This window comes from Ralstonia chuxiongensis (genome assembly GCF_024158925.1).
In the GTDB taxonomy this organism is placed as follows: Bacteria; Pseudomonadota; Gammaproteobacteria; order Burkholderiales; family Burkholderiaceae; genus Ralstonia; species Ralstonia chuxiongensis.
Genome location: NZ_JAMYWC010000003.1, coordinates 1 through 225792 on the forward strand (window position 1 = coordinate 1; position 225792 = coordinate 225792).

The 225792-nt window shown below is 62.0% G+C and carries 218 protein-coding genes, 3 tRNA genes, 3 pseudogenes and 1 riboswitch (1 of these 225 only partly in view); of the genes and pseudogenes, 96 read left to right on the plus strand and 128 right to left on the minus strand.

Going from position 1 to position 225792, the window contains the following annotated elements:
• The first annotated feature begins 336 nt into the window (after positions 1 to 336).
• From NKG59_RS26465 to NKG59_RS09200, 8 genes and pseudogenes are all read left to right on the plus strand, one after another.
• Positions 337 to 704 (plus strand): annotated as a pseudogene (locus tag NKG59_RS26465) (hypothetical protein).
• Positions 705 to 1013: 309 nt separating this feature from the next.
• A complete protein-coding gene (locus NKG59_RS09170; protein WP_045203611.1) occupies positions 1014 to 1430 on the plus strand; it encodes a DUF1924 domain-containing protein in 417 nt (138 codons plus the stop codon).
• A gap of 48 nt (positions 1431 to 1478) precedes the next feature.
• Positions 1479 to 1970: a diheme cytochrome c gene (locus tag NKG59_RS09175; protein ID WP_253536484.1), complete on the plus strand. Its 492-nt coding sequence runs from the start codon at positions 1479 to 1481 to the stop codon at positions 1968 to 1970.
• On the plus strand, positions 1942 to 2673 hold the full coding sequence (locus NKG59_RS09180) for a cytochrome b/b6 domain-containing protein (RefSeq protein ID WP_253536485.1): 732 nt from the start codon (positions 1942 to 1944) through the stop codon (positions 2671 to 2673). The genes NKG59_RS09175 and NKG59_RS09180 overlap by 29 nt, the downstream gene beginning before the upstream one ends.
• A gap of 31 nt (positions 2674 to 2704) precedes the next feature.
• Complete coding sequence (locus NKG59_RS09185; RefSeq protein ID WP_045203608.1) at positions 2705 to 3379, plus strand: response regulator; 675 nt, start codon at positions 2705 to 2707, stop codon at positions 3377 to 3379.
• Positions 3376 to 4752: an ATP-binding protein gene (locus NKG59_RS09190; protein WP_253536486.1), complete on the plus strand. Its 1377-nt coding sequence runs from the start codon at positions 3376 to 3378 to the stop codon at positions 4750 to 4752. The genes NKG59_RS09185 and NKG59_RS09190 overlap by 4 nt, the downstream gene beginning before the upstream one ends.
• Before the next feature lie 23 nt (positions 4753 to 4775).
• Entirely contained in the window at positions 4776 to 4913 is a 138-nt protein-coding gene (locus tag NKG59_RS09195) for a hypothetical protein (protein ID WP_253536487.1), read from the plus strand.
• Between the two features lie 33 nt (positions 4914 to 4946).
• Positions 4947 to 5873: a cation diffusion facilitator family transporter gene (locus NKG59_RS09200; protein WP_045203606.1), complete on the plus strand. Its 927-nt coding sequence runs from the start codon at positions 4947 to 4949 to the stop codon at positions 5871 to 5873.
• A 114-nt stretch (positions 5874 to 5987) separates the two neighbouring features.
• Here the strand turns inward: NKG59_RS09200 and NKG59_RS09205 are convergent, their stop codons facing one another.
• From NKG59_RS09205 to NKG59_RS09215, 3 genes are all read right to left on the minus strand, one after another.
• On the minus strand, positions 5988 to 6335 hold the full coding sequence (locus NKG59_RS09205) for a YkgJ family cysteine cluster protein (RefSeq protein ID WP_082076027.1): 348 nt from the start codon (positions 6333 to 6335) through the stop codon (positions 5988 to 5990).
• Positions 6336 to 6434: 99 nt separating this feature from the next.
• On the minus strand, positions 6435 to 7280 hold the full coding sequence (locus NKG59_RS09210) for a fused MFS/spermidine synthase (RefSeq protein ID WP_301288119.1): 846 nt from the start codon (positions 7278 to 7280) through the stop codon (positions 6435 to 6437).
• 39 nt (positions 7281 to 7319) lie between these two features.
• Positions 7320 to 7625, minus strand: a complete 306-nt coding sequence (locus NKG59_RS09215) for an HPr family phosphocarrier protein (RefSeq protein ID WP_253536489.1) — start codon at positions 7623 to 7625, stop codon at positions 7320 to 7322.
• A 99-nt stretch (positions 7626 to 7724) separates the two neighbouring features.
• Between NKG59_RS09215 and NKG59_RS09220 the strand changes: the two genes are divergently transcribed.
• On the plus strand, positions 7725 to 7928 hold the full coding sequence (locus NKG59_RS09220) for a ribbon-helix-helix protein, CopG family (RefSeq protein WP_024976466.1): 204 nt from the start codon (positions 7725 to 7727) through the stop codon (positions 7926 to 7928).
• 287 nt (positions 7929 to 8215) lie between these two features.
• On the opposite strand, the gene NKG59_RS09225 is transcribed toward NKG59_RS09220, so the two are convergent.
• The 3 genes from NKG59_RS09225 to NKG59_RS09235 all read right to left on the minus strand — a co-directional run bounded on the left by NKG59_RS09225 (position 8216) and on the right by NKG59_RS09235 (position 11158).
• The gene (locus tag NKG59_RS09225) at positions 8216 to 8527 is read right to left on the minus strand and encodes a RidA family protein (protein WP_253536490.1); all 312 of its coding nucleotides are present in this window, start codon (positions 8525 to 8527) and stop codon (positions 8216 to 8218) included.
• Positions 8528 to 8576: 49 nt separating this feature from the next.
• The gene (locus NKG59_RS09230) at positions 8577 to 10037 is read right to left on the minus strand and encodes a M81 family metallopeptidase (protein ID WP_253536491.1); all 1461 of its coding nucleotides are present in this window, start codon (positions 10035 to 10037) and stop codon (positions 8577 to 8579) included.
• A 128-nt stretch (positions 10038 to 10165) separates the two neighbouring features.
• The gene (locus NKG59_RS09235; protein ID WP_253536492.1) at positions 10166 to 11158 is read right to left on the minus strand and encodes an ATP-binding protein; all 993 of its coding nucleotides are present in this window, start codon (positions 11156 to 11158) and stop codon (positions 10166 to 10168) included.
• 71 nt (positions 11159 to 11229) lie between these two features.
• Between NKG59_RS09235 and NKG59_RS09240 the strand changes: the two genes are divergently transcribed.
• Together NKG59_RS09240 and NKG59_RS09245 are read left to right on the plus strand one after the other, a co-directional pair.
• On the plus strand, positions 11230 to 13794 hold the full coding sequence (locus NKG59_RS09240; protein WP_253536493.1) for a TonB-dependent receptor: 2565 nt from the start codon (positions 11230 to 11232) through the stop codon (positions 13792 to 13794).
• A 15-nt stretch (positions 13795 to 13809) separates the two neighbouring features.
• Positions 13810 to 15441 (plus strand): serine hydrolase domain-containing protein, encoded by a 1632-nt coding sequence (locus tag NKG59_RS09245; RefSeq protein WP_253536494.1) that lies wholly within the window; start codon positions 13810 to 13812, stop codon positions 15439 to 15441.
• Between the two features lie 54 nt (positions 15442 to 15495).
• Here NKG59_RS09245 and NKG59_RS09250 read toward each other — a convergent pair whose 3' ends face one another.
• The 8 genes from NKG59_RS09250 to NKG59_RS09285 all read right to left on the minus strand — a co-directional run bounded on the left by NKG59_RS09250 (position 15496) and on the right by NKG59_RS09285 (position 23686).
• Positions 15496 to 17169 carry a serine hydrolase domain-containing protein gene (locus tag NKG59_RS09250; protein WP_253536495.1) on the minus strand — a complete coding sequence of 558 codons (1674 nt, stop codon included), beginning with the start codon at positions 17167 to 17169 and terminating at the stop codon, positions 15496 to 15498.
• Between the two features lie 20 nt (positions 17170 to 17189).
• Positions 17190 to 18824: a serine hydrolase domain-containing protein gene (locus tag NKG59_RS09255; protein WP_253536496.1), complete on the minus strand. Its 1635-nt coding sequence runs from the start codon at positions 18822 to 18824 to the stop codon at positions 17190 to 17192.
• A gap of 17 nt (positions 18825 to 18841) precedes the next feature.
• Positions 18842 to 19855, minus strand: a complete 1014-nt coding sequence (locus NKG59_RS09260) for a dipeptide epimerase (protein ID WP_253536497.1) — start codon at positions 19853 to 19855, stop codon at positions 18842 to 18844.
• Positions 19856 to 19881: 26 nt separating this feature from the next.
• Positions 19882 to 21243: an MFS transporter gene (locus NKG59_RS09265; RefSeq protein WP_253536498.1), complete on the minus strand. Its 1362-nt coding sequence runs from the start codon at positions 21241 to 21243 to the stop codon at positions 19882 to 19884.
• 67 nt (positions 21244 to 21310) lie between these two features.
• On the minus strand, positions 21311 to 21742 hold the full coding sequence (locus NKG59_RS09270; RefSeq protein ID WP_253536499.1) for an ExbD/TolR family protein: 432 nt from the start codon (positions 21740 to 21742) through the stop codon (positions 21311 to 21313).
• Between the two features lie 27 nt (positions 21743 to 21769).
• The gene (locus NKG59_RS09275; RefSeq protein ID WP_253536500.1) at positions 21770 to 22201 is read right to left on the minus strand and encodes an ExbD/TolR family protein; all 432 of its coding nucleotides are present in this window, start codon (positions 22199 to 22201) and stop codon (positions 21770 to 21772) included.
• A 3-nt stretch (positions 22202 to 22204) separates the two neighbouring features.
• Positions 22205 to 22993, minus strand: coding sequence for a MotA/TolQ/ExbB proton channel family protein (locus tag NKG59_RS26400; RefSeq protein WP_052672789.1), 789 nt, complete (start codon positions 22991 to 22993; stop codon positions 22205 to 22207).
• 57 nt (positions 22994 to 23050) lie between these two features.
• Entirely contained in the window at positions 23051 to 23686 is a 636-nt protein-coding gene (locus NKG59_RS09285; RefSeq protein WP_253536501.1) for an energy transducer TonB, read from the minus strand.
• Between the two features lie 347 nt (positions 23687 to 24033).
• On the opposite strand from NKG59_RS09285, the gene NKG59_RS09290 reads away from it, so the two are divergent.
• On the plus strand, positions 24034 to 24744 hold the full coding sequence (locus NKG59_RS09290) for a response regulator (RefSeq protein ID WP_253536502.1): 711 nt from the start codon (positions 24034 to 24036) through the stop codon (positions 24742 to 24744).
• Between the two features lie 17 nt (positions 24745 to 24761).
• On the opposite strand, the gene NKG59_RS09295 is transcribed toward NKG59_RS09290, so the two are convergent.
• The 8 genes and pseudogenes from NKG59_RS09295 to NKG59_RS09330 form a co-directional block, all read right to left on the minus strand.
• Positions 24762 to 25013, minus strand: coding sequence for a DUF1488 family protein (locus NKG59_RS09295; RefSeq protein ID WP_045203591.1), 252 nt, complete (start codon positions 25011 to 25013; stop codon positions 24762 to 24764).
• 69 nt (positions 25014 to 25082) lie between these two features.
• Positions 25083 to 25400 carry a hypothetical protein gene (locus tag NKG59_RS09300; RefSeq protein WP_045203818.1) on the minus strand — a complete coding sequence of 106 codons (318 nt, stop codon included), beginning with the start codon at positions 25398 to 25400 and terminating at the stop codon, positions 25083 to 25085.
• A gap of 1147 nt (positions 25401 to 26547) precedes the next feature.
• Positions 26548 to 27014 (minus strand): annotated as a pseudogene (locus tag NKG59_RS09305) (hypothetical protein); the annotation flags it as partial.
• A gap of 174 nt (positions 27015 to 27188) precedes the next feature.
• On the minus strand, positions 27189 to 27590 hold the full coding sequence (locus NKG59_RS09310) for a hypothetical protein (RefSeq protein ID WP_253536503.1): 402 nt from the start codon (positions 27588 to 27590) through the stop codon (positions 27189 to 27191).
• A 39-nt stretch (positions 27591 to 27629) separates the two neighbouring features.
• Complete coding sequence (locus tag NKG59_RS09315; protein ID WP_253536504.1) at positions 27630 to 28790, minus strand: alpha-hydroxy acid oxidase; 1161 nt, start codon at positions 28788 to 28790, stop codon at positions 27630 to 27632.
• Positions 28790 to 29452, minus strand: coding sequence for an RraA family protein (locus NKG59_RS09320; protein ID WP_253536505.1), 663 nt, complete (start codon positions 29450 to 29452; stop codon positions 28790 to 28792). The genes NKG59_RS09315 and NKG59_RS09320 overlap by 1 nt, the downstream gene beginning before the upstream one ends.
• Before the next feature lie 70 nt (positions 29453 to 29522).
• A complete protein-coding gene (locus tag NKG59_RS09325) occupies positions 29523 to 30881 on the minus strand; it encodes an MFS transporter (protein ID WP_253536506.1) in 1359 nt (452 codons plus the stop codon).
• 51 nt (positions 30882 to 30932) lie between these two features.
• Positions 30933 to 31586, minus strand: coding sequence for a 4-carboxy-4-hydroxy-2-oxoadipate aldolase/oxaloacetate decarboxylase (locus NKG59_RS09330; RefSeq protein WP_253536507.1), 654 nt, complete (start codon positions 31584 to 31586; stop codon positions 30933 to 30935).
• A gap of 89 nt (positions 31587 to 31675) precedes the next feature.
• Between NKG59_RS09330 and NKG59_RS09335 the strand changes: the two genes are divergently transcribed.
• Entirely contained in the window at positions 31676 to 32569 is an 894-nt protein-coding gene (locus NKG59_RS09335; protein ID WP_253536508.1) for a LysR family transcriptional regulator, read from the plus strand.
• A gap of 228 nt (positions 32570 to 32797) precedes the next feature.
• Here NKG59_RS09335 and NKG59_RS09340 read toward each other — a convergent pair whose 3' ends face one another.
• Both NKG59_RS09340 and NKG59_RS09345 read right to left on the minus strand, forming a co-directional pair.
• A complete protein-coding gene (locus NKG59_RS09340) occupies positions 32798 to 33712 on the minus strand; it encodes a LysR family transcriptional regulator (protein WP_253536509.1) in 915 nt (304 codons plus the stop codon).
• 30 nt (positions 33713 to 33742) lie between these two features.
• The gene (locus tag NKG59_RS09345; protein WP_253536510.1) at positions 33743 to 34642 is read right to left on the minus strand and encodes a LysR family transcriptional regulator; all 900 of its coding nucleotides are present in this window, start codon (positions 34640 to 34642) and stop codon (positions 33743 to 33745) included.
• Between the two features lie 183 nt (positions 34643 to 34825).
• On the opposite strand from NKG59_RS09345, the gene NKG59_RS09350 reads away from it, so the two are divergent.
• The 17 genes from NKG59_RS09350 (at position 34826) to NKG59_RS09430 (ending at position 50983) form a co-directional block, all read left to right on the plus strand.
• Positions 34826 to 35644 carry an ABC transporter substrate-binding protein gene (locus NKG59_RS09350; protein ID WP_253536511.1) on the plus strand — a complete coding sequence of 273 codons (819 nt, stop codon included), beginning with the start codon at positions 34826 to 34828 and terminating at the stop codon, positions 35642 to 35644.
• 21 nt (positions 35645 to 35665) lie between these two features.
• Positions 35666 to 36364: an amino acid ABC transporter permease gene (locus tag NKG59_RS09355; protein ID WP_253536512.1), complete on the plus strand. Its 699-nt coding sequence runs from the start codon at positions 35666 to 35668 to the stop codon at positions 36362 to 36364.
• A gap of 3 nt (positions 36365 to 36367) precedes the next feature.
• Positions 36368 to 37105 carry an amino acid ABC transporter permease gene (locus NKG59_RS09360; RefSeq protein ID WP_253536513.1) on the plus strand — a complete coding sequence of 246 codons (738 nt, stop codon included), beginning with the start codon at positions 36368 to 36370 and terminating at the stop codon, positions 37103 to 37105.
• Positions 37080 to 37808: an amino acid ABC transporter ATP-binding protein gene (locus NKG59_RS09365; protein ID WP_253536514.1), complete on the plus strand. Its 729-nt coding sequence runs from the start codon at positions 37080 to 37082 to the stop codon at positions 37806 to 37808. The genes NKG59_RS09360 and NKG59_RS09365 overlap by 26 nt, the downstream gene beginning before the upstream one ends.
• Positions 37809 to 37823: 15 nt before the next feature.
• Positions 37824 to 39125: an NAD(P)/FAD-dependent oxidoreductase gene (locus NKG59_RS09370; RefSeq protein ID WP_253536515.1), complete on the plus strand. Its 1302-nt coding sequence runs from the start codon at positions 37824 to 37826 to the stop codon at positions 39123 to 39125.
• A gap of 18 nt (positions 39126 to 39143) precedes the next feature.
• Positions 39144 to 39527, plus strand: coding sequence for a RidA family protein (locus NKG59_RS09375; protein WP_253536516.1), 384 nt, complete (start codon positions 39144 to 39146; stop codon positions 39525 to 39527).
• A 49-nt stretch (positions 39528 to 39576) separates the two neighbouring features.
• Positions 39577 to 40797 (plus strand): aminotransferase class I/II-fold pyridoxal phosphate-dependent enzyme, encoded by a 1221-nt coding sequence (locus NKG59_RS09380; RefSeq protein ID WP_253536517.1) that lies wholly within the window; start codon positions 39577 to 39579, stop codon positions 40795 to 40797.
• 22 nt (positions 40798 to 40819) lie between these two features.
• Positions 40820 to 41488: an RraA family protein gene (locus NKG59_RS09385; protein ID WP_253536518.1), complete on the plus strand. Its 669-nt coding sequence runs from the start codon at positions 40820 to 40822 to the stop codon at positions 41486 to 41488.
• A 110-nt stretch (positions 41489 to 41598) separates the two neighbouring features.
• Complete coding sequence (locus NKG59_RS09390) at positions 41599 to 42636, plus strand: D-cysteine desulfhydrase family protein (protein WP_253536519.1); 1038 nt, start codon at positions 41599 to 41601, stop codon at positions 42634 to 42636.
• A 906-nt stretch (positions 42637 to 43542) separates the two neighbouring features.
• Positions 43543 to 43833 carry a co-chaperone GroES gene (gene groES / locus NKG59_RS09395; protein ID WP_004629730.1) on the plus strand — a complete coding sequence of 97 codons (291 nt, stop codon included), beginning with the start codon at positions 43543 to 43545 and terminating at the stop codon, positions 43831 to 43833.
• A gap of 104 nt (positions 43834 to 43937) precedes the next feature.
• Positions 43938 to 45581, plus strand: coding sequence for a chaperonin GroEL (gene groL / locus NKG59_RS09400; protein ID WP_045203590.1), 1644 nt, complete (start codon positions 43938 to 43940; stop codon positions 45579 to 45581).
• A gap of 239 nt (positions 45582 to 45820) precedes the next feature.
• The gene (locus NKG59_RS09405) at positions 45821 to 46894 is read left to right on the plus strand and encodes a YjgN family protein (RefSeq protein WP_253536520.1); all 1074 of its coding nucleotides are present in this window, start codon (positions 45821 to 45823) and stop codon (positions 46892 to 46894) included.
• Between the two features lie 26 nt (positions 46895 to 46920).
• Positions 46921 to 48006, plus strand: coding sequence for a M48 family metallopeptidase (locus tag NKG59_RS09410; RefSeq protein ID WP_253536521.1), 1086 nt, complete (start codon positions 46921 to 46923; stop codon positions 48004 to 48006).
• Positions 48007 to 48124: 118 nt separating this feature from the next.
• On the plus strand, positions 48125 to 48571 hold the full coding sequence (locus NKG59_RS09415) for a GtrA family protein (protein ID WP_253536522.1): 447 nt from the start codon (positions 48125 to 48127) through the stop codon (positions 48569 to 48571).
• A gap of 221 nt (positions 48572 to 48792) precedes the next feature.
• Positions 48793 to 50037, plus strand: coding sequence for a pilus assembly protein TadG-related protein (locus NKG59_RS09420; protein ID WP_253536523.1), 1245 nt, complete (start codon positions 48793 to 48795; stop codon positions 50035 to 50037).
• Positions 50038 to 50046: 9 nt separating this feature from the next.
• Complete coding sequence (locus NKG59_RS09425; RefSeq protein ID WP_045203585.1) at positions 50047 to 50544, plus strand: TadE/TadG family type IV pilus assembly protein; 498 nt, start codon at positions 50047 to 50049, stop codon at positions 50542 to 50544.
• Entirely contained in the window at positions 50537 to 50983 is a 447-nt protein-coding gene (locus NKG59_RS09430) for a TadE/TadG family type IV pilus assembly protein (RefSeq protein WP_045203584.1), read from the plus strand. The genes NKG59_RS09425 and NKG59_RS09430 overlap by 8 nt, the downstream gene beginning before the upstream one ends.
• An 809-nt stretch (positions 50984 to 51792) precedes the next feature.
• Here NKG59_RS09430 and NKG59_RS09435 read toward each other — a convergent pair.
• The 13 genes from NKG59_RS09435 to NKG59_RS09495 form a co-directional block, all read right to left on the minus strand.
• On the minus strand, positions 51793 to 52755 hold the full coding sequence (locus NKG59_RS09435; RefSeq protein WP_045203583.1) for a type II secretion system F family protein: 963 nt from the start codon (positions 52753 to 52755) through the stop codon (positions 51793 to 51795).
• 70 nt (positions 52756 to 52825) lie between these two features.
• A complete protein-coding gene (locus NKG59_RS09440) occupies positions 52826 to 53803 on the minus strand; it encodes a type II secretion system F family protein (RefSeq protein ID WP_045203582.1) in 978 nt (325 codons plus the stop codon).
• A 64-nt stretch (positions 53804 to 53867) separates the two neighbouring features.
• Positions 53868 to 55232 (minus strand): TadA family conjugal transfer-associated ATPase, encoded by a 1365-nt coding sequence (locus tag NKG59_RS09445; protein ID WP_045203581.1) that lies wholly within the window; start codon positions 55230 to 55232, stop codon positions 53868 to 53870.
• A gap of 39 nt (positions 55233 to 55271) precedes the next feature.
• Positions 55272 to 56480, minus strand: a complete 1209-nt coding sequence (locus tag NKG59_RS09450) for a CpaE/TadZ family protein (protein WP_045203580.1) — start codon at positions 56478 to 56480, stop codon at positions 55272 to 55274.
• Positions 56481 to 56596: 116 nt separating this feature from the next.
• A complete protein-coding gene (locus NKG59_RS09455) occupies positions 56597 to 56935 on the minus strand; it encodes a hypothetical protein (RefSeq protein WP_253536524.1) in 339 nt (112 codons plus the stop codon).
• A gap of 25 nt (positions 56936 to 56960) precedes the next feature.
• Positions 56961 to 58934, minus strand: a complete 1974-nt coding sequence (locus tag NKG59_RS09460; RefSeq protein ID WP_253536525.1) for a type II and III secretion system protein family protein — start codon at positions 58932 to 58934, stop codon at positions 56961 to 56963.
• Between the two features lie 109 nt (positions 58935 to 59043).
• Positions 59044 to 59895: a Flp pilus assembly protein CpaB gene (gene cpaB, locus NKG59_RS09465; RefSeq protein WP_045203577.1), complete on the minus strand. Its 852-nt coding sequence runs from the start codon at positions 59893 to 59895 to the stop codon at positions 59044 to 59046.
• 49 nt (positions 59896 to 59944) lie between these two features.
• Positions 59945 to 61384, minus strand: coding sequence for a P-loop NTPase family protein (locus NKG59_RS09470; RefSeq protein ID WP_253536526.1), 1440 nt, complete (start codon positions 61382 to 61384; stop codon positions 59945 to 59947).
• A gap of 61 nt (positions 61385 to 61445) precedes the next feature.
• Entirely contained in the window at positions 61446 to 61991 is a 546-nt protein-coding gene (locus NKG59_RS09475; RefSeq protein WP_045203576.1) for an A24 family peptidase, read from the minus strand.
• Positions 61992 to 62080: 89 nt separating this feature from the next.
• Positions 62081 to 62251 carry a Flp family type IVb pilin gene (locus tag NKG59_RS09480; protein ID WP_024976443.1) on the minus strand — a complete coding sequence of 57 codons (171 nt, stop codon included), beginning with the start codon at positions 62249 to 62251 and terminating at the stop codon, positions 62081 to 62083.
• Between the two features lie 46 nt (positions 62252 to 62297).
• Entirely contained in the window at positions 62298 to 62468 is a 171-nt protein-coding gene (locus tag NKG59_RS09485) for a Flp family type IVb pilin (RefSeq protein WP_004629689.1), read from the minus strand.
• 138 nt (positions 62469 to 62606) lie between these two features.
• Complete coding sequence (locus NKG59_RS09490) at positions 62607 to 62774, minus strand: Flp family type IVb pilin (protein WP_045203575.1); 168 nt, start codon at positions 62772 to 62774, stop codon at positions 62607 to 62609.
• Positions 62775 to 62828: 54 nt separating this feature from the next.
• Positions 62829 to 63140: a hypothetical protein gene (locus tag NKG59_RS09495; RefSeq protein ID WP_253536527.1), complete on the minus strand. Its 312-nt coding sequence runs from the start codon at positions 63138 to 63140 to the stop codon at positions 62829 to 62831.
• Between the two features lie 599 nt (positions 63141 to 63739).
• On the opposite strand from NKG59_RS09495, the gene NKG59_RS09500 reads away from it, so the two are divergent.
• The 4 genes from NKG59_RS09500 to NKG59_RS09515 are packed head-to-tail and all read left to right on the plus strand — an operon-like array spanning position 63740 to position 68616.
• Positions 63740 to 65011: a glycosyltransferase family 87 protein gene (locus NKG59_RS09500; protein ID WP_253536528.1), complete on the plus strand. Its 1272-nt coding sequence runs from the start codon at positions 63740 to 63742 to the stop codon at positions 65009 to 65011.
• Positions 65012 to 65018: 7 nt separating this feature from the next.
• Positions 65019 to 66335, plus strand: a complete 1317-nt coding sequence (locus NKG59_RS09505) for a glycosyltransferase family 87 protein (RefSeq protein WP_253536529.1) — start codon at positions 65019 to 65021, stop codon at positions 66333 to 66335.
• Complete coding sequence (locus NKG59_RS09510; RefSeq protein WP_004629683.1) at positions 66335 to 67348, plus strand: glycosyltransferase family 2 protein; 1014 nt, start codon at positions 66335 to 66337, stop codon at positions 67346 to 67348. Before NKG59_RS09505 ends, NKG59_RS09510 begins: the two co-directional genes overlap by 1 nt.
• A 26-nt stretch (positions 67349 to 67374) precedes the next feature.
• Positions 67375 to 68616, plus strand: coding sequence for a glycosyltransferase family 87 protein (locus NKG59_RS09515; RefSeq protein WP_253536530.1), 1242 nt, complete (start codon positions 67375 to 67377; stop codon positions 68614 to 68616).
• A gap of 33 nt (positions 68617 to 68649) precedes the next feature.
• Here NKG59_RS09515 and NKG59_RS09520 read toward each other — a convergent pair whose 3' ends face one another.
• The 7 genes from NKG59_RS09520 to NKG59_RS09550 all read right to left on the minus strand — a co-directional run bounded on the left by NKG59_RS09520 (position 68650) and on the right by NKG59_RS09550 (position 75922).
• Positions 68650 to 69690 (minus strand): acyltransferase family protein, encoded by a 1041-nt coding sequence (locus tag NKG59_RS09520; RefSeq protein ID WP_315862597.1) that lies wholly within the window; start codon positions 69688 to 69690, stop codon positions 68650 to 68652.
• A complete protein-coding gene (locus tag NKG59_RS09525) occupies positions 69687 to 70928 on the minus strand; it encodes a glycosyltransferase family 87 protein (protein WP_253536532.1) in 1242 nt (413 codons plus the stop codon). The genes NKG59_RS09520 and NKG59_RS09525 overlap by 4 nt, the downstream gene beginning before the upstream one ends.
• 142 nt (positions 70929 to 71070) lie before the next feature.
• Positions 71071 to 72450 carry a sigma-54 dependent transcriptional regulator gene (locus NKG59_RS09530; protein ID WP_045203569.1) on the minus strand — a complete coding sequence of 460 codons (1380 nt, stop codon included), beginning with the start codon at positions 72448 to 72450 and terminating at the stop codon, positions 71071 to 71073.
• A 1125-nt stretch (positions 72451 to 73575) separates the two neighbouring features.
• Positions 73576 to 74100 (minus strand): TPM domain-containing protein, encoded by a 525-nt coding sequence (locus NKG59_RS09535; RefSeq protein WP_045203568.1) that lies wholly within the window; start codon positions 74098 to 74100, stop codon positions 73576 to 73578.
• 15 nt (positions 74101 to 74115) lie between these two features.
• Positions 74116 to 74973 (minus strand): TPM domain-containing protein, encoded by an 858-nt coding sequence (locus NKG59_RS09540; protein WP_253536533.1) that lies wholly within the window; start codon positions 74971 to 74973, stop codon positions 74116 to 74118.
• A 13-nt stretch (positions 74974 to 74986) separates the two neighbouring features.
• The gene (locus NKG59_RS09545; RefSeq protein ID WP_252693360.1) at positions 74987 to 75613 is read right to left on the minus strand and encodes a LemA family protein; all 627 of its coding nucleotides are present in this window, start codon (positions 75611 to 75613) and stop codon (positions 74987 to 74989) included.
• 105 nt (positions 75614 to 75718) lie between these two features.
• Positions 75719 to 75922 (minus strand): hypothetical protein, encoded by a 204-nt coding sequence (locus NKG59_RS09550; protein WP_252693359.1) that lies wholly within the window; start codon positions 75920 to 75922, stop codon positions 75719 to 75721.
• 91 nt (positions 75923 to 76013) lie between these two features.
• Between NKG59_RS09550 and NKG59_RS09555 the strand changes: the two genes are divergently transcribed.
• Entirely contained in the window at positions 76014 to 76922 is a 909-nt protein-coding gene (locus NKG59_RS09555; protein ID WP_253536534.1) for a 4-hydroxy-tetrahydrodipicolinate synthase family protein, read from the plus strand.
• A gap of 144 nt (positions 76923 to 77066) precedes the next feature.
• On the opposite strand, the gene hemL is transcribed toward NKG59_RS09555, so the two are convergent.
• Positions 77067 to 78368, minus strand: coding sequence for a glutamate-1-semialdehyde 2,1-aminomutase (gene hemL / locus NKG59_RS09560; RefSeq protein ID WP_253536535.1), 1302 nt, complete (start codon positions 78366 to 78368; stop codon positions 77067 to 77069).
• Positions 78369 to 78583: 215 nt separating this feature from the next.
• On the opposite strand from hemL, the gene NKG59_RS09565 reads away from it, so the two are divergent.
• From NKG59_RS09565 to NKG59_RS09590, 6 genes are all read left to right on the plus strand, one after another.
• Positions 78584 to 78766, plus strand: coding sequence for a rubredoxin (locus tag NKG59_RS09565; RefSeq protein ID WP_003261842.1), 183 nt, complete (start codon positions 78584 to 78586; stop codon positions 78764 to 78766).
• Positions 78767 to 79059: 293 nt separating this feature from the next.
• The gene (locus NKG59_RS09570) at positions 79060 to 79557 is read left to right on the plus strand and encodes a response regulator (protein ID WP_045204650.1); all 498 of its coding nucleotides are present in this window, start codon (positions 79060 to 79062) and stop codon (positions 79555 to 79557) included.
• Positions 79558 to 79587: 30 nt separating this feature from the next.
• On the plus strand, positions 79588 to 79956 hold the full coding sequence (locus NKG59_RS09575) for a response regulator (RefSeq protein WP_004629647.1): 369 nt from the start codon (positions 79588 to 79590) through the stop codon (positions 79954 to 79956).
• A gap of 78 nt (positions 79957 to 80034) precedes the next feature.
• Complete coding sequence (locus tag NKG59_RS09580) at positions 80035 to 80580, plus strand: chemotaxis protein CheW (RefSeq protein WP_045204649.1); 546 nt, start codon at positions 80035 to 80037, stop codon at positions 80578 to 80580.
• A 245-nt stretch (positions 80581 to 80825) separates the two neighbouring features.
• Positions 80826 to 83063, plus strand: a complete 2238-nt coding sequence (locus tag NKG59_RS09585) for a methyl-accepting chemotaxis protein (RefSeq protein ID WP_045204648.1) — start codon at positions 80826 to 80828, stop codon at positions 83061 to 83063.
• An 89-nt stretch (positions 83064 to 83152) separates the two neighbouring features.
• Complete coding sequence (locus NKG59_RS09590; RefSeq protein ID WP_253536536.1) at positions 83153 to 89194, plus strand: hybrid sensor histidine kinase/response regulator; 6042 nt, start codon at positions 83153 to 83155, stop codon at positions 89192 to 89194.
• Between the two features lie 68 nt (positions 89195 to 89262).
• Here NKG59_RS09590 and NKG59_RS09595 read toward each other — a convergent pair whose 3' ends face one another.
• Positions 89263 to 90819, minus strand: coding sequence for a cryptochrome/photolyase family protein (locus tag NKG59_RS09595; protein WP_253536537.1), 1557 nt, complete (start codon positions 90817 to 90819; stop codon positions 89263 to 89265).
• Positions 90820 to 90898: 79 nt separating this feature from the next.
• Between NKG59_RS09595 and NKG59_RS09600 the strand changes: the two genes are divergently transcribed.
• The 7 genes from NKG59_RS09600 (at position 90899) to NKG59_RS09630 (ending at position 96370) form a co-directional block, all read left to right on the plus strand.
• Positions 90899 to 91645, plus strand: coding sequence for a pseudouridine synthase (locus tag NKG59_RS09600; RefSeq protein WP_253536538.1), 747 nt, complete (start codon positions 90899 to 90901; stop codon positions 91643 to 91645).
• Positions 91646 to 91742: 97 nt separating this feature from the next.
• On the plus strand, positions 91743 to 92315 hold the full coding sequence (locus NKG59_RS09605) for a YqgE/AlgH family protein (RefSeq protein WP_045204644.1): 573 nt from the start codon (positions 91743 to 91745) through the stop codon (positions 92313 to 92315).
• On the plus strand, positions 92308 to 92748 hold the full coding sequence (ruvX, locus tag NKG59_RS09610) for a Holliday junction resolvase RuvX (RefSeq protein ID WP_045204643.1): 441 nt from the start codon (positions 92308 to 92310) through the stop codon (positions 92746 to 92748). Before NKG59_RS09605 ends, ruvX begins: the two co-directional genes overlap by 8 nt.
• The gene (gene pyrR, locus NKG59_RS09615) at positions 92745 to 93263 is read left to right on the plus strand and encodes a bifunctional pyr operon transcriptional regulator/uracil phosphoribosyltransferase PyrR (protein WP_253536539.1); all 519 of its coding nucleotides are present in this window, start codon (positions 92745 to 92747) and stop codon (positions 93261 to 93263) included. Before ruvX ends, pyrR begins: the two co-directional genes overlap by 4 nt.
• Before the next feature lie 65 nt (positions 93264 to 93328).
• Positions 93329 to 94300 (plus strand): aspartate carbamoyltransferase catalytic subunit, encoded by a 972-nt coding sequence (locus NKG59_RS09620; RefSeq protein ID WP_253536540.1) that lies wholly within the window; start codon positions 93329 to 93331, stop codon positions 94298 to 94300.
• Between the two features lie 8 nt (positions 94301 to 94308).
• Positions 94309 to 95586 carry a dihydroorotase gene (locus NKG59_RS09625; RefSeq protein WP_253536541.1) on the plus strand — a complete coding sequence of 426 codons (1278 nt, stop codon included), beginning with the start codon at positions 94309 to 94311 and terminating at the stop codon, positions 95584 to 95586.
• Positions 95573 to 96370, plus strand: coding sequence for a lysophospholipid acyltransferase family protein (locus NKG59_RS09630; RefSeq protein WP_253536542.1), 798 nt, complete (start codon positions 95573 to 95575; stop codon positions 96368 to 96370). The genes NKG59_RS09625 and NKG59_RS09630 overlap by 14 nt, the downstream gene beginning before the upstream one ends.
• Before the next feature lie 9 nt (positions 96371 to 96379).
• Here NKG59_RS09630 and NKG59_RS09635 read toward each other — a convergent pair whose 3' ends face one another.
• Positions 96380 to 97222: a symmetrical bis(5'-nucleosyl)-tetraphosphatase gene (locus NKG59_RS09635; protein ID WP_253536543.1), complete on the minus strand. Its 843-nt coding sequence runs from the start codon at positions 97220 to 97222 to the stop codon at positions 96380 to 96382.
• 253 nt (positions 97223 to 97475) lie between these two features.
• On the opposite strand from NKG59_RS09635, the gene rfbB reads away from it, so the two are divergent.
• From rfbB to NKG59_RS09660, 5 genes are all read left to right on the plus strand, one after another.
• On the plus strand, positions 97476 to 98534 hold the full coding sequence (gene rfbB / locus NKG59_RS09640) for a dTDP-glucose 4,6-dehydratase (protein WP_253536544.1): 1059 nt from the start codon (positions 97476 to 97478) through the stop codon (positions 98532 to 98534).
• Positions 98524 to 99438: a dTDP-4-dehydrorhamnose reductase gene (gene rfbD, locus NKG59_RS09645; RefSeq protein ID WP_253536545.1), complete on the plus strand. Its 915-nt coding sequence runs from the start codon at positions 98524 to 98526 to the stop codon at positions 99436 to 99438. The genes rfbB and rfbD overlap by 11 nt, the downstream gene beginning before the upstream one ends.
• Positions 99439 to 99739: 301 nt before the next feature.
• Positions 99740 to 100297, plus strand: coding sequence for a dTDP-4-dehydrorhamnose 3,5-epimerase (rfbC, locus tag NKG59_RS09650; RefSeq protein ID WP_253536546.1), 558 nt, complete (start codon positions 99740 to 99742; stop codon positions 100295 to 100297).
• A gap of 344 nt (positions 100298 to 100641) precedes the next feature.
• Entirely contained in the window at positions 100642 to 102597 is a 1956-nt protein-coding gene (locus NKG59_RS09655; RefSeq protein ID WP_253536547.1) for a polysaccharide biosynthesis protein, read from the plus strand.
• A gap of 325 nt (positions 102598 to 102922) precedes the next feature.
• A protein-coding gene (locus NKG59_RS09660) for an IS3 family transposase (RefSeq protein WP_420804025.1) occupies positions 102923 to 104046 on the plus strand; the annotation gives its coding sequence in 2 pieces (ribosomal slippage) (positions 102923 to 103181 and positions 103181 to 104046; 1125 coding nt in all).
• Positions 104047 to 104541: 495 nt separating this feature from the next.
• On the opposite strand, the gene NKG59_RS09665 is transcribed toward NKG59_RS09660, so the two are convergent.
• The 11 genes from NKG59_RS09665 to NKG59_RS09715 all read right to left on the minus strand — a co-directional run bounded on the left by NKG59_RS09665 (position 104542) and on the right by NKG59_RS09715 (position 116496).
• Complete coding sequence (locus NKG59_RS09665) at positions 104542 to 105096, minus strand: sugar transferase (RefSeq protein ID WP_253536549.1); 555 nt, start codon at positions 105094 to 105096, stop codon at positions 104542 to 104544.
• Positions 105096 to 106118: an NAD-dependent epimerase/dehydratase family protein gene (locus NKG59_RS09670; RefSeq protein ID WP_253536550.1), complete on the minus strand. Its 1023-nt coding sequence runs from the start codon at positions 106116 to 106118 to the stop codon at positions 105096 to 105098. Before NKG59_RS09670 ends, NKG59_RS09665 begins: the two co-directional genes overlap by 1 nt.
• A 134-nt stretch (positions 106119 to 106252) precedes the next feature.
• Positions 106253 to 107044 (minus strand): glycosyltransferase family 2 protein, encoded by a 792-nt coding sequence (locus tag NKG59_RS09675; protein ID WP_253536551.1) that lies wholly within the window; start codon positions 107042 to 107044, stop codon positions 106253 to 106255.
• A 601-nt stretch (positions 107045 to 107645) separates the two neighbouring features.
• On the minus strand, positions 107646 to 108218 hold the full coding sequence (locus NKG59_RS09680; protein ID WP_253536552.1) for a D-sedoheptulose-7-phosphate isomerase: 573 nt from the start codon (positions 108216 to 108218) through the stop codon (positions 107646 to 107648).
• The gene (locus NKG59_RS09685) at positions 108215 to 109348 is read right to left on the minus strand and encodes a glycosyltransferase family 9 protein (protein ID WP_253536553.1); all 1134 of its coding nucleotides are present in this window, start codon (positions 109346 to 109348) and stop codon (positions 108215 to 108217) included. Before NKG59_RS09685 ends, NKG59_RS09680 begins: the two co-directional genes overlap by 4 nt.
• A gap of 41 nt (positions 109349 to 109389) precedes the next feature.
• Positions 109390 to 110679 carry a hypothetical protein gene (locus NKG59_RS09690; RefSeq protein WP_253536554.1) on the minus strand — a complete coding sequence of 430 codons (1290 nt, stop codon included), beginning with the start codon at positions 110677 to 110679 and terminating at the stop codon, positions 109390 to 109392.
• On the minus strand, positions 110654 to 111961 hold the full coding sequence (locus NKG59_RS09695; RefSeq protein ID WP_253536555.1) for a lipid II flippase MurJ: 1308 nt from the start codon (positions 111959 to 111961) through the stop codon (positions 110654 to 110656). The genes NKG59_RS09690 and NKG59_RS09695 overlap by 26 nt, the downstream gene beginning before the upstream one ends.
• 3 nt (positions 111962 to 111964) lie before the next feature.
• A complete protein-coding gene (locus NKG59_RS09700) occupies positions 111965 to 112765 on the minus strand; it encodes a hypothetical protein (RefSeq protein WP_253536556.1) in 801 nt (266 codons plus the stop codon).
• Between the two features lie 2 nt (positions 112766 to 112767).
• Positions 112768 to 113901 (minus strand): GDP-mannose 4,6-dehydratase, encoded by a 1134-nt coding sequence (gene gmd / locus NKG59_RS09705; protein WP_253536557.1) that lies wholly within the window; start codon positions 113899 to 113901, stop codon positions 112768 to 112770.
• 51 nt (positions 113902 to 113952) lie between these two features.
• Positions 113953 to 114933 carry a GDP-L-fucose synthase gene (gene fcl, locus NKG59_RS09710; protein WP_253536558.1) on the minus strand — a complete coding sequence of 327 codons (981 nt, stop codon included), beginning with the start codon at positions 114931 to 114933 and terminating at the stop codon, positions 113953 to 113955.
• Positions 114934 to 116496 (minus strand): mannose-1-phosphate guanylyltransferase/mannose-6-phosphate isomerase, encoded by a 1563-nt coding sequence (locus NKG59_RS09715; RefSeq protein WP_253536559.1) that lies wholly within the window; start codon positions 116494 to 116496, stop codon positions 114934 to 114936. It abuts the gene before it with no gap.
• A 426-nt stretch (positions 116497 to 116922) separates the two neighbouring features.
• Here NKG59_RS09715 and rfaE1 point away from each other — a divergent pair, with 426 nt between their 5' ends.
• Positions 116923 to 117867 (plus strand): D-glycero-beta-D-manno-heptose-7-phosphate kinase, encoded by a 945-nt coding sequence (gene rfaE1 / locus NKG59_RS09720; RefSeq protein WP_253537473.1) that lies wholly within the window; start codon positions 116923 to 116925, stop codon positions 117865 to 117867.
• Between the two features lies 1 nt (position 117868).
• A pseudogene (gene rfaD / locus NKG59_RS09725) lies at positions 117869 to 118861 on the plus strand (ADP-glyceromanno-heptose 6-epimerase).
• A gap of 210 nt (positions 118862 to 119071) precedes the next feature.
• Here the strand turns inward: rfaD and NKG59_RS09730 are convergent.
• The 6 genes from NKG59_RS09730 to NKG59_RS09755 all read right to left on the minus strand — a co-directional run bounded on the left by NKG59_RS09730 (position 119072) and on the right by NKG59_RS09755 (position 126160).
• Positions 119072 to 119932 (minus strand): hypothetical protein, encoded by an 861-nt coding sequence (locus NKG59_RS09730; RefSeq protein ID WP_253536560.1) that lies wholly within the window; start codon positions 119930 to 119932, stop codon positions 119072 to 119074.
• 86 nt (positions 119933 to 120018) lie between these two features.
• Positions 120019 to 121098 carry a glycosyltransferase family 4 protein gene (locus NKG59_RS09735; RefSeq protein WP_253536561.1) on the minus strand — a complete coding sequence of 360 codons (1080 nt, stop codon included), beginning with the start codon at positions 121096 to 121098 and terminating at the stop codon, positions 120019 to 120021.
• Positions 121095 to 122357 (minus strand): lipopolysaccharide biosynthesis protein, encoded by a 1263-nt coding sequence (locus NKG59_RS09740; RefSeq protein WP_253536562.1) that lies wholly within the window; start codon positions 122355 to 122357, stop codon positions 121095 to 121097. Before NKG59_RS09740 ends, NKG59_RS09735 begins: the two co-directional genes overlap by 4 nt.
• Complete coding sequence (locus NKG59_RS09745) at positions 122354 to 123478, minus strand: glycosyltransferase (protein ID WP_253536563.1); 1125 nt, start codon at positions 123476 to 123478, stop codon at positions 122354 to 122356. Before NKG59_RS09745 ends, NKG59_RS09740 begins: the two co-directional genes overlap by 4 nt.
• A 32-nt stretch (positions 123479 to 123510) precedes the next feature.
• Entirely contained in the window at positions 123511 to 124827 is a 1317-nt protein-coding gene (locus NKG59_RS09750) for a sugar transferase (protein WP_253536564.1), read from the minus strand.
• Complete coding sequence (locus tag NKG59_RS09755; RefSeq protein WP_253536565.1) at positions 124820 to 126160, minus strand: glycosyltransferase family 4 protein; 1341 nt, start codon at positions 126158 to 126160, stop codon at positions 124820 to 124822. Before NKG59_RS09755 ends, NKG59_RS09750 begins: the two co-directional genes overlap by 8 nt.
• A 10-nt stretch (positions 126161 to 126170) precedes the next feature.
• On the opposite strand from NKG59_RS09755, the gene NKG59_RS09760 reads away from it, so the two are divergent.
• The 4 genes from NKG59_RS09760 (at position 126171) to NKG59_RS09775 (ending at position 130699) form a co-directional block, all read left to right on the plus strand.
• Entirely contained in the window at positions 126171 to 127559 is a 1389-nt protein-coding gene (locus NKG59_RS09760; RefSeq protein ID WP_253536566.1) for a phosphomannomutase/phosphoglucomutase, read from the plus strand.
• Positions 127560 to 127602: 43 nt separating this feature from the next.
• Positions 127603 to 128601, plus strand: a complete 999-nt coding sequence (gene waaC / locus NKG59_RS09765) for a lipopolysaccharide heptosyltransferase I (protein ID WP_253536567.1) — start codon at positions 127603 to 127605, stop codon at positions 128599 to 128601.
• On the plus strand, positions 128601 to 129917 hold the full coding sequence (waaA, locus tag NKG59_RS09770; RefSeq protein WP_253536568.1) for a lipid IV(A) 3-deoxy-D-manno-octulosonic acid transferase: 1317 nt from the start codon (positions 128601 to 128603) through the stop codon (positions 129915 to 129917). The genes waaC and waaA overlap by 1 nt, the downstream gene beginning before the upstream one ends.
• A 101-nt stretch (positions 129918 to 130018) precedes the next feature.
• A complete protein-coding gene (locus NKG59_RS09775; RefSeq protein ID WP_253536569.1) occupies positions 130019 to 130699 on the plus strand; it encodes an META domain-containing protein in 681 nt (226 codons plus the stop codon).
• On the opposite strand, the gene NKG59_RS09780 is transcribed toward NKG59_RS09775, so the two are convergent.
• From NKG59_RS09780 to NKG59_RS09795, 4 genes are all read right to left on the minus strand, one after another.
• Positions 130700 to 132136, minus strand: coding sequence for a TolC family outer membrane protein (locus tag NKG59_RS09780; protein WP_253536570.1), 1437 nt, complete (start codon positions 132134 to 132136; stop codon positions 130700 to 130702).
• A gap of 137 nt (positions 132137 to 132273) precedes the next feature.
• Positions 132274 to 132606 carry a rhodanese-like domain-containing protein gene (locus NKG59_RS09785; protein ID WP_253536571.1) on the minus strand — a complete coding sequence of 111 codons (333 nt, stop codon included), beginning with the start codon at positions 132604 to 132606 and terminating at the stop codon, positions 132274 to 132276.
• A 23-nt stretch (positions 132607 to 132629) separates the two neighbouring features.
• Positions 132630 to 133280, minus strand: coding sequence for a protein-L-isoaspartate O-methyltransferase family protein (locus NKG59_RS09790; protein ID WP_253536572.1), 651 nt, complete (start codon positions 133278 to 133280; stop codon positions 132630 to 132632).
• 95 nt (positions 133281 to 133375) lie between these two features.
• A complete protein-coding gene (locus tag NKG59_RS09795) occupies positions 133376 to 134119 on the minus strand; it encodes a TetR/AcrR family transcriptional regulator (protein WP_253536573.1) in 744 nt (247 codons plus the stop codon).
• A gap of 180 nt (positions 134120 to 134299) precedes the next feature.
• Here NKG59_RS09795 and NKG59_RS09800 point away from each other — a divergent pair, with 180 nt between their 5' ends.
• The 4 genes from NKG59_RS09800 to NKG59_RS09815 all read left to right on the plus strand — a co-directional run bounded on the left by NKG59_RS09800 (position 134300) and on the right by NKG59_RS09815 (position 137322).
• On the plus strand, positions 134300 to 134557 hold the full coding sequence (locus NKG59_RS09800; protein ID WP_082076075.1) for a YkgJ family cysteine cluster protein: 258 nt from the start codon (positions 134300 to 134302) through the stop codon (positions 134555 to 134557).
• Between the two features lie 6 nt (positions 134558 to 134563).
• Positions 134564 to 135157 (plus strand): DUF1439 domain-containing protein, encoded by a 594-nt coding sequence (locus tag NKG59_RS09805; RefSeq protein ID WP_045204616.1) that lies wholly within the window; start codon positions 134564 to 134566, stop codon positions 135155 to 135157.
• A gap of 51 nt (positions 135158 to 135208) precedes the next feature.
• Complete coding sequence (locus tag NKG59_RS09810) at positions 135209 to 136090, plus strand: undecaprenyl-diphosphate phosphatase (RefSeq protein WP_004629568.1); 882 nt, start codon at positions 135209 to 135211, stop codon at positions 136088 to 136090.
• A gap of 119 nt (positions 136091 to 136209) precedes the next feature.
• On the plus strand, positions 136210 to 137322 hold the full coding sequence (locus tag NKG59_RS09815; protein WP_253536574.1) for an NADH:flavin oxidoreductase/NADH oxidase: 1113 nt from the start codon (positions 136210 to 136212) through the stop codon (positions 137320 to 137322).
• A gap of 25 nt (positions 137323 to 137347) precedes the next feature.
• On the opposite strand, the gene trmB is transcribed toward NKG59_RS09815, so the two are convergent.
• The 4 genes from trmB to NKG59_RS09830 form a co-directional block, all read right to left on the minus strand.
• Entirely contained in the window at positions 137348 to 138109 is a 762-nt protein-coding gene (trmB, locus tag NKG59_RS09820; protein ID WP_253536575.1) for a tRNA (guanosine(46)-N7)-methyltransferase TrmB, read from the minus strand.
• Between the two features lie 86 nt (positions 138110 to 138195).
• Positions 138196 to 138269, minus strand: a tRNA-Gly gene (locus NKG59_RS09825).
• Between the two features lie 97 nt (positions 138270 to 138366).
• Positions 138367 to 138492 (minus strand): hypothetical protein, encoded by a 126-nt coding sequence (locus NKG59_RS26405; RefSeq protein ID WP_301288122.1) that lies wholly within the window; start codon positions 138490 to 138492, stop codon positions 138367 to 138369.
• A gap of 25 nt (positions 138493 to 138517) precedes the next feature.
• Positions 138518 to 139024 carry an Lrp/AsnC family transcriptional regulator gene (locus NKG59_RS09830; RefSeq protein ID WP_045204613.1) on the minus strand — a complete coding sequence of 169 codons (507 nt, stop codon included), beginning with the start codon at positions 139022 to 139024 and terminating at the stop codon, positions 138518 to 138520.
• 118 nt (positions 139025 to 139142) lie between these two features.
• On the opposite strand from NKG59_RS09830, the gene NKG59_RS09835 reads away from it, so the two are divergent.
• The gene (locus NKG59_RS09835; protein WP_253536576.1) at positions 139143 to 140069 is read left to right on the plus strand and encodes a DMT family transporter; all 927 of its coding nucleotides are present in this window, start codon (positions 139143 to 139145) and stop codon (positions 140067 to 140069) included.
• A 31-nt stretch (positions 140070 to 140100) separates the two neighbouring features.
• Positions 140101 to 141306, plus strand: a complete 1206-nt coding sequence (locus NKG59_RS09840) for an amino acid aminotransferase (protein ID WP_253536577.1) — start codon at positions 140101 to 140103, stop codon at positions 141304 to 141306.
• Between the two features lie 120 nt (positions 141307 to 141426).
• On the opposite strand, the gene NKG59_RS09845 is transcribed toward NKG59_RS09840, so the two are convergent.
• The 4 genes from NKG59_RS09845 to ubiD form a co-directional block, all read right to left on the minus strand.
• Entirely contained in the window at positions 141427 to 142140 is a 714-nt protein-coding gene (locus tag NKG59_RS09845) for a hypothetical protein (RefSeq protein WP_253536578.1), read from the minus strand.
• A 129-nt stretch (positions 142141 to 142269) separates the two neighbouring features.
• Entirely contained in the window at positions 142270 to 144324 is a 2055-nt protein-coding gene (locus tag NKG59_RS09850; RefSeq protein ID WP_253536579.1) for an acetoacetate--CoA ligase, read from the minus strand.
• 82 nt (positions 144325 to 144406) lie between these two features.
• Positions 144407 to 145918 (minus strand): NAD-dependent succinate-semialdehyde dehydrogenase, encoded by a 1512-nt coding sequence (locus NKG59_RS09855; RefSeq protein ID WP_253536580.1) that lies wholly within the window; start codon positions 145916 to 145918, stop codon positions 144407 to 144409.
• A gap of 129 nt (positions 145919 to 146047) precedes the next feature.
• Entirely contained in the window at positions 146048 to 147559 is a 1512-nt protein-coding gene (gene ubiD, locus NKG59_RS09860) for a 4-hydroxy-3-polyprenylbenzoate decarboxylase (RefSeq protein ID WP_253536581.1), read from the minus strand.
• Between the two features lie 538 nt (positions 147560 to 148097).
• On the opposite strand from ubiD, the gene NKG59_RS09865 reads away from it, so the two are divergent.
• A complete protein-coding gene (locus NKG59_RS09865) occupies positions 148098 to 149285 on the plus strand; it encodes a lytic transglycosylase domain-containing protein (protein ID WP_045204607.1) in 1188 nt (395 codons plus the stop codon).
• 82 nt (positions 149286 to 149367) lie between these two features.
• Here NKG59_RS09865 and NKG59_RS09870 read toward each other — a convergent pair whose 3' ends face one another.
• The 20 genes from NKG59_RS09870 to glyA all read right to left on the minus strand — a co-directional run bounded on the left by NKG59_RS09870 (position 149368) and on the right by glyA (position 168673).
• Positions 149368 to 150552, minus strand: a complete 1185-nt coding sequence (locus NKG59_RS09870; protein WP_253536582.1) for a pyridoxal phosphate-dependent aminotransferase — start codon at positions 150550 to 150552, stop codon at positions 149368 to 149370.
• A gap of 43 nt (positions 150553 to 150595) precedes the next feature.
• Positions 150596 to 151063, minus strand: a complete 468-nt coding sequence (gene nusB / locus NKG59_RS09875; protein ID WP_012761449.1) for a transcription antitermination factor NusB — start codon at positions 151061 to 151063, stop codon at positions 150596 to 150598.
• A gap of 27 nt (positions 151064 to 151090) precedes the next feature.
• The gene (gene ribH / locus NKG59_RS09880) at positions 151091 to 151591 is read right to left on the minus strand and encodes a 6,7-dimethyl-8-ribityllumazine synthase (RefSeq protein ID WP_024976377.1); all 501 of its coding nucleotides are present in this window, start codon (positions 151589 to 151591) and stop codon (positions 151091 to 151093) included.
• A gap of 81 nt (positions 151592 to 151672) precedes the next feature.
• Positions 151673 to 152812, minus strand: a complete 1140-nt coding sequence (gene ribBA / locus NKG59_RS09885) for a bifunctional 3,4-dihydroxy-2-butanone-4-phosphate synthase/GTP cyclohydrolase II (protein ID WP_253536583.1) — start codon at positions 152810 to 152812, stop codon at positions 151673 to 151675.
• Positions 152813 to 152939: 127 nt separating this feature from the next.
• Positions 152940 to 153593, minus strand: coding sequence for a riboflavin synthase (locus NKG59_RS09890; RefSeq protein ID WP_253536584.1), 654 nt, complete (start codon positions 153591 to 153593; stop codon positions 152940 to 152942).
• A 6-nt stretch (positions 153594 to 153599) separates the two neighbouring features.
• Positions 153600 to 154712: a bifunctional diaminohydroxyphosphoribosylaminopyrimidine deaminase/5-amino-6-(5-phosphoribosylamino)uracil reductase RibD gene (ribD, locus tag NKG59_RS09895; protein WP_024976374.1), complete on the minus strand. Its 1113-nt coding sequence runs from the start codon at positions 154710 to 154712 to the stop codon at positions 153600 to 153602.
• A gap of 48 nt (positions 154713 to 154760) precedes the next feature.
• A complete protein-coding gene (locus NKG59_RS09900; protein WP_253536585.1) occupies positions 154761 to 155288 on the minus strand; it encodes a GspH/FimT family pseudopilin in 528 nt (175 codons plus the stop codon).
• The gene (locus NKG59_RS26410; protein WP_301288123.1) at positions 155276 to 155671 is read right to left on the minus strand and encodes a type IV pilin protein; all 396 of its coding nucleotides are present in this window, start codon (positions 155669 to 155671) and stop codon (positions 155276 to 155278) included. The genes NKG59_RS09900 and NKG59_RS26410 overlap by 13 nt, the downstream gene beginning before the upstream one ends.
• On the minus strand, positions 155671 to 157467 hold the full coding sequence (locus NKG59_RS09905; RefSeq protein ID WP_253536586.1) for a pilus assembly protein: 1797 nt from the start codon (positions 157465 to 157467) through the stop codon (positions 155671 to 155673). The genes NKG59_RS26410 and NKG59_RS09905 overlap by 1 nt, the downstream gene beginning before the upstream one ends.
• Positions 157468 to 157514: 47 nt before the next feature.
• On the minus strand, positions 157515 to 158096 hold the full coding sequence (locus NKG59_RS09910) for a pilus assembly protein (RefSeq protein WP_253536587.1): 582 nt from the start codon (positions 158094 to 158096) through the stop codon (positions 157515 to 157517).
• 29 nt (positions 158097 to 158125) lie between these two features.
• Positions 158126 to 159037, minus strand: coding sequence for a PilW family protein (locus NKG59_RS09915; protein ID WP_253536588.1), 912 nt, complete (start codon positions 159035 to 159037; stop codon positions 158126 to 158128).
• 1 nt (position 159038) lies between these two features.
• Positions 159039 to 159245 (minus strand): type IV pilus modification PilV family protein, encoded by a 207-nt coding sequence (locus NKG59_RS09920; RefSeq protein ID WP_253536589.1) that lies wholly within the window; start codon positions 159243 to 159245, stop codon positions 159039 to 159041.
• An 88-nt stretch (positions 159246 to 159333) separates the two neighbouring features.
• The gene (locus NKG59_RS09925; RefSeq protein ID WP_253536590.1) at positions 159334 to 159927 is read right to left on the minus strand and encodes a GspH/FimT family pseudopilin; all 594 of its coding nucleotides are present in this window, start codon (positions 159925 to 159927) and stop codon (positions 159334 to 159336) included.
• 5 nt (positions 159928 to 159932) lie between these two features.
• Positions 159933 to 160418, minus strand: coding sequence for a type IV pilin protein (locus NKG59_RS09930; protein ID WP_253536591.1), 486 nt, complete (start codon positions 160416 to 160418; stop codon positions 159933 to 159935).
• Between the two features lie 13 nt (positions 160419 to 160431).
• A complete protein-coding gene (locus NKG59_RS09935; RefSeq protein WP_253536592.1) occupies positions 160432 to 164427 on the minus strand; it encodes a pilus assembly protein in 3996 nt (1331 codons plus the stop codon).
• A 65-nt stretch (positions 164428 to 164492) separates the two neighbouring features.
• Positions 164493 to 165122 (minus strand): pilus assembly PilX family protein, encoded by a 630-nt coding sequence (locus NKG59_RS09940; RefSeq protein WP_253536593.1) that lies wholly within the window; start codon positions 165120 to 165122, stop codon positions 164493 to 164495.
• Positions 165113 to 166057, minus strand: a complete 945-nt coding sequence (locus tag NKG59_RS09945) for a PilW family protein (protein ID WP_253536594.1) — start codon at positions 166055 to 166057, stop codon at positions 165113 to 165115. The genes NKG59_RS09940 and NKG59_RS09945 overlap by 10 nt, the downstream gene beginning before the upstream one ends.
• Positions 166057 to 166680, minus strand: coding sequence for a type IV pilus modification protein PilV (gene pilV, locus NKG59_RS09950; RefSeq protein ID WP_253536595.1), 624 nt, complete (start codon positions 166678 to 166680; stop codon positions 166057 to 166059). Before pilV ends, NKG59_RS09945 begins: the two co-directional genes overlap by 1 nt.
• A 170-nt stretch (positions 166681 to 166850) precedes the next feature.
• Positions 166851 to 167300 carry a transcriptional regulator NrdR gene (nrdR, locus tag NKG59_RS09955; RefSeq protein WP_027677963.1) on the minus strand — a complete coding sequence of 150 codons (450 nt, stop codon included), beginning with the start codon at positions 167298 to 167300 and terminating at the stop codon, positions 166851 to 166853.
• A gap of 125 nt (positions 167301 to 167425) precedes the next feature.
• Positions 167426 to 168673, minus strand: a complete 1248-nt coding sequence (gene glyA / locus NKG59_RS09960) for a serine hydroxymethyltransferase (protein WP_253536596.1) — start codon at positions 168671 to 168673, stop codon at positions 167426 to 167428.
• 134 nt (positions 168674 to 168807) lie between these two features.
• Positions 168808 to 168936, minus strand: a riboswitch (ZMP/ZTP riboswitch).
• 139 nt (positions 168937 to 169075) lie between these two features.
• Between glyA and ydfG the strand changes: the two genes are divergently transcribed.
• The 17 genes from ydfG (at position 169076) to NKG59_RS10045 (ending at position 183393) form a co-directional block, all read left to right on the plus strand.
• Positions 169076 to 169828, plus strand: a complete 753-nt coding sequence (ydfG, locus tag NKG59_RS09965; protein ID WP_045204589.1) for a bifunctional NADP-dependent 3-hydroxy acid dehydrogenase/3-hydroxypropionate dehydrogenase YdfG — start codon at positions 169076 to 169078, stop codon at positions 169826 to 169828.
• A gap of 69 nt (positions 169829 to 169897) precedes the next feature.
• The gene (ybgC, locus tag NKG59_RS09970) at positions 169898 to 170302 is read left to right on the plus strand and encodes a tol-pal system-associated acyl-CoA thioesterase (RefSeq protein ID WP_253536597.1); all 405 of its coding nucleotides are present in this window, start codon (positions 169898 to 169900) and stop codon (positions 170300 to 170302) included.
• Positions 170299 to 170991, plus strand: a complete 693-nt coding sequence (tolQ, locus tag NKG59_RS09975; RefSeq protein WP_004629517.1) for a protein TolQ — start codon at positions 170299 to 170301, stop codon at positions 170989 to 170991. Before ybgC ends, tolQ begins: the two co-directional genes overlap by 4 nt.
• A 12-nt stretch (positions 170992 to 171003) precedes the next feature.
• Positions 171004 to 171438: a protein TolR gene (gene tolR / locus NKG59_RS09980; protein ID WP_024976359.1), complete on the plus strand. Its 435-nt coding sequence runs from the start codon at positions 171004 to 171006 to the stop codon at positions 171436 to 171438.
• Between the two features lie 52 nt (positions 171439 to 171490).
• On the plus strand, positions 171491 to 172519 hold the full coding sequence (tolA, locus tag NKG59_RS09985; RefSeq protein ID WP_253536598.1) for a cell envelope integrity protein TolA: 1029 nt from the start codon (positions 171491 to 171493) through the stop codon (positions 172517 to 172519).
• 67 nt (positions 172520 to 172586) lie between these two features.
• A complete protein-coding gene (gene tolB / locus NKG59_RS09990) occupies positions 172587 to 173891 on the plus strand; it encodes a Tol-Pal system beta propeller repeat protein TolB (protein WP_024976357.1) in 1305 nt (434 codons plus the stop codon).
• A gap of 29 nt (positions 173892 to 173920) precedes the next feature.
• Positions 173921 to 174442 carry a peptidoglycan-associated lipoprotein Pal gene (pal, locus tag NKG59_RS09995; protein ID WP_009238838.1) on the plus strand — a complete coding sequence of 174 codons (522 nt, stop codon included), beginning with the start codon at positions 173921 to 173923 and terminating at the stop codon, positions 174440 to 174442.
• A 68-nt stretch (positions 174443 to 174510) separates the two neighbouring features.
• A complete protein-coding gene (gene ybgF / locus NKG59_RS10000; protein ID WP_045204585.1) occupies positions 174511 to 175296 on the plus strand; it encodes a tol-pal system protein YbgF in 786 nt (261 codons plus the stop codon).
• Between the two features lie 165 nt (positions 175297 to 175461).
• Complete coding sequence (gene queC / locus NKG59_RS10005) at positions 175462 to 176136, plus strand: 7-cyano-7-deazaguanine synthase QueC (protein ID WP_253536599.1); 675 nt, start codon at positions 175462 to 175464, stop codon at positions 176134 to 176136.
• Positions 176137 to 176142: 6 nt separating this feature from the next.
• Positions 176143 to 177258, plus strand: a complete 1116-nt coding sequence (locus tag NKG59_RS10010; RefSeq protein WP_253536600.1) for a YeeE/YedE family protein — start codon at positions 176143 to 176145, stop codon at positions 177256 to 177258.
• Positions 177259 to 177310: 52 nt separating this feature from the next.
• Positions 177311 to 177386: transfer RNA gene (locus NKG59_RS10015), tRNA-Lys, on the plus strand.
• Positions 177387 to 177658: 272 nt separating this feature from the next.
• The gene (locus NKG59_RS10020) at positions 177659 to 178429 is read left to right on the plus strand and encodes a sugar phosphate isomerase/epimerase family protein (RefSeq protein WP_253536601.1); all 771 of its coding nucleotides are present in this window, start codon (positions 177659 to 177661) and stop codon (positions 178427 to 178429) included.
• 29 nt (positions 178430 to 178458) lie between these two features.
• Complete coding sequence (locus NKG59_RS10025; protein ID WP_253536602.1) at positions 178459 to 179448, plus strand: sugar kinase; 990 nt, start codon at positions 178459 to 178461, stop codon at positions 179446 to 179448.
• Positions 179449 to 179507: 59 nt separating this feature from the next.
• Positions 179508 to 180788 (plus strand): MFS transporter, encoded by a 1281-nt coding sequence (locus NKG59_RS10030; RefSeq protein WP_253536603.1) that lies wholly within the window; start codon positions 179508 to 179510, stop codon positions 180786 to 180788.
• A 4-nt stretch (positions 180789 to 180792) separates the two neighbouring features.
• A complete protein-coding gene (locus NKG59_RS10035; protein WP_253536604.1) occupies positions 180793 to 181767 on the plus strand; it encodes an NAD(P)-dependent oxidoreductase in 975 nt (324 codons plus the stop codon).
• A gap of 79 nt (positions 181768 to 181846) precedes the next feature.
• Positions 181847 to 182911, plus strand: a complete 1065-nt coding sequence (locus NKG59_RS10040) for a LacI family DNA-binding transcriptional regulator (protein ID WP_253536605.1) — start codon at positions 181847 to 181849, stop codon at positions 182909 to 182911.
• Positions 182908 to 183393: a nucleoside 2-deoxyribosyltransferase gene (locus tag NKG59_RS10045; protein ID WP_045204577.1), complete on the plus strand. Its 486-nt coding sequence runs from the start codon at positions 182908 to 182910 to the stop codon at positions 183391 to 183393. Before NKG59_RS10040 ends, NKG59_RS10045 begins: the two co-directional genes overlap by 4 nt.
• 144 nt (positions 183394 to 183537) lie before the next feature.
• On the opposite strand, the gene NKG59_RS10050 is transcribed toward NKG59_RS10045, so the two are convergent.
• The 3 genes from NKG59_RS10050 to NKG59_RS10060 are packed head-to-tail and all read right to left on the minus strand — an operon-like array spanning position 183538 to position 185481.
• The gene (locus tag NKG59_RS10050) at positions 183538 to 183999 is read right to left on the minus strand and encodes an NUDIX hydrolase (RefSeq protein WP_253536606.1); all 462 of its coding nucleotides are present in this window, start codon (positions 183997 to 183999) and stop codon (positions 183538 to 183540) included.
• Between the two features lies 1 nt (position 184000).
• Positions 184001 to 184810: an ABC transporter permease gene (locus tag NKG59_RS10055; protein ID WP_045204573.1), complete on the minus strand. Its 810-nt coding sequence runs from the start codon at positions 184808 to 184810 to the stop codon at positions 184001 to 184003.
• Positions 184807 to 185481, minus strand: coding sequence for an ABC transporter ATP-binding protein (locus tag NKG59_RS10060; protein ID WP_045204690.1), 675 nt, complete (start codon positions 185479 to 185481; stop codon positions 184807 to 184809). The genes NKG59_RS10055 and NKG59_RS10060 overlap by 4 nt, the downstream gene beginning before the upstream one ends.
• A 310-nt stretch (positions 185482 to 185791) precedes the next feature.
• On the opposite strand from NKG59_RS10060, the gene NKG59_RS10065 reads away from it, so the two are divergent.
• Positions 185792 to 186157 carry a hypothetical protein gene (locus NKG59_RS10065; RefSeq protein WP_045204572.1) on the plus strand — a complete coding sequence of 122 codons (366 nt, stop codon included), beginning with the start codon at positions 185792 to 185794 and terminating at the stop codon, positions 186155 to 186157.
• Positions 186158 to 186223: 66 nt separating this feature from the next.
• On the opposite strand, the gene NKG59_RS10070 is transcribed toward NKG59_RS10065, so the two are convergent.
• The 3 genes from NKG59_RS10070 to NKG59_RS10080 all read right to left on the minus strand — a co-directional run bounded on the left by NKG59_RS10070 (position 186224) and on the right by NKG59_RS10080 (position 187591).
• Complete coding sequence (locus tag NKG59_RS10070; protein WP_045204571.1) at positions 186224 to 186751, minus strand: DUF3318 domain-containing protein; 528 nt, start codon at positions 186749 to 186751, stop codon at positions 186224 to 186226.
• Positions 186748 to 187125, minus strand: coding sequence for a phage holin family protein (locus NKG59_RS10075; RefSeq protein ID WP_253536607.1), 378 nt, complete (start codon positions 187123 to 187125; stop codon positions 186748 to 186750). The genes NKG59_RS10070 and NKG59_RS10075 overlap by 4 nt, the downstream gene beginning before the upstream one ends.
• Before the next feature lie 139 nt (positions 187126 to 187264).
• The gene (locus tag NKG59_RS10080; RefSeq protein ID WP_009238780.1) at positions 187265 to 187591 is read right to left on the minus strand and encodes an ElaB/YgaM/YqjD family protein; all 327 of its coding nucleotides are present in this window, start codon (positions 187589 to 187591) and stop codon (positions 187265 to 187267) included.
• A gap of 281 nt (positions 187592 to 187872) precedes the next feature.
• Between NKG59_RS10080 and NKG59_RS10085 the strand changes: the two genes are divergently transcribed.
• Positions 187873 to 188511 carry a peroxiredoxin gene (locus tag NKG59_RS10085; RefSeq protein ID WP_024976341.1) on the plus strand — a complete coding sequence of 213 codons (639 nt, stop codon included), beginning with the start codon at positions 187873 to 187875 and terminating at the stop codon, positions 188509 to 188511.
• Between the two features lie 147 nt (positions 188512 to 188658).
• On the opposite strand, the gene NKG59_RS10090 is transcribed toward NKG59_RS10085, so the two are convergent.
• Both NKG59_RS10090 and NKG59_RS10095 read right to left on the minus strand, forming a co-directional pair.
• Positions 188659 to 190041 carry an NCS2 family permease gene (locus NKG59_RS10090; RefSeq protein WP_024976340.1) on the minus strand — a complete coding sequence of 461 codons (1383 nt, stop codon included), beginning with the start codon at positions 190039 to 190041 and terminating at the stop codon, positions 188659 to 188661.
• Between the two features lie 410 nt (positions 190042 to 190451).
• Entirely contained in the window at positions 190452 to 191645 is a 1194-nt protein-coding gene (locus NKG59_RS10095; protein WP_045204570.1) for an acyl-CoA dehydrogenase, read from the minus strand.
• Positions 191646 to 191748: 103 nt separating this feature from the next.
• Between NKG59_RS10095 and NKG59_RS10100 the strand changes: the two genes are divergently transcribed.
• Positions 191749 to 192573 carry an IclR family transcriptional regulator gene (locus NKG59_RS10100; protein WP_253536608.1) on the plus strand — a complete coding sequence of 275 codons (825 nt, stop codon included), beginning with the start codon at positions 191749 to 191751 and terminating at the stop codon, positions 192571 to 192573.
• 10 nt (positions 192574 to 192583) lie between these two features.
• On the opposite strand, the gene kynA is transcribed toward NKG59_RS10100, so the two are convergent.
• From kynA to kynB, 3 genes are read right to left on the minus strand one after another with little or no spacing between them, the layout of a single operon-like run.
• Positions 192584 to 193420, minus strand: coding sequence for a tryptophan 2,3-dioxygenase (gene kynA / locus NKG59_RS10105; protein ID WP_414708560.1), 837 nt, complete (start codon positions 193418 to 193420; stop codon positions 192584 to 192586).
• Between the two features lie 40 nt (positions 193421 to 193460).
• Positions 193461 to 194714, minus strand: coding sequence for a kynureninase (kynU, locus tag NKG59_RS10110; protein ID WP_253536610.1), 1254 nt, complete (start codon positions 194712 to 194714; stop codon positions 193461 to 193463).
• A 47-nt stretch (positions 194715 to 194761) separates the two neighbouring features.
• Positions 194762 to 195391 (minus strand): arylformamidase, encoded by a 630-nt coding sequence (kynB, locus tag NKG59_RS10115; protein ID WP_253536611.1) that lies wholly within the window; start codon positions 195389 to 195391, stop codon positions 194762 to 194764.
• Positions 195392 to 195539: 148 nt separating this feature from the next.
• Between kynB and NKG59_RS10120 the strand changes: the two genes are divergently transcribed.
• Together NKG59_RS10120 and NKG59_RS10125 are read left to right on the plus strand one after the other, a co-directional pair.
• Positions 195540 to 196067: an Lrp/AsnC family transcriptional regulator gene (locus tag NKG59_RS10120; RefSeq protein WP_024976334.1), complete on the plus strand. Its 528-nt coding sequence runs from the start codon at positions 195540 to 195542 to the stop codon at positions 196065 to 196067.
• Between the two features lie 89 nt (positions 196068 to 196156).
• Entirely contained in the window at positions 196157 to 196363 is a 207-nt protein-coding gene (locus NKG59_RS10125; protein WP_024976333.1) for a DUF3079 domain-containing protein, read from the plus strand.
• Between the two features lie 13 nt (positions 196364 to 196376).
• Here the strand turns inward: NKG59_RS10125 and NKG59_RS10130 are convergent, their stop codons facing one another.
• Positions 196377 to 196955 (minus strand): flavin reductase family protein, encoded by a 579-nt coding sequence (locus tag NKG59_RS10130; protein ID WP_253537475.1) that lies wholly within the window; start codon positions 196953 to 196955, stop codon positions 196377 to 196379.
• 181 nt (positions 196956 to 197136) lie between these two features.
• Between NKG59_RS10130 and msrA the strand changes: the two genes are divergently transcribed.
• Positions 197137 to 197697 carry a peptide-methionine (S)-S-oxide reductase MsrA gene (gene msrA, locus NKG59_RS10135; RefSeq protein WP_253536612.1) on the plus strand — a complete coding sequence of 187 codons (561 nt, stop codon included), beginning with the start codon at positions 197137 to 197139 and terminating at the stop codon, positions 197695 to 197697.
• Positions 197698 to 197712: 15 nt separating this feature from the next.
• Here msrA and NKG59_RS10140 read toward each other — a convergent pair whose 3' ends face one another.
• The 3 genes from NKG59_RS10140 to pdxH form a co-directional block, all read right to left on the minus strand.
• Positions 197713 to 198798, minus strand: a complete 1086-nt coding sequence (locus tag NKG59_RS10140; protein ID WP_253536613.1) for a DUF72 domain-containing protein — start codon at positions 198796 to 198798, stop codon at positions 197713 to 197715.
• Positions 198799 to 198802: 4 nt separating this feature from the next.
• The gene (locus tag NKG59_RS10145; RefSeq protein WP_253536614.1) at positions 198803 to 200023 is read right to left on the minus strand and encodes an SAM-dependent methyltransferase; all 1221 of its coding nucleotides are present in this window, start codon (positions 200021 to 200023) and stop codon (positions 198803 to 198805) included.
• Between the two features lie 196 nt (positions 200024 to 200219).
• On the minus strand, positions 200220 to 200858 hold the full coding sequence (gene pdxH / locus NKG59_RS10150) for a pyridoxamine 5'-phosphate oxidase (RefSeq protein WP_045204560.1): 639 nt from the start codon (positions 200856 to 200858) through the stop codon (positions 200220 to 200222).
• Between the two features lie 203 nt (positions 200859 to 201061).
• Here pdxH and NKG59_RS10155 point away from each other — a divergent pair, with 203 nt between their 5' ends.
• From NKG59_RS10155 to NKG59_RS10165, 3 genes are read left to right on the plus strand one after another with little or no spacing between them, the layout of a single operon-like run.
• On the plus strand, positions 201062 to 201547 hold the full coding sequence (locus tag NKG59_RS10155) for a sugar dehydrogenase complex small subunit (protein WP_045204559.1): 486 nt from the start codon (positions 201062 to 201064) through the stop codon (positions 201545 to 201547).
• A complete protein-coding gene (locus tag NKG59_RS10160) occupies positions 201547 to 203157 on the plus strand; it encodes a GMC family oxidoreductase (RefSeq protein ID WP_253536615.1) in 1611 nt (536 codons plus the stop codon). The genes NKG59_RS10155 and NKG59_RS10160 overlap by 1 nt, the downstream gene beginning before the upstream one ends.
• Position 203158: 1 nt before the next feature.
• Positions 203159 to 204442: a cytochrome c gene (locus NKG59_RS10165; RefSeq protein ID WP_253536616.1), complete on the plus strand. Its 1284-nt coding sequence runs from the start codon at positions 203159 to 203161 to the stop codon at positions 204440 to 204442.
• 22 nt (positions 204443 to 204464) lie between these two features.
• Here NKG59_RS10165 and NKG59_RS10170 read toward each other — a convergent pair whose 3' ends face one another.
• Positions 204465 to 206750 (minus strand): AsmA family protein, encoded by a 2286-nt coding sequence (locus NKG59_RS10170; RefSeq protein ID WP_253536617.1) that lies wholly within the window; start codon positions 206748 to 206750, stop codon positions 204465 to 204467.
• Positions 206751 to 206831: 81 nt separating this feature from the next.
• On the opposite strand from NKG59_RS10170, the gene tcdA reads away from it, so the two are divergent.
• Complete coding sequence (gene tcdA / locus NKG59_RS10175; protein WP_253536618.1) at positions 206832 to 207737, plus strand: tRNA cyclic N6-threonylcarbamoyladenosine(37) synthase TcdA; 906 nt, start codon at positions 206832 to 206834, stop codon at positions 207735 to 207737.
• Here the strand turns inward: tcdA and NKG59_RS10180 are convergent.
• From NKG59_RS10180 to trxA, 4 genes are all read right to left on the minus strand, one after another.
• Positions 207705 to 208073: a thioredoxin family protein gene (locus NKG59_RS10180; RefSeq protein ID WP_253536619.1), complete on the minus strand. Its 369-nt coding sequence runs from the start codon at positions 208071 to 208073 to the stop codon at positions 207705 to 207707. The genes tcdA and NKG59_RS10180 overlap by 33 nt on opposite strands.
• Before the next feature lie 97 nt (positions 208074 to 208170).
• Positions 208171 to 208587 carry a bacteriohemerythrin gene (locus NKG59_RS10185; RefSeq protein WP_232042248.1) on the minus strand — a complete coding sequence of 139 codons (417 nt, stop codon included), beginning with the start codon at positions 208585 to 208587 and terminating at the stop codon, positions 208171 to 208173.
• Positions 208588 to 208667: 80 nt separating this feature from the next.
• Positions 208668 to 209333, minus strand: coding sequence for a DsbA family protein (locus NKG59_RS10190; RefSeq protein ID WP_253536620.1), 666 nt, complete (start codon positions 209331 to 209333; stop codon positions 208668 to 208670).
• Between the two features lie 9 nt (positions 209334 to 209342).
• Positions 209343 to 210188: a thioredoxin gene (gene trxA / locus NKG59_RS10195; protein WP_253536621.1), complete on the minus strand. Its 846-nt coding sequence runs from the start codon at positions 210186 to 210188 to the stop codon at positions 209343 to 209345.
• 210 nt (positions 210189 to 210398) lie between these two features.
• Between trxA and NKG59_RS10200 the strand changes: the two genes are divergently transcribed.
• Complete coding sequence (locus NKG59_RS10200; protein WP_253536622.1) at positions 210399 to 212105, plus strand: long-chain fatty acid--CoA ligase; 1707 nt, start codon at positions 210399 to 210401, stop codon at positions 212103 to 212105.
• Positions 212106 to 212154: 49 nt separating this feature from the next.
• Here the strand turns inward: NKG59_RS10200 and NKG59_RS10205 are convergent, their stop codons facing one another.
• The 5 genes from NKG59_RS10205 to NKG59_RS10225 form a co-directional block, all read right to left on the minus strand.
• On the minus strand, positions 212155 to 212949 hold the full coding sequence (locus NKG59_RS10205; protein ID WP_253536623.1) for an ankyrin repeat domain-containing protein: 795 nt from the start codon (positions 212947 to 212949) through the stop codon (positions 212155 to 212157).
• Positions 212950 to 212960: 11 nt separating this feature from the next.
• The gene (locus NKG59_RS10210) at positions 212961 to 213710 is read right to left on the minus strand and encodes a gamma-glutamylcyclotransferase (protein ID WP_253536624.1); all 750 of its coding nucleotides are present in this window, start codon (positions 213708 to 213710) and stop codon (positions 212961 to 212963) included.
• Positions 213711 to 213846: 136 nt separating this feature from the next.
• A tRNA-Cys gene (locus NKG59_RS10215) sits at positions 213847 to 213922 on the minus strand.
• 64 nt (positions 213923 to 213986) lie between these two features.
• Positions 213987 to 214340, minus strand: coding sequence for an FKBP-type peptidyl-prolyl cis-trans isomerase (locus NKG59_RS10220; RefSeq protein WP_012761517.1), 354 nt, complete (start codon positions 214338 to 214340; stop codon positions 213987 to 213989).
• Between the two features lie 42 nt (positions 214341 to 214382).
• The gene (locus tag NKG59_RS10225; protein ID WP_045204548.1) at positions 214383 to 214934 is read right to left on the minus strand and encodes a YaeQ family protein; all 552 of its coding nucleotides are present in this window, start codon (positions 214932 to 214934) and stop codon (positions 214383 to 214385) included.
• 171 nt (positions 214935 to 215105) lie between these two features.
• Between NKG59_RS10225 and NKG59_RS10230 the strand changes: the two genes are divergently transcribed.
• Together NKG59_RS10230 and NKG59_RS10235 are read left to right on the plus strand one after the other, a co-directional pair.
• Complete coding sequence (locus NKG59_RS10230; RefSeq protein WP_253536625.1) at positions 215106 to 217967, plus strand: DUF2339 domain-containing protein; 2862 nt, start codon at positions 215106 to 215108, stop codon at positions 217965 to 217967.
• Entirely contained in the window at positions 217964 to 219286 is a 1323-nt protein-coding gene (locus tag NKG59_RS10235) for a DUF3999 domain-containing protein (protein ID WP_253536626.1), read from the plus strand. Before NKG59_RS10230 ends, NKG59_RS10235 begins: the two co-directional genes overlap by 4 nt.
• Before the next feature lie 61 nt (positions 219287 to 219347).
• Here NKG59_RS10235 and NKG59_RS10240 read toward each other — a convergent pair whose 3' ends face one another.
• The 7 genes from NKG59_RS10240 to NKG59_RS10270 form a co-directional block, all read right to left on the minus strand.
• Complete coding sequence (locus NKG59_RS10240) at positions 219348 to 219731, minus strand: MAPEG family protein (RefSeq protein WP_182594423.1); 384 nt, start codon at positions 219729 to 219731, stop codon at positions 219348 to 219350.
• 76 nt (positions 219732 to 219807) lie between these two features.
• Positions 219808 to 220029: an RNA-binding S4 domain-containing protein gene (locus tag NKG59_RS10245; protein ID WP_045204544.1), complete on the minus strand. Its 222-nt coding sequence runs from the start codon at positions 220027 to 220029 to the stop codon at positions 219808 to 219810.
• Positions 220030 to 220045: 16 nt separating this feature from the next.
• On the minus strand, positions 220046 to 220609 hold the full coding sequence (locus tag NKG59_RS10250) for a YceI family protein (RefSeq protein ID WP_253536627.1): 564 nt from the start codon (positions 220607 to 220609) through the stop codon (positions 220046 to 220048).
• A gap of 44 nt (positions 220610 to 220653) precedes the next feature.
• Positions 220654 to 222405, minus strand: a complete 1752-nt coding sequence (locus NKG59_RS10255; RefSeq protein ID WP_253536628.1) for a glutamine--tRNA ligase/YqeY domain fusion protein — start codon at positions 222403 to 222405, stop codon at positions 220654 to 220656.
• Positions 222406 to 222467: 62 nt separating this feature from the next.
• A complete protein-coding gene (locus NKG59_RS10260; protein ID WP_253536629.1) occupies positions 222468 to 223496 on the minus strand; it encodes a lipase secretion chaperone in 1029 nt (342 codons plus the stop codon).
• 53 nt (positions 223497 to 223549) lie between these two features.
• Positions 223550 to 224548 carry a lipase family alpha/beta hydrolase gene (locus tag NKG59_RS10265; RefSeq protein ID WP_045204540.1) on the minus strand — a complete coding sequence of 333 codons (999 nt, stop codon included), beginning with the start codon at positions 224546 to 224548 and terminating at the stop codon, positions 223550 to 223552.
• A 191-nt stretch (positions 224549 to 224739) separates the two neighbouring features.
• Positions 224740 to 225792 carry the 3' portion of a tripartite tricarboxylate transporter permease gene (locus tag NKG59_RS10270; RefSeq protein WP_045204539.1) on the minus strand. The gene runs 450 nt beyond the window's last position, so 1053 of the gene's 1503 nt are visible here — the last part of the coding sequence; the start codon falls outside the window, past its right edge; the stop codon is at positions 224740 to 224742.

Genomic DNA, 225792 nt, shown 5'->3' on the forward strand with positions numbered 1-225792 from the left:
CTCTGTCCATGACCTGATTCACTGCCTCGATCTTGAATTCCTCGGCGTATCTCTGTGCGCTCATTGCTTCTCCTGTCTAACCTCTAGTTTGAGGCTTGCAGGTGTCTACCGAGGCCGGGGCGATTCATAGCAACCCGTACAGCAATCCTTAGAGAGACTGTCGTGCAAGCGACGGTCCGCTTCCGTTCGCTTGTGTTTTTCATGGCGGGCCGGGCGGGGAGACCTTCGGGTCTGCCGGTCGTTCTCTAAGGGCCGGTTTGCTACCCCCGCCGTCAGGCCCGCCACCCCGTGTCGCAACGAGATGGCGAGCTTCCGATGCAACTTAGAGAGGCCGACATGCCATCTGTCAAAAGCGGGCACCGCCCCGCGTCGTATCCATCTCCGCCAACATCGCGACCCCACCGCCCACGTCATCCGACACAGGCAGGCTCACCAAAAACCGTACCTATCTGAACGGCGCCATCGCAGCGCAGGCGTATCTCAAGCGCACACGCACCGCCATGTGCACACACGGCCAATGCCGCCCGGGCATGCTGCGCGAGCAGCTTCAACATCTGTCCGCGCACGCATTTCCGCCGGCGTTCATCAAAGGCTTTGTGGATGCGATTGATGCGTACGTATCAATGTCGCTCGGGGGCCGCGACGTCGATCCGCAAACGTGGGACGTGTTAGCCGCCATAGAGCGGCGGGGCTACGGCCAATAAACAGATTGACGCATTCCCGTGACGGGCGGGAATGCTGAGGCAAGCAGGGCGGAATGACCGCGCAGGCGCTCTCCTTACTGAGTGACTCCAGCATCGGCAGCTGCTTAGGTCTCAACGCGCACGACCTCGGGGTGAAGTTCCCTTCGTCGCTCGGCCTTTGCCACATCGCATCCGGAACCCATCGATAGGAAATCCATGCAAGCGAGCCATCCTTGATCGGGCCACTGAAATGGCTTCCGGGGTATCGCTTAAGAATCCGTTAAGAAGAATCCGTGAGCATCAAGGCATTCCTCAGCGTGAGAGGCCGTGATGCCAACCCCCAAATTTCTTCCTGCTGCCCGCCTGCATTCGGTCTTGGCGTTGGCACTAGCCGTTGCCGCTCCCCTGGCAAATGCGCAAGCGCCCGCGCAACTGCTCGACCACTATCGAGCGCAGGCCGGAACCCCCTCCGACCCGTCCCGCGGGCAGCAGCTTTTTACATCCAAGCACGGTCGTGAATGGAGCTGTGCTTCTTGCCATGGCAACCCGCCAACGCAAACCGGCCGGCATGCCGCAACCGGCAAGTCGATCGCGCCGCTGGCTCCGGCATTCAACCCAGAGCGTTTTACCGATGTCGCCAAGACCGAGAAATGGTTCCGGCGCAACTGCAACGACGTGGTCGGGCGTGAGTGCACGGCAGCCGAAAAAGCAGACGTCCTGAGTTGGCTGATGACTCTCGGCAAGTAGGGCCGTTCAGCACGCCACGCAATTCCTGACCTGATTCGGAGCATCCCAATGTCTGGACATTTCATCGTTACAAGCCGAACTGCACGCGCTTGCCTGGCAATCGCTGGCTTGGCGCTGTCGTTTCTCGCTGCCGCTGAAGAGGGGGCTGGCGTGCGCACTGCACCGCTGCTGCCCAAGTACCGCCAGGAATGCGCGTCCTGCCACATTGCGTATCCGCCGGGCATGCTACCTGCCAGCTCGTGGCAGCGCATTGTGGGCAACCTGCAGCACCACTATGGGACGGATGCGTCGTTGGACCCCGCCACCGTCAAGCAGCTTGATCAATGGCTCACGGCCAACGCGGCGGATCGCTCGAGGTCGATGCCCCCGCCGCCCGAGGACCGTATCACCCGCTCGGCGTGGTTTGCACGCACCCACGACGAAGTGCCCGCTGCGGTGTGGCGGCGTCCCTCCATCAAGAGCGCCTCGAACTGCGCCGCCTGCCATACCAAGGCGGATCAGGGCAATTTCAATGAACACGATGTCCGCATTCCACGCTGAAGCCATGAAACCCGATTCCATCACCCGCCGCATCCTGGTTTGGGATGCACCGACCCGTCTGTTCCACTGGCTGCTGGCGCTGAGTTTCCTTGGTGCCTACCTGACTGCGGAAAGTGAGCAGTGGCGCCTTGTCCACATCACATTCGGCTACACGATGGCTGCGCTGGTCGGCTTTCGGCTGGTGTGGGGCATGGTGGGTACGCGATACGCCAGGTTCTCCAACTTCATACGGTCCCCCGCCGCCACACTCCGCTATTTGACCAGCATCATGCGGGGGCAGCCGGAGCACCATATTGGCCACAACCCCGCTGGGGCGCTTGCTATCATCGCCTTGCTGCTGATGGCGTGCGGCCTGGCAGGAACGGGCTGGGCCACCTACAACGATGTCGGCGGTGACTGGCTCGGCGAACTGCACGAGGGTATCGCCAACGCAATGCTTGCACTGGTGGGCATTCATGTTCTCGCCGTCTTCGCCAGCAGTTGGCTGCACCGAGAGAATCTGATTGGCGCGATGATCAGCGGACGCAAGACGGGCTTGCCGAATGAGGGCATCCGTCGCGCGTGGTGGAGCCTCGCGGGGCTGATGCTGGTGGCGGTGCTGGGCTTCTGGTGGGCGCAATGGCAGTCCGCGCCGCCGGCCGGGGCCACTGACCGACCCTCAGCATCCGCGCAGCAACACGGTGCCGCCAGAGACGACTATTGATCCAAACCGGTATCGAGCGGAGACCTGATCCGTGCGCATCCTGCTTGTCGAAGATGATTCCCTGCTTGGAGACGGCATTCGGGCCGGCCTGCAGCAGCAGGGCTTCCTGGTCGATTGGGTGCGCGACGGTGAGGCGGCGTGGCGAGAGTTGCGCACGGATGCCTACGTCGCCGCGATACTCGATCTTGGGTTGCCGCGCATGGACGGCGTGGACGTGCTGCAAAAGGTGCGCGCCGCAGGCATCGCGGTCCCCATCCTGGTGCTGACTGCGCGAGACGCGATACCGGATCGCGTACGCGGTCTCGATCTTGGCGCCGATGACTACATTGTCAAGCCCATCGATCTGCATGAACTCAGTGCGAGACTGCGCGCGCTGGTGCGCCGTGCGCATGGCCATCCCACGGAGCAGTTGCGCGCGCGCGGCATTGTGCTTGAGCCGGCGTCACGCACGGTCTTCTGCAACGGCAGCGCGGTTGCCCTGTCCACGCGGGAATTCGACCTGCTGCACGCCTTGATGCTGAACGCAGGGCGCGTGCTGTCGCGCGAGCAGCTCGAGCAGTGCCTGTACACCTGGGGGCAAGAAGTCGGAAGCAACGCAGTGGAGGTGCACATCCATCATCTGCGCGCCAAACTCGGCAGCGACCTCATCCTGACCGTGCGCGGCGTCGGCTATATGCTGCCGCGTGACAACGCAGAAGCGCCATGACGCGGCCGCGCTCGCTCCATGGTCGGCTGCTGCTACTGGTGCTCGGCGCCGTCGCCGGCCTGTGGATCGTCACCGCATTGATCACGTGGTACGACGCCCAGGACGAGATTGATCAACTGCTGGACAGCCATCTGGCGCAAGCCGGCGGGCTACTGGCCATGCAGCACGCGCAGGCTTTTGACGATGACGATGAGTCGAGCCACGACCTGCCGCTCCAGTATCGCCACGCGCCCAAGGTTGCCTTTCAAGTGTTTCACGAAGGGAAGCTGGGCATCCATTCAGCCAACGCGCCAGACCAGCCGATGGTGAAATCGGGCGAGCACACGGCGTCCGGATTCGCGACGGTGCGAATCGGGGGCAATACCTGGCGTGTCTTTGCAGCGCAGGGTGTGCACAAGGACGTCCAGGTCTACGTTGGCGAGCGCATCGACTCGCGCACCGCAATCCTGACAGCGATACTGCGCAACATGCTGTGGCCGATGGCGTTGGCATTGCCGTTACTCGCCTTGGCCGTCTGGTGGGCGGTCAAGCGGGGCATGCTGCCGCTGCGCAAATTGGGCAACGCGCTTGCTGTGCGCGACCCGCGAGCGTTGGATCCGGTCCGGATGCCCCATGCGCCGGATGAGATGATGCCCATGCTCGACGCGCTCAACGCGCTCTTTGTGCGCATTCAGGCCATGATCGATGCCGAGCGCCGCTTTACGGCAGACGCAGCCCACGAGTTACGCACGCCGCTTGCCGCGATCAAGGCACAGGCCCAGGTGGCAATGGCCGCCGAAGACGACGCCATGCGTCGCCATGCCCTGCTCGGAACACTGGAAGGGTGCGACCGTGCCGCCCATCTGGTTGACCAATTACTGCTGCTCTCGCGCCTGGACGCCAACGCCGGCGTATCGATAGAGCCGATTGACCTTGGCGCACTGGCAAGGCAAGTCATGGCAGACATTGCGCCAATGGCCATCGGCAAGCGACAGCACATCGAATTGGAGAGCCCTGAGTGTTGCATGGTCACCGGTAACAGGGCCTTGCTTGCCTCACTTGCGCGCAACCTGATCGATAACGCCATACGCTACAGCCCCGACGAGGCACACATCGTCGTGACGGTAGCGAACCGAAGCGGACGTGCCGCGCTCTGCGTGGAAGACAGCGGCCCCGGGCTTCCGCCTTCCGAACAGGACCGACTTGGCGAGCGTTTTTTTCGTGTCGTCGGAACGGAACAGAGTGGCAGCGGCCTCGGATGGTCAATCGTGCGCCGGATCGCGGCAGTTCACGGTGCAAGCGTTACGGCGGGCCGCTCGTCGGGTCTCGGTGGATTGCGCGTCGACGTCATCTGGCCAGCGCTGGAACCCAGCGTGTCCGCGATCCACCAATAGGTCATGCACGACTTCATCCTTTCATGGAAGTCATGAAGAATACGAGCCACCAGCGCGGATCGACGCGCATCTATATGTGGAAGGCCGCACCGGCCTATCTCATGTTCAATGGATTGGCCCCGGGGGCTGCGCAGTTGACCGAATGCTACTGCTCAACCTGAACCTCATCCCCACGCTCACTGCCCAGATAGCCCATGCAACAGACAAAAGAAATCGATCTTGAGATCGCTGCCGATTCTGACGACAGCGTGGTCAAGCAGGCCGCCGCCCGGCGCAGCACCCTTGTGAGCGTGGCGGTCAATCTTGGGCTGACGGTCGCGCAGGTGGCCGCTGGCGTGCTGGCTGGCTCGCAGGCGCTGATTGCCGACGCCATCCATTCCTTGTCCGACCTGATCGCGGACTTTGTGGTGCTGTTTGCCAGCCACCATAGCCAGAAGGGGCCGGATCAGACTCACCACTACGGTCATCAACGCTTCGAGAATGCCGCTTCGCTCGTGCTCGGTCTGCTCCTGCTGGCGGTGGGTGTGGGCATGCTCTGGAACGCGGTGGTTAAGCTGGAGCACGTCGAGGCGATCCAGCCGGTGCGGCTGATTGGCCTATGGGTCGCGCTGGGCGCCCTGGCCGCCAAAGAGCTGCTGTTCCGCTACATGCTGGCGGTGGCCGAAAGGGTGCGTTCGAGCATGCTGGTCGCCAACGCCTGGCATGCGCGTTCGGATGCCGCATCGTCGCTGGTGGTGGCGCTTGGCATTGTGGGCAACGTGCTGGGGTATCGCCTGCTCGACCCCGTGGCGGCGCTTATCGTGGGCCTGATGGTGACCCGCATGGGATGGCAGTTCGGCCGGGAGGCCCTGCACGACCTGATGGATCGCGCCGTCGATGAGGAGACTGTGGAGGCGATCCACCAAGCCATGCTTGCAACGCCAGGGGTGCTTGGCGTACACGACGTCAAGACACGCCGCATGGGCGACATGATCCTGGTGGACGCTCACCTTGAAGTCGATGCCCGCGCCAGCGTGCGCGAGGGCCACAACATCGCACTGGAGGCTCGCCGCCGCGTGATGGAACGCCGCGACGTGCTCAACTTGATGACCCACGTGGATCCGGTGGATGTGCCGGTTTAATCGCAACCGACTCCTGTTTTGTGGGCTTGCGACAAGCCCCTCCCGAACTGGGGCAACGGACTGCCAGCGGTAGAGCTGGAACAACGCTATTCCCGACGGCTCGCGGGTGTTGCCTCAGACCAGAACGTGACGCACCTCAAGAAAGAAGCGCTGAATCTCTTGTTCGATTTTCGGATCGATCATTTCGTCCGGCCGCCTTCCGTGCGGGCAGGCAAGCCTTGGAGTCGTACCAAACAAGCGACAAATCAACGGGCGCTCCAAATACACGCTGCATCCCTTGGCATCAAGATGAGGGCAACTTAGGTTTGCCAGCGCAGTGTCGCGCTCGGCATCGCTCTTAACGGGAAGCCTCGACATCTCCTCCGTTGAGGTTGTCACGGGTCCACAACAATCGTGACATCCCGGAATGCACTCGAATGTGGGAATTCGTGAGCGAAGAAATCTGATTTTTTGGCTATGCATCGGTGTAGCTAGGCGTGGCTGAGCACAAGGTTGTCGTCCATCGTGGACACGATCCCCGGCATATGCGAATGGGCGTGGTCACTTCCGTGGCAGGGGCTTTCAGCTCTGGTCGATTCGGCGTCCGCCGCCGCGCTGCCAGCTCGCCCGCTCTTGCCAGAATTCGAGGTCCGACGCGAGCCGTTTGCTTTGCTTCAGGCGGCGCGCAGCCAAGCGCAAGTTCAGAGCGTGCTCCATCTCCAGCGCGCGCGCACGCGTAAGCAGCGTGTCCAGCGCCGGAAGTTTCCACGACCCCTTCCAAGCGAACAACGTGTAGTTGCAGCTGTCCTCGGAGGTCGAAACGGAGAACGACTCGCCGAATACCGAGTGCAACTCCTCAAGGTAGAACGGGATATCGCGATCGCTCTCCAGGAAGTTGGCAACCAGTACGCCATCGTCGGCAAGGCGCGCGTAACAGGCAGCGTAAAAGTCAGCAGTCCCCAGTTGCGCCGCCATGCCATGCGCCAGGAATCCGTCGACCAGAATCACATCGGGTCGTGCATCCTGTCCTTTGACATACTCGGCACCGTCCGCGCAGATCACTTCGAAGCGGTCGTCGTCGCGAGGAATGTGGAACGTATCGCGCAAAGCGATTACAGCAGGGTCGATCTCGATTGCCACCACCTTGGTATTGGGAAGATGGTGGTAACAGTACTTGGCCAACGAGCCGCCGCCCAAGCCGATCATGGAGATCCGGGCAGGCGCCGGCTGCAGGAGCAGAAAGCTCATCATCGTTCGGGTATAGCCGAGCACCAACTTGTTTGGGTCGCGCCTTGACATGAGGCTCTGTACCCCATGCACGTCAAAATGGAGCGACAGTTCGTGCGCAGTTTCCAGCAGCGTTGGCGTCCCGTCGTTAGGGGCTTCGGCGAGAAACTTCACATAGGCGTCAAGGGAGCCGTAGGACATATCAATTGCCGATCTTGATCAAGCGTTCGTATGAATGAGTCAGGCGCTCAGCAGCGCTGCAATGACTTTCACTGCGGCGGCGTCATCCCGACCAACGGCCTGGATCATTACCTTGGCGCCCGCGCGGGCGGGGAGCCGCATGACCTCCATGACATTCTTGGCGTTCGCCGTGCGCTCGTTGCAGACGAGCAGGATGTCGCAATCGAACTGGCTGGCGGCATGTACCAGCCGCGCAGATCCACTGCCTTGCAGACCAACGCGGCAGGTCATCTCGATCGTCGCTTCTACCACTGCATCCTCAATAAACGGTGAATTCCAAACAGGCTCGCGGTCGCCTGGCTGCACCGCGAATTGGGGGCGGAGCACCTAGCGCGCGTCTCAGGCTGTGCTTTGGTGAATGGTTGTATATAATGATAATGACATTATCATACAATGATACTCCACATGGAATCCAAGACCGCGCGTCTCACCGTGTTGATCGATCCGGTGAAGAAGAAGTCCTTCGAGAAGTTGTGCGCGGCGCAAGATCAGACGCCGTCGCAAGTGGTGCGACAGTTGATTCGCGACTACCTGGAGCAGCACGGCGTCAGCTATGCGACCCGCCCCAAAGTCGGGACGGCCACGCTGACTCAAAAACGCAATCCGTAGTCTCTGAGCCCTCACGGCGGATCGCGTCGGATTGCACTGACGCGTTGCCTGTGTCCTGGGGGGCGGATACGTTGACGCCAGCGCGACGGCAAACCATGCGGCCACGGCCTTGGCGCACGCCTGTGCTCCCCAAGCGCTCTGTTCGAACGGGTTTAAGGGAACGGGGCTGTTTCCAGCTTGTGGCTGAGAACAACCCAATTCATATAGCGTCTCGATGGTGTCAACGCTGAAATGCAGGGGTATCTTTTGCTGCGCGCCACTGGCACGGGGCGGGCTAAATTGATTTGCTAAGGACTCACGCTGTCATCGATGGCTAGCACCACGATTTCCACGGCGACTCCGAAAACCAGCTTGGCCTCTACCTGGCTCCGTGCGGGGTAAGCGCCCTCTTGAAAGTAGAGCGTGTAGATTTGATTGAACGCTGCAAAGTTCGCGAGATCGCTCAACCAGACCGTGGTCTTGACGACGCGACGCAGAGAACTTCCCAGGCCTTCAAGCGTGGTAGAAATCCTTTGTAGGACTGCGTGTGTCTGTTCTTCGATCGTTCCACAATGCGGCTTGTTATCGGCGTCAAAGAGAATTTGTCCGGACAGCAGCAAGGTGTGGCCTCTTCAAGGCCTCAGATTTGAAAATGCCCGGTTCGCGGGCTCATGCCTCGAAAGGGTTCGACACGCGGGGCCAATAGTTGAGATCGCGACGCCGATAGTTCAGATCGGCGAAGCTCGGTGTGACGGCCCCTGGCGCTGCGATATGGAAGATCGCCTTGGCGCGCGGGGCTAACTCGGCTTGAAAGTGCTGGGTTGATTTCACGACAACCAGCCGCTTGCTTTCAAAATCGATCCCCAGACCCGTGAACGCGTCGACGCCAACCACTTGGTTGCGCACCGAGGCTAGAACGATATCGACACCATTGGCGGCCTCGAGCCAAACGGCTCGCCCAAATGGAATGGTCAATCCCGAGATGCTTTGCGTATGTTGGTCGGTCAGCGCCCGCACCGTCACGCGAAGGTCCAGCGGATCGGCCGAGGCCGCGCCACATTTGCCACCCAAGCGCAGATCGAAGGTTGCACCCACGCCGGCGTCGTGACAGATCTGGATCGCACCGAGATCCCAGAAGCACCCGATGGCGACGTTTGCGATCTGTCGCTCGATAATCCGGCGCAGGATGACCGTGTTGTCTCCTGGCGCCCCACCGCCTGGATTGTCGGCAACATCGCCGATCACGACGGGACCACTGCCGACCTCGAGGGCGCGGTCCAGCCCGGTATCGACGTCGAGCCATGCAGGCCGCGTGGCTTCGCGCAGGGCCCAGAATTCGTGGCCAAGCTGCGTGGCCAGGGCCGTTGCATCGGCGAGGTTGTTGTCGGTCACCACCCAAAACTTTGCGCCGGCCTCCGGAACATCACCCCATGGGAACCCATGCCCGAGCGACACGGACAACACGCCGTCCCTTCCTTCAAGTGATTTCATGCGCCGCACGAACGTCGCCATGGGCTCACTCGTGGTGTGCCAGGCCCCAACCATGCGGCAGTCGTACACACCTGTCGTGGGGCGGATCTTGCCCGCCGCGGTGTCGAGCAGCAGTTGATACGCTTCACGCAAACGATCGATGGGGTCGGTGTGCGGATACTCCTTGTAGGCGATCAGGATGTCTGCCGAGCGCCGCATGCGCTCCGTGAAATGGCAGTGCGGATCGAGGGTGGCGGCAATCGGCACTTCGGGGCCGACAATGGCTCGCACCCGAGATAGCAGATCGCCTTCACAGTCGTCGTATCCCTCGGCCACCATCGCGCCGTGCAGTACCAGGAGCACGCCGCCAAGCGGCTGCGCTGCTTCGATCTTGCCTAGGATCTCGTCCCGCAGCGATTCATAGACCGCGCGAATCGTGGGGCCCGATGGTTGCGCCTCTGCGCAAATGCCCTCGACGATCTCATGCCCGTCGCGTTCCGCAAGTCGCCGCACTTCGGCAAGGGCGAACCCCATACCTTGCGGGGCTCGCAGGCTTGCGTCGCCATGGAAGATGCCCGATTCCTGAAAGCCGCCCCAGCCAGTGGGGCAGGGCGCGAACGTATTCGTTTCGGTCGCAAGCTGAGCGGTGAATAGTTTCATCGTGAATCCTACGAGAGGGCGTGGAGATCGAAACCTCACTGTAGGCACACGCTGTTGCTAGTTTGTGAGCACTCTGTATCGCGTTCGAAACGAGAGCGCGGCCGCACGCAACACGGCGGCGGCGCGGGCTACCGGCGCGGCAGTCTTACCGTCGCTACCAGTCCTCCGGCCGGATCGTTGCGCAGCTCAAGCGATCCGTTGTGCCGCTTGACGATGTCGCTCGCGATGGCCAGTCCGAGGCCTGTGCCGCCAGTGTCCTTGTTGCGTGAGCTCTCAAGCCGGTAGAACGGTTCAAGCACGCGTGACAACTGCGCCTCGGGGATACCCGGGCCACGATCGGCGACATCAATGCAGATGAACGAGGGTCCGTCAGTCAGATGAATATGCGCTTCCTCTCCGTATCGGATGGCGTTGGCCACCAGATTCGTCAGGCATCGCTTCAAACCAAGCGGTTGCGCCAGCACCGCACGTATCTCGCCGCTGACGGTGACGCGCTGCCCGCGTTCGGCGGCATCCTCCGCAATCGCATCCACCAGGGCGTTGATATCCACCGGGCTGAAGGCTTCAACGACTTCCGCGTTCCGCAGGAACGACAACGTGGCGTCCAGCAATTGCGTCATCTCGTCGATGTCGCTTTGGAGTCTGTCATTCAACTCCCGATCTTCCAGCGTGCGAAGGCGCAGCCGCATACGCGTCAAAGGGGTGCGCAAATCGTGCGAGACAGCGGCAAGGAATCGGTTTCGCTCACTCATTTGGCGCCGTATCGCCGCTTGCATCGAGTTGAAAACCTGTGCCGCCTGCCGCGCTTCGATCGGGCCGGCTTCCTGGACGGGCGATGCGTCGATGTTGTTCGCCAATTCGGCAGCCCCTTGGGCCAGTGAACGAAACGGTGCCGCGAGCATGCGCGCGCCGATCCAGGACGAGATCAATAGCGGCACCAGTTGGATCAGCACGGCCAGAAATAGCTGTAGCGGAACGCTCATGCCGGGAGGCGCCTTGAACACTGCGGCGCTGTAGAACCACCACAAGACGAGACCTGCGCAGGCCTGCGTCATCAGCACCATCGCCAGCATCACGAATAGCAAACGATAGAACGCGGAATCAAATGATGGCTTGGGCATATGCGTCTTAGGTACGTCGAATACGAATAGAAATCAGCATAGTGGGATTATCGCGCGCGACTGTATCGACTTTGTTTGTATTCCATTTCAACGTTGAAACAATGCATGCTGAGGACGCCGCCTCCCGCCCCGCTTGTTTCAAGCGCGATACAAAGTACACACGAAACAGAAATGCCATGCACTTACCGTTGCCGATGAGTTGCGAAGTGAAACAGGGCTTTGAACACCGCAATCAGAAAGCGGAAAACTCGGAGGAGACGACAGTGAAAATGAACGATCGAAGGGCGCGTAGAGCGGATGCAATCGCGCCGCAGTTTCGCCAGGGTGGACGATGTGTGACGTGGTTTGCCGGCCCGGTGCTTGGCTTGGCTTCGCTGTACGCGCACGCCCAAACGGTAAAGCCATCACAAGGCATGGTGCAAGTTGCGGCCCCGGATGCAGCGCCTGGCGGGAGGCCTGCAAGCGCGCCGGCCCCGGCTGAGAAGAGTGCCCAGGGAGCCGAGACTTCCGTGTCGCAAGGTAAGGAAGGCGCCACCCTCAACACGGTGGTGGTGACCGCAACGCGCCGCCGGGAGCCAGCGCGTGAAGTGCCGATGCAGATCAACGTGGTCTCGGCAGAAGAGCTGCAGAAAGGCGGCGCAAAGACCATGTCCGACTTCCTGTCGTCGGAACCCGGTGTGGACCTGAACACGGCGGGTGGCAGCGGCTCTGGGCAAATAAGCATGCGCGGCGTGACGACAGGTGAGCAGACCGGGCCGACCGTCGGTGTGTACGTCGACGACGTGGCATTTGGCGGCAGCACCGTGTTCTCGCAGGGTGCAACGTTCGCGCTCGACATGAGCCTGCTGGACCTCAATCACATCGAAATTCTGCGGGGTCCTCAAGGAACGCTGTACGGTGCGGGTGCGATGGGCGGATTGCTCAAGTACGTTACCAACGAGCCGGATTCCGGCGAATTTTCGGGCCAGGCGTCTGCAGGCCTTTCCGTCACCAAGCATGGCGGCGTGAACAACTCAGCCAACGCCGTGTTGAATCTTCCGTTGAAGACCGATGTGGCGGCGGCACGGATTTCGATGTTCAGCCAACACGACGCGGGCTATGTCGATGCCGTAGGGCCACAGGCGGGTTCACGTATTGACCGCGGCGATACCTATGGCGCGCGCGCTTCGTTTCTTCTGACGCCCACGAATCAGTTGACGCTGCGCCTGACCGCATTGACGCAGAACATCAACCGCAATGCACCGAACTACGTTGCCTATGGAAAAAATGGGCAACCCGTGGACGGCGATCTGACAACGCGGCTCTTTACGACGGAGCCCTTTCATCAGAACGTCCAACTCTATTCCGCCGGGGTTGAGTACGAGTTCGGCTGGGCACGCGCGAATTCGATCACGTCATACCAGTCGATGCGATCTGATGCGCCGCAAGACTTGTCGGTGGTGTACGTTCCGCTGCTCAATGGCATCGGGCTCAACGTGAGTTCCGTTGCCGCAAAGAACATGGCGACGACGAACAAGTTCACGCAAGAATTTCGTCTGACCTCGCCAGGTAACCGGACGCTGGAATGGCTTGCGGGTGTGTTCTATACGCGCGAGCGCAGTGACGCGAGCCAAGGGCTCATTACAACGCTGCCCGACGGAACCGTCGGCCCCAATTTATCCGCGCTTGAGGCACCGAGCACCTACAGCGAGTACGCGGCCTACGGGGATCTGACCTATCACCTGACCCCGCGCCTGTCGCTGACCGGCGGCCTCCGTGTGGCACACAACACGCAGGAGTACCAGCAGACCACGTTTGGCGCGCTCGCAGGGCCCACGCAGACCATTACCGCCCCCTCGTCGGATACCAGCAAGACGTACATGCTTACGGCGAACTATGCGCTGACGAAAGACAGCAACGTCTACCTGCGCGCTGCCAGCGGGTATCGCCCTGGTGGGCCTAATGCGCTGCTGGTTGATCCGGTCACGGGGCTGCCTTCGTCTGGGAATCCCACGTTCCGCCCCGACACGCTGTGGACCTACGAGGCCGGCTACAAGGCCGATCTTCTGGACAAGCGCATGTCGGTTGCGATGACGGTGTACGACATCGAGTGGAAGAACATCCAGCAGTTCGGCGCGGTCAATGGCGTCAATCAAGTGCTCAATGCCGGTGATGCCAGGATTCGAGGGTTGGAGCTCTCCAGCGCGTTCCGTCCGAATCGCCACTGGAATCTTGGTCTGAGCGTGTCACTCATCGACGCGAAGCTGACCACGGGCAATGTCAACACGGGCACCAATGCGGGCGATCCGCTTCCAAACTCGGCGCGGGTTGCCGCCACGCTATCGGCCAGCTACCTCTTCGCGGTGAACGGATATCCAGCCTACGCAGGTGTGAGTCAACGGTTTGTCGGCAGTCGCCATGCTGGCTTTGGAAGCAATACAGGCCGCCCAGACTATCCCCTGCCGGGCTATGCCATGACGGATCTGCAGGCAGGACTCGACTTCAAGAAGTTCAGCCTCGCTTTCTACGTTCGCAACCTGTTCGACCGCCGTGCATTGCTTGCGGCAGGTACGTCCCTGGTTCCAATGGGCGGCCCTGCGCTGGTCAGCGTGGCACAGCCTCGCACGATCGGTGCAACGCTGACGGTTCCCTTCTAACGCACATCACTCGGCATGACACACGATCCAATGGATATCAGGAAGCAACTCGACGCGCTGCTGGAGCCCTACAACAAGGCGGACCAGCCGGGCCTCGTGGTCGGCGTCGCGTTGCGAGGGGATGCGCTTTACCGGCGCGGCTTCGGGCTGGCCAGCATTGAGCACGGCACCATCAACACGCCCGCAACGCGCATGCGGATCGGCTCGACGAGCAAGCACTTCACGTGTCTCGCGGCGCTGCTGCTGGCAGAAGAGAGCGAACTGGATATCGACACGGGCATCCGCACGTACATCCCGGAGTTGCCGGCCCTCGCTGGCGATCCCACGTTACGCCAGTTGATGACGCACACCGGCGGCTACCGCTGCTACCTCGACCTGTGGGTGTTGACGCAGGGCGTGGTGACCATGCCTCGAGGCGCGGCGTTGGCGGCGGAGGTCCGCCAACGCGACGTCAATTTCCGCCCTGGGGAGCGGATGATTTACTGCAACGGCGGCTACCACCTGCTGTCGCTCGCCATTGAGCGCGTAAGCGGCATGCCGTTCGAGACCTTCCTGACGGAACGCATCTTCCGTGTGATGGGCATGGTCGATACCGAGGCCGTTGCCGACGATATGCAGATTCGGCCCCGCATGGCCACCCAGCACGTACCCGATGGAAAGGGCGGCTTTATTCGCGGCCTGTTCCCTTCGTGGGAAGTGCGTGGTGAAGGCGGCATCGTGTCCACCATCGATGACATGCTGCGCTGGGCGGGGCATTTGCGCGCGCCGGACAAGCTCGGCACCCAGGAAGTGTGGCGGCAGATGCTGACCAAACCGCGCTATTCCAGTGGGGCCGAGGGTGTGTATACGCTTGGACTGATGCGCACCCCGCATCGCAATGTTGAACTGCTGCACCATGCCGGCGGCGTATTCGGCGGGTCATGCCAGATGTTGACCGTTGTGGCGCATGCGCTTGACGTGGTGATTCTTACCAACGGTGCGCCTGTGGACCCGATTGCACTCTCGACGCAGATTGTCGACGTCGTCCTGGGCGACGAGGTACTCGGCGCACCGCGCGCCGAGCCACTGACCACCCGCGGTAATGAATCGCTGCTGGGCCGGTACTTCTCGCGTGCCGATCGAGCGTACTGTGAGGTTGTCGATCGGGACGGGCACCTTGCTGCCGTGATCCACAACCAGAAGCACATGGCGCTGCCGTTAATCGAAACGTCGGACGGTTTGCGCATTGAGGACGGTAGTGGCGGCGCGTTGATGATCCGGCCCGGCGAAACGTCGGCCGGCCACGTGATGGCGATCGAGTTCATCGACTGCGGCCATGCATCGCGCCTGGAACGGCTGCCAGATGAGGCGCCACCTGTCTCCGACGCCTTCGTCGGCATGGAGGGCGCTTACTTTAGCGGTGATGCAGCAGGGCACGCTGGACTGACGCTCTCAGACGGCGCTGTATCGATGCGGCTGGAGGGCCCAATGGGTGGCGTCAACTACCGGCTTGTCCCCGTTAGCGAAGACGTCTTCATGTTTGAGCCGGCGGATGCGCAAGGTTTCTCCGCCGGTGTGCTGACCGTCGATCGCGTGAACGGGCGTGTTTCCCGTTTCTGGCTGGATACCTCGCGCACACGTGGCCTCGCTTTCTCGCGGGAGATATGAGAACAGGCGGAGCGGCAACGGTGCCGCTCCGTTTTTTACGTCACCCGTTGTGTTTCAGAGGCAGGGTTCCGGGTATCGTGTCCAACTGCTAACGGCCCGCGTGAATGTGACACGTCGGCTCCGTTGGGTATCAATGCGGAAGCCGGGCGTCACCGGCTGGGATGGGTCCTGCGATAGCGTAACGATGCCATCGATGAAAGCCAGTGGGGCAATGGGAGCCATGCCAAAGACGCGATCCGCGATAGGCGTCAGTCGGTAATCACACCCTCCAGCTGAGCCTTGCATACGGAGTATCAAAGTACTGTGGTCGGCCGGATCGTGTTCGATGACGGCGCGGGCGTTGGCATCGTGGCTCTCGTAAATGCCACACACGGCAGCGGCGATCTCGGCCGTCATCGGGGGGGCTTCAGCAACGCGTTCGAATGTCTCGGCATGACCGCAATGGGCGATCCGGAGATGGTCGATGTCATCGGGCGCGTTGTGCATTCCCCAGTGCACGGAGAAGGAACCGTCCGAGCCGGCTTCAATGGCGACATCGTTGGTGGGGCTTCCTTCGATCGGGTAAAGCGGCAGGGGCTTCCCCGCGCAGAGCCAACCACCCAGCGTCAATGCGCCGTCGCGGTTCTCCAGTGCATACACCGCATTGCTCTCCAATGAGCGATAGCGGCCAAGCCGCGCAGCATGTGCCGATGCACGCGCTGGTATCGGCGGTCCGTCGCCGCTCAAGACATCGGCGAGCACGATATCGACGATGCGATGGGCAAGATCGATTGGGGTGTCGACCGCGCCGTTGCTGAGGAGCACCACATCCAGCCCGTGTGGGGCGGAGAACAGCATATGGCTGGTGCCCCCGATGACACCGCCCGAATGATGGGTGAGCTCGACGCCGCGATAGTTGGTTTGCTTGAGGCCCAGGGCGTAGTTGCTGCGCTGTCCGCTGGAAAAGACGGGCATCTCCAGCATCTGCGCCCACGTTGCATCGGTGCCGATGATTTTTTCACCATGCATGTGCGCAGTCCACCGCAGCATGTCATCGACCGTCGAAACGATGCCGCCTTCACCCAGGATCTCTCTTGAGGGAAAAATGCCGCGCAGATACCCGCCTTCGCCATCCGGCACATGAAAGCTGGCGATTCCCGGCACCACGGCCATGTCGTTGTCGATGGAAGCCGTCTGGTGCATGCCGATCGAAGTAAAGATCCTCGCATCCAGGAATGCATCAAACGGCATGCCGCTGGCGCGCTCAATGGCGAGCGACAACAAGTGATAGCCCCCGTTCGAATACATCATCCGCTCGCCTGGGCGGAAATTCTCGTCGCGCTGGCGGATCTGTGCGGCGAGCGTTGCGCCACGCGGCGGGACGGCCAAGCCTTGCGTCAGCAAGGCCAGATCGAGCGCGCATCGTTGCCCGCCGCGGTGCGACATCAACTGACGCAGTGTTGGCGCACCGCCGGCACGCGAGAGCTCAGGAACATAGGTTCCGATGCCGGCGTCCGCATCGAGAAGGCCCTCCTCGCAGAGCAGCAGCGCAGCCAGGCAGGTGAAGTGCTTGCTGACTGAGCCGATACGCAGGCGCGTGCCGGTCGTCAGCGCGCGCGCGTGCTCAAGACTTGCCATGCCGAATGCCTTGCGGTAGAGCAGTTCACCATGCTGCGCGATGCCGACAACCACGCCCGGACCATCGCTGCACGCGTAGGGGTGAAACAGCGCCGACAGCGCCTCGTACATGCATTCTCTCAATGGGCTTGTCATGGGGTTGTACCGTCGTCAATGCGAGTGAAGAGCAAATTGCGCGTGCGCCAGGTGTCGAGCCGGAAACACGAGGTGTTCCCACTGCCGTCGCGTGAGAGGCGCATTGCGCCATACGCCATGCTGCTGGGGTCGTGCGGCGTGAAGGCAAGCATGTCGTTCGATTTGGGGTCGAGACGGTAGAGGGCAGTGCCGTGCCTGCCTTGGACAGACATCGCCAGTGCATTGCTTTCCTGCTTGATGATCGCAAGCGCACCGGCATCTAGGCTGACGTAACGCCCGACCAATCCGTTGGCCGCGTCGGCTGCATGGGGCGCCGCATTGGCGAGGCGGTCCAGCGTCTGGCTTTGCCCGCACTGCGTCATGTCGAGACGCGTTCCGTCGCTGTGGAGTTTTAGATAAAGCGCACCCTCGGGGCCGTCATCCAGCGCCAGTGTCCTCGGCCTGTTGGGCACCAACTTGAGCGGCAGCGGGTGAATGACGAGGTTGTGGTGAATGAGATGCAGCGTGCCATCGCGGTCAACAATCTCGCAGTAGGCGCCCGTTTCGCGTGAGTGGTACGTCCCCAACCACGCAGGATACTCAACGGACGTTGCCGGGCGGCTTTCCACTGGCGAGAGATGCGCCTCAAGCACGATGTCGATCACACGCTTGGACAACGCAATCGGATTGATCGTGTCCGCGTTCGTCATGATCACGATGTCGAGGCCATGCTCAGGCACCGTCAACATCTGGCAGGCGCCACCGATCGAGCCACCGGAGTGGTGCAGCATCGATACGCTGCGATAGCGTGTCTGCATGAGGCCGAGCGAGTAGGTGCCGACCTCTCCGTTGTTAAAACGGACCGGGGTCAGCATTTCACGCCACGTGGCAGCGGAGCCAATGCGCTTCTTGCCGCGCAGGTGTGCGATCCAGCGCAGCATGTCATCCACCGTCGATACGATGGCGCCCTCGCCCAGGCAGCGCCATCCTGGCAGTAGGCCGCGCTCCCAGCCGCCCGTGGCGTCCCGTACATGCAGTGTCGCCATGCCGGGCAGAATCTGCATATCGTGGGGTGCCGCAATAGTGTCGATCATGCCCATCGGGCCAAAGAGGTGTTCCGCCAGAAACGCCTCGAACGACATGCCGCTGATGCGTTCAATCACGATCGACAGCATCTGATAGCCGCCGTTGGTGTACATGGCGCGCTCGCCCGCAGGGAAGTTGTGCTCGGACTGCCGTGCCTGCATCGCCAAAGCAGCACCAGCGGGAACCATGCTCAATCCCTGTGTGAGCATGAAGAGATCGAGAAAGCACCGTTCCCCCCCGGAATGGTTCATGAACTGACGAAGCGTGGGGTCGCTGTCCCTCGCGGGAAGCTCTGGCAGGTAGCGGCGCGCCGGCCCATCAATGTCGAGCTTGCCGGCCTCGGCGAGCAGCATGGCGGCCAAGCAAGCGAAATGCTTGGTGACGGACCCGATGCGCATGCGGGTGCATGGCGTATTGGCGACGCTGTGCTCCAAGCTGGTCATGCCAAAGCCACGGCGATAGCGCAACGCGTCACCGTGCGCAATGCCCACGACCAGGCCCGGTGTGTCACTACGCTGATACGGTGCAAAGAGGGCGTCGAGCCTTGCGGCAAGTGAAGAATCCATTGGCTGCACGGTGGACCTTACGGAAGCATCGCGTTGGCGATGGCGGACCCCCAGGCATCGTCCATGCACAACAAGAGGCCGTCCGAGTACTGGGCGCCATCAGGACGATCCCTGGTGAGAAACAGCGGTCCATCGAGGTCGATGCGATCGCACAACTGCCCCAGGACGAAGGCAGGTGCGATGGCCAATGACGTCCCCGGCATGCATCCGACCATGATGGAGAGGCCTGCAGACCGTGCGGTGGCGGCGAGTTCAAGCGCGCGCGTGAGTCCCCCGCACTTGTCGAGCTTGATGTTGACGATGTCGTATCGACGAACGACTCTGGGCAGGTCGTTAACATCCTGGAACGATTCATCGGCGGCCAGGGGAATCGGATAGTCCAGCGTATCGAGGCAGGCGTCAGCACCGATGGCGAACGGCTGTTCCAGCATGTCGACGCCGACTTGCTGCAACACCGGAAGCATCGCATCGAGGTGCGCGAGCGACCAGCCTTGGTTGGCATCGACCGAGAGCGGCACGTCAGGTCGTGCCTCACGAATCGAAAACAGGCGGCTGGCATCGCGCACACTGCCATCGAGTTTGATCTTGAGCGCCCGGGCTTGGCGCAGGCTACGCGCGTTGCGCGCCATCGCCTGTGGGGTATCGACGCCGATAGTCATCGTGGTGAGCAGGGGGCGCGGTGGGGGAAGCTGCGCGACGCGCCAGACCGGCAACGCTTCACGTTTCGATTCCAATGCCCAAAGCGCTGCGTCCACCGCATTGCGTGCGCCGCCCGATGGCAGCAGCGTCAGCAACTGCGCGCGGGATATGCCTCGTTCGATAGAAGGCCGTACCGCTTCGATCTGCGCCGCGATCGACTCGGGCGTCTCGCCAAGATAGAAGACGCCGGCCGCTTCACCGACACCTTCATGGTGCGCGTCAGCGATTGTCACGACGACCACACGTGCAGTATCGACGAGATAGCCGGTAATTCTGAAAGGCGCGGCCAGTGGCCAGCACTCGATTCGAATCGAGAGAGAACAGGGTTCCATGGTGTTCGTTTGACGATGGGAGGGCGTTATGCGTAGCGCTCAATCGCGTCGCGTACGCCTTTACCGGCGGCGCGCATCAGTACGCAAGCTGAAGAGAAGCCAACCAGGGCGACGCCAATGATCGCCAGGAGGAGCCCGTGGTTGACAGCCTGCAAGCGATCCGACATCACCCCGATGAAGACCGGGCTACCGGCTTGAACGACGATGGTGGTCAGCACGCCGATGGCGGCCACTCGCGAGCGCAGGTGTGCGGGGCAAATGCTTTGCATGATTGCGGGAAACAGCACCATGCCTGCGACAATGCAAGCGAACTGCAGTCCAAAGAGGCTGTAGACGAATGTCACCGAACTGGCCGTCAGGTAGCCGACGGAAGTGAGCGCTGCGGCAAGCGCACCCCATTCGCACACACGCAGCGGGGCCAATACGCCGAAGCGAGGGCTGAGGCGGCGAGCGATCAGCCAGCCCAGAACGCAGCCAACGACGCTGCCGATTGTGGCTGCGGCTCCCAACCCACCGCCAGCCGCAGCCGGCGCCGCGCCAAAGCTCCGCACGGCAACGATGGGCATCCAGGTGGTAATGCCGGTGAAAGCCATGTTGACCAACGCAATCGCGCCGAAAAATTTCGCCATCATGGCCCGCTCGCGCGTGAAGTAGACGCGTGCGGTCAAGGGTGATGTGGCGACATGCTCGGCGGCGCGCATGGTCATGCTGACGGGGCCGTGTTTAGGGCGGATCATCGCGACCAGAATGACTAGAAGCGGCGCGGGGATGGCAACGGCAAAGAAGGCCAGGCGCCATGGCGAGAAGCCGGCCAGCGCACCGGGTAGCGTGCCATGCACCGTCGTGACGCCTTGCAATAGCGCGCCTCCCAGGGCCATGCCCGCACCGGCGCCGAGCAGGTTGACCAGCGCGAACACCGAGTTGGCTAGCACGCGCTGGCGTGCGGGAAACAGGTCGGGAATCATGCCGTAGATGATGGGCATCAATCCGGCCTCTCCGATGCCCAATCCGATCGAGGCGATGAAGAGTTGCCAGAAGCCGGTGGTGAGCCCGCAGGTTGCAGTCGCTGCACTCCAGACCAGGATGCACACCGCCAGCACGAGGCGGCGGTCAACGCGGTCTGCCACCCATCCGATGGGTAGCGCCGCCGCGCCCGCAAAGAGTGCGATGCCGGCGCCTTGCAGCAGGCCGATCTGCAAGTCCGAGAGACCGAAGTCATGCCGGATCGGTTCTGTAAGGAGAACGAGTATCTGCCGGTCGATATTGGCAAAGAACGCGACGATCACGAGGACCGCGAGGCCGAACCAGGCAAGCGCGCCGGCGGACGCCTCCCTTGGGGCGGAGATCCCCATGGCGGGGGAAGGTAAGTCGAGTTTCGAGTCGAACATGGCGGAGCCGACAATTGAGGAGGGTGCGAGAGGGTGACGGGGCGACCAGTTGGCAGCGCAATGCCGCTTACGGCATGAACTGCTCGTTGCCGACCAGCCCGATGCGCTTCACACCCAGCCGTTGGGCGGACGCCATGACCATGGCAACGGCCCGATATGGCGCGGCCTTGTCCGGACGCAAGTGCAGCTCAGTTGGTGCGGGGTCTGCACTGACTGCCTCAAGCCGGGTTTCCAACTGCGCACGGGAGGCCACCGGTTCGCCATTCCAGGCGAGCGAGCCATCGGGTGCGACGTCAATCTGGACGATGGCCGGCGGTGTCTGCTGAGGCTGCGCAGGCGCGTCGGTTGGCATGTCCAGCTTTACCGCATGCGTTTGGATAGGGATCGTGAGGATGAGCATGATGAGCAGCACGAGCATCACGTCGATCAACGGGGTGGTGTTGATCTCGACCATGATCTCGGCGTCATCGCCGTTGCCGCCATGCATCGTCATTGCCATGACGGGCCTCCTTTTGGTGTGAATGGGTTATTGGCGCGGCGGTGCTTCGGTAATGAAATCCACTTTCGCGATACCAGCGCGTTGACAGGCGAGCACGACGCGCCCAATGGCGGCGTACCGTGCATCCAGGTCGCCGCGGATGTGCACTTCCGGCTGCGGTTTTTGCACGGCCACCGTCTTGAGCTTGTCGACCAGCGTTTGGGTATCCGGCACATGACCTTCATTCCAAAACACGTCGCCGTCTTTCGTGACCGCGAGGATCACGTTCTGGGGTGTGGTTTGCAGCGGGTGGACGGCTTCTTTGGGAAGCGTGACCGGCACTGTGTGCGAGACCACCGGAATGGTGATCAGGAAGATGATCAGCAGCACCAGCATCACGTCCACCAATGGCGTCGTGTTGATGGTGGACATCACCTCATCGTGCTCGTCACTGCTGCCAGTTCCGACGGACATGGCCATGGCTCACCCCACGCGAGCAATCGCCATGGACCGCGTTGCGGCGGCAGCGGCAGCGGTGGTCTTGCCCGTGAAGAGAACGGTATGCAGTTCGGCGGAGAAGCCGCGCACACGCTCCATCACAGCCTTGTTGCGCCGTACCAGCCAGTTGTAGCCGAGCACCGCCGGCACGGCCACGGCCAGGCCGATAGCGGTCATGATCAATGCTTCGCCCACGGGGCCGGCAACTTTGTCGATCGATGCCTGGCCGGCAATGCCGATGGCCGTCAGCGCGTGATAGATGCCCCATACCGTCCCGAACAGTCCAACGAATGGCGCAGTTGACCCGACAGTACCCAGGAAGGAGAGGCCGTCCTGCAGGCGATTGGAAACGGTGTTGGTCGCGCGCTCAAGGGCGGTGGTGACCCACGTGTCCAGGCTGATCTGCTCCAGCATCGCGCCATCGTGGTGGTCCCATGCGGACAGGCTGGCCTGTGCAATGAAGCGGAAGGGGCAGTCCTCGTTGAGCGCGCGTGCGCCTTCCGGGAGCGTGGGTGCAGTCCAGAAGACCTCTTCGGCAGCTTTTGCCCGGCGGAGCACACGGGCCTGTTCAAGCAGCTTCGCGACGATGATGTACCAGCTGCCCATCGACATCACGATGAGGATCAGCAGTGTGCCGCGGGCAATCAGATCGCCGCCTTTCCAAAGCGCCTCGAGGCCGTATGGATTCGTTACCGCATCGGTGGCGGCATGCGCCGCGCTGGTTGCCAGCGTCAGAGCGACGGCGGCGGCAGCTGGGTAGTAGCGTTTGAACATATTTGTCTCCTGGAACGTGTTGGAACAACGTGATGGCATCGGCTGACGCTTGCTGCCTCAATCGAGCTTGAAAGAGAAAGGCACCTGCACCCGCACCTCCTGGCCTTGCGCGATGCAGTGGAATTGCCGCACGGCGTTCTCGGCCGCGCGATCCAACACAGGTGCGGCGGACGTGGTGACACGCAGGTCTTTCACGTTGCCGTCAGTGCCCACCGTGAACGCCACGACAACATCGCCCGTGAGGCTGTCTTTGATCGCTTCACGTGGATAGCGGATGCCCGCACGCACCTGCGTCGAGTTCGGACACACAACGCCCACGCTTGCGGCAACTGGCGCGGGTGCCTGCGCCGGTGCTGGAGGCGCGACCGGTGCAGACGGCGTTGGTGTGGCCGACTGCGCGGTGATGGTGTTTTGCGACGGCGGTGTGGCGGTATGCACTTCCGGCGGCGGCACAAACGGGGGTGGCGCGACGTGCTTCGGCCGGGGCGGTGGCTCCGCCAGCTTCTTGGGAGGCGGTGGGGGCGGGGGCGTGACCTCTTCAATCAGACGCGTCTCGATCGGCGTCGTGATGATCTTCACGACGTTGGTTGCGATACCGCTCAGCAGCGCGTACAGGATCACCACATGCAATGCGATCACGAATGCGATGCCAGCCATTCGACGAGCATGCGGTTTGGGTTGGGCGTAGTTCATATGCCACGTGTCTCCTGCCTTGATAGGTCTTGTTGAGGAGCACGTTAAAGCCTGGGCATTTCCACTTCATCTCGACTTTGTATCGAGGTTGATACGAAGCAGAATGCGCGGGAAGCAGATGCAGAGCGTGGCAAGACGGCGCGTGTAAATCGCACACTTCGTTGCGCTACCGGCGTGACGGGAATGTTTCTGGATGCGTGGCCGTGGACGTATGCGCAACAGCACACAGGTCGATTATTTCAAGCGTGAAATAATCCGTACAAAAAAGCTCTTATATTGGCGTCTCATAATTCCGTGGGCGCGAGCGCGGCACGCTGCCGCTACGACACCGGAGAGGGGGAGACACCGTGACCAAATCGATACATGTTCTCGCTGTCGACGACGACGCGCAGATCAGGGGCTTGCTGTGTGATTGCCTGGCCGATTTCGGCATGGTCACCACGCAAGCCGCCAATGGTGCCGATATGCATCGTGCGCTTGCTGATGGCACAGCCGATATTGTCGTGCTGGATCTGATGTTGCCTGATGGCGATGGACTCGATCTATGTCGCGAAATTCGCGCGAAGTCGGATATCCCGATCATCATCCTCACGGCGCGCGGCGAGATGACGGACAGGATCGTAGGGCTCGAGCTGGGCGCAGACGACTACGTCGTCAAGCCGTTTGAGCCTCGTGAGCTGGTCGCGCGTATCCAGACCATCCTGCGCCGCACGCGCGCCCAATTGCATGCGCATGCCGATACCCAGGAAGAGTGCCGGTTCGCAAACTGGCGTCTGAACCTCATTGGCCGCCATTTGATCGCTGCCGACAATACGGTCATCCCACTGTCGAACGCCGAGTTCCGCCTCCTCAATGCATTTCTTGCTGCCCCGGGGCGCGTACTAAGTCGCGAATACTTGATGGATGCCGCACGCGGCAAGTCAACCGACGCATTTGACCGCAGCATCGACGTGCAGATATCGCGTTTGCGCCACAAGTTGCGAGAGGACATCAAGGAACCCAAGCTCATTCGCACGATTCGAGGAGAAGGCTACATGCTTGATACCAAGCAGCATTGAGCGTGGGTATGGGCTGCTTAGTGCAGCGTGTAGAGAGTCTGCCGCCCCTCGGCATAGAGGGCCATGGCGATCTTCACGATCTCATTGCGATGCCGGTCGAAGGAGGCCAGCACCCCGGCTTCGTCAGAACCGAGGCCGGGGTCCAAATTCATCAGTACGCGGTCTTCCACAAGGAAAGTAATTTCGCGTGCATTGTCGTAACCCCAGAACCACACGCCATGCCTGGCCCCATCATAGCTGCGGCTGGGGTTGGGAAAACTGAGTGCCATATGTCGTCCTGCGTTCTACGCCTTTGATGGACCGGGTTGCACGCTCACTACCAGCGCGAAGCGCTCCTGTTACTGCGTATCGCCTTTCATGCTCTCGGCTTCCATCGCGGCATGCAATTCCTCATACGCCTCGATTGGCTCCATATCCTGATCGACGAACGCCGCTGCGTGCTCTGCGGCGGCCAACGCATCGCGCGGGATACCGCTCTGGCTATCGTCCTCGGTACTTGGCGGCAGCAGCATGTCCTCAAGCATCCCGCGCAGCTCCGGGGTATTCCATGGCTTGCCCAGCTTGGCCTTCCTTTTCAGGTAGTGACGGATTTCCGAGTCTTGCTCGGCGGTGAGCGGAAGCCCTCGAAAAGTGGGGTCCGTGTTGTGATGGATCATGATGCGCCTCCCGAAGCGGTCTGCGCTTTCAATGTAGAGATATCGATTCTCTGCGGTGAACGTTACAAGTTGCGTGTGATCACTGTGCCGCGTGTCCGCGGCCAACCGATTTACGTCTTCTTCTTGGCGACACCTTCGTTCCCAACCCGAGAATGCACCGTGCTGGACGGGGTTGCCGGCACTGACGGCTTCTTGGACTGCTTGGGTTTTTTCGCTTCGCGAGTGCTGCGTAGTTGACTCTTGGCCATGTTGTTGCTCCTAGTGCGTTGCTTGCCAGGGTGGCAATCCCAGCATACGCGCTTAGAAGCTCTCCGGACATCTTTACCTATTCGGAAGAACCTTCCGCCGTCGGGTCTGGCGCCCAGGCGGCGGTGAATTAAGCGCCTAGATCATACCCAGGGGGCGCCGCGGCCCCGACACCTGTCATCGTCTTATGTCCCAGACCTGCGATGCCTCGCTGAGATGCAGGTCGCCCGTGGGCAGTCTCGGTACGCCCTCCAATCTGGCGATCGCTGTTTTTTTGCAGTGACTGATGGAGTTGAGCGAGCGCTTTCGATGAACAGGGCTTCGCGAGCGAAGGAGCACGGAGGAGCGATGAATATCCGGATGCCTTCTTGTGCCTGCACGCCTCTGCGTACTCAGGACACTGGCAAGCTGCGTGGATTGTTCTAGGTCGAGAACTCGAGTGGGGCCGCGTTCAATGTGGCAAGCAGCCGTTGAAGCTGAGATATCAAGAGGGGTACGACCACGTGTTACTACATCGTATCTCCCCTGATCGAGGGCCGTCTAAAGGTCCATGCCAAGGCGTTCTTAAGGCTGGAGATCCTCGCGGGGCGCTGATTCCCCGTGGCCACCAGAGGCTCGCTCGCATGCTGTGCCTCGGCAATTGCTTCTTGTAGGTGACGAAGCCTATCGGACCGTCTTGCAGAGAGAAGAGCGGAGTTTAGTGCGGCAAGGCCCCGCAGTTTGCCGCGTGAGACGCAACCAATGGTGCTCTCCCTGGCGCGCCTCTTGTGTGCTAACTAATTGAAATATAAGGAGTTTACTGTTTTCGGCGCGCCGTGCTGCGTCAGAGAGTTCCACATTGAGTGACCAAAGTTCCAAATTGAGTGAATTGTCGAGATTCACTCAACTCTGAACCGGCAGGTCAGGATTTGCAGGCCTTCCCGGCGGAGTTGCTCAGCCGACTTTGAACTCGTGGTTCGCTTAACTTTGAACTATCCGCGTTTTGGTTCACGTAACTCTGAACTTTCGCGGGTAGGCTCGGCACCAACCTCACCGGAATTGAGCCGGACGTCGGCGTGCAGGCCTGGTCAGCCACGGAAGAGAGCGGCACCAGTGGATTTGCCTCTGGGTAATACGCCGCCAGGCAGCCGCGCGGAATGTCATACGCCACCAGGCGGAAGCCATCGGCGCGGCGCGTGGTGCCGTCTTCGGAGAGCGTCACCATGTCCGCCAACTGGCCGTCCTTCATGCGGATCTGCAGGTCTTGATGAAGAACACGCAGGCGTTGGCCGAACACGCCGCAATAGCGGTCGTCCATGCTGTAGATGGTGGTGTTGATTGATCGTGCGAGCGCACCGTGGCCAGCGTAAGGACGGCGGCGTCGGGATAACCTCAGGGAGCGCCGTCACTAGTGACGACAAAAAGCTCGGCTCTGTTGTTCCTCCGCAAACCGAAAGCGAGCGCTCGCACAGAGGCGAAGGGTTCGTATTGCAGCAACATCTTTGCCGACGCTGGACATCTCCTCCCCGCAGCGTGGCCTTATTCGCCACTGATAACGGCCTATCAGTCGGGTAGCGGAGTATCGGCAAGAAGTGCAACGGACAGCAGACGCACTCGCTGGTCTACAAAATAGCCGCCACCTTCCGTGTACCGCAGAAATACGCGACGACACACGCAGCACTCCCAAACATCGCTTCGGTTGTACGGGTAGTACAACGGCGCGATAGGTGCCGCCTCCGACCAGTAACTGCTGCCATCGGGATGTGACTCTGCGAAGCTGGCTTCGTCAACGTTGCCTTGAATGAGCGTACCAATGCGCCTGAGTTGATCTTCTGGGAATGAAACGGGAACGCTCGACCATGCGATCATCGGCGTCTTGCAGCAGGAGCAAGGCACCTCTACGCCGTCGGAGCGGGATGCCAATTGCTCCAACTGGGGAAAATTCAGATGAGGAAGCTCTTCCATAAGTGATGTCTCTATCGATGCGGAGTAGGCGCCGTTCTCTCAGACGGAGACCAGCGACTCAGGTTTTAAGTCCGCAATTCTCGTGACGCCGAGTAACGCCATGTTCCGCGTGATCTCGTCGTGCAGCAACCGTGCCGCATGGCATACGCCGAATTCTCCGGCAAGCGCTGCCGAATAGGCGAATGATCGCCCAACAAAGACAAACTTTGCTCCGAGTGCGAGTGCCTTAAGCACATCAGTACCGCGGCGAATTCCGCCATCCATCATCACGGTCGTGTCGCCTGCTGCTTCGACAATCTGAGGCAAGACAAGCAGCGGGGGTACTGCCGCATCGAGTTGCCGACCCCCGTGGTTGGACACGATGATGCCGTCAACGCCAAGAGCACACGCTAGCTTTGCATCGTTCGGGCTCAGGATTCCCTTGACTATCAACCGACCACGCCATCGGTTGCGAATGCGATCCAGCGTCCCCCAGTCTATGCGCCCACGATCGGAGAAGTCCCGCAAGACGTGCTTCGAGAGGATGGGAGCGCCACGGTGCGCATAGTTGTTTTCGAAATGCGGTAATCCGTGGCGTATGCAGGTCTTGAGAAAGGTGCCGCACAGCCAGCGAGGATGCGTGATCCCCTGCCAAGCCAAGCGCAAGCTCGGCCGCAGCGGTGTGGAGAATCCGGCGCGGATATTATTCTCGCGATTCGCCGCAACCGGGGTATCCGCTGTGATCACCAACGTATGGAAACCTGCTTTCGCGACGCGTTCTATCAACGCGTCACGCTGATGCTCTTCCCCAGGGAGATAGGCCTGAAACCAGGCATCTCGATTGACTTCGGCAACGGTTTCGAGGGGTATGAGGGACGATCCGCTCATCACCATTGGGATGTTGGCGGACAGGGCTCCACGTGCCAGTACTGCGTCGCCACGATAGGCGGAGAGCGCGCTTAACCCCAAGGGAGCAATCCCGAACGGGGCGGCAAACTGCTGCCCAAAGAGTTCCGTCGTGGTCGTTGTCGACGACACGTCAACGAGAACACGTGGCACAAACGCGTAGCGGTTGAACGCGCTACGGTTCGCCTCGCGGGCGAGGTTCTCTTCAGCGCCTCCTGCAATGTATTCATACACCGGACGCGGAAGGTGGCGCCGCGCAGCTGGCTCGAAATCCCGCAAGCTCAGAATGTGGTCTAAGCGCGGCCGCGTCGCCATTAACTCTTCCTTTGCAGGTCGTGATAGCCGAGCATCGCGCGGGCTTGACCGAGCGTCTTGCCATTTGCAATGTGCAGGCGGATCTCAGCCTCCGTTGCTTCGATCCGTCGTGCCGTGGCAGCGACGTCCTGAGCGCGACTACGGGGCACCACGACTACCCCATTGGCGTCAGCGACAACGATATCGCGCGGAGCGACCCGAGCTGTGCCAACGGAGATTGGCCCATTCGTGTGCTCCACCTGTACGCGATCTTTGCCCGTGCGCATGAAACGTCCACGTGTAAACAGCGGATAGCCGTCGGCCAATGCGCGAGAAACATCACGACATACGCCATCGATGACTGTGCCGGCAATCTTGCGTATGCCTGCGTATTGCGTCATGAGGTCACCCCAGACGGTGCAATCCGTACGGCCGTCGTTGTCGATGACCACGATGTCCCCTGGTGCCACGTCGTCGATGAAGTCGCCGACCGTGCCCGGAGGCGTGCTTGCGGCCACATATTTCACCGTGAATGCTGGGCCGACGATTGCCTTCGAATAGTTGTCTAGGGCAGCGATCCCCAAGCACTGTCCTGGCAGTCCCAGCTTATCCATCGCATCTGATACCGCCGCCGTATCGAGTCCGTCGAACAACGCGACGAGTTCTTGGTCTTCTTGCTTCATTTTGCTTTCCTATGAATCCTGCCTTCCGCAGGGGCATGCGGAAATCCAGCCTAGCTTGGCCGGCTCCGATTTATGCGTCGACGTGCTTGATCTTGAGGGGCTCAGAGATGGTTAGCAGGATGAGGAAGGTCAGTGCGGAGATCGATGCCATGAATGCGAACACCCAGTCCCACCCATGGCTGTCCAGCAACAAGCCAGTGATGAAGGGTGTGGCTGCGCCGCCCAGCTGCCCGCCCATGTTGACAATGGCATTCGCCAGCGGGAATTTCTCCTTCGAAACAAACGGCATGGGATAAGCCATATAGGCGGAATAGCCGATGCTAAGCAGCATGCCGGTTGTAAAGATCAGGGCACTGTAGAGGACAGGGTCGGACGGAGACTGTATGAGTGCATACATCATTCCTGCAGTGGCGAGGGCTGAGATCATCATTCCTGGCTTGCGCCGCTTCTCGACCAGCCGGTCAGAAAGCAGCCCGCCCAGGATGTTGCCAACCACAGCGCCGACCCATGGAGCTGCAGCGACGAAGCCCATGTTCATGACTGAAAACTTCTTTACCGTCAGCAGGTAGGTAGGGATCCACGCGAGCAAGACACTCGATATCCCCAACTGAAAGCAGTAACCGAGCGCACAACCCCAGACATTCCACGATTTCAGTACGCCGGACGTGGTCTCCAATACTTTCTCGTCGCGTACCCGGATGATCTTGTCAAGCCAGGGAATCGGCTTCGACTGCGTACCGACCTTTACGCCGGATTTGCTAGCAGCGGCCTCGGTGATATAAGCGATCTCGCCTTCATTAACGAACCGGCTCGCAGCGGGCTTATCGCTAACCAAAAAAAACCAAAAGAAGGACAGAACAATCCCAGGTATGGCGAAGAAGATGAAAATTTCCCGCCACCCCCAAGCCGTTACGATTGCCGCCCCAAGAATGGGGGTGATGACGGGCCCGAATTTGACCGAAGAAAGAAAAATACCGGCAGCGGTGCCTTTTTCTTTCGACGGGAACCAGTTGTTGATGGTGGTCGCGACGCCAATTGGCAGCGGGCCCTCTGCAAAGCCAAGACCGATGCGGCAAAGCTTCAACGGGAGAAGCGCTCCTACCATGCCGGTCAGCCCTGTCGCAATCGATGTGAGAATCATAGAGATAGAGAATGTTCTCCTCACGCCGAATTTCGACAGGAGCCACGCGGAGGGAAGTTGGGCAACAGCGTAGGCCAACAGGAATAGGCTAACCAACCCACCTGCCTCAGCGTTGTTCATCGCAAACTCTTTTCTGAGGAAGGGCAATGCGACACCCAGGTTTGCTCGGTCCGCTGCCGCGATCGTATAGATCACAAAGAATAAGGTTGCGACGATCCAGCGGTACTTCGTGGGTTTCATTTGCGCGGAGATTGCCGCGCCATCCAGTTTTACGGATTGCGGTTCCATTGTCTCGCTCCACACTCATCTAATTATTTTTTTAAGATGAGTGGTTGTCAGTTAGGACAAATTGAATTGATTCAGAATATCGTTGAGCCCCAGCAGCTCAACCGTCGTAGCACCGTTCTTGATCCGCGCTTTAAAATCAGCTTCTTTCTCTTCGCGTGCCAGGCTATCTGAGAGCGTTCTATCGGCCAGATGCTGAGGTACGACGACAACGCCGTCGCGATCTCCGACAATGATGTCGCCGGGATGAATCTGGACATCTCCGATACAGACCGGTACGTTTAACCTTCCGGGCTGATTCTTGCTGGTGCCCTTGATACTCAAGCCGCGGCAAAAGACGGGAAACCCCATGTCGGTGATCGTGCTCGCGTCGCGTACTGCACCGTTGATGACCAGTCCAGCGATGCCGATCTTCATCGCTTGCTCGGTCAGCACATCTCCCCAAGGGCCTGCTTCAAGGAAGCCTTTTGCATCCACAACCAAAACATCGCCAGGTTTCGCCTTGAGCAAGGCGTAATGCAGCATGAGGTTGTCGGCGGGGCGGATATCGACCGTAAGCGCTGGTCCGGCGATTCGCATGCTCGGGTGGATGGGCTTGATTCCGCTATCCAGTGCGCCTCTGGCACCTTGCGCTTCGTAGACCGTAGCGCTGCCGCAATCACCCAATGCCCGGACGATGGACTCCGAAAGAATTTGGACTTCACCCACGCTGCGTCTCCTTATCTAAGTTTGGAGACAGTTTTGGATAAAGTAAAATTGATCGCAACCATCGAATTCTTATCGTTAGTTCAGAAAAAATGAACTTGAGGCAGCTTAGGTACTTTTGCGAAGTGGTGGAGGCGGGCAGTGCCGCGCTGGCCGCCAAGAGACTGTTTGTGGCGCCCACCGCAGTTAGCATGCAGCTCACTCAGTTGGAGGAGCATCTGGGAGAGACGTTGTTCGATCGGTCGAGAAGGCCGATGGAGCTGACATCACTCGGGAAATACTTCTATCCGCGAGCGAAGGAGTTGTTGTCCCAGGCGCGTCGTCTGGATGAGGAGGCTCGAGGCATTGCCACGGGCAATAGGGGATGGTTGGGTATCGGCTTTGTCCGTTCGGCGTTGTTCTCGATATTGCCGACAGCCATCAAGCGGTTTCGCGAAACCTTCCCTGACGTTCATCTCGATCTCGTCGAGGTCTTGTCGGAGTACCAGCCTGAGCAGCTATACCAGGGGCGTATCGACTTGGGCATCTCGCGATTCATTGGCCGGTTCGAGCAGGCAACGGATCTGAATTACAAATTTGTGCTCGAAGAGTCGTTCCTGGCTGCTGTCCCGATTGACCATCCGCTCGCCCAACAGAGTTCAGTATCGGCTATCGAATTCGCGAGCCTGCCTTTCATTCTTTATCCCAAGGATCCTAAAAGCCCTTTTGGGCAGCAGATGGTGTCCGTACTCAGAGAGGCTGGGGCCAGTCCAGTCGTCGCCCACGAGGCAATTGAGATTCATACTGCATTGGCGCTTGTCGGGGCTGGTCTTGGCGGCACGCTCGTTGGTCGCTCTATTGCCGTGAACAATCGAGCAGACGTGGCGTTCGTCCCTGTGCACGACATTGAAGAGAGCGCTGCAGTTGTGGCAATCACGAGAAAGGAAGAAGAGAACAAGCTGGTCGCTTCGTTCCTGGAAACCCTGGCCTACCCGCAGTCCGCGTGACAGACGGGGCACCAACGCGATCAGCTAACCGGTCTGCATCCTGCGTAACGCTGTGAACGCATGATTTGTGTCAGGCCGCGCCTTGATGGCGTCCACGCGCCCCTTTTCCGAAGCCGTGACCGTTCCAGCATCACCACAGCAGAGTTGCCGGCAACTCAATCTGTCTCGTCTTCTTGATACAGGTCCTAGAGCAAGACGACTCGTGATGAGCTGTGCCAGCCAGTGATCCTATCTGCCGCTTCTCTTTGCGTTGGGTCCCGCGCCAAACGTGGAACACTGCCTAGCAATCTCCGCAACACCATAGCCAAGAGCTGCATGCGGATACTTGAGGAAGTAACATGAGTACGCCACGCTCGGTGCGGGCGGGTTGGTTTCCACCAGTGCCAGCTTTCCTTGTTCGAGTTCCTTTTCAAATAGAGACACGGGTAAGCAACTGATACCGACGCCGGCAGCGACGAGACCGGCAAGCGCGTTGACATTGTTGCCGCCGTACAAACGCTCCGGACGTACACCGACACTCTCCCAAATTTTCGAACAAAGCATTGTGATGATGGAGTGCTCTGATTGCTCCACTACCGGTCGCGACGCCAAGCTACTCATTGTCTGGGCTTCCCCCGGAGGGAAAGTTCCCGGGCCAGAGAACCATCCGAACTGCACGTTTCCAATGGGTACGCGTGCCAAGCCTTCTGTCAAAGGCATGTCGGGCAGGATTGCGAGGTCCAGCCGTCCCTCGAGAACCTTGTGCAAAAGCAATGAGGACAGATCAATCTCAGGCTGGACAGTGACAGTCGGGTACACCCCTTTCATGCGCATCAGAAACGACGGAAACCACGTCAGAGCGGTTAGTTCAGTCAATCCGATGTGAAGCGTCCGGGTGGGCTGCTGCGTCAGCCCTTTCATTTTCTCAAGCCGCTCCAGAAGCTCAAACAGATGTTCACTCTCTGCGAGCAAGTCTTTGCCAACTGGCGTTAGCAGATTCTTGCGGGCTTCGCGTTCAAACAAGGGGGCGGCTACGTAGGCTTCGACCTCTTGAAGGCGCTTGGTCACGGCAGACTGGGTAACGTGAAGCTTCTCTGCAGCCTTCGCCACTGTGCCTAGGCGTCCGACCCAATAGAAAGTCTCGAGTTGTTTGATCGTGAACATGGTTTTTTTCAAGCTCGCCGGTAAGGCGATTTAGTAGCTGGCGAAAGGCGTTCCGAAGTCGCAGTTTTCCTTTGCGAGAGTAGCTACCGTTCGATGGAAATCAGAAATGGCGTCGATGCGCACGAGAGCGATGTAGTTCATCGCCGGTGCACCAATTGGTATCTCGATTTCGCGCAACGCGCCGTTGCGCGCAGGACCAGATGCAACCGCTTTTGGTAGACCGGCAAGACCCACGCCTGCAGCGCAGATACCTGCCAAGGCGACTAGGCTGTCGCTATGGATGGTGTTGCTGGTACGGATGCCGCGCTCAGCCAGCCAACTGGAAAGCACGCTGCCTCCAGTTTGGAGTTCGCCCTGCAGCAGAACCGTCTGGCGTTCGAATTCGCTCAGAGTGAGCGCGGAGGGCAACGACATGCTACCCGCACAGTACCAGCCGAATTCCGCAGTACCGATCGGCAGCCGAGCCATGTCGACAGTTCGCACCGCGTCCAGCACGATTGCGAGATCCAATTGCCCGCTACGAAGACTCGATTGGAGTGAGGCGGAGGAGCCGACCTCCAACTCCACACGCATAAGCGGATATCGCTCACGCAATCGCGCCAAAAAGCGTCCGAGCCAAGTGAGCGCCGCAAGTTCGGTGACGCCAAGCCGAAGCGTCGACGACACCAAATCCGGGTTGCCGAAGCGCTCCATCAAATTTGACCGCTGACGAAGGATTGCCCTCACCACCCGAAGCACCTCTTGCCCCTCCATTGTCATGCGAGCGGCGCGCTGTGCGCGATTGAAGAGGGCATGTGAGAACGAGGACTCGAACTCGCTTATCTGCCGGGAGATGTTTGACTGCGACGTCCCGAGACTCTTCGCGGCCTTCTCAAAGGAGCCCATGTCCGCAACCGCGGCGAACGCCTCAAGTTCTCTGAACGTTGTCATCTAGGTAATCACCCGCTCTTTTGATACCAAAACGGAAAGATTATGCATCGAAAAATATCTCTTTTCAGAACTATTAGGAGAGACAACAATTCAGTCATCCGCACGCAACAAAGTTCATGCGCAGCCGGGACGACATGACAGCCCGCCAATGCGGAGTTCCTCCATCCACCAGGTAAAGCCACCATGAAGCTCTTCAAACTGCTCCCGACCGTAATCGTTGCAGCCGTTTCCGCCGGCGTTCCTCTGGCGCACGCCGACCAACTTGCTGATGTGAAAGCCAAGGGAACGCTGACGTGTGGGGTAGTCGGCACGCTTGAGCCATTTGCTTACCAAGACACTGCGACTCGCGATGTGGTTGGCTATGACGTCGACTTCTGCAAGGCAGTTGCCAAGCACATGGGTTTAAAAGCGGAGCCGAAGGTCGTGTCATTGGAAGCTCGGATTCCGGAACTGACCCAAGGTCGTGTCGACATCCTTGCGGCTGTCCTTGGCTACAACCCTGCCCGTGCGGAGCAGATTGCCTTCTCGAAGGCTTACTTCGTGAGTAACCAGTCGATTGCCGCGAAGAAAGGTGTCTACAAGCATCGCGATGACTTGGCAAATAAGCGCGTCGCAACCATCAAAGGCTCCAGCAACATTCCGATGATGCAGAAGGTCATGCCGACTGTGAACCTGGTCAGCTATGACGACGCTCCCTCGGCGTTTACCGCGCTGGCCCAGGGCAAGGTGGACGGTTACGTACTGTCGGAATCGCTGATGCGCCGCTTCATCGCCAAGCTCGGCCCGAGCGGCAATATCGAAGTTCTGTCTCCGCCGGTTGGACGTGAGCAATGGGGCCTGGGGATGCGCAAGGGCGAGCCGGCGTTTGAGAAGGCTGTGAACGATGCTCTTGACGCGATGGAAAAATCGGGCGAGTCGCAGCAGATCTTCGACAAGTGGATGGGCCCGAACACGATCTACCAGATGCACCGCGACTTCAAGACCGAAAAGATCGCCGGTTAAGCGCCGCGAACGGGATCCACCATGGCTATCACTCTGAACTTCGGCCCACTTCTGGCTGAACCATATTTAGGGCACTTAGTTGCCGGCCTTAAGTACACCGCGATGCTGACCGTCGCAAGCTGGGTGTTGGCCGTTGTTCTTGGTGTGGCTCTGGCTACCGTTCGAGTGGCGGGCAACCCGCTCATTGAGCGCCTTGTAGCGGGTTGGGTCGCTTATCAGCAGAACGTGCCAATGCTGGCCCATCTGTTTCTCTGGTACTTCGGCATTCCTACCATTCTCCCGGAGTTTGTTCAGAACTGGGTGAATGCGAACAATGGCGAGTTGATCTTTGCGTCCATCGCCATCGGACTCTGCATGTCGGCCTACTTCTGTGAAGACGTCCGCAGTGGTCTACGTGCTGTACCGAACGGCCAGCACGAAGCAGCGCGATCACTAGGACTGAGCTTCTTGAAGTCGATGCGCTTCGTGATTCTTCCGCAAGCCATTCGTACGGCGCTGCCGCCGTTCATCAACCACACCGTAGTTCTGTTCAAGAACACGAGTCTTGCGATGGCGCTTGGCGCAGCCGAGATGACTTACGTCGTCCGAGAAATTGAGAACCAGACGTTCCGGACTTTCGAGGCATACACGTTGGCAACCGCTTTCTACCTCGCGATTTCTCTGGGTCTAATGGGTATTGGTGCAGTTGTCGCCCGTCGTCTGCAAACACCAGCGAGATAAGCCATGTGGGAAATCATTAGCGATTATCTGCCGGCGCTTCTCATTGGCCAATATCCGAATGGACCACTGGGTGGTTTGGTACTGACGCTCATTCTCTCGGTCCTCGGTCTTGCCCTGGCGTTTCCGCTCAGCATCGGTCTCGCACTGAGCCGACTGTCCCCGTATGCGCTGTTCCGTGTTCCGAGCACGATCGTCGTGTATGTCATCCGAGGCATTCCATTGGTGATGCTGGTCTTCTGGAGCTATTTCCTTGTTCCTGGGCTGATCGGGGAAACGGTCAGTGGATTCACGACCCTCGTTGTGACTCTGGTCATCTACCAAGCCGCCTATATGTCGGAGATTGTGCGGGCCGGCATTGAGGCGTTGCCTCGCGGTCAGACTGAAGCGGCTAGGTCACTGGGGCTGGGATACGGCAACACGATGAAGGAAGTCATCCTGCCGCAGGCGCTCTACAACATGTTGCCGAGTCTCATCAGCCAGTTCGTCTCCACGATCAAGGAGACCTCCATTGGCTATGTGATTAGCGTGCATGAACTCACGTACTCCGCAAACCAGGTGAATTCCTCGCTGCTGACGAAGCCCCTGCAAGTATTCGTCACGCTCTCGTTGATCTACTTCGTGGTGTGCTACGCCCTGACGCAGGGTGCAGCTCTCGTGGACAAACGCATCAACCGACGTCGTACTGGCGCCACCGTTTCTACCGAAGGTAAGCCCCATGATCCAGTTTTCCAAGGTCAATAAATGGTACGGCGAGTACCACGCCCTCGCCGACATCACAGAGGAAGTGAAGAAGGGAGAAGTTGTCGTCGTGTGCGGTCCATCCGGTTCAGGAAAGTCCACACTGATTCGCACTGTGAATCGGCTGGAGGAGATCCAGCAAGGGAAGATCACGCTCGAAGACGTCGACGTTCACGATAAGAAGTTGGACGTGAACCACTTTCGTACCAAGGTTGGCTTTGTGTTCCAGCAGTTCAACCTTTTTCCTCATATGTCAGCGCTTGATAACGTGTGCTTGGCACCGGTCAAGGTCGGCGGAAAGTCGAAGTCTCAAGCAAAGGAGAAGGCGATGGAACTGCTCGACCGTGTGGGGCTTGCGCATAAGGCGACTTCGTACCCGCAACAACTGTCGGGAGGGCAACAGCAACGCGTTGCGATTGCTCGTGCTTTGGCAATGGATCCGCCCGTCATGCTTTTCGATGAGCCGACGAGTGCCCTTGATCCCGAGATGGTGGGGGAAGTACTCAATGTCATGAAGTCGCTCGCACGGGACGGCATGACGATGATGTGCGTGACGCACGAAATGAATTTCGCTCGAGACGTCAGTAACCGCGTCTGGTTCATGGATGCTGGGCGCCTTGTGGAGACCGGCAAACCGAACGAGTTCTTTGCAAATCCGCAGAGCGATCGCGCAAAGCGCTTTCTGTCAGACCTCCGTTCGCACTGACGAACCCGTACGATCATGAACTCCATAGCCGAGCCAACGACAGTTGGCGTAATCGGTGCGGGCATTGTCGGCCTCTCGGTTGCTGTTCAGTTACAGCGAGATGGCTACAGAGTCACTGTCATCGATCGCGATGAGCCAATGCAGGCGTGTTCGGCCGGCAATGCAGGCTACCTGTCGGAGGCAAATATCTTTCCGCCGGCAGCTCCGGACATGCTGCTCCAACTGCCGAAGCTCCTCCTGGCGAACGATGGCCCTCTTGTCATCCGGCCCGCGTACGCGCCGAAGATGATGTCCTGGGGCCGGCATGCGCTCTCTGTAGTTAAGGGAGATGTGCGCGCAATGGTGACCAGAACGTTGGCGAGCATGACGGTACAGGCTTACGCGATGATCGAGACCCTGGCGACCTATGCCGGCGCCGCGCAGTTGTTGTCCCGTGACGGAGGGCTGGTGGCATTCAAGAATGCCCAAGCGCTCGACAAGAAGTGCGAATTGCTCAACGTGTGGCATCGGCATGGAATTCAGGTCCATAGACTGTCGGACGCAGCAATCCAGGCGCTCGAACCCGCGTTGTCGCGCGAGATAGTTGGCGGCTTGTTCTTCGAGAACTCCGGGCGGTGCAGTAACCCTCGCCGCCTGGGGCTGATTTACGCCGAGCATCTCGTTCGCAATGGTGGCGAGGTTGTACGGGACCAGGTGAACGGAGTTTCGTCGCAATCTGACGGTGGTGTGATCGTGAGAGGTGCCATCGAAGACCGACGCTTTGCAAACGTGGTCGTGTGTGCAGGGTTTTGGAGTGAGGAGCTTCTCCATTCCCATTTCAAGAGCATCCCGATTGCGTCCGAGCGCGGGTACCACCTGATGCTGCCTAACGCCGGGCTGAGCCTGAAGCGACCGGTGGTATTCGGCGAACCGCACTTTGCGGCGACTCCCATGGACGAAGGACTTCGACTCGCCGGCACGGCAGAGTTTGCCTCTGCCGACGCGCCGCCCAACATGCAACGAGCGGAAATGCTCCTGCGGTTGGCACGCCAGTACCTCGCTCCTATTGATGAAACGGGGGCGAAGCCATGGATGGGCGTGCGCCCCTCGTTGCCCGACGGATTACCTGCGATCGGAACCGTCCCCGGTCAGCCAGGCCTCCACTACGCGTTTGGACATGCACACAACGGGTTGACGTTGTCCGCAGTGACCGCAAAGTGCGTCTCCGCTCAGCTTCAGCGCGCTGCGGCTCCCATCGACTTAACCCCCTTCGATTTGATGCGTTTCGAGCGAGGGTACTTCAGCTCGAAACAACCTCGCGCCACGAATGCGCTGTAAGCCAACACAAGGGCAAATATGAACGATCTCATTCGCTTTCCTTCGCCACTGACTGCACCGCTCTCGAAGGCAGTCCGTGCCGGTGATTTTCTGTTCTTGTCTGGACAGACCCCAAAGAACGCCGACTTGACTCCGCTGCGTGGGGACATTCGCGAGCAAACCAAGAACGTGTTGGACGCAATTACGGCGAGCCTTGCAGAGCATGGCGTGGGGCTGGAAAGCGTGATCCGCGCGACCGTTTGGCTCTCCGATATCAAGCTGATGGGTCCGTTCAACGAGGTGTACCGCTCGTATTTCGATACCAACCTGCCGGTGCGCAGCACCGTAGAGGCGAAGTTGTCTCAGGACGTAGACGTCGAGATCGAAGTTACCTGCTGGGCCCCGCGCACTTCCGAGAACTGACAGAAACCGGTCGCTCTTCTGACGACACCCCTACGCAATAGAGACTCCCATGAGCAATCAGACCGAAATCGTCGCAACGCGCCTTGCCGCGGTTAAACCGTCCGCCAGCATCGCTGCAAAGGCCCGCGCAGACGCAATGCGTGCGGCAGGACGCGAAATCATTGACTTCACCGTAGGCGAGCCTGACTTCCCGACGCCGGCCCATATTGTCGAGGCGGGTGTAAGGGCCCTGGAAGCGGGACACACGCGTTACACCGCTTCGGCAGGAACGGCTGAGCTTCGTGACGCTATTGCCAAGAAGTTGCTGCGTGAGAACCAACTGTCGTATGAGACCAATGAGATCGTGGTCGGTAGCGGTGCGAAGCACATCATCTTTAACGCGTTCATGGCTTCGCTAAATGAAGGCGATGAAGTTGTGATTCCTGCGCCGTACTGGGTGTCGTACCCGGAGATGGCGCTGATCAATGGCGGCGTGCCCAAGATCGTAGATTGCCCGGCCGAGAACGGCTTCAAGATCACGGCGCAGGCCCTTGAGCAGGCCATCACCGCAAAGACAAGATGGGTGGTTCTGAACTCTCCGAATAATCCGACAGGTGCCGTGTATTCCGAGGAGGAGTTGCGAGCCCTGGGCGAGGTTCTGGTCAAGCATCCACACGTCCATGTCATGACGGATGAAATCTACGAGCACTTTGTCTATGGCTCGGCTCGTCATGTGTGTTTGCTTAACACGACGCCCGAGTTGCGCTCGCGGACGTTGGTGGTCAACGGTTTGTCAAAGTCACACGCCATGACCGGCTGGCGAATTGGTTACGGGGCTGGCCCGGCAAAGCTGATTAAGGCGATCACTTTGCTGATTACGCAGAGCACTACTTGTGCTACTTCGGCCGCCCAGGCGGCTGCGACCGTCGCCTTGAACGGCTCGCAAGCCTGCGTTGCTGAGGCGACGAAGATGTTCGAAGAGCGTCGCAACCGCATGGTTGAGCGGCTCAATGCCATCGACGGTTTCCAGTGCGACATGCCCGATGGTGCGTTCTACGTGTTCGCCTCCGTGGCGGGCCTGATTGGTCGGTCGATGCCCGACGGCAAGCCGTTCCAGACAGACGTTGACGTCGCCGCATTCCTTCGTGAGCAGGCAGGCGTGGTGACCATCGATGGCAGCTCGTATGGCCTGTCGCCTTACCTGCGTTTCTCGTTCGCAACATCACTGAGCGAGATTGACCGTGGATGCAATGCGATCGCTGCGGCCGTCTCCCAACTGAAATCCCGATAACAGTCACCTCAAGGTGCGCAAAATGAGCTACCAGTCCTTCGCGGAATTCGAGCGCATTCCGCAACACCAACTCGACCGCGCCAAGCAATTTCCGGCTGCCATTCTGTGCGATGTTGCCGGCCGCCGCGGCACGATGAACTCTCGAATTCGCGCTCTGAATCCGGCCATGTCGATTTGCGGTCCTGCGTTCACGGTTGAGGTACGCCCAGGCGACAATTTGATGTTCCACGTGGCCCTAGCCGTAGCTAAGCCCGGTGACATCATTGTGGTGGATGGCAAGGCGGATGACACCTGCGCATTGTTCGGCGACTTGATGGTCACACAGGCGGTCGCGGCCAAGCTGGGTGGTTTTGTGGTCGATGCGGCATCGCGCGACACGGATTCGCTTGCACACGGGGATTTTCCGATCTTCGCGGCCGGCACTAACCCGTGCGGTCCGACGAAGGGCTTGCCGGGCAAGCTCAGCATTCCGGTTTCAGTCGGCGGTGTTGCGGTCAATCCGGGCGATCTTATCGTCGGTGACGTTGATGGCGTGGTGGTCATCCCTCGCAACGAAATCGAAGCAGTTCTCGATGCGGCTGCGAAGAAGGTCGCCGCCGAGAAGCAGCGTATCGACGAGATCGAAGCGGGCATCTTAGTGTCGCCGTGGCTGGATGACGCACTGAAGCAAGCCGGTCTGCCCACGCTCTAAAGCGAGTCTTTGCTACCGCCCTTGCATCATCTGGGCGGTAGCTCTCAGCGAATCAAAGCTCGACTGCCGTTAGGGCTAGGAGGGCTGCACTCTCCTCCCTGCATGCTCACATGTCTTCCTCTCAGCAGCACAAATTCCCTATTGCGCCCATCGGACATTATCCGACTCCGCTAGAAGAGTTGACGCACCTGTCTGCGGAAATCGCAGGCCCGCGAATTTGGGTCAAGCGCGACGACATGACAGGAGTCGCCATGGGAGGGTCCAAGACCAGAGCGCTTGGGACGTTGCTCGGGCAGGCATTGGAAAGTGGTGCAGATACAGTCATTACCTGCGGCCCAACGACCTCGAATCACGTGCGTCTAACAGCGGCTGCCGCCAACAAACTCGGCCTGGACACCGTCCTTGTGCTACGAAAGCCTACTGAGGGTACGGCGGCAGACGTTGGCTACCAAGGCAACATGTTGCTCAACCGGGTGCTGGGTGCCAAGATCGTCTATGCCGACGCTTCTTCGCTGGCAGCCTTGGATCCGGTCATGCAGAGGGTAGCAGCGGACCTAGTTGCTCAGGGCAAGAAACCGTTCGTCATTCCCGGCGGAGGCTATTCTCCATTCGGCGCGATCGGGTACCTTGGCTTGGTGGAGGAGTTGCGAGATCAAGCCGCAGCCCACGGCGTCAACGTAGACGCGGTCGTTTGTGCCTCCGGCTCCGGCTGCATTCAAAGCGGTCTTCATCTGGGAAATCTTTTCCACGGTACTCGTTTCCCAATCATTGGGCTCACGATCAACCGAACCGTAGAGGAATTGCGGCCACGTATCGAGCACGATGTGCAGGTGGCGGCAGAAATGCTTGGCCTCGCGGCCCCTCAGGGCCAGGCCATTGAAGTGCTGGATAGCTATATTGGCCCGGGATATGCCCAACCTTCTGGGCCGGCGATGGAAGCCATCGATCGTTTGGCAAGGTTGGAAGGTCTGCTGCTTGATCCCTGCTACACAGGCAAGGCAATGGCCGGCGTCATTGATTTGGCGCGCAATCGGTTTAAGGCCGGCCAAAACATCGTGTTCATTCACACGGGTGGTTCTCCGGGCATCTTTACCTATTCGGAAGAACTTTCCGCCGTCGGGTCTGGCGCCCAGGCGGCGGTGAATTAAGCGCCTAGATCATACCCAGGGGGCGCCGCGGCCCCGACACGTGTCATCGTCTTATGTCCCAGACCTGCGATGCCTCGCTGAGATGCAGGTCGCCCGTGGGCAGTCCCGGTACGCCCTCCAATCTGGCGATCGCTGTTTTTTGCAGTGACTGATGGAGTTGAGCGAGCGCTTTCGATGAACAGGGCTTCGCGAGCGAAGGAGCACGGAGGAGCGATGAATATCCGGATGCCTTCTTGTGCCTGCACGCCTCTGCGTACTCAGGACACTGGCAAGCTGCGTGGATTGTTCTAGGTCGAGAACTCGAGTGGGGCCGCGTTCAATGTGGCAAGCAGCCGTTGAAGCTGAGATATCAAGAGGGGTACGACCACGTGTTACTACATCGTATCTCCCCTGATCGAGGGCCGTCTAAAGGTCCATGCCAAGGCGTTCTTAAGGCTGGAGATCCTCGCGGGGCGCTGATTCCCCGTGGCCACCAGAGGCTCGCTCGCATGCTGTGCCTCGGCAATTGCTTCTTGTAGGTGACGAAGCCTATCGGACCGTCTTGCAGAGAGAAGAGCGGAGTTTAGTGCGGCAAGGCCCCGCAGTTTGCCGCGTGAGACGCAACCAATGGTGCTCTCCCTGGCGCGCCTCTTGTGTGCTAACTAATTGAAATATAAGGAGTTTACTGTTTTTGGCGCGCCGTGCTGCGTCAGAGAGTTCCACATTGAGTGACCAAAGTTCCAAATTGAGTGAATCTCGACAACAGCAATCTCGCCCCCGTTCTTGAAATCGTAATACCCCGTCCCTATAATTAGCACTCGCCGGGCAGGAGTGCTAACAATGCCTCCACCCCCGATGCTTTCCCGATGCGCCGCGTCCCGCGGCGCGTTTTGTGAATAAACACTCACTTTGCATTGAGGAGTTTGTATGAACCTGCGTCCCTTGCATGATCGCGTGATCGTGAAGCGCCTGGACAACGAAACGAAGACCGCTTCGGGCATCGTCATTCCTGACGCCGCCGCTGAAAAGCCGGATCAAGGCGAAGTGCTGGCCGTCGGTCCGGGCAAGAAAGACGACAAGGGCAATGCGATTGCGCTGGACGTGAAGGTCGGCGACCGCGTGCTGTTCGGCAAGTACGCCGGCCAAGGCGTCAAGGTGGATGGTCAGGAAGTCCTGGTCATGCGCGAAGAAGACATCATGGCCGTGGTGGCGAAGTAAGCGGGCGCTCTGTCGCATCGGCTTACCAGTAACCCAATCCTCATTGTCTGCCCGGCGGATTCCCCCGGTGTAGGCAACATCCAAAGATCTCGGAGATTCTCAAGATGGCAGCTAAAGACGTAGTGTTCGGCGACGCCGCACGTGCCAAGATGGTCGAAGGCGTGAACATTCTCGCCAACGCAGTCAAGGTGACCCTGGGCCCGAAGGGCCGTAACGTGGTGCTGGAGCGCAGCTTCGGCGGCCCGACCGTGACCAAGGACGGTGTGTCGGTCGCCAAGGAAATCGAGCTGAAGGACAAGCTGCAGAACATGGGCGCGCAAATGGTCAAGGAAGTTGCTTCCAAGACCAGCGACAACGCCGGTGACGGCACCACCACCGCAACGGTGCTGGCTCAGTCGATCGTGCGCGAAGGCATGAAGTACGTTGCCGCCGGCATGAACCCGATGGATCTGAAGCGCGGCATCGACAAGGCTGTCGGCGCTGCCGTCGAAGAGCTGAAGAAGATCAGCAAGCCGACGACCACCAGCAAGGAAATCGCTCAAGTTGGCGCCATCTCGGCCAACAGCGACGAATCCATCGGCCAGCGCATCGCTGAAGCCATGGACAAGGTCGGCAAGGAAGGCGTGATCACGGTGGAAGACGGCAAGTCGCTGGCCGACGAGCTGGACGTCGTGGAAGGCATGCAGTTCGACCGCGGCTACCTGTCGCCGTACTTCATCAACAACCCGGAAAAGCAAGTTGTCCAGCTGGACAACCCGTTCGTGCTGCTGTTCGACAAGAAGGTCAGCAACATCCGCGACCTGCTGCCGGTGCTGGAACAAGTCGCCAAGGCTGGCCGTCCGCTGCTGATCATCGCTGAAGACGTTGAAGGCGAAGCCCTGGCAACGCTGGTGGTCAACAACATCCGTGGCATTCTGAAGACCGCCGCCGTCAAGGCACCGGGCTTCGGCGACCGCCGCAAGGCCATGCTGGAAGACATCGCCATCCTGACGGGCGGCCAAGTCATCGCTGAAGAAGTCGGCCTGACGCTGGAAAAGGCAACGCTGAACGACCTGGGCCAAGCCAAGCGCGTTGAAATCGGCAAAGAAAACACCACGATCATCGATGGCGCAGGCGACGCCCGCAACATCGAAGCCCGCGTGAAGCAAGTGCGTGCCCAGATCGAAGAAGCGACCTCGGACTACGACCGTGAGAAGCTGCAAGAGCGCGTGGCCAAGCTGGCCGGCGGTGTTGCTGTGATCAAGGTTGGCGCTGCCACCGAAGTCGAAATGAAGGAAAAGAAGGCCCGCGTGGAAGATGCTCTGCACGCAACGCGCGCTGCCGTGGAAGAAGGCATCGTGGCTGGCGGCGGTGTTGCACTGCTGCGCGCCCGTGCGCTGATCTCCGGCCTGAAGGGTGCCAACGCTGACCAAGACGCCGGTATCAAGATCGTGCTGCGCGCCATGGAAGAGCCGCTGCGCCAGATCGTCACGAACGCTGGTGACGAAGCTTCGGTGGTGGTGGCCAACGTCATCGCCGGCCAAGGCAACTACGGCTACAACGCTTCGACCGGCGAGTACGGTGACCTGGTGGAAATGGGCGTGCTGGACCCGACCAAGGTGACCCGCACCGCGCTGCAGAACGCCGCTTCGGTCGCTTCGCTGATGCTGACCACGGATTGCGCCGTGGCAGAACTGCCGAAGGACGATGCAGCTCCGGCAATGCCGGGCGGCATGGGTGGCATGGGCGGCATGGACGGCATGATGTAATTTGCCTGTTCGGCAACCTGGCCCGGCCATCTTTCGGGATGGCTGTTCCAAGCAAAAAACCCCGTGGGTGCGAGCTCGCGGGGTTTTTTGTTACCTGGTTTGTTAAGGCGGCGTTAACGCTGCAATGCAGTGGGCTTGGATACAATCGGCCCCACCCGCGAGCCTCAGCGTCGTTACGTATCGATAAACGATCAGCGTCCTGAAGCGGGCACGACAACAACTCAGGGAAGGGAAAACAGATGAACGACATCGCACGCGAGTCCGTCCTGGGCAGCGCCCCCGCTCCGGCTGCGCCGCAACCGCTGCGACTGCGCTTTATCGGCAGCGGCTCCGAATACTTCCGCATCTGGATCGTCAACCTGCTGCTGACCATCGTCACGTTGGGCATTTACTCGGCCTGGGCGAAGGTGCGCACGCTGCAGTATTTCTATCGCAACACGCAACTGGCTGGTTCGAGCTTCGACTATCACGGCAGCCCGACCGCCATTCTCAAGGGCCGCGCGATCATTTTCGTGCTGGCGCTTGCGTTCAACCTCCTGGGCCATTCGTCGCCGTTGCTGGGGCTGGCGTTGCTTGTGGTGATGGCCGCTGCGTTTCCGTGGCTGCTCGTGCGCTCGCTGCGCTTTCGCATGGCCAATTCCAGCTACCGCGGCCTGCGCTTTGCCTTTACGGGCAAGGATGCCGAGGGCTACATGGTGTTTCTGGTGTGGCCGATTCTGAGCGTGATCTCGCTGTATCTGCTCGCACCGCTGGCGCACCAGCGCTTCAAGCGTTTCCAGCACAAGAACACGCGCTTCGGTACCGCGCCGTTTGATTTCTCGGGCACACCGGGCAACTTCTACGGCGTGTATCTGCGCACCTTCGGGCTGGCGATCCTGGCGATCGTGGTGGCCTCTTGCCTCGCGCTGTTGCTGGGTGTGTCGTTGCACAGCGCGCCGGGTGTGGGCCAGATCTTCGGTTTCATCCTCGTCGGGTTGTTCATGTATGCCGCGATGCTGTTCCTGACGCCGTACTTCCTGTCGCGCCTGCAGAACGTGGTGTGGAACCACACCACGCTGGGCGCGCATCGCTTCCAGAGCCAGGTGGGCGCGGGCAAGCTGTTCTGGATCTTCGTGTCGAATGCGGTGCTGATCGTGATCACCGTCGGCCTGTTCACGCCGTTTGCACGTGTGCGCACGGCGCGCTACAAGCTCGACTCGGTGACGATGATCGCGGCCGGTTCGCTCGACACCTTCGTTGCCGGCGAAACCACCAACGTGGGCGCCCTGGGCGACGCAACGGTGGACTGGTACGACATCGATATCGCGCTGTAAGCGCGCTGCAGGCAAAGGCAACCGCTGTGATTCTTGCGACCTACTTCGACGGCCGTACCTCGCGCGCGCAACCCGTGCGCCTTGCCGTCGAGGCGGGCGAGGCGGTGCTGTTCGACGCGGAGGGCACGGCGTTGCGCCGCGCGGCGCTCTCCACGCTGCGGGTGTCGGAGCGCGTCAAACATGCCCCACGCTTGATCACCTTCGAAGACGGCGCGTTTTGCGAGATCAACGACCCGGCAGAGCAGGCATCGCTGAATGCGCTGCTGCATCGCACCGGCTACCGCGAGGGCTGGGTCGTGCTGGCGCAGAACAGCTGGAAGCTGGCGCTGGGCTCGTTGCTGGCCATGGTGGTCGTGCTGGCGCTGGGCTATCGCTATGGCTTGCCGTGGGGTGCCAAGGTGGTGGCCAATATGGTGCCGCAGCGCGCCGAGGCACAGCTCGGGCGCAGCACGCTGAAAGCAATGGACGAGCGCTGGCTGCGGCCCAGCAAGCTGCCCGCCGCGCAGCAAGACCGCATCCGCGCACGCTTTGCGGCGCTGCAGAGGCCTCCGCAGGCCACGCACACGTATCACATCGTTTTTCGGGATGCCGACATCGGCGCCAATGCCTTTGCGCTGCCCGGCGGCGACATCGTCGTGACCGATGCGCTCGTCAAGCTGGTGGGAGAGGGCGATGGCCTGACGGGTGTGCTGGCGCACGAGGCAGGCCACGTTGAATATCGCCATGGGCTGCGCCAGGTGATTCAGTCGTCGGCCATTGGCGCAACGGCGGCGCTGTTGTTTGGTGATGTCTCGACGATTCTGTCGGGCGTGCCGGCGGCGCTGCTGACGCTGCGCTATTCGCGTGACTACGAGCGCGATGCCGACCGCTATGCCGCGCTGCTGCTGCAGGAGAACGGCTTGTCTGTCGGCGCGTTTGCCGATGTGCTGCAGGCGCTGGAAGATACGCATGGTGGCACGCGCAAGGCCGATACCGCCAAGAAGGGCGACGCCGCCAGCGATGACGATGCTTCGGCGTTCTTCTCGTCTCACCCGCTGACGCGCGAGCGTATCGACACGCTGCGCCGCTTTGATCGCACGCACGGCGGCAGTGACAACGGCGACGCGGATTGACGCGTCACGGACTCCGCTCGTCACGCTCGTCCAATTCCTGACAGCTTCGTCATCCGTTTGATTGATTTCCCCCCTGCCTCGCGCCACCAAGAATGGTGACAGAGGGACGGGGGACATCATGCGACACGCTGAATCGGGCGTCATGAACGCATTGGCGGGTGTGCTGCCGCCAACGCTTGTGCAGCGGTTGCCGGACCGCATGATGTTGACCCGCGTGTTCCGCTTCGGGGTCTCCGGTGTTGTGGCCACCGGCATGCACGTTGCCATCGCCACCACGCTCATCAACGGTTTTTCTGCCTCCCAGGTGACGGCCAACGGCGTAGCGTTCGTCTGCGCCAACGTCTGCTCGTACCTGCTCAACGCGCTGTGGAGCTTCTCGGCCAAGCCGGGGCGCGCCAATTTCCTGCGCTTCTACGCCGTCTCACTGCTCTGCTTGGCGCTGACGCTTGCGATCTCGTGGCTGGCGCAGACGTTGGGCCTGAGCTACTGGGTCGGGCTTACTGCCATCCTTTCGGTGGTGCCGCCGCTCACCTTCCTATTGCACCGGTTCTGGACGTTCCGCTAGCGGAGGGCAACATGGGCTGCCTGCACAAACCTCCCGCAATGCAAGCGACCAAGCGGCTTCGCGTTTCATCGCTGAATCATACCTACGGCCAGTTTCGGACTGCGTCTGTGGCGGCTACAACTGACGATAAGGGACGGGGAAATCTGCAAGCGACCGGCGAGCCGCGGCAGGTAGTCGGTACAACGCCCGATAGCCACTCATACCGGCGGAGGCGAAGGCATATGCGCGCGCATACCAAACAGAGAGAACGAGGGGCGGTGCTCCCGATGGTCGGCTTGACCCTTGCCGTGTTGCTGGGAATGGCAGGTCTGGTCATCGACTTGAGTGGCTTGTTCGTGGCCAAGACGGAGCTTCAGTCAGCGGTGGATAGCTGTGCCTTGTCAGCGGCGCAGGAACTGGATGGTGCATCGGATGCACTGACTCGGGCGACGAATGCGGGGCTGACAGCGGGCAATGCCAACCGCGTCGTCTATCAAGCGTCGTCCGCATCGTTGGCGAACGCGGATGTCACGTTCAGCACGGCACTGAACGGTACCTACAGCGCAGCCGGCGTGGCGTCGAGTTCGTCGAGCTACGTCAAGTGCACGCATACCACGAGCGGGATCACGGCACGCCTGATCAAGTTCGTTGGTGGTGCCACCAGCAATGCCGTTGCTGCGCTGGCGGTGGCCACGCGTGTACATGCGCAGAGCACGTGCCCCATTCCAGTGGCCCTGATCCCAAAATCCGGGGGTACGGCTCCCAACTATGGTTTCCAGATCGGTGAGTGGGTCAGCATGCTGTACTCCGGCGGGTCCACTACACCGGGTGAGATGGGTTGGTACAACCTCGACGGCTCCACCAATGCCAACGAGACGAAAACCGAAATGGATCAGGGCTATTGCAATTCCAAGATCGGTGATCAGTTGGGGACACCTGGTGCGAAGGTCTCTGTTGACGACAACTGGAACGGGCGCTTTGGCATCTACAAGAACAAGTCAAACGCGTCGCAACTGCAGCCGGATTTCACGGGCTACGCCTATACGTCGACCAATTGGACGAACACGGTGCCGCAGAACGCCTACAGCGGCACACCTGCTGCGGGCTCCGACAAGAGCGCTGCCAATTTCAAGAGCAAACGGCTTGCCTATGCCAACTACGACGATACCGGGACGAGTGTCACCGGCGGCGACAAGATCACCGGGCTCAACGTCAAGGGCGGCTACAAGAGCCTCGCCACCAGCGGGAACAGTGGCGATTTGGCCACCTATGGGGTGAATCGGCGCGTTGTCCTAGTACCCGTCATCTCATCCGCGTCAAAGATCATCGACTACGCCTGCATGCTGATGTTGCAGCCCATTGACGGTGTCCACAACACGCCGCAGTTTGAGTTCCTGGGCAACGCAGGGGGCACCAGCAGCCCGTGTTCACCCAGTGGCCTGGCGGGCGGCAGCAAGGGCCCCTTGGTTCCGGCATTGGTGCAGTAGGAGCAAACCATGAAGACGCGACAACGACAACATGGCGTGGCGCTGGTCGAACTGGCCATCATGCTCAGCCTGCTGCTTGCCATCACCTTCGCGATAACGGAGTTCGGCCGGGCCATCTACACGTACAACACCTTGGCCAAGGCCACACGAGACGCCACCCGTTACCTGAGCACGCAGGCCGCCGGCAACACGACCTCCTATACGACTGCAACAAATCTGGCGGTCTACGGCACGCCGACGGTCGGCAGCACGCAAGCGCCGCTGGCACCGGGGCTGACGTCCAGCATGGTTTCCATTTGCGATGCGTCCAACACGAGCTGCACGTCCAACATTGCACAAGGGACCAACCCGGCCATCAACACCGTCACCGTCACGATCTCGGGCTACACGTTCAACCCGGTGATCGACATGATGGCGTTCCTGCGTTTCTATGCGGGCGGCACCGGGTCGATCACCTCGTTTCCGTTTGGGAACATCTCAGTGACCATGAGGCAGTCCTATGAATAAACATCAGAAAGGTACGACGGCGGTTGAGTTCGCCATTGTGGTGGCGCTCTTTCTGACGGTGCTGCTTGGCATCCTCGACTTTGGGCGCATTCTCTTCACCTGGAACGCCGTGGGAGAAGCGACGCGCTGGGGGGCGCGACAGGCGGTGGTTTGCGGGCAGGGCTCGACATCTGTATTGAGCAAGATGCAGACCATTCTGCCGACGCTCACGTCTGCGAATGTGTCGGTGCAGTGGTACGACACCAGTGGGGCGGTGAGCACCAGCTGTGATGCTACGAGCTGCGGTGGTGTTGCAGTCAGCGTGACCGGTATGACGGTGGCGCCTTATTCGCCTGCTACCTGGATTGGTTTTTCTCAACTCGCTGTGCCGGGGTTTTCGACTTACTTGCCGCGAGAGGTCATGGGACAGGATCCTAATAGCAGTAGTGTTTGCTCTTGAGTTAGTCTCTTAATGGTGTTGGTCTGGTTCAATTTTTTTCGGGGGATGGGCCTGGTGGTTCATCCCCTTTTTCATTCCCTGCCGGGCCTGACCCACTCTCTTGGTCTTGCCAAAGAAAGTCAGCAAAGAAAGACGTGCCCGAGCTGAGGAAAGTTCCTTTTTCCTCCTTGCAAAAAAATCCAAGACGCCATCAAGGGCAGGGACGGTAAAGCCGTCGAGAGTTCAGCGTTGCTTTGCTCGCTGTGTAGGTTGAGTGGATTCTTAGATTCGGTGCCATGTTCGGTGCACCAGAGAAAAAGGCCAGCCCATCGTGAGGTTGGCCTTGTCGTTTGGGCTGGTGTTCAGAGGGTTTGGCGTGTGACTTCTCTGCCCGAGATGGCGCCTCGAATTTCTGCAAGCGGCCGGGAACAAGGTGGGAAAACTGTCGGAGCGAAGCGACATTCCCACCCTTTCCCTGATTACAGAAGTTCAAGAGGAAGTCGCCATCTCGGGCGCATCTATCTTTGCTGACTTTCTTTGGCAAGACAGTGCGTCAGCCCCGGCAGGGGATGAAACAGGGATGGGCCACAAAGGTCCGCCCGGGCAGGGCGCGAAGGGAAGGCGAACCACTAAGCTCAACCCCGAAGCCGAAGCCGAAGCCGAAGCCGAAGCCGAAGCCGAAGCCGAAGCACCACGAAGCCCAATCCCCAGGCGCTAAAGATACAAAGGAAAAAGCCCGGCGCGCGTCCGGGAACAGGACCACCGCGCTAGCACATACGCCAGGTGATAGTCCGGGGGCCTTCACTACCGGCTATATTCGCGCGCGCATGTCAGCCTCCCGAGCCAGTCATGGTCGGCAGCAGCACACGGTAGATCTGGATGAATGCTGGGCCGAGCAACACCAGCAGCAGCGTCGGGAAGATGAAGAAGATCAGCGGGAAGAGCAGCTTCAGCGCGATCTTGGCGGCCTGTTCTTCGGCACGCATCCGGCGCTTGGTGCGCAACATGTCTGACAACACGCGCAGCGAGTCGGCAAGGCTGGTACCGAAACGGTCTGCCTGGATCAGCATCGATGCAAACCGGTCGACGTCTTCCACACCGGTGCGCAGCGCCAGGTTGGTGAGTGCTTTTTCCTTGGGAAATCCGGAACGCAGCTCCAGCAGCGTGAGTTCCATTTCTTCAGCCATTACGGGGCAGCGCAGTGCGAGTTCGTCCGACACGCGCATCATGGCGGCGTCCAAGCCGAGCCCGGCTTCTACACACACCGTGAGCAGGTCGAGCATATCGGGAAACTCCTCAAACACATCGCGTTGACGATGCTCGACCTTGCGTGCCAGTGCCGCATTGGGCAGGTAATAGCCAATGGCGCTCAGTAGCCCCAGAACAGCGAGGACCACCTCCTGGTCGTGATGTTCCGGCCGGCTGCTCAGCACCAGCAGTGCCATCAGCGGGAAGAGGATCGCCAGCACCGTCTTCACACCAAAGTACAACGACGGCGCCCACGGTTGCCGCCAGCCGGCATTCATGAAGCGGATGCGCAGTTGCGAGTTCTCCCAGCCGTCTTTGGGCAACGACAGTTGCGAGACCGGCTTGGCCCAGGCGGCCAGTTTCTCTACCCAGGCATGGTCGGGGCCGCCGGCCAAGTCTGCGCCCACGGTCTGGCCGCCGATCTGTTGCATCCGGCCGCGTGCGCGGTTCGGAGAGAACAGGTGCAGCAGCCCAAGTGCACCGCCAAAGGCAGCCACGAAGATCAGGACAAGAATGAAATATTGATTGGAATAGAGCGTTTGCATGATCGTCTCCCCCCAAGAAAACGAAGTCACGTTGTCAGGTCAGGTCACCGTGCTGCATATCGCACGTCAGTCAGACCCGGATACGGATGATCTTGCGCATCCAGATCAGCCCCATCACCATGTTGAACAGCGCCAAGCCGATCATCTTCAGGCCCATCGGGTCTGTCCATAGCACCTTCATGAAGTCCGGGTTGACGAAGAGGATCATGCCGGCGGTGCCGAAGGGCAGCAGCCCGAGAATCCATGCCGACAACCGCCCTTCGGCTGACAGCACGCGGATCTTGTCGTACAGCTTCAGGCGCTCGCGCACAAGGTTGCCGATGGTGTCGAGAATTTCCGCCAGGTTGCCGCCGCTTTCGCGCTGGATGAGCACGGCAATCACGAAGTAGCGCAGGTCATTGACGGGCACTCGCTTGGCGAGGTTGGTCAAGGCTTCATCGAGCGACACGCCGTAATTGATTTCTTCGAATGTGGTGCGGAACTCGGGCCCCATCGGCTCCTTGATCTCCTGCCCGACCATGCCCAGCGCGCTGGCGAAGGAGTGGCCGGCACGCAGTGCACGGGCAATCATGTCCACCGCGTCGGGAAGCTGCGCCTCCAGCTTCTTCAGGCGTTTGCGCCGCTGCGATGCGATGTGCAAGACCGGCAGCGCAGACATGAGCAGCGCGCAGGCCGTCACGATGCCAAACGGGAACGGCAGCAACGCACCTACTGCCAGTACTCCGACGCCAATCAAGATCGTGTATCCCAGGAGCTGCGCGACCGACCAAGCGCTGCCGGATTGCTCTAGCCAACGGTCGATCGTGCTCACGCGGGGCAGGCTCATCAACCAGCGCTGGAACTGCGGTGATTCGCTCAGCAGGCGTTTCTTGAGAATCGAGAGCTGTTCGGAGCCGACGTGACCGCCCGCGGACAGCGCACGAATGCGGGCATCAACACGCTTGGCCTCGGGGCCGTGGTAGTTGTTCCACCACTGGTATACCCCCTCGATGCAGAGCACGACGGCCGCGAACAGCAGGATTGCGAACGCGTAGAAGATTTCGTTCATTTAGGGTGCCCCCGTTTCTAGATCGCGCTTGGACCACACTGGTGGTGGCTTTGGCTTCAAGCCTTTAGACCTCAAAGTGCCTTTGCGGGTCAAAGGTTTCATCTGGCAAGCCCACCCCAAACACGCGCAGCCGCTCGGCAAATTTCGGATAGACCCCCGTGGCGCGGAAGAGCCCCTTGACGGAGCCGTCTTGCGCGATGCCCGTGCGCTGGAAGGTGAAGATTTCCTGCATGTTGATGACATCACCTTCCATGCCGGTGATCTCCTGGATGCTGATGACCTTGCGGCGCCCATCCGTCAAACGCGCCACCTGGATGATCACGGTGATGGCTGAGGCGATCTGCTGGCGGATTGTTTTGGGCGGCAAGTTCAGGCCCGCCATGTTCACCATGTTTTCCATGCGCGTCAGCGCATCGCGCGGGGTATTGGCGTGCACGGTGGTGAGTGACCCTTCGTGACCGGTATTCATGGCGTTGAGCATGTCCAGGGCCTCGCCGCCGCGCACTTCGCCCAGGAGGATGCGGTCTGGTCGCATGCGCAGGGCGTTGCGAACCAGTGCACGCTGCGTGATCTCACCTTTACCCTCGATGTTGGGCGGGCGAGTTTCCAGGCGCAGCACGTGCGGTTGGCGCAGTTGCAGTTCTGCGGCATCTTCAATAGTGACCATCCGCTCGTCGGCAGGGATGAAGCCCGAGAGGATGTTCAGGAGTGTGGTTTTGCCGCTCCCCGTGCCGCCCGACACCAGCACGTTCACCTTGGCTTGCGACAAGGCTTGCATCAGCTTGGCCATGGGCGGCGTGAGTGTCTTCAGATCGATCAGGTCCGACACCTGCAGCGGGTTGGTCGCAAACCGGCGGATCGAGAGCAGCGGGCCATCGATGGCCGAGGGCGGAATGATGGCGTTCACCCGCGAGCCATCGGGCAGGCGTGCGTCCACCATCGGGCTGGTTTCGTCAATACGACGACCCACGCGCGAGACGATCTTCTCGATCACCTTCATCAGGTGTGCATCGTCGTAGAAGGTGACGTCGGTGAGTTCCAGCTTGCCACGGCGTTCGACGTAGACCTGCTTTGCCGTGTTGACCAGGATGTCAGACACTGTCGGGTCCTGCAGCAGCGGCTCGAGCGGGCCGAAGCCGAACATCTCGTCATACACATCGGTGGTCATCTGCCGACGCTCGGTGTCGTTGAGCAGCAGCTTTTCTTCGTCGATGATGTTGTTGACCAGGGTGCCGATCTCGTGGCGCACCTGCTCGGTCGGGAAGCGGGCCAGCCGTTCCAGATCCACGCGGTCCAGCACCACTTCGTGCACGGTTTTCTTGAAGTCCCGATAGGCCGGATGGCCCGCCACCTTGTGGTGGAGTGGCGCGTGTCCATTCATGGACATCGGCGCGGGGTCCGGGCGGGAGAGTTGTTCGCGGATCGACATGATGGGCTCCGTCTGACTGGCGAAATGGACAGGAGAAACTCAAGCAATGTTCGGAGACGACGTCTTGGCCCGCGAGAAGAACTTGCTCAAGGAGAAGCCCTTCTCTTGCGATGCATGACGATCGTTCTCGCGCGCTGTGGCGAAGACGTTGGCTAAGGCCATGAGTGCCTTGGCCATGGCGCTGCTGCGGTGATGCTGGGCAATGGGCATGCCCTGGCAGATGGAGTCATCCACCGAGGCCGCATCTTCGGGAAGCACATGGAAGAGCTTCTGTCCGAAGACTTGCTCCAGCGTGCTGCGTGGCAGTTCGTCGCGCTTGCCATGCCGGTTGACCAGGATGCGCAGCTTTTCGGCGGGGTAATGCAGGCCGTGCAGGATATCCAGCAGGCGCCGCCCCGTGCGGGCAAAGGCAATGGTCGGCTGGACCACGACGCAGATCTGGTCGCAGTGGTCGAGCACCGCAATCGACAGCGGGTTGATCGCTTGCCCGACGTCCACCAGGATGAAGTCGTAGATCGGTGACACCAGCGAGAGCACGTACTCGATCTTGTCCTTCTTGATCTCGCCCGCCTTGATGGGGTCGCTGGCGCCGGCCAGGACGTCAAAGTCCTTGGTCACGCGTGTCAGACACGCTTCCAGGAAGGCATCGTCCAGGCGGTCGACCTGTGCGCACACTTCGGACAGCGTGGCGGGTGGCGTCTTGTTGCTCACCAGAAAGTGCGTGTCGCTGAACTGCGTGTTCAGGTCGATCAACAGCACGCGCTTGTGTTCGTATGCTGCCAGCGTGTAGCCGACGTTGCTGGCGATGAAGCTGGAACCGGCGCCGCCCTTGCTGGAGATGAAGGCAATCACGCGCGCTTCCTCTCGCGTTCTCGGGATGTGGTTGGTTTCCAGCCGCGTGAGTGCTGTCGTCAGTTGGGCGCGTTCCAGCGGCCAAGTCAGGATGTCACTGACGCCGGCGCGCAGTGCGCGAATCAGGTCGTCGCGTTCCTGGGTTTGCGTGACGAGGATGCAGGGCAGGTCGGTGAACTGCTGCCGCAGCAGTTCGATGCTCAGCATCTGGCTCGGGCCACTGCTTGGCTGGTCGATGATGAGCGCATCCGCGCCGCGCAGTTGGCAGGCATGCGTGGACAGGCTGCCCGGTGCAGCATGCAGGTGCATGACCTGGTAGCTGCCGGCTGCGGCTACCAGGCGTGCAAGGTCCGCCAGGCGTTCACCGTCTTCGGAGGCAATCAAAATCTTGAGCATGGCAAAGCTCCCCGTTCGATCGTGTGTTCTTTATGTCGTTGCATCGCGCTGTGACAGGGCTGGCCTCGTATCAGGCTGGCAATGGCGGATGCTGTTTGGGCACCCGCCAAGTGCTGTCAGCGCGAGAAGCTGCCGGACATCCCGCTACCGCCGTACCCACTGCTGCCGAACCCGCCGTACCCACCGCTGCCGGTGCCAGTACCCCCAGCGGGGAAGCGGGTCATCGAACGGTCATAGTTGCTCATGGCGGCTACGGCGGCTTTGCCGTCATAGCCATTCAGCGCGGGCAACCCGGCCGGTGCGTCGGGATCGATCACCTGTGCTTGCTTGACGCTGGTGACGGCCTCACCGAAGTGCTTGTCCCAGTTGGGTGTCGTGGTCATGCAGGCAGTCAGGGCCTGGCAAGCCAGGATCACGAGTGCGGCACGTTGCAGGTATTTGAGATTGGTGTTCATGGCATATCTCCACATGGTTCCCGGGTTAGCGTGTCTGCGGGGTTGTGGTCGTATCGGCCACTGCCGTCTGCCGGCCCTGCGTCTTGGTTCTGGCCTGGGCCAGCCGTGCTGCGGTGGCTTCGATGCGGGCGACACGCGCGGCGTTGTCGTCCGTGGGCGCCGGGGCCGATGCTGTGGCGGGCGCGGCTTCTGCAACCGGTAGCGTGGCCGCCGGCTTTTCTGGCGTGACGTTTGCCGGCTGCGTGGGCGGGGCGATGCTTACCTCAGTGCGCGGAGCAGGCATGGCCTGGGCCACCGGGGCGGGTGCAACCGGAGCCGGCATCGGCGCCTGCGAGCTGGGCGCAGTGGGTGCGCTCGGTGCCTGTGCGGGTGCCTGCGGTGCCGTCGCAGGTGCTGCGGCCGCTGCTGGTTTGGCTGCGCGATTCTTGGCGCCGGAGCCTTCCATGTTGCCCGTCAGGTAGACGGCAAGCTCGTTGGGCGTCGAGAAGCTGTCAGTCGGCAGCGGATACGAGGCTGTCTGCATTGGCTGCACCAGTCGCGGCGTGATGACGATGACCAGCTCCGTCAGATCATGCTGGAACTGCGTACTGCGGAAGAGCGTGCCCAGGACGGGGATTTCGCCCGCGCCAGGCAATGCCTTCAGCGAACCGCGTGCGTTGTCTTGCAACAGCCCACCGATGGCGAAGCTCTCTCCGTCTCGCATCTGCACGGTGGTGGAGGCGCGCCGCGTGGTGATGAGCGGCAGGATGGTCTGGCCGTTCGTGTTGGCACCGGTGACAGTTGCGCCCGTGGGGGAGAGTTCCGACACCTCCGGTGCCACCTTGAGGTTGATGCGGCCATTGGCCATCACGGTTGGCGTGAACTTCAGGCCAACGCCGTATTCCTCTTCTTGCAGCGTGATGGTCGGTGCACCGCCTGAGCTGCTGCTCTGCGCAACCGGGATGTAGATCTTGCCACCTGCCAGGAAGCTGGCTTCCTGCCCACTGAGCGTGACCAGATTCGGCTCGGCTAGGATCTTCACCAGGCTGTCGTTCTTTTGCGCATCCAGCTGAACCTGGAAGGGCCGGTTGTTCGCCTTGTTGGCAAAGAGCCCGGTAGACGAGCCGGTCAGCAGGGAGGTCAAGAGGCCGCCGCTCCACGAGCCGAATCCGCCTTGGACATTGAGTGCCGAGCCCAGCTGGTTCAGCAGGGTCTTCGACACTTCCGCCACCTTCACTTCCAGCATGACCTGCTGCGGCGTATCCACGATCATCATGTTGATGACGCTGGCGCCGGCGGGTGCACCGGCTGCGCCACCGCCCTTGTCTGCGCCACTCTGTGCGGAGGCTGCATAGGCGTGTGCGATTTCCATGGCTTGCTGCGCGGCCTGCGCGCTCGACACGTTGCCGGCGAGCACCAGGCTGTCAGCCGCGGTCGTCACACGAATCTTGCTTTCCCCTGGCATCAGCTGTGCGAGCGAGGTCTGCAAGCCGCCTGCATCTGCGTTGACCACCACATTGAAGATGCTGCAGGCGCCGCTGCGACCTTGCACGATCATGTTGGTGGTGCCCACACTGCGGCCCAGCAGATACATGGATTGCGGCGACACCATGGTGGCTTGCACCACGGCTGGATTGCCGAGGGTGCGATTGCGCACGGGCTCCGGTAGCGAGATGAGCGAAGACTTGCCAACCGGCACCACCACGCTGCTTTCGCCGCGCACCGCGCCCGTGCAGTTTGGCCCACGTACATCAGCCACCGGTGCGGTCGCCAGCGCCGGGTTCATGCTGATCGTCATCTGCACCGGTGCGGATCCACCGGCACGAGACTGCATCACGACCGGTGCTGTGGTGGACTTGGCTACGGCACCCGCTTCCATGGCCGTTTGTGCTGTCGCGTGCGTTGGCATGCAGAGCATGGCGCCGGCGGCACTCGCCAGGACGAGCATGCGTGTGCTGCCGAGGATCTGTCCGCTACGTGGCGCGACAGTGGCGACATTGGTTTTTTGGTTCGTCTTCATATCTCCCCCCCCGAGGGTCTGCTGCACAGGATGAAAATGCGGTTGATACGCTGTGGCTGGTTAACCTCTACGTTGCAATGCGTGTTGAAGAGCTGTCAGGTGCGGCGGGTCAGAAGCATTCCATGCTGCCCTGCACGCCAGCCAGGACACCGATGCAGTCGCGTTGCCGGATCGGGCCCGAGGCAACGTGGCGCACCTTGGCGGTTGCACGCGTCGTGCTGACCATCACCACCTTCGGTGCGGGCTCCGCTGCGGGCGTGCCCAGCAAGGTGCCCTTGGTGGCGCCGCCGGTTGCCGTGGCGGCCACGTCGACCTGATTGCGCAGCACCAGCGAGAGCGTTCCAACGCTGCGTGCCACATCGAGCTTCTCTGCCTGATCGGGTGTGACTTCCAGCGTGACCGCGTTGACGACCTTGGGTTGCGTGTCGTCGCGGCTGACTTGCTGTGCGACCGCCAGCACCAGGATCTTTTCCAGCACGATCTTGGAGATGCTGTTGTTATTGTTGTTCGCGCTCTTCGCGTCTTCATTGGTGTTGACGATCACGTCGACCAGGTTGCCTGGCAGTGCGAAACCCGCTACGCCCACCACGTCATTCACACGCACGGTGATGGCGCGCTTGCCTTCCGCGATGACGGCGGAAAGCCCGCCCTTGGTACCGATGGGTGCGAGCTTGCTCTCCAGAATCGGTTCACCTTTCTGCAGGCTCGCGCGTACCACGCGCCCTTGCAGCGCCTTGGGATCGTCAAACGTGCCCGGCGGCAAGCTGCCGGCTGGCCAACTGACCATGCGTAATTGCTCATTGCCCAGCGGTTGGCCAAGATCCATGTCGCTGGCAGCCACCGCGACTTGTTTGACGGAGCTGGATGACTGCTGAGACAGCCAGCGTGATGCAGAGACAACGGCCGCGATCCCCGCTACCAATGCGACGACCAGCATCACGATTGCACGCGCGTTTTTCATGATGAGTTCCCCCTTCTGAGATCAATAGAGCGGATCGGATTAGCGAGGCTCAGGTGCGAGCCTGCTTGTCCTGCCGCCAGCCCATGCCCGCACTCATGGAATCGGTTGTCTTGAAATCTGTGTGCGAACAGAAGTAGATGTCCCATGCTCGGCGCAGCGCCTCTGCGGTCACCTCGGATGGCCCACCGTGGTACTGGACGGCGGAGGCCACCAAGCGCAGCAGATCGCGCGGAATGCAGGCCAGCAACGGTTTGCCGCTGCCCTCGTGCAGCGCTTCGCGCAGGTAATTGAAGGCGGCATCTGCGTTGTGCAGGCCGAGATCCTGCGCAGCGCGCAGATAGACCTCCCGGTAGTCGGCCACGGAGAGCGGGCCTACGTAGAGCTTGCTGCCGAGCCGGCGCAGGAAGGCGTCGTCACCCAACTGAGCCGGCTCAAGGTTGGTCGAGAAGATCGGCCAAACATCGAACGGCACGGTGAACCGCACGCCATTGCGCAGCGAGAACATGTCGACGCGGCGGTCCAGTGGCACGATCCAACGGTTGAGCAGCTCGCTCACGCCCACTTGCTGGCGGCCAAGGTCATCGACGATGTAGATGCCGCAGTTGGCCTTCATGTGAGGGGGCGCTTGATAGAAGCCGGTTGTGCCGTCATAGCGCAGTTCGAGCATCTCCAGCGTCAGCTCGCCGCCGGAGAGCACCGCGGGCCGATGGCACATCTGCCAGCGGCGGTCCAGTGGGCGCCGGGCCAAGGGGCCCTCTTCATCTTCCTGCACCACGTGCACGAGTGGGTCGAAGATCTGGATGATTTCGCCCGCGATCGTGATGGCGTGCGGCACCGGCACGGCGCCGGGCAGCAGCATCCCGAGGTGCTGGGCGAGATAGGTCTTGCCGCCGCCGGCAGGGCCGTAAAGCATTAGCGCGCGGCTCGTGTTCAGTGCGACGCCCACATCGTCGAGCAGGTCCGGCGGCATCACGAACGTGCTGAAGGCGGTGGTGACATCAGTCTTGGACAACGAGGCGAACTGGATGGAGTGCCGTTGAACGGATTCAACATAGGCTTCCAGCGTGACGGGCGCGGCGCCGACATAGCTGCAGCGCGCAGTGAACTCAGCGGCGCGTACATAGCCGGCGTCGGTCAAGTGAAAACGCACGTCCAGGTCGTTGGCGCCGCGGTGGGCGACTTCCAGCATGCGCTCGCGCACGGCGTAGGCCGCCACTTCATTGATGACCATGGCGGGCAGCTTGATGGTGTCCATCAGCGTGACCAGCGTGGCGCTGCGATGCAGGTAGGCCACCTTCATGAGCAGACCGAGCAGCAACGAGATGTCCAGGCCCGTTTCGGCCACGGTGCGCGGCAGGATGTGCCAAGGGGCAGCGGGCTCGCGACGGGCGGCGTCCAGCCCGGTGGGCGATGGCACCGCCTCCAGCGAGCGCGGCGCATGTTGGGCGTGCCCGAATTCTGTGTGCTCGATTTTTTGGTCCCCGATCATCTTCATCACCATTTGGCTGAGTGAATACGAAGTGCGCGCCCAGATGTGCAAATTGCGCGCATCAAGCCGATGCAAACAGGACTGCAATCGTGCCGGCGGCAATCGCAACGCCGTACGGCAACGTGCCCACCGACCATGAGGCATCGGCTTGCGGCGTTGGCGCACCGGCTTCCCGGCTGACCTGCCCCGACGTCAACAGGACGTCGCGCAGGTTCCGGCGCAACTGCGCCATGCGCTTATGCCGGAGGGTAAATACCAGTGCCCAGATACCGCCGATCACGAACGTGGCCATTGCAATCTCAAAAGCCATGAACGCACCAAGCCAGGCGCCTACGGCAGCCATGAGCTTCACGTCGCCCGCCGCCATGCCGCGCAGTAGATAGAAGGGCAGGAAGATCGCCAGGCCCGTAAGCCAGCCACACGTCCACTCCAGCGCGCCATTGCCGAAGCCATGGATTGCTACCTGCAGCGGCAGCGCTGCAAGCCATGCACCGAAGGTCAGCCAGTTCGGGATGCGGCGATGTTGCGCGTCGATGGCCGCCGCTATCAGCGCCACGCCCATAGCAACGGGGCCAATCATTGACGAGAGCAGGGTGGCATCGTTCATGGCGTCCTCGGGTTCTTTGGTGCGGTTGCGTGTTCAGTTCAATGAGGTCGGGTCTTGCAAAAGTTGTTGTTGTTCGGCGCGGCGCAACATCATGGGATGGCCGCAGCGATCATTTCGTAGAGAGACTTCACACTGCTACCCAGCGCCACGACGGAGCCGAGAATGACGATCGCGATAAGTGAACCCAGCAGTGCGTACTCGATCGAAGTAACGCCTTGATCGTCGCGCAGCCACTTCCTGGGGTTGATTGGCTTATGCATGCTGGTCTCCTGCGTAGCGCTGGTAGCTGACCGAGTTGGCAGTCCGCTAGAGCGCGGCTGCAATGTTGGAGAACACCGTACTCAGGTTCGTGCCGACGAGCTGAACCGAGGCGATGATCACCACGGCGATCAATGCCGCGATCAGGCCGTACTCGATTGCAGTGACAGCTTGTTCGTCGTACAGGAACTGCTGAAGAAGCGTGCTGTAGCGGTTCATGACAATCTCCCTTTGGCTATATGCCGGTTGTTTCTGGAGCGTGGGTTGCCACGTTCATGGCGCCCCACGCTTGCACTCGCTTGGCATGCATTGCTGGGCAGTAATGCAGTGAGCCTTGGCGTTTGCAACATCAGCGCGTTAGAGCGCGTTTGCGATGCTGTTGAACACGGTGCTCAGGTTGGTGCCGACCAGCTTGACCGAGGCGATGATCACGACTGCGATCAGGGCGGCGATCAGGCCGTATTCGATGGCGGTCACACCATCTTCATCACGGGCGAATTGCTTGAGTGCGTTGAGGTAGTTCATGACAATCTCCTTCAGTGGAAAAAATGCGCGTTCGAAAAGCCAGAATGAAAGAGGTCATGTCGGCGGCGCACAGATGGCACAAGCATGAAACGGCCAGCAGCCCTTGCTGCCTTCACCTGCCCGCAGGAACTCACGTGACACGCACCGTGCGGTGTCGCGCAGCGTGCTGTCCCGTGTGGGCGATGTGAGCGCGTTGTTGGTCGGCATTTGTCTCGATCCCTTTTTTTTCAATTCGATGCTTTGAATTGGAGATTCCGTTTCGCTTCGCCGTCTGCTGTGAACTTGCTGCTCCCCGTTCAAGGCGGCGGTGACGATGTCCTGCGATCTGGCATAGGCAAAAGCCGGGCCACCCCCGTGCAGTTCCATGTGCGACAAGGCTTTGCGGGCGATTGGCTGAATTCGAGGGCGCGTGCTTGACGGTTGGTGCCCGCGTTCTCGGGGGCGGAGTTGCCAGGGGGAAACGCGTGGCGTGGCACGTCGATTTGGATGAGGCTACGTAGGGATGACGCAGCACAGGGGTGTCCTCATTCAAATGGACAGGTGGGGGGGTAGCGTAGTGGATGGTGGAAATCGCCGTCGGGTAGGCTGGGGGTCTGCGTGAGCCTCCTCACCGTGCCCCAGCCGAGGGTGTGTCCATAGCGGGGCGACGTTTCCGGATGGAAACGTTGATGGATCCTCCTGGCGTATCGCTCTGATGGTTGCGCGTAGCAAGGCAGTAGCCACAACGCATCGCGGGAAATGTCCCCGCGCTTCAGTGCTGAAACGTCGATGCAATTTCGACGCTCGGGCGGCGCTAAACACAGACCGCAGGCGCGTGCCCTACCTTGCCTTATCCGAGTGCACGAACAAGACTGGGCTCTAAGACCCGCACGCGGCGTGAAGCTGTCGCGCGCGTGCCGAAGCCCACTCAGCGCAGCGCAGACATCGTGTGCCGCGCACCACCCGGAACCGACGCGAGGAGCAGCATGAGCCAGAGATCTGTGCGTCTGCCAGCCACGCGCAGCGCCGCAGCAGCAATTCGTGCAACCGGTGAGGATGCTGCTGGCCACTGGATCGATCTGGCCCGAGTGCGTGCCTACAGCGGTGCGCTGCTGGTTCTGTTCTGCGTGCTGCTGCTTGGCTGGGCCTGGACGAGCAATGGCTTTACCGATGTGACGATGGCGCGTCCTGGAACGGATTTCTCGGCGTTCTGGGGTGCCTCCTATCTCGCGCTGACGCAGGGCCCTCTGCAGGCATACGACGTGCACCAGCTGACTGCGGTGATCGCCGAGCATGGAACGTTGGGAAGGGGGGCTGAGCTGATCCTTCCCTGGCTCTATCCGCCGACCTTTCTGCTGATGGTCTTGCCGCTGTCTTTGTTGCCGCTGACCTTGAGCTACCTGCTGTTCCTGGCCGGCACGGGGCTCGTCTATTTCAAATCTATCGCCAAGTTGACGGGGGCACAGCACCCCTGGCGCCAGGGATTGTGGTTGCCTGTGCTGGCCGCGCCGGCAACGCTCATCACCATTCTTGCTGGCCAAAACGCGCTGTTGACAGCCGGTGTGGCCGGGGCTGCCGTGTATCACCTGAACAAGCGCCCCGTGCTTGCCGGTGTGCTGATCGGATTGCTTGCCATCAAGCCGCAACTGGCGGTGTTGTTCCCGCTGGCCCTGGTGATCTCGCGTGCATGGAAGGCGCTGGCCAGCGCGCTGCTGACAACCGTGGCGTTTGCGAGTGTCAGCGTGTTGGTCTGCGGCTGGCGCACGGTGCCGGCGTTCCTTGCCAACGCGCAATGGGTGCGGGCGAGCTTCATCGAGGGCGGCGCCAACCTATGGTGGGGCATGCCAACGCCTATTGCAGCCGCCCGGCTGGCCGGGGCGAGCGTGACCGGTGCGTACGCCGTACAGGTGTTGACAGCGCTGGCGATGGCCGCCGCGATGGCCTATGTCTGGCGGCGGACGACGTCGATTGAGTTACGTGCTGCGGCGCTGGCGATTGCCACGCTGATGGTGTCGCCATATCTGCGTGACTACGAGCTGACATGGCTGGGGCTGGCCATTGCCGGTTTGGTGGGCGACGGTGTGCGTGATGGCAGCGGCAATGGCCTGTCGAGCGGCGAGCGGGCGGCACTCGTTGTGGCCTGGCTGCTGCCGATCTATGAGCACGCCAATCCGTATTTGAAACTGCCGCAGATCGGGCCGCTGGTTCTGATCGCCATGATGGCGCTTGTAGTGCGTCGCGTGGCAACGCGGGTGTGAGGGCACCATGGCCATCGCCTTGAACCTTCTAAAGCACAGGGCGCCCGAGGCGACGACGGCGTCCCCAGTGGCCGCCGCGGGTGCTCGCCACTGGTTGGGCCCGGACCGCGTGCGCGTGTACTCGATGGCTGCGCTGGCCTGCTACGTCGCGCACTTTGTAATCTGGGCTGTTCGCGCCAGTGTGTTGAAGGTCGCGGGCGTCTTTCCGCTTGGCGGCGATTTTCTGGTGTTCTGGAGCGCCGCGCAGTTGGTGCTGCAAGGGCACCCGCTCGCTGCCTACGATGTGGCTGTGCTGCATAACGTGGAGCTGGCAACCGTCCCACTGGTGGCGACAACCCAGGGGCTGTTGCCCTGGTTCTATCCGCCAACGTTCCTGCCCTTCATCGCGCCCTTCGGGCTGCTGCCGTACTGGCTTGCCGTGCTCGTCTTCCTGAGTATGAGCGTCGGGTGCTTCCTGTGGGTTGTCGGCCGAATCGTGCCATGGCGGCAGGCATGGCTGCCGTGCGCGGCGTTTCCGGGGATTGCGGTCGTGCTCGCAACGGGGCAGAACGCGTTGCTGCTGGCGGCATGTGCTGGTTTGGCGCTCACGTTGCTGCATTCCCCTCGCCCCAAGCGGCCCCCCAGCCCGATAGCGGCGGGCATGTTGCTCGCCCTGCTGACGGTGAAACCGCAACTGGCTGTGATGTTTCCGGTGGCACTGATGTGCGCCAGAGCCTGGAAAGCGTTGATTGCAATGGCGCTGACCTCACTCGCGCTGGCAGTGCTGGCGCTGGCAGCGTTCGGCCCGCAGTCGTTCATTGCCTTTCTGCACAACGCGGCGTTGGCGCGCTCGGCAGTGGAATCCGGCGCAGTTCATCTGGAGCGCATGCCGACCCTCTTTGCCATGGTCAAGATGCTGCACGGCAGTGTGATGTTGGCCTACGTGCTGCATCTGATAGGGGCCTTCACGGCCTGTGCCGCAGTCGCCTATGCCTGGAGTCGGCCTTGCAGCTTTGCACTGCGTGCCGCAGCCGTGCTGACGGCAAGCATGCTCGCCAGCCCTTACCTGTACGACTACGACCTGGCGTTCCTCGGTCTGGCCATTGCCTGGCTGGCCTCCTACGCGTTGCGGGATGGGTGGCTGCCCGGTGAACGTGAAGGGCTCATCCTGCTGTGGCTTTTGCCGCTGGGCGGAATGCTCTTGATTGACCGACTCGGCTTTCAACTGATGCCACTTGTATTGCTGCTTGCACTCGCGCATATCGCGCGCCGTATTCATCTTGAGCGCACACGCAACGCGTCACGTAGCCGCGTGCCAAGGCGCCTTGGACGGGGAGAACAATGATGTTGGATTACAAAAGAAACCAACTCCTTTCGCTGGTTGTACCGTTCTACAACGAAGGCGAGGCGCTGGAGTCCTTCTTTGCACGGGTCGTGCCGATCCTGGAGTCGGTCGAGTTCATGCAGTTCGAGATCGTGTGCGTGAACGACGGTAGCAAGGACGACACCCTGCAGAAGTTGATCGCGGTGTCCCGCATGGACGAGCGTGTACGGGTGATCGATCTGACACGCAACTTCGGCAAGGAAGCCGCGCTGACGGCCGGCATTGACGAGGCACTTGGCGATGCCGTCATCCCAATCGATGCTGATCTGCAAGACCCGCCGGAACTGATTCCCACCCTGGTGGCACACTGGCAGAAGGGGGCGGAAGTGGTCCTTGCGCAGCGCGCCAGCCGTGCCTGCGACACCTTCCTCAAGCGGGTGACTGCCGCGGCGTACTACCGCGTCCACAACACGTTGTCCGACCTGAAGCTGCCGGAAAACGTTGGCGATTTCCGCTTGATGGACCGTGCGGTCGTCAATGCGCTCAAGCAGTTGCCCGAGCGGCACCGGTTCATGAAGGGCCTGTTTGCGTGGGTGGGTTTCAACACCGTGATCGTTCCGTACGAGCGCGAGGCACGCAGCGCTGGTCAGTCGAAGTTCTCCGGCTGGCGCCTGTGGAACTTCGCGCTGGAAGGCATCACCAGTTTCAGCACCTGGCCGCTGCGCAGCTGGACGTATATCGGTTTGGCCATTGCAAGCCTGGCATTCGTGTACGGCAGCTACATCATCGCTCGCACCATGGTTCTGGGTGTGGATGTGCCGGGCTACGCCTCGCTGCTGTCGCTGCTGCTGTTCTTTGGTGGCTTGCAATTGATCGGGTTGGGCGTGGTGGGCGAATACATTGGCCGCATCTACGACGAGGCCAAGGGGCGCCCGATCTACCTGGTGAAGCGCCGCTATCAGGAGCGCCGGCTGCGCAACCGGTTGACGGGTGAGCGGCGCGTGATTCAGATGGTGCGAGGTCAGCGCGGTTAGGCGCGTTCCAGCAAGGGAGGCGCGTCATGTCGGCAATGGATTCTGGGCGCCTGGCCCGTCGCCTGACCGTCTATGCGATGGCAGCATTGGTGCTCCAGGTCTTGGCGTTGATGATCTGGGGGATCCGGTTTTACGTGCTGCACGACTGGACAGCGCCAATGCTCGGCTACGACTTTTCGGTGTTCTGGTCCGCCGCTCGGGTTGCGATCGAGCACAACGCCGCAGCCGTGTTTTCTGCGCAATGGATGCAGCCGATGGAAGAGTCGTTGCGGCACCAGCTCGGCTACTCCCCATGGCCTTATCCGCCCACTTTCTTGTTGGCAGTCATTCTCTTCGGGCTACTGCCATTCGGGGTCGCCGTCATCCTTTACTTTGTGCTCGGCTTGTCCGCTTATGGCGCGATGCTTGTGCGTATCAACCGCAACGTCGATCGTGCATGGTTGCCTTGGGTCGCCGCGTTCCCGGGGGTGCCTGTCGCGCTCGGGTTGGGCCAGAACTCGCTTCTTACCGTGTCTGCAGCGGGCGCCGCGCTTGCCTTGCTTGAGACAAACGCGGGCGTTGCCGGGCTGTGTATCGCGATACTGGTGATCAAGCCGCAATTTGGCGTGCTGTTTCCGCTGGCGCTCGTGTGCGGTCGGCAATGGAAGGTGCTTGTTGTGGCGGGTCTGTGCACATTGGCCTTCGTTGGAGGCAGCGTTGCCATCTTTGGTGTTGACGCGTGGCGCGCGTTTGCTGCGTATCTTCCCGAGTTCAGCCAGATCGCGGTGGAGCACGGTGGCCGTGACATGTGGATCGGCATGCCAACCGTATTTGCCGTCAGCCGCAGCGTGGGTCTACCCGTGAGCGTGGCTTATGTTGTGCATGGCTTGGTTGCTGCGCCTGCTGTGATCGTCATGACCTTCCTGTGGACCAAGCGCGCAAGGTTCGAGCTTCGCGCAACGGCCTTCGTTGTGGCCACGCTATTGATGCAGCCCTACATCATGTTCTACGACCTGGTCTGGTTGATCCTGCCGATCGTCTTTCTGATGCGCGATGCCAAGGTCCAAGCGTTGAATCGTCTGGAGTGGATTCTGCTGGCTGCGGCGTGGCTGGCACCTTTGCAGGGCGTTCTTGCGGCCTATGTCGGCCGCTATCTTCAGGTGCTTCCTACGGTGCTGGTTGCGCTACTGGTTATGGCGGTGCGGCGTCATTTCGCATCCGTTGCAATATGCACGCGTTCTGCTGACTGTCTTGCCGACCACGTGGCTGGCGTATCCCGAGTCGTTTAAGTGTTTGTGGTGGAGTAAGTTGCGCCCCATGCGTTAGCGTTGCGGCACCTGCGATGACGTTGCATGCGAGAGCATTTGAGACCACGCATTGAACCGGTTACGAAACGGTATCTCGACGTAGTTGTGCAGCACATGGGCGGCGGCAAACGCCCAGAAGAGAAACAACGCGTAGGTGAAAAGTTGATCCGCGAGCTCGACGTCCGCCGGCATGCTCACGACAAGCGGCAGCATGACGCCATGCGCCAGATACAGTGGGTACGACACCTTGCCGAGATATTGCGCGGCTGGCGTTTGGAGGATCCGCGAGACGGGGCCGCGGTCACTGATGAGCGCACCGATCAGCGCACCGAACGTCAGTGGCGCGGTCAGTGCAGACCCGGGAAGGGCATCTGCCGAAATGAGCAGGAACAGCGCTGCTGAAAACGCCGTCACCTGAAAGACGGGGTGGCTCGCCCAGGGAATAAGGCGATCTCGGAACTCATAAATGAGGGCGCCGATGAAGAAGCTCGCAATACACCGCAGCCAGCCGAATTGGTGAACCAACTTACTGAGGCAGCCGCCCTGGAGAAGACAGGCTCGGTCGATCTCGATCCAGGCGGCCAGCGCCCACGCCGTCAGGGCTAACGCTGCGAATACCACCATGCGGGTGCGGCCACGCATCAGGATGCAACCCGCACCGAACAGAAGGTAGACGTACATTTCGTCGCCGGCGCTCCAGCTCACGGCGTTGCCGATGCCGGCCTGGAAGACGTTCAGGCCCTGCGACATTGTGGCGAGTGCCAGCGTCTCGCCAAACGCCGGCAGATGGCGGGCCACGATTAGGGCGAGGACCGTGGTTGCGATGTGCGTTGGCCACAGACGGCCAATGCGGCGGATCATGAACGTGCGCAGCGATGCGGGATTCGACAACTGCGGGCCACACGCGCCGCTGATGACGAAGCCGCTCAAGACAAAGAAGAGGTCCACCGCAAGGTAGGCATTGGCAGACATCGGGTGCGGCCATGCGCAGAACATGTGATGCACAACGATAAACAAGGCCGCGATGCCGCGCAGGCCCTCAAAGCTTCTGTTCACGCCGTTGTCCCCCGTGCCGGGTTGGATGCGTGTGCGCCAATCGCGGCAACGGGGGGTGTTGCAGCGTCAAAGCTTTCGTGTGGTGCGATCACGCGTTGTGGCGCACGCGCGCGCCGCACGATGATGGCGAGCAAGGCCACCAGCACGATCGGCGCCCATTGCCCTGTCCGGTGAGAAAGCACAGCGAACAGGCCTTGTGCAGGTACCAGCCAGGCGGCAAGCAGCACCGCATTTTCGAATCGGTTGCTGTTGTGGCGCACAAAATCGACCGCAAGCCAGGCCATCGGCAAAGCGAGCCAGGCGAGGTCGTAGTAGATGAGATAGGGCTGCACCATCAGCGTCGCAACGGGCAGTGAGGCAGCACGCAACTCAAAGCGGCAGGCGCTGCGCCATAACCAAACGCAAACCGCAATCACCAGCATCGCCACGCCGGCGTGAGCCGCATATGACACCGTGGTCGAGTACCCGGCGGACCGCAGCATGCCGAATACCGTTGGCGCGCCGTACAGGATCACACCACCGTTCTCGACAATAGCGTGGCGGAACATGGCCATGCTTCTCGCGGCGGCAACAAAGGTGGCGGTGCCAAATGCGAGCCAGCTCACCGCTAAAGTCAGCACCGAGAAGAATGCCGCCGATGCGAGCGCGCGCCACTGGCGCTCGCAGAGTAGGTATAGCGGGAACAGGATGCCCAGTTGCGGTTTGATGCACAGCATGGCGATGCAAGCACCTGCCGCCACCGGAGATCGTCGCAGCAGCACCAGCGCCGCACCCGCCGCTGCTGCGGTGAAGAGCGAATTCTGCCCCGTGACCAGCGTGACCCACACACCAGGAAACGCAACCGCCGGAATGAGCCAGGGCAGCCGCAGCGCGTCTGGCACCGACCGCAGCGTTTTGTTGAGCATCCCCAGATAGAGCGCAATGCCGCAGCCCGAGAAAGCCACCGTGGCCGCACCAAACGACAACAGGCCGATCGGGTAGATCAGCAGCAGAAACGTTGGCGGATAGGAGAACGGTCCAAAGATGTCGGGCGGCAGGATGGCGGCTTCCGTAGCGCGCAACAACCCCCAGTCATACGCAGCTGTCGCGCCGTGCGTGATGGCCAGGTTGGCGGCACTCCAGAAGACAGCCAGATCCCACCCCGGCGAGGGAATGGTGGTGTTCTGCAAGATGTGGTGGCCCCACCACCACACGCCGAGTAGGAAATACTCAAGGAAGAGCAGGGCCCCGCCGTACACATGCAGTCGGCGGGACCCCTGCCAACTTCCCCCTCTCGCTCCCCTCGACCCCGGCGCTGGGTCAACCCGCGCCGTCTCCTGCTGGCTGACTGACATGGTCCGCCCCTGTTTTTTGTTCTGTCCCCGCCTTTTTGCCTTGCTTTTACCCCTGCACACACACCATCCCAAGTTCGCCCTTGCGGATCTGCAGCTTGTGCTCGCGCATCATCCGGAACAGCGTGACGCGTGAGATGCCCAGCTCTTCGGCCACGTCGATGAGCCGTTCATGATTGCGTTGCAGGGCTTCTTTGACGGCACAGCGCTCGGCTGCTTCCCGGGCCTCGGCCAGGGTAGGCGGGCGCGACGGCTCGACGGGCTGCTGCAGGTCGAGATCGGCCGGCTTGATGATGCCGTCTTCGCACATGGCTGCGGCGTGCCTGATGCGGTTGATCAGCTCCCGCACATTGCCCGGCCACGTGTGCGCGCTGAGTGCACGCAGTGCCGCAGGTGAGAACCCCTTGATGTGTTCGGGCGAATGGCCACGCACGCTGTTAAGGATGTGTTCGGCCAGCAGCAGGATGTCGGTGTCGCGCTCGCGCAGTGCAGGTTGCTTGACGCGCAGCACGCAGAGGCGGTGGTAGAGATCGCCGCGAAAGCGTTCCGCGGCGATGGCCGCTTCTAGGTCGACATGCGTTGCTGAGATGACACGCACGTCGACGGCAACCGACTCTGTACCGCCCAACCGTTCGATGCAGCCGGTTTCCAGAAAGCGCAGCAGACTGGTCTGACTTTCCAGCGGCATATCGCCGATTTCATCCAGGAAGAGCGTGCCGCCGTGCGCCATTTCGATGCGGCCGGGCTTGCGCTTGACGGCGCCGGTGAAGGCGCCACGCTCATAGCCGAACAGTTCGGACATCAGCAGCGTGGGGGGAATGGCCGCGCAATTGACGGCGATGAATGGCTGGCCGGCGCGGCGCGAGGCGCAGTGGATTGCGCGTGCCGCGAGTTCTTTTCCGGTGCCGGATTCGCCCGAGACCAACACGGGCGTATCCCATTTCGAGACCTTCTCGATGCTGCGGAACAGGCCTTGCATGGCGGGGCAGTTGCCGATCATGCCATCGGGGCGCAGCGCATCGCGTGTGAGCGTTGCCGCCGGGCGCAGGTGTGCCATGCCGACGGCGTGCCCCAGTGCGTGTGCCAATTCGGCGCTGTCGCACGGGATGTTGTAGTAGTCGACAAAGTACAGGCCGAGCAGCTTGCGCATCGGCTCAGACAACATGTCGCCGTTGCCAACCACTCCGATCCAGCCAATGTTCTGCCGGGCAAGCCACGGTTCCAGTTCTTCCAATTCGGTGTCGGAGTAACCGCAATCCAGATCCAGCAGACCGCCCAGGACCGACTCATCGCACAGGTTCAGCGCTTCAAGGTCGCGGCGGTTGTTGGCGAAGAGCAGTTGCCAGCCCTGTTGAGCCAGGTAGCGGCAACGCGTTGCATCGTGACGCAGTGAAACATAAAGCAACGGGCGGTTGATGTACGCGTTCATGTTTTCCCCCAACGTTTTTCTATGGGGCCGCGCACTGCTGTTGCGGCCACCAATGGACTGCCAAGTCAACCGTCGGACAAGGGCGGAAAGCCGTCCGTCCGCAAATGCAGTCTGGGGGAGGAACCTCTATGCACCATGGGGCTGTCGGCGTGCGGTGCATGCCTGGCAACCTGGCGGTCTCGTTTGTTCGAGACTGGCTTTGACGTCGGTTCGCACCGACATTACCCCCGGACAACTTCTAATTCGACTTTCACTGCTACGAGTAGACTCCCCTCGCATTGCCCGAGGCCGTTATGAATGGCTGTATCAGGCGTGTTCTTGGGTGCTTGGCCATCTGGTGTGGCCGCTGCACCGCCTTTGTTCTGAGCTTCCCCTCGGAGTGCCGTTGGATTTGCACTCCGTCTTGAATCTGTCCTGCGGTCTCGGCGGCGGCGTTTCACGTCGCTCTGGTTTGATTGCCGAGCCTCCGGATCAATGATTGGCCTTGCTGGCCCGGACAGTAGAGCGACGACCATGCCACGGCGGATAAACCGTTGAGCCACAACGATTCCCGTCAGAATCAGGGTATTTGCAGTGGCAGGCGCTAGTCGGATGTTTCGAATTGGATACGTGCCGGATAGCGACAGGGGCCACTGAAAATCGCCTCAGACGGAGGTGATTTGTGCGCAATACATCGCGCAAACGGACGCAAAAAGTGAATTTAACTGCCTGTTGCGATGCAAAAACTCGGGGGCAACCAGAGGGGCCTCGAATGGTTGCATTCATGAAACATGGTTCGCAAATCCTGCAATGCAGAGCCCCGTAGCGGGTGCCTTCGTATCGCACGACGCACACGTCCGTCGCGGAAATGGCGTAACGGCTTCTCGGCGATGTGGGGGACGGCACCGCAGAACATGAAGCAGATGCCTGAGGGGCGGCGCCCATCAGGTCATCCTAAAAGATGAGGCGCCTGATTGCCTGGGCGTGTTGCCCATGCGTTCCTTCGCGCGTGCGCTTTTGTATCAGAACTGAAACACGTGCCGTGGATGTGCACGTGCAGTCGGATCTTTGCGAAACAAGGCGATGGATGTGGCGGCAGCCCCGGGCTTGGGACGCTGCTTGGCAGCCTCGCTTAACGTAGCGCCGTTACAGCACGACCGGCCGGTCGCTCAGCTCATTGGTGCGCGGCGTCCCATCGGAAGGCACGTGTGCGGCGAGGAGGTCGTTGATCTGCGCCAGCGCATCGAGCACCGGCGCCATGGCCACGCGCTGGGCGAAGCCGCGCGTAATGGTTTCGCAGATGGTGCGCCACGTGTGTGCGTCGACTTTCGCGGCGATCCCGTGGTCGGCCAGGATCTCAACCGCGTGGTCAGCCAGGTTGATGTAGAGCAGCACGCCCACGTGCTCGCGCGTGTTCCACACCTCCAGCAACCCGAACAGCATCCGGGCGCGGTGACGCGGCGACACGCCGGCCCACGCGTCGCGGACGGGCAGCGAGCTTTCGATGACGACGCGCACTTCGCCGCGATGGCGTTGTTCGCCTTCGCGCACGGCGGCTTCGAGCTTTTGCAGATCCTCGGGCGGAAACGCGCGTCTGGCGTGCGACGAGGTCGTCAGCAGATGGGCGAGGGCGCGGCGGGCGCCGCGGTGATGTCGGGTTGTGGATGCCATGGATGCGTTCACCGGTTACCAGTTGCCGGAGGCGCCGCCGCCGCCGAAACCACCGCCGCCGCCTCCGCCGAAGCCGCCGCCTCCACCGCCACCGAAGTCGTCCCGGTCGCGTCCCCATTCGCCGCCCAGGCCTCCGCCAAGGCCGCCAATCGTGCCCGGGCCCCAGCCGCGGTTGCCCATCACCACGCGCGAGCCGGGTCGGCCGGGCAGGCTGCCGGTCACGCGCCCGCCCGAGCGCATGGCCGCGCTCAGCACGAAGAACACGATGATCGCCAGCGGAAACAGCACCGGCAGCCAATCGCCGATGCCGCCACCGGATTGCTGACGCTTCGCCCGCTCAGCCGGCGGCAGGCTCTCTTGCGCAATGACGGTCTGGATGGCGGAGATACCCGCCGACAGCCCGCCGTAAAAATCGCCCTGGCGGAAGTGCGGCGCCATCACGTCCTGCAGGACACGCTTTGATTGCGCGTCCGTCAGCGCCCCTTCCAGCCCGCGCCCGACCTCGATACGCATCTTGCGCAGTGACGCCGGGTTGTCCTTCGCGATGAGGATGATCGCGCCGTCGTCCACGCCATTGCGGCCCGCCTTCCACGCATCGGCCACGCGGATGCCGTACGCCTCGATGGGTTCCGGCGCGGTGGACGGCACCATCAGCACGAAGATCTGACTGCCACGCTGCTGTTCGTAATCGGCCAGCACCTGTTCGAGCGCGCTTCTCTGCTCGGCGCTGAGCGTGCCGGTCAGGTCGGTCACGCGCGCAGCCAGCGGCGGCACGGCCACCATGTCGCTTTGCGCGTGCGCAGGCAGCGCAGTGGCCAGCCACAGGGCCGCAGTCAGCAGGAAGGCAAAGAAGCCACGCACGCGCATCGACATGATCGTCAGCTCGTCAGAATTTCACCGCCGGGGCGGTAGAGATACCTTTCTCGTTCTCGACCGTGAAGTTCGGCTTGACCTGGTAGCCCATTACCTTGGCCGTCAGGTTGGTCGGGAAGCTACGGGCCAGCACGTTGTACTCCTGCACCGATTTGATGTAACGCTGGCGGGCCACCGTAATGCGGTTCTCGGTGCCTTCCAGCTGCGATTGCAGATCGCGGAACGACTGGTCAGCCTTGAGCTGCGGATAGTTCTCCGACACCGCCATCAGGCGCGACAGCGCGCTCGAAAGCTCGCCCTGCACCTGCTGGAATTTCTGGAACGCCGCCGGATCATTCAGCACCTCCGGCGTGATCTGGAAGCTGGTGGCTGCGGCGCGCGCCTTGGTCACCGCTTCCAGCGTGTCCTTCTCGTGCGAGGCATAGCCCTTGACCGTATTCACCAGGTTCGGAATCAGGTCCGCACGACGCTGGTATTGGTTGACGACCTCGGCCCAGGCGGCCTTGGTGGCTTCGTCCTTTGCCTGGAAATCGTTGTAGCCGCATGCAGACAGGAACGGCGCAGCCAGCACGGCCAGCGACAGCGCAAGCCAGCGCAGTACCGAAAAACGCGTCGAACGGAAGGTCAGGGCAGGGGTCATGAAGTCCTCTAGATCTGAATCTGAAAAGAATGTGGCATGAGACCGACATCGTCGCATGTCGTTTCAGCGCACTTTAGCTTATGCGCTTGACGCTCCAGTCACACATCAGTACGGTATGGGGACTTTTTTGACAATTTCCATGCGCGCGATTTCCTCTTCCTCGTCGATCTGCTCGGCACCGGCATTCAGCCTGTCGGTCGTGTCGACGCTCGCGCGCGCCAAAAAAGCCACCAAACAGCCGCTCGTCTGACCGGAGCGCTGTTCCGTCAGATGGGCGACGGAACAGCGGTTGACCGATACGTTAGACACGGTTGCCTCTCACCCGCATCTCGCGGGCCTGCATTCCCGAAGCGCTTCTGATGGTTCTTGACCGGTCGTTGATTCGTCCAGGAGTGTTGTCGTGCTTGAAATTTCATCCACCAATCTGTCGAACCACGAACGTCCGTCGTATGCGGGCATCTGGGTGCCCATCGTGACGCCGTTTGCCGATGACGCGGCGCGGTCCGTCGACTACGGCGCGCTGTATACATTAGTCGCGCGGTACCGCGCGTTGGGCGTCGCCGGCTTTGTTCCGTGCAGCAGCACCGGCGAGGCCATTGCGCTCTTCGAGCAGGAACAGGCTGACGTGCTGGATACGGTACGTGCCGCCGCCGGTGGCCTGCCGGTGATGATGGGATTGCCCGGCAGCATATTGACGCCGGTGCGCGAGCGCATGCTGCGGTTGGCCGAGCACCGCCCCACGGCGTTCCTGGTGTCTGCGCCTTCCTACATTCGCCCGTCGCAAGACGGGATCATCGAATACTTCACCGCATTGGCCGACGCCTCGCCTGTGCCGGTGCTGCTGTATGACATTCCGTATCGCACCGGCGCGAACATCGACACCGAAACGCTGCTTGCGCTGGCGGCGCATCCCAACATCCATGGCATCAAGGATTGCGGTGGCGATGCAGACAAGACGCAGCGCGTGATTGCCGATGGGCGGTTGCAGGTGCTGGCGGGGGAGGACGCGCAGGTGTTCGGCACGCTATGCGCGGGCGGCGTGGGGGCGATCATTGCTGCCGCGCATGTCCGCACGGAGCTGTTTGTTGAGATGGAAAAGGCGGTGCAAGAGCAGCGGTTGAACGACGCGCGACGGTTGCATCATGCGCTCGCGCCGGTGATTCGGTTGCTGTTTGCTGAGACGAATCCGGGGCCCTTGAAGGCTTGGCTTGCCGCCGAGGGGCTGATTCGGAATGTGTTGCGGGCGCCGATGATGATGGCTTCTGAAGGTTTGGGGCGGGAGTTGGTGGGGGTGGTTGGGCGGGTTTGAGTTTTTTGTTGGTGGTCCATCCCCTTTTCGTACCCTGCCGGGCACGACCTACTTTTCTTTGGCAAGACAAAGAAAGTGAGTCAGCCCCGGCAGGGGATGAAACAAGGGATGCACCACCAAGACTCATCCCAAGAAAGCAAAAACTCAAACAGCCTTAAACGCTTTCCGAGCCGCCTCAAACGTAGCGTCCAAAATCGCGTCATCATGCGTGGAAGACACAAATCCGGCCTCAAACGCAGACGGCGCCAGATAAACACCCTGATCCAGCATCGCGTGGAAGAACGCATTGAAGCGCCCAACATCGCTCTTGGTCACTTCAGCAAAGCTCGTCGGCACGCCCTCGCGGAAGTAGATGCCAAACATGCCGCCCACGCTGTCGGCGGCAAACGGCACACCAACCTCACGCGCGATTTCCGCCAGCCCGTCTACCAGCTTGCGTGTCTGCGTCGCCAGTCGGTCATGGAAGCCATCCGCAGCAATCAGCCGCAGCGTGGTCAGCCCAGCTGCCACGGCCAGCGGATTGCCCGACAACGTTCCTGCCTGGTAGACGCTGCCCAGCGGTGCCAGGAACCCCATGATGTCGCGGCGGCCACCAAACGCCGCGGCTGGCATGCCGCCGCCAATCACCTTGCCCAGGCACGTCAGGTCCGGCTTGATCCCGTACAGCGCCTGCGCGCAGCCGAGCGCCACGCGGAAGCCCGTCATCACCTCGTCAAAGATCAGCACGGCCCCGTGCTCGGTACACAGCGCGCGCATGGCCTGGTGGAATTCGTTGCTGCCACGCACGAGGTTCATGTTCCCAGCCACCGGCTCGACGATCACGGCGGCGATTTCCCTGCCGTGGCGGGCAAATGCTTCGCGCAGCGCGGTGACGTCGTTGTACGGCAGCACCATCGTGTGCTTGACCACGTCTTCCGGCACGCCCGCCGAAGAGGGCGCGTTCTGCGTCGTATCGGCAAACGTCAACAGGCCCGAACCGGCCTTCACAAGCAGGCTGTCGGCATGACCGTGGTAGCAGCCTTCAAACTTGATGATCAGGTCGCGCCCGGTAAAGCCGCGCGCCAGGCGCAGCGCGCTCATGGTTGCCTCGGTGCCTGACGACACCAGCCGCACCTGCTCGATCGACGGCACGAGCTTGCAGATTTCCTCGGCCATGACGACTTCAGCCTCGGTTGGTGCGCCGAACGAGAAGCTGTCGGCCGCCACTTCCTGCACGGCGCGGACGACATCCGCATGCGCGTGGCCAACGATCATCGGGCCCCAGGAGCCCACGTAGTCGATGTAGCGGGTGCCGTCGGCGTCCCACAGGTACGGGCCGGCTGCCTTGGCAATGAAGCGCGGCGTGCCACCCACCGAGCGGAAGGCGCGTACCGGGGAGTTCACCCCGCCGGGGATGGTCTTCTGGGCACGTTCAAACAGGGCAGCGCTGCGGGAGGAAGTCGACATGGAGGGGTTTGGAAGAGAGCGTAGCGCCGAGCAGAGCGGCGCTACGGCACGGTTTAAAGGCTGTTCGAGGTGATTATGTGGTGGTTTGCCGCAGATCCGGGTTGGATACAGTCAAACACCGTGTCTGCCCGGCGCGTGTTCTGGCGCACCCGGGCGCGATTCGGTACCATCTGGCCTGCCATTTTAATAGACGGAACCCACCGAAGCTTTGCCCTATGGAACAACAGATTGAATACAAGACGTGGATGTGCCTGATTTGCGGCTGGATCTACGACGAAGAACAAGGCGCCCCGGACGACGGCATTGCGCCCGGCACGAAGTGGGAAGACGTGCCCATCAACTGGACGTGCCCCGAGTGTGGCGCGCGCAAGGAAGACTTTGAAATGGTGCAGATCTGATCCGGATCTGACCTGTCTCCCGTCAGCAAGTGAGCGTTTGCCCTCTTGCTGACAGCCAAGTATCAGGAAGTGACGGTTCGATGAAATAGGCTCGTCGCTTCCATGCCACAAGCGCTCGGCGGACGGCCGGCGCCATTGACGGCGAATAGGTGACTTGTCACACTTCGTCAAATTCTGAGCTTCACACTTCATAAGCGGGCCGGGGGGCGTAGTTTTGAAGTCGTCGCCAGCGTGGGCCCTTTCCGTTTGGAGGGTACGCTGCGGGGCGATTTGCCGCGATCCATCCGGTCAGAATGTCGTGGCGACCCGTGGTCGCGCACTGCGAGAACATGATGCAATCCGCGCGGGTGGAACAACTGGCTGACTCTCAACCGCTGGCGAACTCTCCGCTGGCGCATTCCCTGACAGGCTGCAAGGTGCTGGTAATCGACGATTCCAGCACCATCCGCCGTACCGCGCAGATTTTCCTCACCCAGGCCGGGTGCCAGGTCATGCTGGCCGAAGACGGCTTCGACGCACTGGCCAAGGTGGGTGACCTGAAGCCCGATCTCGTGTTCTGCGACATCCTGATGCCGAATCTCGACGGCTACCAGACCTGCTCGCTGATCAAGAAAAGCCCAAAGTTTCATGCCACGCCTGTGATCATGCTGTCTTCGCGCGACGGAATTTTCGACCGTGCGCGAGGCAAGTCGGTCGGGGCGGTGGACCACCTTGCCAAGCCGTTCTCGAAGGAAGCGCTGCTGGAGGCGGTCCAGACGCATTTGCCGGTGGCGCCAGCTGCCGCGCAGTGATGGCATCTCTCTTAACGAAGGACTGTTTGTATGGCAATCAAGAAAGTGTTGGTGGTCGACGATTCTCCGACCGAAGCGCTGCATCTGTCGGAGATCCTCGGCAAGAACGGTTTCAAGGTGACGGTCGCTGCCGATAGCGAGCAGGCCATGACCAAGCTCGAAGCGGAAACCTTCGACCTGATCCTGATGGACGTGGTGATGCCGGGCCAGAACGGCTACCAGGCGACCCGCGCCATCAAGAAGGACGAGCGCTTCCAGGGTATCCCCGTAATCATGTGCACGACCAAGGGTCTGGAGACCGACCGTGTGTGGGGCATGCGCCAGGGCGCATCGGACTACATCGTCAAGCCGGTCAAGGCCGAAGAGTTGCTCGAGAAGATCGCCAAGCTGGCGCAGTAAACCTGCGGCAGTTGGCCAATCGTTATCCAACCGCGCGCAACGCCTGACATGGCGTACAGCACAGGACATGAGCCAGACGTGAACGAACAGCGCACCAACCTGACCTCCCGCCAGCGCCTGCATGAATACCAGGCGATGCTGGCCCGCCGCCTCCAAGAGGCGCGCGCCAAGTCGTCGACGGAAGGCTTTCTGGGCGTGCAGATCGGCGAGCACCACTGGCTTCTATCGCTGACCGAAACCGGCGAGGTGCTGGACTACCAGCCGCCCGCACGCGTGCCGCTCACGCAGCCGTGGTACCTCGGTCTCGTGAACGCGCGCGGCAACCTTCTGGGCGTGATCGATTTCGGCCTGTTCTGCGGTGAAGCGCCGACGGGCAGCGGCAGCGGCGCCAAGATCGTGGTGCTGTCCAAAGACCCGCAGCGGGCGTGCGCAATCGTTGTGCCACGCGTGGCGGGGCTGCGCAGCCTGAGCGATCTGCAGCCCGCGGAAGCCTCCGTGGAAGAGGGCCGTCCCTGGTTGGGCCGCGCCTGGCGCGACGCGCAGGGCACGCAGTGGCGCGAACTGGATGTGCGGCAGCTTCTAGCCGATCCGGCGTTCCTGCAGGTCGGCCGCAGCCGCACATAAAGCAATTGGGCAATCAGGCCGTAGAGCCGTAGACCAAACAAGAAAGATTGAGCACGCCGCAACGGGAGCGGGGTGTGCAGGGGCAAGAGGCGGTGCGTGGCGCACAACAGGGCGCGCCAGATGCATCCAGGCACTGCCGAAGGTGCGTACCACGCCGGATGGAACAAGGCGCGGACGCGGACGGGAAATCCATGCGGCTGATCTCGCAGAACGAGACGGCAGCATTGACAAGAAAAGAGGGTCCTATGGGGTTCAAGTGGTTCAACGCAGGTCGCCGTGCCGCAGAGGCAGGGGCGCCGGAGGTTGCAGTGGAGGGCGCGTCGGCGGCTTCCGTGCAGTTGGCGCAGTTGGACAATGCGCCCCATACGGATGACGACAATCCCGCTGGCCCGCCCACGCAACTGGGCCGCTCGCCCATGGATGCCGTGGTCGGCTGGATGGAGCGCGTGCCGTTTGCCGCGCAGCAGCGCGTCTTCACGATCGGCCTGGTGGTCGGTCTGCTGGCCCTGCTGATCTCGGTGTACCTGGATAATCGCCAGGCCAACAACGGTTCGGTGCAGATTGAAATTGCCGGTGACACGCTGATGCACTCGCAGCGTCTGGCCAAGGCAGTGCCGGTGGCACTGCTGGGTAACACCAACGCATTCGCCCAGCTCAAGGAAAGCCGCGCACGCCTGCAGGAGAACCTCGAGGCGTTGAAGAACGGCAGCTCCGAGCGCGGCGTGCGTGCCTCGGGTGGCGAGGCCGAAGCGCTGCTCGACAAGTCGATCGAAGAGTGGAAGCGCAGCGACAAGAGCGCCCAGGCCATCTTGGCGCAGGAAAAGACGCTGGTGGCGGTGGGTAAGACGCTGAACGTGTTCAACGCGTCGAACCCCGAACTGCTGGAAGAAGCCGAGCAGATCTCGTCAATGAAGCTGCAGACCAACGCGCCGGCCCGTGAAGTGGCCGCCTCGTCGCAGCTGGTGATGTTGACGCAGCGTCTGGGTAAGAACATGAACGAGTTCCTGGCCGGCGAAGGCGTGAACCCGGAAACGGCGTTCCTGCTCGGTAAGGACACGAACACCTTCCGCGAAACCCTGAACGGCCTGCTCAACGGCTCGGAAGCGCTGCGCCTGTCGGCCGCCACCGATGCCGAGACGAAGGGCTATCTGCAAGAGCTGTCGACCCGCTTCGACAACGTGCAGAAGACCACGCAGATCATTCTTGAAAACCTGCCGGGCCTGATTGCCGCAAAGCGCGCCCAGCAGCAGATCTTCAACGACAACGAAAAGCTGCGTGCCGACCTGTCGGACCTGCAGTCTGCCTATGCCGGCAGCGTGCGTAGCCGTCCGGTGACGCTCGGTGCGGTGGTGCTGTCGGCCATCCTGACCGTGGTCTGCCTGGCTGGCCTGGCCGCCCTGTACCTGCGCGATTCGCGCGTGCGTACGATGGAAGCAGAAGCCCGTCAGCGCGAAGCTGAAGAGCGCCGGATGGTGGAAAAGCGCAACAACGATTCCACCCAGGCCGCAATTCTGCGTCTGATGAACGAACTGCAGGACATTGCAGACGGTGACTTGACCAAGCAGGCCACCGTGTCGGAAGACATTACCGGCGCCATTGCCGACTCGGTGAACTACACCGTGGAAGAACTGCGCGAGCTGGTCGGCCGGGTGCAGCAGACGGCCGAGCAAGTGACGCAGGCATCGTCGGCGGTGCAGACCACGTCGGAAAGCCTGGTGGCCGCATCGGAAGAACAATCGCGCCAGATTCGCCAGACCGGCCAGTCGGTGGTGGAGATGGCAGACCGCATTACGCAGGTCTCGCGCGGCGCAGCTGAATCGGCCAACGTTGCGCGCGCCTCGCTGGCTGCTGCAGAGCAAGGTCAGCAGGCCGTGCAGAACGCCATCACGGGCATGAACGACATCCGTGACCAGATTCAGGAAACCTCGAAGCGGATCAAGCGCCTGGGCGAATCGTCGCAGGAGATTGGTGAAATCGTTGAGCTGATCTCGGACATTACCGAGCAGACCAACGTGCTGGCACTGAACGCTGCCATCCAGGCGGCGTCCGCTGGTGAAGCCGGTCGCGGCTTCTCGGTGGTGGCAGAGGAAGTGCAGCGCCTGGCAGAACGTTCGGCCGAGGCAGCCAAGCAGATCGGTGCGCTGATCCGCACGATTCAGACCGACACGCAAGACGCGGTGCACGCAATGGAGCGCAGCACGGCGGGCGTGGTGGAAGGGGCGAAGCTGTCCGATAACGCCGGTGCCGCACTGGTGGAGATCGGCCGGGTGTCGCGCCAGCTTGCCGAACTGATTGAGAGCATTTCGCAGACGACGTCGCACGAAGCGACGCTGGCTTCGGACGTTGCGCAGAACATCGAACAGATCCTGCACATCACGGAACAGACGTCGACGGGTACGCGCCAGACCGCACAGTCGGTGCGCCAGCTCACGCAGCTTGCTGAAGAACTGCGTGACTCGGTGGCGCGGTTCCGCATCGCCTGATCTCGTCACCACTGGATTTCGGGCGGGAGCGCCGAAGGGGCCACCCCGGGGCAATCGCGGCAACCGCCACCTGCTTTTTGGAAGCACACATGCGTCATCAATCTGCCGCCGAGCCTGCCCAGTCCCATCCTGTCTCGCTTGAGGCGATCGGGGCCCCTGCGGTTCGTCCGAAAGCTGCCGTGCCCGCGCGTGACCTCTCCGCGCTGGCGTGGGTCGCGCCCAACATGCGCGCTGCGCTGGACGATGCAGTGCGCGAGTTCGGCGAATACGCGGCCGAGGTCATCGCCAATCCGGAAGTCATCGGTGCGCGCGATACGACCTCGCTGCGTCTAGCTGGCCAGTATCTGCACCAGGCTGCCGGCGCGCTGCTGATCGTCGGCCTGCGTGGTGTCGACGTGTATTGCCAGGCCGCCAAGCGCCTGCTCGAAGCCGTTGATGCCGGCACCGTAGCCGCCGACGCGCAGACGTTGGACGTGTTCTCGCGCGCCGTGCAGGCCCTCCAGGAATACGTGGCCGACCTGATGGCCGGGATGGCGGAAGAGCCGCTGCGCCTGTTCCAACCGTATCAAGCCGTGCTCGCCCGTCTGGGCGAAGAGCGTATCCACCCGGCTGACCTGTGGGCCGATGAACTGCGCCACCTGCCGGCGCTGCTGCTGCCCTCGCGCGATCTGCCGGGGCTGGCACGCCTGCGCCGCAAGTTCGAACTCGCGTTGCTGACCGCGCTGCGGGCACCGGCATCCAACGCCGATGGTGCGCAGGTGGATCCGTCCGCCGCCGCTGCAGCCTACGCTCCGCTGGAAGAGTTGCTGCATGGCATTCGCGCGCTCGAGCGCGAGCCGCGCCGCACCGGAGACGATCTGCAGCGTGATCTGTGGCTGGTGCTTGCCCTGACCTTTGGCGCTTTGCGTGCCGGCCTGGTGCCGGCCGACATGACCGCCAAGCGCTTGGCGGCACGCGTCAACCTGCTGCTGCGCCAGTACTCGCACAACAACGTCCACCTGCCGCAAGGCCTGCTGACCGACGCGCTTTACCTGCTGGCCGGTATGGCCTATGGCAACGCGCCCGTAATACCGGTGGGCGACGACACGCTCGGCCCGGACATCGTGGCCTGTGTTGATGCCTTTGCGATTCCGCCCACGCACGCACCGGCTGGCGCACTGCATACGCGCCAGTATTACGCGCTGCTGCCGACGGACACCAGCGACACGCTGCAACGCGTTGGCCGTTCGCTCGAAGCGCTCAGTCAACAACCGGCACCCGCTGCGGACGAACTCGACGCTGCACTGCAGACGCTTGCGCTGCATGCCGATGCGCTCGGCCAGCCGGCCCTGTCTGACCTGTCGAACCGACTGACCGAAGCTGCCGGGCAGGACGTTGCACCCACGCTGCAATTCCTCTCGCGCATGCTGGCACGCCCGTGGGCTGTGCATGGCGAATCCGGCGACTTGCGCAGCGCGTGGTTTGCTGCCCGCTGCAGCGAACTGGCCGAACGCACCCGCGCCACACAAGACGGTCACGCCGTGCCGGCACCCGCATGGCTCACGCTGCTGGCCGAAGAAGCCGCACAACGCCGCGCGCGCACCGAGCAGGTTCGCACGCTGCAAACGCAGTTGGCCTCTGCCGAAACGCACCTCGATGCGTTCGAGCGCGAAGGCGCAGAAAGCGGCGGCCTGCAAGAGGCTGCACGCCTGTTCGGCGAGATGCAGAGCACCTTTGCCGCACTCGACGCCTATGAGGCCGTCCACGCCACCGAAGCCGCGCAATCGACCATCAACGCGCTGCAAGCGGCGGGCGAGGGTGCCACTGCCGATCGCGAACGCTATCTGGCTGCGCTGGCCGCCAATGTCAGCGGCCTGCAGGCCCTGCTCGACGCGCTGTCTGCCGGCACAGAACTGACTGGCGGCCAGGTCGACGAGATCGTCATCGAAGGCCAGTTGACGCCGACCGAGCGCGAAACCGCATGGCGCGAGTTCGCCTTCGATGCCGAATCCGGCATGCTGAACCGCCGCGAGTCGCAATCCGAAACGCTCGCCGGCGCAGGCGTGGCCAATGCCGATGCTGCATCGCCGCTGCAATCGCTGCTTGATCGCCTGCTGGCCAAGCAGCCAGTCGACCCGACCGACCCGCTGGCCGCCGAGTTGCGTACCGCGCTGCAAGAAGCACGCGACGCCGCCGCCATCGACGACGATCCGGCTCGCCGGCGTCGCCTGGAAGAGGCGCTGGCCCAGTTCGACGCATGGCAGGTTGGCAGTGCCGGCGCGCTTGAGCGCATGCAGGCCGCATTGGCGGCACCGGCTGCCGTGCCTGCCGCAGCCGCTGCACCTGCGCCCGCTGCTGTGCGGGATACCCAATCCATCGATGCCGAACTGCTCGACATCTTCCTGTCTGAAGCCGAAGAGGTGCTGGCCGGCGTGCGTGCCGATCTGCATGGCCTACAGGCCGCTGCCGATATGGGCACGGGAGGCCTGGCTGCCGGCCCCGATCTGGACTTGCTCACGCAACTGCGCCGCGCGTTCCACACGCTCAAGGGCTCGGGCCGCATGGTTGGCCTCACGCGCTATGGTGAAGCGGCCTGGGCCATCGAGCAGGTGATGAACGTCTGGCTGGCCGAAAGCCGTGTGCCGACGCATGACCTGGTCGCGCTGCTGACGCGCGCCGAGTCTGAGCTGTCGACGTGGGCCGCCGCGATTGCGCAATCGCCGCAAGCCGATCACGCCATCGAACCGCTGGTCGCGGCCGCAGAGCGTGTGCGCCATGGCGGTCCGTTCGTGTGGCTGGAAGCCGTGCCCGAAGCGCAGGCCGCTCCCGAACACGTTGAGCCGCAAACACCTGACGCACCGGCTGCGGAACCCGCATTGCACGACACCGACGCGGTGCAGCCGATGGAGCTGGCTGCACCGGAAGCGCCCGTTGCAGAAGCCGAAGAAGCCGTCGCGCTCACATGGGATGACGAGCCCGCACTGCCCGAAGTCGAGGCGCCGATGCCCGAGGCCACCGCGCCGGTGGTCGAGCATGAGGCCGTCGAGCCGGTTGCCGAGCATGTCGAAGAGGCCTATCAGGAAACTGCCGCTGAATCGGTGCCCGCTGACGCCGACGCCAAGGTGATCCCGTTCCCGTTCGCGCAGACTGGCGAGCCGGAGGAAGTACCGCACGACGATGGCGTGAAGGAGATTGGTCCGGTCCGCATCAGCGTGGCGTTGTACAACGTCTACCTGCAGGAAGCCGACGATCTGATCCGCCGTCTGGGCGTGGATTTCTCGGAGTGGCGCCACGAAGGCCGCACGCCGCCGAGCGAGCTGGCCCTGCGCGCCGCGCACACGCTGCAAGGCAGCTCCGCCGTGGTCGAACTGGAGCCCGTGCGCCAGTTGGCTGGTGCGCTGGAACAGGTGCTGCTGAACCTGAACAGCCGCCCGGTGGCGATGCATCCGGGCGACTTCCGCCTGCTCGATCAATCCATCGAGCGCATGCGCGGCATGCTGCATCAATTCGCCGCCAGCCTCTGGCCGGAAGCTGACGAGGCGATGCGCCGCAGCCTCGACGAACTGTGCGAGCGTCTGCTCGTGCGTCCGCGCCTGCCGCTGGAGCCGGCGCCCGCGGCCTTTATCGAAGCCGAACAGGCCGAGAACGAAACCGCTGGCCTGGCCGGCGAGCCCGGGTTTGAGCCGGCGGAGATCACGCCGACGTTTGTGCCGTCGCTGGTGCCCGTGCACGAGTCGCCGGTTGCCGAGCCTGCCGTGGGTGAGCTGGTCCGCCAGGCACCGTCCGACGCGCTCGACCCGGCGCTGCTGGAAATCTTCCTGGAGGAAGCGCACGTCGCGCTGCCCGAGTTGGGCCAGCACCTGCGTGCGTGGGAAGCCGCGCCGCAGGACCGCAATGCCGCCGGCCTGTTGCTGCGTAACCTACACACCGTCAAGGGCAGTGCGCGCATGGCCGGTGCCATGACGCTGGGTCAGGCCGCGCACGAAATGGAAAGCGCCATTGAAGGCGGCCTGCGCCTGAACCGCGTGGACGACGCGCTGTTCCGCAAGCTTTACGTCTGGTTTGACCGCATTCAGGCGCACGTCGATGCACTGGGCGCAGGTAACCTGCTGCCGCTCGATGCCGGCCTTGCCGATGCTGCCGATGCGCAGCAGACGGCCGGCGACACGCAGGCATCGTCCGGCGCATCGATGCTGCCGGCTGTTGCAGTATCGACGAACGTCGATCTGACCGGCGCGCGCAGTCCCGAAGCTGAAGCCCTGGAAGTCGCCGAACGCCAGCGTGCGATGGTGCGCGTGCAGGCGCGTGCGCTTGACTCGCTCATCAACGATGCGGGTGAAGTCGGTGCCGCGCGGGCGCGTCTTGAGTCGGAAGTCGATGCACTCAAGACCTATCTGTCGGAACTGAACGACAACGTGGCGCGCTTGCGCTCGCAGGTGCGCGAGATCGAAATCCAGGCCGAAACGCAGATGGAGTCGCGCATTGCCGATGCGGCTGCACACGACGAATCGTTCGATCCGCTGGAGTTCGACCGATTTACGCGCTTGCAGGAACTCACGCGGATGATGGCCGAGTCCGTCAATGACGTGGCGACGGTGCAGCAGAACTTGTTCCGTGGTTTCGATCAGGCGTCGCTCGATCTGGAAACGCAGGCACGCCTCACGCGCGGCCTGCAGCGCAGCCTGATGCGCGCGCGCATGGTGCAGTTCGATACCGTGGCCGATCGTCTGTATCGCGTGGCCCGCCAGGCCGCGTCGGAAACCGGCAAGGAAGTCCGTCTGTTCATCAAGGGCGGTACGGTGGAACTGGATCGCAGCGTGCTGGACCGCATGGGCGGCCCGCTCGAACACATGATCCGCAACGCCGTCGCACACGGCATTGAATCCGCCGACGAGCGCCGCGCCAAGGGCAAGAATCCGGCGGGCGAGCTGACGCTGGAAGTGCAGCAGGAAGGCAACGAAGTCGTGCTGCATTTCGTCGACGACGGTGCCGGGCTGAACCTCGACCGCATTCGCGCCCGCGCACTGGAGCGCCAGCTTCTGGCGCCGGATGAGGAGGCCAGCGACGCGCGCCTCACCGAGATGATCTTCACGCCGGGCTTCTCCACGGCGGATCAGGTGTCCGAGCTGGCCGGCCGTGGCGTGGGCATGGACGTGGTGCGTGCTGAAACCGTCGCCCTGGGCGGCCGGATCTCGCTACAGACCACGCCGGAAGTCGGCACGCGTTTCACCATCCACCTGCCGCTGACAACCGCCATTACTCAGGTGCTGCTGGTGCGTGTGAGCGAGCGCGTATACGCGATTCCGTCGGGCATGATCGACCACGTGCAGCAACTGCGCCCGCAGGCGCTGGCCGAGGCGTACAACGCAGCTGCACTGCAATTGCCGACGGGTCCCGTGCCGTTCCATTACTTTGGCGTGCTGCTTGAAGAAGCGAAGTCCGTCACGGGCGGGCGCAAGTACTCGCCGGCCGTGGTGGTGCGCAACGGTGCCGAGCGCGCCGCCGTGCATGTCGACGAAGTGATCGGCAACCGCGAAGTGGTGGTCAAGCACATCGGCCCGCACCTTGCGCGTCTGGAAGGCATTGCTGGTGCGACCACGCTGGGCGACGGCGAGATCGTGCTGATCTACAACCCCGTGGTGCTCACGCAGCGCTTCGAGCGCGAAGCCGCCGCGCGTGGCCTGTCCGACCAGGAAGCGACGGGCGCCGTGGCTGAGCTGCACCGCGACGGCAGCACCGACGCCGTGCCGGGCTTGGCCACACAGCCAATCGTCATGGTGGTCGACGATTCGCTCACGGTGCGCAAGGTCACGCAGCGTCTGCTCACGCGCTCCGGTTACCAGGCCGTGCTCGCACGCGACGGTGTGGACGCGCTGCGCCAGCTGCAGGAAGTCACGCCCGACGCGATGCTCGTCGACATCGAAATGCCGCACATGGACGGCTTCGACCTTACGCGCAACGTGCGTGCGGACGAACGCATCGGCGCCACGCCGATCATCATGATCACCTCGCGTACGGCAGACAAACACCGCCGCTACGCCGCGGAGATCGGCGTGAACGTCTACCTGGGCAAGCCGTACAACGAAGAGGAATTGCTCCGGCATCTGCGCAACCTCATCGGCGAGCGGGCGCCGGCGGCCAACGCAGGCTGACGACGCGCATCGCAGAAACAACAACGGGCCGGTGTTCTACCGGCCCGTTGTCTTTGGCGCGGCGGTTTTCAGTCGTCGCCACCGGCTTTGCTGAGTGCCGCCGCTTCGGCGCCTGATGTGCGATGCGCCTTGGTGACGGCATAGCGGTCGAGCGTCGCTGCACGCGCGGCGGCATGATCGACGATGGGCAAGGGATACGTCTCGCCCAACGCGACGCCTGCTTCCTTCAGCACATTGGCCGGTGCCGTCCATGGCGCGTGGATGTACTTGTCAGGCAGCTTTGCCAGCTGCGGCAGGTACTTGCGGATGAAGCGGCCTTGCGGATCAAACTTCTCCGATTGCGTGACCGGGTTGAAGATGCGGAACCAAGGTTGTGCGTCGCACCCGCTGGAGGCGGCCCATTGCCAGCCGCCGTTGTTGGCCGCGAAGTCGAAGTCGTTGAGCACGTCGGCAAAATATTGCTCGCCGCGTCGCCAATCGATGCCAAGGTCCTTGATGAGAAAGCTCGCCGCCACCATGCGCAGGCGGTTGTGCATGTAGCCGCTCTGGAAAATTTGCAGCATGGCTGCGTCCACGAGCGGGTAACCGGTGCGTGCGGCCTTCCACGCTTCGAAGCGCGCGTCGCCGGTGTCGCCGTCCACCCAGCGGATGCGGTCGAATTCCGGATGGAACGCGGCGCCGTCGGCCAAGTCCGGGCGGTGATGCAGGATCATGAAATAGAAGTCGCGCCAGACCAGTTCTGACAGCCACGTCGCGGCGCCCCGGCTCCCTCGCAGCATGGCGGCATGTGCACGCGCTGCAAGCGTGCGGATCGACACGGTGCCAAAGCGCAGGTGCGTCGAAAGATAGCTGGGTCCGCGCACGGCGGGAAAGTCGCGGCGCGCATGGTAGTCGTCCATGCGCTCTTCAAACTCGTTGAGCAAAGCCTGGCCGCCCGACATGCCGGTGGGCAGGGCCATCTCCGACAGATTGGTGGGCGCAAAGCCCATCGCTTCCAGCGCAGGTGTGGCGTGTGCAAGCGCCTGCGGCGGCTTGGCCAGCGCACCGAAGTGCGGCTCTGTCGGATACGCCCGCAAGTCGAACGGCGTCAGCGCTGCCAACCACGCGTTCTTGTACGGTGTGAAAACGCCGTACGGTTTGCCTTGTCCGTTCAGGATTTCATCGCGCTCGAAGATCACCTGATCCTTGAAGTCGAACCAGGCGCACGGCTGCTGGGCCAGCACTTTGCGTACGGCTTCATCGCGGGCCTGCGCGGAAGGTTCTTCGTCATGGTTGGCGAAAACGGCTTCGATGTTGAGCTTGCGCGCGATCTCGGGAATCGCCCGGCGCGGGTGATCATGCACGACGATCAGGTCGCCGCCGGCCTCGCGCAACGCGCTGCGCAGTTCCTCAATGGACGCGCGGATGAACTCAATGCGGCGGTCGGCCTTGAGCCCGCGCGCAAGCAGCGCATCGAGGATGTCGCGGTCGAATGCGAACACGCAATAGACTTCGCGGCAGTGGCGCAAGGCATAATGCAGCGCCGCGTGGTCGAAGTGCCGAAGATCGCGCCGGAACCACACCAGACCACGCTGGAAGTGCGCTCCGATGTTGTACGGCTGGCGGCTTGGGGCGGTGGAGGGCATCGGATGGAATCGGTTGCTCTTTGGACCGGCCGAGCGTATCGCAAAAATCGCCCCTTTTTGTCTTGTTCACGTTGTTGTCATGGCTGATTCTTCTCGTCTTCCGCTGTATCGCATCCTGCAATCCCAGGGCTTCGGCACGCGCCGCTATTGCAAGGACCTCGTCCTCGCGGGGCTGGTCTTCATCAACGGCGTCGAGATGGAAAGCCCTGATACGCTCGTGGATACCGCTGGCTTGGTGCTGGATGTCGACGGCGAGCGCTGGGCATACCACGCCCGCGCCTATCTGATGCTCAACAAACCGGCCGGCGTGGAGTGCTCGCAAAAGCCGAAACACCATCCTAGCGTGTACACGCTGCTGCCGGTGCCGCTGCGCGAGCGGGCCGTCCAGTGCGTCGGGCGGCTCGACCAGGACACCACGGGCCTGCTGCTGCTCACCGACGACGGCCAGTTCGTTCACACCATCACCAGCCCGCGCCACCAGGTGCCCAAGGTGTACGAGATCGCCACCGCCGAGCCTGTGACCGATGCGCAGATCGCCCAGTTGTGCGCCGGCGTGCTGCTGGCTGACGAGAATGAAAACGTTGCCGCCGCTTGGGCGGAGCGCGTGGACACGCACCACCTGCGCATGGCGCTCACGCAGGGCAAATACCATCAGGTGAAACGCATGGTGGCCGCCGCCGGCAACCATGTGGACGGATTGCACCGCAGCGCCATCGGTGGGTTGTCGCTGGGCGATCTGGCACCGGGCGAGTGGCGCTGGCTGGAAGCCGCAGACCTGGAGGCGCTGAACACCACGCCCCCGCACGTTTCTGGGGCGAGTGCCTGAAGCGTCACAATGCGCCAACCCAAAAAACCTTGCGCCGAGAGCCGATTCCTCCAAATGAGAGGGGCGGCGGCCGGGGGCTTTTGGTAAACTCCCCCCCATGGCCTCGCCTGACGCACTTATCAATCTCACGAATCAGTTCCTGATCGCTATGCCCGGCATGGCGGATTCCACGTTTTCGGGCACGGTCGTGTACATGTGCGAGCACAACGAGCGCGGTGCGCTCGGGCTCGTGATTAATCGCCCCATCGACATCGACTTGGCGACGTTGTTCGACAAGATCGATCTCAAGCTCGAAATCCATCCCCTCGCAGAACAATCCGTGTACTACGGCGGCCCGGTTCAGACCGAGCGCGGCTTTGTGCTGCACGATGCCACGGGCGCGTATTCGTCGTCGCTGGCGGTGCCGGGCGGGCTGGAAATGACCACCTCCAAGGATGTGCTGGAAGCCGTCGCCCAGGGGGCCGGCCCGCACCGCTTCATCCTGACCCTCGGGTATGCCGGCTGGAGCGCCGGTCAACTGGAAGACGAAATCAGCCGCAACGGCTGGCTGACCGTCCACGCCGATCCCGAGATCATCTTCAACGTGCCTGCTGAAGAGCGGTTTGCCGCGGCGCTGAACCTGCTCGGCATCAACCCCGCCATGCTGTCGGGCGAGGCCGGGCATGCCTGAGCCCGCATCGTCGACGGGTCCAGCCACCACTTCCGTGCCCGCAGAGGGCACCTTGCTGGCATTCGATTACGGCGAAAAGCGCATCGGCGTGGCGCTGGGTAACTCGATTACGCGCTCGGCGCGTGCGCTGGAAACCATTCCCAATCGCTCGGTCGATTTCCGTTTCGCGCAGATCACGCGGCTTGTGGGCGAATGGCAGCCAGTCGGCTTCGTGGTCGGCATGCCTGTTCACCCCGATGGGGAAGAGCAGCCGATGATCAAGCTCGCCAAACGCTTCGGCAATCAATTGCACGGCCGCTATGGCCTGCCGGTTACCTGGGTGGACGAGCGTTATTCATCGATCGCCGCACAGGACGCCGGTGCCTCCGACGATGTGCTCGACGCAGAAGCCGCGCGCATCATCCTCCAACAGTTTTTCGACGAACACGCATGACATCGCAACAGATCGATGCCGAGGCGCTGTACCAGAGCCTCGTTGCACAACTGCGCACGCGGCTGGCGGACGGCCATATCTGGTCGGTGGCCGGCATTGTCAGCGGCGGCGCCTGGATCGCCAAGCGGCTGGCACATGACCTTGGCCTGCCGGAATACGGCGTCGTCAACGTTGCGATGCACCGCGACGACTACGCCAAGAAAGGCCTGCACGCCAAGGCGCAACCGACCACGTTGCCGTTCGACGTGAACGAGCGCCGCATCCTGCTGGTGGACGACGTGCTGGCCAGCGGCCGCACCATCCGCGCGGCCATCAATGAGCTGTTCGACTACGGCCGGCCAGCTGCGATTGAGCTGGCCGTGTTGGTCGACCGCGGTGAGCGCCAACTGCCCGTTGCCCCTGATTACATCGGTGAACGCATCACGCTGCCGCCCAACGAATCGCTCGTGCTGAGTGAAACCGGCGAGGGCGCTTCGGCCCGCTTCACCTTCACGCGCGAGCCCAAGGGCGCTTGAGTTCGCGCGCCGCACCGCACCCGCTTTGACCTGACCTGTACTGACCTCGTCGCCCTTCGCTTCTCATGCCTAAGACTTTCGCCAACCCGCAGCTCACGAAAAACGGCGAGCTCAAGCACCTGCTGTCGATCGAGGGGCTGTCGCGCGACATCCTCACGCACGTGCTGGACACCGCGCAGCAGTTCGTCTCCGTATCGGATTCCGACCGCGAGGTGAAGAAGGTGCCGCTGCTGCGTGGCAAGAGCGTGTTCAACCTGTTCTTCGAGAACTCCACGCGCACGCGTACCACGTTCGAGATCGCGGCCAAGCGGCTTTCGGCGGACGTGATCAACCTGAACATCAATGCGTCGTCCACCAGCAAGGGTGAGTCGCTGCTCGACACGATCAACAATCTGTCTGCGATGCAGGCCGACATGTTCGTCGTCCGGCACGCCAGTTCCGGTGCGCCGTACCTGATCGCCCAGCACGTCGCACCGCACGTGCACGTGATCAACGCGGGCGATGGTCGCCATGCGCACCCCACGCAGGGGCTGCTCGACATGTACACCATCCGCCACTACAAGAGGGATTTCTCCAACCTGACGGTGGCGATCGTCGGCGACATCCTGCACTCGCGCGTGGCGCGTTCCGACATCCATGCGTTGACGACGCTGGGCTGCGCCGAAGTGCGCGCCATTGGCCCGCGTACGCTGCTGCCGGGCGGCCTGGAGCACATGGGTGTGCGCGTCTTCCACAACATGGAAGAGGGCCTGAAAGGCGTGGATGTGGTCATCATGCTGCGCCTGCAGAACGAACGCATGAGCGGCGCGCTGTTGCCCTCGGCGCAGGAATACTTCAAGGCCTACGGCCTCACCCAGGAGCGCTTGGCACTGGCCAAGCCGGACGCCATCGTCATGCACCCCGGCCCGATGAACCGCGGTGTGGAGATCGACTCCGCCGTGGCAGACGGCGTGCAATCGGTGATCCTGAATCAGGTGACGTTCGGCATCGCCGTGCGCATGGCGGTGATGGGCATCGTGGCTGGCAACAACGACTAAGAAGACCGATGAAACTGCATATCAAAGGCGGCCGCCTGATCGACCCGGCCAACGGTATCGACGCACAACAGGACTTGTACATCGCGGCGAGCAAGGTGGTCGGTGTCGGCCACGCGCCGGCGGATTTCCATGCCAACAAGACCATCGACGCGACGGGCTTGGTTGTTTGCCCGGGCCTGATTGACCTGTCCGCCCGCCTGCGCGAGCCGGGCTTCGAATACAAGGCCACGCTCGAATCGGAAATGGCCGCGGCCATGGCCGGCGGCGTGACCTCGCTGGTGTGCCCGCCGGATACCGATCCTGTGCTAGACGAACCCGGCCTGGTCGAGATGCTCAAGTTTCGCGCGCGCAACCTGAACCAGGCGCATGTGTATCCGCTCGGTGCGCTCACTGTCGGCTTGAAGGGCTCGGTGCTGACGGAGATGGCCGAATTGACAGAGTCGGGCTGCGTTGGCTTCTCGCAGACCGATGCGCCGATGGCCGACACGCAAGTGCTGATGCGTGCGCTGCAATACGCGCAGACCTTTGGCTTCACAGTCTGGCTGCGCCCCGAAGACCCGTATCTGGGTAAGGGCGGCGTGGCCGCAAGCGGCCCGCTGGCTTCACGCCTGGGCCTCTCGGGTGTGCCTGTCATTGCCGAGACAGTGCGCCTGCATACCATCTTCGAGCTGATTCGCAGCACGGGCGCCCGTGTGCACCTGTGCCGCTTGTCATCGGCCGCGGGCATCGAGCTTGTGCGCCGTGCGAAAGCCGAAGGTTTGCCGGTCACATGCGACGTGAACGTCCACCATATCTCTCTGACCGACGTCGATATCGGCTACTTCAATTCGCAGATGCGTTTTGTGCCGCCGCTGCGCTCCGGGCGCGACCGCGACGGCATCGTGCGTGCGCTGGCCGATGGCACCATCGACGCGATCTGTTCCGACCACACGCCTGTGGATGACGACGAGAAGCTGCTGCCGTTTGCCGAGGCCACACCCGGCGCGACCGGCCTCGAAACCCTGCTGCCGCTTACGCTGCGCTGGGCCACCGAACACAAGGTCGAGCTGTCGAAGGCGCTGTCGCGCATTACCAGCGAGCCGGCTCGTGTGCTGGGCCTGCATGCAGGCTCGCTGGAAGTGGGGGCGATGGCTGATGTGTGCGTGTTCGATCCGAATGCGACCTGGAAACTTGAACCGCGCGCTCTGCGGAGCCAAGGCAAGAACTCGCCGTACCTGGGCTTCGAACTGGCTGGCCGCGTACGTGCCACGATGGTCGCTGGCCATCTTGCCTATGACGGGCATTGATCAGCGCGTGGCAAGCGCGCCCAGCGAGGTGAGCACGCCACAGCGCAAGCATGTGCTCCGCAAGCTGCGGTTGCTCGTGCATCTGGCAGAAGGCCTGATCACGTGCGCGCTGCTGTTCTGGTGGGTCAAGCTTGAGACCAAGCAGAGGCTGATTCAGCGCTGGTCGCGCAAGTTGCTCGCGCTGTTCCGTGTCTCGCTCGTTGTGCATGGCGAGCCGGTCGCGGGCAAGGATCTGGCTGGCTCCATGCTGGTGTCCAACCATGTCTCGTGGATCGACATCTATGCGATCAACAGCTGGTACCCGCCGCGCTTCGTCGCCAAATCGGAGATTCGCAGCTGGCCAATCATTGGCTGGCTGTGCGCGCAGACCGGCGTGCTGTTCGTCGAGCGCGCTCGCAAGCGCGATGCGCATCGCATCATGCACGTCATTGCTGATGCGATGCGTTCCGGCGATGTCATTTGCGTGTTTCCCGAGGGCACGACGTCTGACGGGCTGCAACTGCTGCCGTTCCACGCCAATCTGTTTCAGGCGCCTGTTAGCGCTGGCGCACCAATCCGCCCGCTGGCGCTGCGCTATCGCATTGCCGAGACGGGTGAGTTGACGACCATTCCGGCGTATATCGGCGACCTGTCGATGATGGACACGATCAACGCCATGCTGAACGGGCCACCGTTGGTGGTGGAAGTGTTCGTGGGCCCCGCCGTAGCTCCGGAGATGGACCGCCGTGGGCTGGCCGCACATAGTCACGATGCTGTTGCCGCGCTGATCGACCGCGCGGGCTAGGCCACTCGGCTATTTCTTCTTGTGCGCGAGCGGGTCCTGCGCCTGCTCGCAGTCCACCTGGATCACGTCACGCCCGGCTGGCGCCAGCGATAGCTTCGCCGCCGTCAGTTTGCCACCCCACACGCAGCCGGTATCCAGGCCCATCACATCGTCGCGCATCACCAGCCCGCGTGTGGACCAATGCCCGAACACGATGGGCGTGCCTCGCGTGCGGCGGCCCGGCACGTCGAACCACGGCATGTGGCCATCCGGAGCACCATCGGCGTCAGTCGTCTCGAACTCCATCGTCCCATCAGGCGTGCAGAAGCGTAGGCGCGTCAAGGCGTTGATGGTCAGCCGCAGCCGATCCATGCCGACGAGATCGTTACTCCACTTGTCCGGATGGTTGCCAAACGCATCGGCCAGGAAGGTTTTCCAATGTGGGCTACGCAGCTCGCGCTCCACCGCTCCGGCCAGCTCTAGTACGTCGCCCGTTGTCCACTGGGGCAGGACGCCGGCGTGCACCATCAGAAAGCTGTTTTCGAAGATGGCCAGCGGCTGGTGGCGTAGCCAGGTGATGAGTTGGTCGCTATCGGGGGCGGAGAGTATCTCGGCGATGGTGTCGCGCTTGCCGGGTCTGCGCACACCTGCCGCCACGGCCAGCAGGTGGATGTCATGGTTGCCGAGGATGGTGCGTGCGCGTCCCGCTTCGCATAGGGAAATGACCTGGCGCAGTGTGGCGAGAGAGTCGGGGCCACGGTTGATGAGGTCACCGACGAAGCGGAGCGGGGCGTTGGCGGGGAGGGCGGCCAGCAGGGTCTGGAGGGGGGAGCAGCAGCCTTGGAGGTCGCCGATGGCGTGGGGGAGGAGCACTGGAACGTGGGGATGCACGGTGGCTCTGTAAAACGGATGGTTTGTCCACGACAGAGATGTGGACGTCTCAGTTCTTACAACGTGCTACAAAATTCTCGGGGCCCGGGAAGTGTCGAGGTCGAGGGGCCAGATAGAATACGCTGCTTATTGTGATGCGTAGCAGTTCGTTTCTTGCTGCCCTTGTTGTGGAGACAACACGGATAACAGCACGCTATCGCCCATCATGGTCTGATGACAGACAGGAGTACAGAGTTTGTCCCATATCCTCGTAACTGGCGGTGCCGGGTTCATTGGCGGTAATTTCATACTGCAGTGGTTATCTGACCCGGCCGCCGAAGGCGTGGTCAATGTTGACAAGTTGACCTACGCCGGCCACAAGCAGACATTGGCATCGGTTGACGGCGATCCCCGCTATGCCTTTGTGCAGGCCGACATCTGTAATCGCACGGCGCTGGATCAAGTGTTTGCTAAATTTCAGCCGCGGATGGTAGTGCATTTCGCTGCCGAAAGCCACGTTGACCGGTCGATTCACGGACCCGCAACCTTCATTCAAACCAACCTAGTCGGAACGTTCACGTTGCTGGAGGCAACGCGCGCGTATTGGTCGGGCTTGCATGCCGATTCGCGAGCGGCGTTCCGTCTGCTTCATGTATCGACTGACGAAGTGTTCGGCTCGCTGGACCCCGGGGATCCGCCCTTCACAGAAACCACCCCGTACCGACCCAATAGCCCGTACTCGGCCTCCAAGGCGGGGTCAGACCACCTTGTGCATGCCTATCACCACACCTATGGCTTACCGGTGCTGACAACAAACTGTTCAAACGGTTATGGCCCCTACCATTTCCCCGAGAAGCTGATTCCCAAGACGATCACCAACGCTCTTGAGGGCAAGCCGCTGACCCTTTACGGCGACGGTCTCAACATTCGGGACTGGCTGTATGTTGGTGATTTGTGCGGAGCTTTGCGAGCCGTGTTGGCAAGGGGTCGCATCGGAGAGGCCTACAACGTCGGTGGTGGCAACGAGCGTACGAATCTGCAGATCATTCACGCTGTGTGCGATTTGCTCGACGAACTGAGGCCCCGGCCGGAAGGCTCATATCGAGAACAGATCTGCTTTGTTGAAGACCGTCCTGGTCATGATCGCCGTTATGCGGTGGCTGCAGATAAGATTCGCAGTGAACTTGGTTGGCAGCCGGAAGAACGGTTCGAGTCGGGGTTGCGCAAGACCGTTCAATGGTTTCTGGCGAACCAAGCTTGGGTGCATTGTGTGCTCGGCGAATTTTCCGGGAATGCGTCCCAACATGGCGCATAGCACCAGTGCTGTGCCGACGCTACTTGTTACCGGCTGTACTGGTCAGGTGGGTTTCGAGTTGCAGGCGAAGCTAGCCACTGTGGGTCGGGTCGTCGCACTGGATCATACGGCCTGCGACTTGGCGCGCCCAGATCAAGTGCGTGCGGTGGTGCGAGCACTGCGCCCCCAAGTGATCGTGAATGCGGCTGGCTACACGGATGTCGACAGAGCGGAGACGGAAGCACGGCTGGCTTTTGCCGTGAATGGCGTAGCGGTCGGCGTACTGGCCGAAGAATGCCTGGCGCTGGGCAGTCTGCTGGTGCACTACTCGACCGACTACGTCTTCGACGGGCGCAAGCCACAGCCCTACCTTGAGACTGACCCAACGACTCCACTATCCGTCTACGGTAAAAGTAAGCTGGCGGGCGAGTCGGCGATCACCGAAATTGGCGCGCGGGCGCTGGTTTTGCGTACCGGATGGGTGGCTGGAGCGCATGGCACCAATTTTGCCAAGACCATACTGGCGTTGGGTCGCACGCGGGATGGCCTAGCTGTCATTGCTGACCGTTTTGGCACGCCCACCACTGCTGAGTTGGTGGCTACCGTAACCGCTGAGTTGGTCCAGCAGTACTGGCAATTGGGGGATCGCCATGCGTTTCCTTACGGCCTTTACCACCTTGCCGCGGCAGGCGAGGCTAGCTGGCACACATACGCCTTGGAGGTGCTGACCTATGCGCAAACACACGGTGTAGTTTTGCGCACGTTGCCAGAGCAGGTCCGAGCTATTTCGGCAGCTGAGTATCCGCAGGCCGCCTCTCGCCCAACGAACGCCCGTTTAGATACCGGCAAGTTGCAGCGGGTGTTTGGCGTCGCCTTGCCTGCTTGGAGGTGGGGCATACACAGTCTGCTTGATCGAATTCTCTGAACCGTTCTTATGAGCGAGTATCATTCTGGCCGACGGCTTTTGCATAGCTTCGCGTCAACGGTAAGCAAAAATTTGACGAAATGTCGGAGTGTTTCGTTTTCGTGGGATGTCATCGCTACTGAGCGATTTGACGTAGGTTTTCGCTAACCGAGACTTTCTTTGCAACGCCGCTGCCCAACGCTGCAAGGTTACGGACGTGACGCAGTACTGTAGAGAAAGCGGGGCATGGCAATCGTGGGTCCAATGGGATTGCGCTGTTTGAGGTGTTGACATGGCAAGTTGAAATGCGTGGAAGGCGTTGATGGGTCTAAAGATTGTGCGCACGGATATCCCTGACGTTCTGATCATTGAACCTACGGTATTTCGGGACGCAAGAGGTTTCTTTTTCGAAAGCTTTAATCGACACGCTTTCTCGACAGCCGTGGGATCTGATGTCGATTTCGTACAAGACAATCACAGTCGGGGTCATCGGGGAGTACTCCGCGGCTTGCACTATCAAATTGGGCAGCCACAGGGGAAGTTGGTAAGGGCGGCCAGCGGTGCAGTCTTTGATGTTGCAGTCGATCTTCGCAGAGAGGGCCCCACATTCGGAAAGTGGGTTGGCGTCGAGCTGTCGGCAGAGAACCACCGGCAACTGTGGATTCCACCGGGATTCGCGCATGGGTTTTTGGTGTTGAGCGACGTAGCGGACCTACTGTACAAGACAACTGATTATTATGCTCCACAGCATGAGCGCTGTATTATATGGAGTGATTCAGATATCGGTATTTCTTGGCCAAATTCTGATTCTTCTTTGTTGCTTTCAGAAAAAGATCGGCGTGGCGTCTTGTTTAAAGCAGCAGAGACCTACGATTGGTAAAAATCAAGATTTGATGAGCGACTGTTAATTTGTGTTGTAAGTTTAAAATAATATAAATCCTGTTTTGCAATTGCTTTCGATATGGACGCTCTAGGAAAGGCTGTGAGGTGGCCACTGCGGTCACGGTGATGACGGATTGCAAGGGGCAAGGTCCAAGTCGTCATTCTTTACAGAGAGATCGTAGTGATCGCCGCTGATTAACCGTTTCGAAGTGCATAAGCTGCACCGGCTGTCGCGATGAAGCATGATCGCTTGGGGTGCTTGATATGAACAGGCGGAAGAGATGGTGTGATTGTTGTTGATAAGCGTTGAGTGATGTGCGCGATATGAGAAGAATTCCCAAGATGTTATTTTATAAATCAGCAACGCCGTTGTTGGCGCTGCCGCGTTCTGTCAAACGTCTTCTTGTCGTTGCGTTGGATTTGATTCTGGCGGTGATCTCCGTCTGGTTTGCATACTATTTGCGCGTTGATCAAACGGGTTTCCCGCAACTGCAACAGAAATACGTGTATGTATTAGCCCCCTTGCTTGCTTTCCCGATATTCGTACGTTTCGGCTTGTATCGGGCTATTTTCCGGTATACAGGAATGTCGGCTTTGGCAAATACGGCGAAAGCGGTCGGCCTATACGGGTTCCTATTCTTCGTCGCAATCCTGACGTTCAAGTGGGCTGGGGTGCCGCGCAGTATTGGGCTGATTCAACCTATATTGTTCCTGCTTTTTGTGAGCACCAGTCGCGCAATGGCGCGTTTTTGGCTCGCGGGTCAGTCAACAAAAGGGTATCCCGGCGTCGGTCGCTTACTGATCTACGGAGCGGGTGAGGCCGGGGTTCAGACTGCGTTGGCGCTTGCCGTGGTGCGTGAGTTCGTGCTGCTGGGTTTTATTGATGACGATAGTGCCAAGGTCGGCCGCACCATCAACGGGTTAGACATTCTCGGACCAGATCAGGTACCTGAGGCGGTGGAGCGCATGGGTATTACGGATATCTTGCTTGCCGTTCCATCACTGGGGAGGGCGCGGCGCAACGCCATCATTGCGAAGCTTCGCGAGCTCCCCGTTCATGTCCGCACCCTGCCAGGGATGGTGGATCTCGCCTCTGGGCGTGTGACAGTGCGTGATTTCCAGGAACTTGACATTGAGGATTTGCTGGGACGTGCGCCTGTTTCACCCGATGAAGCTCTATTGGCGCGCAATCTTTTCAATAAGACCGTGCTGGTTACGGGTGCTGGGGGCAGCATCGGTAGCGAGTTGTGCCGTCAGATCCTGCTTGAGGGACCGCAGAAGCTGGTGTTGGTAGAGCATAGTGAGTTCGCACTCTATACGATTCATCGCGAGTTAGAAGGTTTGCGAGCGGAACATCATTTTTCGCTGGAAATCGTTCCACTATTGGCTAGCGTGGCCAATCTTGACCGCCTGCGAGAAATCTGCCATGCCCATCGACCCGCCACGGTATATCACGCTGCAGCCTATAAACATGTGCCGCTGGTCGAGTGCAACCCTTCAGAAGGTGTCTTGAACAACGTTTTTGGTACGCTCAATATGGCTCGTGCTGCCATGGAGAGTGCAGTCGAATACTTTGTTCTCGTATCGACAGATAAAGCTGTTCGCCCGACAAACGTCATGGGGGCGTCGAAGCGAATGGCAGAGCTGGTATTGCAGGCACTTGCAGCAAGTAGTGCAGTCGATTTCAGTGTGTACTGCGGCGGTGCGCTGGGTGCAGTGGAGAACCGAACCGTGTTTGCGATGGTCCGCTTTGGCAATGTGTTGGGCAGCAGTGGCAGCGTGGTCCCGCTTTTCCGTCGACAGTTGCAGGAAGGCGGGCCGCTCACGGTTACGCATCCAGAGGTGACTCGCTATTTCATGACGATTCCGGAAGCGGCGCAGTTGGTACTGCAGGCCGGCGCTATGGCAAACGGTGGGGAGGTGTTTGTGCTTGACATGGGGCAGCCAGTAAAGATCATCGATCTGGCGCGCCGTATGGCGAAGCTCTCCGGCCTAACGATTCGTGAAGGTGATCATTTCGTCGGCGACATTGATATCAAGATTACCGGGCTCCGGCCGGGCGAGAAGCTATACGAGGAATTGCTGATTGGTGACAATCCGGAGGGAACTGCTCACGAGCGGATCATGAAGGCGCGCGAGCACCATATATCCTGGGCTGAACTCGCACCCCTCCTTGTTCGGATGCGGGTTGCCGCTGAGGTCAGTGATGAAAGAGCGATCAAGGAGATTTTGAAAGAGCTCGTCCATGGCTATGGGACTCAGCCTATTGTCACTACAGAAGACGAAACCACAGTGTGACGGTGTTCAGCCCATTAGAGAAGGGCTACTTCCAATTGGCGGATGCTCTTCGGAATGTGCCAATTGAGTGATGGATCAGCCGGTTAGTGCCGAAATTCTGATCAAAGCAACCAGCTCCCTTCTTGCTGAGTCTTGCGCTAGCGTAGTTGGTTGGTTCCAACGCGCCAGCAAGTAAACTTCGGCATTACGAGGGCGCATACGCGGTTGTGCGCGGTCCGCGGCACCGCATGGAGGTCGCGACCAATTCGCATATGGCTGAGCATTTGACCTGCTCCCCGCGATTAGTACGTTGACGATGTAGAGTCCGTTCCGAAGAGGAGCGGTCATGAAGAAGCGATTCACCGAAGAACAGATTATTGGCGTGCTGAAGGAAGCCGAGGTTGGTCTGAAGCCGGCAGAGCTGTGCCGCAAGCACGGCATCTCGGAAGCGACGTACTACAACTGGAAGGCGAAGTTCGGCGGGGTGACGGTTTCCGAAGCCCAGCGGCTGAAGGAGCTTGAGCAGGAGAACAACAAGCTCAAGCGCTTGCTGGCTGAATCGATGCTGGACAACGCGGCGCTGAAGGACCTGCTGTCTCGAAAGTAGCAAGCCCGCAGGCCAAGCGCGAAGCGGTCCGGACATTGATGACCGAACGCGCCATGGGTGTCACCCGGGCCTGCGGGCTGGTAGGGCTTTCGCGCTCGCTGTTCCACTACGAATCGTGCCGCCGAGTTGACGACGAAGCGCTGACTGGTCGGATGATGGCCATCGCCGGGCAGAAGCGCCGCTACGGCTATCGCCGGATTCACGTACTGCTGCAGCGGGAGGGCTGGCTCGCCAATCACAAGCGCATCTGGCGCCTGTACAGCAAGGCGGGGCTGAGTGTGCGCAAGCGACGACGCAAGCGCATTGCTTCGGTCGAGCGCAAGCCGCTGCCGATGCCAACGGGTCCAAACCAGAGTTGGTCGATGGACTTCGTGTCCGACGGGCTCGCCTATGGTCGGCGGTTCCGCTGCCTCAACGTGGTCGACGATTACACGCGCGAGTGCGTGGCCATTGAGGTTGATACCTCGTTGCCGGGCTTGCGGGTGAAGCAGGTGCTTGAACGGCTGAAGGAGATGCGAGGCTTGCCCGCGTCCATCACGGTGGACAACGGTCCGGAGTTCGCTGGTAAGGTGCTGGACGCATGGGCCTACGAGGCAGGCGTCACACTATCGTTCATTCGACCCGGCAAGCCAGTGGAGAACGCTTACATCGAGAGCTTCAACGGGCGGTTCCGCGATGAGTGCCTGAACGAGCACTGGTTCGTCTCAATACGCCACGCCAGGCAACTGATTGAGGAATGGCGCATCGAGTACAACACCGAGCGGCCTCACAGTTCGCTTGGCTATCTGACCCCGGCGCAGTTCGCACAGGGGCATGAGCAGAAAGAGTTTTTAACCCCGGACTCTACCTGCGCTTCGTACTAAAACTGGGGGTAGGTCACATTGACTCGATCGCGATGCTCTGCTGCAGGAGCATCGTATGCAAGGTGCGGTGATATCTCGCCCATCCAGGCGCGAGACCCGTGATTGTGGCAGCGCAGTAGCGTTAGGTTGTCTACCCTGCCGATCAAGTCATTGAACGTACCGACGCCGCGTTCTCGGGCGACTTGGCCCGCGTCGGTCGCCGGCGCTCTTGAGTTCCTCCAAACCTTGCCGGAGTGTGCGGGAAGGGCGACGGTGAGAGGATGGTCATACTGGCAATTTCAACTGCCCCATTTCGGGGCCGTCTCTAATTCTCATGCCACAAGGGATTGGTCGGGTCGGTGCTGCCACACATAACGGAAGTTATATATGTGCGCTCTGGTTCAATGTCGGACCAATGCGCTACCAATGACGATTGAGTGAAGCAACGCTAAGTTAGAGTATGGGAAAAACTCACCGTGCTTAGCGGGAATGCGTGTTCTCTACGCGTTGCGTTCGTTATTTCCGTCTCACTCGATCGCCTGCCCCTTTGCCGCCTATTGTCATAAATATATATTTAAAATATGACGTAAGCGTCAATTTTTGCAGCATAAGCGCATCGGTCTCTGCCAGTAATTTTGGCATTGACATATCAATGTTGTTGACTTGAGCCAATCCCGTAATTCCAGGTCTGGCATTGAACACGGCTCGGGAAGCACGTTCGCTTCTCAATTCTGTTTGATTGAATAAGCATGGTCGCGGGCCGACCAAGCTCATCTCTCCTTTCAATACATTCCAAAGTTGCGGCAGTTCATCAAGTTTGCTGCGTCGTAAAAATGTCCCCAGAGCGGTAATGGCAGAAGCGTCCGCCAAGTGTGAGGCAACTGATGCCGTGTTCGGCCGCATGGTGCGAAACTTAACCAGAATAAAGGGCTTTTGGTTGCGTCCAACTCGCTCCTGACGAAAGATCGGTGAGCCCGTATCGAATAATCCAGCCACATAAATCACCAATAATATTGGAGCTCCAACAAGCAAGCCAATCAAAGATAAAATGATGTCCACAAGACGTAACATTACGACCTCTGCTCTGACATTTTGCGAAACCCTTCATCCACTGATATCGGGGGTGTCCAACCTAATGTGTGCCGGGTGTGCTCGATGTCGACCTGGAGACTCCCCAATAGTTGTTCGGCCATGTGACGCTTCCCGAGCAGGTAAGCAGCTGCTCGCAGTATGCTTACCGGTATATGCACAAGCTTGGCTGGGTAGCCTATAGCGGCTCCAAGCCGTCTTAGCAGTTCTGCAGTTGACAGGTCCTCGCCATCACTAACCAAAAACGTTTGGTTCGCAGCGCCTGGGTGATCAACGCAGATGAGCAGCAAATCGACAAGATTATCCAGCATAACCAGACTGCGCCGATTTCTGGTCACGCAGCCCAACGGAAGAGGGATGTTTCTATTTAGTGCCCAAACCATGCGGTGTATATTTCCAGGTGCTCCTGGGCCATACACCAAAGGTGGTCGAATGATAGTTACTTCCATCCCCGTTTTTTTGGCTAGTCTCTTTAACTCAATCTCGGCCTCTGCCTTGGATTTCGCATAGGGAGAGTGTGGAGAAATTTGGTCATTAAATTTAAAAGAAGTACTCGACGTTGTGTTTCCATGTACTCCAATCGAGCTCACAAAAATAAAGCGCCGAACGCCAACCTCTGCTGCCTGTTGAGCCAGTCTAAGCGTACCGCCTACATTGATCTGACGAAACTCGAGCAGCGCTCCCGTTACATGCGCGCGCGCCGCACAGTGAATGACGACATTGACTCCTGAAAGTGCCGAGCGCCAGTCAGTATCGGATTCAAGCGTTGGAACCAAGGTTGCTCGGTCTCCGCTCGTAGGGAGATCACGAACCGTATCATGTGGCAGTAAGCCTGATGTGCTCGAGTCGGTAGCTTTAAAATCAACGGAATAGCCCAAATCACTGGCTGACTCCGCGGTTCGAAAAACAGGCCGCACAGAGATACCTCGTGCTCGAGCTGTTGCGAGGACTGCTTTTCCTACAAAGCCGCTTGCACCGGTGATCAAAACCAAATCTGATTTCATTGCCAGATCCAATGTCGCTTGCGAGCAGGTGCGGATTGAATGACTGTTGAAGTCTACTTCGCAAGCGTACGTGCTTAAGAGGTGTGTCGATGTATTTTTGATGGGATTATTATAAAAATACAAGGCGCTGCGATTTATTCTGTTTTAACTGGTTTTTCAAGTAGACGATCTGATATCGCGTAAATCTGAGATAGAATTTGGCAGAGGCATGCGGGAATGAGTTTAATATTTAATCCGGAGCGCAATACTTTCCAACGCCAGGAGAATACTTTGAACTTGTTTCCGGAGAGGGAGGTGTTCGATACGCGGTAAACGGCTAAGGGCTCAGTTCCAGCGGAATAGGATATTCCGGACAATTTAACCAGCTTGCACCACATCAAATAATCTTCGTGCCCGTAACTTTCTTGAAGAAGAACACCTAGGTGCTCAGAGTCGTACATGCCTGTCAAATTACCAATATGGTTCTTTCTGAGCATGTTCGAATAGGTTACCTTGGTCCGTGCAGGACGATAAAACGCCTTGCCATCCGGATGTAGTCGCAGGTAAGCACCGTGGACTACGGCAGCACCAGATTCATCGAGTTTTCTTAATCGGTTTGAAAGTGATTTTGGCAGCAAATAATCGTCACAGTCTAAAAATGCAATGTATCGTCCATTAACGTTTTTTAATCCAATATTGCGAGCATACCAAACGCCTTTGCCTGGACCTTTGTTTGTCAGTAGCTTGACGCGATTATCCTTTTTCGCATGTTCTTCTATTATTTCGCGCGAACCATCGGTTGATCCATCATCTATGATGAGGAGCTCGAAATTTTCAAAATCTTGTTCGAGAACTGACTCTATGGATTTTGATAATGTCAATGCCCCGTTTTTGCAGGGCATAATTAGAGAAACCATGCGTCGGTTATTTTCTGATTTCTGAGGCATGTCATTATTTATATTCGAGTGCATGGAGGATCTCACTTATTGCGATACTCAGGCGATCAAATCGGCTGGGCTGGCGGGCGCTTCAAGTTGGTTGGTCCATGCAACTGGCATTGAAATATAGTTCACTCAATTGTTGGCGTCTTGGCTTCATCCAGCCATCGTTTTATTTACCCGGTGGTCGCGTCCATATGTTGCATGCCTACGGTCCCAGTACCTCTACTGCTTCAAGTGAAGCTCCCAATCCTGCTGCCATGGAGTCTTGCCTCAGGACGACTGTTTGACCCTGTCATCGGCAGCATCGCTTCTCTATCGGTTCGGATAAAAGAGACGTCGTTGCCGCAGGAGGTTACCGGGGCAAGATGGATGCATGGTTCAACTGGCAGGTTGCATATTCGAATCTACCAAAGCGAAGCGCTCGCGAATGGCGCCCGAAAATCCCTTGCGTGATTTGTGCCCTACACGACGTATCGCTGTGGTTGGCATTTCGTGGCGATGCGTGCACTCTGTGCCTTAGACAGTTCCCATATGAATTGCCTTCCTATGCATTATGATGCAACAGAGTTTGTGTCAGTCTGTAGAGCGGCTTCAGGCGCCAATGCGCTCATGCTAGACCAAGCCGAGCTTCAATATCCGCGCAGATGACATGGCCGATCAGGATGTGGGCCTCCTGAATGCGAGCCGTGTCTGTGCTGGCGGACACGCACACGACATGAGTGCACAGTTGAGCCAACTTGCCGCCGTTGCCTCCCAAGAGTCCAATCGTCGTGATTCCTAGTGCGTTGGCTTGTTCGACGGCGCGAACTACGTTGGCCGAGTTGCCGCTTGTCGACAGCGCCAGCAATACATCACCGGCTTTGCCAATGCCTTCCACCTGGCGTGCGAAGACCTCTTCGTACCCAAAGTCGTTGGCGATACAGGTCATGACCGCCGAGTCGGCACCTAGAGCATGGGCCGGGAGCGGGCGTCGGTTGCCTTTGAGCCGCCCCACGAGTTCGCCGGCAAGGTGTTGGCAGTCGGAAGCAGATCCGCCGTTGCCGCACAAGAGAATGCGGTATCCAGCAGCGAGTGCATCGGCACACAGATGGCTGGCCTGTTCGACGGTGGGCGTGAGTGCGGCAAGCGATTGGATGACAGCAAGGTGGGCGTCGATGGCCTTCGGAAGGGCGGTACTCATGGAAGCAGGGGTTGAGTTGGATGAGCATGCGCCAGAGCGCGTAGACAGTTTTCCAAGACTTGGTCGACGGGAATGTCGAGCATGCAGCGATTGTGCCCTTGCGGGCAATAGGTGAAGTTATAGCAGGGCGCGCAAGGCACGGCGTGTCGGATTGCTAGCGCTTTGCTGTGCCAGGGTTCGATGGAGTCAGGATACTCAATACCTGGCACGATCGATACCGTTGGGCATCCCATGGCATCGCTCAGATGAGCGGAACCACCGTCGTTACCCACTAGCAACTGGCAGCGGGCGAGCAGTGCCGCCGACTGCGCAATCGATGTTTCGCCCATCAGATTGTGCACGCGTAGCGGATCAATCGCTTGCAAGGACGTGCCGTATTCAGCATCAACTCGCGTGCCGATGATAAGAAGATGTGCATTCGGTCTAGCTGCCAGCAACGCTTTGCACAGCGCTATATATTTTTCCATTGGCCAGCGCTTGTGGGGCTGGACCGATCCTGGCGAGATCACAAGGCGCTCGGCGCCTTCAGGTAAGTGCGTAGCCAGCCACGACTGTGCCCAGGTTTCAGCATCTACGCCGGGGCGTAGATCGAACTGCAGTGTTTCATTACGATACGATCGCGGCTGCGGCAGTTCGGCAAGGAATTGCAACGGCCCATGCACATGGTGGCGTAGTAAGCCAGCTTGCTTGAGCTTGGCTCGATCCCCGTTGAGCGAGCCCTTGCCCCGCCAGCCATACTGCGGCACAGGTCCGAGCAGGGCAAACAGCATGAGCATCTTTTTGATGCGACCAAGCCACGGTGCACATGGATCGAGCATCAAAATGGCGCGCTCGAAACGATAGTTGCGCAGCGAGTACCGCACAGCGGCAATGCTGTGCAGATCAACGTCGCTAAGCACTCGGACATCATCGACCAGGTGTGGTTGCACGAGCGCTACCCACGGAATCGCTGCTGAGTTGCCGGCATACTTCGCAACCTTGCCGCGTTGCTCGCGGTTGGCTGACTGGATGGTGAGCAGCACGATCTTCGCATTCGGGAACGCCGTCCGTACCTGCCGTAAAGCTGGGGTAGCGAGAATGAAGTCACCCAGCGCTGCTGAGCGGAATACGAGAATTGCGGGGTCTTTCATTTGGAGACGAGTCACAAGGCTTGCGGCAAGCTGCGCCGGGCTCAGGCGCCAGCGCTGGGGGAGCGGCCGAAGCGAAGACGCACCCGAGCACCGACTAGACTGAGGTACAGCAGGGCGTTAGGAAGTACAAATGTGTATAGGTACTTAACAAAGTAGGACGACTGGCCTCGCACGAGGTTGACGAGCATGCACCCGAACAGGCCGAGCAGCAACAGGTTGAATTCTCGTGAGTTACTGGAAGCTAGCCGACGCCAGAGTGCCAACGCTGCGGTTAGGACCAGCCCGTTGTAGATGAACCCCCAGTAGCCCATGAACAGGAAACCCTCAGTGAGAATATAAAACGCGTAGCCTACGCTGCGCGTTGCCAAGCCCGGGCGAAACAGATTGGTTATGGTCTCCTGTAGATAGGGATAACCAAACATGACGGCCGCATTGGCAGAGTTCGATGCAATGACTTCGTACGGATCTATTTCATCATAGGCCGCAGCCGCAAACAGCATATGCGCGGGTGGGTAGTAGTCCTTGACCAGCAGTCGTTGGGAAAGCGGTATTTCGCTCTGTACTTCTACGTCGTTATATCGCGTGGACTCAATGACCAGCATCAGCGCTGCCACTGAAGCTGCGGCAATCGTTGCTCGCAGCAGGAAGCGTGGCGAAAACTTGGTCTGACTCAACGTCATGAGCACAATGCCAAGAAAGCACGCGAGTATGTCAGTGCGATTGCCCAGCATGAACGTCACTACCAGGAAAATCGTGCCGCGCAGCGCGAAAAATACCCAGGGGTTGACCCACGAGAGGATGCGAGTCTTCTCGCGGGCCATCTGATATAAAACAATCAGCGTGCCGACTTCAAGCTTGACCAGAAAGATCAGCAGCGCCAATGCCGGTGCACTGGATACGAGATCATCTTGTTGCGCGGCATACCAACTTAGCTCATTGGCGTTGAAAGCGAGGTAGCCGAGGAGGTAGCCAGAGCTTGCGAGCAACCACAGTAGACCAGCGGTCTTCCACAGCATGCGTTGAGCCGCTTGGCTGACCTCCAGCCTGATTGGCATCAGCGCATACGTTATCGGGCGTACCACAATGAAGCTAAGCACGAACATGGCAAGCGAGGCCATGATGAATAGCGTGCAGGGTAGCCAGATCTCTTCACCGAAGTAGGCGAGAATCGAGTCTGATGCTTCAGGATAGAAGCGGTAACCGATCTGCGCGAAGATGGCGTAAATGAACAGGAATACAAAATAGAGGCCGAACAGCTTGTCACGTGGGTAGATATAGAGCAACCCAACAACGAAAAGCGTGGTCTCAGCAACCAGCAGGAGCTCGTCCATGAGCATCGCCTCCTGCTTTTTTGAATAGCACCGTGATGATGCAGACGCAGATTGTCACCCACGTCATCGAGTATGCCGACGCCAAGCCGGGAGCACCCCGGCTGACCATTAAGGCTGAAGTTGCGAAGTATAGAAACCCCCAGGCACCACCAAGCACGGCCGCGGCCCTTTCGGCACCTGGTATGCAGAACATGGCCCGTAGAGAAATCACGGACACCAGCATGCAAACCATGCCTGGTGTCATATGGGCGAGTGTAGCGGCGATGTTGCCGACATTGGTTTCGCTGAAGTTGCCCCGAGCAAACAGTAGGCGAACCAGCAACTCGGGCGCCAGCGCCAGCGGCAGTGCGAAGATGGCCGCTCCAACGCCTACGGTGACCAGTGTCTTGCGCAGGAAATGGCGCAGCGTGCCTGGAGCCGCTTGCCGTACCAGCTCCGTGATGCGGGGCACCAGGATTGCGGATGGACCCGCAACGGCAAGATTGCCAATCGCGATGACCAGTCGTTGGGCGTAGCCCAACGATGCAAGTGTCCCTTCGCCGGCGCGTGGTGCCCAGAAAGCATCCACCACGGCATAGATCGAGAAGCACGACAATGCGACCACGGCATAGGGGGCTGCTGCGAAGAGCGCTCGCGTTTCCGCCCACGGCCAGCGACGTGGTTTGTCGCTGACGAAGCGACCGCGCAGAAACCATGCGGCGGCGGCAGTTGATGCGATCGTGCCCGCCAGCATGCCAGCCGCAACGCTGCTGACGCCAATCTGCTCGGCAAACAGCACGGTGCTCACAATCATGCCGACGTAAGGCAGCAACCCAAGTCCTGCTGATGTGACATGGTGGCGCTTCGCATGTAGGGCTGAGAGAAGGTAGGCTTGGCCAATCTGTGCCGCGCAGATGAACCACCCAATGGAGACAAGCCTCGCCCGCTGGGCGTGGGCGCGGATCGGTGAATCGGCCGGCAGGCTCGCCGTCTGCAGTTCGCCGAGGCCGAAGCCAATCAAGATGACTACCACTGCGAAGACGGAGATGGCGATTGTACTGGTCGTGAAATAGTCACGTTGGCCAGCCGGATCGCTCTCCCGAGCCACCAGTTGAGGGATGGCTACGTAGCTCAGGAACGCGCTAACCATGCCCGCAAAAAATGTCGGCCATGACAATGCAAACAGATAGACGTCAACGTCAGTGCCGGCCCCGAAGTGGTGAGCCAGAATCAACTGGACAACAAAGCCCATCGCGCTGCCGAGCAGCGTGATGGCAGTAACAACAATCGACGAGCGCAGCATGGCTCAGATGAGTTGCTTGAGCATATACCCAGGCCGCTCCAGAAGTTTGCGTGCCAGTTCTAACTTGTGCAGCAGATAGGGCTTCGGCTCGTAAAAACCGCGCTTCGCATAGTCGACTTCGATGCCGTTCGCTTCGAATACCGGCTTGATGCCCCGTAGCCACTTGCCTTTGATGATGCCGGTATGCAGGTAGTCGAGGGCGGGGCCGCTATTTGCCTGATCGGTTTTTAAGCACAGGAACGTTTCATCGCGTCGATGTGCGCGCCAGGTTCCGTATATCTCGAACATCCAACCGCTTTCTTCCGAACGTAAGTATGAGCGCAGCGTTTCCACGCGCCAGATCCCGGCCTGAGTCGAAATCCGATACCGTGCGTTTTGGCGAATCTTTTGCAGCCAGGGTACTGGCGCATACGGTTCATAAGGGCCCAAGCTGCCGTGCCGAGTTAGGCCTATATGTTTGACTTCAGGGTGCTCCAGCATGTAAGCGATGGCTTTGCGAATGCGCTCATCGTCAGCAGGTTTGTCCAAGAAATAGTCTTCTTGGAAATACATCACCAGCGGTGTTTGCACTTGATCAAGCGCGCGCAGCAGGCATTCGCTCCAAGTGAGCCGCTCTTCGTTTTCGCCCTGCACCTTCGTGCAATGTACCGGCAGATCTGCAAACTGTGCAGACTTGCGTTCGGTGTTTAGCAGAATGGGGGCATCACATGCGGGCCAATACCGCTTGAATAGCGTGAAGAATGGCCCCCAGCAGTCATCGAAACCATCAGACGTGTTGACCAGGATCGTATACGGTTGCTTCACCGTCAGTTCTCCTGGCTCACGGCAACCGTGAACCCGTGCGAACGCAGCACGGCATGCTGCCGGGCTTTCGAGAGGTCGGCGGCCACCATCTCGCGGCACATTTCCTGAACCGTGATTTCCGGTACCCAGCCCAGCTTCTCCTTGGCCTTGGTCGGGTCGCCCAGCAGGGTCTCAACCTCGGTGGGGCGGAAGTAGCGCGGGTCGATACGCACAATCACGTCTCCGATCTTTATGCCGGGTGCGGAGTCGCCGGTGACGGCGGTTACCACTGCAGTTTCGTCGACGCCCTCGCCGCAGAATTCCAAGGTCACGCCCAGTTCATTTGCCGACCACGTGATGAAGTCACGTACGCTGTACTGTACGCCGGTGGCGATCACGAAATCTTCGGGCTGCTCCTGCTGCAACATCATCCACTGCATGCGGACGTAGTCCTTTGCGTGGCCCCAGTCACGCAATGCGCTGAGGTTGCCCATGTACAGGCAGTCCTCCAGGCCTTGCGCGATATTTGCGAGGCCTCGCGTAATCTTGCGCGTGACGAAGGTCTCGCCCCGACGCGGGCTTTCGTGGTTGAACAGGATGCCGTTGCAGGCGTAGATGCCGTAGGCCTCGCGGTAGTTGACCGTAATCCAGTAGGCGTACATCTTTGCGACGGCGTAAGGGCTGCGCGGATAGAACGGCGTTGTTTCACGCTGGGGAGTTTCTTGCACCAGGCCATAGAGTTCACTGGTGCTGGCCTGGTAGAAGCGAGTTTTCTTCTCTAGCTTGAGAATGCGGATAGCTTCGAGAACGCGCAGTGTGCCGACGGCATCGACATCTGCGGTGTACTCCGGGCTTTCGAAACTCACGGCAACGTGGCTCTGTGCCCCCAAGTTGTAGATCTCATCAGGCTGGGTTTCCTGAATGATCCGGATCAGGTTGCTGGTGTCCGATAGATCGCCATAGTGCAGGACAAAATTACGATGATCGATGTGCGGATCTTGGTATAGATGATCGATGCGATCAGTATTGAAAAGCGAGGCGCGGCGTTTGATGCCGTGCACGACGTAGCCTTTCTCGAGCAGGAACTCGGCAAGGTACGAACCGTCCTGGCCCGTGATGCCCGTAATGAGCGCGACTTTGCGTTGGGTTGCTTGCATGATTGAGGGATAGATCGTTATCTGTTCTGAGTTCGTTGCGGGTTGCCGGATTCAGTTGCTGGCTGTTGACGTATTCCGCACGAAATCCGCATATGCGTGACGCAGCCCGTCTTCAAGCGGGACCTGAGCGCGCCAGCCGAGTGACGCTAGGCGGGTGCTGTCCATCAGCTTGCGAGGCGTGCCGTCTGGTTTGCTCGTATCGAAAACGATGGCGCCCTGGTAACCCACCACGCGGCGGACCAATTCTGCGAGCGCTGCTATCGTCAGATCTTCACCATAGCCGACGTTCAGGTGGCTTTGCATCGGCGACGTGTGAGTGTCGTATATCGACTTGTCCAGGTTCATTACGTGTACTGAGGCTGCTGCCATATCGTCCACATAAAGAAATTCGCGCCGTGGTGTTCCTGTGCCCCAGATCGCAACCGATGGTGCACCCTCCAGCTTGGCCATATGGAAGCGCCGCAACATGGCAGGTATGACGTGGCTGTTCTCTGGGTGATAGTTGTCTCCCGGGCCATAGAGATTCGTCGGCATCACGCTGCGGTAGTCAATGCCGTGGGACGCGCCGTATTGGCGGTTATAGCTCTCGCAAAGCTTGATGCCCGCGATCTTGGCGATGGCGTAAGGCTCGTTGGTCGGTTCAAGCGTTCCCGTGAGAAGTGCGGATTCCATCATCGGCTGCGGAGCGAGCTTGGGGTAGATGCAGCTGGAACCCAGTAGCAGGAGTTGCTTAACTCCGGCGGTGAAGGCTTCGTGAATGACGTTCGCCTCCATCATCAGATTCGCGTAGATGAATTCGGCAGGGTAGGTGTTATTGGCGTGAATACCGCCTACCTTCGCTGCTGCGAGATAAACCTGGTTCGGGCGCTCAGTTTGCATAAACGCCCGCACCGCTGCTTGGTCGGTGAGATCCAGTTCGGCGTGCGTACGCGTGACGATATTGTCCTGACCTTGTGCGCGCAGGGTGCGCATGATGGCGGAGCCGACCATGCCGCGATGGCCAGCTACGAAAATCTTCGGTTGTTCCGTCATTCAGTTCTTCTCCGTGATGCGGCCATAAGAGTCCTCAAGGCGGACGATATCGTCCTCACCCAAATAGGAGCCTGACTGCACCTCGATCATCTCGAGCGCGGTTTTGCCCGGGTTGTGCAAGCGATGAATCTCGCCGATGGGGATGTACGTCGACTGGTTCTCCGTTAGCAGGAAGGTTTCCTGGCCGCGGGTCACTTCTGCAGTGCCCTTGACAACAATCCAGTGCTCGGCCCGATGATGGTGCTTCTGCAGGCTGAGGCTGGCTCCCGGTTTGACGCAGATCCGTTTGACTTGGAAGCGGTCGCCTGCATCGATCGAGTCATACCAACCCCACGGGCGTGCGACCTTGCGATGGAAGGCAACGTGCGACCGGCCCTTGCGATCGAGTTCCGCCACCACATGCTTCACCTGTTCGACATGCTCGCGCGTGGTGACGAGAACTGCATCGGGGGTGTCGATGATAATTAGGTTCTGGGTACCGAGGGCCACGACCGGTCGGCACGGGGCGTGAATGTAGGTGTTGCTTGCATGCACGAAATGGCCGTCGCCCTCGACGCGATTGCCATGAGTGTCGGCAGTGGTGAGATCAGCGACGGCATTCCAGCTGCCGACATCGCTCCAAATACCGTTGAACGGCACGACGCGTATGTTTGAGTGGTGCTCCATGACGGCGTAGTCGATGCTCTCGGAGCGGCAGGCGGAAAAGGTGTCCTTATCTGGGCGCACGAAGAGCTTGTCCACCGCCGCAACCTGCATCGATCGGCGACATTGTTCGAGAATGTCTGGAGCGTGCTGCTGCATGGCGTTGAGCAGGGCGTTGGCCCGACACAGGAAAATGCCGGCATTCCACAGCACGTTGCCCTGAGCGATGAGTTGATGGGCGCGCGTTACGTCGGGTTTCTCGATAAAGCGGGAGACAGGGCGAGCAGTATGCTTTTCCCCTGGGGGGGGCATCTCGATATAGCCGTACGCGGTGCTTGGGGCGGTCGGTACCACGCCGAATGTGATGATGACACTGTCGTCGAGTTCAACGATGGCATCGCGTACCATGGTGGTGAAAGCTGCTGTATCAGGGATGTAGTGATCAGCAGGGCAGAACAAGAGCGCGGTGTCCGGTTTCGCGTGCAGTGCGGCAAGCGTCATCGCTGCGGCAGTATTGCGCGCTACGGGCTCGAGAAGCACCGTACCCTCCACACCGCTTTGGTCAAGCGCTTCTGCAACCAAAAAGCGATGCGTTTCCGATGCCACGCAAATGACGCTGCGCTGGTCCGAGATGTTGAGCTTTGCGACACGTTCAAGGGTCAGTTGAAGCAGGCTCTTGTCACCGATAATCGGCGCGAACTGCTTTGGAAAGTGCTGACGTGATAGCGGCCATAGCCGCGTGCCAGCACCGCCGCAGAGCACGACGGGGGTGATGTCTTGTGTGTCCAGATTGTTTGCGTCGAACGTCACGATGCGAACTTCAGAAGGCAGGGAGGGAAATGGCGCGGGCGCTGAGCATCCGAGAGATGCCTTCTTGTGACAACCCTTCGGATGCTGCTCCATGAACGAGGTGGACACCATGAGCTGACCAGATGGTGTCAGGAGCCGCCCAAACCCGCACTATAATATAGGATTGTGCCTAATGGCCGGCTCCTGCATTTGGGCTCCCGTGCAAATGTAGGGCGGCAAGCTGATGCATGCCAGCCGAGAAAGCCCGTAGCGTGCGGCTTTCCTGTTCGCCATCGAATGTTGGCCCTGATGGTTCGGACACAAATCACCCAGGTTTCGTTGTTCAGCACAAGCGGTGACTTGACAAGAGCATTGTTGCCTCTTTTCGCCCGCTTGCGGCATGAGTACGCGCCTTGGATCCGGCGGGTGCGTCTAAGTGACGCTGTTTTTGGAACTGCAACCCAATGTGCCCACGTAGTAGTGGGTGGGTCCTGAGACTTTCACGGGGTTGTCCGAAGGAGAAGCTGGATGAGTTTGATCAACCGGGCGCATCAACCGATGCACGTACCAATTGAGTTGAGCCGCGAGGCACTCGGAATGTCGCGGGTGCTTGTCGTGGGTGATGTGATGCTTGATCGCTATTGGTTTGGGGATGTCAATCGTATTTCGCCGGAGGCGCCGGTGCCGGTGGTGCACGTCAAGCGAAACGAGGAGCGCCTGGGCGGTGCAGCCAATGTGGCGTTGAATGCCACCTCTCTTGGGGCGCAGACTGGGCTGCTATGCGTGCTCGGCCAGGACGAGCCGGGCAATCGTGTTGCTGAACTGCTCGAATCGAACGGTGTAACGGCATTCGTCACACGAGATGGCGCATTGTCGACAACGATCAAGTTGCGCATCCTGTCCAGGCAACAGCAACTGCTGCGCGTCGATTTTGAGAATCTACCGGCGCATGAAGTTCTGCTGACCGTGTTGGACCAATACAAACAGTTGATCGCGCAATACGATGTGGTGTTGTTGTCGGACTATGCGAAGGGAGGGCTGACCCATGTGCAACCCATGATTGGTGCTGCACGCAAGGCTGGCAAGCGTGTGCTGGTCGATCCCAAGGGCAGCGATTACACCCGCTATCGCGGCGCCAGTATTCTCACGCCCAATCGAGCCGAGTTACAGCAGGTTGTGGGCCAATGGCACTCCGAGAGTGATCTGGCCAAGCGGGCCGAGAAGCTTCGGGCGGATCTTCAGCTTGAAGCCCTTTTGCTCACGCGTTCGGAGGAGGGGATGAGTCTGTTCACGGATGCCGGCGCGCTACATGTGCCTGCGCAGGCGCGTGAAGTGTTTGATGTGTCAGGTGCAGGTGACACCGTCATTGCGACGCTGGCCGCTTCCCTGGGGGCGGGACTGTCGTTGCCTGACGCCGTCGTGCTAGCTAATAGGGCTGGCAGCATAGTGGTGGGGAAGCTGGGTACGGCAACCGTAAGCCATAGCGAACTTTTCCTGAACTGACATGGTCATCATCGTTAACGATGCGGAGGGCTTCGTCGGTGCCAATATCGTCAAGGCATTGAGCGAGCGCGGTGAGGCAAACATAGTGGCTGTTGACAACTTGCTTCGTGCGGACAAGGTTCGCAATGCGGTAAATTGCGAGACCAGTGACTATCTCGACAAGACGGATTTCATTGGGCGTCTGCGGCACCGTGGGTTTAGCCGAGAGCGGGCTATTTTCACGAGAGGGCTTGCTCGGACACGATGGAGACGGATGGTCGCTACGTGATGGTTCGGTACACGCGAGCATTGCTCGAAGCCTGTTAAGCGCAGGAGGTGGCTTTTCTATACGCTTCGTAAGCCGCTACATATGGTGCTTCCGGGACGTTCGTCGAGGCACGGAAGTATGAGAGGCCGCTTAACGCATATGGCTACTCAAAACTCCTGTTCGATCAAGTGGTGCGCCGCGCGATGCATGAAGTCGGCGACAAGCTGCGGAACCAAGTGGCAGGCTTTCGCTATTTTTCAACGTATATGGGCCTCGTGAGGGGCGCGGGGGGGGGCATATGGCATCGGTGGCGTTCCACAACTTCAACGAATTCGCACTCATGGTCGCGTCAAACTATCTGGCGAGTGCAACGGGGTACGCCAGGGGTGCGCAAAGTAGTGACTTTGTGTCGGTTGAGGATTTGGTGCGGGTCAACTCGCACTACTTCGATAATCCGGAGTGCAGCGGCATCTTTAACCTGGGTACCGGCATGCGCAGTCGTTCAATGACATGGCCGCGGCGGTGTCAATACCCTTGCGAGAAGAGGCGGGTGACGTGCCTCTGTGCCTTGAGGAGATGGTTAGTGAGGGCTTGGTCGAATACGCTCCATTCCCTGAGGCGCTAAGGGGTAGGTGTCAATCTTTTACGCGAATAAACATTGATTTTTTGCGTAATACCGGGCACTATAAGCGCTTTTTTTTCGGTGAGCGGGGGCGGTATGCGCGCTGGCTGCTGGCGCAAACGTGAGCGTGTGACGTCATCAAGTGGATCGATGGCCGTGCGCCGTAAATGAAGAGTGCTCCTCTTTCCTGATATTGCCTTGCACTGGAATTGATGGCCTTGCCCCAATAGCTGGGTTTTACTTGGCCAACAGTTCCAGTGTGCTACTGGGTCGCCAAAGCCTCTGACTGCATTTCGAAGGGGTGCTGCTGACTTGCCTAACCAGCAGTCTTGATTTCATTGAGCGCGGATTGAGGCCTTGAATAGTACAAGGCCTGCCCCCAACATCAAGCCCAACACGAATCCTGCAGCAATAAATGCCGCAGCGCCTGGCGTGCTTGCGTGCATGGGAACATAGGTCGGACCCATCGCTTTCGTTGGATAGCTACGCAGCGGTCCCAACGCCTCATGATTGGAGGCAACCTGCTGCTGCAATTCGAGGACTTGCGCATTGATCAGCGAGGCCGTATTGGATGCCAGAACGTCGCGCGCGGTCGCGCTTGCTACGGCTCCCGAGGTTGCCGACGACTTCAGCGTCTCGCCGATGCGGGCGTAGTCGCGTTGCACAGTGGCGAGCTTGTCTTGGGCGACTGCTTCATTCCTTCGCATGTCGCTCATAGCTTGGTCAAACAGCAGTTGATGCTGCACCGAAAAAGTCTTCAGGGCTGCTTCCAGCGTAGCCGTCGCAGCTTCTCGGGAATAGCCAGAAACCTCGACATTGATCAAATTTGGGCTTCTACCGGCCATTGCCTTCAATGATTTGAAGAACAAATCGGAATCCCTGTTGCCAGTGTCTGGGTTCGGCAGGCCAAGGTCGTGGAGTACTTGGAGCCGGAAGCTTGGCAGATTGTAACGCTCGATTGCCGTCAGTTGGTTTTCAAGTGGCTGCGATACCAGCGAACCCTTGGCATCTGGGGTGGACACCTGGCCAAGCTGAATCGCCATTTTGGCGACCCAGTGAGGATGGGTAACCTGGGAGGCAAGCAGTCCTAGCAATGCGCCAATGAAACCCACCAAAAGTATGACTTTGAATGACTTCGTCAGAAGGTGTGTCGGGTCCAGGGTGGGGGTCTGCACATCTGTGCGTGTGATGGACATATGTCGTGTTAGCGTGGAAACCAACAAATTGTAGCGTTTCTCAATCCCTACCCGGGGGGGGGGCTGTCAAGAACTCTCGATTTATGTCAGCACAGCATTGCATTCCAGTCTCCGGCAATCTGTTCCATTGAGAACAGTTTGGCCTTTTCGCCGGCTGCCCGCGCTAACTTGTCTGTCTCGACACTGTTTGAAATCAGGTCGAGCAGGGCGTTGGCAAGCGCCAAATGATCGTCAACGGCGACCATAATGGCATTGCGCTTGTCTTCTAGCAATTCAAGCGGCCCCGTCTCACAAGCCGTTGAGACAATCGGCAGACCAAACGCCATGGCTTCGATCAACACCAATCCAAAACCTTCGTAGCGTGAAGAGAGGCAAAAGATCGAAGCTTGTTCGTAGGCTCTTGTGATATCGGAGAAGGCGCCGGGCAGCGCAACGTTGGTGCGTAGACCGAGTTGGTCACGCAGCGCTTCCAGAGCACTGCGTTCCGGACCTTCGCCTACGATCATCAGCTTCCAGTCCGGTATACATTGCACGACGAGCGCCCAGGCGTTCAACAAGACATCGAATCCTTTGGCGTGCACCAATCGGCCGACTGCCAATACAGTCTTGCTTGTTCTGAGCGCTGGCTGCGCAGGCAAGGCGAAGGGCAGCGGATTGGGAATGCAGACAACCGAACCGCCTGGCGTCAGGGCTTCCAGCCATCGCTTGCGGTCGCGCTCAGTGAGCACAACGATATCTGTGCAGTAACGCGCGGCAAGGCGGCGAGCCCACTTGCGCGCACGCCGGCCCAGATCTTCGTCAAAGTGGCAATGTTCCCAGGCAATGTGCCGCACGCCCAGCCCCAGTGCTGCTGGTAGCGCAAAGAGCGAAAGCATCGTGTCGACTTGCACCAGAACGTCGATCCGATGCGCTTTGAGATGCCGCCGGATGCCCGCGACGGTTGCCATGTAACCGCGCTTGAATGACGGGCGTTCCGTAAAGAGTGCTTCGTGCCGGATGGCAGGGTGCAGCGCAAAGCAACTGGACGGGTCCCAAAGACTGAGAATGGTGACCGCATAGCCTTGCTCCGCCAGTGCGTTGGCGATCGTGGCCGTCATACGCTCGGCGCCTGCCAATGCATTGAGCGTACCGGTGAGGAAGCACAGCGTGGGCTTTACTTGCGTCATGCGTTGACTCTGTAAGCTGCTGGTTCATCATTGCGATAGCGCTTCCAGACGGCCAACCCAAACAAAACGGAAAGCAGGTTGGCGGTCGCGTAGCCCAGGATGGCCCCATAGGTCCCGAAGCGCGGAATGGCCACGGCATCCACGATCAAGGTGGCAATGAGCGCCAGCCCCCATTTGATAGCGACCAGACGTGGCTGTCGCAGATGAATTGGCAGAAGCGTGAGGGCAACATCAGCAAACAGCAGCGCAGATGCAAGAGCGGCAAGTTGCAGCAAGTTGACGGCGCGCGCGAATGCAGCACCGTAGAGAAGTTGGACAACCCAATGCGCGCTGAGTGCGATAAGCACACCGCCGATGACACCGATGCCAGCCATGCCGCCGGCAATCCGAAGTACATTTTGGCGGGCCTGCTTCAAAGTAGGTTGGGCGTAGACATAGACCGGCGCCAGCCCGGCAGAAAGAATGGTGGCCAGCATCACGAAGTTGTCGAGAATCTGCATCGAAGCAGCATAGGCGCCAAGGTCGGTCAATGGTACGAACGGCTTGAGCAGCAACTGGTCGACGCGGCGCGAGGCCATCATGCACATGAAGCTGACCCAGAAGAGCGCACCGCTGGAAAGCAGATCGCGAGTGAGTTGTGGGTCGTGCGCGGTACGCTCGCGTGGCGCGCGGGCCAGATAGAAGGCAGCAAGCAGTGCAGCCAGCGTGACCGCCTCCACCGAAAACACCACCGCGTACGCAGGCACGTTACGTATGCCAAGCGCAAACAGGATAGAAATCCCGCCTACTTTGACCGTCAGAGACGCGACATTGAACAGCGTGTTCGGCCGGGTCGTGGTGTGTGCCTGCATCCAGGCCGTGACAATGCCAAACGGTTCGCGCAGCAGGATCGCAATGCCTAGGATGAGCGCAGGAAGCCAAAAGTCGATCGACTGTTGGGTAACAACCAGGAACACGCACATCAGCATATAACCAAACACGCCAGCCGCGAACCGCAGCCCGAATGCATGGATCAGCAGTCGATGTTGCGCGAGGGGCTCTGGGTTCGCCACCAACCGGGGGATGACAACCTCGGCGCCGCAGAGCAACGCAACAGACGCCGCCACATAGACAACCGCTTGCGCATACTGGAAATGCGCGAACCCTTCTGGCCCGAGGCCGCGCGCCAGCATGGCGACGATGCCTATACCGGCACCGATCTGCAGACCGCGTTCAGCAAGCATCCACGCCAGATTGCTGGCGACATTGAACTGCCTCATCTCGCGGCCTCCGTGGAGCCCGCGTGTTCCGCCGTGATGAGGCGGGCGTAACAGTCCAGCCATTGGAGGGCGATGGCCTCCAGACTGAAGTTGGAGACAATGCGCGCGCGTCGTGCAGCTTGCACGTCTGCGTTGCCATGGCCGGCGTCAAGTGCACGGCGCATGGCAGCTGCAAGCGCTGCGGAATCGCCTCGTTGCACGATTTCGCCGCACTCGCCCATTAGCTCAGCCACCCCGGCGGCATCGGTGGCGACCACTGGCAATTCGCAAGCGAGCGCCTCGCCAAGTGCGAGCGGCATGCCCTCAATGTCAGAAGACAACACGAATAGGTCGGCTGCGTTCAGCAGAGCGGGGATATCTTGACGAGCCCCAATCAGATGAATTTGCTTCGTCAGTTGATGGTTTCGGATGCGCTGTTCGAGCACGCCTCGAAGTGGGCCCTCTCCGACGATAAGCAGGCGTGCGTCCAGATCGGGTGTCAACTGGGCAAATGCATCAATCAGGGTGTCTTGTGCTTTTTCCTTGACTAGGCGCCCGACGTTGATCAGGAGGCGTGTTCGCTCTTGCACTCCGAGCGCCGCCCTAGTGCGTAGCCTCTGGTCAGCATTCGGGCGAAACTGCGCGGTGTCGATGCCATTGGGCATGACCCTTATCCTTGATGCCGGGGCCGCCCCCGCCGCGATCATGGCTTGCCGGCCCTGAGGGCTGACGTGCGTCGTGAGCTGGCTCCAGCGGTCGGTCAGTCGATAGGCCAGCATGCGCAGACGACCGCCTTCGCGCGCACTGTGTGCGGTGCAGATGACCGGCGGCGCTGCGCTGCTGATTGCGCCAAGCATGCGGCCAAACAGGTTGGCGTGAATCATGTGGGCGTGAATGATGTCCGGTTGCCACTGGCGGATGAAAGCTCGTAGCCGCCACAGGGCCCGTGCCATCGATTGTGGCGACTTGCGCATCTCCAGCGGCAAGACTGTGATCGAGTCGTGGAGCGCCACATCCTGTCCTGGTGCAAGGCTTGCGACTGCGACTGCGTGTCCAAGCGCCGTAAACTGCCGAGCCAGGGCCGCGACTTGCTGTTCGGCGCCACCCAGCTTGAGACCCGTCGTCAGCAGCAGAATGCGCATGGGTGAGGGGGATGCAAGACGACTCGGCATGCTCACCGAGCCCCGTATCCCGTCAGCAGTGTCCGTAACGTTTTGACCGCGATCAACAGGTCGAGGGCGAGGGAACAGTGCTTGACGTAGTAGAGGTCATAGCTGAGCTTTGTGACGGTTTCCTCGTGCGTACCAACATAGCCTTGCTGGACCTGAGCCCAACCCGACAGACCGGGCCGCAACAGATGACGGTACGGATAGTAGGGGATGGTTCGCTCAAATTCCTCCACCATCGGCGCTTGCTCCGGGCGTGGGCCAATCAGGCTCATATGGCCCATCAACACGTTCCACAACTGTGGAATCTCGTCGAGTCGATATTTGCGGATAACACGGCCCACACGGGTTACACGCGGATCTTGCCGCGCGGCGAACTGGGCGGGCGCACTGGCGTCGAACCCCATACTACGGAACTTCAGCATGGTGAACGGCTTGCCGTATAGGCCGATGCGCTCCTGGCGGAACAATGCGGGTCCCGGCGTTTCAATCCGAATAGTCAAGGCAACGACGAGGCCCAACGGTAGAGCCATGGGGGCCAGAGACAGCACCGCCGCAATGTCGATCAGGCGTTTCGAGAACCGATAGAAGTAGTGGGCGGCGTGATCGTCGAAGAAGTTCTCGTCAATATGGGCCAGTGCAACGCGACCGGTCAGCATTTCCCCCACGCGTTCCACCGAGTACATGCGTACGTGACTGAGCTTGAACTGGGCTAGGGCGCGCGTACGCTCCGGGTCGGCGGTGGCGTTGCGGTCGAGCATCAGGCCGTCGCAATGCACGGCCTCGGCCAACGAGCTAATGGCGCGCAGGCGCGTTGGGCCGGCCGGCGCTGCGCCGGGCATGGCGAGCATTTGTTCTAATTGCCTCAATGCTGTGGCATCGGTGTAACCAAACACCGGGACGTAGTTTCGCACGTAGCGTTGGTAGCCGAACCAGATCCATATCAGCGTTGTGAAGTATGCAAGCAGCAACGCACCGCGCGAATATTCGAGATGAAAGGCTGCAAACGCGAAGAGTAATGCGACGAAAGGCAGCGTAGTTGCGAGCCCGACGAGACTGTTGCCCTCCAGGGCGGGGAGGTGGAGCGAACGATGCAGCAACAAGAAGGCTGTCAGATACGCCAAGATGGCCCATATCAGGGTAGCGGTGAAAACGTGCGTAACCCAGCCTGCCCGCCGTGCAAGTTCCGCCAGCACGATATTGAGCCCAAAGAACACGAGCCCAAACAAAGCCCAAGCCAGCATCCGGCTGGCTCGACGAATGGTTTCGGAGCCTTGCGCGCGGAATGGCCGGGTAGGATGTCCGGCGCCGGTGCTCTTATTCATTGCGCGCTTGCTTTGAGGGATGTTGCCGAGGATGTGCTTGCTTCTTGTCCGCCAAGACCCGCTGATAAACCTGCCATGTGGCGTTGGCCATCGGTGCAACACCAAAGTGGCGTTCCCAGCGCTCCCGGGCGCAGTTCCCCAGGGTTTCCCGCTGTTCGCGGTTGCCTGCTAGCCCAGCCAACACTGAGGCCCATAGTTGCTCGTCGCTGCCTGGTATGAGGCATCCGCAGCCGCCATCGGCGAGTTGCTCGCGAATGCCAGGGAGGTCACTGGCGATAACGGGTAGGCGTGCGCGCATGGCTTCCAGCACGGATATCGGGAAACCCTCATGGTCTGACGCCAGCGCAAAAATCTGCGCGGACGCAAGCAGAGCGGGGATATCGGTCACTCCCCCATAGAGCCGGACTCGTCCTGGCGCCAGCGTGTCAGCAAGCGCTTGCAGCGAGGCTAATTGAGGTCCCTCTCCTGCAAGAATCAGCTCGCAATCTGGTAGTGCAGCCCGTGCAAAGGCTCGGATGAGCGTATCGGCACGTTTGGGCGCTCGCAAGCGTGCCACCATGACGACTCTGCGTACGGGCGCGCCGGGCGTGGCAAGGTGGGTGCTGTCTGCAATGCCGTTATGAATCACCTGAACACGGGCGGGCGAAATGGGCAGAGTCTCCGCCATTGCGAGCTCGGCCTGTGCGACACAAATCATGCGTGCAGTCAACGGCGCCAGCAACCACTCAATCAGGCGTGCAACGATCCGCTGGCGCGCTGGTGCTGCCGCCTTGAAGGCAAACCCGTGAACTGTGTAGACGACTGGAATGCCAAGTAACCAGCCCGCCACTCGACCTAGTGCACTAGCCTTGGCGCTATGCGCGTGAATCAGGTCGGGGCGGGTGGCGCGCAGAGCGCCAATAAGTTGCTTGAATGCTGCCAGCGCTCGCCATGGCGATAGCGTGTTATCCAAGAGCGATAGTTGTACGGTTTTTGCACCGCTTGCTTGCGCGCTCGTGAATAGCGGACCCTCGCCTCCGGCGAGCACTACTGCATCGATGCGATCACGCAATCCATTCAGCAGGTCGGCAACATGTGTTTGTGCCCCTCCGATTTCTGCATTAGTGATCAGATAGGCTATGCGAGGAGGAGGCGACAAAGGAGGGGGCACAGGGCAAATGGGGCTTTCCAGACCTGCATAGGAAGACCTAGGGGTTTCTGACTTAGTCAGCAGGGGTAACTCGTAATTATATGACTCTGCGCGCGTATAGAGCTGACTGACCTCGGCCATTGTGCAGACCACCTCGGTGTGGCGTACCGACCGTTTACAATGACGCCAATTCGATTTCCTCATGGATCACGCCATGCACAGCATCAACCCCACCATCTTTAAAGCCTACGACATCCGCGGCATCGTCGGAAAAACCGTCGATGCTGACATCGCACGCCTGATCGGCCGTGCCTTCGGCTCCGCAGCGCGCGCCAAGGGCGAATCCGCCGTCGTTATCGGCCGCGACGGTCGCCTGTCCGGCCCTGAGCTGCTGGCAGCGCTGGCAGACGGCCTGCGCGCAAGCGGCGTCGATGTGATCGATCTCGGCCTCGTGGCCACGCCGATGGTCTACTTCGGCACGAACATCGAACTGGCCGGGCGTCGCGCCACGTCGGGCGTGATGGTCACGGGCAGCCACAATCCGCCGGACTACAACGGCTTCAAGATGGTGCTCGCAGGCCAGGCCATCTATGGCGACCAAATCCAAGCGCTGCGCACGCGCATCGAGCAGAGTGATTTCACTGAGGGCGCAGGCGACTACGTTCAAGTGGATATCCGCCAACAGTACATCGACCGAATCGTCTCGGACGTCAAGCTGAGCCGCCCGATGAAGATTGCGGTGGACTGTGGTAACGGCGTGGCAGGTGCTTTTGCGCCAGAGCTGTTCCGCGCGATGGGTTGCGAGGTGACGGAGCTGTTCTGCGAGGTGGATGGCCATTTCCCGAACCACCATCCGGACCCGGCCCACGTCGAGAACCTGCAGGACCTCGTGCGCACGCTGCAAACGACCGACTGCGAACTTGGCCTCGCCTTCGACGGCGATGGCGACCGCTTGGGCGTGGTGACCAAGGACGGCCAAGTCATCTTCCCTGACCGCCAGTTGATGCTTTTCGCGCAGGAAGTCCTGTCGCGCAACCCGGGCGGCGAGATCATCTTCGATGTGAAGTGCACGGGCAAGCTGGCGCCGTTTATTCGTGAGCACGGCGGCAAGGCGACGATGTGGAAGACCGGCCATTCGCTGGTCAAGGCCAAGCTGAAGGAAACGGGCGCACCGCTGGCCGGCGAGATGAGCGGTCACATCTTCTTCAAGGACCGCTGGTACGGCTTTGACGATGGGCTTTACACGGGCGCGCGCCTGCTGGAGATCGTCTCGCGCTTGGCGGATCCAAGCGCCACGCTCAACGCGCTGCCGAATTCGCACTGCACGCCTGAGCTGCAACTGAAGTGTGCAGAGGGTGAGTCCTTCGAGCTGCTCGACAAGATCAAGGCCAACGCCACGTTTGCAGGCGCTAAGGAAGTCAATCGCATCGATGGCGTGCGCGTGGAATACGAAGATGGCTTTGGTCTGGCGCGCCCGTCCAACACCACGCCGGTGGTGGTGATGCGTTTCGAGGCCGACAACGATGCCGCGATGGCGCGCATCCAGGGCGAATTCCGCCGCGTGATCCTGGCCGAGAAGCCGGACGCGCAACTGCCGTTCTGATCGCACGGTCCGCGCTCATGAAGTTGGGGGAAAGGGTGACGGCATGCGTGTGCTGATCGTCAAGGTATCGTCGCTTGGCGATGTGGTGCATTGCACGCCGGTCGTGGCCGATATTCTGCGGGCCTATCCGGATGCCGAGATCGACTGGGTGGTTGAAGAAGGCTTCGCGGGTATTGTCCGCATCGTGCGCGGCGTGCAGGGTGTGATTCCGTTTGCGCTGCGGCGTTGGCGCAAGTCGCTTGGTTCCGGGAAAACGTGGACCGAGATGGCGGCGTTCCGTCGCGCGTTGCGTGCCAAGTCGTATGACGCGGTGCTTGACACGCAGGGGCTCATCAAGACCGCGCTGATTGCCGCGCAGGCCAAATTGGCGCCGAACGGGTTTGTTGCCGGACTTGGCAATCGCACGGACGGTGCCGGTTACGAACCGCTCGCCAAGCTCTTCTATCAACGCAAGGTTGAGATGGAGCCGCGCGTGCACGTGGTTGAGCGCTCGCGCCGCATGGTGGCGGAGGCACTCGGTTACGAGCTGCCCGATACCATCGATTTCGGTTTGCAGCCGCCGGCCGACTTGCCGTTCAAACTTCCGCGTCCGTACGTGGCGCTGGTGCATGCGACTTCGCGTGCCGACAAGGGGTGGCCGCAGACGGCGTGGGTTGATGTCGCACGTGAGTTGCTGGCGCGTGACTACGCCATCGCCCTGCCGTGGGGAAGCGAGTCCGAGCGGCGCACGAGTGAATCCATCCGCGAAGCCATCGTCGCTGCAGCGCCGGGAATGGTGGGGCGCGTGGTGATTCCGCCGCGCATGTCGCTGCCGGATGTGACGGCGTTTCTTGATCAGGCGACTGCGGTGGTAGGTGTAGACACCGGTCTTGTACACATTGCTGCAGCGCTGTGCAAGCCGACGGTGGCGCTCTACAACTTCACCACGTCGTGGCGCACGGGCGGTTATTGGACGCCCAATGTGCACGACCTCGGCAGCGCCGAGGCCCATCCCACCAGCGCGCAAGCGCTTGATGCGCTGCGTGCGCTGGGTGTGCTCTGATGCTGCGTATTCTGTATCGCTGGTTGTGGCGCATCGCGCTGCCGTTCGCGCTGCTGCGCCTGTGGTGGCGGGGCCGCAAGGAGCCCGGTTATCGCCAGCACGTGGGCGAGCGGCTTGGCTTCTATCCGCCACGCCCGAATCCGGATCGTCCGTTGCTGTGGGTGCATGCCGTATCCGTTGGTGAGACGCGTGCCGCGCAGCCGCTCATCGACGCGCTGCTCGCGCGCTTTCCCCATCACGCCGTCCTGCTGACCCACATGACGCCCACGGGCCGCCGCACCGGCGCCGAATTTGCGGCGCAACGCAACGGCCGCGTCATCCAGGCCTACCTGCCGTACGACTTGCCGAGTGCGGTCGACCGGTTCCTGCGCCATTTCCAGCCGCGCCTTGGCTTGCTGATGGAGACCGAGATCTGGCCGGTGCTGATTGAGCGCGCCTATGCGGCTGGCGTGCCGATGGTGCTCGTCAACGGACGCCTGTCTGCCCGCAGCCATCGGCGTACCGCGCGCCTTGGCGATGCAGCGCGCCAGACGTACGCGCAACTCGCTGCAGTGCTGGCGCAGACGCCTGACGATGCTGATCGCTACCGCTCCCTCGGCGTGCCGCGCGTGCGCGTAACCGGCAACCTGAAGTTCGACATCACACCGCATGTGGACCAGATCATGGCTGGCCGCGTGCTGCAGGATGCGCTACGTGGTCGATCGGCATGGGTGGCGGCCAGCACGCGTGAGGGCGAAGAGGCGTTGCTGGTAGACGCTTGGCAAGCGCACCGCGCGCAGCATGTGGGGCGCCGGCATGCCTTGCTGATTCTCGTGCCGCGTCATCCCCAGCGTTTTGATGAAGTCGCCCAGGCGGCCGAACGTGCAGGTTTGCGCGTCGTGCGTCGCAGCGCACTGTCGGTGTCTGCGGCTGGCGTTGCGGACGCCGATGCACTTGCAGATGCAGACGTCCTGCTCGGGGACTCAATGGGCGAGATGGCGTTGTATTACGCGGCCGGGGAAGTGGCGTTTATCGGGGGCAGCTTGCTTCCGCTTGGCGGGCAGAATTTGATCGAGGCCTGCGCAGTCGGCACGCCCGTGGTCATCGGTCCGCACACATTCAACTTTGCCCAGGCGACACGCGATGCAGTGGCCGCGGGTGCCTGTAAGCAGGTGCAGGACGCTGCTGCGGTGATACGTGTGATCGACGCTTGGCTGTCCGATGCCGATGCGCGCGAAGCCGCATCGCGCGCCGCGCTGGCCTTTGCCGCCACACACGGCGGCGCGACGGCGCGCACGGTGGAAGCGGTGGCGTCCCTGGTCTTGCCGACGCTGTAACGTAGGACACGTTCGGCACGAAAAGTGCGAACTCATGGCGAGCCGCGCAGACTAACGGCTCTTCATGTGGTTTGCATTCCATCATCGTTTACGACCCGCTCATGTCTCAACCGAATCGTCCCAAGCCGAGCCTGCTGCAAACGCCGCGCCGCGTGGTGCTGACCGCCATGGCGTTGGCCGCAGTAACCGCCGCCACCATCATCGGTGCCGGATGCATGACGCCAACGCCTTCATCCGCGCCCGCTGCGGCGGCCCCCGTAGCCGCGTCAGCGCCGGCCGCTCAAACCAAACAAACACCCGCTAGCGCAGCGCCCAATCCGGGCCAGGCGACGCTCGCGCAAGCGCAGGGCGAAGGCCGCTCGCGTTTCGTGCTCGTGCGTTGGCAAGAGTCGGGCGCCGCGCCCAAGGAATTGCCTTCCGCCGAGGGCGACGACGCCGACCCGGCGGCGCAACCGATCTCAATCGAATTCAGTGGTGGCCTGGAGGCGGCCAACGGTGTGGTGTCCGGCTACTCGGGCTGCAATCGGTTCTCGGGGCCGTACGAGAAGCTCGCTTCGGGCATGCGCTTCGGCAACCTGGTGTCGACGCGCATGGCGTGCGACCCGGCGCGTATGGAACTGGAGACCGCGTTCCTGGAGGCGCTCAAATCGCCCCTGGCGACCGTCGGTATGCAGCCCTCGGCCAACGGCAAGCAGGGCCGCCAAGTCATCTGGAAGACCACGGGCGGCGCGTTGCTGCAGTTTGCCGAGCGGCCGCTGCCGCCGCGCGGCCAGACACACTAATCAGCGTTTGGCCGATTTGCCGGCACGTTTCGCCAGCTCGGGTTTGGCGCTTGCCGGTGGCAATGCGGTGATATCGCTCGAACCGTTGGCCGTGAGCAGCGTGTTCACCTGGATCACGTCTGCCTCACTCAACGAGCCGGCGGCAGATTTCAGCCGTAGCCCGTTGACGATGGTGTCGTAACGCGCGCGTGCCAGATCGCGCCGCGCCTGAAAGAGCTGCGCCTGCGAATTCAGCACGTCGGTGCCGATGCGCACGCCCACCCCGTAGGCGAGCTGGTTGGAGTCGTACGCTGTGCGCGCCGACAACTCGGCCGCTTCCAACGCTTTGACCTGCGCCAGCCCTGCGATTACGCCGATGTACGCTTGCCGCGCGCCCTGCTCGGCAGAGCGGCGGGCAAATTCGAGGTCGTTTGCGGCCTTGGTTTCCAACGCAATGTTTTCACGTACGCGTGACTGGATCGCACCGCCCGCAAAGATCGGAATCGACACCTGCACGCCAATCTGTGAACTGTCAAAGCGCGCACCGCCCGGCAGCGAGGGCAGGTATTGGTTGCCGCTGGCATTGGTGTGGCCGGTCTGCGCCACCAGATCGACCGAGGGCAGATGGCCTGCGGTCGCCTTCTTCACATCGCGCTCTGCGCTTTGCAGGTTGTACTGCGCCAGTGCGACTTGCAGGTTGCTGCTGCGCGCTTGGTTCACCCAAGGCTCTGCTGAAGCCGGTTCAGGCTGAGGGATCGTGACGCCCGGACGCACGCCGGCCAGCGTGCCAACGGGCTCCCCGATGATCTGCTTGAGTGCCGATTGTTTGATCTCAAAGTCGCTGCGTGCGGCGATGACGCTGGCGTCGATGGCATCGCGGCGGGCCTGTGCGTCGTTTGCGTCGGTGATGTTGGCGTTGCCGACATCGAAGTTGCGTCGCGCTTGTTCGTACTGCTGCTGGATCGCATCGCGCTGCGCGGTGGCGAGCTGCAACGTGTCCTGGGCGTTGAGCACGTCAAAGTAGGCCTGCGCCGTACGCGTGATGAGATCGAGCTGCGCTTGCGCCAGCGAGGCCTCGGCGGCCTGCGCGGCAATTTCGCCTTGCTTGTAGGTTTCCCAGCGGTCCCAGCGGAAAAGCGGCTGCGATAGCGACAGCGTCCAGCCTGTCGACGAGAACGTCTTGTTGAATTCGGCCGGAGCGGTTTGATCGAAGATAACGCGCGTGGAACTCCAGGCGCCGCCAATCTGCGGTAGCAAACCGGCACGACCTTGCGTGAGCTTCTCGCGTTGCGCGAGCGACTGCGCACGGGCCGATGCGAATTGCGGATCGTTGGCCAGCGCGGCGCGGTAAGCGGAGAGGAGGTCGGTCGCAGCCGGCGTGTTCGGTTGGGACTGCGCCCACGCGAACATCGGCATCATCGAACAGCACAGCACAACAAGCGAACCGCGCGCGGCCATCCGCGTACGGCTACTGCGAGCAACAGTCATAAAGCCCCCGAGCGAGGAAAACGTTCGGAAGGCAGCGCGGGCGCGTCAGGGCCTGTTCAGGGTCCGTCGATGGTGAACAGGTTTTTGCCCGGCGGCGGCTTCCCCAATCAGTACGTCGCCATCTGCGGATCCACCTGGTTAGCCCAGGCATGGACGCCGCCTTGCAGGTTGTAGACACGCGCGGCATCAAAGCCACCCTGCGTGATCAGATACTGCGCAACCTGCGCGCTGCGTCCGCCGTGGTGGCAGATGCAGACGATGTCTTGGTCAGCATTCAGCTCGCTGGCACGCGCCGGGATCTGGTCCATCGGAATGTGCGTAATGCCGGGAATGGCACAGATTTCCAACTCCTCCATCCAGCGCACGTCGAGCAGGACGGGCTTCGCGCGCGATGCGTCGGCGAGCCATTGAGCGAGGGCGGTGGGAGCGAGCTGTTGCATGATGATTGGGGAGCCGAGGTGGATCAGAAGCGGAAGAGCGACGGTGCGGGAACGCCCACCAGCGGCGTCACGTAGGTCTCGAACAGGTTGCGCGTCTGATATTCGGTGTTGGAGATGCGCGTGATCAGCTGTGCTTCCATGACCGGCGCGCCGCCCACGAAGATCGACAGGCGACCACCCACCTTGAGCTGCTTGAGCAGCGCTTCCGGCACGGCAGGCACCGAGCCCGATACGCAGATGACGTCATAGAGGCCATCGCCCCAGCCTTGTGCGCCGCTGGCTTCGATTACGTCGACGTTGGTTACGCTATTGCGCGAGAGATTGTCGCGGGCAAAGGAGACGAGCTCCGGCACGATGTCGAGCGTGGTGACCTGGCGGCCGCGATGGGCGAGCAGGGCGGCCATGTAGCCGGAGCCTGCACCCACTTCCAGCACGTCTTCATGCTTGCGCACAGCCAGTTCTTGCAGGACGCGGGCTTCCACGCGCGGAGCCAGCATGTTCTGGCCGCCGGCCAGCGGGATTTCCATGTCGACGAAGGCCAACGCGCGGTAGGCCTCCGGCACGTAGTGTTCGCGCTTGACGACGCTGAGCAGGTCGAGAACGTCGGTATCGAGCACGTCCCAAGGACGGATTTGCTGCTCGATCATGTTGAACCGGGATTTTTCGATGTCCATGGGCATGCCTTCCACGCGGAGCGAGTGATGCAAATGAGGGTTTGACGACAAACCCGGCATTTTAGCAAGTCCGGAGGACAATCCGGCAGACATTGTCATGACGCGGCGCCTTCATCGGGGGTGCCAGGACCCTCCGGCAATGTGCGCCACGGTTGCGCGGTGAGGGCGGGCGGCGGCGGAATCACTGCGCCTGTCACTGGATTGCGCAGCACACCGTGCAGCAGCAGCGACACCACATGGGCGATGAACGCCTTGGGTTCCAGCTCCCGGTGCGAGCACGGGCCGAATGAGTGCTTCCACATCATGAGGAAGATCATCGGCGCGACCATGGTCAGCGTGGTGAGGTCGATGTTGACGTCGCGGAATTCACCGCGGGCCATGCCGCGTTCGAGGATGTGCGCGAACAGGCGGTCGCAGCGTTCGATGACTTCTTCGTGGTAGTACTGCGCCAAGTCGGGAAAGTTGCCCGATTCAGCCATCAGCAGCTTGGTTAGGCCCGACGCCGGCGATTCGCCGATCAGTTCCCACCAGCCCATCAGAATCTCGTGCAGCAGCGCTTCGCTGGTGCCGTCAAAGCTGTCGATCAGGGCTTCGCCTTCAGCGAGAGCGGGCACCAGGTTTTCCTGCACGACTGCCTTGAACAGCTCTTCCTTGTTGGCGAAATACAGGTAGACCGTGCCCTTGGATACTCCGGCGGCCGACGCCACGTCTTCCAGCCGGGTGGCCGCATAGCCGCGCGCCACGAACAGGTTCAGCGCGGCGGCGACCAGTTCTTGGGGGCGGGCCTCTTTGCGGCGGGTCCAGCGTTTGGAGGAAGACTCGGAATCTTGATCAGTCACGGCGGTAGGGCGTGGTCAGTGCGCACGGTCACTGACTCATAGATAACTTACTTTCCGGTCATTAATGTACGCATGCCGCAAGGGTGGGTCAAGCGGCATCGGCATTGTCAATCAGACTGGGCCTCGATTGTGCTGGTGCACAATAGCGGTTTCCGCCCCGATTTCGTTGACTCGGACAGCATGGACTGTCGACCTCACTGCGGCGCGTGCTGCATCGCGCCTTCCATCTCCAGCCCCATTCCTGGCATGCCGAACGGCAAGCCGGCCGGCGTGCGCTGCGCGCAACTGGATGAGGCCAACGGTTGTCGTATCTTCGGCCAGCCGGAACGTCCGGCGGTGTGCGGCAGCCTGCAGCCAGAGCCCGACATGTGCGGCGGCTCGGCCACGCACGCCATGCACTTTTTGACCCGACTTGAAATCGCTACCGCAGCGCACTGATTTGTCATGACCGATTCCACGAAACCTGCTGCCCGCTCCAACCGCGTCCGCTGGTGGGCGGGTGCGGCCGCTGTTGCAGCCGCCATTGCCGTCACGCTTGTGGCTTGCATGCCGACTGGCTGGACCGGCGACGGCTACACCTTTTCCCGCGGCCAGATGCAAGATGCCCTGGCGCGCAAGTTTCCGTTCCAGCGGCGCTTTCTCGGCTTCTTTGACGTGACGTTGTCCAACCCGCAGGTGTCGCTTGACCCCGCGCGCAATCGCATCGCCATCCAGGCGGACGCTGTGGTGCAGAGCGGTCTGTTCCGCCAGCCGCTGACGGGGCCGCTGGCCGTCTCCAGCGGCATGCATTACGACTCGCCCACGCATTCGATTCGCCTGGATCAGCCCAGCGTCGATCGCTTCGATTTGCAGAACGTGCCCGGCGGCATCGGCCCGCAGATCAGTTCGATCGGTTCGTTGATTGCCGGCCAACTGCTCAGCGACTACGCCGTCTACACGTTCAAGCCCGAACAGCTGAAAGTGGCTGGCATTGCCGTAGAGCCCGGTACAATCACGGTTTTGCCCGAAGGCGTGCACGTTCAGGCCAAGCGGCCCTGAGTCCTGCTGCGCGCCCAGCGCTTCATTTTCTTTTCCCTCTTTGCTTACTGCATGGATATCGCACTCGCCATCAAAGCGCTGATTCTCGGCATCGTCGAAGGCCTGACCGAGTTCCTCCCCATTTCCAGCACCGGCCATCTGATCCTCGCTGGCCAACTGCTCGACTTCAATGACGAGAAGGGCAAGATCTTTGAGATCGTGATCCAGTTCGGCGCCATCCTGGCGGTGTGCTGGGAGTTCCGTCACAAGATCATCGACGTGATCAAGGGGCTGCCGAATGACCCGCGCCAGCAGCGTTTTGCGATCAACGTGATCGTGGCGACGATTCCTGCGATCACGCTTGCGCTGATCTTCGGCAAGGCGATCAAGGCGCATCTGTTCAACCCGATCGTGGTGGCGTCGGCGTTCATCCTCGGGGGCTTCGTGATTCTGTGGGCCGAATGGCGCGAACGTCATCGCGGCGAGACGCACGACCCGCGCGCCAATGCACTGCTCGAAGCCGCCAAGGCTGGCGCGCCACGCATTGAAACGCTGGATGACCTGCGCATCTCCGATGCCATCAAGGTGGGCTTCGCGCAGTGCTTCGCGCTGATTCCGGGCACGTCGCGTTCGGGCTCGACCATCATCGGCGGTCTGCTGTTCGGGCTGTCGCGCAAGGTGGCCACGGAGTTCTCGTTCTTCCTGGCGATTCCTGTGATTTTTGGCGCGACGGTGTACGAGCTGTACAAATCGCGCGCGCTGCTGTCGGCCGACGATCTGTCCATCTTCGCGGTCGGTTTTGTGGCCGCATTCATCTCGGCGTTCTTCTGTGTGCGCTGGCTGCTGAAGTTCATTGCCACGCATGATTTCCGCGGCTTTGCTTGGTACCGGATCATCTTCGGGGTCATCGTTCTGGTGACGGCTTATACGCACCTCATCGCCTGGCAAGCCTAAGCCACCGGCGAGCATTTCCCTTCCTCGGTGCGAGGCTTTCGCACCGTCTGCACGATCGGGCGGATTCGGACACACTGGCGGTTTCTTCCGTCAGCCGCTGATTGCCGAATCTCCCGATCATGAGTGCTCTCTTCCAGCCTTTCTCCTTGCGCGGTCTCACGCTTGAGAACCGCATCGTCATCTCGCCGATGTGCCAGTACTCGGCCGACAACGGCCAGGCTACGGCATGGCATCACACACACCTGGGCGGTCTGTCGCTTTCAGGTGCCGGGTTGCTGATGATCGAGGCGACCGCGGTGTCGCCAGAAGGGCGCATCACCAATGGCTGCCTGGGTTTGTGGGACGACGCGACTGAAGCCGCGCTGGAACGCACGCTTGCCGCCATTCGCCAGAACGCGCTGGTGCCGATCGGCATGCAGATCGCGCACGCGGGCCGCAAGGCTTCGAGCGCCCGCCCCTGGGAGGGCGGCGCCTTGTTGGCACTCGATGCCGGCGGCTGGGAGACGATGGGTCCGTCCGCGTTGCCGCAGCGCCCGGAAGAGCGCGCCCCGCGCGAGATGTCCGATGCGGACCTCGCCCGCGTGCGCGATCAGTTTGTCGACACCGCACGCCGCGCTGTGCGGCTTGGCCTATCGGCCATCGAGCTGCACGCCGCACATGGCTACCTGCTGCACGAATTCCTGTCGCCGATCGCCAATCAGCGCACCGATACCTACGGCGGTTCGCGTGAGAACCGCATGCGTTATCCGCTGGAGATTTTTGACGCGGTGCGCGCCGTGGTGCCGGACAACATTCCGGTTGGCGTGCGCGTGTCGGCCACCGATTGGGTGGAGGGCGGTTGGACGCCGGAAGATTCGGTGGTATTTGCGCAGGCGCTTCGTGCGCGCGGCTGCGATTGGATCGATGCGTCGTCAGGCGGTGTGTCGCCGCTGCAGCAGATTCCGCTCTCGATAGGCTATCAGGTGCCGTTTGCCGAGAAGATCCGCCACGAAGCGGACATCCCCTCCATCGCCGTTGGCCTCATCAACGAGGCGCATGAGGCGGAGGCCATCGTTGCGCAAGGGCGTGCGGATTTGGTGGCCGTCGGCCGGGCCTTCCTCTACAACCCGCACTGGGCCTGGTCTGCAGCCGCTGAACTGGGCGCGACGGTCAAGGCGCCGCCGCAATACTGGCGCGCTTTCCCGCGCCACGCCAAGAACCTCTTCGGCGACACGCATTTCGGCGCACGCTAACGCGGGCTAGCGTGCGCGTATACGGCTAGCCGCGCTTGCGGAAGACCACGTCCCACACGCCGTGCCCGAGACGCAGCCCGCGCTTTTCGAACTTGGTGACAGGACGGTAATCGGGGCGCGGCGCAAAGCCGTCGGCGGTGTTTTCCAGCGTCGGTTCGGCGGATAGCACTTCCAGCATCTGGTGGGCGTATTCCTCCCAGTCCGTCGCGCAATGCAGATAGCCACCGGGTTTCAGGTGGGCCGCCAGACGCGCCACGAACGGGCCCTGGATCAGGCGTCGCTTGTTGTGGCGCTTCTTGTGCCACGGGTCAGGGAAGAACACGTGGATGCCATCGAGCGTGCCTTCCTGAATCATGTGCGCCAGCACTTCCACCGCATCGTGCGAAACGATGCGGATGTTGCCGATCTCGCGTTCGCCGATCAGCTTGAGCAGTGCGCCAACGCCCGGCTCATGCACCTCCACGCCCAGGAAATCGTCGTCCGGGCGCAATTGCGCGATGTGCGCGGTGGTCTCGCCCATGCCGAAGCCGATCTCGAAGATGCGCTTGGCGCCGGTGCGGCCGAAGGCGGCTTCCCAGTCGAGCGGCTCGGCGGTGTAGGGCAACTGGAAGCGTGGGCCGAGTTCATCGATGGCGCGCTGCTGGCCGGTCGACGTGCGGCCGGCGCGGCGCACGAAGGAGCGGATGCGGCGTGGATGGCCGGTTTCGGCGCCTTCTGCGGTATTGGTGTCTTGCGATTCCGGCGTGATGTCGTCGGGGCCGGTGCCCGGTTGTTCGTTGGGCTGCATGGAGATCCCGTGCCGGTTGCCCGTCGGTGGAACGAGGGGCGAGCAGGCAACAAAAAAGCCGCCGAGGGCGGCTTCAGACTGTTCGGTGGAGCGGGCGATGGGAATCGAACCCACGGCTCTAGCTTGGGAAGCTAGGGTATTACCATTATACGACGCCCGCGTAGCCAGCCATTTTATGCGGGGTTGCAGTGGTTGGGCAAGTGAGAGCAATGCGGCCAGCGAATTTGAAGTGACGTACACGCCTTTTCCGAGGTGGGTCACCTGAAGTCGGGGGCAACAACGACGTGCGCTGCACCGATGAAATCAACGGCCAGCATGTCATCGCCCCGGAACTCGTCGGATGAAAAGCTCGGTCGCAGCTCGATATCAGGCTTGATCGGCATACCGCCCGATTCTTTGACGGTGGCATTACCCCCCCGAGGGTTTTTCACGCCGCCGAGCCGTACTCCTCTTGTTCTCATCCCACGCCGGGAACACCGTCGAGCGCTTGACCACGCCGTACGCAAAGCTCGTGTCGATGGCGGCGATGCCCGGAATGGCATGCAATTGCCCGCGCACGAACTGCTCGTAGTCCTGCAGGCTTTCTACCAGCACGCGCAACAGGTAATCCGCCTCGCCAGTCAGCACATAGCAATCGAGGATCGCGTCGATGGCGCGGATGCGGTTCTCGAACGTCGAGACCACCTCCCGCGAGTGCTGCTGCAGACGAATATGCACGAATGCCGTGACCGGCAGCCCGTACGCCTCTTCATCAACGATGGCCGTGTAGCCGCGGATGATGCCCGCGTCTTCCAGCAACCGCAGCCGGCGAAGGCAGGGCGAGGGCGACAGGTTCACCCGCTCCGACAGCTCTTGGTTGGTCAAGCGGCCTTCTTTCTGGAGGGCGGCAATGATCTGCCTGTCTTTCTTATCCATGTGATTTTTCCAGAGTGGCAGGTTCTGCTAATGCAACGCACAGAATTAGTGGAAATAGCAAGATACTACTTTTCGTGCTGGGGCATTCTGTCTCCATTCTGAAATCGAGGGTGGCGGCATGCGTGGTTCGACATTGACGGTGGGCGTGGGCGCGCAGGCCGGGCGAAATACCTTCCAGGCCAGCCCGCTGATCGGGTATGCGGCGATGGTGCTGACGGTGCTGATCTGGGCCGGGTTCGCGCTGTCGATCCGAGCGATTGGCGCTTCGCCGCTGGCGCCTGCCGACGTGGCGCTCATCCGATTCGGCCTGCCGACCTTGTTGCTGTTGCCGTTCCTGCCCGCCCGCTGGCCGATGCTGCGGCGGGTGAAACCGCTCAGCGCGCTGATGGTCCTGATGGGCGGCGGCGTGCCGTTCTTCTTCATGGCTTCGGCTGGCGGCAAGGTGACATCGGCCGCGCACGTGGCTGCGTTGATCGCGGGCACGACGCCGTTGTCGGTGGCGCTGATCGCGTATGTGGTCGACCGCCAGCGTATCGCTGCGGCACGTGGGCGGGCGATCGCGATCATCCTCGCAGGGGTGCTGCTTTTGCTGGTATCGCAATCGCACGTGTCGCACGGCACGTTTGTCGCGGGCGCCGCATTGCTGTTGCTGGCGAGTCTGCTCTGGGGCAGCTACACGTTGGGGCTGCGCCGGGCGGGGCTTGATGCCATCGGTTGCGCATTGCTGTTGAGCGTGCCGTCCTTCTTGCTCACGGCGCTGCTGGTGGGCCTGGGCGTGGTCGACAGCCATGTCGGGCACTTCACCGTGGCCAACGCCATGCCTTTCTTGTTGGCTCAGGGCTTGGGGGTCGGCGTGATTTCGAGTCTGTCCTATGCGCTGGCGATTCGTCATCTGGATACGCCGCGCTGTTCCGCCATTGGCTCGTTGGCGCCCGCGCTGGCCTGTCTCGTGGCGGTGCCTTTGCTCGGCGAATCGCTGACCCTGACCGTTGCATGCGGCATTGCCGTGATCACCGCTGGCGTGATCCTCGCAAACCGCGCGTAGACCATCGCATCGCTCTTCCGGAGACCACACCATGCTCGCAAGTCTCACCGCCGTTGCCCCGGACCCGCTGTGGGGGCTGACCGCAGTTTTTCGCGCGGACCCTCGGCCCGACAAGGTTGATCTTGTGGTGGGTGTCTACCGCGATGACGCTGGGCAGACGCCGGTCATGGCCGCGGTGAAGGCCGCCGAGGAGCGCTTGGCCGCCGCAGGTGCCTCCAAGGCTTACCGTGGGCTGGCCGGTAACGCCGGCTTCAACGCCGGGTTGGCGACGCTGCTGCTCGGCAACGACGTGGGGCGTCTGGCGCGCCAGCACACGATGCAGACCGTGGGGGGGACCGGCGCGCTCAGATTGCTCGCTGACTTGATCGCCGTGGCTTCGCCGGGTGCGCGTGTCTGGGTGTCGGACCCAGGCTACGTCAACCACGTGCCCATCATGCGAGCGGCCGGGCTTGCAGTAGACCGCTACCGCTGGCGTGCCGAAGGCGGGCTGCTGGACGCGGATGCCATGTTCGCGGACCTGTGGGCTGCGCGTGCTGGCGATATCGTTTTGCTGCATGGTTGCTGCCACAACCCGACCGGCATCGACATGGGCGTCGGGGTCTGGCAAACCGTGGCGGAGCGCTGCGCCAAGCAGGGCCTGATCCCGCTGGTCGACATGGCCTATCTGGGTCTCGCCGATGGTCTGGAGCAGGACACCGTGGGCCTGCGGTTGCTCGTCGATGCGCTTGATACGGTGCTGGTAGCGGCAAGCTGCTCGAAGAGCATGGGTCTGTACTGCGAGCGCACCGGCGCGGCAATGGTGATTGGGAAGAACAGGGTGGCTCTGCAGCCGGTTGGCGGCGTGCTGGAGCGCATCACACGCAGCAACTATTCGATGCCGCCGGACCACGGCGCGTCCATCGTGGCCGCCATCCTTGGCGATGTCGCATTGACGGCGTCCTGGCGTAGCGAGTTGGAGCACATGCGTCAGCGCATCGTGGGCAACCGGCGGCGCCTTGATGACGCGCTGGCCAGTCTGGGTGCCCCCGTTTCGCTACAGAATCTGTCGCGGCACAAGGGCATGTTTTCCATGCTGCCGTTGGATGCCGATGCCATGGAACGTTTGCGCGCAGATCACGCCATCTATGGCACCCAGGGCGGCCGGATCAATATTGCGGGACTCGCACCGGAGCAGATCGACCGGGTTGCGGGCGCGCTCGTTGCGGTGGCGTCGGATATGGCCTGTACGCTGGTCTGAACGATCTCGATGACTTCGCCCTGAGGCCAGCCAACCAACACGCTGCATACGCCGCGGGCGTCTTCTAATAGCCGCCCTCGGCACGGACGCGTCGGCATGCCGTGCTCCCGGTGCCGTCGCCTAGCGCCGCAGCGCCATCGCCTGCATGGCCGCATCCACAAACTTCGCCGTGGCATGCTCGCCAGCAATTGGCGCTGCAGCCTTGGCGCACGCAGCAACCACGTCGCACAGCGATTGCGGGTCTTCCTTGCAGGCACGCAGCAGCGGCATGGCGGCTCCCGCAGCCGAACCGAAGTGCTGCACAGCCAAACGCATCAACTCGACCTTGACCACGTTGGGCAGTACGTCGGCCAACTCCGGCGGAACGGCGGCCTGTGGCGCAGAAAAAGCCGGGACTGGCGCCGCACGCGGCTTGCTGGCGTCATTGGCGGCGGGCTCGTCGATGGGGGCTGCCACCGCTTGTAGGCCGAGCGTCATGCCGGTCAACGGCGGCAGTTCGTCGTAGATGAGCGACAGGGCGGCAGGTGCGCCGTCGGTTTCTTCGTCTAGCAGCGGCCGGTTGAAGTGGACGATGGGGTCGAACGGTTCAGCAGCCGGCGCGTTTCCATGCGAGATCCCGGGCAGCACGTCGACCATGCCGGCTCGTTGCAGCCCCACCAGCAGTTCGTCTAGGTCCGGCCAGTCGCTCAGCAGTTGATGCAGTTGCCCGACGGTACGGGCACCGTCGATGAGGATGAGCAGATGGCGCTGGCGCATCTGCATGTCGTGGCGGCGCTCGGCCAAGGCTTCACGGCCGTCCTCGGTTTTGACCAGGACGTTCGTCGTTGCAAGCATGGTGACTCCCCGTTAAGCAGCTCGCCCGGCATCTTGATGTGCCGGTGCAAGCTGTACGTTAGTCATCACATCCGGGCCGTGCCATCGTTCGATTGGCGGAGATCGTGAAATGAGGGGCCAACGATTGGTCTAGCTCCGCCACGATTCCAGTGCTGGTGCGGGTTCGCCGGGGGTGTCGCTGTTCTGAGCCAACGACAGGGCGTAGCTCGCATACCACGCCAGAACGTCTGGATTCGCCATCGCATCAGGGTTGGCAACGCGCGCGGGCGGCGCGCCCAGCAGCAGCTTCTTGATCGGCACTTCCATTTTCTTGCCCGAGAGCGTGCGCGGCACGCCGGGCGCCTGCACAACCACGTTGGGCACATGCCGGGCCGATAGCCCTGCCTTGATGCGCGCGTTGATCGTGCTGCGCAGCGTGTCGTCGAGCGTCGCGCCTTCGCGCAGCACGACGAACAGCGGCATGAACGATTCCCGGCCGAGAAATTCCAGGTCGACGACAAGGCTGTCGAGCACTTCGGGCAGGTCTTCCACCACGCGGTACAGCTCCGCTGTGCCCATGCGGATGCCGTGCCGGTTGATGGTGGCGTCGGACCGGCCGTAAATGACGGCACCGCCGCGCGGGGTGATCCTGATCCAGTCGCCGTGGCGCCACTGGCCGGGATACATATCGAAGTAGCTGTCGCGGTAGCGGCTGCCATCAGCGTCGCCCCAGAAGAAGAGCGGCATCGACGGGATGGGCGCGGTGCACACCAGTTCGCCCACCGCGTCGATGAGCGGTTGGCCGGCTTCGTCGAGGGCTTCCACACGCGAGCCGAGGTTGCGGCATTGCATCTCGCCCGCATAGACGGGCAGCGTGGCGACGCCGCCCACGAAGCAGCCGGCGAAGTCGGTGCCGCCGGAAATCGGATTGAGCCAGACGTCGGCCTTCACGTGGCGGTAGATCCAGTCATACGCCTCGGCCGAGAGCGGCGAACCGGTCGAGCCGACCGCACGCAGTTTCGACAAGTCGAAATCGCGACCGGGTTCGATACCGGCCTTCAGGCAATTGGCGAAGAACGCCGCTCCGGCGCCGAAGAACGTCACGCCCGCATCCTGCGCGAAGCGCCACAGCGTATTGAGATCGGGCGTGCCGGGATTGCCGTCGTAAATGGCGAGCGTGACGCCGCCGAGCAGGCCGCTCGCCTGCGAATTCCACATGACCCAGCCGGTGCTGCTGTACCAGTGATAAACGTCGTCGGGACCAAGGTCGAGATGCAACGCGCCCATCATCGTCTGCACCAGCAGCAGGCCGCCGTGGCCATGCACGATAGGCTTGGGCATGCCGGTGGTGCCGGACGAATACAGAATCCACAGCGGGTGATCGGCAGCGACCGGTGTGATGACCAGCGGCACGTCGTTGGCCGTCAGGTCGCGCCAGTCGCGGGCCGCCGGGAAGCGCGCGCGGTTGATATCGCCGAGCAGTTGCGGCACGAGGACGAGGTGTTCGACGGTTGGCAACGCGGCGACCATCTCTGCGACCACGTCGGTGCGGTCGAACGCGCGGCCGCCATAGTGGTAGCCGTCCACCGCGATCAGCACCTTCGGCTCGATCTGGCGGAAACGGTCGGTTACGGCCACTTGCCCCATGTCGGGCGCGCAGACGGACCAGATTGCCCCGACGCTGGCTGTGGCGAGAAACGCCACGATCGCGTCCGGCGTGTTCGACAGATACGCGGCAACGCGGTCGCCGGGTTCCACGCCCATCTTGCGCAGTGCATCGGCCAGAGAAGCGACGCGTTGGCGCAGTTCGCGCCATGACAGGTCGGCCAGTGGTTTGGTCTCGCTGGCATAGCGGATGGCGGTGCGGTCAGGGCTGCCGCCTTCTTCCACATGGCGCATGACCTGATCGACGTAATTGAGCTGGGCGCCGACCAGCCACTGCGCGCCAGGCATGGTGCGCTCGCCGAGCATCCGCGTGAACGGTGTCGAGGCGCGCAGGTCGAGGTAATCCCAGACGGACGTCCAGAATGCTTCCAGGTCGGTGGTAGACCACTCCCAGAGTTGGGCGTAGCCCTCTGGCGTGGTGGCTGAGAAGCGCAGGCCGCGTTCGCGTGCGAGCCAATCGAGGTAGTGGGTCAGGCGCGAACGCGCGATGAAATCAACAGACGGCGTCCACAGCAGGGCGCCTTCCTGGATGGTGCTCATGTGTCTCCTCCGCCGGTCAGGCAAGGGGGAAGGCCGCCCGCTCTATCGATGTGGCAGGTCGGCCAAGGGGGGGGGCGACGGTTCAGATGCCGCCCATGCACAGATACTTGAGTTCGAGATACTCGTCGATGCCGTAGACCGAACCTTCACGGCCCAGGCCCGATTGCTTGATGCCGCCAAACGGCGCGACCTCGTTCGAGATCAGCCCCGTGTTGATGCCGACCATGCCGTATTCGAGCTGCTCGGCCACGCGCCAGATGCGGCCGATGTCGCGGCTGAAAAAGTACGACGCCAAGCCGAATTCGGTGTCGTTGGCCAGGCGCACGACTTCCGCTTCGTCCTGGAACTTGAAGATGGCGGAGACCGGGCCGAAGGTTTCTTCGCGCGCGATCAGCATGTCGGGCGTGGCGTCGGCCAGCACGGTGGGCTCCACGAAACGCTGCGAGCCGAAGCCCTGCATCAGCTTGCCACCGGCAGTCAGGCGCGCGCCTTTCTGCGTCGCGTCGTTGATGTGGCGCTGCACTTTCTCCACGGCCTGATCGTCGATCAGCGGGCCTTGCACCACGCCGGTCTCGAAGCCGTTGCCGACCTTGATGCCGCGCACCTTGGCCGAGAGCTTTTCGACAAACGCGTCGTACACCGAGGCATGCACGTAGAAGCGGTTCGTACACACGCAGGTCTGGCCCGCGTTGCGGTATTTCGACTGCACAGCGCCTTCCACGGCAGCATCGATGTCGGCGTCGTCGAACACGATAAACGGCGCATGGCCGCCCAGCTCCAGCGCGACCTTCTTCACCGTCGGCGAGCACTGCTGCATCAGGATGCGGCCCACCGGCGTCGAGCCCGTGAACGACAGATGCCGCACGATCGGCGATTCGCACAGGGCCTTACCGATGGCGATCGACCGGTCCGCATCGCCCGTCACCACGTTGACCACGCCCTTGGGAATGCCCGCGCGGTGCGCCAGTTCGGCCATCGCCAGCGCGGAAAGCGGCGTCTGTTCGGCCGGCTTGATGACGATGGTGCAACCTGCCGCCATGGCTGGTGCGACTTTGCGGGTGATCATCGCCAGCGGGAAGTTCCACGGCGTGATGGACGCGCACACGCCCACCGGTTGCTTGAGCACGACCATGCGCTTGTCGCGCCAGGTGCTGGCCATCACGTCGCCGGAGACGCGCTTGGCCTCTTCGGCAAACCACTCGATGAACGATGCGCCATAGACGATCTCGCCCTTGGCTTCAGCCAGCGGCTTGCCTTGTTCCGCCGTCATGAGCGCGGCGAGGTCGTCGGCATTGGCGATCAGCAGGTCGAACCAGCGGCGCATCAGCGCTGCGCGCTCCTTGCCAGTCAGCTCGCGCCACGCAGGCCACGCCGCATTGGCCGCGTCGATCGCGCGCAGCGTTTCTGCATGCCCGAGATTGGCGACGTCGGTCAGGTGTGCGTTGGTGGCAGGGTCGTGGACGGGGAAGGTCGCGCCGTCGGCGGCGCCAACCCAGGCGCCGTCCACATAGGACTGCGTTTTGACGAGGGTGCGGTCTTTGATGCGCTCCAGCGCATTGGCGGCGGTGCGGGATGAGTCGAGTGCTTCGGCCATGGCGTTCTCCATAAGGAAGGCGGACCCAGTCGACAAAAAGGGCCCGCCTTTTAGATGCAGCAGTCGCTTAACTCACTAAGAATAACCGAACGATCGTTCGCTCGCAGACTGAGCCGCCAGGCCTTGTGGTTATTGGAAGAGCGTGTCCCACATGGTGTCGACCTTGGTCTTGACGGCGGCATCCATGACGATGGGCTGGCCCCATTCGCGAGTGGTTTCGCCCGGCCATTTGTTGGTGGCATCGATCCCCATTTTGGAGCCCAGGCCCGACACGGGGGATGCGAAGTCGAGATAGTCAATCGGCGTGTTTTCGACCATGACCGTATCGCGCGCCGGATCCACGCGGGTGGTGATTGCCCAGATCACTTCCTTCCAGTCGCGCAGATTCACATCGTCGTCTACCACCACGATGAACTTCGTGTACATGAACTGCCGCAGGAAGCTCCACACGCCAAACATCACGCGTTTGGCGTGGCCGGCGTATTGCTTCTTCATGCTAACCAGCGCCATGCGGTAGCTGCAGCCCTCGGGCGGCAGATAGAAATCGGCAATCTCCGGAAACTGCTTTTGCAGCAGCGGCACGAACACTTCATTGAGCGCCACGCCAAGCACGGCCGGCTCATCGGGCGGCTTGCCTGTATACGTAGAGTGATAGATCGGGTCGCGGCGCATCGTAATGCGCTCGACCGTGAACACCGGAAACCAGTCTTGCTCGTTGTAATAGCCGGTGTGATCGCCGAAGGGGCCTTCGAGTGCGTGCTGATAGCCGCTCGGGTGAGTCGGGTCGGGCTGGATGTGGCCTTCGAGGATGATTTCGGCGCCGGCAGGCACTTGCAGTTGTGCTTGCGCGAGCGAGGGGGTCAGACATGTTGCGAGTTCGGTCCGGCTGCCACGCAGCAGGCCGGCAAACTGGTATTCAGATAACGTATCCGGCACCGGCGTCACCGCGCCAAGAATCGTGGCCGGGTCCGCGCCCAGTGCCACCGCAATCGGAAACGGCTGGCCCGGATTGGCGATGGCGTGTTCGCGGAAGTCCAGCGCGCCGCCCCGGTGCGCCAGCCAACGCATGATGACTTGGTTGCGACTGATGACCTGCTGCCGGTAGATGCCAAGGTTCTGCCGCTTCTTGTGCGGCCCGCGCGTAATCACCAACCCCCACGTGACGAGCGGCGCCGCATCGCCTGGCCAGCATGTCTGTACAGGAATGCGCGCGAGGTCGACGTCATTCCCTTCCCACACAATCTCCTGGCATGCTGGCGACGACACCTTGCGGGGCGCCATGTCCCACACGGCCTTGGCCATTGTCCACAGCTTGCCGGCTTCACGCAGACCGCGCGGCGGTTCGGGTTCTTTCAACGCCGAGAGCAAGCGCCCCACGTCACGCAGTTCATCGAGCGACTCCGCACCCATGCCCAGCGCCACACGGCGCGTGGTGCCGAACAGGTTTGCGAGCACCGGCATGTCGTACTTCTGTGCGCCGTCCACCGGCTGCTCGAAGACCACCGCCGGGCCTTCGGCACGCAGCAGGCGGTCACAGACTTCGGTCATTTCCAGGCATGGCGACACCGGCTGGCGCACGCGGCGCAGTTCGCCCAAGCGTTCGAGCTGGGCGAGAAAGTCACGTAAGTCCCTGTATTGCATGGAGATTTTGTAACCAAAGGTAAGGTGGATCGCCTATCGCGCGGAGGGGCTGGCCCCCCGAACGGTCGTCCAGGCGACATTTTTTTTGTGTAGGCGGGGTGGCCGCGATTGTACGGCCAAAACCGCACGACCCCTTGATGACAGAACGCATCGCAGGTCAGCCAGTCCCAACAACGCGGGCTGTTTCATAACTTTTGGATATGAAAACTTACTTCTTTATGATTGACTTGGAATAACGCGCTTCCTACAATCCAATCCGATCTGGTAATTGTTGCAACGCAACATGTTTTCGGCTAATGCCTTCGCCCAACTCTTCGACGTATGAGGGGCGACACCAGAACACATCAGCATCGCTGCGGGACGTGGCCTCCCCAAGGACACGGCCCGCATTTCTCTGGGCACTAGGGGAGTGCCCCCAACAGATGCCGGCTGACTGCAACAGCGCGGCATCCTTACTAAAAACCGTTGCGACCCGAAACGCACGGCGCCATGCAAAAGAAAGGCGTCTACCGGATCTGCGCAGCGGACGGAGGTAAGTATGAACGGTTGGAAAACCCTTCATTCTTCCGGGATCGGATCGGCGCTGCAACGCCGGCTCGTAGCCCCGGTTGGCCGCCGCCTCGCGCGTGCAGGTCAAGTTGCGCTGCCTCGTAAGCTGCGCATGGAGTTGAACGCAGGGGGCGCCGCCGCGTCCCGCAATGAGTTGCATCCTGGCGTGCTGCTGGTGTTCCGCAGCGGGCATGTCGTGCTCAATAGCATCGGCGTGCTGGCTGTGGTTGCTGCAGTCGCACTCTCGCTTAATAGCGAGTGGCGTGCCGCGGTCGCTCAACGCGTGCTGCATTTCACACCGGGTGTCGACACAAGTGTCGCCTCGGCCAATCCGTCACCCGCGGTTGCGGCTGGCGTGCAGCCGGTTGCCTTTGCGCCGACTGCGCCGTCCGCCGGTACCGGGGCCGTTCAGGCTGTCGCGCCTGCTACGGCCCAGGGCGGCACGGTCGCGGCTGCCGGTTGGGACGCGCTCTCGAAGGTGCCGTCTGTGGCCGAGTTGGCTGCGCAGATTCCGAACACGCAAGTCGTCCGCGACGCACGTGAGTCGGCAACCGCCGGCACCCCGCGAGAGCAGGCTGCCGTGGCGGAATACATTGCCCGCAAGTACCGCGTGGCGGCCACAGCCACCGGCCAGTTGGTGAAGGCGGCCTATCAGACCGGCAAGGAAGTCGGCCTGGATCCGCTGCTCATCCTGGGCGTGATGGCCATCGAGTCCAGCTTTAACCCGTTCGCCGAAAGCGGTATGGGTGCGCAGGGCCTGATGCAGGTCATGACCAAGGTCCACCAGGACAAGTACGAGGTGATGGGCGGCGTCGGTGCCGCGCTCAACCCGTACGCCAACATAAAGGTCGGTGCGCTCGTGCTGAAGGATTGCATCGCGCGCGCGGGTTCGATCGAAGGTGGCCTGAAACTGTATGTCGGTGCGGTCACACAAGGCGACGGCGGCTACGGCGGCAAGGTGCTGCAAGAGCGTTCGCGCCTGCGCATGGTGGCAACTGGCCACCGTTCGCCGATGACGGCGGCGTCGGAGCGCGAATCGGCAAAGCCGGTCGCGACGGCAACGCCCGTGACGCAGGCCGATGCCAAGACGCAAGCCGCCAAGCCGGCTGACAAGCAACCGGCAGCGGGTCAGCAGGAAGAGGCACGGCTGGACGACAAGTCCCAAGGCCAGGCCTGATCAACTTGTTTCGCTGCTCTATATAAGAAAGGCCGTCCTTCTGGACGGCCTTTTTTTGCTTGAGCGAGGCGCGGAGAGCGCTTTACCGGCTGAAAAGCCTGCCCAACCTCGCGACGGCTTCTTCCAGATGTGCCATCGATGTTGCGTACGACAGGCGGATGTAGTGCTGCGCCGTGTGCGGACCAAAATCCAGCCCCGGCACCAGCACCACGCCAGCGTCATGCAGCATCGATTGGGTGAGTGCATCGGCATCGGCGGCATGCGGGTGGTTCACGTCGCGGCAGTCGGCGTAGACATAGAACGCTCCGTCCGGCTTGACCGGTACCTTGAAGCCAAGCGACTCCAGCGCCGGCACGATGAAATCGCGGCGGCGACGGAATTCTGCCTTGCGCTGTTCGTAGATCGCCAGCGCTTCCGGCTCAAAGCACGCGAGCGCCGCGTACTGCGCCACCGCTGACGCGCAGATGAACAGATTTTGCGCGACTTTCTCGAACTCGGGCACCAGTTCGGCGGGCGCCACCAGCCAGCCGAGTCGCCAGCCGGTCATGTTGAAATACTTGGAAAAGCTGTTGATCGTGACGACATCGTCGCCGAACGACAGTGCCGAAACCGGCGCCTGGTCGTACGACAGGCCTTGGTAGATCTCGTCGACGATCGAAAACCCGCCGCGGGCGCGTACCGTCTGCACGATGCGCTGCAGCTCCTCCGGCAGGATCGACGTGCCGGTCGGGTTGGACGGAGAGGCCAGCAACACGCCCTGCGTGCGTTCCCCCCAGTGAGTTTCGACCTGCGCGGCCGTCAATTGGAAGCGTTCTTCCGGCCCCGATGGCACCAGCTTCGCCTCGCCATTGAAGGCTGCCACGAAGTGACGGTTGCACGGATAGCTTGGATCGGGCATCAGGACTTCGCCGCCAACCTCCACCAACACTGCACACGCCAGCAGCAGCGCTGCAGACGCACCCGCCGTGACGACGATGCGTTCGGGGGCAATGTCGAGGCCGTAAGTGGTCTGGTAGTAGCGGGCGATGGCTTGGCGCAGTGGGCGAATGCCCAAGGCGCCGGTGTACTGCGTGACGCCACGCCGCATGGCGTCGGCGGCGGCTTGCACGACGGGCTCGGCGGCGGTGAAGTCCGGCTCGCCGATGCCCATGTGAATGATGCTGCGTCCGGCCAGTTCCAGCTCGCGGGCCTGCTTGGCCAGCTCCATCACGTGAAAGGCGCGGATATTGGCTAGCCGAGCGGCTGTCTGCAGGCGGTGGGCGTCCATCTTGAAGCGAAGCGAAAAAGTAAAGCGAAGAGCAGACGCCGAATTACCGGCGGGCAGCGACCTCGACAGCGCGCACCTGGGCGGCCAGCTTGTCCAGCACGCCGTTGACGTACTTGTAGCCTTCCACGCCACCGAAGGTCTTGGTCAGTTCAACCGCCTCGTTGATCACGACCTTGTACGGAATGTCCACGCAGTGCACCAGCTCGTACGCGCCAACCAGCAGGGCGGCACGTTCGACCGGCGACAGCTCGGCAACCGGGCGATCCAGGTACGGTGTGAACGCCTCGGTCAGCGTGGTTTCTTCGCGGATCGCACCGTGCAGCAGCGCGTCGAAGTGCGCGCGGTCGGCCTTGTTGAAGCCTTGCGCGTCCTGCAGATGCGCCTCGACCACGCCGGGGTCGTTGCGATTGAGCAGCCATTGATACAGACCTTGCAGCGCCAGTTCGCGCGCACGGCGGCGCGCGCTCTTGGCGGGCGCCTTGGTCTTGGCTTGGGAATTGTCTTGCGTCATGGGAAAAGCCTTTGCGCGAGGAAGCGCTTATTCATTCTCGCCGTCGTCGTCCTGGCCGTGATCCTGCAGACCGTCGAGGTCGTTGGTCAGGTTGGCCATTTCGACGGCGGTACGGGCGCAGTCGCGACCCTTTTCGCGGGTGCGGGCGTGGGCCTGTGCATCGGTGTCGGTGGTCAGGATGCCGTTGGCGATGGCGATGTTGAAGTCGAGGCCCACGCGCGTGATGCCGGCGCCCGATTCATTGGACACCAGCTCGAAGTGGTACGTCTCGCCGCGGATGACGGCGCCTAGCGCGATCAGCGCGTCGAACTGGCCCGATTCGGCCATCTTCTGCAGCGCCAGCGGCGCTTCCAGCGCGCCCGGCACGGTCACCAGCAGCACGTCTTCGCCGGCCACGCCGAGTTGTTCGAGTTCGGCGACGCAAGCTTCGCGCAGCGCTTCGCACACGGGCTCGTTGAAACGCGCCTGGACGATGCCGATGCGCAGGCCTTCGCCGTTGAGATTAGTCGGGTAGAAGCCGTGGTCCATGGTGTATTCCGGTTGGGGTTGCCAGTCAGGCAACGTCAAAAAAGAAAGCCGGCGCGGCAGTCCAGGCTGCCGGCGGAAAAATCAATGCGTGGCGGCGGACGAAGCGGAAGTGACGTCAGGCGCATCCGCCATCGACTGGTAAGCCGTCACTTCCAGATCGTAGCCGACCATGCTCGGTAGCTTGAGCGGCGAGGCCAGCACACGCATCTTGCCGACGCCCACCTCCTTCAGGACCTGCGCGCCGATACCGTAAATGCGCGGATCGGGTTTGGTGCGCGGGCGCTCATGCGGCGCGTCCAGCGCGGAGAACTGGGTGAACAGCCGGTCCGCCGAATCGCCGCAATTGAGCAGCACGACCACGCCGGTCGGGGCAGCCTGGACGGCGCGCAGGGCGGCGGGCACGCTCCACGAGTGCGTCGTGCGCTGGCACTCGAGCAGGTCGAGCACAGAGAGAGGCTCATGCACGCGCACCAGCGTTTCGGTGTCCGGCGTCGGCGTGCCCTTGACCAGCGCCAGATGGGCGCGGCCGGCCGCCCGATCGCGGAAGGCGACGGCGTGGAACGTGCCGAACTGCGTCTCCATCGTGCGCTCGCCGACGCGCTCGACGATGCTCTCGGTGCGGCTGCGGTATTGGATCATGTCGGCAATCGTGCCGATCTTCAGGCCGTGTTTCTTGGCGAATTCCACGAGGTCCGGCAAGCGCGCCATGGTGCCGTCGTCCTTCAGGATTTCGCAGATCACCGCAGCCGGTGTCAGACCTGCCATCGCGGTCAGGTCGCAACCGGCTTCGGTGTGGCCGGCGCGCATCAGCACGCCGCCCTTCTGGGCTCGCAGCGGGAAGATGTGTCCCGGATTCACCAGGTCAGACGGTTTGGCGTTCTTGGCGGCGGCCACCTGAATGGTGCGTGCGCGGTCGGCAGCGGAAATACCGGTGGTTACGCCTTCAGCCGCTTCGATCGATACGGTGAAATTGGTGCCGAACTGCGTACCGTTGCGGCTGGCCATCATCGGCAGGTCGAGCTGGTCGCAATGCTCTTCGGTGAGCGTCAGGCACACCAGGCCCCGCGCGTGCGTGACCATAAAGTTGATCGCTTCCGGCGTGACAAAATCGCTCGCCAGGATCAGGTCGCCTTCGTTCTCACGGTCTTCCTCGTCGACCAGGATGACCATCCGGCCGGCGCGGATTTCGGCAATGATTTCTTCGACTGTGGCGATCGACATGGCGTAGCAGGGGTGCGCGCCGCTGACCAACTCCCGCAAATTCGTAATTTCGGGGGCCGTGCGACTGCGTAAATGGGAAGCCCGCTATTGTACGTCAAGGTGGCCCTAAGCCAGTGGGGCCAGCGGTTCAAACAGCGGCCAGAGGTTGGGTGCCCACGGGCAGGCCGATGGCGGCGTGGGTCAGCATGCGTTCCACGTAGCGAGCGATCAGGTCGATCTCCAGGTTGACCTGGCTGCCGGCCTTCAAGTGCTTGAGCGTGGTGACCGCCACGGTGTGCGGGATCAGATTGATCGAGAACTCGCAGCCGTCGGCGTCGTCCCGGACGGTATTGACCGTGAGCGACACGCCGTTGACCACCACGGAGCCCTTGTAGGCGAGATATTTGCCCAGCTCCGCCGGCGCCCGCACACGCAGTTCGTGCGATTCGTTGATCGGCGCGAAATGCGTGACCGTGCCCAGGCCGTCCACGTGGCCGGATACGAGGTGCCCGCCGATGTGGTCGGCCAGGCGCAGGGCCTTCTCGAGATTGACCTCGCCCGGGCGTTCCAGCCCGACTGTCTTGGACAGTGATTCGCGCGACACATCCACGTCGAAGCGGCTGTCAGTTTTCGCGACAACCGTCATGCACGCACCCTGGATAGCGATCGAATCGCCCAACGCCACGTCCGCGAGCGGCAGACCGCCCGAGTCGATGGACAGGCGCACGCCTGCATCGGCGTTGTCGCCAAGCGGCGAGACGGTTTCAATGCGGCCAACTGCGGCGACGATTCCGGTGAACATAAGCAATCAATCCGTGGGGTTGCGGCGCGCGAGGATGCGAAGGTCGCCCCCGATGCGCGAGATGTCGTGAAAGAAGAATTCGGCCGCGCCTTCCAGCGTCTGCAGCGGCCCCATGTTGAACATGCCCTGGCCCGAGCCGAGCACCTTGGGCGCCAGATAGACGAGGATCTCGTCCACCAGCCCTTCGCGCAGCAGCGAGCCGTTGAGCTTGAAGCCGGCCTCGACGTGCAGTTCGTTGATTTCGCGGCGGCCCAGTTCGCGCAGGACTGCGGCCAGGTCGACCTTTCCATCAGCGTTGGGCAGGAGGATGACCTCCGCGCCGCGCTCGCTCAAGGCACGCATGCGGCCCGCTTCTGGCTGGGCGGCAAAAATCAGCGTTGGCTCGTGGTGGCCATCCGTGGTGAGGATGTGGGCGTCGAGCGGCACGTCCAGCGCCGAGTCGATCAGCACGCGGCGCGGCTGGCGTGGCGTATTAACGGCGCGCACGGTCAGTCGCGGATTGTCTTCGCGCACCGTGCCGATGCCGGTAAGGATGGCGCAGGCGCGTGCGCGCCAGCGGTGGCCATCGTTGCGCGCTTCGGTTTCGGTAATCCACTGGCTGATGCCATTGTCCAGCGCGGTGCGGCCGTCCAACGACGCGCCGACCTTCACGCGTACCCACGGCGTGCCGCGCGTCATGCGTGAAACGAAACCGATGTTCAGCTCACGCGCCTCCCGCTCCAGCAGTCCGCAACGCACGTCCACTCCGGCATCGCGCAGCTTCTGCAAGCCGCGTCCGGAGACGGCGGGGTTGGGGTCTTCCATGGCTGCGACCACGCGCGCGATGCCGGCTTCGACCAGTCGATCTGCGCAGGGTGGGGTGCGGCCAAAGTGGCTGCAGGGCTCCAGCGTCACATATGCGGTGGCCCCGCGCACGTCCTGGCCGCGCGACTGGGCATCCTTGATCGCCTGGATTTCAGCGTGGTCCTGGCCGGCGGGTTGCGTATGGCCTTCGCCGATGACGGTGTCGTCACGCACGATCACGCATCCGACGCGCGGGTTGGGCGTCGTGGTGAACAAGCCCTTCTCGGCCAGCGCCAGGGCGCGCTGCATCATGGCGTGGTCGAAGTCGGAGAACATGGGTTTGAAGCGGGAATGAAGAATGGATTATGGGAATGGGTGTTCTAGCTAACAGTCGCCGTTCGAATTTGGCGTGCAGACGCGGGTGCGGCCAGCGGCACTGATGACCACGTTACGTCTATGCCGGCCACTGGAAATTGTTACCGTGGCGCCGGATATCCGTGAGTATCCCATAGGCTCGTAGGAAAGCGCGTCGGCCGGCCGGTTCGAATATAGCCGCACAATGGGCGCCGTCGGCAAGGGTTCGGACAACAATGTTCTTCCATCCGATAGAGAATCAGCGTGGGCCCCTTGGGGAAACTCGAGCAGCCGCCAGCCGCTGGCCCAACCACGGGAGGAGTCGCGCGGGGTGAGCAGTGTTCGAACCCGCCGATGCTGTGCCGTCTTCTGGGCCAAGGACAGCGCACTGGCCAGGCGATCAGCTAGCAGGATGACTGTCTCTTGCTGCCAATGATCAATGATCGGGGGCACCGCTGCTGTGACAAGTATCCCCACGATTGCGGTCACGATGGTCAATTCGGCGAGCGTGACGCCGGCTTGCGGCACTCGTCTTTTCGAACCGTTTACGGCCAACATGCCGATTCTGCAGGCCAACGCTGTCCGGTGCTCCGCAAGACAAGCATGCCGCAGCCAATGTCCTCGCGCTCAGGGATTGCGATGACCTCGACGCATTGGGTTGGCGGCAATTCCGTGCCGAGGCCGGAGCACGGCTGGCTGCGGATGCGGTACCCATCGACATGCGGTATCGGGCCGGAGATTGGCAAACCGTCATACTTTCCAGCGCGCGCATGGCGCACCTCCAGTTCCGATAGGGCGGCGACCAACGCGGTAACGGCTGCTGCACGACGCGTGCGCTCCCAGTACGTAGTCCAAGCCGACAACGCTGCGAGCGCGAGCACACCGGCAATTAGAAGCACGACCATGAGCTCGAGTAGCGTGAATCCATGTGGCTGCCGCATTAGCGCGCGCCCGTCTCAGTCATTTCCCGCCAATTTAAGCGGCCGAGCTGACGCGTATAGCTACGTGTTTCAATTTGTCGAATGCGGCCGCCTTCAAGGTGCCACAGCGTTGTATTCGTTGTTTGGGTGGGCTTGCCACTGGGGGCAGTGCTGGGGGCAGTGCTCGGCGCTTGGGTTTGTACGGTGACGAGCGGCGCGCTAGCGAGTACGTGGCCGGTACGACCGTCCTCGCGAGGCGGCAGTCCCGTCAGTGCATCGAGCAGATAAGCGCGGTCACGTCCCTTGGTATCGCGCGTGGTAAGCAGCAGGCTATGCGAGCCAGCGGTGATGAGGTCGTCAGGGACCTGACCGCCGGGCAGGTCGATGCGCCAACCATTCGGCGAACCTTGGACATTGGGTTCGATGATGGCGCCGGCAGCCAGGTCCGTCACGCCAAGGCCCGCCAAACTCTCGCGCGAAAGGCGACGTGAACCGCTGTCTGCCACCCCATATAGGGTGGCATTGCCCTCGTTATCAACGGCGGTGAAGACAAGTCGCGGACCACCGGCCGTCGCGGCAAGCAAAATCGGCGCGAGGATGCGCTGTATCGAACCGGAGCGCGACGTGGCCGTGAAAAGCGGGAGGCTGCGGTCTGTCTGGTTGTTGCCGAGCGCGTTCAGCCATGGCGGAGAGCCGGTTAGATCGAAGCGCCAGATTTGGCCCTGAGCGTCGGCGGCATAAGCCACACTGGCTGTGCCCTGCGCCCCAATGGCTACCGCGGGCGCGCCCAGGCCGCCACGACTGGCGTCCGCCGGTACCTTGATCGCATAGGCTGTGCGGTTCGGCTGCCAGGCGGCTGTACGTTGCTGATCGAGCGCCAGCAACAGCAGCTTGCTTGCTGCGTTGGCGTTGCTTTTTCCCTTGCCGTTGCCGCTGATGGCAAACCAGCGTGGTCCGGAATCGTCTCCGTTAGGTACGGCGACCACGGGGACAGGCCCTTCCATTTCGCCAATACCCTCGCCGTCGCTACCGTCGTACGCCAGCATGGGTGGCGGGGCGTAAGAGGTCGGATCGGTGACGTCGACGAGGAACAGGCCCGGCGCCATCGCACCGTTGGTGCATGTGAGTACCGAACGCCATTGGGTGCCCGTCCATGCATCGGCCGCGAATGGGCGCGCGCAGACCGGTTGTGGCACCGGCCGCCCTGGCGAAGCATTCCTGGCCGCAAGCGCTAGGACAGCGTCAGGTATGACGGCGAAGCGCTCTACACCGGTGAGGGCATCAAATCCGTGCAGCATGCCGTCGTTGGCACCGATGTAGACCATCCACGGCCGTCGCGCATGTTGCTGTCGGAAATTGAGGTGGCGCGCGTCGAGCACAAAGTCGGGCGGCCCAAGCAGTTGCACGCGTGCGCTCCGCATGGCACCAAGCAGTCCTGTTCGCGGCCGCATGGCTGACTCGCCCTGTTCGTATCGTCGGATGCCACGGAGGTAATCGATCCGCGCCGGTCCCAATTCGTCTTCTGTGTCGATCAAGGCTTGCTGCGTGTCAGATAGGGCTTCCCATTGCAAGCTTACCGGCGTGTGTTGTACAGAGTCACGATTGCGGAACGTCCAGAGCTGGCGCGCATCCACAGACATTGCATTGAGCAGTTCGCCTGCCTCCCAAAGGTCTGTTGGAGCAGGGGCATCGACCGTACCCAGCGTAGGTAGAAAGTGGAGGGCCCTCAGACGACCGCTCCATGCGTCGGCGCCCCGCGCGACGATGATGTGTGTCGGCAAATGCCACGCTGGGTGATCCTTAGGTGCTGCAGGCATTGAAACTCCCAGGATAGCCATCAGCACGACGGCGATGGGCCTGCACATCAAAGCTCTGTCCCCCGGGGGCGAAAGATGGTTTGCAGTCTCACATTGACGGCTTCGTCTGCTCCGAAACCTACTGCCGTAATGCGGAAGAGCACAGGCGCGCGGGACGCATTGGCGTGGATCCATTGACCAGGCACGGCGTCGCTGATCGGCTCTATGACATAGCGGGCACGATGTGCCGGTTGACGCCAACCGTCTTCAGAGGAAAGAAGCGGTATCGCATGGCGTTCGTCGAGCAGCAGCCCCGAAAGCGTCTCGACGGACTGTCCCTCTTGTGGCCAGCACAGGCCGCGATTCGCTGTCTCCTTTCCGCATTGTTGTGGAACAAAGCCGGCCAAGGAGACGGGATCGAGTGCCGCAACGCGTGCGGCGTCCGGTTCGGTATGGCAGCCTTCGCGGTGGGGGGTGTCTGCGGCGATCGCGATCTCACATTCCGCGGCGGCCAACGCCCTTTCTGCTTCGTGCATCGCGAGCGCATGGTCGGCAGACAGCGCGGCGCGACGGTTGTGGTCTAGGACCAGATGCAGGGAGCCCATCATGAGTAGCCCCATGATGATCACTGCGCCAGTGACGGCAATCATTGAGAAGCCGCTCCTGTTGACGCGCGGGTTCAGCATGCGTCGACCTCGCAGCGCAGTGGGTTACGCACCGCAAACGCGGCCCCGAAATGGGCGCGGTTGCGACGTAGGTCTGCCGGTCGGAAGTGGAGGTCTTCGGCGAGGGCATCTGGCTCTGCAGCCAGTCCGGGGAACAGGGAGATCGTGTCCGCGCTGGGCGGCTTGAGGGCATAGCGATCTCCCTGCACAACGACAGCGACATGGACGAGCCGTACGCGATACCAATCGTCGTCGTGCATGAAGCGCGCAGACTTAATGGTGGCGGTCGACGTTTCGGTCGGGGCAACTGTGTAGAGCAACTGGAGGGTTTCGACACCGCGGACGATGGCGTCGGACGAGCCATCGGTGGGGGTGTCGGTGTTTCGTTGGAAAGCACGACAGACGAGTTGCGGCACCTTTGCGGCATCGCTGTAGTTGACGTAGAGCATGAGACCGCCCAAACGCGGGTCGCCTAGTGTTGCTTGGCGCTCCGGTACGCTGTAGCCGAGGCAGTCGCGCATGGCGCCGTCACCAGCTATACCTCGGCCGGAAAAGCGCACCAATAGTGCATCGCTTGCACCTTCACCAGGGCGGTCACAGTTGAAAGCTGGAATCATATGTGGCCGTCCGCAGTTGTCTTTGCCGAGCAGCGATGAAACGGCATTCGAGCTTGGCCAGCGCCGTACCGACGACGCGATCGGCGTATCGGTGATCCAACCTGCCTGACGTATCACCTTGCCGATGAATTCAAGAGCCTCCATGCCACGATCCTGGATCAGGGCTTCGTCGGCTATCCGCTGGTAGCGGGCTCGCGCGATGAGGGTCAATTGCAGCGCGATGCCCAACACCATCAATGCGATGGTCATGCCAACCAACAGTTCGACGAGCGATACCCCGCGCGCAGGCGGGGCTAGCGGTCGGGCCATCTCAGCGAATTTCCGTTTGCTCGAGTTGAGCGCGTGTGTCTACGCCAAGTTGATTCGCAGCGTGACTGAGGGCGCGCAGGTTATCAAATGCGCGGAACATGGCTGCCGCGCCCAGCGACAGAATAGCCAGGGCGATGAGCGATTCGATCAGGATGGCGCCGTGCTGGCGCAGCGGGGTGCGGGGGAGGTGACGACGGTACTTAGGCATGAGTCGGCAAAGGCGCGTTGGGCGCCACAAGAACCGACCTACCTTAGGAGATATGCGGGTGTTTGACTGTTACGTTTGGTGGCGATCGCTACTGTGTTGCCGTGGGAATGCAGGTGGTGTCTGCAGCGGGGTCACATGTTCGCGCGCGGCCAAGCGCATTGACGATGACACGGCGCGTTATGCCACCACCTTGGTTGTACGTGACATAGAACGATGCAATGACCTGAGGCTGCCGCGTGACGCTAGTGGTATAGCCATTTGGGCCGTAGATCAAATAGCTGCCACTCGTTGTGCCAACGCCTCCTGCAAACGCTGTGCTGTTGTAGCTAATGCTCATGCCTGCAGGGAGTGGGTCATACTGATTAATGAGGATGTCGGTGCCAGGCGTGTACAAACCGTCCGGATTCTGGCCCTCGGAGAAGACTTGCCACCCATTCTTCCAATCACCGCCGAGTGGAGCGATTGTGACGTAGCTATTGCTGGCCAGTGCTCGGGTGCGTGCCTGTCCGATGGCGGATGTGATGGCGTCCGTTGTGGTCAGGATGCGTTGTTTGCGCATGAAGTCGTTGAGGCTGGGGGCCGCCAGTACCAACATCACCGAAATCACGGCGATGGTGACCAGCAGCTCTAACAACGAGAAGGCGCGTTGCCGACGAGAAATTGTGAAAGAAAGGATGCCCATGACGCTTACCAGCACCCAGAGGTCGGCGGAATGACGTACGCCGTCGTTCCCGTGATGATGTTCGCCTTCTCCCCTGTGCTGCGATAGACGAGCGTGCCACAAGTCGGGTCACCCTTGTTGGGTATGGCTTGCAGTTCAACGCACTGATCTGGTGTGCCGTAGGCCGGGCAAGCGCCTGCGGCGATCCTGTAGCTAGGCGTAAAGGAGGCACTGGGAGCTGTATCACCGGAATATTGCTTGTAGCCTTGCCATACCTGGTTCAAGGTGGTGGCGTTTACGGCGTACGTATTCACCTGCGCGTAGTGCCGCTCGAACAGTTGCATGTTCTCCATCAACGAGGCCTTTGCTTCGGCGCGGCGGCCCTTCTGTAGATATTGCGTATAGGAAGGGTATGCCACCGCCGACAGGATGGCGACGATGGCGATCGTGATCATCAGTTCTACCAACGTGAAACCGTGTTGACGAGGTAGGGGAGGGTGGAGCGCACTCATAATGACCTTCGACTCAGTTCGTTTTCAGCACGAAATTGCGGACCTCGCGCCAACCCATACGGACATTGCGTGACGATGTGGTTGTCGTCGCGCCGCCTGAGCCGCTGGAGCCACTCGAGTTGCCGACGGTCAGTCCTTGTGCGCCAGGCGACAACACGATCTTAGTCTTGGTTTCAATGCCGCCCCCCACCGTGTCGCGGGTCGTGTTGGTGACGGATACGATGATCAGAGTCGGTGCACCCAGCACACCAGTGCTCGACTGGTATCCGGACAGCACGCCTGAGAGCGGCATGCCGTTCATGACGTTCAGCGCGTAGCTTCGGCTGCTGCCGTTGTTGCCACAGCCGTCGCCACCCGTGAGCGTATTGAAGTACACGACACCGTCAGATGTCACCGCAGCGGTGACTTGCTTTTCGGAGTTATCAGGGAAGTCCAGTTTCCACCCCGGCTTGCGGCCCGAAGAATACCCGAGCGCGTAGGCTGGCGAACTCAGGGTGTAAGCCTTCCCGTCGGAGGTTGCCGTTGCCAGCACGGTATTGAGCTGGCTTCGACCGCCGCTGACGTAGTGGCTATTGTTGCCATCTTCGTAGATGCCATAGAAGCTGTTGGTTTGCGACGGCGTGCCAGTGTCAGAGGCTTCGTAGTACTTGCCCGTGCCAAACAGGACCATGTAGCCGCCCGGCGCAAAGACCACGCGTGGTGCCATTGTGATGGGCTGTCGGCGACCGAGACTGTCTGTTGCCGTAAATAGCGGCTTGATAGGCGTGCCCCCATATGGAGGTAGGGCGGAAGCAGCGTTCCATGTGGTGGAGTCGCCGGAGAGCGCGAACTTCCACAGATTGCCTTGCAGGTCTCCAGCATAGGCTTGCATGACGCTGCCATTGGAGGAGGGAACCACGACCGGCGTGGACAGTCCGTTGGCGGTGGTATATGGCGGTGTACCGTTGGGTACTGGCGTCGAGATCTTGTAGTAGTTCGTACCGAGCTGCCAGGCAGTCCCGGGCGCCTTGTCCAGTGACAGCAGGAATAGTGCGGCAGGTGCGTTGGCGTTGTAGTTGGTGTCGACCTGATTGGAATTCAGGCCATTGGCCACCATCACGAACCACTTGTAGATGGGCAGCTTGGTGTTGCTGTCATAACCCGTCTTGAGCTTGACAATGAGTGGGCTACCCATGACGTTGCCCATGTCGGCATCGTCCTTGTCGGTGAACTCCCACAGTACACTCGATGTAGAGAAGCCCGTGCCTTTGGACCCAGTCGGATCGGTCACATCCAGGGCGTAGACACCTTGCGCTCCGCCACCAAACCCGCCAGTGAGGACCGATTTCCAGTTGCCGCCTACCTGTGCCTCGCCCACCGTTGGCGTTGCATCGACGTAGAGGCGGTGCGCGTACGATGGCGAGGTCAACTGGGTCAGGTTCGAGAACACCGCGTTCGGCGCGTAGGCGAAGACTTCCTCGCCAGACGAGGCATTGAATCCGTGCATCATGCCGTCGTTGGCGCCCACGTACACCATCTGGGTACGACCGTTGTACTTGCTGTAGAACGTCGAGTACCCGTTGTCGACGATCGACGAAGACGGATTGCCTACGTAGACAGGTGCAGAGCCGATGATGTCGCCGAGCACGCTTGATCGCGCGCGGAAGGCCCCGGTGTTCGTAGTCAGGTTTTGTTCATTACTTTGATCACCTCGCAGATACGCCAGGCGCAACTGGCCATTGCTGTCCGTTGATCCCGAATCCGGATTGGTGTTTAGGAGAGCCTGCTGAGACTTGGAAATACCGGTCCACGTCAGCGGAGCCCCGGCCAACGCATCTGAGTTCAGTGTGTAGACAGCCCGGTTGGCCGGGCCGCCGGACTTCTGCATGGCGGTCGTGAGAAGCGCGCCGGCCTCCCACGTCGGCGTGGTGGCGACAGTGACGTTGGTGCCGCTCAGCGTCAGTGCAAAGGCCGCCAAGCGGCCGTTCCACTTCTGATCGAAACCGGGTGTGTAGACATAGGTGCCACCACTGGTGTTCACGGTAATGCGGCCGCTTGATAGCGCAACCCCGGACAGCGTGCCGCCGTAGGACGTGATCTGTGTGAAGATTTTCTTGATGGCCGCGATCATGGTGTCGGGCTGGCCACCCAGGAACCAGTTGTAAGGGACGTTCGAGCCAGCAGGCGAGGCTTCCCACTCAGTGTTGTTGGCGACGACGGTGGTGCCATCGGGGCCAAACGTCTTGAACGGGTTGCCGTCGTTGTTTGTGTCGTTGAAACCGCCGTACTTGGCTGCCAGGAAGAATTGGCTTTGGCGCTGTGTTTGGCCGACTGTGCCATTACCGTTCTCGTTGACGTCGATCACGAACGTCGTCACACGGGCATTAGGCATATCTGGCCGGAAACCATACGTGTGCGCCCAATAGGCAACACCCGCAAGGTAGTAGGACGCCCAGTGAGAGGTCGCGTGATCAACGTCGCCCAGGCTCGTAAAGCTGCCGCTCAGCGGATTGCTGTTGCCGGCAGCGGGAGTATTGGTTTCGAGCGCGCCAACCTTGTTCGTCCAGTCACGGACGTTGAAGCCGCTGTAGGTGTCTGCAGGACGCGTGGGGTCGCCCTCGCCGGTCTTGCTGTTGCCGGGAATGTAGTGGTCTTCGTGCGTGTTGATGTCGCCGATCAGGAAGGCATAGTTACGCTGGCAGCTGTTGAGCATCGGATCGTCATCAACCGTCTTGCCCCAGGAGGTGTACACCGGGAAGTTGTCGGCATAGCCGACATTGGGCAGTCCAGCGATGGCTTCTGGTGTCGGGCCGTCCGGGTGGTGCTGCAAATAGCGGATGCTCTCGTAGAACATCTCGCTTACTGGGTCATAGGTCTTGTAGTTGCCCGTTGGATTATCCGTCGGACCGCCCATATAGCCGATGGCTTGGCCCGAAAGCTGCACGCTGGTGCGGCCAAACTTGTTCAGGTAGTTGATGACTCCGCTGTTACCTTCGGCTGCTCCCATCGGATTCACGATGAATTGACCGGTGGTTGGATTGATCTCTGCCTGCGTGTTGGTGATCGAGTTCAGATTGCGGTCCACAGCAGTTGCGCCGATGTACTTCATCGGCGCACGCAAAACGCCGCCGTACCGCTCGTTCTGCACGAGGTTCGGGTTGTTGGTGCTGTCGTTCAGGTAGCCGAATGCGGCAAAGCGCATGCGGTCGGCGTTCAGCTGCATCTGGCCGACCGGTTTGTAGTTGCCGTTGTAGTTCAAGCACAGGTCGGTGCGCGTTGTCGCTTCGTTGGTATCACATACCTGAACTTGTACACGGAACGAACGGCGCTCCGTGAGGTTGCCCTTGCTGTCGAACTGATCGCCATACCCGCCAGGGCCGCTGCAACTGGTGGCGACAGTCTTCCCGTTACTGCTAGGACGGAGGGTGTAATCCTGGTCGGCAAAGAAGATGTGGTTGCCGCAGGACACGACGTACAACGTTGAATAGCTGAAGGGCGTGACCTTGTTCGGGCTACTGCCAGTGCTGCTAGAGCCACCAGTGACGGACTTCACCGGGAAGTACGAGCCATTGCGGAAGAAACTGTCCTGCAGCACGGCGCGCTGTAGAACAGTTTGATTCGGCGTATCGACTACACGATCGCCACCGGTCATCGCCATGCGGAATTCATCGATGGCCGATGAGGCCGCCCAGTTCATGAAGTTGCCCGAGAAGTTGCCTGAGCACTCGAAGTACGAGTTGGCGGCACCGCTGATGACGAAGTAGCCGTTGGTCGCGTCGTAGTTGTAGCACTTGGCGGAGTTGAAGTACCCAAGATAGGTCTTCGACCTGTCATACGCTGCACGATAAGCGGCGCCCGTCGTGGGGAATTCCACCGACAGCGACATCATCAGGTTGGGGTGAACGTTCTGGCTGCGGCCGTACAGCGGTACGGTCGAGATCGATACAGTCGGTACCGTGTTGGCGGCACCCAGCACGGTAAACCAGCTCAGCACAGATAGAGCCAGCAGGCAGCGAATTATGTTTTTCATGTCAGCTCCCCCGGAAGAGCCTGTTTTTCACGTTGTTGTATCGCAGTGGATTTGCAGTGTTGAGGTCAGCTGCTAGGGTCGCTCGAGTCGGACTTGACGTAGTAGCTCTGCAGCATGACTGGTGCGTTATTGTTGGGCCCCCAGCCTACGGCGGTAATGCGGTAGAAGAAGGGACGGTCGGCGCCGCTCGCATCTGCGCCCGTCTTTGCGTAGTTCATTTGCTCGATGATGTAGCGCGGCTTCTGCGCAGGCAGCAGCCCCGAACCGATCGGGAACGTTCTGCCGGTGAAGTCGCCATAGCCGACCGTCTGCACGGTGGGGCCCGTGGCAATCCAGCTGACGGTGTTCCAGATCGGATTGGTGCTATCCCCCGATGCGCACAGGCCGAGTGTGGACGTACTGGATTGGGTTGCCCCAGTATTGCAGCCGCTGGCGGGGAAGCCCGCGGCAGACGTCTGGCTGAAATTGGCGCTGCGGACACCGGCAGTGATGTCGTATTCGGCATCCCGCAATGCCGCTTCAGCCGCCTGCAGGGCAATGTCACGGTCGCGCTGGTTGCGGCTCATGCGCTTGGAGTCCAACGCCAGGCGTGAGCCGCCGAGTGCAAGGACGGTGATGATCAGCAGCATCACTAGCGCGGTGATGAGTGCGAAGCCTTCAGCGCGCTTTGGCTGGGAAGCAATCATCAGATGCATGTCTTGTCACCTTGGTAACAGGTCAGGTAATTGCGCACCTGGATCGTTGCGGAAATCAGCCGTCGGGCAGACGTGAGATTCCTCGTGGGCGTAAACGTGCCATCTGTGTTGGTGTATCCGCTGCCGAACAATGTAAATGTTGGAGTGCCGGCCGATGGGTCCGCGCTAACGTTGTCGGCGCGGATCACCATGGCGACTTTTACGGCATACACATTCAGCCAGTCGGTAGGACTCATGTCTGCAGCGCGCTTGTAGACATCAGGCACGGTGTCGTTTGTCGAGACGCCGTATAAGAACTGCAGCGCTTCCACGCCCGGCACCAACTGCTGCGTCGCGAACGTTGTGCCTTCAACTCCATTGCTATCGCGTGGCCGGAACATGCAGGCCAGATATGGCACACCGGTTGTTGCGTCGGTTTGGATATAGAAGATGGACAGTCCGCGCTGGCTGGAAGCCAAACTAGGGTCGCTGTAGGAGGCGACCCCTTGGCCCGAGCAGTCGACCATGGAGTTGTCGGGAATCGCCTGGTTGGCATCGGTGCCTGAGCCGAAGAAGCGCACCTCGATCGCGTCGTTGCCATTCGCCGTAGGGGTACTGCCGCACGTCGTCAACGAGTCGCCGCCGACGGGATTGCTACAACCGTCCAGCCCCGAGATCATTGGCGGGTCGGTCGTGTAGAGCTGCATCATGCCGCCGCTGGCGGAGTTCAGAGGGGTGAAGCCCGCCTGACGCAGCGCACGGGTAACGACGCCAAGCGCGAACTGGCCGCGCTCTTCAAGGTTGGAGCTGTCGTCGATGGTGGTATAGGTCGACCGCGTCATCAGATAGAACGACACGGTTGCTATGAGCACCAGCAGTGCGATGATCAGCGCGACCATCAACTCGACCAATGTGAAGCCGCGCGCCTCACGCACCAAAGGTTTGTGCCGACGCATCAGTTACCTCCGGTGTCGACGACGATCATGGCTTGCGGCAAGGCTTGCACGCTGCTCCCAGTTGGGACGGAGGTGTCGGCAAGCACAGAGCTTGCCGCTACGCCGGTACCTTGGTCGGCGCTGGAGAAACGTGATACCCAGCCAATCTTCACCACCAGCGGGTCAGTGGTCTTGCCGGTGCAAGCCCACGAAAAGCCGCCGGTTAAGTTGTACGCCGGGTTGTCATAGCAGATCACGCCGCGCCCGCCCGGTAGCGAAGCTTTGACAGCGTTCATCCATTCGGAAAGGTCGAAATTCACGGTGGCAGCGCTGCACGTTGCACTGGAGCCCGAACAGCCGGTCGAACTACCGCTCTGATAGAAGTTGGTGCTTACGGTGATGCTGCTGGCGCTGCTCGTGTCGAAGACGTAGGACGACATGGCGCCGCTATTGGCGCGAATCCGGTCTGCAACATTGGCAGCGAGCTGCTGCGCAAGGGTGTCATACGCCCCCTGCTGCGTGAACCGATACGACTTGATTAAAAGATTGGCGACACTCAGCACGCCGACGGCCAAAATCAGCACGGCGATCAATGCTTCGAGCATGGTGAAGCCAAGCGCTTTCCCCGGCAAAGCGTGGCGCATGGTGACTCCCGCGAATTGTTCCGACCAACTATTTTTTTAATGCTTCTTTCGTCACTTATCCGGGCATGGTACGCCAAGATTGTGACAAAGTGCTACTTCTTTGCTTTGACAGCGGATTTAACCGAAATTTTGGTCGGAACGCTAGCCGGAGCAGCGGGGGAAAACAGTGTCTATTGGCGGAATTCGTCGAGCATGTCGCGAAATTCCGACACATCCTCAAAACTCCGATACACCGACGCAAACCGGATGTACCCGATCTTGTCCAGCCGCTTGAGTTCGCGCATCACGAGCTCGCCCACGCGGTCGCTGCCGATTTCCTTCTCGCCGTGGCTGAGCAGTTTTTCTTCGATGCGGGCGATGGCTTCGTCGATGGCTTCAGCGGAAACGGGGCGCTTGCGCAGCGCCAAGCGCATGGAGTCTTTGACCTTGTTGCGGTCGTAGTCGACGCGGCTGCCGTTCTTTTTGACGACGGCGGGGAAGAACAGCTCGATGCGTTCGTAGGTCGTGAAGCGGCGGTCGCAGGATTCGCAGCGACGGCGGCGGCGCACGGTATCGCCTTCCTCCGACATGCGGGTATCAATCACCTGGGTGGCCGCGTGGCCGCAAAAGGGGCATTTCATGCCGGTGGTCTCCTCGGCAACCTCAAAGAACGCACTGCGCTAAAAGAACAACGCCGCGATGGCCCGGGCGGGCGCATCGCGGCAGGGTACTACGTGGCCGGAAGATCCGGCCATCGGCGGATGCCTTAGGCGTAGACCGGGAACCGCTTGGTCAGCTCAGCCACCTTGGCGCGCACGGCGGCGATGTTTGCTTCGTCGTGCGGGTTGTCCAGCACATCGGCGATCAGGTGCGCGACCGTCACGGCCTCGGCTTCCTTGAAGCCACGCGTGGTCATTGCGGGCGAACCCAGGCGCACACCCGACGTCACAAACGGCTTCTCCGGGTCGTTCGGAATCGCGTTCTTGTTGACGGTGATGTGTGCATCACCCAGCACCTTTTCGGCTTCCTTGCCGGTGATCTTCTTGGCGCGCAGATCGACCAGCATCACGTGGCTTTCGGTGCGGCCCGACACGATGCGCAGGCCACGGGCCATCAGCGTTTCAGCCATGGCAGCAGCGTTCTTCACGACCTGTTGCTGATAAGCCTTGAACTCCGGTGACAGGGCTTCCTTGAACGCCACTGCCTTGCCGGCGATCACGTGCATCAGCGGGCCGCCTTGGATACCCGGGAAGATCGCCGAGTTGATGGCCTTCTCGTGCTCGGCCTTCATCAGGATCACGCCGCCGCGCGGGCCGCGCAGGCTCTTGTGCGTGGTCGTCGTCACAAAGTCAGCGTGCGGCACGGGGTTGGGGTACACGCCTGCGGCGATCAAGCCGGCGTAGTGCGCCATGTCCACCATGAAGTACGCGCCGATCGACTTGGCGATCTTGCCGATGCGCTCGAAATCGATGCGCAGCGCAAATGCCGATGCGCCGGCGATGATCAGCTTCGGCTTTTTCTCTTGCGCCAGGGCCTCGAGCGCTTCGTAGTCGATGTCTTCCTGCGCGTTGAGGCCGTAGCTCACAACGTTGAACCACTTGCCGCTCATGTTGAGCGCCATGCCGTGCGTCAGATGGCCGCCTTCGGCCAGGCTCATGCCCATGATCGTGTCGCCCGGCTTGAGCACGGCGAAGAACACGCCCTGGTTGGCCTGCGAGCCCGAGTTCGGCTGCACGTTGGCGGCTTCCGCGCCAAAGAGCTGCTTCACGCGGTCGATGGCGAGCTGTTCCACCACGTCCACATATTCGCAACCGCCGTAGTAACGCTTGCCGGGGTAGCCCTCAGCGTACTTGTTGGTCAGTTGCGAACCCTGCGCTGCCATCACGGCCGGCGAGGTGTAGTTCTCGGAGGCAATCAGCTCGATGTGGTCTTCCTGACGCTGATTTTCCTTCTGGATGGCGGCAAAGATTTCAGGATCGATCTGGTCGATCGTATAGCGGCTGCGTTCGAACATGGCGAGTGTCTGGTCTGAAACAAAACGGAAATGGCGGAGATCGGGCGAGGCGTGGGGAAACATGCGCGCGGCTTGAACAACTGCGCCCGGTGTTGGCCGATTGCAGCGGGTGTCCAAGTCACCCTGTGCTTCCCATTCGCTGCCCAGGCGAGCGGCAGGCGCCGTTGTGCATGACGCCAGAAACCTTGCGCTTCCTCGTGGTCGCTGCCCACATGTCGAAGCTGCTGAAGCAGCTTCAGGATTCGCCAGTCGCGCAAGGTGGAATGGTTGCCCGCGAGTGTACGACAGCCCCATGGCCGCCGCAAGAAGCGAGCGTGCAGACACGCACATTGCAGTGCAATGCGGATCAAGGCTTCAGGTAAACTCTGATCTTTCGCTTTCTTAAGGTCCGGAGACACTTCCATGATCGTATTCGTGACCGGCGCAACCGCCGGGTTCGGCGCGGCCATCGCGCGGCGTTTCGTGCGAGAAGGCCATCGTGTAATCGCGGCAGGCCGTCGCCAGGACCGCCTCGACGTGCTCAAGGCTGAATTGGGCGACGCCGTGCTGCCATTCGTGCTGGACGTGCTGGACGCCGATGCCGTTGCGGCGTTGCCGGGCACGCTGCCTGAGGGCTGGCGCGAAGTCGACGTGCTGGTCAACAACGCGGGCCTGGCCCTGGGCCTCGAACCCGCCCAGCGCGCTGATCTGTCTGATTGGGACCGTATGATCGGCACCAACTGCTCCGGGCTGGTTCATATGACGCGTGCGTTGCTTCCGGCCATGGTCGAGCGCAACCGCGGTCATATCATCAATATCGGCTCCATCGCCGGGACGTACCCGTATCCGGGCGGCAACGTGTATGGCGCGACCAAGGCGTTCGTGCGCCAGTTTTCGCTGAACTTGCGCGCGGACCTGACCGGCACACGCGTACGCGTCTCGAACGTCGAGCCAGGTCTTTGCTCCGGCACAGAGTTTTCCAACGTGCGTTTCAAGGGCGACGATGCCCGCGTGGAGAAGGTCTACGAAGGCACGGAAGCCCTGACGGCCGATGACATCGCCGAGGCCGTCTACTGGATGGCGGCGCTTCCCGCGCACTTCAATGTCAACGCGATGGAGCTGATGCCCGTTTGCCAGTCATTCTCGGCCACCAGCGTGACGCGAGGCATGGCCTGAATCCCAGCGCAAGCCCTCGGCCGGTCGGTGGATGGCTGGCCGTCACTTGCGTCTTGGTAAAATTACCCGATGGCTTCTTTTGACTGGAACCTGCGCGTGTATTGGGAAGATACCGACGCAGGTGGCGTGGTGTTTTACGCCAACTATTTGAAATTTTTCGAGCGCGCCCGCACTGAGTGGCTGCGCGCGCTTGGGGTCGACCAGCAGGCGCTGGCCGACACGACCGGGGCCATTTTCGTGGTGCGTAGCACCGCCGTGGACTACCGCGCGCCAGCACGCCTGGATGACCTGCTGCAGATCCGTTCGCGTATGGAACGGGTCGGCCCCGCGTCGGTCCAATTCGCCCAGGAAGGCTGGCGCGGCGACATTTTGCTCGCATCAGGCACGATTCGTGTTGGATGTGTCGACCGGCTCACTTTCCGGCCGACCCCGATTCCCGCTCCCGTACTCGCAACCATCAAAGCCGCCGCATGAATCCCGTCGAGGTCACACAAGATCTGTCGATCGTCTCGCTGGTGCTGCACGCCAGCCTCCTGGTCCAATTCGTCATGGGCCTGCTGCTGGTGATGTCGCTGTTCTCCTGGACGTACATCTTCCGCAAAGCCTTTGCCCTGCGCGCCGCGCGCAGCCAAACCGAATCGTTCGAGCGCGATTTCTGGGCCGGCGGCGACCTGCAGGCGCTGTATCAGAGCGCCGCCAACAACCGCCACACCACCGGGGCGCTGGAGCGCATCTTTGAAGCCGGCATGCGCGAATACCTCAAGGCGCGCGAGTTGCAGCGCGGCGGCGGCGATCCGAGCGCCATTCTCGATGCTTCCCGCCGTGCCATGCGCGCGGCCTACCAGCGTGAGATGGACTCGCTCGAATCGCACCTGCCGTTCCTGGCATCCGTCGGCTCTGTCAGCCCGTACATCGGCCTGTTCGGTACCGTCTGGGGGATCATGAACGCCTTCCGCGGCCTGTCCAACGTGCAGCAGGCGACGCTGTCGGCGGTGGCGCCCGGTATTGCCGAAGCGCTGGTCGCCACGGCCATCGGCCTGTTTGCGGCCATTCCGGCGGTGATTGCCTACAACCGCTACGCCACCGAGATGGACCGCCTGGCCAACCGCTTCGAGAGCTTCATGGAAGAGTTCTCGAACATCCTCCAGCGCCAGACGCGCTAAGGAGCCGCGCTCATGGCTACCATCCAGCGAACGCGCCGCGCCCGACGGGCCAAGGCCGACATCAACGTCGTTCCGTACATCGACGTGATGTTGGTGCTGCTGGTCATCTTCATGGTGGCGGCGCCCGTGGTGAACCCGGGGGTGGTCAATTTGCCCTCCGTGGCCAACGCCACGCCGCAACAGACCCAGCCGCCCATCGTCGTGACCATCAAGGGTGACGGCACGATCCTTGCTCGCGTCAAAACAGGTTCGGGAGCAATCGAGCAGAAGCTCGCCAACAACAACGAGCTGCGCGCATTTGTGAAGCAGCGCACTGACGAAAACCCCGATCAGCCCGTCGTGATTGCCGCCGACAAGTCGGTGCAATACGACCGCGTGCTGACCGTGATGAGCGTGCTCAAGGCCGATGGCGTGAAGCGCGTCGGCCTGATGGTGAAATCGTCATGAGCACCTTGATGAACCGAGCGTTGACGAACCAAGGCGGGGCAACCTGAACGTCATGACTACGACGTCGTTGCATCGTTATGAGCCTGTGCGCGAGCGCGGTACGCTGCGCGCGTTCGGGCTGGCGGTCCTGACACACGTTCTGCTGATCATCTTTCTGTACTTTGGTGTGCAGTGGCAGAGCAGCACCCCGCGCGGCGAAGAGGCGGAGCTGTGGGACGAAGCGGCGGTTCAGCAGGCCGTACAGCAGGCCGCGCCCGTGCCAGAAGTCAAGCCGGAACCGGTGATCAAGGCGCCGCCGCCCAAGGTGGAAGAGGAAGCCGATATCGCGCTGGAGCAGCAGAAGCGCAAGCGTGAGCAGGAGGCTGCAGCCGCCCGTGAGGCCGAGCTCGCCCGCCGCGCCGCGGAAGACCGTGCCGAAGCGCAGCGTCAGGCCCGTCTGAAGGAAGAGCAACAAGCCCGTCAGGCGGAACTCCAGCGCAAGGCTCTGGCCGAACAGCAGGCCAAGGAAAAGGCAGCCGAGAAGGCTGCCGCGGACGCGGCGCAGGCTCGCAAGAATGCGCAACTGCAAGCCCAGGCGGAAGCAAAAGCCAAGGCGGAAGCCGAAGCGAAGCAGAAGGAATTGAAAGCGAAGGCTGCCGCAGAAGCCAAGGCCAAGGCCGACGCCGAGCGTAAGGCGAATGAATCGCGTGCCAATGCACAACGTCAGGCCCAACTGGATCGGTTGCGCGCGATGGCAGGTGCGGGCGCAACGGGCACGGTGGCGGGCTCCGGCGGCGGTGTCGGCAACGCCCAGGGCACGGGCGGTACAGCGTCGGCAGGGTATGCCGAACGTGTGCGGGCCAAGGTCAAGCCGAACATCCTGTTTGATCCTTCGGCGGTCAATGGCAACCCGTCGGCGGTCGTGTCGGTGCAGATGGCGCCGGATGGTTCGATCTTGTCCAAGCGGCTGACGAAATCGAGCGGCAACGGCGCCTATGACGAGGCTGTCATGCGCGCGGTTGAGCGCTCTGACCCGTTGCCACGCGATACCAATGGCAAAGCGCCGTCGAGCGTCATCCTGACGTTCCGGCCGAAGGAATAACGGGTCGGTGCGCGCGCAGGCGGCGCCGGCCGACGGTACTCAGATTCCGGATTTGATAGTAGGGAAGATGAACATGATGCGAACGATGTGGATCCCGATGTTCCGACGCGCAGCGCAGGCACTGCTGCTGACTGCGGCAAGCGCCGGCGTGGCCCATGCCCAGCTCAACGTGGAGATCTCGGGCGTCGGCGCCAGCCAGTACCCGATCGCGATCGCCAACTTCCAGGGTGAGGCACAGGCCCCGCAAAACCTCTCGGCCATCGTCCGGGCAGACCTGGTGCGCAGCGGCCGATTCTCGAACGTCGATGTTGCCGGTGCGGTGGTGCCGGAAAGCCCGGCACCTGACCTTGGTGCCTGGAAAACCAAGGGCGCAGCAGCATTTGTGGGCGGCACCGTGACCCGCAACGGCGATCGCTACGAAATCCGCTTCCGCCTGTACGACACCGCCAAGGGCGAAAGCCTGGGCGGTCTGTCGCTTACGCGCGGCCCTGGCCAACTGCGCTTGGCCGCACACGAAATTGCCGATTACATCTATCAGAAGTTGATTGGCGAGCGCGGCATTTTTGCGACGCGTCTGTCGTACGTGTCCAAGGTTGGCCGCCGCTTCCAGCTGCAGATTTCCGACTCGGACGGTGCCAACCCGCAGATCGCATTGACGAGCAATGAGCCGATCATCTCGCCGTCGTGGTCGCCGGACGGCACCAAGGTCGCGTATGTGTCGTTTGAGAGCAAGAAGCCGGTGGTGTACGTGCATGACCTGGTGGCGGGCCGCCGCACGGTCATCTCGAACCAGAAGGGCAACAACTCGGCGCCGGCCTGGTCGCCGGACGGCCGCCACGTGGCGGTGTCGCTCTCGCGCGATGGCAATACGCAGGTCTACATGGTCAACGCCGATGGCTCGGGCCTGCGCCGCCTGAGCCGCAGCAGCGCGATCGATACGGAGCCGTCGTTCTCGCCGGATGGCCGCTATATCTATTTCACCAGCGACCGTGGCGGTGCGCCGCAGATCTATCGCATGTCGGTTGATGGCGAAGAGTCGGGCGGTGCGCAACGCGTGACGTTCAAGGGCAATTACAACACGAGCCCGCGTGTGTCGCCGGACGGCAAGCTGCTGGCGTACATCTCACGCGTGGGCGGCGCGTTCCGCCTGTACACGCAGGACTTGTCCAACGGCGATGTGAATGCGCTGACGGATACATCGCACGATGAATCGCCGAGCTTTGCGGCCAACGGCAAGTTCATCCTGTATTCCACGCGCGTTGGCGGCAAATCGGTGTTGGCCGCCGTGTCGACCGATGGCCGTACGCGTCAGGTTCTTTCCCTCCAGGCCGGCGAAGTTCGTGAGCCGGCGTGGGGTCCTTTCATGCAATAACGAAGCTGTTCCACTAGGAGAAATCGGACATGTCGAAGTCCCAAACCATGATCAAACTCGCAGCCATTGCCGCGCTGCTGGCCCTGGGCGCTTGCAGCTCGGGCGTGAAGCTCGATGACACCGCCAAGAACGGTACGGGCGGTGCTGCCGGCACTGGCGCTGATGCCCGCACGGTGACCCCGGTGGACGTGGGCCGTGACGAACTGACCGACCCGAACAGCCCGCTGGCCAAGCGCAGCATCTACTTCGATTTCGACAGCTACTCGGTCAAGCCGGAGTACCAAGGCCTGCTGGGTCAGCACTCGCGTTACCTCCAGTCGCACAACCAGCGTAAGGTCCTGATCCAGGGCAACACCGACGAGCGCGGCACCAGCGAATACAACCTCGCACTGGGTCAGAAGCGTGCCGAGGCCGTGCGTCGCGCCCTGTCGTCGATGGGCGTGCCTGACAGCCAAATGGAAGCCGTTAGCCTGGGTAAGGAAAAGCCGCAAGCGACCGGCCACGACGAAGACTCGTGGGCACAGAACCGCCGCGCCGATATCGTCTATTAATCGGTACGGTTTGAAGTGGAACGCGCCGGCTGCGAGGTTGCGGCCGGCGTTCTTACGTTGGCAATCACATGAATACGATGATGAAACAGCGCGCTTATGGGGCCATGCGTCGGGCCATCCTGATGGCGACGCTCGTCGCGGGTGGCGCCCTCACCATGGCCGGCCCGGCGGCAGCGGGGGTGTTTGACGACGATGAGGCGCGCCGCGCCATCATCGACATGCGCGACAAGTTCAACAACTTCCAGTCGACGGCGGCCCAGCGCATCGATCAGAACAGCAAGAACCTGATCGACGCACAAAACCAGATTGAAACGCTCAAATCGGAAGTGGCGCGCTTGCGCGGGCAGAACGAAGTGCTGCAGAACAGCGTCGATACGCTGACCAAGCAGCAGAAGGATTACTACTCTGATCTGGACGCGCGCCTGAAGAAGTTCGAGCCGCAGCAAGCGACGGTGGACGGCCGCGAAGGCATGGTCCAGCCGAACGAGAAGCCGGAATACGACGCTGCGCTCAAGGCATTCCAGGGTGGCGACTTCAAGGGCGCGGGCAACCAGTTCTCGGCGTTCGTGAAGAAGTATCCGCAAAGCCCGTATCTGCCGCTGGCGCAGTTCTGGCTGGGCAACGCGCTCTATGCGCAGCGCGACTACAAGGGTTCGAGCTACGTGCTGGAGAACATGGCGCGCAGCAATCCGCAGCATCCGAAGGCGCCCGATGCGCTGTTGCAGGTGGCGACCAACCAGGGCGAGTCGGGCCAGAAGGCGGCCGCACGCAAGACGCTGGAATCGGTGGTCTCGCAGTATCCCGGTACCGAGCAGGCCAAGACCGCGCAAAGCCGTCTGAAGACGATGCGCTGATTGGCAAGCCGCCCGGTATGTAAACAAACGCCCGCCCGTGGCTGCACCGGCGGGCGTTTTTCATGGTGGGGCACCGAATGGCGGGAATATGCCGGGCCGGGCGCGGGCAGGGCGGCGGCACGCTAAAATGCGGGCCTTCCCGATTTGCTTTGCAAGGCTTCGCCCATGAAAAAACGCGCCATCGTCCTGCTCTCCGGCGGGCTGGACTCTGCCACCGTGCTCGCCATGGCCAATGCCGATGGCTTTGAGACTTACGCGCTGTCGATGCGCTACGGCCAGCGCCATTCGTCTGAGCTGGAAGCGGCCAAGAAAGTGGCGGCGACGCTGGGCGCAGTGCGCCATGAAATCGTCGATCTGGACTTGCGCAAGTTCGGTGGTTCCGCATTGACGGACGATGCGCTCGATGTGCCGACCGACGGTGCGCAATCGGGCATCCCGATCACGTATGTGCCGGCGCGCAACACGATCATGCTGTCGCTGGCGCTTGGCTGGGCCGAGGCGGTTGGCGCACGTGATCTATTCTTTGGCGCGAATGCGGTGGACTACTCCGGCTATCCGGATTGCCGTCCCGAATACGTTGCCGCCTATGAAGCGCTGGCCAACCTGGCGACGAAGGCCGGCGTGGAAGGCGAGCGCATCCGCGTGAACGCACCCATCATCAACATGACCAAGGCGGAGATCATCCAGACCGGCGTGCGGCTGGGCGTGGACTACGGCCTGACCGTGTCGTGCTACAAGGCCGACGACGACGGCCGCGCGTGCGGTGTGTGCGATTCGTGCCGCATTCGCAAGGCCGGGTTTGAAGCCGCCGGCGTGCCCGACCCCACCCGCTACATCTGACGCACCATGCCCGATATCGACCTCAACGCGTTGTCTCACACGGTGCTGTGGGCCACGTTTGCGCTTACGTTCGTGTTTGGCGCGATCCTCCAGCGCACGCACTTCTGCACGATGGGTGCGGTGTCCGACGTCGTCAACATCGGCGACTGGAACCGGTTGCGCATGTGGGCGCTGGCCATCGGCGTGGCCATGATCGGCACGGGGTGCCTGAGCTGGCTTGGCCTGATCGATACAAGCAAGACGATCTACACGGCGAGCAAGCTGCTGTGGCTGTCGTCGCTAGTGGGCGGTCTGCTTTTCGGTTTCGGCATGGTGCTGGGCTCGGGCTGCGGCAGCAAGACGCTGGTGCGCATTGGCGGTGGCAATCTGAAGTCGGTCGTCGTGTTTGTGTTTCTGGGGCTGGCGGCGTACATGACGCTCAAGGGCGTGTTTGGCGTGGTGCGTGTGGCAACGGTGGACAGCGTGGCCATTACGTTGCCGACGTCGCAGGATCTACCGAGCGTGCTGGGCCACGCGTTCTTCGCCGATGCGCGCATGCTGCGCCTGGTGCTGGCGCTGGTGATTGGCGGGGCGCTGTCGCTGTGGGCGCTGCTCGCGCGCGATTTCCGCACGGGTGACAACCTGCTCGGAGGCATCGGCGTCGGGCTCATCATCGTCGGCATGTGGTACGTCTCGGGGCATCTCGGCTACGTGCAGGAAGATCCGAACACGCTGCAGGAAGCGTTTGTGGCGACCAACAGCGGCCGCATGGAAGCGCTGAGCTTCGTGGCGCCGGTGTCGTACACGCTGGAGTGGCTGATGTTCTTCAGCGATACGTCGAAGGTGCTTACGGTCGGCATCGTGAGCGTGCTGGGCGTGATTGCTGGCTCGGCGGTGGTGGCACTGGCCACGCGCTCGTTCCGCTGGGAAGGTTTTGCCAATGCCGAGGACACGGGCAACCACATCATTGGCGGCATCCTGATGGGCATTGGTGGCGTCACGGCGCTGGGTTGCACGATCGGGCAGGGGCTGTCGGGCGTGTCGACGCTGGCAATCGGCTCGTTCATCGCGCTGGCCGGTATTGTGATCGGCGCGGTGCTGGCGTTCCGCTACCAGATGTGGCGGATGGAGCGTCTGGCTTGATCTGACGGGCGTTGACAGAATCGCCGATATCTTCCTATAATCGCGGTCTTTGGGGTCTTTAGCTCAGTCGGTAGAGCAGTAGACTTTTAATCTATTGGTCGCGGGTTCGAATCCCGCAGGACCCACCAAAATTCGAAGGGCTGACAGGCAACTGTCGGCCCTTTTTGTTTGGCTGTCCTTCCGGACAACTTCATCTCCTCGCGCTCTGCGTGGCTGCAGCTTCGACATCGATAGCACGCTGCGCCTTTCCCATAGCGTCATCCCCAGATCGTCGCCGGTCACATGCCCGGCGCGTCGCATTCTGCCGGCGCCGCTAGGGATTTCCTCTATAGCGCTGATAGCTACCAACAACCACCATATCCTCTAATGGAACCGGTTCCATACGGAGAAAAGCGCACAAATGGCAGATATCGTGATCGTGGCGAGCGCGTTCGGCGCCGCCCAGGTGCTGGATCAGGGACATCACGCCTATGTTCCCGTGGCCGCGTCGGTCGGTGCCGCCGGCTTCGAGGTGCGGCGTGAACTGTTGCCGGCGGGGCTCGATGGCGCGGTATCGACAACGCTTCTCGCTGCCTTGGGCCGGCTGATTGCCGCGCATGGCCTCTGGGCGGTCTATTCGACGCCGGCCACGCTGTACACGGACGATGGTGCTCTGGATGCTGCCGCTATCCGCGGCGCGCTGGTCGAAGCGCAAGCCTTGGGCGCGCGCATCGTGAAGTTCCAGCTTGGCGGGTTTGCCGATGATGCGTCGGCAGAGGCGCTGGCCCAATTGCTGCAAGGCTGGCGCCCACGGGTGCTGGTTGAGAACGGTCCGCAGACGGTGGGTGGCTCGCTCGCGCAGTTCCGAGGTTTGTTCGACGCATTGGAAAGCGCGGGTGTGGCCGACATGCTGGGCATGACGTTCGACGTCGGGAACTGGGAGTGGTCGGGCGAAGCGCCGCTGGCGTGTGCGCGGGCCCTGGCCCCGTATGTGGAATACATCCATTGCAAGAGCGTCGCAGGCGAGGGAGCGCGCCGCTTTGCGGTGGCACCAGCGGGCAACGATGCGCGGTTCGCCGCTGTGTTGGCAGCATTGCCGGGCGATGTTCCGCGCGGCATCGAATTTCCGTTCGACGCGGTCGATCTCGCTGTCGATGCGCATCGGCATGTCACGTGGCTCAAGGCCGCCTGACTGTGCCTCGACATCAAAGGAGCTTACGCATGTCACATACGCTGGATGTCATCACCTACGGCGAAGCCATGGCGATGTTCGTGTCGAACGCGCCTGGGCCGCTCGCGCAGGCCACGCAGTTCACCAAGCGGATTGCGGGTGCCGATCTGAACGTGGCCGTTGGCTTGAGCCGCCTCGGTTTTCGCGTCGGCTATGTGAGCCGGGTGGGGCAGGATTCGTTTGGCGAATATGTGCTGGAAACGCTCGCGCGCGAACGGATCGATGCGTCATGTGTGGCGGTGGACCCGCAGTTTCCGACGGGCTTCCAACTGAAGTCGCGGGCTGACGACGGCAGCGACCCGCGTGTCGAGTACTTCCGCAAGGGATCGGCCGCCAGCCGGCTCTCCTGCGCCGACTATGTGGCCGACTATGTGCTTGGTGCTCGCCATCTGCATCTCACAGGTGTGGCCCCCGCGATTTCTGCATCGTCGTGTGAACTTGCGTTTCACCTCGCGAGGGAAATGCGCGCGGCGGGTGGCTCGATCTCGTTCGATCCGAATCTGCGACCCACGCTGTGGCCGTCCGCTGCCGAGATGGCGCGCACGCTGAACGCGCTGGCGGCGCTTTCCGATTGGGTGCTGCCTGGCTTGGCCGAGGGGCAGCAACTGACCGGCTATGACAGCCCGGCGGATATCGCCCGCTTCTATCTCGATCAAGGTGCCCGTGGCGTTGCCATCAAGCTGGGGGCTGCCGGCGCGTACTACCAGACCGCCGACGGTGCAGAAGGCATCGCCGACGGCGTGCGCGTGGAGCGCGTCGTCGATACGGTGGGCGCGGGCGACGGCTTTGCGGTGGGCGTTGTCAGCGCTCTGCTTGAAGGGCAGTCACCCGAGTTGGCAGTTGCGCGCGGCAACCGTATCGGCGCGCTGGCGATCCAGGTGATCGGGGATTCCGAAGGCCTACCGACTCGCGCCGAGCTTGATGTGCTTGAACAAGCGGCCCGCATTGTGTGCGAGCCGGAACCCATTTCCAGCGTGTAACGCAGCGCTTCGACTGCCGCCCCTCGCGGGCGACGCAAACCATCAAAGGAGACACGACCATGGCAACGCAACTCGCTGCGCGGCGCTGGTGGATGATCATGCCGATCGTCTTTATCACCTACAGCCTGTCCTACCTCGATCGCGCGAACTATGGCTTCGCGGCGGCGGCCGGCATCAATCACGATCTGGGGATCAGCCAGGGGCTGTCGTCGTTGATTGGCGCGCTGTTCTTCCTCGGCTATTTCTTCTTCCAGATTCCGGGCGCGATCTACGCAGAACGCCGCAGCGTGAAGAAGCTCGTCTTCATCAGCCTGGTGTTGTGGGGGATGTGCGCGGCGCTCACGGGCGTCGTGAGTGACATTCCCTCGCTGCTGGCGATCCGGTTCGTGCTGGGCGTGGTTGAGGCGGCCGTCATGCCCGCGATGCTCATCTACATCAGCAACTGGTTTACCAAGCAGGAACGATCGCGCGCGAACACGTTCCTGATTCTCGGCAATCCCGTGACCGTGCTCTGGATGTCGGTGGTGTCGGGCTACCTCGTGCGCGAGTTCGGCTGGCGCCATATGTTCATCGCCGAGGGCGTGCCCGCCATCATCTGGGCCGTGTGCTGGTGGTGCCTGGTGCAGGACAAGCCCGCGCAGGCATCGTGGCTGAGCGCACAGGAAAAGCGCGACCTGGAACAGGCATTGGCGGCGGAGCAGGCGGCCATCAAGCCGATGCGCAACTATGGCGAGGCTTTCCGCTCGCCTGTCGTCATCAAGCTGTGCGCGCAGTATTTCTGCTGGAGCATCGGCGTCTACGGCTTCGTGCTGTGGCTGCCATCCATCGTGAAGAACGGCTCGTCGCTCAGCATGGTCGAAACGGGCTGGCTGTCGGCGCTGCCGTATCTGGCTGCCACCATCGCGATGCTCGTGGCGTCGTGGGCGTCTGACAAGGTCGGTTCGCGGCGCGGTTTCGTTTGGCCGTTCCTGCTAGTGGGCGCTGCGGCGTTTGCCGCATCGTATGGACTTGGGTCAACGCATTTCTGGATGTCGTACGCGTTGCTCGTCATTGCCGGTGCGGCGATGTATGCGCCGTATGGCCCGTTTTTCGCCATCGTGCCGGAGCTGCTGCCGAAGAACGTCGCGGGTGGCGCGATGGCGCTGATCAACAGCATGGGTGCCCTCGGTTCGTTTGTTGGCTCGTACTTCGTGGGCTACCTGAACGGTGCCACCGGCTCGCCGCTTGCGTCGTACGCATTCATGAGCGCCGCGCTTTTGGCAGCCGTGATCTTCACGCTCTGCGTCAAGCCGCAACCGCGTGATGTTTACGCGCTTGCCCACCCCGTGCCTGGAAAATGAACTGATGAAACCTCTTGTCGTTGCCTACAAGCCGTTGCCTGACGATGTCGCGGCCCAGTTGCGCGAGCATGTCGAACTCGTGCAGGTCGACGGCGCTGCGGCGTTGACCGAGGCGCTTGCCCACGCCGAGGGCGCGATCGGTGCAAGCCTGAAGATCACGCCGCAGATGCTCGACCGCGCGCCCCGGCTCAAGGCGTGGTCCACGATCTCTGTGGGCTATGACAATTTCGACGTGCCTGATCTCACGCGTCGTGGCATTGCGCTGGCGCACACACCGGATGTGTTGACCGAGTCGACCGCCGATACCGTGTTCTCGCTGATTCTCGCGTCGGCGCGTCGCGTCGTGGAGCTTGCTGAGTGGGTCCGGGCAGGCAACTGGCAGCGCAGCATCGGCCCCGAGCTCTATGGCACGGACGTTCACAGCAAGACGATCGGCATCGTCGGACTGGGCCGCATTGGTGCGGCAGTGGCTCGCCGCGCAGCGCTGGGTTTCCGAATGCGTGTGCTGTACACGAACCGGCATCCGCATCCCGAGGCCGAAGCGGATTACGGCGCGTGCCGCGTGCCGCTCGACACGTTGCTGGCCGAAGCCGATTTTGTTTGCCTGCAGGTGCCGCTGACGCCTGAAACGCAGCACCTGATCGGCGCGGAGGAGTTGGCGAAGATGAAGCGCAGCGCGATCCTGATCAATGCGTCGCGTGGGCCCGTCGTTGACGAGGCAGCGCTCATCCATGCATTGCGCAACGGCACCATCCGGGGCGCGGGGTTGGACGTGTTCGAGCACGAGCCGCTGCCCGCCGACTCGCCACTGCCGGTGATGAAAAACGTGGTTGCATTGCCCCATATCGGCTCCGCAACGCACGAGACGCGACACGCCATGGCCCGCTGCGCCGCCGACAACCTGGTCAAGGCGCTGGCCGGCACGTTGCGTGAGAACCTGGTCAATCCGCAGGTGCTGGAGCGTGCCCGCACTTCATGAGTCGAATGCCGGGATTGCGCTATGATCCTCGCACCCTGGCTCCGGCCCCTCGCGCCGACGGACTGTTCTGAAGCGCATCGTGACTGAACTCCCATCCTCTTCCTCGCGCCCTGCGACCATCACCGACGTGGCCCGCGAAGCGGGAACCGGCAAGACCAGCGTGTCCCGCTATCTGAATGGCGAGACACAAGTCCTTTCCGAAGACTTGCGACAGCGCATCGAAGCCGCCATCCAGCGGTTGAACTACCGGCCCAACCAGATGGCGCGCGGTCTCAAGCGCGGCCGCAACCGCCTGCTCGGCATGCTGGTGGCTGATCTGACCAATCCTTATACGATCGAAGTGCTGCAAGGCGTGGCGGCGGCCTGCCACGCGCTCGGCTACATGCCGCTCATCTGCCACGCCGCAAACGAGGTCGAGATGGAGCGCCGGTTCGTCCAGTTGCTGACGACGTACCGGGTCGAGGGATTGATCGTCAACGCGCTCGGTGCAGAAGAGGCTGTGTTGCGCCCGCTGCGGGGCGGCGGCATTCCTGCCGTGCTGGTGGATCGCACGGTCGAAGGGTTCGACGCCGACCTGGTGGGCCTCGACAACCGCAACGCCGTCAGATTGGGTGTGCAGCATTTGCTGGGTCAGGGTTTCGATTCCATCCAGTTCATCGTGCAGCCGTTTGCGCAGGTCAGTTCACGGCGTGAGCGCGAACTCGCCTTCCGAGAAACGATGGCAGCGCACGGGCGTCCAGCGGAGCCGACCGTGGTGCTGGACCCAACCGATCCGGCGTCAGTCGAGCGTGCGCTGGCAGAGATCGATGCACGCATCGACACAGTGCACCGGCAGGGCGGAAAGCGACTGGCGCTGTTTATCGCCAACGCGCCGGTTGCGCTCGTCGTTGCGCGGCATCTGCGCACGCAATTTGGCCCGGCTTGGCAGGAGCGGGCGGCGCTGCTGTCGATCGATGATCCGGAATGGGCGGAGTTGATCGGCATCACCACGATTCGGCAACCGACATACGACATCGGTTACAAGGCAGTCGAATTCGTGCATGAGCGCATCGAAGGCGTGAGCGGGGATGCGCGAGTCGTGTTGCTGCCGGGTACGCTGGTCGAACGTGCGTCGACAGCGCATTCGGTGGAGGAGGCGTCATGACGTTGCGCCTGTATCTTGCCGGGCCGGACGTTTTCCGACCGGAGCCCGTCGCACACGGCGACACACTCAAGGCGTTGTGTGAGGAGTTCGGCTATATCGGCCTGTATCCGCTCGACAACTCCATCGCACCCCAGGCCAATGGCCCTGCGACCGCCGCGGAAATCTACCGCCAGAACATCGCGCTGATCGATTCAGCCGACGCCGTGCTCGCCAACGTCGCGGATTTTCGCGGCTACGAACCCGATTCCGGCACGTGCTTTGAAATCGGCTACGCCATTGCCCGTGGCAAAGACGTGTGGTGCTACAACGTGCCCGCCGAGCCACTCTTGGGGCAGGTGCCGAACACCAACGGCAACGATGCAGATGGCTGGGCCGTGGAAGATTTCGGCCTGCCGCGCAACCTCATGATTGCTTGCAGCTGCCGCCTCGTCGTGGGCGATGTGCGCGTGTGCCTGGAGCGCATGCGCGCGCACTACGCATAGTCGTGCGCTGGATATGCGGTTGCGGATTGCTTCCTTCGGAGCAGTCGAGGCCGTCCACTTCGCACCAGGCTGCCCCGACAAATATCGGCGCACACTGCATAGCACGACCATTGAAGGGGATGTGTCGGTTTAGGCGCCGTTCGTCTACAGCCCGGCCTCGGCCAGACGAGCATCAATACTCGCCAGCGTCAACGTCTGCGCAAACAGCCGCGTGAGCGATTGGCTCGCGTACTGCGGTACTTCGTCCGCCGTGGTCCAGCGGTATGCATCCATCTCGGGGATGAGCCGGCCGGTGTGATAGCTGTTGAACATCGACGTGCACTTCAGCGTGTCGAGCGCAACTTCCGCGCGGCGCAGGCGCGTGGCGAACAAGTGGAGCTCCTTGTCACGGCGATAGGGAAAGCGGCCCAGTTCGATCAGTGCGTGGCTGTCGAGCACGAGGCCGGTTTCCTCGCGTGTCTCGCGCAGGGCGGCGTCGCGGTCGTTTTCGCCCGGGTCGGGGGCGCCTTTGGGGATGTCCCAGTGGCGCGTTTCTGTGGCGTGGGCGAGGAGAACGTCGCCGTCTTCGTTGAGCAGGACGATGCCGCAGGATAGGGCGATCGGCATGTTATTTCGCTCCGACGCGTTGCGTGATGCGTGCAGTCAGCAATTGGTGCTCGCGGCTGAATAGCCGGCGGTAGGCCAGCAGGACGGCCGCGACGGTCCCCAGCCCCGAAGACGCCGCCAGCAGGAACATGATGACGATCTGGTAGCGCACGGCCTCCAGCGGCGACTGCCCCGCCAGCACCTGGCCCGTCATCATGCCGGGCAGGCTCACCACGCCCACGACGGTCATCTGATTGATGATCGGCGTCATGCCGGCGCGCACGGCCGTGCGTGCGGCATTGCGAGCGGCCTCCCAGCGTGTGCCACCCAGCGCAAGAATTGTCTCCACTTGGTCGCGCGTGGCAGTGAGTTCGCCGGTCATTCGCTCCAGCGCAAGGCCCACGCCGGTGAGCGTGTTCCCCAGGATCATCCCCATGATCGGGATCGCGTATTGCGGCTCATACCACGGCCGCGCATGCAGTACGGCCACCAGCCCGATCGCTCCGATCAGCCATGTGCTGCCGAAGACCGACAACGTGCCATCCAGCCGCAGGCCCGCATAGCCGCGCGCGCCCCGGCTGCCGGTCGCATGGCCGGCAATCAACGTCATGACAGCCACGATGCCCAGCACCACCGGCCAATGCGCGTGCGCGAATACCCATTCCAGCACGAAGCCTACCGCCAGCAACTGCACGACGGTGCGCAGGGCTGCCCAGGCCAGGCGTCGCTCGAGCCCAAGCCCCAGCCCGATGGACAGCGCGCCGTTCACGAGGATCAGCGCAGCCGCAATGCCGACCCGCCAAGCGGAGAGCGAGAGGTCCTGCCCGTTCATCGCGTGGGCTCCGTGTCGAGCCGTCCGGCAACCATGCGCCAATGCCGATTGCCGATGCGTTCCGCCTGCGCCGGATCGTGCGTCACCCATATCCACGCATGCCGCTCGGGCGCCTGAGCGAACCAATGCTGCAAAAGCGCCTCAACTGCGCGTGCGGAGGCGGGGTCAAGGGCGGCTGTAGGTTCGTCAAGCAGCAGGACGGTCGGCCCTGTCTGCAGCGTGCGGACCAGCGCTGCGATCTGCGCTTCACCGCCGGAAAGATCGATGGCGTTCTTGTCTAGAAAGATGGCGTCGCGCTCGGCGCCCGCAAGCAGGGCGATGGCGGCGTCGCGATCGAATCCGGTGCTATGTCGCCGCGCATGTAGGCCGTATGGCATGTGCAGGTTGTCTTCCACTGTGCCAGAGAGCAACGCGGGGCGCTGACGCACGTACGCCACCTGGCAACGATAGGCCGGAACCGCGCGCGGTCCGATCACTTGGCCATGCCATGTCACCTGCCCGCCATCGAGCGGATCGAGCAATGCCAGCGCGCGCAGCAGCACGCTTTTGCCCGCACCTGAGGGCCCGGTCAGCGCAATGCGATCGCCGGCCTGCACGGCAAGCGTGGCAGGTTGCAGCAGCGTGACACCGGTGCGTGCATCGCGGCGTTGGAGATGGGAGGCGGCCAGCATGGTGGGGCGAGTGTGTTGCGTACGGTACGGCATCAATGCGCCGCTTTTATGCATTATGCATATGAGCGGGGGCTGGGCTCCGCCGCCGTAATCCTGAACTCGCCTGCGCAGGCGCTGTGCCGTCGCCGCGTGGTTACGCCATCCGCGTGCCATGCGGAGTGGCCCCTAGCCCAAACGGACCAGCCTGAATGCGCTGACCGGTGGCCGATGTCGGACGAATCCGACATGCCATTCAGCAACGGGCGGGTCGCCATTTGCACATGCGAGGCATAGGATCGAAACATCACTAGAAGAAGCGACGGAGGGCGCCATGGAGACCGACAAAGTGCAAGTTGCCCACCCATGGTGGCAGCCGGGAGTCTTTGCTTCTGCGCCAGCCATTTTTCTCTGGGTCTGCGCGGAGTTGCCTCCCGATATGCTGGGCGCCATCTTCCATGCGGGCACGTCACCCGATTCCCTTCGACATGTTGGTGACACGCTGTTCGTGATCGGCTGGACCGCCAGCGGCGCGCTGATGTGGCACGGCCGGCGGCGCATCGGGCGTGACGCGGACGTGACAGTGCAACCAGCTCCCGCCGCGGTGGGTGCAACGGAGCAGCCGCACGGGCTCGCTGGTTTGCGCCAGAACATGGCCCGGCGCTGGGAGCGCATGCGCCATCCGATTCCGCTGCACTGATATTGCGCTGCCACAAACGAGAAAGGCCGGATTGCTCCGGCCTTTTTTGGCGGGCGGGTAGCCCTTTCAGGAGGTGCTGCCCGGGATGATCTCGTTAGCATCGGCATTAGACGCGGGCGTTGGCGCACTGACCGGCTCGCCTTGTGCATCCTGCCATTTCTTGTAGCCCCACCAAGCCGCTCCCGCCACGATCCCCACCTTGCCGAGCTTGCGCGTGATCCGACCGATGAAGGTGCGGCGCAATCCTGCATACGCGAGCGACAGGGCGGTGCCCACCAGCGGATATTCACGCGCAATGCCCAGCGCCCGCATCAGGCCATTGGGGCGCGCCAGCGGGCGGATGATGTTGGGTAGCAACGCGCCAAGGCCGCCCAGGCTGAAGGTACGGCTGGTGGCGCGATGTACATCGTTGCGGGCCTGGGCGTAGTCGTAGCGCTCCAGCGCAGCGCGTGTCAGTAGCAATTCCTTGCGGACGCTTAGCGGCAGGCGCGTTTCGGCACCGCGGCGTGACGGCCGCACATGATGTCGTGCACTCGATGCGGGTTCGTTCATTGACGGGCCTGGCGATGGCGTGTGTTCGGTCGGATCGGTCATCTGCGCAGGATCTCCCGGTCTTTGTCGAGTTCGGCCAGCGTGGCCTCGAACAGTGGCGGTGCGTTACGCAGGAGCGAGCGTACCTTCCACAGGCACGCCGCCGCGCCCAGCGCATACAGCGTGGCCATCACGGCAAGGGACTGCCAGCGATACGTATCCCAGCACAAGATGACCACCAGCGCCGTCAGCGTCATGATGGACAGGCCGATCAGGCTCACGGCCAGCATGCCCAGGAAAGCCGTGCCGAGCAGCCGTTCTTTTTCTTCAGCCAGTTCGACGCTGGCCAGCTCGAGCCGCGTCTGCAGCATCGAGACGACCGTGCCGGCCAGTTTCTTTAAGGAAGCGAACAGCTTTGGGCTGGTGTCGTCGGTCATGAGGTGTTGAGAGGGTGCTAGGCCAATGGCGCCACTGCGGACGCAGCACGCGCCATGCCCGGAATGGGCCGCCAAAATGCAACTGGCCGATGGCGCGATCCACAGGGCGCGCGCCATCGGCCAGAAAGGCTGCTGCGGGTTACTTGCGGTTGAGCAGCAGGCCGATCAGCAGGCCCACGCCGGCCGCCACGCCCACGGCTTGCCACGGATGATCGTGGACGTAGTCATCGGTAGCGCGTGCGGCAGCCTTGCTCTTGTGGACGACCGCGTCTTGCAGGTCCTGCGCCTTTTCCTTGGCTTGGCGGAGCATGCCCATGCCGCGTTCGCGCAGTTCGGCGGCTTTTTCGCCGCTGCTGGAGGCAGCTTGTTTGAGCAGGGTTTCAGCGTCGGACAGTACAGTCTTCACGTCGGTCATCAGTTTCTCCTTATTGACGGAATCGGCCAGGTTGGGGGAAGTGTTCGTCATGGTCGGGTCCTCGGTGTCGGGGGTAGTTCAATCGTCAATATCTTGGCGCGCTTATTCGCTAGCATATGTGTGAGCGCTGCGAAACTTCAAGCGCTCGCGTCGCGCGCACTGCGATGGATCAAGGCTTCGGTCATTGTCCGGCAATGTGCGCACGCCTTCCACCCTGTTGTCAGCAAATGCCGCGCCTAATGACGAAAAGTGATGTTGTTGTGAATTTATAGTCGTTTTGGTTGGATGGCAATCTGGCTATAGTGGTTCCCAATCTGTGTATGGAGGACACGATGTCTCTACGTTTGGGCGATATCGCCCCTGATTTCGAGCAGGATTCCAGTGAAGGCCGCATCAAGTTTCATGAGTGGCTGGGCAATAGCTGGGGCGTGCTTTTTTCGCACCCGGCCGATTACACGCCGGTCTGCACCACCGAACTGGGCCTGACCGCCAAGCTGAAGGATGAATTTGCCAAGCGCAATGTCAAGGCCATTGCGCTGTCGGTCGATTCGGTCGAGTCGCATAAGGGCTGGATCAACGACATCAACGAGACGCAGAACACCAGCGTCAACTTTCCGATCATTGCTGACCCCGATCGCAAGGTCTCGCAGCTGTACGACATGATCCATCCGAATGCGAGCGAGACCTTTACCGTGCGTTCGCTGTTCGTGATCGATCCGAACAAGAAGATCCGCCTGACGATTACGTATCCGGCCTCGACGGGGCGCAATTTCAATGAAGTGCTGCGCGTGATCGACTCGCTGCAGTTGACCGACAGCCACAGCGTGGCCACGCCGGGCAACTGGCAAGACGGCGACGACGTGGTCATCGTGCCGTCGTTGAAGGACGAGGAAGTCCTCAAGCAGAAATTCCCGAAGGGCTACAAGGCGGTGCGGCCGTATCTGCGCCTGACGCCGCAGCCCAACAAGTGACCGTCTCCTTGGTAGTGTGATTGCCGCCCGGCCCTGTGCCGGGCGTTTTTTGCGTTGGATCCTGAACCGGTTCCTAGGCAAAACAAAACCGGCCAGCCCTTTCGGGTCTGGCCGGTTTGTCTTTTGTGAAGACGGTTCAGTGTGCGATCAGATCGCCCAGCCGCCTGCGTAGAAGGCCACCAGCGCGCCGGCAATCGCCACGGTGCCGATGTTCAGCTTGCGCCATTCGCCGGCCACCAGGCGGCCGATCACCAGCGTGCTGAAGCCGAGCATGATGCCGGTGACGATGTTGCAGGTCAGCACGATGAACACGGCACAGACCAGGCCAGACAGCGCGTCAACCATGTCGTCCATGTGCAGCTTGCTCACGCTGGAGAGCATCAGCAGGCCGACATACATCAGCGCCGGGGCCGTAGCGTACGACGGCACCAGGCCGGCCAGCGGCGAAAAGAACATCACCGCCAGGAACATCACGCCGACCACGACAGCCGTCAGGCCCGTCTTGCCGCCTGCCGCCACGCCAACCGTCGACTCAATGTAAGCCGCTGCCGGAGCACCACCGAAGAACGCCGAGAAGATCGAGCTGATCGAATCGGCTGTCAGCGCGCGGCCACCGTTGATGATGTGGCCCTTGTCGTTGAGCAGACCGGCTTGGCCGGCCACGGCGCGGATCGTGCCGGTGGCATCGAACACGGCGGTCATCACCAGCGCCAGCACGCTCGGCAGCACGGCGGCGGTGAGCGCACCGCGGATATCCATTGCGCCGATCAGCGAGGCATGACCTGCAGCGGCGAGTGAGGGCACGGCGAACACGCCGGTAAACTTCACGGCCGGGTCAAAGATCAGGCCCAGGATCGAGATGGCGATGATCACGATCAGGATGCCGCCCGGCACGCGACGACGCTCCATGCCGAAGATGGCGGCCAGACCCAGCACCGACATCATGACCGGGAAGGCGGTCACGTGGCCCAGCGCAACAGGCAGGCCCTCGCCCGCGTTTTTGACCACCAGACCGACGTCGTTGGAGGCGATCAGCAGCAGGAACAGGCCGATGCCGATGCCCGTGCCATGCGCCACGCCCGAAGGCAGATTGCGCAGGATCCAGGAACGCACGCCCGTAGCCGAGATGGCGGTGAAGGCCACGCCCATGAGGAACACGGCGCCCAGCGCGATTTCCGGCGTCAGCTTTTGCCCAAGCACCAGACCAAAGGCCATGAACGCGGTCAGCGAAATTGCGCAGCCGATGGCGATCGGCAGCTTGGCCCACAGGCCCATCAGCAGCGAACCGAAGGCAGTGGTCAGACACACTGCGACGAAGACTGCGCTGGTATCAAAGCCGGCCTTGCCCAGCATGCCGGGCACGACAAACACGGCGTAGACCATTGCCATGAAGGTGGTGATGCCAGCCACGACCTCGCGCTTTTGCGTGCTGCCGCGTGCAGAAATCTGGAAGTAGCGATCAATGGCACGCGCATCGGCGATGCCAGCGGCGCCAAGTTCCGTCGACGACGGAATGGACTGTTCAGCCATGGTGGGTTTGTCTCCTGGCAGGACTCCGCGCCGGCCGATCTTGGTCGTCCGCGTAAGGTGCCCTGTTCTGGTTTTGATATCGGTACGGGTGCCTGCGTACGCGCGCCGGCATTCTCCAGACCGTTGTCTCGCGATTGGTTTTGTCGCGTGGCGCTGCAATCTGCGTGTGGATCGCGCGCTCGTTCTATCGGTGTGAGGGGCGTGCGGCCCAACAATCCGCCGACACTTGGACCGAAGCATAGACGCGCGCTACCGCCGATTCATGCGGCGTGGCGTATCCCGGTCATTTGCAAATTGGTATATCGCGAGGGAAGGAGAACAACAGTGCCCAGGACGGGCGAGAGGTGCGGCAGCGGGTGTGGCGAGTGGTGCACGAGTGTGCCCCAACTCGCCGGAAAAACAAAGCGCAATCAGAAGAAAGCCTGGATGCCGGTCTGTGCGCGGCCCAGGATCAGCGCGTGGATATCGTGCGTGCCTTCGTACGTATTCACCACTTCCAGATTCACCACGTGGCGGATTACGCCAAACTCATCGGAGATACCGTTGCCGCCCAGCATGTCGCGCGCCACGCGGGCGATGTCGAGCGATTTGCCGCACGAGTTGCGCTTCATGATCGACGTGATTTCCACCGCCGCAGTGCCTTCGTCCTTCATGCGGCCCAGACGCAGGCAGCCTTGCAGGCCGAGCGTGATTTCGGTCTGCATGTCGGCCAGCTTTTTCTGCACAAGCTGGTTGGCGGCGAGAGGGCGGCCGAACTGCTTGCGATCCAGCACGTACTGGCGCGCGATGTGCCAGCAAGCTTCTGCAGCGCCCAGGGCGCCCCACGCGATGCCGTAGCGCGCCGAGTTCAGGCACGTGAACGGGCCCTTGAGGCCGCGCACGCCCGGCATCAGGTTTTCTTCCGGCACGAACACTTCGTCCAGCACGATTTCACCGGTGATCGACGTACGCAAGCCGACCTTGCCATGGATGGCAGGTGCCGTCAGACCCTTCCATCCTTTCTCGAGGATGAAGCCGCGGATTTCGTCCTCGCCGTTGTCATTCGGCAGCTTGCCCCACACGACAAAGACATCGGCGATGGGCGAATTGGTGATCCACATCTTGGCGCCCGACAGCGAGTAGCCGCCGTCGACCTTCTTGGCGCGCGTGATCATCGAGGCCGGGTCGGAACCGTGGTTCGGCTCGGTCAGGCCAAAGCAGCCGATCCACTCGCCGGTTGCCAGCTTGGGCAGGTACTTCTGCTTTTGCGCTTCGCTGCCGAATTCATAGATCGGCACCATCACCAGCGACGACTGCACGCTCATCATCGAGCGATAGCCCGAATCCACACGTTCAACTTCCCGCGCGATCAGGCCGTAGCTGACGTAGTTCAGGCCGGGGCCGCCGTACTGCTCGGGAATCGTGGGGCCCAGCAGGCCCAGCTCGCCCATCTCACGAAAGATCGATGCGTCGGTTTTCTCATGCCGGAACGACTCCAGCACGCGCGGCATCAGCTTGTCTTGGCAGTACGACGCGGCGGCGTCGCGCACCATGCGCTCGTCGTCGGTCAGTTGTTGGTCGAGCAGCAGCGGGTCGGCCCAATTGAAGGCATTGCGAGCAGTCACAGCGGTAGTCTCCGAGTCTTTGTTGTTCCGATATGCGGAACACAGTTTCGAAATTTAGAGCTATCATAGCGCAAGCATCGACAATTTCCAGGGCTTTTTTGCCATGAGCACAACCCGTCTCCCTGACCCCGAATTCGATACGGCGCCCGCCGAGTCGAGCGACCCGAATTTCGTCACGGCACTGGCGCGCGGGCTGGAGCTGCTGCGCGCATTTCGCCCGGGCGACACGCTGCTCGGCAACCAGGAATTCGTGCGGCGCACGGGCTTTCCCAAAGCCACGGTCAGCCGACTGGCCGGCACGTTGGTCTCGCTCGGCTACCTGCGTTACGACGAGGCCCTCGGCAAATACGGACTCGACGCCGGTGTGCTCGCGCTCGGGTTCGCCTATCTGGCATCGAGCGACGTGATCCAGCTCGCGCGGCCGCACATGAGCGCATTTGCGCAGCGCTTTGGCGTGTCGATCTCGCTAGGCAAGCGCGATCGGCTGGACATGGTGTATCTGGAAACGATCCGTCACGACAGCCCCTCGATGAGCGGGTCGTCCGGGCTGGGCGTGGGCTCGCGGCTGTCGCTGCTGTCGAGTTCGATGGGACGGGCGTATCTGGCTTCGTTGCCTGCAGCGCGGCGTGAGCGCTTGTACGAAGCACTGCGCACGCAGCAGCCGGCGCAGTGGGCGGCAGAAGGTGCCGCAGCAGATGACGCAGTGAAAGCCGGCATACGCAATGGCTACGCCGTATCCTTGCGCGACTGGCATCCAGCCATCCACGCGTGCGCGGTGGCGTTCTTCGCGCCGAGCCAGCGCGAGCCCTACGTGGTGAGCTGCAGCGCGCCTTACACGGCCGCCGACGCAGAGCGCATTCGCGACGAGCTGGCCCCCGCGCTGAGAGAGTTCGCGGCAAGGCTCGGCCAAGTGGTCGAGCCCGCCTGAGCCACGTCGATCAAAGGTCGGTGCGCAGCTTCCAAAGCTCCGGAAACAACACGACATCCAGCATCTTCCGCAGGTAGCCGACACCCTCGGTGCCGCCCGTGCCGCGCTTGAAGCCAATCACGCGCTCCACCGTCGTCACATGTCGGAAGCGCCATTGCCGGAACGCGTCTTCCAGATCGACGAACTTTTCGGCCAGTTCGTACAGCTCCCAATGATGCGTCGGGTCGCGATAGACCTCCAGCCACGCTGCTTCCACCGAGGCGTTGTAAGTGACCGGGCGCGACCAATCGCGCTCGACGCAATCCGCGTCGAATACAAAGCCGTGGCGCGCCATGTAACGCACGGCCTCGTCATACAGCGACGGCGTTTCCAATGCAGCTTTGACCTGTTCGTAATGCTCGGTGCGGTGCGCGTGTGGCTTGAGCATCGCCGCGTTCTTGTTGCCGAGAATGAACTCGATCTCGCGGTACTGATACGACTGGAAGCCCGACGATTGCCCCAGGTGCGGGCGCATGGCCGAGTACTCCGGCGGCGTCATCGTGGCGAGCACGTTCCACGCCTGCACCAGCTGATCCATGATGCGCGAGACGCGCGCCAGCATCTTGAATGCGGGCGGCAGGTTGTCATTGCGCACGCAATCCCGTGCGGCACGCAGCTCGTGCAGCATCAGCTTCATCCACAGCTCGGTAGTCTGATGCTGGACGATGAAGAGCATCTCGTTGTGATCGGGCGAGCGCGGGTGTTGTGCGTTCAGGATCTGGTCGAGCGCGAGGTAGTCGCCATAGCTCATCGATTTCGAGAAATCGAGCTGTGCGTCGTGCCAGCCTTCGTTCTGGGCGGCATGCATGGGGCAGCCAGATGCTGCGGGTTGATTCGGGTTCGACATCTCAGGTCACCAGCGTACGTTCGTTGAATTGGGCCGATTGCCATGCGCCGGTCTCCAGCACATCGCGCAGCACCTCCACGGCATCCCACACATCGGCAAAGCTCGTGTACAGCGGCGTGAACCCGAAACGCATGATGCGAGGCTCGCGGTAGTCGCCGATCACGCCTCGCTCGATCAGTGCCTGCACCACGGCATAGCCGTTGGGGTGTTCGTAGCTGACGTGACTGCCGCGGATGGCGTGCTCACGCGGCGTGACGAGCGTGAGCGGGAAGCCTGCGCAGCGCGTTTCCACCAGCGTGATGAAAAGGTCGGTGAGCGCGAGCGATTTGGCCCGCAGCGTGGTCATCGACGTCTGGGCGAAGATGTCGAGCCCGCATTCCACCATCGCCATCGACGTGATCGGCTGCGTGCCGCAAAGGAAGCGGCCAATGCCGGCATCGGCGTCGTAGCGCGACTCCATCGCGAAGGGCCGAGCATGGCCCCACCAGCCCGACAGTGGCTGCCAGAAGCGCTCGCGCAGCGCTGGAGCCACCCACACGAAGGCTGGCGAGCCCGGGCCACCGTTCAGGTATTTGTAGGTGCAGCCGATGGCGTAATCCGCGCCGCCTGCGTGCAGGTCCACGGGTACCGCGCCGGCCGAATGCGCAAGATCCCAGACGGCCAGGGCGCCGTGCTTGTGCGCCAGCGCAGAGACGGCCGCCATGTCATACATGTGCCCGCTCTTGTAGTTGACGTGCGTGAGCATGGTGACGGCGACGTCGTCGCCCAGCGCGCCCTCGAGTTCCTCCGGCGAATCGATCAGGCGCAGCTTGTAGCCGTCGCGCAGCAGATCGGCCAGTCCTTCCGCGATGTACAGATCGGTCGGGAAGTTGTGCGTTTCCGAAACGATGATCTTGCGGTCTGGCGCGTCTTCGCGCTGCACGCGAATCGCTGCGGCAAGCACCTTGAACAGGTTGATCGACGTGGTGTCTGTGACGACGACTTCGTCTTCGCGCGCACCGATCAGCGGCGCCAGTTTGTTGCCGAGGCGGCGCGGCAGTTCAAACCAGCCGGCTTGGTTCCAGCTGCGGATCAGGCCGTCGCCCCATTCGCTGGCGACGACTTCCTGCGCGCGGGCGAGGGCAGCTTTCGGGCGTGCGCCGAGCGAGTTGCCGTCCAGATAAATCACGCCGTCGGGCAGCGCAAAGGCGTCGCGCAGCGAGCCGATCGGATCGGCCGCGTCGCGTTCGAGGCAGGAGTTGCGGGTGATTGTCATGTGAGTGCGGGGGCGAAAAATCGGTTGGGGTTCTGTCGTCGTATCGATCAGGGCAGGCTGCGCAGCACAGCGCGCACCGGGCTTGCATCGAGGGTGGCGAACTTAAGGGGCAGGGCGATCAGTTCGTAATCGCCGGCAGGCACGTCGTCGAGCACCAGTCCTTCGAGGATGGCGAGGCCGTGTTTGCCGACGGCGTGGTGCGCGTCCATGGTCTTGGAGGTTTGCGGGTCGAGCGAGGCGGTGTCGACGCCGATGAGCTTGACACCGTGAGCAGCGAGAAGCGCGATGGTTTCGGGCGCAACGGCGGCAAAGTTGTCGTCCCACGCGTTCTGCGGCATGTGTGCATACGTGCGCAGCAGCACGCGCGGCGGCGTGTCGGTCAGCGCTTCACGTATGTGTTCCGGCTCGACGCGCGCCATGCCCACGCAGTGAATGACGCGGCACGGCCCAAGGTAAGCGTCCAGCGGCACGTGCCCGATGGCAGCACCGTCGGCGCGGTAGTGCAGCGGCGCGTCGGCATGCGCGCCCGTGTGCGGCGAGAGCGTGATGCGCCCGACGTTGACTGGGCAGTCGCCTTCCAACTTCCACGCAATTTCCTGCGAAAACGGCGTGTCGCCGGGCCAAGTGGGCGTGGCGGGCGATAGGGCGGGGCTGATGTCCCACAAAGTGCGTTCCAAGGCGGCTCCAGGGCGGAAAATTCGTTGAATCCGTGCCGAAATGATAGGGAAAACCACGCGCAATGGGTGTGCATAATCGTGCGTGCTATCTCGTTGAATTCGCATAAAATTCAACATATACAAGAAATCACGCAAAGAACGACGACAGATGCAACTCGATACCACCGATCTGCGCATTCTGCAGGTATTGCAGGAAGACGGCCGCATCAGTAACCAAGACTTGGCCGAGCGCGTGGCGCTGTCGCCGTCCGCTTGCCTGCGGCGTGTGCGGATGCTGGAAGAGGGTGGTGCCATCACCGGCTATCGGGCGCAGCTGGGGCGCGCGGCACTCGGGCTGGAACTCGAAGCCATCGTGCAGGTGTCGATGCGTCAGGACGTGACGGGCTGGCACGAGACGTTCATGGCTGCGGTGCAGAGTTGGCCCGAGATCGTGGCCGCTTACATCATCACCGGGGATTGCAACTACATCCTGCGCGTGCAGGCGCCAAACCTGCAGCACTACTCGGAGTTCATCATCGAGCGGCTGTACAAGACGCCCGGCGTGATGGACATCCGCTCCAATATCGTCCTGCGTACCATCAAGGACCGCGATGGCGGCCTTGCGCTGCTGATGGAAGCGCGTGGCGTGCGCCCGCTGGAGGGCGGGGCGGCGAGCAAGCGAGGGAAGGCAAAGTAGACGCTAGCGCAGGAGTTTCTGACGAGAATCAATCCCCTACTGCAAGCATGCGCAGATAGTGGCCCCTGTGTTGTCGACCGGAGCGGGCCATGGCCAAGAAGTTTCCGCTGCATCCTGTGCACCCTGAGCGCATCTGCTGGGGCTGCGACAAGTATTGCTCCACCGACGCCCTGGGCTGCGGCAACGGCTCGGGCCGCACGCAGCACCCGGCCGAGTTGCTCGGCGACGATTGGTATGAATTCGGGGATTGGGGCATCGAGGCGGAAGCGCCGCAGAAGGCAGCCACTTCCACGTGACGTTACCGGCTTGTCAGTCGCCGATGCGCGTGAGCGACGAGAACGCGCCGCGATGGAACACCAGCGGTGCGCCATCCGCGTCGATCACGCCGCAGCGCTCGACTTCACCCACGAAGATGACGTGGTCGCCCTCGTCATATCGGCTGCGGTTATGGCACTCGAACCACGCCAGCGATTGCGCGAGGATCGGCAGGCCAGTTGGGCTCAGGCGATAGTCGATGTTGGCAAAGCGGTCGCCTTTGAGCGTGGCGAAGCGCTTGCACAGGTCCAACTGCTCGGCCGCCAGGATATTGATGACGTAGTGCGAGCCGGCGTGGAATAGCGGAAACGAATTGGCCTGCGTGCCCAGGCTCCACAGCACCAGCGGTGGATCCAGCGACACCGAATTGAACGAGCTGGCCGTTACGCCTACGAACGCCGGCGTGCCCGGTCGGCCTTCCGAGCGCGTGGTAACCACCGTCACCCCAGTAGCAAACTGAGAGAGCGCTCGCCGGAAGTGCGCGGCGTCAAAATCGGGCGGGGTGGCGCGGCCATGTGGGCGTCGATGTGACGACGCCTCGCGCGCGGAAGATTCCGGGGCGCGCGCATCCATGGGAATGGCTCCGTGTTGGTCCATGAAAACTACCGAAAGTAATACTCAATTGTAACGGACGCCCGATAGGCCGCGTCAGGGTAGGGCTTTGCGTGGTCCTGCGATCACAAGACGGTGCCTGTGTCAGGATTAGTGTCTTCGGCCGACCAATGGCAGCCTAATCAACCGCAGGAGAATCCGAATGACTGAACAACGCGCCCTTGAGACCGCCATTCTGGGCGGAGGCTGCTTCTGGTGCCTGGAGGCCGTGTTCCAGCAGGTGCAAGGCGTGCAAAGCGTGGTGTCCGGCTATGCCGGCGGCCATGTCGATCGCCCGAGCTACCGTGCCGTATGCAACGGCAACACTGGTCATGCCGAAGTGGTGGCCGTGAAGTTCGATCCGGCCGTGATTCCGTATCGCGAGATTCTCGACATTTTCTTCGCCATTCATGACCCAACCACCGTGGATCGCCAGGGCAACGATGTCGGTCCGCAATACCGTTCAGCCATCTTTGCGCAAACGCCCGAGCAATTGGCGACGGCGCGCACGGTCATTGCCGAACTCGGCGCCAGCGATATTTTTGAAGCGCCCATCGTGACGGAACTGGTGGATGCCGCTGACGGCAAGGTGACCTTCTGGCGCGCGGAAGACGAGCACCAGAACTACTTCCGCGACCACCCGGCGCAAGGCTACTGCGCGTTCGTGATCTCGCCCAAGGTGGCGAAATTCCGCAAGCAGTTTGCGCACCGCTTGCAGGGTTAGGAGATGGCGCCGAGGCTAAGCTGCGTCCACCGGTAGGCGCGCGGCAATGGCCTCGGCCAGTTTGATACACGACAACGGGGACGATCCTTCCGCCTTGTTGCTGACCAGGATCGTCACCTTGCGCCCGGCCGCCAGCGCGGCAACCGCCATGTCGGCCAACGTCTCGCGCGAGAACGGGTCTTCATCGACGAGCTTGTTGAACGGTTTGTACGCCGCTTCGGCTTGCGCGTAGCGATAGCGGCTATTCAGGTTCCAGCGCACCACCAGCGGGCCGCCCGCGCCCTCATCCAGCAACGCGACGGCGGCGGCTTGCCGGTCCACCGCTGGCATCCGCTCATGCAGGCCGACGCAATAACGCACGCCAGCGGCGCGCAGCATCTTGATCAAGCGTGGCGTGAGCAGCGTGGCGTCGCGCAATTCCACCGCGTAGACGGCATCGGGATTGAGTTGCGGATCGAGCGGCGGCAGGGCGGTCAGGAAAGCCTCGAGCCGCTCTACAAAGCCAGTGGCATCTTCGGCCAGCGCGCCCAGCGGCGAAAGCTGAAACACCAGCGGCCCGCATCGCGTCCCGAGCCCGCGGGTGGCAGGCTCAACAAAATCGCGAATCGCAAATTCAGCATTCAGGAAGGCGGGATTGGCCATGCGCCCGCGCCCGTCCGATTCCCGAATCCACGCATCGCATACGGCGGAAGTTGCCTTGACTGCAAAGCGGAAATCTTCCGGCACGCTGGCCGCATAGGCGACGTAGTCCGCCAGCGGAATCGGCGAATAGAAACCGCGATCGATGCTGACCGTGCGCAGCAGCGGGTGCTGGGCGTAAGCCGCCAGGCCCTTGCGCGCGAGTATGGATTCGGAATATTCGCCCGCATACACCAGCCCGTCCCACCCCGGATACGACCACGACGAAGTGCCAATGCGCAGGCCGCGCGGCAAGCGTTGCGCGAGTTCGGCCACTTCGGGTGCGACCGCGGCTGGCAGAACGCCCTGGCGGGTGGGGGAACGTTTGGTTTTCGGAGCGGACTTGTCTGGTTCGGCGGCCGCGCTGTCGCTGGGTACGGGCGGCGCGCCGAACAGATCGTCGATGGGGGAACTGGCGGTCAAATGGTTACGCGTAAATATAGCGGCGCGACCACGGGATCGACGTCGCCGACTTGCCGGCCTTCTGCAGCACGGTCTGGAAGATCGAGATTTCGTCTGCGTCGAAAGCGTGCGCGCAGCCGGCCAGGTAAACGCGCCAGATACGGTATTTTTTCTCGCCCACCATCGCGCGGATGGTCTCGCCGTTGGTCTCGAAACGCTCGGCCCAGTGCTCGAGCGTGCGCGCATAGTGGCGGCGCAGGCTTTCAACGTCAAGCGCCTCCAGGCCGCCATCCTGCGCGGCGCTCAACGCCAGCGAGATGTGCGGTAGTTCACCTTGCGGAAAGACGTAGCGATCGATGAAATCGCCGCCGCCCAACGAGCTTTCGCCGCCGGCCGTGTCAGAAGACGTGATGCCGTGGTTCATGGCGACGCCGCCGTCGGCCAGCAGATCGTGTATGCGGCGGAAATACCCGGGCAGGTTCTTTCGGCCGACGTGCTCGAACATGCCGACGCTCGTGATGCGATCAAACTGGCCGGTGAGGTCGCGGTAGTCCTGGATGCGGATTTCGATCTGGTCTTGCAAGCCGGCCGCCCGCACGCGTTCGGTGGCAAGCTCGTACTGGTTTTGCGACAGCGTCACGCCCAGGCAGCGCGCGCCGTACTTCTGCGCGGCACGCAGCACCAGCGCGCCCCAGCCGCAGCCGATATCGAGCAGCGTTTGCCCGGGCTGCAAGCGGATCTTGGTGAGGATGTGGTCGATCTTCTTGAGCTGCGCCTCGTCGAGCGTTTCATCGCCATTTTCGAAGTAGGCGCAGGAGTAGACCATGTTCTGGTCCAGCCACAGCTTGTAGAAATCGTTGGAAACGTCGTAGTGATACTGGATCGCTTCCTTGTCGCCTTCCTTCGTGTGGGCGAAGTGGCGCACCACGCGGGCCAGCGCGTTTCCACTGCTGACCGCAGCCGCAGAAGCCAGGCTGTAGCTCACGTTGATGATGTCGGCCAGCTTGCCGTCCAGATCGATCTTCTCCTGAACGTACGCCTCGCCAAGGTTGTTGAGCGTGGGGGACAGCAGCAGCGGCAGAGCGCTCGCTTCGCGCACGGTGAGCGTGACGCGGGGCTGCTCGAAGCGGCCCAGTTCGTATTGGTCACCGTTCCATAACCGCAGGCGTAAAGGAAGGTCGGCAGACTCGCGGATGTCCCGGATCCACTGTTCGAGTTTGCGGTCAATCGCCTGTTGGAAAAACATGTCGACGCCTCCCTGATGTGCAGGTGTTCGAGGCGGCCATCGGATTGCAGCCCGAACGGATCACATTAGCTTACGACAAACTTTCCCATTGTGCTGTGCGGGTCTTAGCGGGCGCGTGCCGAGCCAATCATCCGCAGCAAGCGCCGTGCCGGTATGACGCGATGCGCAATAACGTGTTGCGCATCTGCTCGCCCGGCTACGGGGCGAGGCGGACGATCGTCCAGCTGCCGTCCGCCTGTTTCCGGTACTCCAGCCGGTCGTGCAAGCGTGATGGGCGGCCCTGCCAGAATTCCAGCTGCTCCGGCAGCAGACGGTAGCCGCCCCAGTGCGGCGGGCGCGGCGGAGCGTCGCCAAAGCGTGCGCGATATTCGGCTTCGCGGGCCTCCAGCGTGGTGCGGTCGGGCACTTCGCTGCTCTGCTCCGACGCCCACGCCCCCAACCGCGAGCCCAGCGGGCGCGAATGGTAATAGGCGTCGCTCTCGGCGTCGCTCACTTTTTCGACGATGCCCTGGACACGCACTTGCCGCTCCAGCCCAATCCAATGGAACAGCAGCGCGGCGCGCGGGTTGGCGGCCAGTTCTTCGCCCTTGTGGCTGGCGTAGTTGGTGAAGAAGGTGAAGCCGCGTTCGTCCAGGTTCTTGAGCAGCACGATGCGGGCGGAGGGCTGGCCCTGCGGGTCCACCGTGGCGAGCGTCATGGCGTTGACTTCAGCCACCTCGGACTTCAGGGCCTCGTCGAACCAGCGGCGGAACTGGCGCAGGGGGTTGGTGTCGACGTCGGCGATGTCGAGCGAAGCGCGGGCGTAATCGGTGCGGATATCGGCAATGGAGGTCATGAGCGTGGTGGAAGCAGCATGCGAACGGGCCGAGTATAGACAAACGCGGCCCGTCGTCCTTTGCTCGCGCGCAAGGGCTGGCACGGTTTGCGCTTGGGGCGGGGTGCTGGCGATCTGTCCCGCGCCGCCTATATTGGCTAGTCAAGGGCGTCAGGCTGCGCCGCCTGCCATGTTCCCCACAAAAATTTCAACAGGATGTCGAAATGGCCCCCCGTTCCCATTTTCCCGACACCGCCGCCGGCCTGACGCGCCGCCAGTGGCTGCAAGGCACGCTGGCATTGGCTGCGGCCGGGCTGGCGGGCTCGCAGGCGCTGCGTGCGATCGCCCAGGCCCCGACTGAATCGCTGGATGCGTTCATGGCGTTGTCACAGGCGCTGACGGCGCGGCCGGCGCTGGATCGCGGCGTCGGCACGCGGTTGCTGGCGGCGCTGGGCAAATCCAGCGCCGACTTTGCCGCGCAATTGCGGCCACTGGCGCAGGCATTGGCGGCGGGCTCGCTTTCCGATGCGCAGCAGAAGACCGCGCTGCAGATTCTGGAAGCGTGGTACCTGGGCGTGGTCGACGGCAATGTCGTCACGTACGAGCAGGCGCTGATGTATAGCGTGGTCTCCGACACGCTGGTCATCCGCACGTATTGCCCCAACCAGCCCGGCTTCTGGGCCGAGCCCCCCGTCGAGAGGCAAGCCTGATGGCCGATACCCAACAAGCCGATATCGTGGTGGTGGGCTCCGGCGTGGCCGGGGCGCTTGTGGCGTACGAGCTGGCGCGTGCGGGCAAGTCGGTGCTGATGCTCGAAGCGGGTCCGCGCCTGCCGCGCTGGGAGATCGTTGAGCGCTTCCGCAACCAGGCCGACAAGATGGATTTTATGGCGCCGTATCCATCCACGCCCTGGGCACCGCACCCTGAATACGGGCCGCCCAACAACTACCTCGTGCTCAAGGGCGAGCATCAGTTCAACTCGCAGTACATCCGGGCGGTGGGCGGCACGACGTGGCACTGGGCTGCATCGACGTGGCGCTTTTTGCCAAATGATTTCAAGCTGCGCAGCGTGTACGGCATCGCGCGCGACTGGCCGATCCAGTATCAGGATCTGGAGCGCTATTACGGCTTGGCCGAAGAGGCGCTGGGCGTATGGGGGCCGAACGACGAAGATTTGGGCTCGCCGCGTAGCCAGCCTTATCCGATGGCGCCGCTCCCGCTCTCGTTCAATGAACGCACGATCAAGGAAGCGCTCAATGCGCACGACGCGAGCTTCCACGTGGTGACCGAACCCGTGGCGCGCAACAGCCGCCCGTACGACGGCCGCCCGACCTGCTGTGGCAACAACAACTGCATGCCGATCTGCCCGATCGGCGCGATGTACAACGGCATTTTTCATGTGGAGAAAGCCGAGCAGGCCGGCGCGCGGCTGATCGAAAACGCCGTGGTTTTCAAGCTCGAAGTCGGTCCCAACAAGCGCATCGTGGCCGCGCGCTACAAAGACTCGAAAGGTGCCGAGCACCGCGTGGAAGGCAAGTGGTTCGTGCTGGCCGCCAATGGCATCGAAACGCCCAAGCTGATGCTGATGTCGACGAGCCAGGATTTTCCAAAGGGCGTGGGCAACAGCTCCGATATGGTGGGCCGCAACCTGATGGACCACCCCGGCACCGGCGTGAGCTTCTATGCCGACCGCAAGCTATGGCCGGGGCGCGGGCCGCAGGAGATGACGTCGCTGATCGGCTTTCGAGATGGGCCTTTCCGCGCCACGCAGGCTGGCAAGAAACTGCACCTGTCGAATATCTCGCGCATCGAGCAGGAGACGCAGCGCATCTTCAAGGAAGGCAAGCTCATCAAGCCCGCCGACCTGGATGCGCGCATCCGCGACCAGGCTGCGCGCTACGTGCAGTTCGACAGCTTTCACGAGATTCTCCCGCTGCCCGAGAACCGCATCGTGCCGAGTGCGACGGAAGTGGATGCCATCGGCATTCCGCGCCCCGAAATCACGTACCACATTGACGACTACGTCAAACGCAGCGCGGTCCATACGCGAGAGGTCTACGCGACGGCAGCGCAGGTGATGGGCGGCACCGATGTCGAATTCCACGACGACTTTGCGCCCAACAACCACATCACCGGCGCGACCATCATGGGTGCCGATCCGAAAGACTCCGTGGTCGACAAGGATTGCCGGACGTTTGACCACCCGAACCTGTTCATCAGCAGCAGTTCCACCATGCCGACCGTGGGCACCGTCAACGTGACGCTGACCATCGCGGCGCTGGCGCTGCGCATTGCCGACCAACTGAAGAAGGAGGCGTGAGATGAAATCGACCGCTTCTTTCTCGATGCTTTTGCTGGCCGGCCTCGTGGCGAATGCCTGGGCGAAAGACACACCGGCTGACGCCGCGCAGATCAAACGCGGTGAATACCTCGCGATTGCGGCGGACTGCGCGGCCTGCCATACGGCGCCCGGCGGCAAGCCCTTTGCCGGCGGCTTGCCGATGCAGATTCCGATGCTAGGCACCATTTACAGCAGCAACATCACGCCCGATGAGAAGACCGGCATCGGCAAATGGACCTACGAAGAATTCGAGCGCGCCGTGCGAAAAGGCGTGGACGATGCCGGCGACAATCTGTATCCGGCCATGCCGTATCCGTCGTACGCGAAGATCAACGATTCGGACATGCGCGATCTCTATGCGTATTTCCACAACGGCGTGACGGCCGTGCAGAACGATCCGCCACCGAGCACGATTCGCTGGCCGCTGAACATGCGCTGGCCGCTCAAGCTGTGGAACCTCGTTTTCCTCAAGAGCGAGCCGTACACCCCGAAGGGTGACAAGTCGCCGACGTGGAATCGCGGTGCGTACCTTACGCAAGGCCTCGCGCATTGCGGCACGTGCCATACGCCGCGCGGCTTCGCCATGCAGGAGAAGGCGCTGGACGAGCGCGGCAGCGGTTATCTGTCCGGCTCAACCCTCGCGGGCTGGACGGCATTCAACATCACGTCGGACCCAACGAGCGGCATCGGCGCGTGGAAACCTGAGCAGCTCGTCCAATATCTGCGCACCGGCAGCGTCCCCGGCGTGGCACAAGCCGCAGGGCCGATGGGCGAAGCGGTGCAGCACAGCTTTTCGCGGATGACGATGCAGGACGTCCAGTCCATCGCCGAATACCTGCGCACCGTGCCAGCGGTAAGCAACAACCTTGAACGCGCACGGCAGGATTGGGGCAAGCCCGCCACCGATGTGACGGCGCTGCGAGGCAGGCCCATCGAAACCACGATTGATGCTGCGCGTCTGTACCTTGGCAATTGCGCCACGTGTCACCAGGCCGATGGACGTGGCACGCCCGACGGCTATTACCCGCCGCTGCTGCACAACTCAGCGGTCGGCACGCGGGACACAACCAACCTCGTGCAGGTGATGTTGTTCGGCATTGAACGCAAGGCCGGCGACAAGCACATCGGCATGCCGGCCTTCGGGCGTCAGTTGTCCAATGAACAGCTCGCCGCGCTGACGAACTACGTCACGCGCCAGTTTGGCGATCCGGCCACACCGGCGGTAACGGCAGAAGCGATCGCAAAGCGGCGTTCAGCGAAGTAGCGGCGATGGTGCCGGCGGCGGGTTAGCCGCCGGTCGTAAGCGGGTCACGCGACGTGGGTGCTGCGGGACGCTGGGGCGCGGCGGTCTTGCTCGAGCCGGGCTGCGTCGATTTCAAATCGCCTTCCGGCGTGCGGCCCGGGTTCTTGCTGTGATACGTCTTGCCCGGCGGCGGCGCAGTCGGGCGCTGGCGCACATCGGCGAGCAGCTTGCCGCAAGCGCTTTCGGGTGCGGGTTTGAGCTCAAGCACTGGCAGTACCGCCGCCACCGGCGCCGTCAACGCCAGGGCCACTGCGCCGCCTGCCCGTAGCGCCACGACTGCCGGATTGATCGACACATCCGGATGCTTGTATGTGCCCTTCACATACAGCGGTGTGCGCAGCGAAAACACGCGCAGCCCCTTCGAATCCGGGTGGATGGTGAAGTCCAGCGCCTCCTGCTTGAAGCTCGTCGCGCCGGTCACGTCGATGACGGCATCCTGCGTATCTACCACAAACGTGCGCGCCTGCGCTAAGCCATTGCTTACGGCAAAGTCGCCAGCCGCGCAGTTGATGGTGACCTGCTTGTCGCCAAAGAGCTTGGTGAGGATCACGTTGCCGACGTTCAGCCCCATGGCTTCCAGGATGAACTTGCTGATGGTGCCTTGCTCGACCAAGAGCTTCACCTCGCCATTCGATGAGCCGAGCAGAGCCGCCACCGAATTGCCCGTGGCCGAGAGACGCGCATCGCCGTTGATCTCACCCACACTGGCGCGCACCGATTCGATCTTCGGGAACAGTTGCTTGATCTTGAAGTGCCGTGCCGCCAGCGCAGCGCGTGCCTGCATGGGCGTGGCGTGTCCGTCGAGCTGGATGTTGGAGGAAAGCGTGCCGCCCGCAATGCCGAAATTGAGCGGGTCGAGCGTGAGCGCCGCGTCCTGCAGCCTGACGTGCGTAACGAGGTGGTTGATCGGCAGATCTGCTGTGTGGACGATGCGCTCGCCGGTGAACTTCACGTCGGCATCGATCGCGTTCCAGCGATCGGTGCGGAAGGGCTCGACCGGGAGCACCTTGTCGGGGGGCTGCCGCACGGTTTTGCTGTCACCTGGGTCGGCGCTCGGATCGGCGCGCTTGGCCTTGCTGGCGTTCGAGTCGGCGCCGATGATTGGCGCGAGGTCAGCGAACAGCAATTGATGTGAGACCAGTTCGCCCGTCAATTGCGGACGCGGCTGGCGCATCGCAAAGGTAAGCGTGCCGCCCAAATCTGAACCGCCCACGCGGCCCGTGAATTTTTCGTAGCGCCACGTCGAGCCTTGCTTGCGAAGTTCGCCGATCAGCCGGCCGCGGGTGTCGAAAGGCGGTGTATCCGGCAGCACCACGCCGGTCAGCGGATACAACTGCGCCATGCTTGCGCCCGACAGGTGCAGGCGTAAGTCGATGGCCGTCAGGCTGGCGGGGTTGGTGAGCGTGCCTGCCAGGTCGATACGCGTCTTACCGACCGTCACGTCGGCCTGCAGCGGGTAGGGCCGTTTTGCATCCTGCAGGCGCAGCACGCCGCCGGCCTTGCCGCTGCCCTTGATGGTGGCGTTGTTGTAGGTTCCCTTGACCGTCCACGCGATGCCGTAAGGCTGCTGCGGATCGGCCACCGTCGGCGTCTGTGCCGTGGTATCGGATGCTGCCGCGCCGGACGCCGTCGGTGCCGTGGCGGGCTGGTCCGCACTCTTCATGGCCGTGCCGTTAGCGGCGGTGTACAGCGACTGGTTGTCGACGGTGTCGATGGCCGCAGTCAGGTGAATGCGCTTGACGTCATCGTCCAACGCCAGCGAGCCCTTGCTGAAGGCGATCTCGCGCAGGTCCAGTTTCCAGTCCGACGGCTTCTTGTTGTCGTCCTCGCTGCCCGCCAGATCGAACGTCCAGTTGTTGCGGTTCTGCTTGTCGCGTTCGAGCGCGATGGCCGGCGTGTCCAGCGTCACGCTCGGGATGACGATGCGATGCGCCAGCAGCGGCAGCGCCTCCAGCACAAACGTGAGCTGATGGATGGTGGCCACGTTCGGCTGCTTGGCCCAATCCGGGTTTCCGACGGTGATGTCGTTGGCGATCAATCGCGGCCAGGGTACATACGCACGCCAGCCGGATTCGCCCTCGGGCTTCTTCCACGTGAGCATCAGATCGCCGTTGATGGCGAAGGGGCGCCCGATGGCTTGCGAGACGCGATCATTCAGATAGGGCTTGGCGCGGTTCCAGTCGAACGTCAGCACAAAGATGACCGCCGCTGCCACGATGACGACGGGTGTGATGACCAGTCCGAGGGCGAGTTTGCCGGATGTACGCATCGTCTTTTTGTTGGTATTGGCACAAAAATGCGACTGCGCACCTTGATATATAGTTCGGCGCAACCACGATTCAATTGTGTCATGAGCCAAGTAGCAATCAGCGCGCCAGCGCACCCGCCCATCCTCGATGATGAATACGCACGCCGGTTTGGCGGTGTTGCCCGGTTGTACGGTCCGCAGGCGCTTGAGCGTTTTGCGGCGGCGCACGTGTGCGTGATCGGCATCGGCGGTGTGGGGTCTTGGGTTGCCGAGGCGGTGGCGCGCTGCGGTGTCGGCAAGTTCACGCTGATCGACCTCGATCACATCGCGGTGTCCAACACCAACCGCCAGATTCACGCGCTGGGCGATGCGTATGGCATGGCCAAGGTCGACGCGATGGCCGAGCGCATCCTGCAGATCAATCCGCGCGCCGAGATCAGCCGCATTGATGATTTCGTGACGGTCGAGAACGTCGAGGCATTGCTCGGCCACCCGTTCGATTACGTAATCGACGCGATCGATGCGGTGAAGGTGAAGACGGCCATCATCGCGTTCTGCAAACGTACCGGCAAACGCGTCGTGACGTGCGGCGCCGCCGGCGGGCAACTGGACCCGACGCGCATTCGCGTGACAGACCTCTCGCGCACGATTCAAGACCCGCTGCTCGCCAAGGTGCGCGGCAACCTGCGCCGCCAGCATGGCTTTCCGAAAAACCCGAAGTCACGCTTCGGTATCGACGCAGTCTTCTCGGATGAGCCGCTGCGCTACCCAGAACCCGAGCAGCAGGCGTGCGACGTCGAGTTGCCGGTCGAGTCCAGTCACGCCGGCATCGACGAGCTTGCAGCGGCTGGGGACATTGCCGTGGTTAATGCGCCGCCGGCTCCGCAGCCTGCGCAACAGGGGCCGCAAGGCCTTGCATGCGCGGGCTTTGGCTCGTCCGTATGCGTGACGGCGGTGTTCGGGATGGTGGCCGCGTCAACGGCGCTGCGTGCGATCGCCGGCGTTTGACGGCGTGCTGCTTGATCGAGGGATGACCTGATCCAGCTTCTCGCGGATGGTGTCGGCATACACGCCCGACCACCCGTCGCGCGGCTGGCTGTCGGCAAAGACCACAAAACCAGGCATGACCGACACGCCGTATCGATCGGCGGTGTGCTGGTTCTCGTCGAAATCCATGGTGACGAATGTGGCGCGTCCGGCGTAGCTCGACTCCATTTGTTCGAGGCTGGCCACGGCCGACTGGCTCGGGTGGCTCCACTCTGCGGCAAAGCACACCACCACCGGGTTGCGTTGCGAGGCATCGATCACATCGGATTGAAACGAGGCATCGTTGACGATCTTCATGGGCGCTCCCAGCGTGGAGTGGACGCCCGCGCAACGAAGGCCAGCGGGCAGGGCCACTTTGACTCTAGGCAGCAGACCGCCGGTCGACAACCCGCGTTCAGTCGACGTGCTCGATGTTGCGCACGGTGTTGCCCACTTGCGCCAGGTACGTCGTCATCATGCGGTCCATCACGTCGACATGCTGGGCAAACCAGGCGGGCAATTCCGCTACCAGACGGCGGCCCAAGTCCATTTCGCCGGCAGCGGCGCGCTTGCGCACTTCGCGGCACAGCGCCAGCACATTGTCGTGCTCACCGCGATGGCAGTGGCGCGGGGGGAAGTCGGCGGCGTCCATCCACGCGTTTTCTTCACCGAAATGGTGCTCGGTGTGGTCGATGAAGGCGTCGAGCGCGGGAATGAACTCGGCGTCCGAGGCATCTGCAATGGCGTTGAGCAGCGCGCAGAATTCGGCGTGGTTGGCGTCGGTGGCGGCGTCTCCGAGTTGGAGCGCCTCGGACCATTCGATCACGGGCATGGCAGATGAGGAATTGGATGGGCAAGGCGGTCAGCTTAAGCGACGGCCACCTTGCCCCAGTTTGACGCGGGGCAAACGAGTTAGCTGGCGTCGGGCGCGGGATGCTGCTGCAGCACTTCTACCGCCCGTGTGTATAGCGCCACCGACGGCGCATAGCCACGCCCGATCTGATACAGCGTGCCGCCTTGCTCGGCCAGCAGGCTGGGAAAGCCAGTGATGCCCCAGCGGCGCGATAGTCGGAAGTCTTCGCGCGTTTCGTCGCGCAGCGCATCCGTGTCGAACACGGCATCGAAGTGTGCCGCCCCGACGCCATTGGCGAGTGCAACGTCGCGCAGCACGTCGGCTTGTGTGGTGTCGCGGCCTTCGGCATAGAAGGCGTGCTGGATGGCATGGAAGACGGTGAGCACGCGTTCGTCTTCCTCGGCCCAGTGCTCGCGTGCCATGACGACGGCGCGGCAGGCGGGTTCGGTGTCGTAGACGAATCCATCGCGGCGCATGGCTACCTCGGGCGACTGGTCGAACGGCATGCCGCTGCGTTCGGCCACGGCATGCCAGTGGTGGAGGATTTCGTCGCGCTTGTCCGCTGCCATCGGCTCGCGCTGGCCGGGGCGCAGGCCGCCGGTGATGAGCGTCACGGGCACCGGCGCGCCAAGGGTATCGGCCAGCCGCTTGCGCAGGTCAGCCAACTGCGGGCCGAAGCCGTAGCACCACGAACACATCGGATCGGCTACATAGATCAGTCGCATGGCGGCTCCTCAATTCAGTTTGGACGCCAGCTGCCGGCGCCAGTGCGATACCGCTTGCGGCGCGTCGCGCATCATGTCGAATACCGAGACCATCGTCTTGCGGGCGACGTCATCACGGAATGCGCGATCCCGCTCGACGATGGCGAGCAATTGCTCCAGGGCCGCTTCGTAATCCTGGCCGGCGATGTACTGTTGCGCCAGATCGAGCCGCGCCTGCAGATTGCCGGGCTCCGCTTCCACGACCGTGCGCAGGGCACCGGCGTCGGGGAGCGCATCGGCCCGTTCGGTGGCCTTCAGCCGCGTCTGTAGCGGGGCATAGCGCTCGTCCTGCGGCGCCTTGGGCGAAAGCAATGCGAACTCACCCTGCGCGGCATGCGCGTCGCCGCTGTCCAGCAAGAGGTTCACCAGTTCAAAGCGGGCGACATCGAAGCCGGGGTCGAATGCCAGCGCGTTCTGGAACGCTTCGCGCGCATGGGTGGTTTCGCCGGCTTGGCTTGCGGCCAGGCCTTCGCGATAGGCGATTTCTGCAGGTTGCGGAATCACGCGATCCAGGAACGCGCGCAATTGCGCTTCGGGCAAGACGCCGACGAACTGGTCGACCGGTTTGCCATCCACAAACGCCACCACATACGGGATGCTGCGCACGTGGAACTGGGCGGAAAGCTCCGGGTTTTCGTCCGAGTTGATCTTGGCGAGCTTCCATTTGCCGGCGTACTCAGCCTCCAGCTTTTCCAGCATCGGACCCAATGTGCGGCACGGACCGCACCATGGCGCCCAGAAATCAACCAGCACCGGGACCTGGCGAGAGGTTTCGATCACTTCTTGCGCGAAATTCTGCGAGGTGATGTCGCTCATCGTCGGGATTCTCCTGAGGGGCAATGGCGCCGGTACCTACACCGGCGAGAGGTATCGTGCATTTTACTTGGGGGTGGGGCGGACCGTTTCTAGGCAATCTGCCCGTCCTTTGTCCGCCGCAATAACGTATGTCACAGCAACGGTTGAAAATAGAACGATCGTTCGGATACCATCCGGTAAAAACAACACACAGATTCACGGAGACATGGCATGACACGACCGCACTTCCAGTTCTGGCCCCGACGTTTGCCGCACAACATCAGCTCGCCGCAAACGAGCCTTTGGTACAACCTGGAAGTGTCTGCCCGACGCTATCCGGACAAGGACGCGATTATCTTTTACGGTCGCCACACCACCTTCCGTGAGCTGCACGATGATGCAGTCGCAGTGGCGGGCTGGCTGCAGCAGGTGGCGGGGGTGCAGAAGGGCGACCGGGTGCTGCTGTACATGCAGAACTGTCCGCAGTTCATGGCCGCGTATTACGGCATCCTGCGCGCGGATGCGGTGGTTGTGCCGGTCAACCCGATGAACCGGCCGGAAGAATTCAAGCATTACATCACTGATGCGGGCGCAGCCACGGTCATCTGCAGCGCAGATCTGGCCGTCAACGTGACCACCGCCAACGCCGAGCTGCCCGAGGCGCAGCGCACCAAGCACCTGCTGGTCACGTCGTACGCCGATGCGCTGCCAGCCCAGTACGAATATCCCGAAGATGCACCCCCCGCGTGGATTACCGCGCAGCATCCGGCGCAGCCCGGTGCCGTTGCATGGAACGATGCGCTCGCGCAACGCCTCGTGCCAGGCCCGCACACCGCCGGCCCGGACGATCTGGCCGTGATGCCGTACACGTCGGGCACCACGGGCTTTCCGAAGGGCTGCATGCACCCGCATCGCACGGTCATGCACAACGTGGTGGGTGGTTCGATGTGGTCGAGCTCGACCAAGGAGGGCGTGAGCCTGTCGATCATCCCGCTGTTCCATGTGACCGGCATGCAGTACGGCATGAATGCGCCGATCTATATGGGCTCCACGGTCGTGATGCTGCCGCGCTGGGATCGCGAGGTGGCGGGGCGGCTGATCTCGCGCTACAAGATCACGCATTGGACGAACATTCCGACCATGGTGATCGACTTCCTGGCGAGCCCGCAGCTGGCGGAGTTCGACCTGTCGAGCCTGGCCTACATCGGCGGCGGCGGCGCGGCGATGCCGCAGGCTGTGGCCGAGCGGCTGCTGAAGGATTTCAACCTCGCGTACCAGGAAGGCTACGGCCTGTCGGAAACGATCGCACCTACGCACAGCAACCCGGCCGATCGGGCCAAGCAGCAGTGCCTGGGCATTCCCGTGTTCAACACCGACGCTCGCATCGTCGATCCGCAGACGCTGCAAGAACTGCCGATCGGCGAGGTGGGTGAAATCATCGTCAGCGGCCCGCAGGTCTTCCTGGGTTACTGGGGCAAGCCGCAGGCCAGCGCAGAAGTCTTCATCGAGTTCGAAGGTAAGCGCTTCTTCCGCACGGGCGACCTCGGCAGGATGGACGAAGACGGCTACTTCTTCCTCACCGATCGCCTGAAACGCATGATCAATGCGTCGGGCTTCAAGGTCTGGCCGGCCGAGGTGGAGAGCCTGCTGTACAAGCACCCCGACGTGCAGGAGGCCTGCATCATCGGCACGCGTGATGCGTATCGCGGCGAGTCGGTCAAGGCGGTGGTGGTGCTTAAGGCTCACGCCAAGGGCAAGACCACCGAAGACGACATCATCAACTGGGCGCGCGACAACATGGCCGCCTACAAGTACCCGCGCGTAGTGGAGTTTGTGGATGCGCTGCCCAAGTCCGGCACGGGCAAGGTGATGTGGCGGACGCTGCAGGAGCAGGAGAACGCCAGGAACGACGCGGCCGAGAAACCGGCGGCAGCCTAAAGAGGGCATCAGAGTGCATCAAGAGAAAGGGGCCTGAGTGGCCCCTTTTTCAATGTCCGCGCGCCTTGAACAGAAGGGCGCCGATGCCGTGGAAGCCACGCTGACGCGCATGCCGCATCGGCGTGACGCCCCCGCGGTCGGCCAGGTTCGGGTCGGCGCCGCCGTCGAGCAGGAGTTGCACGGTTTTCTCGTATTTGTCACTGCCGTCGCCCAGGGCCACGGCTTCGATCAGCGCGGTCAGGCCCAGGTTGTTGGTGGCATCGGGCGGTACGCCCGCCTTCACGAGTTCGTTGACGACTTCCACGTAGCCACGGCGTGCGGCCGGGATGAGCGCGGTGTCGCCGTCAGCGTTGGTGGCGCGCAGGTTGGCACCGTGCGAGAGGGCCAGGCGAACCGTTTCCGCATCGCCCTGGATGGCAGCGAGCAGGAAGGCGCTGTTCTGCGTGTTGTCCTGCAGGTTGACGTCGGCACCGGCCTGGATGAGCAAGCGTGCCGCCGCACCCATGTGCGCCATGACGGCGACGATGAGCGCGGTGCGGCCGTCGGCATCACGCGCCTTGAGGCTGGCGCCTTCGGCCAGCAACGACTGGATTGCCATGGTGTTTCCGGCCTGCGCGGCCAGAATCAGGTCGCGGTCACGCGTGGCGGGGTCGCTGTGGCGGACGGGGCGGGCGTCGGGCGCACGTGCCGCGCCGGGTGCCACTTTGGCGCTGGCGTTGGCTGCAACATGCACGATCGGCAGATGCTGCTCCTGCCACGCATTGGCCATGTCGCCCACGGCCAGTGCCATCCCCAGCATGACGCCGATGAGCTGGTTGATCGCGGGGTGCGGAGCGATGAGCATGGCGGGCGGGTTCAGGCGCTGAGGTAGGGATCGGGCAGCGGTGCGGTGTCGGTTACGTCCGTTGCGTCGGTTGTGGCGGAGGGGGCGTTTGCTGCGTCGGTCTCCTGCAGGCGCGACCACAGGCGGTCCAGATACGGATCGTGCAGCCCATTGCTGGCCAGGCCGATCAGCGTGCGCTGCAGGTATTCGCGTGCCGGGCCGTACAGCCCGACCGCCTCGCGCAGGCAACCGACCACGCGTTCGTCGGGCAGCCGGCCGGCATAGGCCTCGTGCGCGCGGTTCATGACAAAAGCCAGCGCCATGACGCGTTGGCCATTGATTTCGGTGGGCAGCCAACGGGGGAGGTACGCGCCGGTCAGCATTTCGCGGCGCCAGAGCACGCGGAATTCATGCTCGGCATGCTCGCGCGGAACGCGGAAGGCCACGCCACGGCAGCTGCCGCCACGGTCCAGACCCAGCACGAGCCCGGGGTTGTCCCAAGTGCCGCGGTTGATACGGGAATAGAGATAGAAGCCGCGGTGATAGCCGCGCACCGTGGCGCGGGCGGCCTCGGTGTGGAAGATCATCGGGTTCCAGATGAGCGAGCCGTAGCCGAACACCCAGGCGTCCTGACATTCGCCGTGCGCAGCCGACAACCGCGCGAGCGTCGATGCAAGCGACGCTTCCAACGCAGCCTCGGTCAGCAACGACGACGCGACGGGCGAATCACCCAGGGCGGCGCGCAACCGGTTCTGTTCGAGATCCTCTCGGGTGACGGCCATGTCGCAAGCATAGAGCAATCGTTACGAGTGGTCACGCGGGCGGACGGCCGATGGCCCGGAAACAGGGCGTTGCGATGCTCGGGGGACGTTTGACTATGGCGCGGCCGCAACGGTGAAGCATGCGCAGCCGGAAAACTGGAGGCGGGGGACCGGAATTGAACCGTCTTATACGGCTTTGCAAGCCGCAGCATTGACCACTCTGCCACCCCGCCGAGGGAGGCGGCTTGCGATGCACCGCGTGATGCATCGCAAGCAGGGGCGGATTCTAGCGCAGGATCAAACTTCCAGCAGATCGACCTCAAAAAGCAACGTTGCGTTCGGGGGGATCACGCCGCCTGCGCCGCGTGCGCCATAGCCCAGGGCCGCCGGGATGATCAGCTTGCGCGTGCCGCCGACCTTCATGCCTTGAACGCCTTCGTCCCAGCCCTTGATGACCATGCCGCCACCCAGGTGGAAGGCGAAGGGGTCGTTACGGTCTTTGCTGGAGTCGAATTTCTTGCCGGCCTGGCCGTTTTCGTAGAGCCAGCCGGTGTAGTGCACGGTGACGTATTTGCCGGCCGTGGCTTCAGCGCCGTCGCCGACGACGACATCCTCGTATTGCAGGCCGCTTGCGGTGGTTTCGATGGTCATGATGAGCCTCGTGGAGTGGCGTGGATGATGAGGGGAAAGGGCTCAGGCGGCGTCCGCGGCCTTGAGCGTTTCGAGCTGGACGTGGACGTTGTCGGCGTCGTTGGCGATCCAGATGTCGCCGTCCTGGATGGTGACTTGCAGACGCATGGTGCGTTCCACCATGGCGGCCAGCGCGGCCACGGTGTCCGCAGCAACCTCGTACACCGACACGTTGGCAAAGCGCGTGATCTTGGTCTCGATTTGTTGCCACCACACGCGGCTTGCGTTGCCGCTATATGTATAGACGGCGACTTGTTCGGCGCGGTTGCTGGCCTTGCGGATGCGGGTGTCGTCGGGGTTGCCGAGGTCGATCCACAGCTCGATGGCGTCGGTCAGGTCGCGCTGCCAGAGTTCGGGTTCGTCAGGCTCGGACAGGCCGCGCGTGAAGGCAAGCGTTTCACTGGCGTGGCGGGCGAAGGCGAGCACGCGCACCATCATGCGTTCGTCGTTTTCGCTGGGGTGGCGGGCGACGGTCAGCGCGTGATTGGCGTAGTAGTGGCGATCCATGTCGGCGATCTGCAGATCGACCTTGTAGATCGTGGATTTCAGGGCCATGCGGGTGGTCGGTGGATGGGCCGTTTTTGGTAAAGCGCGCATTGTCGCACGGGCCGGTGAAGCTGACGGCATTGGCCTGGCGCATTCCCAACGGCGGCGGTTTGCGGTATACGAGCGGTGCGTGCGCTATTCGGCGCATATTTTTCCTATCCAAACAGGACAATCAGAACGATGCGTTGGATATTCGGAATCGTGGGCCTGCTGCTTGGGGGCCTGTCGGGGGGCGTCGTCGGGGCGTTCTTTGGGGCGTTGGTCGGTCTGGGACTGGCATCGCTGATTTTGTACATGGACAAGCGGGCCAGCGCGCAGTGGGCAAATCCGCCCGACGTGCCGGGCGCAGCCGGCGCTGCGCAGGGCCACGCGCCCGCGCAGGCTGCCGTGTCGCCACAGCCTGCCACGCTGCAGGAACGTGTGGCGCAGCTTGAGCACGAGGTATCGCTGCTGCGCCGGCAGATGGCTGAAATCAAAGGTGGAACGTTTGCTGTGCCCGCCAACGTGGAGGCCGCTGCCGTTGAGGCGCTGCCGATCGTGGTCGAGGCGTTGCCACCGGTGGAGACGCCTGCCGTGCCTGTGCCCGCGCCGCAGGTGGTGGCTCCGCAGCCAATGCCTCAGCCTGTTCCCCAGCCCGCGCCGGTCTTGGCGCCGCACGAGCCCGATTGGGTCGAGCGCGCCGTCGGCGCTGCCCGCGACTGGCTGCTGGGCGGCAACAGCGTGGTGCGGGTCGGCATCCTGATCCTGTTCTTCGGTGTGGCGTTCCTGCTCAAGTACGCGGCGGACAACAGCCTGCTGCCCGTCGAATTCCGGCTGGCGGGTGTGGCGGTCGGGGCAATTGCGTTGCTGGGCATCGGCTGGCGCCTGCGCGAAAAGCGTCCGGGCTATGCGCTCGTGCTGCAGGGCGGCGGGGTCGGCGTGCTGTATCTGACGGTATTTGCCGCCACGCGCGTGGTGCCACTGCTCAGCCCGGGGATGGCGTTTCCGCTGCTGGTGCTCATCTGCGCGCTGGCCGCAGGGCTGGCCGTCAAGCAAAACGCGCCGGCGCTGGCCTTTACTGGCAGTGCGGGCGGTTTTCTGGCGCCGATCCTGATCTCGACCGGGCAGGGCAGCCACGTGGCGTTGTTCAGCTATTACGCGCTGCTCAATGCGGGCATCTTCGCCATTGCGTGGTTCCGTGCGTGGCGACCGCTGAATCTGCTGGGCTTCGTCTTTACGTTCGGCATTGCCACGGCGTGGGGCGTGCTGCGCTATCAGCCGTCGTTGCTGGCGAGCACTGAGCCGTTCCTGATCCTCTTCTTCCTGATGTATGTGGGCATTGCGCTGCTGACCGCGCTGCGCCGTCATATCAGCCTGACGAACTACGTTGACGGCACGCTGGTGTTCGGCACGCCGTTGGTGGCGATGGGTTTGCAGGCTGGGCTGGTGCACAACATTCCGTTTGCGATGGCGTGGAGCGCCACTGCGCTGGCCGCGTTCTATCTGGCAATTGCGGGCTGGCTGGCGCCCAGGCGCGCGAACCTTGGCCTGCTGTACGAGGCGATGTTCGCGCTGGGCGTGATCTTCATCACGCTGGCGATTCCGTTGGCCTTCGACGGGCGCACCACCAGTGCGGTGTGGGCGCTGGAAGGCGCCGCCGTGGTGTGGCTGGGCGTGCGTCAGCAGCGTCGGCTGGCGCTGGCGGCAGGCCTGCTCCTGCAGCTCGCGGCGGGCGGAGCATTCGCCATGGATGCTGTGTTCGATTGGGCACCGCAGCACGGCTGGGCCGTGCTCAACAGCCGCTATATCGGCGGGGTATTGATTGCGCTGGCGGGGGTGTTCAGCGGCTGGCGCCTACATGGCAAGGCGGAGGCGCGTGCGTGGCTGAAGGCAGCGCCGGTGCTCGGCGTTGTCGCGTCGGTGTGGGGCTTGCTGTGGTGGCTCGGAAGCGGCAGCAACGAGATCGACCGCTGGGCCTGGCGCTTCGCCAGCAAGACAGTCGACCGGCCCGACATTCCGCTGTATGCCGCCTTCGCCGTGCTGACGGCGTGGGCTGCGCATGGCCTGCGTCGCAAACTCGATTGGGCACTGGCCGAATGGCCCGCGCTGGCGTTGTCGCCGGTGCTCGCGTTGGTTTCGCTGGCTGCGATCGAGCACTGGGTGCCGTCACCGCTGGCCGGCTGGGGCGGGCTGGTGTGGATTGCGGCTGTGGCGCTGGCCTTCGTGCTGCTGCGCCGCCAGGAGCGCGACGTGAAGGACACCATCCTCGCGCCGCTGCATACCGTGCTGTTCTGGCTGATCTGCGGCGTACTGGCCACGGAAGGCTACTGGCGCCTCGATGCCTACGTGCCCGAGGGCACCTGGAGCTTCGCAGCGTGGGCCTATGCCTACGGCGCGTTGCTTGCCCTGCTGGCGGGCGCTGGCTGGCGCATCCGCTGGCCTATCGCCCGCTTCGAGCGCGCCTACCTGCTGTGGGGTGCCGCGCCGCTGGCTGCCCTGCTGTGGCTGTGGAGCCTGGCGAGCGCCGCCAGCGACGGCAATGCCGCGCCGCTGTTCTACCTGCCGATTCTCAATCCGCTGGACGTGGCGCAACTGCTGGTCTTCTTCGCCATCGCGTTGTGGATGCGCCGCGTGGCGCTGCAGAAGCTTGTGCCCGAGCCGATGGTGATCGGCTACGCCATCGGCGCGACGCTGTTCATCTGGGCCAACGCGGTGCTGCTGCGCACGCTGCATCATTGGGCGCATGTGCCGTACACGCTGGACGATCTGGGCGCCTCCATGCTGGTACAGGCATCGCTGTCGATGTTCTGGACGGTGCTGGCATTGGCGGTGATGGTGTTTGCCACGCGGCGCGCCAGCCGCGCGCTGTGGTTCACCGGCGGGGCGCTGCTGGGCGTGACGGTGGTCAAGCTGTTCCTGTTCGACCTGTCACGCGTCACGGGTGTCGAGCGCATCGTGTCGTTCATCGGGATTGGCGTGCTGCTGTTGCTGATCGGCTATCTGTCGCCGTTGCCGCCGAAGCCCAAAACCAGCGCCGATGCTGAAACCGGGGAGGTTCTGTGAAGAAGGTTGTTCTTGCGATGGCTGCGGCGTCGCTATTGTCTGCGCCGGCCTGGGCCGAACGCTTTGCGCTGACCGGCACGCCCGGCGCCCCGTACTACGCCGTCACGCTCAGCGAAGACGTCTACGCCCATGCGCACGAGGCCAACCTGACCGATCTGCGCATCCTCAATGGCGACGGCGAGCCCGTGCCGTTCACCATCGACATCCCGCGCGATCCGCCGCCCCAGGCTCGCACGCTGCACGACGTGCACTGGTTTGCCACACCCATCGACGATGCCCAGAAGCCGGGCGCCGCAGGTGTCGTGCTCGGTACCGATGGCGTGCTGCGTGCAACGGGCGCTCAGCTATCGCAGGCGTCTGTCCGCGCGTGGGTGGTAGACCTCAGCCAGCTTCGTGACACGGTGACGGCGCTGGTCGTCGCGCTCCCGGCCGCCGAATTCCAGAGCGGTGTGAGCGTGCAGGCCAGCGATGACTTGCAGCACTGGAGCCCTGTCGCCCAGGCCACGCTGTTCCGCCTGTCCAATCAGGGCAGCACGCTGGTGCAGGATCGCATCGAATTCACCGGGCTGCGGGCGAAATACCTGCGCCTGACGTGGCAAGGCAAACCGCCTGTGCCGGATGCCGTGCGTGCGGAGCTGGCCGCCGGGGCCCCGGTGGCGCTCGCGGATAACGCCATCCAGTGGCGCTCGGGTCTGGCGCCAGTGCAGACGCCCGCTGCCGGCGATTACCAGTTCGATACTGGCGGCGTGTTCCCGGTCGAGCGCGTGAAGATCCATCTGCCGCAAGCCAACACCGTCGCGCAGGCGACGCTGTATGCGCGTGCCGATGCCCAGGCGCCCTGGCGGCCGGTGACCTCTGCGCGCCTGTTCCGGCTGGCGGGGGCCGACGGGAAGGGCGAGCAGGAAAGTGCGGCAATCACCGTGCCTGCGGCGGGTGAGCGCTATTGGCGTCTGCAAGTTGACACGCGCAGCGGCGGCCTCGGTGCCGGCGCGCCGCAGTTGGCGATCGGCTGGCGTCCGGCCACGGTCACGTATGCGGCGCGCGGCAATGTGCCGTTCATGCTGGCGGTGGCGGAAGTGGCGCGCGGCAATCCGGTCGCACGCGCGGATTTGCTCGCGGGTGCGTCGCCTGCCATTGCGCAGGCACAACTTGGCGCGATGAGCGATTCGCCTGCTGACGCGCTGACGGCAGAGCCACCGGGCGGCCGCAAGCGCCAGTGGGTTCTGTGGGGCGCCCTGTTGGCGGCGGTAGCGGTGCTGGGCGGCATGGCCTGGCGGTTGTTCCGCGCGCCGTCCGTGCCGCCGGATGCATCGACGTAATCGGCATCGCACAAAGAAAACGGCGCCACCTGGGCGCCGCTTTTGTTGGCAGAGCGGATGTTCAGTGCGCGAAGGCGGGTTGAACGAACAGCGCAACGCACAAGGCAAAGCCCGCAAACCACATCAGCGAACGCAGCGGTGCCCAGTTGGCGAGATAGCACACCGTGTACAGCACGCGCACCACGATGAACGCGATGGCCAGCAGGTTGATGCGGTCGATGACGCCGCCGCCCAGGATGGCCACCAGCACGGCCACCGCAAAGAACGGAAACGCTTCAAAGTGATTCTGCTGTGCGGCTGCAGCACGGCCCGCTACGCCGGTTTGCTGTGCGAGCCACGCGCGCGGATTGCTGTTGTCGTACCGCGGGCCTTTGGCCTTGGCGATGCCGACGCACACGATCGGCAACACCGCTGCCACCAGAACGCACCAGAGGGCGATCGGCATGGTCAGTCTCCTGGATGTGGATGGTTGTGAGGGTGCCGCACCCTAGCATAAGGTGCGTTTTCAAACACCTAGCGCGTTAGTCGACACCCTGCACGGCAATGCGCACATCCCCGAGCATGACCACCTGGCCCGCCCGAATCTTGGCCGTCTTGCGCAACTCCGGCTGGCCGTCGACCGTGACCGCACCCTCGGCAACCACCGCCTTGCCGGCGCCGCCGCTGTCCACCACGCCGGTGAGCTTGAGCAGCTTGTGCAGCTCGATGTATTCGGTGGTCAGTGCGAAATCGATATTGGGCATAGAGGGATTGCGAGGTTTATTGAGGCGTGGCTTCCACGCTGATGTCGAGGTCGACGCGGTCGCCCACGTCGGGCAGAAAGCGCGTCATGCCGAAGGCGCTGCGGGCAATGGAGAGGTGGAAATCGCCGCCGCAGACGTGGCGCGTGCTGCCGGGCATCTTCTCGTCGCCACAACTGAAGTGGCGCACCTCCAACCGCACCGGCTGCGTCACGCCGTGCAGCGTCAGCTTGGCCTCGATGGCGGCAAGCTTGCCGCCTTCCACGACAAAGCGGTCGCTGCGCAGGCGGATGACCGGAAACTGCGCGGCGTCGAGAAACTGCTCGGATTTCAGCACACCGTCCAGCACCCGCAGGCGCGTGTTGACGGATGCAGCGTCGACGGTGAAATCGATGCCGCCCTGGTTGGTGGCTTCATCGAAATTGATGGCGCCGTCGATCTTGTCGAAGCGGCCGCGCATCGTGCTCCGATCGAAATGCGATGCGCCGAAGTAGACCGATGTGTGCGTCAGGTCTGGCGCAAATGACGCGGCGAAGGCGGGAGTGGTCAACAACCCCGCCAGCAATAGGATCCATGCACGCATGATGCCTCCGATATCAGAGGCCCATGGCGCGCATGGGCCCGTGTTTACTTGCCCCAGCTGTCTTTCAGGCCGACCACGCGGTTGAACACGGGCTTGCCCGGTTGCGAGTCGGTGCGGTCAGCCACAAAGTAGCCATGGCGCTCGAACTGGAAGCGGTCTTCCGCCTTGGCCGTTGCCAGCGTCGGCTCCAGGTAGGCCGTGACGATCTTCTTGGAGTCCGGGTTGAGCGCATCCAGGAAGTTCTTATCGCCCGAATCCGGCTGGGGGTCGCTGAATAGGCGGTCGTACAGGCGCACTTCAGCTTCCAGCGCATGTGCGGCGCTCACCCAGTGGATGTTGCCCTTCACCTTCACGCTGTCAGCACCCGGCGTGCCACTCTTCGTGTCCGGAATGATGTTGGCGTGCACAGCCGTGATGTTGCCGTCGGCATCCTTGTCGCAGCCGGTGCATTCGATCACATAGCCGTAGCGCAGGCGCACCTTGTTGCCCGGGAACAGGCGGAAGTAGCCCTTAGGCGGCGTCTCGGTAAAGTCCTCGCGCTCGATCCACAGCTCTCGCGTGAGCGGGAATTCGCGGCGGCCGAGTTCCGGCTGCTTCGGATGCACGGGTGCGGAGCAAGGCTCGTTGAAATCGGCCGGCACGTTGTCGAGCACCAGCTTGACCGGGTCCAGCACGGCCACCGAGCGCGGCGCTCGCGCGTCGAGGTCATCGCGCACGGCGCCTTCCAAGATGCTCATATCGATCCAGCTGTCGGCCTTCGACACGCCAACGCGTTCGCAGAAGAGCTGGATCGATTCCGGCGTATAGCCGCGGCGGCGGATGCCAACGAGCGTCGGCATCCGCGGGTCGTCCCAGCCGTCGACACGCTTTTCCGTCACCAGCTGCAGCAGCTTGCGCTTGCTGGTGATGGCGTATGTCAGGTGCAGACGCGCGAATTCGTATTGATGCGGCAACGGCGCGGGCAGCACGCCGGCGTCGCGCAGGTGGTCGAGCACCCAGTCGTACAGCGGGCGGTTGTTCTCGAATTCCAGCGTGCACAGCGAATGGGTGATGTTCTCCAGCGCATCGGAAATGCAATGCGTGAAGTCGTACATCGGGTAGATGCACCACGCGTCGCCGGTGCGGTGGTGATGCGCATGGCGGATGCGGTACAGCACCGGATCGCGCATCACGATGTTGGGCGCGGCCATGTCGATCTTGGCGCGCAGCACCAGTTCGCCATCCTTGTACTTGCCCGCGCGCATATCGCGGAACAGCGCCAGGTTTTCGTCCACCGAGCGATCACGGAACGGCGACGGCGTGCCCGGGCGGGTGAAATCGCCCCGGTTGGCGGCGATCTGCTCGGCGCTCTGGCTGTCGACGTAGGCCGCGCCGCGCTGGATCAGCACTTCAGCAAAACCGTAGAGCTGCTCGAAGTAGTCGCTGGCGTAATAGAGGTGCTCGCCGCCCGCGTCGCTCCACGAATAGCCGAGCCAGTGCACGGCGTCGATGATGGAATCGACGTATTCGGTGTCTTCCTTGACCGGGTTGGTGTCGTCAAAGCGCAGGTGGCAGCGGCCGTTGTAATCCTTGGCCATGCCGAAGTTCACCCAGATGCTCTTGGCGTGACCAATGTGCAGATAGCCATTGGGCTCCGGCGGAAAGCGAGTGACCACCGGTGGGATCGGCTGGCCGGTGGCGTCCTTGCGGTTGGCGTAGGTGCCTTGCGTGAGGTCGCCGTCAATGATCTGGCGAAGGAAGTTGGACGTGGGGGCGGCGGCAGTCGACCCGTTGGCGGTGGCGTTGTCTTGGCTCATGGGAGTGCGTGATTCGGCAATCCCGCGATTTTACAGTGCCCGGCGGCTTACGCCCCCGGACGCTATTTGCGCTGGGCCAGGCCGTCGAGCGCCTGTGCGCGCAACAGCTCATTCGAGGCGGTGAAGGTCTGCTGCCGGAGTTGCGCGATTTGCGCGGCGCGATCGGCTTCCGAAAGGCCGGTAAAGGCGTTGATGCGATCGCGTTCGCGGGCGTAGGCGTCGTAGCGGTTGCGCCAGTCGGCTTCTTCGCGGTTGCCCTGGATGAGGCGGTCGGCCACGAGGCTGTCCACGCCTCGGGCCGACAGGCGCTGGCGCATCTCGGCCTCGCTCATGCCTTGCTTCGTCCACGTTTCCATGTCGCTGGCGAGCTTGAGCGGGGCAGAGGCATCGCGGCGCGCCTGCTGCACCGAGGGCGGCAGGTTGGCATCGATGGCGGCGATCCTGGCAGCGCGCTGCTCGGGCGTGAGCGACGGATCAGCCATTACGGCCAGGCGGTCGAGTGCGTCGGCGTCCATCGCGTCGTCATCGCCGTACCAGGCCTGGGCGACGTCCGCCCCCAGGTATTGGCGGCGCAGCGCGGTGCGCTCGCTCAACTGCTGGCGCAGCGTGGCGATCAGCTCCGGGCGCTGCTGGACTTGTTCGAGGCTCGGCTTATTGCGGCCGGTGGTGCCGTTTTCAGCCGCTGCCTTGCGATAGGCCAGGTAATGCTGCAACAGCGATTGCGCCTCCGCCAGCGCCGGCGTGATCAGCTTGGCGCGCAGATGCGCCTCGGCCATCGACACACGCTGGGCTTCGGGCAGCGACGCGGGCACGTCGAGGAAGTAGTCGAACACCGCGCGGTTGGCGGCTTCAACGATGAGGTGGCCGTGCGCATCGACGTGCAGGCCGTCCGGGGCCTGCGTGTCGGCCAGCTCGGGTGCAGGCGCGACCGTCGTCAACGGTTCGCCGCCCACACTCACACTACCGATGAATGCGCCCTTGGCCGCCTGCGGCTGCGATGCCGCAGGCATTTCCGGCCCGTCAGACGTATGCCACCAGTAGACCCCGCCCGCGACCGACACCGCCACCAGCACGGCCACAACAAACGTCATGGGTTGTATCGATGGCGATTGGGGTTTCATCGTGGCGTTGAGCGCGTGGAGGGTTAGAGACCTGCCGTCTTCAGTCGATTGGCTTGTGTGCGAATCACCGCAACGGGGTCCGCTGCGCCCCAGCCGATCAGGCCAAGCAACTGGTTGACCTCATCCAGGTGATTCCACGCGTAATCCGTCGACAAGACCTGCCCGAACTTCGCGCTGCACACGGAGACGAGCCCATCGTTCGTTCCCGAGCCACGCGCCTGCATGACGCCGCCGCTGAACACCAGCACCGGATCAAACACGTCGAGAAGGTTGGTGGCGGTGGAGCGGCCCGTCCACGAATACAGCTTCTGCACGTTGCCATTGCGCACGTCGGTGGCGCTGCCGGTGTTGCACCCGCTCGCCAGGCCCGCGCTCGGGAACGCCTTGTTGAAATCGGCCGCGCCCGACGTCGACAGGATATGCAGCGCCGCAAAACCGTTCTGCGGATTGCTGTTGCCGTTGAACCAGCCGAGCACCGAGCCGAATATGTCGGCACCGAGGTTCACGAGCGCTTGGAACGGAGCGGGTGTCGACTCCACAAAGTCCGCAAACTCCGACCCCTTGTGGGGCGTGCCGATGGTGGTGACGGAGGCCACCAGGTTCGGCACCACAGCTGCCGCGTAGCGCGATGTCAGCCCGCCCTGGCTGTGTCCAATGAGGTTGACCTTGGCTGCGCCCGTGGTGGCCAGCACGCTGCGAATCTGGCTGACGAGTTGCTCGCCGCGTACGGTTTCATCGTTGAAGGCGGAGACATCGGCCACGTAGACATTGGCGCCGTTGGCGCGCAGGTCTTCGGGGATCTGGTACCAGTAATCGACCACGCCGAGGAACTTGCTGGTGCCCGACAGGCCATGCACGAGCACGATCGGGTACTTGGTGGCGGCATAAGTGCTGGCAGCCTGGGCCGGTGCGGCCGCACCCAAGGTGAGGGCGGATGTGGCCAAGACGGCGGCTGCAGCGTGCGTGCGCAGGAAGCTGCGCGCTGATCCATAGACAGCATGGAGCAGGGAAGTCTGTGTCATTCGGTTGTCTCCTGGACATTGGATAGGTGGTCGACCTCTATGGGCCGATCGCCCTCCGTTATCCGAAGCGCTGTGTCCAACGTCAACTGAAGTGGAGGTCTGGCTCTAATGCTGCGCCGCCGCGTGCGCAAACAAAAACCGGAGGGCGGGCCTCCGGTTTCGTAGGGTGCGGTGCAGCAACGTCGCGCTTCTTACTCTTCTTGAAATGCCTCTTCGCGTTTTCTGTTGATGGCCGGTAGCGCCACCAGCAAGACCAGAATGCCCGCCGCAATCAGCAGCCCCAGCGACAGCGGCCGCGTGACGAAGGTGGAGAAATCCCCGCGCGAGAGCAGCAGCGCGCGGCGGAAGTTTTCTTCCATCATCGGCCCGAGCACGAAGCCGAGCAGCATTGGCGCCGGTTCGCAGCGCAGCTTCACGAACATGTAGCCGATCAATCCGAAGAGCGCCGTCTGGAAGATATCGAACGTCGTATTTGACACCGAATACACGCCGATGCAGCAGAACACCAGGATGGCCGGATACAGGAAGCGATACGGCACCTTCAACAGACGCACCCACACGCCGATCATCGGCAGGTTCAGCACGATCAACATCAGGTTGCCGATCCACATCGAGGCGATCAGGCCCCAGAACAGCGCGGGGTTGCTGGTCATCACCTGTGGGCCAGGCTGGATGTTGTGGATGGTCATCGCGCCCACCATCAGCGCCATCACCGCATTGGGCGGAATGCCCAGCGTGAGCAACGGAATGAAGGATGTCTGCGCGGCAGCGTTGTTGGCCGATTCCGGACCGGCCACACCCTCGATGGCGCCCTTGCCGAACTCGTGTGAATACTTCGACGTCTTCTTCTCCAGGGAGTACGACGCAAACGACGCCAGCGTTGCGCCGCCGCCGGGCAGGATGCCCAGCAGCGAGCCGAGCGCCGTGCCACGCAGCACGGCCGGGATCATGCGCTTGAAGTCTTCGCGGCTGGGCCAGAGGTTGCGCACGTGCTCGACAAAGGTTTCACGGTGCTCCTTCTGTTCGAGGTTCGCGATGATCTCGGCAAAGCCAAACACGCCCATCGCCACCGACACGAAGTTCAGCCCGTCGGCCAGTTCCGGCACGTCAAACGAATAACGCGCGGTGCCCGAGTTCACATCGGTGCCGACCAGACCGAGCAGCAGGCCCAGCACGATCATCGCGATCGCCTTGATGAGCGAGCCCGAGGCCAGCACCACCGCCCCGATGAGCCCCAGCACCAT

Coding starts and splice junctions, on each gene's coding strand:
- NKG59_RS09170 (WP_045203611.1), top strand. CDS start 1,014: ATGCCAACCCCCAAATTTCTTCCTGCTGCCCGCCTGCATTCGGTCTTG.
- NKG59_RS09175 (WP_253536484.1), top strand. CDS start 1,479: ATGTCTGGACATTTCATCGTTACAAGCCGAACTGCACGCGCTTGCCTG.
- NKG59_RS09180 (WP_253536485.1), top strand. CDS start 1,942: ATGAACACGATGTCCGCATTCCACGCTGAAGCCATGAAACCCGATTCC.
- NKG59_RS09190 (WP_253536486.1), top strand. CDS start 3,376: ATGACGCGGCCGCGCTCGCTCCATGGTCGGCTGCTGCTACTGGTGCTC.
- NKG59_RS09195 (WP_253536487.1), top strand. CDS start 4,776: ATGGAAGTCATGAAGAATACGAGCCACCAGCGCGGATCGACGCGCATC.
- NKG59_RS09200 (WP_045203606.1), top strand. CDS start 4,947: ATGCAACAGACAAAAGAAATCGATCTTGAGATCGCTGCCGATTCTGAC.
- NKG59_RS09205 (WP_082076027.1), bottom strand. CDS start 6,335: ATGCATAGCCAAAAAATCAGATTTCTTCGCTCACGAATTCCCACATTC.
- NKG59_RS09210 (WP_301288119.1), bottom strand. CDS start 7,280: ATGTCCTACGGCTCCCTTGACGCCTATGTGAAGTTTCTCGCCGAAGCC.
- NKG59_RS09220 (WP_024976466.1), top strand. CDS start 7,725: ATGGAATCCAAGACCGCGCGTCTCACCGTGTTGATCGATCCGGTGAAG.
- NKG59_RS09230 (WP_253536491.1), bottom strand. CDS start 10,037: ATGAAACTATTCACCGCTCAGCTTGCGACCGAAACGAATACGTTCGCG.
- NKG59_RS09235 (WP_253536492.1), bottom strand. CDS start 11,158: ATGCCCAAGCCATCATTTGATTCCGCGTTCTATCGTTTGCTATTCGTG.
- NKG59_RS09245 (WP_253536494.1), top strand. CDS start 13,810: ATGACACACGATCCAATGGATATCAGGAAGCAACTCGACGCGCTGCTG.
- NKG59_RS09250 (WP_253536495.1), bottom strand. CDS start 17,169: ATGTACGAGGCGCTGTCGGCGCTGTTTCACCCCTACGCGTGCAGCGAT.
- NKG59_RS09255 (WP_253536496.1), bottom strand. CDS start 18,824: ATGGATTCTTCACTTGCCGCAAGGCTCGACGCCCTCTTTGCACCGTAT.
- NKG59_RS09260 (WP_253536497.1), bottom strand. CDS start 19,855: ATGGAACCCTGTTCTCTCTCGATTCGAATCGAGTGCTGGCCACTGGCC.
- NKG59_RS09265 (WP_253536498.1), bottom strand. CDS start 21,243: ATGTTCGACTCGAAACTCGACTTACCTTCCCCCGCCATGGGGATCTCC.
- NKG59_RS09270 (WP_253536499.1), bottom strand. CDS start 21,742: ATGGCAATGACGATGCATGGCGGCAACGGCGATGACGCCGAGATCATG.
- NKG59_RS09275 (WP_253536500.1), bottom strand. CDS start 22,201: ATGGCCATGTCCGTCGGAACTGGCAGCAGTGACGAGCACGATGAGGTG.
- NKG59_RS26400 (WP_052672789.1), bottom strand. CDS start 22,993: ATGTTCAAACGCTACTACCCAGCTGCCGCCGCCGTCGCTCTGACGCTG.
- NKG59_RS09285 (WP_253536501.1), bottom strand. CDS start 23,686: ATGAACTACGCCCAACCCAAACCGCATGCTCGTCGAATGGCTGGCATC.
- NKG59_RS09295 (WP_045203591.1), bottom strand. CDS start 25,013: ATGGCACTCAGTTTTCCCAACCCCAGCCGCAGCTATGATGGGGCCAGG.
- NKG59_RS09300 (WP_045203818.1), bottom strand. CDS start 25,400: ATGATCCATCACAACACGGACCCCACTTTTCGAGGGCTTCCGCTCACC.
- NKG59_RS09310 (WP_253536503.1), bottom strand. CDS start 27,590: ATGGAAGAGCTTCCTCATCTGAATTTTCCCCAGTTGGAGCAATTGGCA.
- NKG59_RS09315 (WP_253536504.1), bottom strand. CDS start 28,790: ATGGCGACGCGGCCGCGCTTAGACCACATTCTGAGCTTGCGGGATTTC.
- NKG59_RS09320 (WP_253536505.1), bottom strand. CDS start 29,452: ATGAAGCAAGAAGACCAAGAACTCGTCGCGTTGTTCGACGGACTCGAT.
- NKG59_RS09325 (WP_253536506.1), bottom strand. CDS start 30,881: ATGGAACCGCAATCCGTAAAACTGGATGGCGCGGCAATCTCCGCGCAA.
- NKG59_RS09335 (WP_253536508.1), top strand. CDS start 31,676: ATGAACTTGAGGCAGCTTAGGTACTTTTGCGAAGTGGTGGAGGCGGGC.
- NKG59_RS09340 (WP_253536509.1), bottom strand. CDS start 33,712: ATGTTCACGATCAAACAACTCGAGACTTTCTATTGGGTCGGACGCCTA.
- NKG59_RS09345 (WP_253536510.1), bottom strand. CDS start 34,642: ATGACAACGTTCAGAGAACTTGAGGCGTTCGCCGCGGTTGCGGACATG.
- NKG59_RS09350 (WP_253536511.1), top strand. CDS start 34,826: ATGAAGCTCTTCAAACTGCTCCCGACCGTAATCGTTGCAGCCGTTTCC.
- NKG59_RS09355 (WP_253536512.1), top strand. CDS start 35,666: ATGGCTATCACTCTGAACTTCGGCCCACTTCTGGCTGAACCATATTTA.
- NKG59_RS09360 (WP_253536513.1), top strand. CDS start 36,368: ATGTGGGAAATCATTAGCGATTATCTGCCGGCGCTTCTCATTGGCCAA.
- NKG59_RS09365 (WP_253536514.1), top strand. CDS start 37,080: ATGATCCAGTTTTCCAAGGTCAATAAATGGTACGGCGAGTACCACGCC.
- NKG59_RS09370 (WP_253536515.1), top strand. CDS start 37,824: ATGAACTCCATAGCCGAGCCAACGACAGTTGGCGTAATCGGTGCGGGC.
- NKG59_RS09375 (WP_253536516.1), top strand. CDS start 39,144: ATGAACGATCTCATTCGCTTTCCTTCGCCACTGACTGCACCGCTCTCG.
- NKG59_RS09380 (WP_253536517.1), top strand. CDS start 39,577: ATGAGCAATCAGACCGAAATCGTCGCAACGCGCCTTGCCGCGGTTAAA.
- NKG59_RS09385 (WP_253536518.1), top strand. CDS start 40,820: ATGAGCTACCAGTCCTTCGCGGAATTCGAGCGCATTCCGCAACACCAA.
- NKG59_RS09390 (WP_253536519.1), top strand. CDS start 41,599: ATGTCTTCCTCTCAGCAGCACAAATTCCCTATTGCGCCCATCGGACAT.
- groES (WP_004629730.1), top strand. CDS start 43,543: ATGAACCTGCGTCCCTTGCATGATCGCGTGATCGTGAAGCGCCTGGAC.
- groL (WP_045203590.1), top strand. CDS start 43,938: ATGGCAGCTAAAGACGTAGTGTTCGGCGACGCCGCACGTGCCAAGATG.
- NKG59_RS09405 (WP_253536520.1), top strand. CDS start 45,821: ATGAACGACATCGCACGCGAGTCCGTCCTGGGCAGCGCCCCCGCTCCG.
- NKG59_RS09415 (WP_253536522.1), top strand. CDS start 48,125: ATGCGACACGCTGAATCGGGCGTCATGAACGCATTGGCGGGTGTGCTG.
- NKG59_RS09420 (WP_253536523.1), top strand. CDS start 48,793: ATGCGCGCGCATACCAAACAGAGAGAACGAGGGGCGGTGCTCCCGATG.
- NKG59_RS09425 (WP_045203585.1), top strand. CDS start 50,047: ATGAAGACGCGACAACGACAACATGGCGTGGCGCTGGTCGAACTGGCC.
- NKG59_RS09430 (WP_045203584.1), top strand. CDS start 50,537: ATGAATAAACATCAGAAAGGTACGACGGCGGTTGAGTTCGCCATTGTG.
- NKG59_RS09435 (WP_045203583.1), bottom strand. CDS start 52,755: ATGCAAACGCTCTATTCCAATCAATATTTCATTCTTGTCCTGATCTTC.
- NKG59_RS09440 (WP_045203582.1), bottom strand. CDS start 53,803: ATGAACGAAATCTTCTACGCGTTCGCAATCCTGCTGTTCGCGGCCGTC.
- NKG59_RS09445 (WP_045203581.1), bottom strand. CDS start 55,232: ATGTCGATCCGCGAACAACTCTCCCGCCCGGACCCCGCGCCGATGTCC.
- NKG59_RS09450 (WP_045203580.1), bottom strand. CDS start 56,480: ATGCTCAAGATTTTGATTGCCTCCGAAGACGGTGAACGCCTGGCGGAC.
- NKG59_RS09455 (WP_253536524.1), bottom strand. CDS start 56,935: ATGAACACCAATCTCAAATACCTGCAACGTGCCGCACTCGTGATCCTG.
- NKG59_RS09460 (WP_253536525.1), bottom strand. CDS start 58,934: ATGAAGACGAACCAAAAAACCAATGTCGCCACTGTCGCGCCACGTAGC.
- cpaB (WP_045203577.1), bottom strand. CDS start 59,895: ATGAAAAACGCGCGTGCAATCGTGATGCTGGTCGTCGCATTGGTAGCG.
- NKG59_RS09470 (WP_253536526.1), bottom strand. CDS start 61,384: ATGATCGGGGACCAAAAAATCGAGCACACAGAATTCGGGCACGCCCAA.
- NKG59_RS09475 (WP_045203576.1), bottom strand. CDS start 61,991: ATGAACGATGCCACCCTGCTCTCGTCAATGATTGGCCCCGTTGCTATG.
- NKG59_RS09480 (WP_024976443.1), bottom strand. CDS start 62,251: ATGCATAAGCCAATCAACCCCAGGAAGTGGCTGCGCGACGATCAAGGC.
- NKG59_RS09485 (WP_004629689.1), bottom strand. CDS start 62,468: ATGAACCGCTACAGCACGCTTCTTCAGCAGTTCCTGTACGACGAACAA.
- NKG59_RS09490 (WP_045203575.1), bottom strand. CDS start 62,774: ATGAACTACCTCAACGCACTCAAGCAATTCGCCCGTGATGAAGATGGT.
- NKG59_RS09495 (WP_253536527.1), bottom strand. CDS start 63,140: ATGGAACTGCACGGGGGTGGCCCGGCTTTTGCCTATGCCAGATCGCAG.
- NKG59_RS09500 (WP_253536528.1), top strand. CDS start 63,740: ATGAGCCAGAGATCTGTGCGTCTGCCAGCCACGCGCAGCGCCGCAGCA.
- NKG59_RS09505 (WP_253536529.1), top strand. CDS start 65,019: ATGGCCATCGCCTTGAACCTTCTAAAGCACAGGGCGCCCGAGGCGACG.
- NKG59_RS09510 (WP_004629683.1), top strand. CDS start 66,335: ATGTTGGATTACAAAAGAAACCAACTCCTTTCGCTGGTTGTACCGTTC.
- NKG59_RS09515 (WP_253536530.1), top strand. CDS start 67,375: ATGTCGGCAATGGATTCTGGGCGCCTGGCCCGTCGCCTGACCGTCTAT.
- NKG59_RS09530 (WP_045203569.1), bottom strand. CDS start 72,450: ATGAACGCGTACATCAACCGCCCGTTGCTTTATGTTTCACTGCGTCAC.
- NKG59_RS09535 (WP_045203568.1), bottom strand. CDS start 74,100: ATGGCATCCACAACCCGACATCACCGCGGCGCCCGCCGCGCCCTCGCC.
- NKG59_RS09540 (WP_253536533.1), bottom strand. CDS start 74,973: ATGTCGATGCGCGTGCGTGGCTTCTTTGCCTTCCTGCTGACTGCGGCC.
- NKG59_RS09545 (WP_252693360.1), bottom strand. CDS start 75,613: ATGACCCCTGCCCTGACCTTCCGTTCGACGCGTTTTTCGGTACTGCGC.
- hemL (WP_253536535.1), bottom strand. CDS start 78,368: ATGTCGACTTCCTCCCGCAGCGCTGCCCTGTTTGAACGTGCCCAGAAG.
- NKG59_RS09565 (WP_003261842.1), top strand. CDS start 78,584: ATGGAACAACAGATTGAATACAAGACGTGGATGTGCCTGATTTGCGGC.
- NKG59_RS09570 (WP_045204650.1), top strand. CDS start 79,060: ATGTCGTGGCGACCCGTGGTCGCGCACTGCGAGAACATGATGCAATCC.
- NKG59_RS09575 (WP_004629647.1), top strand. CDS start 79,588: ATGGCAATCAAGAAAGTGTTGGTGGTCGACGATTCTCCGACCGAAGCG.
- NKG59_RS09585 (WP_045204648.1), top strand. CDS start 80,826: ATGGGGTTCAAGTGGTTCAACGCAGGTCGCCGTGCCGCAGAGGCAGGG.
- NKG59_RS09590 (WP_253536536.1), top strand. CDS start 83,153: ATGCGTCATCAATCTGCCGCCGAGCCTGCCCAGTCCCATCCTGTCTCG.
- NKG59_RS09595 (WP_253536537.1), bottom strand. CDS start 90,819: ATGCCCTCCACCGCCCCAAGCCGCCAGCCGTACAACATCGGAGCGCAC.
- NKG59_RS09600 (WP_253536538.1), top strand. CDS start 90,899: ATGGCTGATTCTTCTCGTCTTCCGCTGTATCGCATCCTGCAATCCCAG.
- NKG59_RS09605 (WP_045204644.1), top strand. CDS start 91,743: ATGGCCTCGCCTGACGCACTTATCAATCTCACGAATCAGTTCCTGATC.
- ruvX (WP_045204643.1), top strand. CDS start 92,308: ATGCCTGAGCCCGCATCGTCGACGGGTCCAGCCACCACTTCCGTGCCC.
- pyrR (WP_253536539.1), top strand. CDS start 92,745: ATGACATCGCAACAGATCGATGCCGAGGCGCTGTACCAGAGCCTCGTT.
- NKG59_RS09620 (WP_253536540.1), top strand. CDS start 93,329: ATGCCTAAGACTTTCGCCAACCCGCAGCTCACGAAAAACGGCGAGCTC.
- NKG59_RS09625 (WP_253536541.1), top strand. CDS start 94,309: ATGAAACTGCATATCAAAGGCGGCCGCCTGATCGACCCGGCCAACGGT.
- NKG59_RS09630 (WP_253536542.1), top strand. CDS start 95,573: ATGACGGGCATTGATCAGCGCGTGGCAAGCGCGCCCAGCGAGGTGAGC.
- rfbD (WP_253536545.1), top strand. CDS start 98,524: ATGGCGCATAGCACCAGTGCTGTGCCGACGCTACTTGTTACCGGCTGT.
- rfbC (WP_253536546.1), top strand. CDS start 99,740: ATGGGTCTAAAGATTGTGCGCACGGATATCCCTGACGTTCTGATCATT.
- NKG59_RS09655 (WP_253536547.1), top strand. CDS start 100,642: ATGTTATTTTATAAATCAGCAACGCCGTTGTTGGCGCTGCCGCGTTCT.
- NKG59_RS09665 (WP_253536549.1), bottom strand. CDS start 105,096: ATGTTACGTCTTGTGGACATCATTTTATCTTTGATTGGCTTGCTTGTT.
- NKG59_RS09670 (WP_253536550.1), bottom strand. CDS start 106,118: ATGAAATCAGATTTGGTTTTGATCACCGGTGCAAGCGGCTTTGTAGGA.
- NKG59_RS09675 (WP_253536551.1), bottom strand. CDS start 107,044: ATGCCTCAGAAATCAGAAAATAACCGACGCATGGTTTCTCTAATTATG.
- NKG59_RS09680 (WP_253536552.1), bottom strand. CDS start 108,218: ATGAGTACCGCCCTTCCGAAGGCCATCGACGCCCACCTTGCTGTCATC.
- NKG59_RS09685 (WP_253536553.1), bottom strand. CDS start 109,348: ATGAAAGACCCCGCAATTCTCGTATTCCGCTCAGCAGCGCTGGGTGAC.
- NKG59_RS09690 (WP_253536554.1), bottom strand. CDS start 110,679: ATGGACGAGCTCCTGCTGGTTGCTGAGACCACGCTTTTCGTTGTTGGG.
- NKG59_RS09695 (WP_253536555.1), bottom strand. CDS start 111,961: ATGCTGCGCTCGTCGATTGTTGTTACTGCCATCACGCTGCTCGGCAGC.
- gmd (WP_253536557.1), bottom strand. CDS start 113,901: ATGCAAGCAACCCAACGCAAAGTCGCGCTCATTACGGGCATCACGGGC.
- fcl (WP_253536558.1), bottom strand. CDS start 114,933: ATGACGGAACAACCGAAGATTTTCGTAGCTGGCCATCGCGGCATGGTC.
- NKG59_RS09715 (WP_253536559.1), bottom strand. CDS start 116,496: ATGGTGTCCACCTCGTTCATGGAGCAGCATCCGAAGGGTTGTCACAAG.
- rfaE1 (WP_253537473.1), top strand. CDS start 116,923: ATGCACGTACCAATTGAGTTGAGCCGCGAGGCACTCGGAATGTCGCGG.
- NKG59_RS09730 (WP_253536560.1), bottom strand. CDS start 119,932: ATGTCCATCACACGCACAGATGTGCAGACCCCCACCCTGGACCCGACA.
- NKG59_RS09735 (WP_253536561.1), bottom strand. CDS start 121,098: ATGACGCAAGTAAAGCCCACGCTGTGCTTCCTCACCGGTACGCTCAAT.
- NKG59_RS09740 (WP_253536562.1), bottom strand. CDS start 122,357: ATGAGGCAGTTCAATGTCGCCAGCAATCTGGCGTGGATGCTTGCTGAA.
- NKG59_RS09745 (WP_253536563.1), bottom strand. CDS start 123,478: ATGCGCATTCTGCTGCTGACGACGGGTCTCAAGCTGGGTGGCGCCGAA.
- NKG59_RS09750 (WP_253536564.1), bottom strand. CDS start 124,827: ATGAATAAGAGCACCGGCGCCGGACATCCTACCCGGCCATTCCGCGCG.
- NKG59_RS09755 (WP_253536565.1), bottom strand. CDS start 126,160: ATGAGGAAATCGAATTGGCGTCATTGTAAACGGTCGGTACGCCACACC.
- NKG59_RS09760 (WP_253536566.1), top strand. CDS start 126,171: ATGCACAGCATCAACCCCACCATCTTTAAAGCCTACGACATCCGCGGC.
- waaC (WP_253536567.1), top strand. CDS start 127,603: ATGCGTGTGCTGATCGTCAAGGTATCGTCGCTTGGCGATGTGGTGCAT.
- waaA (WP_253536568.1), top strand. CDS start 128,601: ATGCTGCGTATTCTGTATCGCTGGTTGTGGCGCATCGCGCTGCCGTTC.
- NKG59_RS09775 (WP_253536569.1), top strand. CDS start 130,019: ATGTCTCAACCGAATCGTCCCAAGCCGAGCCTGCTGCAAACGCCGCGC.
- NKG59_RS09780 (WP_253536570.1), bottom strand. CDS start 132,136: ATGGCCGCGCGCGGTTCGCTTGTTGTGCTGTGCTGTTCGATGATGCCG.
- NKG59_RS09785 (WP_253536571.1), bottom strand. CDS start 132,606: ATGCAACAGCTCGCTCCCACCGCCCTCGCTCAATGGCTCGCCGACGCA.
- NKG59_RS09790 (WP_253536572.1), bottom strand. CDS start 133,280: ATGGACATCGAAAAATCCCGGTTCAACATGATCGAGCAGCAAATCCGT.
- NKG59_RS09800 (WP_082076075.1), top strand. CDS start 134,300: ATGGACTGTCGACCTCACTGCGGCGCGTGCTGCATCGCGCCTTCCATC.
- NKG59_RS09805 (WP_045204616.1), top strand. CDS start 134,564: ATGACCGATTCCACGAAACCTGCTGCCCGCTCCAACCGCGTCCGCTGG.
- NKG59_RS09810 (WP_004629568.1), top strand. CDS start 135,209: ATGGATATCGCACTCGCCATCAAAGCGCTGATTCTCGGCATCGTCGAA.
- NKG59_RS09815 (WP_253536574.1), top strand. CDS start 136,210: ATGAGTGCTCTCTTCCAGCCTTTCTCCTTGCGCGGTCTCACGCTTGAG.
- trmB (WP_253536575.1), bottom strand. CDS start 138,109: ATGCAGCCCAACGAACAACCGGGCACCGGCCCCGACGACATCACGCCG.
- NKG59_RS26405 (WP_301288122.1), bottom strand. CDS start 138,492: ATGCCGATCAAGCCTGATATCGAGCTGCGACCGAGCTTTTCATCCGAC.
- NKG59_RS09830 (WP_045204613.1), bottom strand. CDS start 139,024: ATGGATAAGAAAGACAGGCAGATCATTGCCGCCCTCCAGAAAGAAGGC.
- NKG59_RS09835 (WP_253536576.1), top strand. CDS start 139,143: ATGCGTGGTTCGACATTGACGGTGGGCGTGGGCGCGCAGGCCGGGCGA.
- NKG59_RS09840 (WP_253536577.1), top strand. CDS start 140,101: ATGCTCGCAAGTCTCACCGCCGTTGCCCCGGACCCGCTGTGGGGGCTG.
- NKG59_RS09845 (WP_253536578.1), bottom strand. CDS start 142,140: ATGCTTGCAACGACGAACGTCCTGGTCAAAACCGAGGACGGCCGTGAA.
- NKG59_RS09850 (WP_253536579.1), bottom strand. CDS start 144,324: ATGAGCACCATCCAGGAAGGCGCCCTGCTGTGGACGCCGTCTGTTGAT.
- NKG59_RS09855 (WP_253536580.1), bottom strand. CDS start 145,918: ATGGCCGAAGCACTCGACTCATCCCGCACCGCCGCCAATGCGCTGGAG.
- ubiD (WP_253536581.1), bottom strand. CDS start 147,559: ATGCAATACAGGGACTTACGTGACTTTCTCGCCCAGCTCGAACGCTTG.
- NKG59_RS09865 (WP_045204607.1), top strand. CDS start 148,098: ATGAACGGTTGGAAAACCCTTCATTCTTCCGGGATCGGATCGGCGCTG.
- NKG59_RS09870 (WP_253536582.1), bottom strand. CDS start 150,552: ATGGACGCCCACCGCCTGCAGACAGCCGCTCGGCTAGCCAATATCCGC.
- nusB (WP_012761449.1), bottom strand. CDS start 151,063: ATGACGCAAGACAATTCCCAAGCCAAGACCAAGGCGCCCGCCAAGAGC.
- ribH (WP_024976377.1), bottom strand. CDS start 151,591: ATGGACCACGGCTTCTACCCGACTAATCTCAACGGCGAAGGCCTGCGC.
- ribBA (WP_253536583.1), bottom strand. CDS start 152,812: ATGTCGATCGCCACAGTCGAAGAAATCATTGCCGAAATCCGCGCCGGC.
- NKG59_RS09890 (WP_253536584.1), bottom strand. CDS start 153,593: ATGTTCACCGGAATCGTCGCCGCAGTTGGCCGCATTGAAACCGTCTCG.
- ribD (WP_024976374.1), bottom strand. CDS start 154,712: ATGTTCTCCGACTTCGACCACGCCATGATGCAGCGCGCCCTGGCGCTG.
- NKG59_RS09900 (WP_253536585.1), bottom strand. CDS start 155,288: ATGTTGGCCGTAAACGGTTCGAAAAGACGAGTGCCGCAAGCCGGCGTC.
- NKG59_RS26410 (WP_301288123.1), bottom strand. CDS start 155,671: ATGCGGCAGCCACATGGATTCACGCTACTCGAGCTCATGGTCGTGCTT.
- NKG59_RS09905 (WP_253536586.1), bottom strand. CDS start 157,467: ATGCCTGCAGCACCTAAGGATCACCCAGCGTGGCATTTGCCGACACAC.
- NKG59_RS09910 (WP_253536587.1), bottom strand. CDS start 158,096: ATGATTGCCGTCACTGGCGCAGTGATCATCATGGGGCTACTCATGATG.
- NKG59_RS09915 (WP_253536588.1), bottom strand. CDS start 159,037: ATGGCCCGACCGCTAGCCCCGCCTGCGCGCGGGGTATCGCTCGTCGAA.
- NKG59_RS09920 (WP_253536589.1), bottom strand. CDS start 159,245: ATGCCTAAGTACCGTCGTCACCTCCCCCGCACCCCGCTGCGCCAGCAC.
- NKG59_RS09925 (WP_253536590.1), bottom strand. CDS start 159,927: ATGGGCATCCTTTCTTTCACAATTTCTCGTCGGCAACGCGCCTTCTCG.
- NKG59_RS09930 (WP_253536591.1), bottom strand. CDS start 160,418: ATGAGTGCGCTCCACCCTCCCCTACCTCGTCAACACGGTTTCACGTTG.
- NKG59_RS09935 (WP_253536592.1), bottom strand. CDS start 164,427: ATGAAAAACATAATTCGCTGCCTGCTGGCTCTATCTGTGCTGAGCTGG.
- NKG59_RS09940 (WP_253536593.1), bottom strand. CDS start 165,122: ATGCATCTGATGATTGCTTCCCAGCCAAAGCGCGCTGAAGGCTTCGCA.
- NKG59_RS09945 (WP_253536594.1), bottom strand. CDS start 166,057: ATGCGTCGGCACAAACCTTTGGTGCGTGAGGCGCGCGGCTTCACATTG.
- pilV (WP_253536595.1), bottom strand. CDS start 166,680: ATGCGCCACGCTTTGCCGGGGAAAGCGCTTGGCTTCACCATGCTCGAA.
- nrdR (WP_027677963.1), bottom strand. CDS start 167,300: ATGAAATGCCCCTTTTGCGGCCACGCGGCCACCCAGGTGATTGATACC.
- glyA (WP_253536596.1), bottom strand. CDS start 168,673: ATGTTCGAACGCAGCCGCTATACGATCGACCAGATCGATCCTGAAATC.
- ydfG (WP_045204589.1), top strand. CDS start 169,076: ATGATCGTATTCGTGACCGGCGCAACCGCCGGGTTCGGCGCGGCCATC.
- ybgC (WP_253536597.1), top strand. CDS start 169,898: ATGGCTTCTTTTGACTGGAACCTGCGCGTGTATTGGGAAGATACCGAC.
- tolQ (WP_004629517.1), top strand. CDS start 170,299: ATGAATCCCGTCGAGGTCACACAAGATCTGTCGATCGTCTCGCTGGTG.
- tolR (WP_024976359.1), top strand. CDS start 171,004: ATGGCTACCATCCAGCGAACGCGCCGCGCCCGACGGGCCAAGGCCGAC.
- tolA (WP_253536598.1), top strand. CDS start 171,491: ATGACTACGACGTCGTTGCATCGTTATGAGCCTGTGCGCGAGCGCGGT.
- tolB (WP_024976357.1), top strand. CDS start 172,587: ATGAACATGATGCGAACGATGTGGATCCCGATGTTCCGACGCGCAGCG.
- pal (WP_009238838.1), top strand. CDS start 173,921: ATGTCGAAGTCCCAAACCATGATCAAACTCGCAGCCATTGCCGCGCTG.
- ybgF (WP_045204585.1), top strand. CDS start 174,511: ATGAATACGATGATGAAACAGCGCGCTTATGGGGCCATGCGTCGGGCC.
- queC (WP_253536599.1), top strand. CDS start 175,462: ATGAAAAAACGCGCCATCGTCCTGCTCTCCGGCGGGCTGGACTCTGCC.
- NKG59_RS10010 (WP_253536600.1), top strand. CDS start 176,143: ATGCCCGATATCGACCTCAACGCGTTGTCTCACACGGTGCTGTGGGCC.
- NKG59_RS10020 (WP_253536601.1), top strand. CDS start 177,659: ATGGCAGATATCGTGATCGTGGCGAGCGCGTTCGGCGCCGCCCAGGTG.
- NKG59_RS10025 (WP_253536602.1), top strand. CDS start 178,459: ATGTCACATACGCTGGATGTCATCACCTACGGCGAAGCCATGGCGATG.
- NKG59_RS10030 (WP_253536603.1), top strand. CDS start 179,508: ATGGCAACGCAACTCGCTGCGCGGCGCTGGTGGATGATCATGCCGATC.
- NKG59_RS10035 (WP_253536604.1), top strand. CDS start 180,793: ATGAAACCTCTTGTCGTTGCCTACAAGCCGTTGCCTGACGATGTCGCG.
- NKG59_RS10045 (WP_045204577.1), top strand. CDS start 182,908: ATGACGTTGCGCCTGTATCTTGCCGGGCCGGACGTTTTCCGACCGGAG.
- NKG59_RS10050 (WP_253536606.1), bottom strand. CDS start 183,999: ATGCCGATCGCCCTATCCTGCGGCATCGTCCTGCTCAACGAAGACGGC.
- NKG59_RS10055 (WP_045204573.1), bottom strand. CDS start 184,810: ATGAACGGGCAGGACCTCTCGCTCTCCGCTTGGCGGGTCGGCATTGCG.
- NKG59_RS10060 (WP_045204690.1), bottom strand. CDS start 185,481: ATGCTGGCCGCCTCCCATCTCCAACGCCGCGATGCACGCACCGGTGTC.
- NKG59_RS10065 (WP_045204572.1), top strand. CDS start 185,792: ATGGAGACCGACAAAGTGCAAGTTGCCCACCCATGGTGGCAGCCGGGA.
- NKG59_RS10070 (WP_045204571.1), bottom strand. CDS start 186,751: ATGACCGATCCGACCGAACACACGCCATCGCCAGGCCCGTCAATGAAC.
- NKG59_RS10075 (WP_253536607.1), bottom strand. CDS start 187,125: ATGACCGACGACACCAGCCCAAAGCTGTTCGCTTCCTTAAAGAAACTG.
- NKG59_RS10080 (WP_009238780.1), bottom strand. CDS start 187,591: ATGACGAACACTTCCCCCAACCTGGCCGATTCCGTCAATAAGGAGAAA.
- NKG59_RS10085 (WP_024976341.1), top strand. CDS start 187,873: ATGTCTCTACGTTTGGGCGATATCGCCCCTGATTTCGAGCAGGATTCC.
- NKG59_RS10090 (WP_024976340.1), bottom strand. CDS start 190,041: ATGGCTGAACAGTCCATTCCGTCGTCGACGGAACTTGGCGCCGCTGGC.
- NKG59_RS10100 (WP_253536608.1), top strand. CDS start 191,749: ATGAGCACAACCCGTCTCCCTGACCCCGAATTCGATACGGCGCCCGCC.
- kynA (WP_414708560.1), bottom strand. CDS start 193,420: ATGCATGCCGCCCAGAACGAAGGCTGGCACGACGCACAGCTCGATTTC.
- kynU (WP_253536610.1), bottom strand. CDS start 194,714: ATGACAATCACCCGCAACTCCTGCCTCGAACGCGACGCGGCCGATCCG.
- NKG59_RS10120 (WP_024976334.1), top strand. CDS start 195,540: ATGCAACTCGATACCACCGATCTGCGCATTCTGCAGGTATTGCAGGAA.
- NKG59_RS10125 (WP_024976333.1), top strand. CDS start 196,157: ATGGCCAAGAAGTTTCCGCTGCATCCTGTGCACCCTGAGCGCATCTGC.
- NKG59_RS10130 (WP_253537475.1), bottom strand. CDS start 196,955: ATGGATGCGCGCGCCCCGGAATCTTCCGCGCGCGAGGCGTCGTCACAT.
- msrA (WP_253536612.1), top strand. CDS start 197,137: ATGACTGAACAACGCGCCCTTGAGACCGCCATTCTGGGCGGAGGCTGC.
- NKG59_RS10145 (WP_253536614.1), bottom strand. CDS start 200,023: ATGTTTTTCCAACAGGCGATTGACCGCAAACTCGAACAGTGGATCCGG.
- pdxH (WP_045204560.1), bottom strand. CDS start 200,858: ATGACCTCCATTGCCGATATCCGCACCGATTACGCCCGCGCTTCGCTC.
- NKG59_RS10155 (WP_045204559.1), top strand. CDS start 201,062: ATGGCCCCCCGTTCCCATTTTCCCGACACCGCCGCCGGCCTGACGCGC.
- NKG59_RS10160 (WP_253536615.1), top strand. CDS start 201,547: ATGGCCGATACCCAACAAGCCGATATCGTGGTGGTGGGCTCCGGCGTG.
- NKG59_RS10165 (WP_253536616.1), top strand. CDS start 203,159: ATGAAATCGACCGCTTCTTTCTCGATGCTTTTGCTGGCCGGCCTCGTG.
- NKG59_RS10170 (WP_253536617.1), bottom strand. CDS start 206,750: ATGCGTACATCCGGCAAACTCGCCCTCGGACTGGTCATCACACCCGTC.
- tcdA (WP_253536618.1), top strand. CDS start 206,832: ATGAGCCAAGTAGCAATCAGCGCGCCAGCGCACCCGCCCATCCTCGAT.
- NKG59_RS10180 (WP_253536619.1), bottom strand. CDS start 208,073: ATGAAGATCGTCAACGATGCCTCGTTTCAATCCGATGTGATCGATGCC.
- NKG59_RS10185 (WP_232042248.1), bottom strand. CDS start 208,587: ATGCCCGTGATCGAATGGTCCGAGGCGCTCCAACTCGGAGACGCCGCC.
- NKG59_RS10190 (WP_253536620.1), bottom strand. CDS start 209,333: ATGCGACTGATCTATGTAGCCGATCCGATGTGTTCGTGGTGCTACGGC.
- trxA (WP_253536621.1), bottom strand. CDS start 210,188: ATGAGCGACATCACCTCGCAGAATTTCGCGCAAGAAGTGATCGAAACC.
- NKG59_RS10200 (WP_253536622.1), top strand. CDS start 210,399: ATGACACGACCGCACTTCCAGTTCTGGCCCCGACGTTTGCCGCACAAC.
- NKG59_RS10205 (WP_253536623.1), bottom strand. CDS start 212,949: ATGCTCATCGCTCCGCACCCCGCGATCAACCAGCTCATCGGCGTCATG.
- NKG59_RS10210 (WP_253536624.1), bottom strand. CDS start 213,710: ATGGCCGTCACCCGAGAGGATCTCGAACAGAACCGGTTGCGCGCCGCC.
- NKG59_RS10220 (WP_012761517.1), bottom strand. CDS start 214,340: ATGACCATCGAAACCACCGCAAGCGGCCTGCAATACGAGGATGTCGTC.
- NKG59_RS10225 (WP_045204548.1), bottom strand. CDS start 214,934: ATGGCCCTGAAATCCACGATCTACAAGGTCGATCTGCAGATCGCCGAC.
- NKG59_RS10230 (WP_253536625.1), top strand. CDS start 215,106: ATGCGTTGGATATTCGGAATCGTGGGCCTGCTGCTTGGGGGCCTGTCG.
- NKG59_RS10240 (WP_182594423.1), bottom strand. CDS start 219,731: ATGCCGATCGCCCTCTGGTGCGTTCTGGTGGCAGCGGTGTTGCCGATC.
- NKG59_RS10245 (WP_045204544.1), bottom strand. CDS start 220,029: ATGCCCAATATCGATTTCGCACTGACCACCGAATACATCGAGCTGCAC.
- NKG59_RS10250 (WP_253536627.1), bottom strand. CDS start 220,609: ATGCGTGCATGGATCCTATTGCTGGCGGGGTTGTTGACCACTCCCGCC.
- NKG59_RS10255 (WP_253536628.1), bottom strand. CDS start 222,405: ATGAGCCAAGACAACGCCACCGCCAACGGGTCGACTGCCGCCGCCCCC.
- NKG59_RS10260 (WP_253536629.1), bottom strand. CDS start 223,496: ATGACGTTTGTTGTGGCCGTGCTGGTGGCGGTGTCGGTCGCGGGCGGG.
- NKG59_RS10265 (WP_045204540.1), bottom strand. CDS start 224,548: ATGACACAGACTTCCCTGCTCCATGCTGTCTATGGATCAGCGCGCAGC.